The sequence below is a fragment of the Chitinivorax sp. PXF-14 genome, from assembly GCF_040812015.1.
In the GTDB taxonomy this organism is placed as follows: Bacteria; Pseudomonadota; Gammaproteobacteria; order Burkholderiales; family SCOH01; genus JBFNXJ01.
This window is the reverse complement of sequence record NZ_JBFNXJ010000011.1, coordinates 1-173,272: the sequence shown is the minus strand read 5'-3', so window position 1 is coordinate 173,272 and position 173,272 is coordinate 1. Positions and strand designations below refer to the sequence as shown.

General features: G+C 62.3%; 150 protein-coding genes, 4 tRNA genes and 2 pseudogenes. 96 read left to right on the top strand and 60 right to left on the bottom strand.

What is annotated here, in order from left to right:
* The 4 genes and pseudogenes from ABWL39_RS14430 to ABWL39_RS14415 all read right to left on the bottom strand — a co-directional run.
* Window positions 1–296, bottom strand: a pseudogene (locus ABWL39_RS14430) (hypothetical protein); the annotation flags it as partial.
* Between the two features lie 525 nt (window positions 297–821).
* The gene (locus ABWL39_RS14425; RefSeq protein WP_367792514.1) at window positions 822–1,826 is read right to left on the bottom strand and encodes a class 1 fructose-bisphosphatase; all 1,005 of its coding nucleotides are present in this window, start codon (window positions 1,824–1,826) and stop codon (window positions 822–824) included.
* Window positions 1,827–1,871: 45 nt separating this feature from the next.
* A complete protein-coding gene (locus tag ABWL39_RS14420; protein WP_367792511.1) occupies window positions 1,872–4,802 on the bottom strand; it encodes an HD domain-containing phosphohydrolase in 2,931 nt (976 codons plus the stop codon).
* 42 nt (window positions 4,803–4,844) lie between these two features.
* Window positions 4,845–5,756 (bottom strand): DUF4922 domain-containing protein, encoded by a 912-nt coding sequence (locus ABWL39_RS14415; protein ID WP_367792508.1) that lies wholly within the window; start codon window positions 5,754–5,756, stop codon window positions 4,845–4,847.
* A gap of 203 nt (window positions 5,757–5,959) precedes the next feature.
* Between ABWL39_RS14415 and ABWL39_RS14410 the strand changes: the two genes are divergently transcribed.
* The 4 genes from ABWL39_RS14410 (at window position 5,960) to pyk (ending at window position 11,286) form a co-directional block, all read left to right on the top strand.
* Entirely contained in the window at window positions 5,960–7,753 is a 1,794-nt protein-coding gene (locus tag ABWL39_RS14410; RefSeq protein WP_367792505.1) for a DEAD/DEAH box helicase, read from the top strand.
* Between the two features lie 227 nt (window positions 7,754–7,980).
* Window positions 7,981–8,910: an SMP-30/gluconolactonase/LRE family protein gene (locus ABWL39_RS14405; RefSeq protein ID WP_367792502.1), complete on the top strand. Its 930-nt coding sequence runs from the start codon at window positions 7,981–7,983 to the stop codon at window positions 8,908–8,910.
* Between the two features lie 68 nt (window positions 8,911–8,978).
* Window positions 8,979–9,698: a substrate-binding periplasmic protein gene (locus tag ABWL39_RS14400; RefSeq protein ID WP_367792499.1), complete on the top strand. Its 720-nt coding sequence runs from the start codon at window positions 8,979–8,981 to the stop codon at window positions 9,696–9,698.
* A 157-nt stretch (window positions 9,699–9,855) separates the two neighbouring features.
* Window positions 9,856–11,286: a pyruvate kinase gene (gene pyk / locus ABWL39_RS14395; RefSeq protein ID WP_367792496.1), complete on the top strand. Its 1,431-nt coding sequence runs from the start codon at window positions 9,856–9,858 to the stop codon at window positions 11,284–11,286.
* 233 nt (window positions 11,287–11,519) lie between these two features.
* Here the strand turns inward: pyk and lpcA are convergent, their stop codons facing one another.
* A complete protein-coding gene (gene lpcA, locus ABWL39_RS14390; protein ID WP_367792493.1) occupies window positions 11,520–12,101 on the bottom strand; it encodes a D-sedoheptulose 7-phosphate isomerase in 582 nt (193 codons plus the stop codon).
* Between the two features lie 513 nt (window positions 12,102–12,614).
* Here lpcA and dapA (ABWL39_RS14385) point away from each other — a divergent pair.
* On the top strand, window positions 12,615–13,490 hold the full coding sequence (gene dapA, locus ABWL39_RS14385) for a 4-hydroxy-tetrahydrodipicolinate synthase (protein ID WP_367792490.1): 876 nt from the start codon (window positions 12,615–12,617) through the stop codon (window positions 13,488–13,490).
* Window positions 13,491–13,591: 101 nt separating this feature from the next.
* On the opposite strand, the gene ABWL39_RS14380 is transcribed toward dapA (ABWL39_RS14385), so the two are convergent.
* Window positions 13,592–15,385, bottom strand: coding sequence for an ABC transporter ATP-binding protein/permease (locus tag ABWL39_RS14380; RefSeq protein WP_367792487.1), 1,794 nt, complete (start codon window positions 15,383–15,385; stop codon window positions 13,592–13,594).
* 284 nt (window positions 15,386–15,669) lie between these two features.
* Window positions 15,670–16,053, bottom strand: coding sequence for a Co2+/Mg2+ efflux protein ApaG (gene apaG, locus ABWL39_RS14375; protein ID WP_367792484.1), 384 nt, complete (start codon window positions 16,051–16,053; stop codon window positions 15,670–15,672).
* Window positions 16,054–16,259: 206 nt separating this feature from the next.
* Here apaG and rpe point away from each other — a divergent pair, with 206 nt between their 5' ends.
* The 4 genes from rpe (at window position 16,260) to trpE (ending at window position 19,979) form a co-directional block, all read left to right on the top strand.
* A complete protein-coding gene (rpe, locus tag ABWL39_RS14370) occupies window positions 16,260–16,940 on the top strand; it encodes a ribulose-phosphate 3-epimerase (protein ID WP_367792480.1) in 681 nt (226 codons plus the stop codon).
* Between the two features lie 3 nt (window positions 16,941–16,943).
* On the top strand, window positions 16,944–17,696 hold the full coding sequence (locus ABWL39_RS14365) for an SDR family NAD(P)-dependent oxidoreductase (RefSeq protein ID WP_367792477.1): 753 nt from the start codon (window positions 16,944–16,946) through the stop codon (window positions 17,694–17,696).
* The gene (locus ABWL39_RS14360) at window positions 17,693–18,379 is read left to right on the top strand and encodes a phosphoglycolate phosphatase (RefSeq protein ID WP_367792474.1); all 687 of its coding nucleotides are present in this window, start codon (window positions 17,693–17,695) and stop codon (window positions 18,377–18,379) included. The genes ABWL39_RS14365 and ABWL39_RS14360 overlap by 4 nt, the downstream gene beginning before the upstream one ends.
* A 133-nt stretch (window positions 18,380–18,512) precedes the next feature.
* Window positions 18,513–19,979: an anthranilate synthase component I gene (gene trpE / locus ABWL39_RS14355; RefSeq protein ID WP_367792470.1), complete on the top strand. Its 1,467-nt coding sequence runs from the start codon at window positions 18,513–18,515 to the stop codon at window positions 19,977–19,979.
* A gap of 83 nt (window positions 19,980–20,062) precedes the next feature.
* Here trpE and ABWL39_RS14350 read toward each other — a convergent pair whose 3' ends face one another.
* Together ABWL39_RS14350 and ABWL39_RS14345 are read right to left on the bottom strand one after the other, a co-directional pair.
* Window positions 20,063–22,303: a putative bifunctional diguanylate cyclase/phosphodiesterase gene (locus ABWL39_RS14350; RefSeq protein ID WP_367792466.1), complete on the bottom strand. Its 2,241-nt coding sequence runs from the start codon at window positions 22,301–22,303 to the stop codon at window positions 20,063–20,065.
* A gap of 45 nt (window positions 22,304–22,348) precedes the next feature.
* Window positions 22,349–24,526, bottom strand: a complete 2,178-nt coding sequence (locus ABWL39_RS14345; protein ID WP_367792463.1) for an HDOD domain-containing protein — start codon at window positions 24,524–24,526, stop codon at window positions 22,349–22,351.
* A gap of 550 nt (window positions 24,527–25,076) precedes the next feature.
* Here ABWL39_RS14345 and ABWL39_RS14340 point away from each other — a divergent pair.
* Together ABWL39_RS14340 and trpD are read left to right on the top strand one after the other, a co-directional pair.
* Window positions 25,077–25,646, top strand: a complete 570-nt coding sequence (locus ABWL39_RS14340; protein WP_367792460.1) for an aminodeoxychorismate/anthranilate synthase component II — start codon at window positions 25,077–25,079, stop codon at window positions 25,644–25,646.
* Window positions 25,647–25,672: 26 nt separating this feature from the next.
* Window positions 25,673–26,710 (top strand): anthranilate phosphoribosyltransferase, encoded by a 1,038-nt coding sequence (trpD, locus tag ABWL39_RS14335; protein ID WP_367792523.1) that lies wholly within the window; start codon window positions 25,673–25,675, stop codon window positions 26,708–26,710.
* Between the two features lie 135 nt (window positions 26,711–26,845).
* On the opposite strand, the gene ABWL39_RS14330 is transcribed toward trpD, so the two are convergent.
* Entirely contained in the window at window positions 26,846–27,463 is a 618-nt protein-coding gene (locus ABWL39_RS14330; protein ID WP_367792457.1) for a TetR/AcrR family transcriptional regulator, read from the bottom strand.
* Window positions 27,464–27,657: 194 nt separating this feature from the next.
* Here ABWL39_RS14330 and ABWL39_RS14325 point away from each other — a divergent pair, with 194 nt between their 5' ends.
* The 6 genes from ABWL39_RS14325 (at window position 27,658) to ABWL39_RS14300 (ending at window position 34,273) form a co-directional block, all read left to right on the top strand.
* The gene (locus ABWL39_RS14325) at window positions 27,658–28,515 is read left to right on the top strand and encodes an SDR family NAD(P)-dependent oxidoreductase (RefSeq protein ID WP_367792454.1); all 858 of its coding nucleotides are present in this window, start codon (window positions 27,658–27,660) and stop codon (window positions 28,513–28,515) included.
* Between the two features lie 11 nt (window positions 28,516–28,526).
* Entirely contained in the window at window positions 28,527–29,360 is an 834-nt protein-coding gene (locus ABWL39_RS14320; protein ID WP_367792451.1) for a metal-dependent hydrolase, read from the top strand.
* Entirely contained in the window at window positions 29,357–30,220 is an 864-nt protein-coding gene (locus ABWL39_RS14315; protein WP_367792447.1) for a DUF1571 domain-containing protein, read from the top strand. The genes ABWL39_RS14320 and ABWL39_RS14315 overlap by 4 nt, the downstream gene beginning before the upstream one ends.
* Window positions 30,221–30,339: 119 nt before the next feature.
* The gene (gene trpC / locus ABWL39_RS14310) at window positions 30,340–31,137 is read left to right on the top strand and encodes an indole-3-glycerol phosphate synthase TrpC (protein ID WP_367792444.1); all 798 of its coding nucleotides are present in this window, start codon (window positions 30,340–30,342) and stop codon (window positions 31,135–31,137) included.
* A 223-nt stretch (window positions 31,138–31,360) separates the two neighbouring features.
* Window positions 31,361–32,473: a porin gene (locus tag ABWL39_RS14305; protein ID WP_367792441.1), complete on the top strand. Its 1,113-nt coding sequence runs from the start codon at window positions 31,361–31,363 to the stop codon at window positions 32,471–32,473.
* A gap of 291 nt (window positions 32,474–32,764) precedes the next feature.
* On the top strand, window positions 32,765–34,273 hold the full coding sequence (locus tag ABWL39_RS14300; RefSeq protein ID WP_367792438.1) for a porin: 1,509 nt from the start codon (window positions 32,765–32,767) through the stop codon (window positions 34,271–34,273).
* A 158-nt stretch (window positions 34,274–34,431) separates the two neighbouring features.
* On the opposite strand, the gene ABWL39_RS14295 is transcribed toward ABWL39_RS14300, so the two are convergent.
* Complete coding sequence (locus ABWL39_RS14295) at window positions 34,432–34,800, bottom strand: Mth938-like domain-containing protein (RefSeq protein ID WP_367792435.1); 369 nt, start codon at window positions 34,798–34,800, stop codon at window positions 34,432–34,434.
* A 271-nt stretch (window positions 34,801–35,071) separates the two neighbouring features.
* On the opposite strand from ABWL39_RS14295, the gene ABWL39_RS14290 reads away from it, so the two are divergent.
* The 4 genes from ABWL39_RS14290 to thrC are packed head-to-tail and all read left to right on the top strand — an operon-like array spanning window position 35,072 to window position 39,488.
* Complete coding sequence (locus ABWL39_RS14290; RefSeq protein ID WP_367792432.1) at window positions 35,072–36,298, top strand: pyridoxal phosphate-dependent aminotransferase; 1,227 nt, start codon at window positions 35,072–35,074, stop codon at window positions 36,296–36,298.
* A gap of 6 nt (window positions 36,299–36,304) precedes the next feature.
* Complete coding sequence (locus ABWL39_RS14285; protein WP_367792429.1) at window positions 36,305–36,742, top strand: GNAT family N-acetyltransferase; 438 nt, start codon at window positions 36,305–36,307, stop codon at window positions 36,740–36,742.
* Between the two features lie 13 nt (window positions 36,743–36,755).
* A complete protein-coding gene (locus ABWL39_RS14280; RefSeq protein WP_367792426.1) occupies window positions 36,756–38,069 on the top strand; it encodes a homoserine dehydrogenase in 1,314 nt (437 codons plus the stop codon).
* A gap of 12 nt (window positions 38,070–38,081) precedes the next feature.
* Window positions 38,082–39,488: a threonine synthase gene (gene thrC, locus ABWL39_RS14275; RefSeq protein WP_367792423.1), complete on the top strand. Its 1,407-nt coding sequence runs from the start codon at window positions 38,082–38,084 to the stop codon at window positions 39,486–39,488.
* Window positions 39,489–39,548: 60 nt separating this feature from the next.
* Here thrC and moaA read toward each other — a convergent pair whose 3' ends face one another.
* The 4 genes from moaA to ABWL39_RS14255 form a co-directional block, all read right to left on the bottom strand.
* A complete protein-coding gene (gene moaA, locus ABWL39_RS14270; protein ID WP_367792420.1) occupies window positions 39,549–40,529 on the bottom strand; it encodes a GTP 3',8-cyclase MoaA in 981 nt (326 codons plus the stop codon).
* A 50-nt stretch (window positions 40,530–40,579) separates the two neighbouring features.
* Window positions 40,580–41,056, bottom strand: a complete 477-nt coding sequence (gene rraA / locus ABWL39_RS14265; RefSeq protein ID WP_367792417.1) for a ribonuclease E activity regulator RraA — start codon at window positions 41,054–41,056, stop codon at window positions 40,580–40,582.
* Between the two features lie 88 nt (window positions 41,057–41,144).
* A complete protein-coding gene (locus ABWL39_RS14260) occupies window positions 41,145–41,594 on the bottom strand; it encodes a type II secretion system protein (RefSeq protein WP_367792414.1) in 450 nt (149 codons plus the stop codon).
* 146 nt (window positions 41,595–41,740) lie between these two features.
* On the bottom strand, window positions 41,741–43,591 hold the full coding sequence (locus ABWL39_RS14255; RefSeq protein WP_367792411.1) for a phosphoenolpyruvate carboxykinase (GTP): 1,851 nt from the start codon (window positions 43,589–43,591) through the stop codon (window positions 41,741–41,743).
* 287 nt (window positions 43,592–43,878) lie between these two features.
* Between ABWL39_RS14255 and ABWL39_RS14250 the strand changes: the two genes are divergently transcribed.
* Window positions 43,879–44,565: a DUF599 domain-containing protein gene (locus tag ABWL39_RS14250; RefSeq protein ID WP_367792408.1), complete on the top strand. Its 687-nt coding sequence runs from the start codon at window positions 43,879–43,881 to the stop codon at window positions 44,563–44,565.
* An 80-nt stretch (window positions 44,566–44,645) separates the two neighbouring features.
* On the opposite strand, the gene ABWL39_RS14245 is transcribed toward ABWL39_RS14250, so the two are convergent.
* Together ABWL39_RS14245 and ABWL39_RS14240 are read right to left on the bottom strand one after the other, a co-directional pair.
* Window positions 44,646–44,849, bottom strand: coding sequence for a cold-shock protein (locus tag ABWL39_RS14245; protein ID WP_367792406.1), 204 nt, complete (start codon window positions 44,847–44,849; stop codon window positions 44,646–44,648).
* 209 nt (window positions 44,850–45,058) lie between these two features.
* A complete protein-coding gene (locus ABWL39_RS14240; protein ID WP_367792404.1) occupies window positions 45,059–46,918 on the bottom strand; it encodes a hypothetical protein in 1,860 nt (619 codons plus the stop codon).
* Window positions 46,919–47,082: 164 nt separating this feature from the next.
* Here ABWL39_RS14240 and ABWL39_RS14235 point away from each other — a divergent pair, with 164 nt between their 5' ends.
* From ABWL39_RS14235 to ABWL39_RS14210, 6 genes are all read left to right on the top strand, one after another.
* On the top strand, window positions 47,083–47,436 hold the full coding sequence (locus ABWL39_RS14235) for a hypothetical protein (protein WP_367792402.1): 354 nt from the start codon (window positions 47,083–47,085) through the stop codon (window positions 47,434–47,436).
* 277 nt (window positions 47,437–47,713) lie between these two features.
* Window positions 47,714–48,760 (top strand): recombinase RecA, encoded by a 1,047-nt coding sequence (gene recA / locus ABWL39_RS14230; protein ID WP_367792400.1) that lies wholly within the window; start codon window positions 47,714–47,716, stop codon window positions 48,758–48,760.
* On the top strand, window positions 48,744–49,208 hold the full coding sequence (gene recX / locus ABWL39_RS14225) for a recombination regulator RecX (RefSeq protein WP_367792398.1): 465 nt from the start codon (window positions 48,744–48,746) through the stop codon (window positions 49,206–49,208). Before recA ends, recX begins: the two co-directional genes overlap by 17 nt.
* 65 nt (window positions 49,209–49,273) lie before the next feature.
* A complete protein-coding gene (locus tag ABWL39_RS14220) occupies window positions 49,274–49,663 on the top strand; it encodes a hypothetical protein (RefSeq protein WP_367792396.1) in 390 nt (129 codons plus the stop codon).
* Between the two features lie 30 nt (window positions 49,664–49,693).
* Window positions 49,694–52,324: an alanine--tRNA ligase gene (gene alaS, locus ABWL39_RS14215; protein ID WP_367792394.1), complete on the top strand. Its 2,631-nt coding sequence runs from the start codon at window positions 49,694–49,696 to the stop codon at window positions 52,322–52,324.
* A 124-nt stretch (window positions 52,325–52,448) separates the two neighbouring features.
* A complete protein-coding gene (locus ABWL39_RS14210) occupies window positions 52,449–55,943 on the top strand; it encodes an EAL domain-containing protein (protein ID WP_367792392.1) in 3,495 nt (1,164 codons plus the stop codon).
* Between the two features lie 178 nt (window positions 55,944–56,121).
* Here the strand turns inward: ABWL39_RS14210 and ABWL39_RS14205 are convergent, their stop codons facing one another.
* Window positions 56,122–58,890, bottom strand: a complete 2,769-nt coding sequence (locus tag ABWL39_RS14205; RefSeq protein ID WP_367792389.1) for an Rne/Rng family ribonuclease — start codon at window positions 58,888–58,890, stop codon at window positions 56,122–56,124.
* 628 nt (window positions 58,891–59,518) lie between these two features.
* Here ABWL39_RS14205 and ABWL39_RS14200 point away from each other — a divergent pair.
* From ABWL39_RS14200 to motD, 5 genes are all read left to right on the top strand, one after another.
* Complete coding sequence (locus ABWL39_RS14200; RefSeq protein ID WP_367792386.1) at window positions 59,519–60,469, top strand: RluA family pseudouridine synthase; 951 nt, start codon at window positions 59,519–59,521, stop codon at window positions 60,467–60,469.
* An 8-nt stretch (window positions 60,470–60,477) separates the two neighbouring features.
* Window positions 60,478–61,134: an HAD-IA family hydrolase gene (locus ABWL39_RS14195; RefSeq protein ID WP_367792383.1), complete on the top strand. Its 657-nt coding sequence runs from the start codon at window positions 60,478–60,480 to the stop codon at window positions 61,132–61,134.
* Complete coding sequence (locus tag ABWL39_RS14190; protein ID WP_367792380.1) at window positions 61,113–61,466, top strand: Rieske (2Fe-2S) protein; 354 nt, start codon at window positions 61,113–61,115, stop codon at window positions 61,464–61,466. The genes ABWL39_RS14195 and ABWL39_RS14190 overlap by 22 nt, the downstream gene beginning before the upstream one ends.
* Before the next feature lie 2 nt (window positions 61,467–61,468).
* Entirely contained in the window at window positions 61,469–62,425 is a 957-nt protein-coding gene (locus ABWL39_RS14185) for a S49 family peptidase (protein ID WP_367792377.1), read from the top strand.
* A 64-nt stretch (window positions 62,426–62,489) separates the two neighbouring features.
* A complete protein-coding gene (motD, locus tag ABWL39_RS14180; RefSeq protein ID WP_367792374.1) occupies window positions 62,490–63,302 on the top strand; it encodes a flagellar motor protein MotD in 813 nt (270 codons plus the stop codon).
* A gap of 18 nt (window positions 63,303–63,320) precedes the next feature.
* Here the strand turns inward: motD and ABWL39_RS14175 are convergent, their stop codons facing one another.
* From ABWL39_RS14175 to flgA, 3 genes are all read right to left on the bottom strand, one after another.
* Window positions 63,321–63,767: a flagella synthesis protein FlgN gene (locus ABWL39_RS14175; protein ID WP_367792371.1), complete on the bottom strand. Its 447-nt coding sequence runs from the start codon at window positions 63,765–63,767 to the stop codon at window positions 63,321–63,323.
* A 9-nt stretch (window positions 63,768–63,776) separates the two neighbouring features.
* Window positions 63,777–64,097, bottom strand: a complete 321-nt coding sequence (flgM, locus tag ABWL39_RS14170; protein ID WP_367792368.1) for a flagellar biosynthesis anti-sigma factor FlgM — start codon at window positions 64,095–64,097, stop codon at window positions 63,777–63,779.
* A gap of 243 nt (window positions 64,098–64,340) precedes the next feature.
* Window positions 64,341–65,045: a flagellar basal body P-ring formation chaperone FlgA gene (flgA, locus tag ABWL39_RS14165; protein WP_367792365.1), complete on the bottom strand. Its 705-nt coding sequence runs from the start codon at window positions 65,043–65,045 to the stop codon at window positions 64,341–64,343.
* Between the two features lie 85 nt (window positions 65,046–65,130).
* Here flgA and ABWL39_RS14160 point away from each other — a divergent pair, with 85 nt between their 5' ends.
* Window positions 65,131–65,484 (top strand): hypothetical protein, encoded by a 354-nt coding sequence (locus ABWL39_RS14160; protein ID WP_367792362.1) that lies wholly within the window; start codon window positions 65,131–65,133, stop codon window positions 65,482–65,484.
* Window positions 65,485–65,501: 17 nt separating this feature from the next.
* Window positions 65,502–66,191, top strand: coding sequence for an SIMPL domain-containing protein (locus tag ABWL39_RS14155; protein ID WP_367792358.1), 690 nt, complete (start codon window positions 65,502–65,504; stop codon window positions 66,189–66,191).
* A 14-nt stretch (window positions 66,192–66,205) separates the two neighbouring features.
* On the opposite strand, the gene ABWL39_RS14150 is transcribed toward ABWL39_RS14155, so the two are convergent.
* Window positions 66,206–67,012 carry a response regulator gene (locus ABWL39_RS14150; RefSeq protein WP_367792355.1) on the bottom strand — a complete coding sequence of 269 codons (807 nt, stop codon included), beginning with the start codon at window positions 67,010–67,012 and terminating at the stop codon, window positions 66,206–66,208.
* 86 nt (window positions 67,013–67,098) lie between these two features.
* Between ABWL39_RS14150 and zapE the strand changes: the two genes are divergently transcribed.
* On the top strand, window positions 67,099–68,214 hold the full coding sequence (zapE, locus tag ABWL39_RS14145) for a cell division protein ZapE (RefSeq protein ID WP_367792352.1): 1,116 nt from the start codon (window positions 67,099–67,101) through the stop codon (window positions 68,212–68,214).
* A gap of 9 nt (window positions 68,215–68,223) precedes the next feature.
* On the opposite strand, the gene ABWL39_RS14140 is transcribed toward zapE, so the two are convergent.
* Window positions 68,224–70,035 (bottom strand): GGDEF domain-containing protein, encoded by a 1,812-nt coding sequence (locus tag ABWL39_RS14140; protein WP_367792349.1) that lies wholly within the window; start codon window positions 70,033–70,035, stop codon window positions 68,224–68,226.
* A 104-nt stretch (window positions 70,036–70,139) separates the two neighbouring features.
* On the opposite strand from ABWL39_RS14140, the gene ABWL39_RS14135 reads away from it, so the two are divergent.
* The 3 genes from ABWL39_RS14135 to ABWL39_RS14125 are packed head-to-tail and all read left to right on the top strand — an operon-like array spanning window position 70,140 to window position 74,089.
* On the top strand, window positions 70,140–70,877 hold the full coding sequence (locus tag ABWL39_RS14135) for an SDR family oxidoreductase (protein WP_367792346.1): 738 nt from the start codon (window positions 70,140–70,142) through the stop codon (window positions 70,875–70,877).
* Between the two features lie 34 nt (window positions 70,878–70,911).
* Window positions 70,912–72,465, top strand: a complete 1,554-nt coding sequence (locus ABWL39_RS14130; RefSeq protein ID WP_367792343.1) for a sensor histidine kinase — start codon at window positions 70,912–70,914, stop codon at window positions 72,463–72,465.
* A 28-nt stretch (window positions 72,466–72,493) separates the two neighbouring features.
* On the top strand, window positions 72,494–74,089 hold the full coding sequence (locus ABWL39_RS14125) for a DUF3369 domain-containing protein (RefSeq protein WP_367792340.1): 1,596 nt from the start codon (window positions 72,494–72,496) through the stop codon (window positions 74,087–74,089).
* A gap of 120 nt (window positions 74,090–74,209) precedes the next feature.
* Here ABWL39_RS14125 and ABWL39_RS14120 read toward each other — a convergent pair.
* A pseudogene (locus ABWL39_RS14120) lies at window positions 74,210–74,320 on the bottom strand (DUF1223 domain-containing protein); the annotation flags it as partial.
* Between the two features lie 517 nt (window positions 74,321–74,837).
* On the opposite strand from ABWL39_RS14120, the gene ABWL39_RS14115 reads away from it, so the two are divergent.
* From ABWL39_RS14115 to ABWL39_RS14100, 4 genes are all read left to right on the top strand, one after another.
* Window positions 74,838–75,563, top strand: coding sequence for a YebC/PmpR family DNA-binding transcriptional regulator (locus ABWL39_RS14115; RefSeq protein ID WP_367792337.1), 726 nt, complete (start codon window positions 74,838–74,840; stop codon window positions 75,561–75,563).
* 124 nt (window positions 75,564–75,687) lie between these two features.
* Window positions 75,688–76,575, top strand: a complete 888-nt coding sequence (cysM, locus tag ABWL39_RS14110; protein ID WP_367792334.1) for a cysteine synthase CysM — start codon at window positions 75,688–75,690, stop codon at window positions 76,573–76,575.
* 176 nt (window positions 76,576–76,751) lie between these two features.
* Complete coding sequence (locus tag ABWL39_RS14105; protein WP_367792331.1) at window positions 76,752–77,009, top strand: SemiSWEET transporter; 258 nt, start codon at window positions 76,752–76,754, stop codon at window positions 77,007–77,009.
* 190 nt (window positions 77,010–77,199) lie between these two features.
* A complete protein-coding gene (locus ABWL39_RS14100) occupies window positions 77,200–77,403 on the top strand; it encodes a hypothetical protein (RefSeq protein WP_367792328.1) in 204 nt (67 codons plus the stop codon).
* 80 nt (window positions 77,404–77,483) lie between these two features.
* Here ABWL39_RS14100 and ABWL39_RS14095 read toward each other — a convergent pair whose 3' ends face one another.
* Entirely contained in the window at window positions 77,484–80,990 is a 3,507-nt protein-coding gene (locus ABWL39_RS14095; RefSeq protein ID WP_367792325.1) for an indolepyruvate ferredoxin oxidoreductase family protein, read from the bottom strand.
* Window positions 80,991–81,367: 377 nt separating this feature from the next.
* Between ABWL39_RS14095 and ABWL39_RS14090 the strand changes: the two genes are divergently transcribed.
* The 4 genes from ABWL39_RS14090 (at window position 81,368) to rlmD (ending at window position 85,401) form a co-directional block, all read left to right on the top strand.
* Window positions 81,368–83,341, top strand: a complete 1,974-nt coding sequence (locus ABWL39_RS14090; RefSeq protein WP_367792322.1) for a hypothetical protein — start codon at window positions 81,368–81,370, stop codon at window positions 83,339–83,341.
* Between the two features lie 8 nt (window positions 83,342–83,349).
* Window positions 83,350–83,565 carry a hypothetical protein gene (locus tag ABWL39_RS14085; RefSeq protein WP_367792319.1) on the top strand — a complete coding sequence of 72 codons (216 nt, stop codon included), beginning with the start codon at window positions 83,350–83,352 and terminating at the stop codon, window positions 83,563–83,565.
* Window positions 83,566–83,577: 12 nt separating this feature from the next.
* A complete protein-coding gene (locus ABWL39_RS14080; RefSeq protein ID WP_367792317.1) occupies window positions 83,578–83,997 on the top strand; it encodes a YdbL family protein in 420 nt (139 codons plus the stop codon).
* A gap of 102 nt (window positions 83,998–84,099) precedes the next feature.
* Window positions 84,100–85,401, top strand: a complete 1,302-nt coding sequence (rlmD, locus tag ABWL39_RS14075; RefSeq protein ID WP_367792314.1) for a 23S rRNA (uracil(1939)-C(5))-methyltransferase RlmD — start codon at window positions 84,100–84,102, stop codon at window positions 85,399–85,401.
* Window positions 85,402–85,466: 65 nt separating this feature from the next.
* Here the strand turns inward: rlmD and ABWL39_RS14070 are convergent, their stop codons facing one another.
* Entirely contained in the window at window positions 85,467–86,162 is a 696-nt protein-coding gene (locus ABWL39_RS14070) for a Bax inhibitor-1/YccA family protein (RefSeq protein ID WP_367792311.1), read from the bottom strand.
* Between the two features lie 160 nt (window positions 86,163–86,322).
* Here ABWL39_RS14070 and ABWL39_RS14065 point away from each other — a divergent pair.
* A tRNA-Ser gene (locus tag ABWL39_RS14065) sits at window positions 86,323–86,410 on the top strand.
* 232 nt (window positions 86,411–86,642) lie between these two features.
* Here the strand turns inward: ABWL39_RS14065 and ABWL39_RS14060 are convergent.
* From ABWL39_RS14060 to ABWL39_RS13990, 15 genes are all read right to left on the bottom strand, one after another.
* Window positions 86,643–87,101 (bottom strand): transposase, encoded by a 459-nt coding sequence (locus tag ABWL39_RS14060; RefSeq protein ID WP_367792308.1) that lies wholly within the window; start codon window positions 87,099–87,101, stop codon window positions 86,643–86,645.
* Window positions 87,102–87,599: 498 nt separating this feature from the next.
* Window positions 87,600–89,615 (bottom strand): DUF927 domain-containing protein, encoded by a 2,016-nt coding sequence (locus tag ABWL39_RS14055; RefSeq protein ID WP_367792305.1) that lies wholly within the window; start codon window positions 89,613–89,615, stop codon window positions 87,600–87,602.
* A gap of 87 nt (window positions 89,616–89,702) precedes the next feature.
* On the bottom strand, window positions 89,703–90,728 hold the full coding sequence (locus ABWL39_RS14050) for a toprim domain-containing protein (protein WP_367792302.1): 1,026 nt from the start codon (window positions 90,726–90,728) through the stop codon (window positions 89,703–89,705).
* Window positions 90,718–91,029, bottom strand: coding sequence for a hypothetical protein (locus ABWL39_RS14045; RefSeq protein ID WP_367792299.1), 312 nt, complete (start codon window positions 91,027–91,029; stop codon window positions 90,718–90,720). The genes ABWL39_RS14050 and ABWL39_RS14045 overlap by 11 nt, the downstream gene beginning before the upstream one ends.
* Before the next feature lie 17 nt (window positions 91,030–91,046).
* Complete coding sequence (locus tag ABWL39_RS14040) at window positions 91,047–91,484, bottom strand: hypothetical protein (RefSeq protein ID WP_367792296.1); 438 nt, start codon at window positions 91,482–91,484, stop codon at window positions 91,047–91,049.
* A 281-nt stretch (window positions 91,485–91,765) separates the two neighbouring features.
* Window positions 91,766–92,050, bottom strand: coding sequence for a hypothetical protein (locus ABWL39_RS14035; RefSeq protein WP_367792294.1), 285 nt, complete (start codon window positions 92,048–92,050; stop codon window positions 91,766–91,768).
* On the bottom strand, window positions 92,047–92,478 hold the full coding sequence (locus tag ABWL39_RS14030; protein ID WP_367792291.1) for a hypothetical protein: 432 nt from the start codon (window positions 92,476–92,478) through the stop codon (window positions 92,047–92,049). The genes ABWL39_RS14035 and ABWL39_RS14030 overlap by 4 nt, the downstream gene beginning before the upstream one ends.
* The gene (locus ABWL39_RS14025; protein WP_367792288.1) at window positions 92,475–92,714 is read right to left on the bottom strand and encodes a helix-turn-helix transcriptional regulator; all 240 of its coding nucleotides are present in this window, start codon (window positions 92,712–92,714) and stop codon (window positions 92,475–92,477) included. The genes ABWL39_RS14030 and ABWL39_RS14025 overlap by 4 nt, the downstream gene beginning before the upstream one ends.
* Before the next feature lie 124 nt (window positions 92,715–92,838).
* On the bottom strand, window positions 92,839–93,570 hold the full coding sequence (locus tag ABWL39_RS14020) for a hypothetical protein (protein ID WP_367792285.1): 732 nt from the start codon (window positions 93,568–93,570) through the stop codon (window positions 92,839–92,841).
* Window positions 93,567–93,944: a hypothetical protein gene (locus ABWL39_RS14015; protein WP_367792282.1), complete on the bottom strand. Its 378-nt coding sequence runs from the start codon at window positions 93,942–93,944 to the stop codon at window positions 93,567–93,569. The genes ABWL39_RS14020 and ABWL39_RS14015 overlap by 4 nt, the downstream gene beginning before the upstream one ends.
* 64 nt (window positions 93,945–94,008) lie before the next feature.
* Window positions 94,009–94,446 carry a hypothetical protein gene (locus tag ABWL39_RS14010; protein ID WP_367792279.1) on the bottom strand — a complete coding sequence of 146 codons (438 nt, stop codon included), beginning with the start codon at window positions 94,444–94,446 and terminating at the stop codon, window positions 94,009–94,011.
* The gene (locus tag ABWL39_RS14005) at window positions 94,443–94,673 is read right to left on the bottom strand and encodes a DUF4160 domain-containing protein (protein ID WP_367792276.1); all 231 of its coding nucleotides are present in this window, start codon (window positions 94,671–94,673) and stop codon (window positions 94,443–94,445) included. The genes ABWL39_RS14010 and ABWL39_RS14005 overlap by 4 nt, the downstream gene beginning before the upstream one ends.
* Before the next feature lie 349 nt (window positions 94,674–95,022).
* Entirely contained in the window at window positions 95,023–96,264 is a 1,242-nt protein-coding gene (locus ABWL39_RS14000) for a tyrosine-type recombinase/integrase (RefSeq protein ID WP_367792274.1), read from the bottom strand.
* A 538-nt stretch (window positions 96,265–96,802) separates the two neighbouring features.
* Window positions 96,803–97,810, bottom strand: a complete 1,008-nt coding sequence (locus tag ABWL39_RS13995; RefSeq protein WP_367792271.1) for an acetoacetate decarboxylase (ADC) — start codon at window positions 97,808–97,810, stop codon at window positions 96,803–96,805.
* A gap of 446 nt (window positions 97,811–98,256) precedes the next feature.
* Window positions 98,257–99,495, bottom strand: a complete 1,239-nt coding sequence (locus tag ABWL39_RS13990) for an NADH:flavin oxidoreductase/NADH oxidase family protein (RefSeq protein WP_367792269.1) — start codon at window positions 99,493–99,495, stop codon at window positions 98,257–98,259.
* Window positions 99,496–99,810: 315 nt separating this feature from the next.
* On the opposite strand from ABWL39_RS13990, the gene ABWL39_RS13985 reads away from it, so the two are divergent.
* The 3 genes from ABWL39_RS13985 (at window position 99,811) to ABWL39_RS13975 (ending at window position 101,916) form a co-directional block, all read left to right on the top strand.
* Window positions 99,811–100,557: a type 1 glutamine amidotransferase domain-containing protein gene (locus ABWL39_RS13985; RefSeq protein WP_367792520.1), complete on the top strand. Its 747-nt coding sequence runs from the start codon at window positions 99,811–99,813 to the stop codon at window positions 100,555–100,557.
* A 76-nt stretch (window positions 100,558–100,633) separates the two neighbouring features.
* Window positions 100,634–101,047 carry a MerR family transcriptional regulator gene (locus tag ABWL39_RS13980; RefSeq protein ID WP_367792266.1) on the top strand — a complete coding sequence of 138 codons (414 nt, stop codon included), beginning with the start codon at window positions 100,634–100,636 and terminating at the stop codon, window positions 101,045–101,047.
* A gap of 284 nt (window positions 101,048–101,331) precedes the next feature.
* Window positions 101,332–101,916 (top strand): TMEM175 family protein, encoded by a 585-nt coding sequence (locus ABWL39_RS13975; RefSeq protein WP_367792263.1) that lies wholly within the window; start codon window positions 101,332–101,334, stop codon window positions 101,914–101,916.
* Between the two features lie 79 nt (window positions 101,917–101,995).
* Here the strand turns inward: ABWL39_RS13975 and ABWL39_RS13970 are convergent, their stop codons facing one another.
* Window positions 101,996–103,090 (bottom strand): fatty acid desaturase, encoded by a 1,095-nt coding sequence (locus tag ABWL39_RS13970; RefSeq protein WP_367792260.1) that lies wholly within the window; start codon window positions 103,088–103,090, stop codon window positions 101,996–101,998.
* A 426-nt stretch (window positions 103,091–103,516) separates the two neighbouring features.
* Here ABWL39_RS13970 and ABWL39_RS13965 point away from each other — a divergent pair, with 426 nt between their 5' ends.
* From ABWL39_RS13965 to ABWL39_RS13930, 8 genes are all read left to right on the top strand, one after another.
* Window positions 103,517–104,188, top strand: a complete 672-nt coding sequence (locus ABWL39_RS13965) for a TetR/AcrR family transcriptional regulator (protein WP_367792257.1) — start codon at window positions 103,517–103,519, stop codon at window positions 104,186–104,188.
* 71 nt (window positions 104,189–104,259) lie between these two features.
* Window positions 104,260–106,698: an acyl-CoA dehydrogenase gene (locus ABWL39_RS13960; protein WP_367792253.1), complete on the top strand. Its 2,439-nt coding sequence runs from the start codon at window positions 104,260–104,262 to the stop codon at window positions 106,696–106,698.
* 99 nt (window positions 106,699–106,797) lie between these two features.
* On the top strand, window positions 106,798–107,196 hold the full coding sequence (locus tag ABWL39_RS13955; RefSeq protein WP_367792249.1) for an acyl-CoA thioesterase: 399 nt from the start codon (window positions 106,798–106,800) through the stop codon (window positions 107,194–107,196).
* A gap of 255 nt (window positions 107,197–107,451) precedes the next feature.
* Window positions 107,452–109,059 (top strand): OmpP1/FadL family transporter, encoded by a 1,608-nt coding sequence (locus ABWL39_RS13950; protein WP_367792245.1) that lies wholly within the window; start codon window positions 107,452–107,454, stop codon window positions 109,057–109,059.
* A 126-nt stretch (window positions 109,060–109,185) separates the two neighbouring features.
* Entirely contained in the window at window positions 109,186–111,558 is a 2,373-nt protein-coding gene (locus ABWL39_RS13945) for a 3-hydroxyacyl-CoA dehydrogenase/enoyl-CoA hydratase family protein (RefSeq protein ID WP_367792242.1), read from the top strand.
* A gap of 74 nt (window positions 111,559–111,632) precedes the next feature.
* On the top strand, window positions 111,633–112,838 hold the full coding sequence (locus ABWL39_RS13940) for an acetyl-CoA C-acyltransferase (protein ID WP_367792239.1): 1,206 nt from the start codon (window positions 111,633–111,635) through the stop codon (window positions 112,836–112,838).
* Between the two features lie 233 nt (window positions 112,839–113,071).
* Window positions 113,072–114,304, top strand: a complete 1,233-nt coding sequence (locus tag ABWL39_RS13935; RefSeq protein ID WP_367792236.1) for an ABC transporter substrate-binding protein — start codon at window positions 113,072–113,074, stop codon at window positions 114,302–114,304.
* 99 nt (window positions 114,305–114,403) lie between these two features.
* Window positions 114,404–114,970 (top strand): chalcone isomerase family protein, encoded by a 567-nt coding sequence (locus ABWL39_RS13930; protein WP_367792233.1) that lies wholly within the window; start codon window positions 114,404–114,406, stop codon window positions 114,968–114,970.
* A 113-nt stretch (window positions 114,971–115,083) separates the two neighbouring features.
* On the opposite strand, the gene ABWL39_RS13925 is transcribed toward ABWL39_RS13930, so the two are convergent.
* From ABWL39_RS13925 to ABWL39_RS13910, 4 genes are all read right to left on the bottom strand, one after another.
* Window positions 115,084–116,727: a hypothetical protein gene (locus ABWL39_RS13925; RefSeq protein WP_367792229.1), complete on the bottom strand. Its 1,644-nt coding sequence runs from the start codon at window positions 116,725–116,727 to the stop codon at window positions 115,084–115,086.
* Window positions 116,728–117,034: 307 nt separating this feature from the next.
* The gene (locus ABWL39_RS13920) at window positions 117,035–118,204 is read right to left on the bottom strand and encodes a pyridoxal phosphate-dependent aminotransferase (RefSeq protein WP_367792226.1); all 1,170 of its coding nucleotides are present in this window, start codon (window positions 118,202–118,204) and stop codon (window positions 117,035–117,037) included.
* Window positions 118,205–118,215: 11 nt separating this feature from the next.
* Window positions 118,216–118,902, bottom strand: a complete 687-nt coding sequence (locus ABWL39_RS13915) for a glycerophosphodiester phosphodiesterase (protein ID WP_367792224.1) — start codon at window positions 118,900–118,902, stop codon at window positions 118,216–118,218.
* Between the two features lie 90 nt (window positions 118,903–118,992).
* Window positions 118,993–119,877, bottom strand: a complete 885-nt coding sequence (locus ABWL39_RS13910) for a DMT family transporter (protein ID WP_367792222.1) — start codon at window positions 119,875–119,877, stop codon at window positions 118,993–118,995.
* A 241-nt stretch (window positions 119,878–120,118) separates the two neighbouring features.
* On the opposite strand from ABWL39_RS13910, the gene ABWL39_RS13905 reads away from it, so the two are divergent.
* From ABWL39_RS13905 to ABWL39_RS13885, 5 genes are all read left to right on the top strand, one after another.
* Window positions 120,119–120,784 (top strand): GntR family transcriptional regulator, encoded by a 666-nt coding sequence (locus tag ABWL39_RS13905; RefSeq protein WP_367792220.1) that lies wholly within the window; start codon window positions 120,119–120,121, stop codon window positions 120,782–120,784.
* A gap of 116 nt (window positions 120,785–120,900) precedes the next feature.
* Window positions 120,901–121,968 (top strand): 3-deoxy-7-phosphoheptulonate synthase AroG, encoded by a 1,068-nt coding sequence (aroG, locus tag ABWL39_RS13900; RefSeq protein ID WP_367792218.1) that lies wholly within the window; start codon window positions 120,901–120,903, stop codon window positions 121,966–121,968.
* Window positions 121,969–122,067: 99 nt separating this feature from the next.
* Window positions 122,068–123,546, top strand: coding sequence for a long-chain fatty acid--CoA ligase (locus ABWL39_RS13895; RefSeq protein ID WP_367792216.1), 1,479 nt, complete (start codon window positions 122,068–122,070; stop codon window positions 123,544–123,546).
* 1 nt (window position 123,547) lies between these two features.
* Window positions 123,548–124,342, top strand: a complete 795-nt coding sequence (locus tag ABWL39_RS13890) for an alpha/beta fold hydrolase (RefSeq protein ID WP_367792214.1) — start codon at window positions 123,548–123,550, stop codon at window positions 124,340–124,342.
* A 12-nt stretch (window positions 124,343–124,354) separates the two neighbouring features.
* Window positions 124,355–125,482 carry a GGDEF domain-containing protein gene (locus tag ABWL39_RS13885; protein ID WP_367792212.1) on the top strand — a complete coding sequence of 376 codons (1,128 nt, stop codon included), beginning with the start codon at window positions 124,355–124,357 and terminating at the stop codon, window positions 125,480–125,482.
* 51 nt (window positions 125,483–125,533) lie between these two features.
* Here ABWL39_RS13885 and lplT read toward each other — a convergent pair whose 3' ends face one another.
* On the bottom strand, window positions 125,534–126,835 hold the full coding sequence (gene lplT / locus ABWL39_RS13880) for a lysophospholipid transporter LplT (RefSeq protein WP_367792210.1): 1,302 nt from the start codon (window positions 126,833–126,835) through the stop codon (window positions 125,534–125,536).
* A gap of 457 nt (window positions 126,836–127,292) precedes the next feature.
* On the opposite strand from lplT, the gene ABWL39_RS13875 reads away from it, so the two are divergent.
* The 4 genes from ABWL39_RS13875 to ABWL39_RS13860 all read left to right on the top strand — a co-directional run bounded on the left by ABWL39_RS13875 (window position 127,293) and on the right by ABWL39_RS13860 (window position 128,958).
* On the top strand, window positions 127,293–128,519 hold the full coding sequence (locus ABWL39_RS13875) for an aspartate kinase (protein WP_367792208.1): 1,227 nt from the start codon (window positions 127,293–127,295) through the stop codon (window positions 128,517–128,519).
* Between the two features lie 144 nt (window positions 128,520–128,663).
* Window positions 128,664–128,757: transfer RNA gene (locus ABWL39_RS13870), tRNA-Ser, on the top strand.
* A gap of 15 nt (window positions 128,758–128,772) precedes the next feature.
* Window positions 128,773–128,849, top strand: a tRNA-Arg gene (locus ABWL39_RS13865).
* Between the two features lie 32 nt (window positions 128,850–128,881).
* Window positions 128,882–128,958, top strand: a tRNA-Arg gene (locus ABWL39_RS13860).
* Window positions 128,959–129,166: 208 nt separating this feature from the next.
* On the opposite strand, the gene ABWL39_RS13855 is transcribed toward ABWL39_RS13860, so the two are convergent.
* Entirely contained in the window at window positions 129,167–130,045 is an 879-nt protein-coding gene (locus ABWL39_RS13855; protein WP_367792205.1) for a DMT family transporter, read from the bottom strand.
* A gap of 93 nt (window positions 130,046–130,138) precedes the next feature.
* Between ABWL39_RS13855 and ABWL39_RS13850 the strand changes: the two genes are divergently transcribed.
* Entirely contained in the window at window positions 130,139–131,050 is a 912-nt protein-coding gene (locus ABWL39_RS13850; protein WP_367792202.1) for a LysR family transcriptional regulator, read from the top strand.
* 12 nt (window positions 131,051–131,062) lie between these two features.
* Here the strand turns inward: ABWL39_RS13850 and ABWL39_RS13845 are convergent, their stop codons facing one another.
* A complete protein-coding gene (locus ABWL39_RS13845; protein WP_367792198.1) occupies window positions 131,063–132,007 on the bottom strand; it encodes a LysR family transcriptional regulator in 945 nt (314 codons plus the stop codon).
* A 149-nt stretch (window positions 132,008–132,156) separates the two neighbouring features.
* Here ABWL39_RS13845 and ABWL39_RS13840 point away from each other — a divergent pair, with 149 nt between their 5' ends.
* The 3 genes from ABWL39_RS13840 to ABWL39_RS13830 all read left to right on the top strand — a co-directional run bounded on the left by ABWL39_RS13840 (window position 132,157) and on the right by ABWL39_RS13830 (window position 136,221).
* A complete protein-coding gene (locus ABWL39_RS13840; protein WP_367792195.1) occupies window positions 132,157–132,915 on the top strand; it encodes an SDR family NAD(P)-dependent oxidoreductase in 759 nt (252 codons plus the stop codon).
* Between the two features lie 204 nt (window positions 132,916–133,119).
* Entirely contained in the window at window positions 133,120–135,654 is a 2,535-nt protein-coding gene (gene mutS / locus ABWL39_RS13835; RefSeq protein WP_367792517.1) for a DNA mismatch repair protein MutS, read from the top strand.
* Window positions 135,655–135,723: 69 nt separating this feature from the next.
* Window positions 135,724–136,221 (top strand): hypothetical protein, encoded by a 498-nt coding sequence (locus ABWL39_RS13830; RefSeq protein ID WP_367792192.1) that lies wholly within the window; start codon window positions 135,724–135,726, stop codon window positions 136,219–136,221.
* A 62-nt stretch (window positions 136,222–136,283) separates the two neighbouring features.
* Here the strand turns inward: ABWL39_RS13830 and ABWL39_RS13825 are convergent, their stop codons facing one another.
* Window positions 136,284–136,766, bottom strand: coding sequence for a peptidylprolyl isomerase (locus ABWL39_RS13825; RefSeq protein WP_367792188.1), 483 nt, complete (start codon window positions 136,764–136,766; stop codon window positions 136,284–136,286).
* Between the two features lie 159 nt (window positions 136,767–136,925).
* Between ABWL39_RS13825 and ABWL39_RS13820 the strand changes: the two genes are divergently transcribed.
* Together ABWL39_RS13820 and ABWL39_RS13815 are read left to right on the top strand one after the other, a co-directional pair.
* Window positions 136,926–138,056, top strand: a complete 1,131-nt coding sequence (locus ABWL39_RS13820) for a cupin domain-containing protein (protein WP_367792185.1) — start codon at window positions 136,926–136,928, stop codon at window positions 138,054–138,056.
* Window positions 138,057–138,299: 243 nt separating this feature from the next.
* Window positions 138,300–138,548 (top strand): hypothetical protein, encoded by a 249-nt coding sequence (locus tag ABWL39_RS13815; RefSeq protein WP_367792182.1) that lies wholly within the window; start codon window positions 138,300–138,302, stop codon window positions 138,546–138,548.
* A gap of 94 nt (window positions 138,549–138,642) precedes the next feature.
* Here ABWL39_RS13815 and ABWL39_RS13810 read toward each other — a convergent pair whose 3' ends face one another.
* The 3 genes from ABWL39_RS13810 to dapA (ABWL39_RS13800) form a co-directional block, all read right to left on the bottom strand.
* Window positions 138,643–139,407, bottom strand: a complete 765-nt coding sequence (locus tag ABWL39_RS13810; protein WP_367792179.1) for an MBL fold metallo-hydrolase — start codon at window positions 139,405–139,407, stop codon at window positions 138,643–138,645.
* Window positions 139,408–139,471: 64 nt separating this feature from the next.
* Complete coding sequence (bamC, locus tag ABWL39_RS13805; protein WP_367792176.1) at window positions 139,472–140,590, bottom strand: outer membrane protein assembly factor BamC; 1,119 nt, start codon at window positions 140,588–140,590, stop codon at window positions 139,472–139,474.
* Between the two features lie 52 nt (window positions 140,591–140,642).
* Window positions 140,643–141,521, bottom strand: a complete 879-nt coding sequence (dapA, locus tag ABWL39_RS13800) for a 4-hydroxy-tetrahydrodipicolinate synthase (RefSeq protein ID WP_367792173.1) — start codon at window positions 141,519–141,521, stop codon at window positions 140,643–140,645.
* 195 nt (window positions 141,522–141,716) lie between these two features.
* Here dapA (ABWL39_RS13800) and ABWL39_RS13795 point away from each other — a divergent pair, with 195 nt between their 5' ends.
* The 4 genes from ABWL39_RS13795 (at window position 141,717) to pbpG (ending at window position 147,110) form a co-directional block, all read left to right on the top strand.
* Entirely contained in the window at window positions 141,717–143,321 is a 1,605-nt protein-coding gene (locus tag ABWL39_RS13795; RefSeq protein ID WP_367792170.1) for an ABC-F family ATPase, read from the top strand.
* A gap of 377 nt (window positions 143,322–143,698) precedes the next feature.
* The gene (gene fabG / locus ABWL39_RS13790) at window positions 143,699–144,439 is read left to right on the top strand and encodes a 3-oxoacyl-ACP reductase FabG (RefSeq protein WP_367792167.1); all 741 of its coding nucleotides are present in this window, start codon (window positions 143,699–143,701) and stop codon (window positions 144,437–144,439) included.
* A 147-nt stretch (window positions 144,440–144,586) separates the two neighbouring features.
* The gene (locus ABWL39_RS13785; RefSeq protein WP_367792164.1) at window positions 144,587–145,792 is read left to right on the top strand and encodes a murein transglycosylase A; all 1,206 of its coding nucleotides are present in this window, start codon (window positions 144,587–144,589) and stop codon (window positions 145,790–145,792) included.
* Window positions 145,793–146,102: 310 nt separating this feature from the next.
* Window positions 146,103–147,110, top strand: coding sequence for a D-alanyl-D-alanine endopeptidase (gene pbpG, locus ABWL39_RS13780; protein ID WP_367792161.1), 1,008 nt, complete (start codon window positions 146,103–146,105; stop codon window positions 147,108–147,110).
* Between the two features lie 66 nt (window positions 147,111–147,176).
* On the opposite strand, the gene ABWL39_RS13775 is transcribed toward pbpG, so the two are convergent.
* Both ABWL39_RS13775 and ABWL39_RS13770 read right to left on the bottom strand, forming a co-directional pair.
* Window positions 147,177–148,652: an ATP-binding protein gene (locus ABWL39_RS13775; RefSeq protein ID WP_367792158.1), complete on the bottom strand. Its 1,476-nt coding sequence runs from the start codon at window positions 148,650–148,652 to the stop codon at window positions 147,177–147,179.
* 142 nt (window positions 148,653–148,794) lie between these two features.
* Complete coding sequence (locus ABWL39_RS13770; protein ID WP_367792155.1) at window positions 148,795–149,964, bottom strand: FIST signal transduction protein; 1,170 nt, start codon at window positions 149,962–149,964, stop codon at window positions 148,795–148,797.
* A 126-nt stretch (window positions 149,965–150,090) separates the two neighbouring features.
* Between ABWL39_RS13770 and ABWL39_RS13765 the strand changes: the two genes are divergently transcribed.
* Both ABWL39_RS13765 and ABWL39_RS13760 read left to right on the top strand, forming a co-directional pair.
* Complete coding sequence (locus ABWL39_RS13765) at window positions 150,091–151,098, top strand: MDR family oxidoreductase (protein WP_367792152.1); 1,008 nt, start codon at window positions 150,091–150,093, stop codon at window positions 151,096–151,098.
* Window positions 151,099–151,122: 24 nt separating this feature from the next.
* Window positions 151,123–151,449: a hypothetical protein gene (locus ABWL39_RS13760; RefSeq protein WP_367792150.1), complete on the top strand. Its 327-nt coding sequence runs from the start codon at window positions 151,123–151,125 to the stop codon at window positions 151,447–151,449.
* An 81-nt stretch (window positions 151,450–151,530) separates the two neighbouring features.
* Here the strand turns inward: ABWL39_RS13760 and ABWL39_RS13755 are convergent, their stop codons facing one another.
* Complete coding sequence (locus ABWL39_RS13755) at window positions 151,531–153,651, bottom strand: acetyl-CoA hydrolase/transferase C-terminal domain-containing protein (RefSeq protein WP_367792147.1); 2,121 nt, start codon at window positions 153,649–153,651, stop codon at window positions 151,531–151,533.
* A 226-nt stretch (window positions 153,652–153,877) separates the two neighbouring features.
* Between ABWL39_RS13755 and ABWL39_RS13750 the strand changes: the two genes are divergently transcribed.
* Window positions 153,878–156,532 carry a M1 family aminopeptidase gene (locus tag ABWL39_RS13750; protein WP_367792143.1) on the top strand — a complete coding sequence of 885 codons (2,655 nt, stop codon included), beginning with the start codon at window positions 153,878–153,880 and terminating at the stop codon, window positions 156,530–156,532.
* A gap of 46 nt (window positions 156,533–156,578) precedes the next feature.
* Here the strand turns inward: ABWL39_RS13750 and ABWL39_RS13745 are convergent, their stop codons facing one another.
* Both ABWL39_RS13745 and ABWL39_RS13740 read right to left on the bottom strand, forming a co-directional pair.
* On the bottom strand, window positions 156,579–157,232 hold the full coding sequence (locus tag ABWL39_RS13745) for a TetR family transcriptional regulator (RefSeq protein WP_367792139.1): 654 nt from the start codon (window positions 157,230–157,232) through the stop codon (window positions 156,579–156,581).
* A gap of 93 nt (window positions 157,233–157,325) precedes the next feature.
* On the bottom strand, window positions 157,326–158,111 hold the full coding sequence (locus tag ABWL39_RS13740; protein ID WP_367792136.1) for an SDR family NAD(P)-dependent oxidoreductase: 786 nt from the start codon (window positions 158,109–158,111) through the stop codon (window positions 157,326–157,328).
* A gap of 246 nt (window positions 158,112–158,357) precedes the next feature.
* Here ABWL39_RS13740 and ABWL39_RS13735 point away from each other — a divergent pair, with 246 nt between their 5' ends.
* The 12 genes from ABWL39_RS13735 to ABWL39_RS13680 all read left to right on the top strand — a co-directional run bounded on the left by ABWL39_RS13735 (window position 158,358) and on the right by ABWL39_RS13680 (window position 168,287).
* Window positions 158,358–159,338: a PEP-CTERM sorting domain-containing protein gene (locus tag ABWL39_RS13735; RefSeq protein ID WP_367792133.1), complete on the top strand. Its 981-nt coding sequence runs from the start codon at window positions 158,358–158,360 to the stop codon at window positions 159,336–159,338.
* Between the two features lie 385 nt (window positions 159,339–159,723).
* Window positions 159,724–160,941: a type II secretion system inner membrane protein GspF gene (gspF, locus tag ABWL39_RS13730; protein ID WP_367792130.1), complete on the top strand. Its 1,218-nt coding sequence runs from the start codon at window positions 159,724–159,726 to the stop codon at window positions 160,939–160,941.
* 257 nt (window positions 160,942–161,198) lie between these two features.
* Complete coding sequence (gene gspG / locus ABWL39_RS13725; protein WP_367792127.1) at window positions 161,199–161,618, top strand: type II secretion system major pseudopilin GspG; 420 nt, start codon at window positions 161,199–161,201, stop codon at window positions 161,616–161,618.
* A gap of 50 nt (window positions 161,619–161,668) precedes the next feature.
* Entirely contained in the window at window positions 161,669–162,169 is a 501-nt protein-coding gene (gene gspH, locus ABWL39_RS13720; protein ID WP_367792124.1) for a type II secretion system minor pseudopilin GspH, read from the top strand.
* Window positions 162,159–162,545, top strand: coding sequence for a type II secretion system minor pseudopilin GspI (gspI, locus tag ABWL39_RS13715; RefSeq protein WP_367792121.1), 387 nt, complete (start codon window positions 162,159–162,161; stop codon window positions 162,543–162,545). Before gspH ends, gspI begins: the two co-directional genes overlap by 11 nt.
* Before the next feature lie 4 nt (window positions 162,546–162,549).
* Entirely contained in the window at window positions 162,550–163,179 is a 630-nt protein-coding gene (gene gspJ / locus ABWL39_RS13710) for a type II secretion system minor pseudopilin GspJ (protein WP_367792118.1), read from the top strand.
* Window positions 163,176–164,225, top strand: a complete 1,050-nt coding sequence (gspK, locus tag ABWL39_RS13705; protein WP_367792115.1) for a type II secretion system minor pseudopilin GspK — start codon at window positions 163,176–163,178, stop codon at window positions 164,223–164,225. Before gspJ ends, gspK begins: the two co-directional genes overlap by 4 nt.
* A 203-nt stretch (window positions 164,226–164,428) precedes the next feature.
* Window positions 164,429–164,845, top strand: coding sequence for a hypothetical protein (locus ABWL39_RS13700; RefSeq protein ID WP_367792112.1), 417 nt, complete (start codon window positions 164,429–164,431; stop codon window positions 164,843–164,845).
* Window positions 164,846–164,907: 62 nt separating this feature from the next.
* Window positions 164,908–166,098, top strand: a complete 1,191-nt coding sequence (gspL, locus tag ABWL39_RS13695) for a type II secretion system protein GspL (RefSeq protein WP_367792109.1) — start codon at window positions 164,908–164,910, stop codon at window positions 166,096–166,098.
* A complete protein-coding gene (gene gspM / locus ABWL39_RS13690) occupies window positions 166,095–166,565 on the top strand; it encodes a type II secretion system protein GspM (protein WP_367792106.1) in 471 nt (156 codons plus the stop codon). The genes gspL and gspM overlap by 4 nt, the downstream gene beginning before the upstream one ends.
* The gene (locus ABWL39_RS13685) at window positions 166,562–167,299 is read left to right on the top strand and encodes a type II secretion system protein N (RefSeq protein WP_367792103.1); all 738 of its coding nucleotides are present in this window, start codon (window positions 166,562–166,564) and stop codon (window positions 167,297–167,299) included. Before gspM ends, ABWL39_RS13685 begins: the two co-directional genes overlap by 4 nt.
* 85 nt (window positions 167,300–167,384) lie before the next feature.
* Window positions 167,385–168,287, top strand: coding sequence for a D-hexose-6-phosphate mutarotase (locus ABWL39_RS13680; RefSeq protein ID WP_367792100.1), 903 nt, complete (start codon window positions 167,385–167,387; stop codon window positions 168,285–168,287).
* 7 nt (window positions 168,288–168,294) lie between these two features.
* Here ABWL39_RS13680 and ABWL39_RS13675 read toward each other — a convergent pair whose 3' ends face one another.
* A complete protein-coding gene (locus ABWL39_RS13675; protein ID WP_367792097.1) occupies window positions 168,295–168,723 on the bottom strand; it encodes a hypothetical protein in 429 nt (142 codons plus the stop codon).
* 128 nt (window positions 168,724–168,851) lie between these two features.
* Entirely contained in the window at window positions 168,852–169,766 is a 915-nt protein-coding gene (locus ABWL39_RS13670; protein ID WP_367792094.1) for a LysR family transcriptional regulator, read from the bottom strand.
* Between the two features lie 195 nt (window positions 169,767–169,961).
* Here ABWL39_RS13670 and ABWL39_RS13665 point away from each other — a divergent pair, with 195 nt between their 5' ends.
* From ABWL39_RS13665 to cydB, 3 genes are all read left to right on the top strand, one after another.
* Window positions 169,962–170,678 carry a type 1 glutamine amidotransferase gene (locus tag ABWL39_RS13665; protein ID WP_367792091.1) on the top strand — a complete coding sequence of 239 codons (717 nt, stop codon included), beginning with the start codon at window positions 169,962–169,964 and terminating at the stop codon, window positions 170,676–170,678.
* Between the two features lie 75 nt (window positions 170,679–170,753).
* Complete coding sequence (locus tag ABWL39_RS13660; RefSeq protein WP_367792088.1) at window positions 170,754–172,175, top strand: cytochrome ubiquinol oxidase subunit I; 1,422 nt, start codon at window positions 170,754–170,756, stop codon at window positions 172,173–172,175.
* The gene (cydB, locus tag ABWL39_RS13655) at window positions 172,172–173,173 is read left to right on the top strand and encodes a cytochrome d ubiquinol oxidase subunit II (RefSeq protein ID WP_367792085.1); all 1,002 of its coding nucleotides are present in this window, start codon (window positions 172,172–172,174) and stop codon (window positions 173,171–173,173) included. The genes ABWL39_RS13660 and cydB overlap by 4 nt, the downstream gene beginning before the upstream one ends.
* The last annotated feature ends 99 nt before the right edge of the window (window positions 173,174–173,272 follow it).

Here is a 173,272-nt window from a genome sequence, read left to right as displayed (position 1 = left end):
TACCAAAAGGTTACTAGCAAACAGAAAGCGAGTATAGAGCAGCCTACTAATGGACCGAAGCTTGCTATGTCGTTACTAGATAAGGAGGCGTTGAGCCAGTGAATTAAGCTACTCCAGTACCAGACCACGCAGTAAGCAAACAATATGGCGACCGGTATTCCGAAGGCTTGCTCAGAGAACGGGTTTTTCAGTAATGCACCCCCATTTAAGAGGGTTACAAAACTCAGTGCAATGAACGTAATAAGCAACGGGCGGGTGTTGGTTTTTTCAACAACACCAAGAATATTACCGAGCATCTTTTTCCCTTATCAATTCATCGAAAGCGGAAGTCCATGGGCATTATCACGGTCGGCATCGATCTCGAAAAAAATATATTCGCCGTGCATGGTGTTGACGAACCCGGTTGACCTGGCTTGATCAAATCCAAGGTTGTAACTTGCGCCATTGAGTCGTCGGGGGTAATTGAAGCGCCGGGGGAGCTGTGTTGTAGCAAGCGTGGCCTGAACTCAACAAGATCAACCCGTGCCGTTTGAGTCGGGGCAATCGACGCGCAGCGCGTTGCATTGAATGGCTGGCCGTAATGCGCGGTGGCGCCTCACCCTCTCCCCAGCCCTCTCCCGTCAAGGGAGAGGGGTAGGGTGGCAAGCGCCAGACTGCCGGTGGCGCAGCAGCTTGGGGCGAGGCCACCGGGGCTGCCAAGCCCAGGCTGCCTCACACACACTGCTCGCCAACGAGCGGACAACTGCAATGAGCGGCCCACCGCCACAAACAAAAAGCGCGGCCTCAACTGCGGCCGCGCCCTTGCTTGCCTTCCCTGGTGCTCACCCTTCGCGGTGATACTGCGTCACGACGTCCACCTCCTGCTTCGACCCCAGGAACACCGCCACGCGCTGGTGCAGTTTTTCCGGCTGGATGTCGAGAATGCGCTGGTGGCCGTTGGTAGCGGCGCCGCCGGCTTGCTCGATGATGAAGGACATCGGGTTGGCTTCGTACATCAGGCGCAGCTTGCCGGCCTTTTCCGGTTCGCGCTTGTCGCGCGGGTAGGTGAAGACGCCGCCGCGGGTGAGGATGCGGTGCACGTCGGCGACCATCGAAGCCACCCAGCGCATGTTGTAGTCCTTGCCGCGCGGGCCTTCCTTGCCGGCCAGCAGCTCGTCGATATAGCGCTTAACCGGCGGCTCCCAGTGGCGCATATTGGACATGTTGATGGCGAATTCCTTGGTTTCTTCCGGCACCTTCATGTCGGGGTGGGTGAGCACCCAGCTGCCGATCTCGGCGTCGAGCGTGAAGCCGTGCACGCCGTTGCCCAGCGTCAGCACGAGCATGGTCTGCGGGCCGTAGACGGTGTAGCCGGCGGCGACCTGGGTGCTGCCTTTCTGCAGGAAGGCGGCTTCGCTGGCGCCATCGACGCCGTCAGGACAGCGCAGGATCGAGAAGATGGTGCCGACCGAGATGTTGACGTCGATGTTGGACGAGCCGTCGAGCGGGTCGAACAGCAGCAGGAAACCGCCCTTCGGGTAGTCGTTGGGGATCGGGTGCGGGTCGTCCATTTCCTCGGAGGCGATAGCGGCGAGGTGGCCGCCCCATTCGTTGGCATCGAGCAGCACGTCGTTGGCGATCACGTCGAGCTTCTTCTGCGCCTCGCCCTGGATGTTGCCGGTGCCGGCCTCGCCCAGCACGCCGGCCAGCGCGCCCTTGCGGATGGCGTGGTTGATGGCCTTGCAGGCGCGGGCGACGACTTCGATGGAAAGGCGCAGCTCGGGCGTGATGGCGTCGTTCTGGCGCTGCTGCTCGATCAGGTAGCGGCTGAGGGAAATGCGGCTCATGGTGTCCTCGTGGCGTGGAGTGTCGTTGAAATCGTGTCGGGGCGATTATACCGGCTGCGTGGCCGGCCTGTCCGGGCCCCGCAGGTAAACCCCGATGTCGACCGCATCGATCTGCTCGGGCCGCAGGTAGGCGCGGGCATAGTCGAGGTAGACGCCGCTTTCGAGGAACAACGCGAACAGCTCGGCGTCGATGTGCCGGCCGTCGCGCATGCGCGCCATGATGGTGAGCGATTCGGTCAGCGTCTTGCCCTGCTTGTAGGGACGGTCGACGGCAGTGAGCGCCTCGAAGATGTCGGCGATCGCCATCATGCGCGCCGGCACGCTCATCTGCTCGCGCGTGAGGCGCTTCGGGTAGCCGGTGCCGTCCATTTTCTCGTGGTGGCCGCCGGCCAGCTCGGGCACCGATTTCAGGTGCTTGGGGAAGGGCAGGTGGTTGAGCATGATGATGGTCTGCACGATATGGTCGTTGATCTGGTAGCGCTCCTCGGCCGACAGCGTGCCGCGCGCCACGCTGAGGTTGTAGAGCTCGCCGCGGTTGTACTTGTATTGCGGCACGTCGAGCTTGAAGCCCCAGGGGTTGTCCGGTGCGATGCGCTCGTGCTCGCCGCGCGCGATCAGGTGGTCGGGCCGGTCGGCCAGCAGTGGCTCGTCCACCGGCAGGGCCGGGGCGGGCGTCGCGGCCTTGCGTTCGAGCTCGTCGTGCGAGATGCCGAGGCGGTCGTCGAGCGTGCGCCGCCAGCTGCGTCGGGCGATCTCGGCGATGCGCGCGATGGCGTCGTCGGACAGCGATTCGCCGCCGACATTGCAGTGCGCGATGAAGGCGAATTCCTCGTCGAGCGTGGCCAGCATCCGCGCCAGCCGTTCGGCCTGCGGCCCTTGCTCCGCGCCGTTGGCGAGGGCGCGCCAGTACTCGATCTCGGCATCGCGCTTGAGCACCTCGAAGCGCATGCGCACCTCGTGGATGCGGTCGTGCAGGGTTTCGAGCTTGGTGGCCTTGTCGACCACGTATTCGGGCGTCGTCACCTTGCCGCAATCGTGCAGCCAGGCGGCGATGTGCAGCGCCTCCCATTCCTCGCTGCTGAGGGTATAGTCGGCGAACGGGCCCGTGCTTGCGTCGCAGGCGGCGCGCGCCAGCATCTTGGTCAGCACCGGCACGCGCTGGCAGTGGCTGCCAGTGTAGGGCGACTTGGCATCGATCGCGCTGGCGACGAGCTGGATGAACGATTCGAGCAGCGTCTTCTGCGCATCGAGCAGGCGCTGCGCCTCGATCGAGATCGCGGCGGTGCCCGACAGCGCCTCGACGAAGCCCACTGTGGCGTCGCTCAGCGATCTGGCGGCTGGGTCCATGAACATCACGATCATGCCCACCGCCTCGTGACGCGGGTTGAACAGCGGCACGGCGGCGAAACAGGTGTGCGCATCGGTGAGGCAGGCGAGCTCGGTGCGGCTGCTTTTCACCGCGTCGGCAAACAGCTCGGCAAAGCCGAGCGCATCGGGCTCGTCGCCGTTGAGCGAGACGATCTGCGGCAGCTCGGGCAGGCTGCCGTGCGCCACGCTGAGGGTGGCGTGGGTGGAGTCGTCGTCGGCCAGGTAGATCACGCCGCCCGAGGCCTGCAGCGCATGCGTGGTCTCTTCCAGTACGCGTTCGAGCAGCGGCGTGAGGTGGCGCTCGGCGGCGAGCGCGGCGGAGAGGTCGAGAAAGTGGCTGATCGTGGTCTCCATGCTCGACATGGCGCGCGCCAGCTCGTCCACCTCGTGCACGCGGTAATGCGCGTCCATCGGCTGGCGGAAATCGAAGGACTCGATCGCGCGTGCCCGGTCGGCCAGCTGCTGCAGCGGCCTGGCGATCCAGCGCCCGGTCTGCCAGGCGATCGGCAGCGTGATGAGGATGGTGGCGGCAACGAGCCACAACTGGTTGCGCCGCATGCGCTCGGCGTCGCTCAGCAGCTCGTCGCGCGGCACGGCCACGGCGAGCAGGAAATGCTGGCCGGCGACCTCGATCGGCTCGACGAAGCCGACCCAGCCCTGGCCGCCCTGGCTCAGCTCGACCGAACCGTGGTGCGCCTCGCTCCGCAGCAGCCGGCTCACCGCGGGTAGCCGCAGCTCGGCCAGCGTGGCGAGGCGCAGCTTGCCTTCGGGCGTGGCGAGCACACGGCGCGTGGTGTCGTGGTAGGCGAGCACATGCTGCTTGTCGTCGAGCAGCACGAGCTCGGTCGATGGCGTCAGCTTGAGCCTGGCGAGCGAGCGCGACAGCTCGTCGAGCGTGATGTCGGCCGCCACCACGGCGTTGCCGTGCACCGCGCGCCGCGCCATGGTCAGGCCCGGCTCGCGTGTCGAATAGAATACATAGGGCTCGGGCATCACCAGCTGCTCGGTACCGCGCGCCAGGGCGTACCAGGGCCGTGTGCGTGGGTCGAAACGGTAGCCGGGGTCGGCCCGGTAGGCGAGCGGCGACAGGTTGGCATCGTAGAAGCGATAGGCGCCGTTGAAGCGGCCTGCCTCGTCGCGCTCGACGCTCTGCAACAGGTAGCGCGCCCGCCCCGGGGCCCGCATCTGGCGCGCGAATGCGTCGTTGTCGAGCGGGCGCAGCAGCATGAAGTCGCCGTTGTCGTAGCCGACATACAGCGCCGACAGCTGTGGGTTGGCGGCCAGCGCCTCGGCCATATAGGGCACGCTGTCGAGCCGCTCGGCCATGCTGCGCGACTGGGTGATGCGCTGGTGCGAGAACAGGCTGACCACCGTCTCGGCCGGCTGCAGGTGGTTGGCCACGCCCAGGCGGGTTTCCTGGCGCACGCGCTCGAACAGCACATCACCGGCCGACAGCAGCATGCGCGTAGTTTCGCGCTGCGTGTAAACGCCGATGATGAAGCCGGTGATCAGGATCAGCACAATGAACACTACGCCGATGTAGACGCGCAGTGGCTGGCGCCGCCGCCAGCTCTGTAGGGCGCCGACGGCGGAGGAGAAAAGGCTCATGACGATGACGGTGGCGGGTGGGCGCCGCGAGGGCGGACGATTTCAGCTTAGCCCGCGCCCGGGGCTTTCGCGAGTGGCAGAGCCCGCCACGGCCGCCAGCACCCGCATCGGCCCGGCCACACGGATGCGCTCGATGTCGTCGCGGTGCTTGACGAACAGCGAGCCGGCAAAGCCCAGCGCGTTGATCGAGATGCCTTCCCAGCGCTCCGCCCGACGCGGCACGAGCAGCAGCCAGCCACGGCGCAGCAGCAGGTTGTACGGCGCCATCTGCCCGGCATGGCAAGATACGGCCGCGTGCGCGCAGGCGGCCTGCCAGGCGTCGAGCATCATCGCCGCAGCCTCGCCGGGCTGATTGAAGCGGCTGGCGTCGAGCGCCACGAAGGCATGGGCGAAGGGCAGGGCCGTGAGACGGGTGGCCACGCCGGCGGGTGCGGTGGCGGGCAGCAGCGCCTCGATCGGGCAACGGCCGCTGCCGTCTGCAGCGAGCGGCGCCAGCTGCAGGTGCTTGTGGCGCTGGCTCGCGCCAGCCAGCTCGCCGCCGTTGTAGAAGGCAAGCCAGTCGGCGCTGGCCATGGCGGCCGCGAGGGCGCTGAAATCGGCCAGATTGAGCGGCGCCAATTGCGCCTCGAATGCGCGGGTGACGATCAGTGCATGGTTGGCGATGACCGGGAATTTATTGAGCAGCGCGACATGGCCGGGCCCCAGCTCGCCCACGAACAGGCCGGGCTCGTAAGGCAAAAACGGGTTGAAGTCCGGCGCGGTCGCGACGCGCCTGGCCTCGTCCTTGCGCGTAAGCGACGACACCCAGCGCACCGAGAAGTCGACACCGCCATCGGCCAGCACCGTCGACTCGGTGACGGTCGGCGCCAGCGCGCCGCTTTCCTGCGCGCTACGGATGGCGGAGGCAACCCGATGCGGGAAATCCATGAGGGCGGAAATGCCTTGCATAGCCATGTCAAATAGTCCATTCTCAAGCAAATGCCTGTATACTTCAGGCTGCCCGGCAGCGTACCAATCCGCCTGCCGGGGTGGCAACGGCGAGACGATGTCTTGCTAAGCATCAGCCCCGTTGCCGCCTCTTTCTTCAACACCCTTGAACAGCTACCAGCCCTTGATTGGTGTCGCCAACCGCGACAGGCCACAGCTGGAGTTTCTGCATGTCCGACACGACTTTTGCCAGCCTTGGGTTGGCCGAACCTATTTTGCATGCTGTTGCCGACAGCGGCTATACCTCGCCCACCCCGATCCAGGCGCAGGCAATCCCGCTGGTGCTGGCCGGCCACGACGTACTGGCCGCCGCACAGACCGGCACCGGCAAGACGGCCGGTTTCACCCTGCCACTGCTGCACCGGCTGAGCCTCGGTGAAAAGACCGTCATCCCCGCGCACCCGCGCGCACTGATCCTGACCCCAACGCGTGAGCTTGCCGCGCAGGTCGAGGAATCGGTCGCCACCTATGGCAAGAACCTGAAACTGCGTTCCAAGACCGTATTCGGCGGCGTGGCCCTGAGCCCGCAGGTGAAGGCGGTGAAGACGCGCATCGATATCCTCGTCGCCACGCCGGGCCGCCTGCTCGAGCTGGTGGGCAAGGAAATCCTCGATCTCTCGGGGGTCGAGACGCTGGTGCTCGACGAGGCCGACCGCATGCTCGACATGGGCTTCATCCACGACGTGCGCAAGATCCTCGCGCTGTTGCCGGCCAAGCGGCAGAACCTGCTGTTCTCGGCCACCTTCTCCGACGACATCCGCAAGCTCGCGGGCGGCTTCATGCGCGACCCCAGGCTGGTATCGGTGGCGCCGCCCAACACCACGGCCGAGCGCATCGCCCAGACCGTGCACCTGGTCGACCGGGAGAAAAAGCGCGAGCTGCTGACGCATCTGATCCAGTCGCAAAGCTGGCGCCAGGTGCTGGTGTTCATGCGCACCAAGCACGGTGCCAACCGCCTCGCCGAATACCTGGAAAAGCACGGTGTTGCCGCTGCCGCGATCCATGGCAACAAGAGCCAGGGCGCGCGCACCAAGGCGCTCGCCGGCTTCAAGGATGGCTCGATCCCGGTGCTGGTGGCGACCGACATCGCCGCGCGTGGCCTCGACATCGAGCAACTGCCGCACGTGGTCAATTTCGAGCTGCCCAATGTGGCCGAGGACTATGTCCACCGCATCGGCCGCACCGGGCGCGCCGGCGCCAGTGGCGAGGCGATCTCGCTGGTGTGCGTCGATGAGCTGAAGCTGCTCGACGACATCGAAAAGCTGACAGGCGTCGCGGTGCCGCGTGTCGATATCCCCGGCTTTGAAGCCGACCTGAGCCGCCCACCGGAGCCGATCCAGCGTGGCCGTCAGGGCGACGACGACGAGCGCGGGCCACGCCAGCAGCGTCAGGGCAGGGGCCAGCAGCAGCGCCAAGGCGGCGGCCAGCAAAAACAGCAGAAGCCGCAGGGCCGCCAGGACAAGGCGCCGCAGGACAAGCCAGCCGCCGACGCGACGCAGCAGGGCCAGCAGGGGCAAGGGCAGCAACGCCAGGGCCGCCAGCAGGCTCAGCCGCAAGGCAAAGGCCCGCGCCAGCCCGCCCAGCAACAGGGTGCACCTGCTGGCCAGCAGCAGGCCCGCCAGAAGAACCGGCCGCCGCCGCCGCGCCAGCCCGGCAACAGCATCAATTACGATGAAAATCAGCCGGTCAACCTGCCGCCGCCGCCGCCGCGCATCTCGCTGACCATGCACGAGCTGGGTGGCAGCGATCCGACCCAGGGCTATATCAACTATGGCAACCCCGGCAGCGCCCGTCAGGGACAGGGGCGTGGCCAGGGGCAGCAACGTGCGCAGGGGCATGGCCAGGGCCAGCCGCGTGCCCAAGGGCAGGGACAAGGCCAGGGGCAGGGCAATAATCGCAAGAAGGGCGGTGGCGGCCGCCCGCAGGGCCAGGGCGGTTTCGGCAACAAGCCGCGCGGCCGCTGATCCATCCCGCCGGGGCGTCAACCGTACCGGCGCCTGATGCATTGTATGCATTGCAATGAGGCCCGCCGTCCGGCCCGGCCCATTCCCGCTTGTCGTCGTGTGCGGCACCTGCTGATGGTGCTTGCCCGGCACGCGTCTGGCGTGGGCCCCGCCGGCTGTGTGACGACGGCGCTGGGCGCCGCGCCCATCCGGCGGGCGCCATGCCAACCAGAATTCAGGAGAACCCCATGAAACAGCTTATCTGCGGCTTGCTGCTTGCCGGCCTGGCGGGCCTGGCCGCAGCGGCCGACGACATCGCGATCCCCGGCGAGCAGTTCTTCCCGCAGGGGATCGCGATTGCCAACGATGGCTCGATGTTCGTCGGCAGCATCAAGCAGGGGGCGATCTACCGCGTGGCGCCGGGCAGCCGGCAGGCCGAGCCCTTCATCGCAGCCGGCAGCAATGGCCTGGTGTCGGTGGCGGGGCTCAATGTCGACGAACGCGCGCAGATACTCTGGGCCTGCTCGTCCGACCCCGGCGTCGGCACGCTGAGCGGCAAGGCGCCGGTGGCGCTCAAGTCCTTCGACTCCAAGAGCGGGCGGCCCAAGGCCAGCTATGAGCTGCCCGAGGGCGCCTACTGCAACGACATGGCGATCGGCCGCGACGGCACCGTCTATGTCACCGATTCGCAGCATGGCGCGATCCTGCGCCTGCGCCGCAACGACACCCAGCTGCAGCCCTGGGCTCAGGATCCGCGCTGGAACGAGGAAGGCTTCAGCGTCAGCGGCATCACCGTCGACGGCATGGGCGCGCTGATGGTGGTGACGGGCGTGACCGGGCGGCTCTACCGCATCCCGGTGCGCTGGGATGGCGCCGCCGGCAAGGTGCAGGAAATCCTGCTCGATCGCCCGCTGAAACTCGCCGACGGGCTGCGCACGCAAGCCAAGCGCAAGCTGCTGGTGGTGGAAGGCGAGGGGCGGCTGTCCAGCATCGACTGGATGGGCGAGAACGGTACGGTGAAGACCGTGCAGGATGGCCTGGCGCGCCCGACCGCGCTCGATATCCGCAACGATACCGCATACGTGGTGGAAGGCCAGCTCGACCTGTTGTTCGACAAGCGCAAGGCTGGCCAGCCCGCCAGGCCGTTCCGCATCGTGGCCGTGCCGCTGCCGAAATAGACCGCCGCAAGCAGGGCGCGGCGCAGGCCGGCGGGACCGTCTATAAATAAGCATATCCCGGAGTGCATATGCGTTGGCTGTTGTTGATCGTGTCCTGCTGGCTGGCCGCCCTGGCCCGCGCCGACATCGTCGTCGGCTTCGGTGTCAACAAGCCGCCTTATGTGTTCGAGCAGGGCAGGGCCGGCCTCGAATACGATATCGTGATGGCGTCGTTTGCTGCCGTGGGCGTTTCCGCGCAGCCTTATTTCGCACCGCAGGGGCGGCTGCATGCGCTGCTCGGCAACCGCCTGATCGACGTGATCACCACTACCTCCGAGCAGAGTGGCATCGAGGCCTACTACTCCGATGTCTACATCGTGTATCAGAACTACGCGATCACGCTGAGCGACCGCCATCTCGACATCCATACCATCGACGACCTGTCCCGCTACAGCGTGACGGCGTTCCAGCGCGCCTCGACCAACCTGGGCCCGCAGTTCCGCGCGGCCGTCGCCAAGAGCCCGCAGTACACCGAGCAGGCCAAGCAGGTCACGCGCGACATCCTGCTGTTTGCCGGCCGTGTCGATGTCGCCGTCGCCGACCGGCGCATCTTCGACTATTTCCGCCAGGAAATCGGCTCGCTTGTCGATATCCGCCAAGCGGTGACCTATCATGCGATTTTTCCGCCGACGCCTTACCGCGCAGCCTTCCGCGATGAGGCGCTGCGCGACAGCTTCAACCGCGGCCTGGCGACGATCCGCCGCAACGGCAGCTATGACGAGATCCAGCGCCGGTACGCCGGCTATTGAGGTGTGGCGGGGCAGGGGTTTACACTAATGAAAAGTGTAATCAAGTTACCTCTATAATGCGATGGTTGCGTTAAATATAAGAAATAAAATTACAACATTGCCGCCCGATGTATCCCGCGTCTTCGCTCCGGTGGGCGGAAATAGAAGGAGTTCGTGAATGCAGCGCAGTACCAAAATCGTCGCCACGCTGGGCCCCGCCTCCAATGACGCGGCGACGCTCGAACGACTGATCGCCGCCGGCGTCAACATCGTTCGCCTCAATTTCTCCCATGGCAGCGCGCAAGACCACATCGACCGCGCCGCCGTGGTGCGCACCGCAGCCGCCAAGCGCGGCGTGCCGGTGGCCGTGATGGTCGATCTGCAAGGCCCGAAGATCCGCGTCGGCAAGTTCGAGAAGAACAAGGTCACGCTCAACAACGGCGAGCGTTTCGTGCTCGATGCCAATTGCGAGGTCGGCAACCAGGAGCGCGTCGGCCTCGATTACAAGGAGCTGCCCAACGATGTCGGCCCCGGCAACATGCTGCTGCTCGATGATGGCCGCATCGTGCTCGAAGTCGAAGCGGTGTGCGGCAGCGAGATCACCACACGGGTACGTGTCGGCGGCGTGCTGTCGAACAACAAGGGCATCAACCGCCAGGGCGGCGGCCTGACGGCCCCGGCGCTGACGGCCAAGGACATGGAGGACATCAAGGTCGCGGCGCAGATCGACGCCGACTACGTGGCCGTGTCCTTCCCCAAGAGCGGCGCCGACATGTATATGGCACGCACGCTGCTCAAGGCTGCCGGCGGCAAGGGTCTGCTGCTGGCCAAGATCGAACGCGCCGAGGCGATCACCAACCTGGTGGAGGTGATCGAGGCCTCCGACGGCATCATGGTGGCGCGCGGCGATCTCGCCGTGGAGGTCGGCGATGCCGCCGTGCCGGCGCTGCAAAAGCGCATGATCCGCCTGGCACGCGACCGCAATAAGCTGACCATCACCGCCACGCAGATGATGGAGTCGATGATCACGAGCCCGGTGCCGACGCGCGCCGAGGTGTCGGACGTGGCCAACGCGGTGCTCGACGGCACCGACGCGGTGATGCTGTCGGCCGAGACCGCCGCCGGCAAATACCCGGTGGAAACGGTCGAATCGATGGCACGTGTCTGCCTTGAGGCGGAAAAGTCGGCCGACTACTCGCTCGACCGCGATTTCCTGCAGCGTGAATTCACGCGCGTCGACCAGTCGATCGCGATGGCGACGCTGTTCACCGCCAACCACCTCAAGGTGAAGGCAATCGCCTCGCTGACCCAGACCGGCTCAACCGCGCTGTGGATGTCGCGCCTCAACTGCGGCGTGCCGATCTACGCCCTGACGCCGGATCGCAGCGCCTACAGCCGCATGGCGCTGTTCCGCGACGTGTTCCCGAGCCTGCTCGCCTACAAGGCCACGCACAGTGATGAGCTGGTCGCCGAGGCCGAGCTCGAGCTGCTGCGCCAGGGCTTGGTGCAACCCGGCGATCTGGTGGTGGTGACGGTGGGCGACATCGTGGGCCAGGTCGGCCACACGAATACCATGAAGATCATCAAGGTCGGCGAACGCCGCGCCTGATCGGGTTCTGGGCACCGCGGCCAGCATGGCCGCTGCACCACGATTTCATGCCATCTCCTTGTGGGGGCGCCAGGCCGGGGCGTGGGATGGCGTGACCGGCCGCGTGAGGTACGCCGGGCTTCGGCCCGGCGTGTCCGAACGTAACTTCCTCCCCTGCCAGCCTTGCCATGTGGGCGCGCATCCGCGCCAAACTAGAGCGCCTTCTTCCTCTGCCTTACCTTGCCAGGCCAGGCTCAGGCGTAGTCCATGCCCTTCTCGACGAGCCCGATCAGGATGTGGATCACCTTGATGTGGATCTCCTGGATGCGGTCGGCGTAGCCCTGGTGCGGCACGATGATCTCGGCATCGGCCAGGCCGCGCATCTTGCCGCCATCCTTGCCGCTCAACACGATGATCTGCATGCCGAGCTTGCGCGCGGCCTCCATCGCCAGCAGCACGTTCTTCGAGTTGCCGCTGGTCGAGATCGCCAGCAGCACGTCGCCTGGCCGGCCGACGGCCTCGACGAAGCGCGAGAAGATATGATCGAAGCCGTAGTCGTTGCCGACGCAGGAGATATGCGCCGGGTCCGACACCGCCAGCGCCGGCAGGGCGGGGCGGTTGTCGCGGTAGCGGCCGGACAGCTCCTCGGCGAAGTGCATCGCGTCGCAATGCGAGCCGCCGTTGCCGCAGGAGATGACCTTGCCGCCCTGCCTGAAGCTCTGCACCAGCAGCTTCGCCGCGGACTCGATGGCAGCCAGCTGCGCCTCGTCGGTGAGGAAGCGGTTGAGCAGCTGGGCCGCTTCGTTGAGTTGGGAGAGGATGTCGTTTCGGAACATGATTGGCGTCTCGTATGGGCTGGCGGGCACGCCCGCCGTGGTGCACGTGGGCCGAGGGGGTGAAATTGACAATGGCAATATTACGGGCACGGCCCGCCGCGGTGAGCGTGGGCCGGAGCCCGCTCACGGGATGGCGAATTGTAGCGCACCGCCGGGGCCGATGGCGCGTTTGACGGCAGCGGGCGCACGCGGCTATAGTCGGCGGGTCGCTTCCTCTTGTCGCCGTTTCTCACGATGCCCATTGCCCTTGTCAAGCTGATCGCCACCCGTCACGTCACCGTGCCGGTTGCCGTCGTGCTTGCGTCGAGCGGGCGCATGGCCGGCAAGAAATCGAAAAAACAGATGCTCATCTGACGGGCAGTCTGTCCCGTCGGGTGGGCCACCGGACGGGATGCTGGGAGTTAACCTCAAGCCTGACGACGCGCGCGACCGATCCGATTTGCCGACCTGGCGGGATCGATGGCAGCCAACGCTGCCGGCGCACGATTTCGTCAACCCACTTGAGGCAATAGTATGAGTCAATTCGAAGGCATCTGGATCCCCCTCGTTACCCCTTTCCGCGACGGCAGGCTCGACCTGACCGCTGCTCGCCGGCTGGCGTCACACCTGGCCGATAGCGGCATCGCCGGGCTCATCGTGTGCGGCACGACCGGCGAGCCGGCCACCCTCGGCGAGGCCGAGCAGATCGCGCTGCTCGACGCCGTCATCGCCAGCGTCGACGGGCGCTGCGCGGTGGTGATGGGGGTATCCGGCAACGACACCGGGGCGGTGGCCGGCGCCGCGCGGCGCTTTGGCGAGTTCGCCATCGCCGGCCTGATGGTAACGGCGCCCTACTATGTGCGTCCGTCGCAGGACGGCATCCGGCGCCATTTCGAGGCCGTCGCGACGGCCACCGACAAGCCCATCATCCTCTACAACATTCCCTACCGCACCGGCGTCAACATCGAGGTCGCCACCGTCAAGGCGCTGAGCGCCAACCCGCAGTTCGTGGCGATCAAGGAGAGCGCAGGCGGCAATATGCCGCAGCTGATGGCGCTGATCGAGGAGACGCCGCTCAGCGTGTGGAGCGGCGAAGACCACCTGATCTTCCCCTGCCTGTGCCTGGGTGGACGGGGCGCCGCCTCGGCCGCGGCCCATATCCGGCCCGATCTGTACGTGGCGATGTATCGGCATGTCCAGCGCGGTGAGCTGGAGGCCGCACGGGCGCTGCATTACCGGCTGCTGCCCTTGATCCGCCTGCTATTCTCCGAGCCCAATCCGGGCCCGGTCAAGGCTGCCCTGGCCTTGCAGGGTTGGATTGCCGACGAGCTGCGGCTGCCGATGACGCCCGCGTCGGCGGGCTGTCGCGAGCCGTTGCGGCAGGCGCTCACGGCGCTCGACCAGGCCTAGCGGCTGCCGCTTCGGCCGGTGCGCCGTGGCGGGCGGCGCTGGCCGGGGCTGTCATGCAATCGGCGCGGGGCCCGGCACAGGCCCTGGCGCCGTGTCTGTGCTCAGCCGAGGCTGCCGGCTTCTTCCTGCTGTTGCAGCGCCCACATCTGCGCGTAGGCACCGTTACGGTCGAGCAGGGCGCGATGCGTGCCGCGCTCGACGATGCGGCCATGTTCCATGACGATGATTTCGTCGGCATCGGCGATGGTCGATAGCCGGTGTGCGATGATCAGCGTGGTGCGGTCCTGAGAGATCTCGCGCAGCTCGGCCTGGATCGCCTTCTCGGTGCGCGAATCGAGCGCCGAGGTGGCTTCGTCGAAGATCAGCACCGGCGGGTTCTTCAGTATCGTGCGTGCGATCGCCACGCGCTGCTTCTCGCCGCCCGAGAGCTTTAGGCCGCGCTCGCCGACCATGGTGTCGTAGCCGTCCGGCAGCTTGCTGATGAAGTCATGGATGTGCGCCGACCTGGCCGCTTCGATGATCTCCTCGCGGTTTGCGCTGGGGCGGCCGTAGGCGATGTTGTAGTAGATCGTGTCGTTGAACAGCACCGTGTCCTGCGGCACGATGCCGATATGGGATCTGAGGCTCGTCTGCGTCAGGTCGCGGATGTCGTGGCCGCCGATGGTGATGGCGCCGCTGCCGGCATCGTAGAAGCGGAACAGCAGCCGCGACAGCGTCGACTTGCCCGCACCCGAGCTGCCCACCACGGCCAGCGTGCGGCCAGCCGGGATCTCGAAGCTGACGTCGTGCAGGATCTGGCGTTTCTGCTCGTAGCTGAAATCGACATGCTCGAAGCGCACGGCGGCGCGGTCGGTAGCGAGCGCGATGGCGTCGGGCTTGTCCTCGATTTCCTTGTCCTCGCCCAGCAGCTTGAACATCTTCTCCATGTCGGCCAGCGAGTGCTTGATCTCGCGGTAGACGAAGCCCAGGAAGTGCAGCGGCGAGTAAAGCTGGATCAGGAAGGCATTGACGAGCACCAGGTCGCCCAGCGTCATCTTGCCCTGCACCACGCCATTGGCCGCAAGCGCCATCAGCAGCGTGACGCCGACGGCGATGATCGCACTCTGGCCTGCATTGAGCGCGGCGAGCGAGACCTGGTTTTGCACCGCGGCGGACTCCCAGGTGGCCAGCGCCTCGTCGTAGCGGCCAGCTTCCCAGCGCTCGTTGCCGAAGTATTTCACCGTCTCGTAGTTGATCAGGCTGTCGATGGCCTTGGTGTTGGCCTTCGAGTCCATGTCGTTCATCGTGCGGCGGAACACCATGCGCCACTCGGTGACCGACAGTGTGAAGCCGATGTAGATCGCGATGGTGCCGACGGTGACGATGGTGAACCAGATGTCGTATTTGACGAGCAGGATTGTGGCGACGAAGGCGATCTCGATCAGCGTCGGCAGGATGTTGAACAGCGTGAAATTGAGCAGGAAGGAGATGCCGCGCGTGCCGCGCTCGATGTCGCGGCTCATGCCGCCGGTCTGGCGCGTCAGGTGAAAGCGCAGGCTCAGCGCGTGCAGGTGCTTGAACACCTTGAGCGCGATCGCGCGGATCGCCCCTTGCGTGACCTTGGCAAACACCGCATCGCGCAGCTCGCCGAAGGCCGTCGACGCCAGCCGCAGCAGGCCGTAGCCGACGATCAGCACCACCGGCAGCGCGACCACGGCCTTGCTCTTGTCGAGGTGATCGACCACGCCCTTGAGCACGAGCGGCACGCTGACGGTTGCTACCTTGGCGATGATCAGGCAGACGAGGGCGGCGATCACGCGCCCCTTGTAGTCCCACAGATAGGGCAGCAGCGTCTTGATCGTCTGCCAGTCGTTACGGTTGGTGGGCGCGGGGCCGGGGCTGGAGGAGGGACGCATGCGGGGCTTTCGGCAGCTGCTGCCCGCTGTGGCTGGGCAAACGGCAGCGATTGGTTAGAATGGGGGGCACATCGAGCTTGTGAACATGCGGGCGAATCGCCCATTCACAATCCATTGTGCACAAAATAAGGTATGCCTGCCGCTTGCGGCGGGCGTCGCCCGGAAGGAGATGATATGACGTGGTTGCTGATCGAGGCTGGGACGGCGCTGGCGCTGGCGATTTTCATCGTGTGGTGGACGATGCCGCGCCGGCGCAAGAAGGACGACTGAGCCTGGGCTGCCGCTCAGTGCAGCACGCGCGGCGTCGATAACACAAATTCGGCGATCGGCGCCTCGAAGTGGGTGCCGTCGTCCGCCACCATCTGGTAGCTGCCCTTCATCGTGCCGACCGAGGTCTGGAGCGCCGCGCCGCTGGTGTATTCGAAATGCTCGCCCGGCTGCAGGTGTGGCTGTTCGCCGACCACGCCCAGGCCGCGCACTTCCTGCACCTGCTGGTTGGCGTCGGTGATGATCCAGTGGCGGCTGATCAGCTTCGCCGGGACCTGGCCGGTGTTGGTGATGCGGATGCGATAGGCGAACACGTAGCGATCCTGTGTGGCGTCCGATTGCTCGGGCACGAACATCGCTTCGGCATCGATCGAGATCTGGTGTTTCTGGTTTTCGGGCATACAGGAATTGCACACCATTTGTGCCCCGATCGCAAGGTGAGATTGGCCCCGGCGCTGCATCGGGGCAGGCTCTCCAGGCGTATTTCAGCCAACATCGATATAGCGCGGCGCCTCGGGTAAAATGGCGCACTTTCGTGCTTCGACGCATGCCTGGCCCGCAGGCCGGCTATGCTGACGACAGGCATACCATCCACACAGGCTGAACCATGCGCAATTTCCGTATCGCCCCATCGATTCTTTCCGCCAACTTCGCCAGGCTCGGCGACGAGGTGCAGGCCGTGATCGCGGCTGGCGCCGACATCATCCACTTCGACGTGATGGACAACCATTACGTGCCGAACCTGACCATCGGCCCGATGGTGTGCGAGGCGATCCGCCCGCTGACACAGGCGCCGATCGACGTGCACCTGATGGTGAAGCCGGTGGACACCTTGGCCACCATGTTCGCCAAGGCCGGCGCCGACATCGTCACCTTCCACCCCGAGGCCAGCGACCACGTCGACCGCACCCTCGGCCTGATCAAGGAGTCGGGCTGCAAGGCCGGCCTCGTGTTCAACCCGGCCACGCCGCTGTCGTTCATGGACTACGTGATGGACAAGCTCGACATGGTGCTGCTGATGTCGGTCAACCCGGGCTTTGGCGGGCAGAAATTCATTCCCGGCACACTCGACAAGCTGCGCGAGGCACGCCGCCGCATCGACGAATATACGGCGAAGACTGGCCGCGAGATCTGGCTCGAGATCGACGGCGGGGTGAAGGTCGACAACATCGCCGAGATCGCGCGCGCCGGTGCCGATACCTTTGTCGCGGGCTCGGCGATCTACAACACGCCCGACTACAAGGCCACGATCGACGCGATGCGCGCCGAGCTGGCGAAGGCTGTCTAGGCAATGCGCTGCTACGTCATCACCGGCGTGTCGCGCGGGCTCGGCCTGGCACTCGCGGAAAAGGCCGCCAGCCGTGGCGCACACGTGATCGGCATCGCCCGCACGGTATCGGCCGAGAACAACGCGCTGGCCGCCCAGGCGGACAGCTACCGCTCGATACAGCTCGATCTCGCCGATACCGAGGCGGTGTCCGACGTGGCCGACGAGCTGTTCAGCTCGCTCGCCGCATTGCAGTGGCAGGGCGTCTACCTGATCAACAATGCCGGCAGCGTCGAGCCGATTGCGCCGGCCGGCGATTATGCCGACGACGATGCCGCACTGAGCCTCGCCACCAACCTGATGGCGCCGATCCAGCTCACCAATGCCTTCATCCGCCACTTCGCCGGGCAGGAGATCGACAAGCGCGTACTCAACATCTCGTCCGGCGCCGGCCGCAACGCCTACGAGGGCTGGAGCGTCTACTGCGCGGGCAAGGCGGGGCTCGACCACTACACGCGCTGTGTCGGGCTCGAACAGGCTGACCGCGACGACGGCGTGAAGATCGCCTCGATCGCCCCTGGCATCATCGATACGGCCATGCAGGCGGCGATCCGTATGACCTCGGCGGCACAGTTCCCGCTGCTGCAACAGTTCCGCGACTACCATGCGCATGGCGACCTGGCGAGCCCGACAGCCGTTGCCGCCAGGCTGCTCGACTACCTGCACGGCGAGGCCATCGGCTTCGGCGATGTCACACATATCCGGGAGACCCCATGAACCGACACGCGATCCGCGCGGTTGCCATCGACCTCGACGGCACGCTGCTCGACACCATCAACGATCTGGCCGGCGCCGCCAACGGTATGCGCGAACGCATGGGCCTGCCGGCCTTGCCGGTCGAGCGCGTCAAGACCTATGTCGGCGACGGCATGGTGAGCCTGGTCAAGCGCACGCTGCTCGACCGCCGCGACGGCAACCCGCCGCAGACGCAGGTGGAGGAGGGCGTCGAACTGTTCAAGCAGTGTTACGACGCGCTGCTGTCGGTGGAAACCACGGCCTACCCGGAGGTGGTCGACGGCCTGCACCGCATGAAGCAGGGCGGCCTGCGCCTGGCTTGCATCACCAACAAGCCCAAGCGCTTCACCGAGCCGCTGCTCCTGGCCACCGGGCTCGCGCCATTCTTCGAGCTGATCCTGTCGGGTGACAGCCTGGCCGAGAAAAAGCCGCATCCCCTGCCGCTCTTGCACGCCTGCGAGTTCTTCGAGATCACGCCGGCCGAGCTGGCCATGATCGGCGACTCGCAGAACGACATCCTCGCCGCCAAGAATGCCGGTGCGCTGGCCATTGCCGTACCTTACGGCTACCGCCACGAGGGGCCGGTCGAGGCGCTTGGTGCCGATCATGTGGTGACGGGGCTTGTCGGCGCAGCCGAATTGCTGTTGAATACCAGTTCTATCTGAGTTTTACTTCCTATTGGATTTCTCAATCATCATGAGTGCCCTGTCTGACCGTTTGATCCTGCGTTGGCGATGGCGTCGCTAGCCGTACGCTTTCCGCTCTATTAACCGATCAAACCGCTCAAGGCAGACCACCATGACTGAACAGGAATTCAGCGCACTCGCTGCGCACGGCTACAACCGCGTCCCGCTTACCCTCGAACTGCTGGCCGATGTCGATACACCGCTCTCGGTGTACCTGAAACTCGCCAACGCGCCTTATTCCTATCTGCTCGAATCCGTCGTCGGCGGCGAGCGTTTCGGCCGCTATTCCTTCATCGGCCTGCCGGCGCAAAAGCGCATCCGCGTGGCCGGGCGCAAGGTGACGGTGGAGAGCGACGCCGGCGTGCTGGAGACCTACGAGGGCGATCCACTCGCCTTCATCGAGCGCTACCAGGCACAGTTCAAGGCCGCACCCAAGGAAGGCCTGCCGCGCTTCTGTGGCGGCCTGGTCGGCTACTTCGGCTACGAGACCATCCGCTACGTCGAGAAAAAACTCGATCACGCGGACAAACCCGATGACATCTGCGTGCCCGACATCCTGTTGCTGCAGTCGGAAGAGCTGGCCGTGGTCGATAACCTGTCGGGCAAGCTTTATCTGATCGTCTACGCCGACCCGGCCGAGAGCGGCGCCTATGGCCGTGCCCAGGCCAGGCTGCACGCCTTGCGCGAAGCGCTGCGGCAGCCGGTGAAGATCCCGTTCCAGTTCAAGACCGAGCCTGCAACTGCCGAGTCGGAGATGGGCGAGGCGGCGTTCAAGCAGGCGATCGGCCGAGCCAAGCAGTACATTCTCGACGGCGACATCATGCAGGTGGTGCTGGCCCAGCGCATGCGCATGCGCTACGACGCGAGCCCGATCTCGCTGTACCGCGCGCTGCGCTCGATCAACCCGTCGCCGTACATGTTCTATTACGATTTCGGCGATTTCCATGTCGTTGGCGCTTCGCCCGAAATCCTCGTCCGCCGCGAAAGCGAGACCGTCACCGTGCGGCCGATTGCCGGTACCCGCCCGCGCGGCAAGACGCGCGAGCTCGACGAAGCGCTCGCCGAGGAGCTGCTCAACGACCCGAAGGAAATCGCCGAGCATGTGATGCTGATGGACCTGGGCCGCAACGACGCCGGCCGCGTGGCCGTCACCGGTTCGGTCAAGGTCACCGACAATATGGTGATCGAGCGCTATTCGCACGTGATGCACATCGTGTCGAGTGTCGAGGCGCAGTTGAAGCCGGGCATGGGCAATATGGACGTGCTGCGCGCCACCTTCCCGGCCGGCACCGTGTCCGGCGCGCCCAAGGTGCGCGCGATGGAGATCATCGCCGAACTCGAGCCGACCAAGCGTGGCGTCTATTCCGGCGCGGTGGGCTATCTCGGCTTCAATGGCGACATGGATGTGGCCATTGCCTTGCGTACCGCCGTGATCAAGGACAAGACGCTGTTCGTGCAGGCCGGCGCCGGCATCGTCGCCGATTCGGTGCCCGAGAGCGAATGGCAGGAAACGCAGAATAAGGCGCGCGCCGTGATCCGCGCTGCCGAGATGGTGCAGGCCGGCCTCGACGGGGAATAGCCCCCGCTGCGTGAGCGCATCGACATCTGCCTGGTCGATGCGCTCCGCCTGCCGTTATCCCAACATCCGCCGCAAGCCGCGGCTCATGTCGTCCGCGGTGAGTCCGACAGGCGCTGGGCCGGGTGCCCCTCGCCGTTGAACGGCGCATGGTGGGTCGCCAGGCGCGTGGCGATCTCGCCCTTCGGCACCGGTGTGCTGAAGAAATAGCCCTGCATCTCGCGACAGCCGAGTTTTTCCAGGAACTGCATCTGCGCCGGCGTCTCGACGCCTTCGGCAATCACGTTCAGCCCCAGCCCTCGTGCGATCGAGATGATGGCGGTGATTACCGGCGCGCGCAGCGTGCTCTCGTTGACGTCGTGCACGAAGGACTGGTCGATCTTGATCGTGTGGAAGGGCAGCCGGTGCAGGTAGTTGAGCGAGGAATAGCGCGTGCCGAAATCGTCGATGGCAATGCGCAGGCCGGAATCGGCCAGCTGCTGCAGCTTGGAGATGGTGTCCGAAACATTCTTGATGCAGATGTTCTCGGTGATTTCCAGCTCCAGCGTTTCCGGCGCGATGCCGAAGGCGCTGACATTGTCGAGGATCTCGTCGACGAAACCATCGCGTTCCAGATATTTCGGCGAGATGTTCACCGCCACGCGGAAGTCCCTCAGATCGTGCACGTGCCAGGCTTTCAAGTCGAGGCAGACCTGGCGCAGCGCCCACTGGCATAGCCGCTCGATCAGGCCGGCTTCCTCCGCATAGGGGATGAATTCGCCGGCCGTCATCAGGCCCTTGCTCGGGTGATGCCAGCGGATCAGCGCCTCGCAGCCGACCATGCTGAGCGTGGCGACATCGTACTGCGGCTGGTAGAACATCTCGAATTCGCCGCGTTCGAAGGCGCGCCGCAGGTCGGCCTCCATCGTCAGCAGATGGCCGGTGGTGCTCTGCATGTCGAGGGCGAAATGGGTGAAGCCGTTCTTGCCCTGGCTCTTGATGTGATACATCGCAATGTCGGCGTGGCGCAGCAGGCTGTCGGGCGTCGCGCCGTCCTCGGGGAAGTGCGCGATGCCGATGCTGCACGAGATGTAGAACTCCTGCTCGTCGAGCACGAAGGGGCGGCGCAGCTCGTCCAGAATCTTGCGCGCGATCACCTCGGCATCGCGCCGCGCGCGGATGTCGGGCAGGAATAGTGCGAACTCGTCGCCACCGAGCCGCGCCAGCGTGTCGCCCTTGCGCACGCAGGACTTGAGGCGCGCGCTGACCTCGCGCAGCATCTCATCGCCCTTGATGTGGCCGAGCGTGTCGTTGACGGTCTTGAAACGGTCGAGGTCGATGAACATCACCGCGAGCTGTTTGGTGTTGCGGGTGGCCTGGATGATCGCGAGCGACAGGCGGTCGTTGAACAGCACGCGGTTGGGCAGGTCGGTCAGCGTGTCGTAATAGGCGTGGTACGCCACGCGCTCCTCGGCGCGCTTGCGTTCGGAGACGTCGCGCGCCACGCCGTAGGTGCCGAGATAGGTCTCGGGCCGGCCATCGGGCGACTTCTGCGAATACAGGCCGGTGGCATTGAGCGAGATGGTCAGGTAGCCATCGCGCACCGCATGGTTCGACATCGATTTGCTCTCGCCGCACTTGACGCGCAGCTCGACATTGCGGGCCGCGCGTGGGCCGCGCCGGCGCTCGTTGAAGGTGAACTGCGCACGGTCGAGGTCGTCTTCATGGATGAAATCGAGAAAATGGCGGCCCAGCAGCTCGCTGGACTTGAACCCGAGCATGGCTTCGGCACGCTCGTTGACGTAGGAGAAGCGCCCCTGGTGATCGAGCATGTAGATCAGGTCGGGGGAGGCGTCGACGAGGTAGCGGTACATGCGCTCGGAATTGGCGAGCCGCGTGCGGATCTGCCGGTTTTCCCGTGCGAGCCTGCGCTTTTCGAGCGCATTCTGCACCTTCTGCAGCAGGTCGTCCGGCTCGTAGGGCTTGCGCACGTAGTCGAAGGCACCGCGCTGCAAGGCGCCGATGGCCGAGTCGATGTCGGTGTTGCCCGACACCACGATGATCTCCGGGTCCTGCCCGTGGGCACGGATCTGGTCCATGATCTGGTGCCCGCTCATGTCCGGCAGCCCAAGGTCGAGCAGGGCCAGATCGAAGCGGTGCTGCTGCAGCAGCGCGATCGCCTCGCGGCCGCTGCCGGCGCAGTGCACGTCCAGCGGTATGCACCTGAGCAGGTCGCGCAGGCTGTTGCGCAGCCGCGGCTCGTCGTCGACCAGCAGCAGTCGTGGCGTCTCGCTGCGTGCCGCGGGGCGCCGGTTGTCTTGATGTTGTAGTTGTTGTTGGTGTTGCATGAAGCTCTCCCCACTCCATGTTACTTGCGCTTGGTGACTGTCCGGTTACGGCTCCCGCACGGTTTGCCGGGTTGGTACGACAGGAAACAGCAAAGCAAATTCGGTGCCCAGCGAGCTGGAGCGGCAGGATACGGCGCCCTGCATGTCGTTCATCAGTTCCTTCACGATGGCCAGCCCCAGGCCCTGGTGGCCTGCGCCCTTGCTGGTCTGGATCGGCCTGAACAGGCGCGCCAGCACATCCCGGGCGATGCCGGGGCCGCTGTCGCGCACCAGCACTTCCAGCAGCAGCTCGCCATCGCGGTTGATGACGCCGCTGGCTTCGAGCGTGATCTGCCCCTCGCGGCCATCGAGTGCTTCGAGCGCGTTCTTGGCCAGATTCAGCAATACCTGCTTGGCCTGGGCGCGATCGGCGGCCACGGCCGGCAGCTTGTCCGCCGCCCGGCTCAGTACTGAGATGGCGGGGCGTTGCTTCTCGCTGCCGGCGAGTGCGATGTCGCGGCAGAAGGTGGCGGTCTCCTCGATCAGCCTGGCCATGTCGAAGGCCGCGCCCTGCTGCGATTCGGCCATTGCGGACGGCTCGGCGAGGCGTGCCAGGATGGTGCCGACACGGTTGATTTCGTCGCGGATGATCTGCAGCTCCCCGCCGATGTCGGGCAGGCCCGATTGCGCCGGGTCGGCCAGCTTGCGCGCCAGCAGCGCCAGATAATTCTTGATGATGGCGAGCGGGTTGTTGGCTTCGTGCGCCACGCTGCGCGCATGGAGCTGGAAGGCCGCCTGCATATCCTGCACCCGCACCTGCTCCGCATGATGATGCGCGCGCCGCGCCAGCAGCGCGCTGGCCGCCTGGGCCGCCAGGCCAAGCAGCAGCTTGTCGCGGCCGGGCACGTCGGGCGCGCCGCGCGCGGCATTGGTCAGCACCAGTGTGCCGAGGCAGTGGCGCCCGGACTCGAGCGGCACGCAGATCAGCCGGTCGGCGTCGAGCATGCGCAGGAGCTGTTCGTCGATCATCGCCAGCGGCTCGGCCGTGCGTGCAGTTTCGATGACGCCGCCGTCGAGCAGGGCCCGCGCCGCGGCGCCATTGTCGCGGGTGATTGGCAGCGTGATCTGCTCCAGCCGCGACAGGCCGGCGGCCAGCGGCATGCCGTGCAACTGGTCCTGCCGCGCCTCGCGCAGAAAGACCACCGGGCATTGCAGGCCGAACAGGATCTGCAGCGTGTGCGAGAAGGCGGCGAGCAGGGCCGCATCCGGGTGTTCATGCTTGTGGTGCTGCGCCGGCATGGTGCTCGCTGCCTGATTGAGGCGCAGGCCGGACAGGTTGCACAGCGCGATGTTGCGCACGGCCTCGGTCAGTGCGCGGCGCGTGGCGTCATCGTCATGGCGGTCGTCGGCCGGCGGTGAGGTGGCATCGTCGTCGGCGAAGCCATCGATATGGATGCCGAATTTTTCCGCCACCTTGCCGACCTCGCTGCGGGCCGCGCTGCTGATCTGGCGGCAGGTCTGCGCATCGATGCCGCACAGCGACTGGGCGATGCGCTCGGCCTCGGCGATGGCATCCATGTCCATCGGGCGTTGCCCCTGCACCTGCGCCAGACGGTTGGCGACATGCGTGATGCGGATCAGCGCGTGGGCCGGCGCGAGTGCATCCGACCTGGCATGGTGGTAACGCACGCTGTCGCCGATGAAGCTGTCGAGCCGCCACTGGTCGACCAGCCAGCCGCCCACCGCGGCATGGGTGGTATCGAGCTTGGTCAGCTCGCTGACGCACAGGCTGTCCGAGTCTTCCTGCTCGAACAGGTCGCCATAGCCTTCCGGGATCGCCGACAGCAGGCCGAGCCGGCCAACGTCGTGCAGCAGGCCGGAAAGGTAGGCCTCTTCCGGGTGCGGGTAGCCGCACTGGTGGGCCAGGCTCTTGGCCAGCAGCGCCGTCGCCAGCGTGTGGCACCAGAACGCGCGCAGATCATGGCTGGCGACGCCGGAAAAGGCATTGAAGACCTGGAACACCGATTCGCTGATGATCAGCGTTTTCACCGCATCCTTGCCGAGCATCACCAGACACTGGTCGAGGCGTGAGATTTTCTTGCTGCCGTAGTGTTCCGCCGCATTGGTCGCCGCGATGACCTTGGCCGTGCAGCCGGCATCATGGCCGATCAGCTCGGCCAGCTCGGCGAAGTCGGCGTCGTCGTCCTGGCACAGCTCGAGCAGGCGCAAGAGGATCTGCGGCACGGTCGGCAGGCGTGAAACGGCTAGGCGTATCGCGATCGCAGGCGGCAAGTGTGGCGGCGTGATGGCGGGTCTCCCTATATCCCCGAGGCATGCCAGCTCCAGGCAAAGTGCATGTGCTGGCCTGTTTGAAGTCCCTGAATCTAAATGATCTCTTTTGCTTCAGCGGAGTAGTATATACAAAAATAAGAATATGCAATCAAGCGTTTGATAGTTTGCTCTAAATTTGGCGGTGCCACCGTTACTCTGATGGCGGCATGGCCCTATCGACCCGCTCGATTTGTCGTCATGGCCGGCAGTGGGAGCGCCAGCCGGATTCGGCCTGTACGCCCGTGTCCACGATTGCTAGAATAGTCGCACTATGCAGCGACAAGTCTTGTTCCTCTCCTCGTTCTCCCCTCGTTGGTGGCGGTAGCTCGCCAAGCCATCCACACGACCTGTTGCGCCTCCATCCCCGGTGAGGCGGCAAAGCGAAGCAAGGGTCACGCCGAACGGGGTATCAGCCAGCGGCTGATCACGCAGTTCACATCCCAATACATGCAAGAGATGACTTATGTTGCTGATGATCGACAACTACGACTCGTTTACCTATAACCTCGTCCAGTATTTCGGGGAGCTCGGCCAGGATGTGGTCGTGCACCGCAACGACGAGATCACGCTCGACCAGATCGCCGCGCTCGAGCCCAAGTATCTGGTGGTGTCGCCCGGCCCGTGCACGCCCAACGAAGCCGGCGTATCGGTACCGGCGATCGACCGCTTCAAGGGTGAGATCCCGATTCTCGGCGTCTGCCTTGGTCACCAGAGCATCGGCCAGGCCTTTGGCGGCAAGATCGTGCATGCCAAGCAGCTGATGCATGGCAAGGTGTCGCCGGTGCATCACCGCGACGTGGGCGTGTTCAAGGGCCTGCCCAACCCGGTCACCTGCACGCGCTACCACAGCCTGGTGATCGAGCGCGACAGCCTGCCGGACTGCCTCGATGTCACGGCCTGGACCGACGACGGTGAAATCATGGGCGTGCGCCACAAATCGCTGCCCATCGAGGGGGTGCAGTTCCATCCCGAGTCCATCCTGACCGAACATGGGCACGACATGCTGCGCAATTTCCTGCGCGAGTTCGGCTGAGCAGCACATATCAACGGGGAGACATGATGATCACACCACAAGTGGCGCTGAACCGCCTGATCGATGGCAATGAGCTGTTCTACGACGAGATGGTGTCGTTGATGCGGCAGATCATGTCCGGGCAGGTGGCGCCGACGCAGATCGCCGCCATCCTGATCGGGCTGCGCGTGAAGGTGGAGAGCGTGTCCGAGATCGCCGCCTCGGCGACCGTGATGCGCGAGTTCTCGACCAAGGTGCCGGTGAAGGATACGTTTCATCTGGTCGATACCTGCGGCACCGGCGGTGACGGCCAGCACACCTTCAATATCTCGACCACGTCGGCCTTTGTTGCCGCGGCGGCCGGCGCCAAGGTGGCCAAGCACGGCGGGCGCTCGGTGTCGTCGAAGTCCGGTAGCGCGGATGTGCTCGAAGCGCTCGGCGTCAACCTGAGCCTGACGCCGGAGCTGGTCGGCCGTGCGATCGACGAGATCGGCGTCGGCTTCATGTTCGCTCCGCAGTACCACAGCGCGATGAAGTATGTGGCGCCGGTGCGCAAGGAGCTCGGCGTGCGGACGATCTTCAACATCCTCGGGCCGCTGACCAACCCGGCCGGCGCCGATGCCCAGCTCATGGGCGTGTTCCACCCCGATCTGGTCGGTATCCAGGCGCGGGTGCTGAAGCAGCTCGGCAGCCGCCACGTGATGGTCGTGCATGGCCAGGATGGCCTCGATGAGATCACGCTCAACGGCGAGACCATGGTGGCCGAGCTCAAGCACGGCGAGATCAATGAATACACGGTCCGCCCGAGCCAGTTTGGCCTGGCGGAGTGCGAGCTCGACGCGATCAAGGCGCTCGACGCCGAGAATTCCGCCGCCATGGTGCTCTCGGTGCTCGACAACGAGCCCGGCCCGGCGCGCGACATCGTGCTGCTCAACGCGGGCGCGTCGATCTATGTGTCGGGCAAAGCCCATACGCTCGAAACCGGCATCGAGCGCGCGCGCGATGTGCTGGAGAGCGGCGATGCCAAGCACAGGCTGCAACAGCTGATCGAGTTCACCAACCAGCATGCCGTACCAGCGGGCTGAGCCTCGGTTCAGCACAAAAACAGAAAGGCCACCTGAATGGGTGGCCTTTTCGTTTCTGGAAAGCGGGCAGCGTTATCTGCCTGCATGGCCACACGGCTCGTGCGGGTACCCGAGGCGCGTGGCCAGCGCCGAGGCTCAGGCGCTGATGCCGGCGACGAGATAGGCCATGAACGCCGGCATCATCTCCTCCAGCGAGCCGGTACGCATGTCGCCGAGCGGTGTGACGGCCATCAGGTCAAGCGCGGCCAGGCCGTTGAGTACGCTGATCCACCCCATGCCGATGTGCAGCCTCAGCTGGGCGCGCCGTTTGTGCGGCAACGCGCGCAGCAACAGCGCTTCCACCTGTTGCCAGGAAACCTGCCCACGTTCGGCCATCTGCCGCTGGATTTCCGGAATCGGCGTGATGTGCAGCTGCAGGAAGAACTTGGTCGCCACGTTGCCCACTTCCGGGTCGAAATGCAGCAGCCACAATGGGCGGAAGAAGGCATCGAGGCAGTCCTCCACGGTGGGCGGGGTGTGCCGCGCCGACAGCCGTTCGAGCGCATCGCCGCGATACTGGACGATGCGCTGCATCAGGTCGTCAACCAGGGCCGACAGCAGCCCGAGCTTGCTGTCGAAGTGGTAGTGCACCGCCCCGGAGTTGCGGGCGCCGGCGGCCTGGTTGATCGAGCGTAGCGAGACGGCATGGATGCCGTTCTCGGCGAACAGTTTGAGCGCGGCCAGCAACAGCTGCTGGCGAGTTGGTGAGGGCAATGCGTGGTCCCGCTGGAAAAGCCTGTGGTATGAATATGTTAACAAGTAAATCAGTTGATTTAAACAAAGAATTAGGTAATATACTCTAAAAATCGCAGGGTGGGCGCCAGACCCTCCCAACACATCAGAGAGAAGGAGAACCGCATGGCTTGCAGTCTGCAATGCGCCGCATTGCTGCGGCAGGGGAGGCGCGTATGAAAGCGCTTGTCGGCAAGGTTGCCGTCATCACCGGCGCGGCATCGGGAATCGGCGAAGCGCTCGCCCGTCTCTGCGCCAAGGAAGGTATGCGGCTTGCGCTGTGCGACATCCATCAGGACAAGCTGCAGGCCGTGGCCGACAGCTTGCGCGGGCATGGCGCGCAAGTGTTGACCGCGGTGGTCGACGTGGCCGACCCGCTGGCGGTGGAGACATTTGCGTTTGACGTGGCCAAGGCCTACGGCGGCTGCGACCTGATGATCAACAATGCCGGTGTGGCATTGACCGACACCGTGCTGCATGGGGCGCTCGATGACATGCACTGGCTCATGAACATCAATTTCTGGGGCGTCGTGCATGGCTGCCGCTCCTTTCTGCCTTATCTGCAGCGAGCCGACGAGGCGGCGCTGGTCAACGTGTCCAGCATTTTCGCCATGCTCTCGGTGCCGACACAGTCGATCTACAACGCTTCGAAAGCGGCGGTTCGCGCGTTCTCGGATGCGTTGCGCGAGGAGCTGGCCGACACGGCAGTCACGCTGACTTGCGTCCACCCCGGCGGCATCAAGACCGATATCGCGCGTCATGCACGGGTTGGCGATTGCTCGCTGGTGGCGCAGGACCGTGGCGATATGGTGGCCGATTTCGACCGGCTGGCGCGTACTTCGCCGCAAGCCGCGGCCGCCGCCATCCTGAATGCGGTCAAGCGCAAACAGACGCGCGTGCTGATCGGGCCGGATGCCGCGCTGATCGACGGCCTGTATCGGCTGTGCCCGGCCAGCGTCGCCAGTCTCGGTGCGCGTTTCACCCAGTTCCGGCTCAAGCGCCGCAGGGCCGCCAAACCCGTCAATGCCGTGTGAGGAGGCTCGCCATGGATCTCGCCGATCTGCAGATCGAGCCACGCCCCTTGCGGCTCGAATGGCCGGCTGGCCTGCCGACCTACTGGAATCGAGGCCAGCCTTACCGCACCCATTTTCTCAACGGCTTGTCGCTGATGTTTCCTCACGGCGAACAGGCCTTCATCGACTCGGTTCGCGAATTCCGTGACCAGAACGACGATCCGAAACTCGACGCCGACATTCGCGGCTTCATCGGGCAGGAAGGCTGGCATCGTTACGAGCATGCCGCCTATAACGCGCACCTGGAGCGCAGCGGTTATCCCACCAAGAAGCTGGAGGATCGCATCCTGCGCATCATCCAGTTCAATCGGCGCCACACCCGGCCCAAGGACCATCTGGCGCTGACTGTGTGCCTGGAGCACTACACCGCGATCATGGCCGAGGCGATACTGAGCCACCCGCAATGGCTGGCGGACATGCACCCGCATTTCCGCCGCATCTGGATCTGGCACGCGGTGGAGGAACTGGAGCACAAGGCGGTGGCCTTCGATCTCTATCAAAAGATCGGTGGCGGCTACCGGCGCCGGGTGATCACCATGCTGCTGGTCAGCCTGATGTTCCCCTTCGATATGCAATGGAATGCCTGGTCGTTGATCCGCAAGGATGGCAAGCTATGGTCGCCCAGGGTGTGGCAGGAGGGATTCAACTTCATGTTTGGCCGCGACCCCGGCCTCGTGTGGAAGATTCTGCCCGCCTGGCGGCAATTCTTCCGCCGTGATTTTTACCCGTGGCAACATGATTCGCGCGAGCTGATTGCCCAAGGCAAGTCCTGGCTCGCCGCGCTCGATAACAAGGAATATGCATGAAACTATCATCCTGGTACGGCCGGGTGCTCGGTCTGGCCCTGGCCGCTACCGCCCTGCTGGTGCAGGCGGAAGATCCCAATGCGATTCGCCGCAATCTGGCGTCACTGAGCAACGACGCGCAGGCCGACTGGCTGGACAAGGCCTATCACGACGCCACGCTTACCCACATGAGCGGCCCTGAGCTTGATGCGGTGCTCGCCAGCACGCGCTGGGAAGCCTGGCTGTCGATGCTCAGGCGCAACGACCGTGCCGCACCCGAGTACGAGACGCTGATGTTGCGTCAGGAGCGCATGGGCAAGACGCTGCCCAGCGAGCCCGAGCGCATGCTGGTGCGTTACCGCCATTCGCCCCGTGCCGTCTACGCGCGCTGGCTCGATGGCGGCCCGCGTTCGGGCCAGGAGGTGATCTACGACGAGAAGGTCGATGCGGGCTCCATGCTTGCGCACCTCGGCGGTCTGCTGGGCGCGGTGTCCACACGCAACGCCATCGACGGCATGATCGCTCGCGCCCAGTCCAGGCATACGGTTCGCCATCTCGGCTTCGCCTTCATCCTCGACGAGTTCCAGAAGGACTATGACCTGCTCAAGGCCAATGGCAAGCCGACCGATCCGGTCGAACGCAAGGTGGTGGGCGAGGGGGCCAAACGCATGATCGAGTTCCGCTTCGTCACGCCGGGACAGCCGACCTACTATGCCAGCGACTCCCGGCTCACCGTCGATCTGGCGCAACCACTGATCCGCGTCACCGAGAGCCGCGACGCCAAGGGCGAGGTGTTTGAGCGCATCGTGTTTGAACGCATCGAGCACAAGAAGCTCGCCGCCAACACCTTCAGCCCCGAGAACCCCGAATATCGGTTCTGACTGCCATGCCACGGCGCGGCGGACCCGCAAAAGCAGGCGCTTGTCGGCGGGATGGGTTGAGGCAAGGGGAGGCGACCCTCTACAATGGTCGTCTTGCGCTCAACCCCGATATTCCCGCCATGTCCGACATCCTGCAAAAAATCCTTTCCGTCAAAGCCGAAGAAGTCGCGGCAGCCAAGGCCGTCAAACCCCTGGCCCTTGTTCGTCGCGAAGCCGAGGCCCAAACGCCAGCCCGCGATTTCGTCGGCGCGATCCGCGCCAAGCATGCAGCCGGCCAGGCTGCCGTCATTGCCGAGGTCAAGAAGGCCAGCCCCAGCAAGGGCGTGATCCGCGAGCACTTCGTCCCGGCCGAGATCGCCCGCAGCTATGCCGAACATGGCGCGGCCTGCCTGTCGGTGCTGACCGATGCGCCGTTCTTTCAGGGGGCGCCGGCCTACCTGCAGGCAGCCCGTACGGCGTGCGCCTTGCCGGTGTTGCGCAAGGATTTCATGGTCGATGCCTACCAGATCTATGAAGCCCGGGCGATGGGGGCAGACTGTATCCTGCTGATCGCCGCCGCGCTCGATCTGGCAACCATGCAGGCCTTCGAGCAGGTGGCGATGGAGCTGGGGCTGGCCGTGCTGGTCGAAGTGCATAATGGGGAGGAGCTGGATGCTGCACTGCAACTTAAAACGCCGCTGATTGGCATCAACAATCGTAATCTGCGCACCTTTGAGGTGTCGCTCGATACCACGCTCGATCTGCTTGAGCGCATCCCCGCCGACCGCATCGTCGTGACGGAAAGCGGCATTCTCGGGCGTGCCGATGTCGAGCGCATGCAATCCGCCCAGGTGAATACCTTCCTTGTCGGCGAGGCCTTCATGCGGGCCGAGCAACCAGGGGTGGAGCTGGCCCGATTGTTCTTTGCGCATGACTGAATATTAGGCTCGGCGCGGATTTCATCGTTCTGTAATACCGCTATACGACAATGGCGCCGCAGTTTGTTGCGTAATTGCAACGTTTCGAATCGCTGATGGCAAGGAAGGTCCTGACTATCCTTGCGCCTGTTTTTACTGCTTTGGCAGAATGCCTGTAGCTTTCGCACAGGGAGTTGGCGCGGCACCGCCGTAGCCGAAAATCTATATCTCAAGGAGCGTTTGAATGAACAAGAAACTGATCGCATTGGCTGTAGCAGCCGCAGTTGCTGCACCTGCAGCAATGGCCGATACCAGCGTGACGCTGTACGGCCAAGTGAAGGCCGGCGTTGAGTCCGTCAAGGTTCAAGACGGTGTTTCCAAGACTCGCGTTTCGGACGAAACCTCGAAGATTGGCTTCAAGGGTGAAGAAGATCTGGGTTCTGGCCTGAAGGCGATCTGGCAAGTTGAAAGCCGCGTCCGTCCGGATGACGGCGGCACTAGCGCTGACACTAACGCTTTTGCATCGCGCAACAGCTTTGTTGGTATGGCCGGCGGTTTCGGTGCAGTGAAGCTGGGCCGTTATGACTCGCCTTACAAGAGCCTGACTCCTAGCGGGCTGAACGCTGCATTCGACGGTATCGGCGACCAGGGTTCCGGTGGCTACGACCCGACCACTGCAGGCAAGGGTAGTGGCGTATTCGGCCAGCTCGACAAGCGTTTGAAGAACGTTGTTCTGTACGAATCGCCTGTCGTCGTTGGCTTCCAGGCCAAGGCTATGTATGGCACTGCCGAAAACAAGGCAGCAAATACCGCTGTAGCGCCGGCTGACAATTCGGTAAGCAATACTGATGTTTATGCCGTATCCGCTCTGTATAGCCAGCCGATGTTCGATGTGGGTTTTGCTTACGAGCAGGACAAGAATGGTTCGAACACTGATGCCGCGACCAACAAGGCTGTAAACGGTGGCAAGATCGAAGGCTACAAGGGCTTCGCTGCACTGAAGCTGGCTGGCCTGTACCTCGGCGCTGGCTACGAACAAATCAAGGCCAACGACAAGTACGCCACCAAGGGCAAGCAGAAGGGCTGGCTGCTGTCGGCTTCCTACACCCTCGGCGCAATCGTTCCGTTCGCTCAGTACGGCAAGGTGGGTGATGCAGGCGACAACAGCGACACCGGTTCGAAGCAGTACACCGTTGGTGTGAAGTATGACCTGTCCAAGCGTACCTATGCGCGTGCTCTGTACACCAAGCTGGACAACGAAGCCAATGCGATCCGCGACCTGTCCGTCAACGCCGTTGGCACGGTCAAGGGCAAGGACGTTTCCGGCTTCAATGTCGGCATCGGCCACAGCTTCTAATTCACGATCTTCCCGATTTATCGGGTGATTGATGAGAAAACAGGCGCCTTCGGGCGCCTGTTTTTTTGTGCCGTAAGCAGGCGCTGATCGGCTACAAACAAACCTGCGCCTGAGTGCCTTGCAGGCCAGTCGTTGCACAATCGCAACACCTCAAAGCGAATATCGCCAAATTAGAATAAAAGCACTTGTCACCATGAGGGGGCATAGGCAGAATCGGGGCAAACCCTAATAACGGTCCAACAAGAGCGCCGACACGAGTTGTTCGGCGCAAGTATTGAGAGGGAGTGTGCAATGCAAATCAATCGTACGGCCTTGGCGGTCATGGCCGCACTGGCAGCACCGGTAGCGCTGGCGGATAGCGTGACGGTATATGGTCACCTGGGGATGGGCGTCGAGCATGTCGAAGCCAAAGGTGCGACACAATACGCTGCGACGTCGCCTTACAGCACGACGGCCAACTTGCTGCTGTCCAACGGCCAAAAAGACATCGACGGCCGCGTGCGCGTAACCGATTCGCTGTCCTACCTTGGCTTCAAGGGCCAGGAAGACCTGGGCGGTGGCCTATCGGCTGTTTACCAGATCGAGACGGCAATCAAGCCCGATGATGGCTGCGGCTACGTCGGTTGTGCGCCTAGCGATGTGTCCAAGCCGGCATCGGGCAGCGCTACATTTGCCACCCGCCAGTCGTTTGTTGGTCTGCGCTCCTCCAGCTGGGGTACCTTGCAGGCTGGCCGCCTGGACATGTACTTCGACAAGCACGTACCGAACGAACTGCACCTGCTGCGTTCGGGCAATACGTCGACCGCCTTGGCGGTACTCGGCTATGAATACAACTCTGGCGCCGCATCGTCGGGTTATCTGCCGAACCTTGCTGCAATCCCCGGTGTGGGGCAGTCGCCTTTGGCTTCGCTGTCCAAGTTCGCCGTGCCGTTCTACAACGTCGGTACCCGTGCAAGCAATGTCATTCAGTACAAGTCCCCCGTCATCAAGGGCTTCTCGGCTCTGGTTGCGGCGACCGCGCCGGAATCCAAAGGCAACTGGTACAACGACATGAGCTGCAGTCCGGCGACCAATCCGAATCCGTGCAACGGTTTTGCGCCGATCGCAGGCGGCCTGAATGCACTGACCGCTCCAGTGATTGGCACGACGCCTGGCCGTCAGACCAACCCGCAATCGACCGAAGTGACCCTGGCCTACTTCCCTGGCTGGATGTACGCGAGCCTCGCGTACATGCAGGTGCGCGATCCGGTTCCGCTGGTCGCGGGGGGCATTATCGACAAGGCGTATGGCATCAAGGCTTCGCTTGGCTATCAGGTCATTCAGCCGCTGCGTCTGGGCTTGGTCTATGAGCGTCAGGTCAACAAATTCAACGGCCAGTTCGCCGACAATATTGCCATGCTGAGCAAGGCGCAGGCACTGGTGACCGGTGACCCCACCGCGGTACAGACCGTGGGTGACGCCAGCCGCGATACCTGGGTGTTTGCTGCCAGCTACAAGTTCAACGATGCCATCGATGCCTTTGCCACCTTCGGCCAGGCAAATGACGTGAAGCAGTGGACCGGCCAGAAGGATGGCGAGTCGGGCGCACGCTACTACCAGGTGACCGGTATGTACTCATTCTCCAAGCGCACCAACATCTACGCGACTTACGCTCGTGTCGAGAACGAGGCGAACGCAGCTTACAACTTCTTCATCAATGGCGCGGTCAACGACCAGTCTGCTCGCCAGGCTCCGTTTGCCGCTACGCCGCGCGGTGCTGACCCGACCTCCTACCAGATCGGTATCAGCCACAGCTTCTAAGAAAAACAAGAAGCAAGAAGAAGCAATAACAAGAGTACCGGTCGGTTTCACCAGACCGGTAACTACAAAGGCCACTACCTCGGTAGTGGCCTTTTTGTTTGCTGCACTGGAATTGGCAGATTATGTCTGGCGGTGATCGTGACGATGCCAGTCGCGGGTCAGCGATGCAGGATTGCCGCAACCACGCGTCGTCCCTCACTCATCAGGATGTTGAAGGTACGGCATGCGGCGTTGGTGTCCATGACCTCGACACCGATCTGGCGTGCAGTCAGCGCCTTGTACAACCTGGGGTGAGGAAACTGCAGGGTAGGGCCGGTACCCAATAGCACCACTTCCGGGTTGGCGGCCAGGATCTGGTCGAAATCGGTGTCGGCAAGGGCGTCGACATTTTCCACTGGCCATGCGGTTATGGAATCGATCGTCACCAGCACGCTGCCGTCGTGGCGGGTCTTGTTGATCTCGACGTAGCCATCACCATAGCCCGTAAACTGATTGGCGCCCGCATTGGAAGCAAGATGCAATTTCATGTTCTCAAATAACCGTTAGTTAATTTGCGATGCTCTATTGAGTCAGGTAGGATTATAGCCCTTTACCCGAGCAAGAATTCGCTGGGTTTTCACCTGATTGCAATGGATGATTGCGTGATTACAACCTTGTTTCCGTCCGTTCTGGCGACTGCCGCGATGATTCGCCGTCGCAGTGCGACTGATATGGCCCGGTAGGGCATACAGACCTCACCCCGGACGGTCGCATGCCCGACAGCATGCAAATCCCACGAACAAGGCAAGGTAAGTGAACATGCAACCGATTTCCAAATCCAACAAGCTGCTCAACGTCTGTTACGACATCCGCGGTCCCGTCCTCGAAAAAGCCAAGCAGATGGAGGAAGAGGGCCATCGCATCATCAAGCTCAACATCGGCAATCCGCAGCCATTCGGCTTCAATGCGCCGGATGAGATCATTCAGGACGTCATCCACAATCTGCCCGATGCATCCGGATACTGCGATTCCAAAGGGCTGTTCGCCGCGCGCAAGGCGGTGATGCATTACACCCAGCAGAAACGGGTGACTGGGGTGACCATCGACGATATCTACATCGGCAACGGGGTGTCGGAGCTGATCGTGATGTCCATGCAGGCCTTGTTGAACAATGGCGACGAGGTGTTGGTGCCGGCGCCGGATTATCCATTGTGGACCGCCGCCGTGAGCCTTGCCGGCGGGACGGCGCGCCACTATATCTGTGACGAAGGCGCTGGCTGGCTGCCCGATATCAACGATATTCGCAACAAGATCACGCCGAACACCCGTGCGATCGTCGTGATCAACCCGAACAACCCTACCGGTGCGGTGTACCCGGACGAGGTGCTGAAGGAAATCCTGGAGCTTGCGCGCCAGCATCAGCTGATCGTCTATGCTGACGAGATCTACGACAAGGTCTTGTTTGATGGCCTGACCCATACCTCGATCGCGTCGCTCGCCGAGGACGTGCTTTGCATCACGTTTGGCGGCCTGTCGAAGAATTACCGCGCCTGCGGCTATCGTGCCGGGTGGATGGTCGTTTCCGGCGAGAAGAAGCATGCCCGGGACTATATCGAGGGCCTTAATATGCTGGCCTCGATGCGACTGTGTGCCAACGTGCCGGCGCAATATGCAATCCAGACCGCCCTGGGCGGATACCAGAGCATCGATGATCTGGTTGCGCCGACGGGCCGGCTGTGCCGTCAGCGTGACTTGGCATGGAAGCTGCTTACCGACATCCCCGGGGTGACCTGCGTCAAGCCGCAAGGGGCGCTGTACCTGTTCCCCAAACTCGACCCCAAGCTTTACCCGATTGCGGACGATCAGCAGTTCATCCTGGAGTTGCTTCTCGAAGAGAAGGTGCTGCTGGTACAGGGCTCTGGCTTCAACTGGCCGACACCGGATCATTTCCGCGTGGTGTTCCTGCCGAATACCGACGACCTGCAGGAAGCCATCGGCCGTATCGCGCACTTCCTTGAACACTATCGAAAACGTCACGCGGTCTGATTTGGCATGCACATCCTCGCCCTTACCAATGCTTCCAGGGAACTGACTGAGCCCGAATGGCTCAAGCGGGCAGAGGGGGTGCATCGACAGTTGCGCCAGCAGCTGCCATCGGATTACCAGGCGGCCATGCAAGCCATCTTTGCCGATGGCGGCGAGATGGTCGTGGCCATCGACGATGATGCCGTCGTTGGGCTTGCCGTCTACCGGGCATTCCGCAACACTTTTTCCGGCCTGCGTTTCTATGTCGACGACCTGGTTTCCGACAAGGTTCGGCGCTCACGAGGCGTTGGACAGGCGTTGATCGAGTGGCTCGAACACGAGGCGAGGCAGCGTGGCGCAGCCTCGCTCGAGCTGGAATCCGGCACCCAGCGGACGCAGGCGCACAAGTTTTATTTCCGCGAAGGCTTCGTCATCAATTCGTTTTCGTTTCGCAAACCCATCTGACCAGATACTTCTTATGAAACCGATCAAAGTAGGCCTGTTAGGCATCGGCACTGTCGGCGGCGGCACCGCCACCGTTCTCAAACGCAATGCACAAGAAATCAGCCGGCGGGCTGGGCGTGAGATTCAACTCGCCATGGTCGCCGATCTCAACGTCGACCGTGCCCGCCAGATCGCGGGCGAGGGCGTGACGGTTACCGCCGACGGTAACGAGGTCGTCAATCACCCCGACATCGATATCGTGGTCGAGCTGATTGGCGGCACCGGGATTGCCAAGCAGCTGGTGCTCAAGGCGATCGAAAACGGCAAGCATGTGGTGACGGCAAACAAGAAGCTGCTTGCCGAATATGGCAACGAGATCTTCGCCAAGGCGCAGGATAAGGGCGTGATCGTGGCCTTCGAGGCGGCCGTCGCAGGCGGCATCCCGATTATCAAGGCGCTGCGCGAAGGCCTGACGGCCAACCGCATCGAGTGGATCGCCGGTATCATCAATGGCACCTCGAATTTTATCCTGACCGAGATGCGTGAAAAGGGTTCGGACTTTGCCGACGTGCTCAAGGAAGCACAGCGCCTGGGTTATGCCGAGGCTGATCCGACATTCGACATCGAGGGCCATGATGCGGCTCACAAGCTGACGCTGATGTCTGCCATCGCTTTCGGTATCCCGGTTCAATTCGACAAGGCGTATCTGGAAGGCATTTCCAGGCTGACCAGCGCTGATATCACATACGCAGAAGAGCTCGGCTACCGCATCAAGCTGCTTGGCATCACCAAGCGCAAGGCCAGCGGCATCGAGCTGCGCGTGCATCCGACCCTGATCCCGGAAAAGCGGCTGATCGCCAATGTGAACGGCGTCATGAATGCCGTGCTGGCCAAGGGCGATGCGGTCGGGCAGACCATGTACTACGGCGCTGGTGCCGGTGCCGAGCCGACTGCCTCTGCTGTTGTAGCCGATCTGGTCGACATTACACGCCTGCATACGGCCGACCCCGAGCACCGAGTGCCGCATCTTGCCTTCCAGCCGAACCAGCTGTCCGACCTGCCCATTCTGCCAATCGACGAGATCGAAACCTGCTACTACCTGCGCCTCAGCGCGGAAGACAAGCCGGGCGTGCTGGCCGACGTTACCCGCATCCTGGCCGACGCCGATATTTCGATCGACGCGATGATGCAGAAGGAGCCGGCCGAAGGGCAAACACTGGTGGATGTGATCATCCTCACGCACCTGGCCGTAGAGAAGGATGTGAATGCAGCCATTGCCGGCATTGAAGCGTTGCCGACCATCAATGGCAAGGTCACCCGCATCCGCCTCGAAACCCTGGACAAGTAAGGGCCCGGCACAATGCGCTATATCAGTACCCGTGGCGGCATGGCGCCACAAAGTTTCAGCGATATCCTGCTCGGGGGCTTGGCGCCCGACGGCGGTTTGGTCGTGCCGGAACAGTATCCGCAGATCGACGAGGCCACCCTGGCCCGCTGGCGCGCATTGAGTTATCCCGAGCTGGCGTTCGAGATCGTCAGCTTGTTTGCAACGGATATTTCTGCTGCAGACCTCAAGGCCATCGTCGACAAGACCTATACCAAGGAAATCTTCGGTTCAGACGACATCACGCCACTCAAGACGCTCGAACCGGGCTTGCACATTCTTGAGTTGTCCAACGGGCCGACGCTGGCGTTCAAGGACGTTGCCATGCAGCTGTTGGGCAATCTGTTCGAGTACGTCTTGGAAAAGCGGGGTGAGCAGATCAATATCGTCGGTGCGACCAGTGGCGATACCGGCTCTGCTGCTGAATACGCGATGCGTGGCAAGCATCGGGTCAATGTGTTCATGCTGTCGCCGCACGGCAAGATGAGCCCGTTCCAGCGCGCCCAGATGTACAGCCTGCAGGATGCCAACATCTACAACATCGCCGTCAAAGGCATGTTCGATGACGCGCAGGACATGGTGAAGGCGGTCAATAACGATGCCGCGTTCAAAGCACGTTACAAGATCGGTGCCGTCAATTCCATCAACTGGGGGCGCATCGTCGCCCAGGTGGTGTACTACTTCAAAGCTTACTTCGCGGTAAGCGAGAAGAATGGCGACGCGGTCAGCTTCGTGGTGCCGTCAGGTAATTTTGGCAACGTCTGCGCTGGCCATATCGCACGCCAGATGGGCCTGCCGATCAAGCAGCTGATCGTGGCGACCAACGAGAATGACGTGCTTGACGAGTTTTTCCGTACCGGTGTCTACAAGGTGCGTGGCGAGGCTCAGGCAACGTCGAGTCCGTCGATGGATATTTCCAAGGCCTCTAATCTCGAACGCTTTGTCTTCGACCTGGTCGGGCGGGATAGCGGACGTCTGGCCGAGCTATGGCACCAAGTCGATCAGGCCGGTGGTTTCGACCTGTCGGGCGCGCAGTGCTTTGGTGACGTGGGTGGCAAATATGGCTTCGCTTCGGGGCGTAGTAGCCACGCAGATCGACTGACGACGATTCGCCAGGCAAAAGCTGCGTACGGCGTCACCATCGACCCTCACACGGCAGATGGCATGAAGGTCGCGCTGGAAGTGCGTGACGACAGTGCCCCAGTGGTCGTGCTGGAAACTGCACTGCCCGCCAAATTTGAAGACACCATCGTCGAAGCGCTTGGTGAGAAGCCGGTACGGCCAGCATTTGCCGACGAGCTTGAGCGTCTGCCTCAGCGGGTCGAGGAAATGGATGCTGACGTGACCCAGTTGAAGCGGTTCATCGCAGACCATATCGCGTGAACTGCTTGATTGCGTAAAAAAGGCCAACCTGCGGGTTGGCCTTTTTTACGCATGGTGAGGTCAGCCACCGGTCATCGACATGAACCGTACAATTTTCTTGGGTTGCTCGGTAAATTCATGGCGTTCCGGCTTGAGTTCAATCGCTTCCCTGATTGCCGCTTCCAGCTCCGCGTCGGTGGCTCCGCCGCGCAGCAGTGGCCGGAATTCGAAGCGTTCTTCCTGACCCAGGCACATATAGAGTGTGCCATCGACCGATAGCCGTACCCGGTTGCAGGTGGCGCAGAAGTGTTGGGAGATCGGGGTGATGAAACCAATATTGAGGCGGCCGTCGCCACTTCTCAGATAACGTGCCGGGCCAGCTCCCAAGGGGAGGGTCTGATCCACCAGGCCATATTCGTGTTTCAGGCGATCAGCCACCGGCTGCAGATCGAGATACTCAGCGTTGCGTCCGGTTTCGCCCATCGGCATGGCCTCGATCAGCCGCAGAATGAAACCGTGCTCGCGACAGAAGTCGACCATACGGTTGATCTCATGATCGTTGCGCCCTTTCAGGGCCACCATATTGATCTTGATTGGGGAGAATCCAGCTCGCTTGCCTGCGAGCAGCCCCTCCATCACACGCTCGAAGCTGTCCTTGCCGGCGATGCTGGAAAAGCACTCGCGGCTGAGCGAATCCAGGCTGACATTGAGTCGCCTGACCCCTGCAGCTTTCAACTCGTCGGCGTGGCGGGCCAGTTGCGTGGCATTGGTGGAAAGAGAGAGATCATCGACGCCGGGCAGCGCGGTGAGCCTGGCGGCGAGTTGCGGCAGGTTTTTGCGCAGCAGCGGCTCGCCACCGGTCAAACGGATTCTCGATACGCCCAAACGGGAAAAGACCCCGATCAGGCGCTCGATTTCATCGAAGGTGAGCCAGTGAGACGGCTCCTCGAAGTCTTTGAAGCCTTCGGGGATACAATAGGTACAGCGCAGATCACAGCGGTCTGTTACCGAAAGACGCAAGTAATCGATGCGCCTGCTGAAGCGATCGATCAGTGCTGGCATGCTGTTACCTCGACTAGAACTGGGTATGCCTTGGATTCTAATGAAATTGCTTACAATAGTGCATCCGCAGAAAGCACTATGCCGTCCTCGTCCACGTAGACGAATTCACCTGGACGGAACGTCACGCCGGCGAGGGTTACCGGCACGTTACGGTAGCCCGCTCCCTGCTTGATACTTTTCAGCGGATGAGTGTTCAGCGCGCGAACGCCGATATCCATGCCGTTGATCGCGGCGGAATCACGGATGCAGCCATAGACGACCACACCTGCCCAGCCATTCTTTACCGCCGAGGCCGCGATGATGTCGCCGACAAGGGCGCAGCGCAAGGAACCACCCCCGTCAACGACAAGCACTTTGCCATGGCCTAGCTCGGCCAAGGCATCCTTTACCAGCACGTTGTCCTCGAATACCTTGACGGTCGCAATTTCGCCATGGAATTGCACCTTGCCGCCATAGCGCTGGAACATTGGTGTTGCGACCTGCAGGTTCGCGTGTTCGTCGGTCAGATCCGCTGTCTGGAATGTCATATGTTTCTCCCGAATGCAAGACGTTGATTGTCTCGGAAATTTAACATGTTGCGCCGCACCAGGCGAGCATCTGCAAGCGTCTCGGCTGCTATTTACTCCCGCTTTTTGCTGCCGCAAGCGAGTACACGTCGAAGACATCATCTCCGGGAGCGGGATTATCCGCCGGGCTGTTCGAGCTGCGTGTACCCCAGGTCTTGTCGGATGAGGCGCTCATGTCCTTGGACATGGGGTCTCGTGGCATTTCACGCATGAAGTAGATTTTCTTGCCGGGGTTCTTCAGGTCGTCAACACCGCTGACCAATTCCTTCAAGGAGCGGGGATAGCCGGATTCACTCGGCAGCTTGGCAATCCGCCCATCGTCGCTGGCCTTCTTGTAGGCGTCGATGCCTTTGCGGATATCCTCGATCGCAGTTTTCTGGGCGTTCTGCTGGCCGCTCTGGTACTTTTTCCAGTAGATCGGTGTTGCCATCAGGGCCAGGATGGCAATGATCGCCATGACTACCAGTAGTTCAATCAGCGTAAAACCGCGAGTTTTCATAGTTAAGGCTCCGCTCGGATTGGCTCTATTTTATCGGCAGTCATGCTTGTCGGGCTCGCCGTATGCCAGTCAAATTCGACCGTGTGGAGGCCCAATAAAAAGGCCCGCAGCGGAGCCACGGGCCTTTTTATTGCTGAGGGTGAGCCTTAGACGTTCAGTGCAAGCTTTAGCAACTCACGTTTCAGGACGAGCTGCTGGGGCAGGCGTTCCTTCAGCTTTTCGAACAATTCGCCATGTTCGTCGAGTTCCTGCTGCCACAGCTTGGCGTCAATCGACGTAACCTTCTCGAAATCGGCTTCCGTGAAGCTGTCGAGCCCGTTCCAGTCGATATCCTGATAGGTCGGCATCCAGCCCAGTGCCGTCTGGCGTGCGGAAGCTTGGCCTTGGCAGCGGTTGACGATCCATTGCAGCACTCGCATATTGTCGCCGAAGCCTGGCCAGATGAACTGGCCTTTCTCATCGACGCGGAACCAGTTGACGCAGAAAATTTGCGGCTTCTGTTCGACGATGTGCCCCATTTGCAACCAGTGGTTGAAATAATCGCCCATGTGATAGCCGCAGAATGGCAGCATGGCGAACGGGTCACGACGGGTCTCACCCTGCTTACCCATGGCTGCCGCCGTGGTTTCCGAGCCCATGGTAGCGGCCATGTAGACGCCGTAGTTCCAGTTGAAGGCTTCGACAACCAGCGGCACGGCATGCGAACGACGGCCACCGAAGATGAAGGCGGAGATCGGTACCCCGGCAGGATTTTCCCAGTCTTCGTCAATCGACGGGCATTGCGACGCCGGTGCGGTGAAGCGCGCATTCGGGTGGGCTGCCTTGCGGCCAGTCTCCTTGGCGACATCGGGCGTCCAGTCCTTGCCCTGCCAGTCGACCAGGTGTGCTGGCGCCTCCTTGCTCATACCTTCCCACCATACATCGCCATCGTCGGTCAGTGCGACGTTGGTGAAGATGCAGTTTTCCTTGAGGGTGGCCATGGCGTTCGGATTGGTCTTTTCCGATGTGCCTGGCGCGACGCCGAAGTAGCCTGCCTCCGGGTTGATCGCATACAGACGGCCATCCTTGCCCGGCTTGATCCATGCGATGTCGTCGCCGATGGTGGTGACCTTCCAGCCGTTGAATGCCTTGGGGGGGATCAACATGGCGAAGTTGGTCTTGCCGCAGGCAGACGGGAAGGCTGCCGCGACATAGGTCTTTTCACCCTTCGGTGATTCGACGCCGAGAATCAGCATGTGCTCGGCCAGCCAGCCTTGATCACGCCCCATGGTCGACGCGATGCGGAGGGCGAAGCACTTCTTGCCAAGCAGGGCATTGCCGCCGTAGCCCGAGCCATAAGACCAGATCTCACGGGTTTCGGGGAAGTGGACGATGTACTTGGTTTCCTTGTTGCAAGGCCAGACGACATCTTGCTCGCCCTTGGCAAGCGGAGCGCCAACCGTGTGCATGCAAGGCACAAACTCGCCATTTTCACCAAGCACGTCATAAACGCCCTTGCCCATGCGGGTCATGGTGCGCATGCTGACGGCGACATAAGCGCTATCACTGATTTCGACGCCGATGTGTGCAATGGGGCTACCGAGCGGGCCCATCGAGAACGGCACGATATACATCGTGCGGCCATGCATGCAGCCCTTGAACAGGCCGTTGAGCGTGGCACGCATCTCCGCAGGCTCGACCCAGTTGTTGTTGGGGCCGGCGTCGACTTTCTCGTTGGAGCAGATGAAGGTGCGATCTTCGACGCGAGCAACGTCGGACGGATCGGAACGGGCGAGGAAGCTGTTAGGACGGAGGGCAGGGTTGAGCTTGATAAGGGTGCCGCTGTCTACCATTTTGGCACAGAGGCTGTCGTACTCCTCTTGCGAGCCGTCGCACCAGTAGACCGCTTCCGGTTCACACAGCGCAACCATCTCTGTTACCCATTCAAGCAACCGCTTGTTCTTGACGTAAGCCGGCGGATTAATGATACCCGCACCGGCCGAAGTCGATGACAGCATATTTGATCTCCTGAAAAAACAAAATGGCGGATGCGCTCCGCCTCGATACTTACCTCAACCACCGTCTTTTTTGACTGGCTCTGCCCGGTTCAGGCTGGCCGCGGCTTGGTTGTAAAATAGGAAGCTTGTATGCTGTGAGCCACGATGTGGCAATCACTCACTGCTGCGCACTCTGTACAAAATTCGCGATGCCGACGACGATTTCTGCCCATGCCCATCAGTAATAACCCGAATTCTACACCTTTAGGTGCTGAATCGTCGCGTCAAATCATCCACTTGTAATAAACATGATGTCCTTACTTCCGCTCGATTGGCTGGCTTTTCTGTGGTTCGTGGCCTGTTGGGTCGGGTACGGGTACTACGCCGATGCCTTGCGGGCAGGCGGGCGCAGCCTGACTCATGTCATTCATGTCTACCGTCTTGCGTGGATGCGGCGCATGCTGCTACGTGACAACCGGGTAACCGACGCCGCGCTGGTCGGCAACCTGGTGAGCAGCGTGTCCTTCTTTGCCACCACGTCGATGTACATCATTGCCGGCATTCTGGCGCTGATCGGGACATCCGAGCACGTGATCTCTTTTATTTCCGAATTGCCGATAGCCCCGCACAATGCGTCTTCCAAGGCTGGCTGGGATTTCAAGTTGCTGCTGATGCTGGTGATATTCATCTACGCCTATTTCAAGTTCACCTGGTCATTGCGTCAGTTCAATCTCCTCTCCATCCTGATCGGCGGGGCGCCGATGCCTGAGGAAAAGGACGAGCACGATGGGTTTGCCCGCCGTGCCGCAGCGGTCAATACCTATGCCGGCGACGAATTCAATCGCGGCATACGTGCCTATTATTTCGGCCTCGCCGGCGTTGCCTGGTTTATCCGCCCCGGCTTGTTTGCTGCCGCCACGGCGCTGATCGTATTCGTGCTGTATCGGCGCGATTTCCGCTCGGCCACGCTCGCGGCCATGCATGACGATGTCTGAACGGCCGGCCCGGCCGATTTATGCGCAAGCCAAATGAAAACAGGCCCATCTGGGCCTGTTTTCATGGTGCAATTCGACGCTCAGATCGGCTGAATGTTGCTGGCCTGCTTGCCCTTGGGGCCTGAGACGACATCGAAGCTCACCGTTTGTCCTTCTTTAAGGGTCTTGAAGCCCTGGGATTGGATCGCGGAGAAATGTGCGAACACATCCTCGCCGCCTTCCGCTGGCGTAATGAAGCCAAAACCCTTGGCATCGTTGAACCACTTGACCGTACCGTTTGCCATATTCCTCACCTTGTCTGTATCCAACTTCTTTGTTGATTGTTGAATTGCGGTGCCGAAAACAGACTGACCGTCTGGCTTTAGAGCCCGAATTCTAACGCAGCATTTAAGAGTAAAGGCGGCACAGAGTCAAGCGCTTGAGAGTTTTTGCCGAAGGCCCGGTTGGCGCGCCAGGTGCGCCTTCCTGAGGGGGTATGAAAAGCGGGGCCGGGTCAGTTCTTGTGCTTGGTTTTCCAGTTGGCGACCATGCGGTTCGCTTCTTGCAGATCGGCCTTACTCATCTGCTGTTCCAGTGTTACCAATTGTGATCGGGCTGCCCCGTTGCCGCCTTCGGCAGACAATTTCAGCCAGGTGAACGAGTTGACATTGCTTTGATCAAGCCCGCCACGGCCATGCATGTACATCAGCCCAAGATTGTACTGACCCAGGGCGCTGCCGGCCTCTGCCGCCTTGCGGTGCCAGCGTGCCGCCTCCTTGTCATCGCGGGCGACCCCTCTGCCAGTCATGTACATGAAGCCAAGGTAAGCCTGGGCATCCGGTTCGCCTTGTTCAGCCGCCTTGCGATACCACTTCACGGCTTGCTCGTTGTCCTGCGGCACACCTCTGCCGCTGCGGTAGGCCAGCCCCAGCTCGGTCTGAGACTTTGCGTCCCCGCCTTCCGCCCGTTTGCGCAGATCATTCTGAGGCTCGGCAGGGCTGGTTGCTACGGGGGCCGGTTGCGGTGTGCTGTCGACGGAAGGTGCGGGCACTTCCGTTGGACTGACGGGTGTATCCTGCTGCGCAGGTGGCGTGGCAGGCTCTTGCACTGCGACCGGCGCTGCCTTGGTGTTGCTTGCCGCATGAGCGGTAGGCCGCTCGACGGATGATTCGGGGTGGTCGAGTGTTGGCTGGGTGAACTCCGCCTTGGGTTCTGCCGGTTTGGACAAATACCACATCATCCCGGCAAAGCCGATGGCGAGTGCGGCCGCACCGGCAACCAGCGCCTGCAGCTGCTTGCGCTTGTGCGCCTTGGCGCGAGCCGCGTCGAGCGCGCCGGAAAGGTGGCTGGCTTTACCTGATGGGGCAAAGGTCTCGGGTGCGGCAACCGTGCCCATGACCTCAGAGGCCGGTACATAGGCGGACTCCGGCGTAGGCGACAGCGAGGCGACGGAGCCACTGGCAGGAAGGGCATCGACCAAGGCCGGCTGAGGGTCGAGTTCGAAGCTGCGAAGTTCACGCAACAAGGCGTCGAAGCTACCGTAGCCGCCTTGCCAAAGCGTCTTCTGCATGCGCTTGAGCACCTTGGGCAGCTTTTCCTGGTGTGATGCGTTGAAGTAGTCGATGCGATGCAGCGATATTTGTGAGAACCAGTAGCCCAGACTGAACATGTCGACGCGCCAGTCGAGGTGATTGGCCTGGACGCTCGACAGCAGAACCGTTTCGTACTGAGACTTGGCGCGCTCTGACAGCTCGAACCAGCCCAACTTGTCCGTCTCTTCAACTACCCGCAAATATTCCTGCCAATCCTTGCGGATGACATCCCTCATCGCGGGTGACAGATAATTAGCGTTGCGATGATCCGGGTCGATGAAGAGCGGCTTTTCGAGACGATGCTGCGCACTATGCGCGCTACCGAAGTCGATCAGCTTGATCGAGGTGTAATCAACGTGCCGGCTCGAATCGAGGTTGATACACAGAGCATCAGGCCGCAAGCCGCCATGGACCACGCCTTTTCGATGCAGTGCATCGGCGATTTCACATACGGCAACCATCAGTCGCAACAAATCGCTGGACCGCTGGAAGGGGTGGTCGAGCGCTTGTGTGGGCGTCGCAAGCCACTGGGACAGCGTGAATCCAGGTGCCTCCGTTACCAAAATCCGACGTTCAATATCGACCCCGATGAAGCGGGCGACGAAGGGGTGCTGATGATTGAATTCCTGTAAGATACGCGCCTCCTGGCAAAGCCAATAGGCCGCGCCGGGAAAGGCCGGAGACAATATCTTGCACCAGCGTTCCGTGTTCTTGGAACTGAGGAATTTTTCGATTTGAATAATCGGAGCCGGCGTTTGCGGATGTTCGCCAAGATTGGACATATCTGCAACTTAATAGGGTCAGGGTTGTCAGGACGGAACTACCGGATTCGACAGGCGGCAGTCATGCATGCGGCATGATTATGCCATAAAGACCGCTGCAACAAGGTTTGACGGGGCGCGCCCGCGACCGGCGGGATATGCCCGGATGTAGAGAAGGATAGACTGTGATCAATACAAGAGTGGCAATTTTTGCGTTTGTTGGAGCCATGCTGGCTCAACCGGCAACGGCTGCCGATGGCCCGCCGCCGCTTCCCGGTGATGCACCCGGCGCAATCGTGACGCCAGCACCCGAAAAGGCTGAACGTATTGAGCCTGCACGGCCAGCTAAGAAGGTGCAGGCAGCAGAAACCGCCAAGGTGAGCATGAAAGCCCGTAAGGGTAAGGCTGCTCACCCCCAGGGCAAGTCGACTCGATCGTCGTCTAAGCCGAGTGGCCATCCGGCGGCGAGCCAGCCAAAGGGCGGCAAAGCCGCGGCAGCCAAACCCAAGCCCACGCACAAGAAGCAAGCGAAGCGCTAGCCCCTTCTTTGCGGCCCACTACCAGTGGGCCGCCTGCTCGATTATTACCAACCCATTGATCGCGCGCTAGGGCGCCGCCTGGCCCCACGACTTGCCGACGGCTCGCGCCCTCTTCCTGGATTACTTGTGAGGTCGATCCTGCCTCCAGGCAACCATCACAACAAATTCTATTTGTGAATTCCGCTTGCTGTATTAATATTCAGGTATTGGCGCCGAGAAGGGTGCTCGGCTAATTGTGCGATAATCGATCGCTTATCTGGATCAAGGGACGATCTAAATGAATGAAAACAAAAGCAAAGCGCTGGCTGCCGCATTAGCGCAAATCGAGAAGCAGTTCGGCAAAGGCTCCATCATGAAGATGGGCGAGAACCAGATTGAAAACGGCCTGCAGGTTGTTTCCACTGGGTCGCTTGGACTTGATCTGGCGCTCGGGGTCGGCGGTTTGCCACGCGGGCGGATCGTCGAAATCTATGGCCCAGAGTCGAGCGGTAAGACCACGCTTTGCCTGCAAGTCGTTGCCGAGGTTCAAAAGCTCGGGGGTATCGCGGCCTATATCGATGCGGAAAATGCGCTGGATCCGGCCTATGCCACCAAGCTTGGTGTCAACGTGCCGGAAATGCTGATTTCCCAACCCGACACTGGTGAGCAGGCGCTTGAAATTGCAGACATGCTGGTTCGTTCCGGCGGTGTGGACATCATCGTTGTCGACTCGGTGGCCGCGCTGACGCCCAAGGCTGAAATCGAGGGCGAGATGGGCGACAGCCATGTCGGCTTGCAAGCACGCTTGATGTCCCAGGCCTTGCGCAAGCTGACCGGCAATATCAAGCGAACCAATACGCTGGTGATCTTCATCAACCAGATTCGCATGAAAATCGGCGTTATGTTCGGCAACCCTGAGACCACGACTGGCGGGAATGCGCTGAAATTCTACGCATCGGTCCGCCTGGATATTCGCCGCATCGGCGGGATCAAGAAGGGCGAAGAGGTCGTTGGCAACGAAACGCGCGTCAAGGTCGTCAAGAACAAGGTGTCCCCGCCGTTCAAAGAGGCGTTGTTCGACATTCTCTACGGTGAAGGGATTTCGCGGGAAGGAGAGATCATCGAGCTGGGTGTCCAGCACAAGATCGTCGAGAAGTCGGGTGCATGGTATTCCTACAATGGCCAGAAAATTGGCCAGGGCAAGGATAACTCGCGCGAATACCTGAAGGAAAACTCCGCGATTGCCCGTGAAATCGAGGCGAAGGTGCGTGACGCAGCGGGTATTAACGTGGCAGCCGCCAACTACCAGGAATCTGGCGATACCGAGGATGAGCCTGCCTTCTGATAGCCTGGCCAAAGCATTGCGGGAGCGTGCTTTGCGTCTGCTTGCCAGACGGGAGCACTCCCGACTCGAGCTTGAGCAGAAGCTGTTGGGTGTGAGTAACGACCGAGCGGCGGTGGGGGCATTACTCGACGAATTGACATCCAGTAACTGGCTGTCAGATGAGCGTTTTGCCGAGCAATTGATACGTAGTCGGGCCGGCAGGATGGGGAGCCGCCGCATTCAGCAGGAACTGAAACAAAAAGGTGCCCCGCCTGAGTTGATTTCCGAGGAATTAGCTGCAGTGGCATCGGGTGATTTCGACACGGCACATGCGCTGTGGCAGAAAAAATTTGGCCGAAAGGCCGTGGATGAAAAAGAGCGGGTCCGCCAAATCAGATTTTTGCTGTCCCGTGGGTTTGACTATGAGTTGATTCGCCGTGTGCTGAGAAGTGTGGGGGATTGCGATTGATTCGATGGCGATTTGTTTCGGTTTTAGCCTTTTTGTCCTGTGCTGAGGTAACATGCGCTGCTACCTTGCCACAGCGTGTCGAAGCCTATGGCAGGCTTGACGGTATCCAGCCCGGTGTGGCGCAGTGCCTTGTGGCAGCGGAGGAAATTGTCGCCAAGAGCCTCAATTTTCAGCAGCTCGATCTGCGAGATCCACTTCAACACCGGCAGCCAAGCTATCTGGGCGCGATCGTTGAGCCATGGGGGAAGAAATTCAGCGATGCCAAGCCGCGTGTGGTGGCATCCGTCGTCAGTTTCAATGTACTCGCCAAGCGCCGGAGTAAATCTGGCGCATGGCAGCCGCTTAGTGTGCGGTGTGGGCTGAATGACTCGAAAGTAGTCGCTTTCGAGTACGGCGCCGCAACCGTTGTACCCGATACGGCAGACGAGGCATTGACGACATCAAGCGTTCAATAAGCATTTTAGGAATAGATCAAGGTTTACCGAATGATAGCCGCCGATATTCGCCAGAAGTTCCTCGACTTTTTCGCCTCAAAAGGCCACCAGGTGGTCGCATCCAGTAGCTTGGTGCCGGGCAATGACCCGACGCTGCTTTTCACCAACGCAGGGATGAATCAGTTCAAGGATGTCTTCCTGGGGTTTGATAAGCGCGCCTATTCCCGGGCGGCTACCTCCCAGAAATGTGTGCGCGCCGGCGGTAAGCACAATGACCTGGAAAACGTTGGCTATACGGCCCGGCATCACACATTTTTCGAAATGCTGGGCAATTTCAGCTTCGGTGACTATTTCAAGCATGACGCCATCAAGTATGCCTGGGAGTTCCTGACATCTCCCGAATGGCTCAACCTTCCGAAAGAGAAGCTATGGGTGACCGTCTACGCGACCGATGACGAAGCCTACGATATTTGGCACAAGGAAGTCGGCATCCCTGCTGAGCGCATGATTCGCATCGGCGACAACAAGGGCGCGCCATATGCGTCCGACAATTTCTGGACCATGGGCGACACCGGCCCGTGTGGCCCATGTACCGAGATTTTCTACGATCACGGCGCCGACATCTGGGGTGGGCCGCCCGGCTCCCCCGAGGAGGATGGGGATCGTTATATCGAGATCTGGAATAACGTCTTCATGCAGTTCAACCGCGACGAAAGCGGTACGCTGCATCCGCTGCCAAAGCCTTCTGTTGATACGGGTATGGGGTTGGAGCGAATTTCGGCGGTATTGCAGCATGTTCATTCCAATTACGAAATCGACCTGTTCCAGACCTTGATCGATGCGGCGCAGTCTGCAACTGGCGCGGCGGATCGGAATAGTCCTTCCCTCAAGGTGATTGCGGACCATATTCGTGCCTGCTCTTTCCTGATCGCTGATGGGGTATTGCCTGCAAACGACGGCCGCGGCTACGTGCTGCGCCGAATCATTCGCAGGGCCATCCGGCACGGATACAAGCTTGGACAAAAAGGCCTGTTCTTCCACAAGCTGGTCCCGACGCTGACTGAGCTGATGGGTGATGCCTACCCAGAACTCAAGGAGAACCAGGGGCGCGTGATGGCAGCCCTGAAGGCCGAAGAGGAGCAGTTTGCCAAAACGCTCGATAACGGCATGGCCTTGCTGGAAGCCGCGCTGGCCGATGGTCAGGCTGAGTTGCCCGGTGAGGTGGCATTCAAGCTCTATGATACCTTCGGCTTCCCTGTCGATCTGACCAACGATATTTGTCGTGAGCGACAAGTGGCCGTCGACATGGCTGAGTTCGAGCGTGAGATGGAGGCCCAGCGAGAGCGGGCCCGAGCGGCGTCTACCTTCAAGATGACGGGAGCCGTCGACTACGATGGCGCCGAGACGTGTTTCGAGGGCTACCTTCGCGCCAGCGTCGACGCAAAGGTGCTGGCACTGTACAAGGGTAACGAGGCGGTTTCGTCGTTGCATGCGGGTGACGAGGGTGTGGTTGTTCTGGACAACACAGCCTTTTACGCCGAAGGTGGCGGTCAGGTTGGCGATGCCGGGGAGATTTCCGCTAACGGCGGCCTGGACGCGCTGTTCGATGTAAGCGACACACAAAAGCTCAAGGCCGCAGTATTTGGCCACATGGGGTGTGTGAGTCGTGGTGTGCTCAAGGTTGGTGACCGCGTTCAGGCCACCATCGATTTGCACAAACGCCAGGCGACTGCGCGTAACCATTCGGCTACCCACTTGCTGCATGCGGCGTTGCGCGAGGTGTTGGGCAAGCACGTTTCGCAAAAGGGCTCGTTGGTGAACCATGAGCGCACGCGTTTCGACTTTGCTCACCCGCAACCCGTTACGGCTGAGGAAATTTCCAGAATCGAGCAGGTGGTAAACCATGTCGCAGCCGCGAACTATGAGGTAACCGCAAGCGTCATGCCATACGACGATGCCATCCGCGCCGGCGCCATGGCGTTGTTTGGCGAGAAATACGGCGATGAAGTCCGTGTCTTGAAAATGGGCCAGTTCTCCACCGAGCTCTGTGGTGGCACACATGTCCACCGTACCGGCGATATCGGCTTCTTCAAGATCGTGGCTGAAGGTGGTGTGGCCGCCGGCGTTCGCCGTATCGAGGCCGTTACCGGAGAGGGCGCGCTTGCCTATGTGCAGGCACAGGAGGCCTTGCTCAAAGAGGCTGCCGGTCTGCTCAAGGCGCAATCTGGCGAAGTGATCGGCAAGATCGTCCAGATTCAGGATAGCTGCAAGGTGCTGGAAAAAGAACTGAATCGCTTGAAGGCCAAGCTGGCCGCAAGCCAGGGTGATGAGCTGCTGGAGTCGGCGGTAGAAATTACCGGCGTGAAGGTGCTGGCGGCCGAGCTGGAGGGCGCGGACAGCACCTCTCTGCGCGAAACCTTGGATAAGCTGAAGGGCAAGCTCGGCAGTGCCGCGGTGGTGCTGGCATCCGTTGCGGACGGAAAGGTGAGTCTGGTTGCCGGGGTAACCGCCAATGCGACCGCCAAGGTCAAGGCGGGTGAGCTGGTTAATTTTGTCGCTCAGCAAGTTGGTGGCAAGGGCGGTGGGCGGCCAGATATGGCACAGGCCGGGGGGACCGACCCCGGCAAGCTGGCCGAGGCTTTGGCCTCGGTGCAGTCCTGGGTAGCTGCTAAGCTGCAGTAATCCGGGCGAGGCGTAGTTTCTTTGCTTTATGGCCGGCGATTCGCCGGCCATTTTTGTCTCTGACGTGTGGCTGAGCTGTCAGCGGCAGGTTTAGGTGTCGTACCATCTAGATGACGAGGTCACGTTGATTCTACACGCCAAGGACGAGCACCCTTCTGCACATTGGATATTTAGCCTGCTCGTGCTGTCATTCTTCATCTCCGTCACTGGCTGGCTGTATTTTTCCTTCGATGTCTTGTTACGGGAGGATGGTGGGCAACCCATCGCACCGCTACCGAACGTACTCTCGGCGGCGGCTGGCTTTGTGGTATCTGGCTGCATGCTGCTCTACCTCTCTTTCCGCCTCAACCAGACGCGGCGCGTATTGGAAGAGCGGGATACCCAATTGCGCGCGGTTTTCGAGTTTTCTTCGAGCGCTATTGCGGTTCTCGAAGAGGGCGTGATTTCCATGGCCAACCCGGCATTTCTATCGATGTTCGGGTATTTCAAAACCGCCGATGCCGTTGGTCAGCGTTTTATCGGCATGGTGGAGTCGGATTGCCAGGACGAGGTCAGCGTATACCTGGATGGTTCGATTGCCCTGGGAGGGGCCGCAGCCGCTCGCCAGTTCAAGGCTAAAAGAAGCAATGCTCGTGTTTTCCATGCGGAACTGGTTGCGAGGCGCCTGCCGGCTTCGCTGAAGAATCGCACTCTGGTCTGGGTGAGCGACGTGTCCGCTCGCATCGAGCACGAAGAGGACCTGCGCAAGTCTGCCGCCTATTACCGGGCGTTGTTCGACGACAACCCACAGATGATGTGTGTGTACGAACGGGGCTCCAACCGGATTCTCGCTGCCAACCGGTCGATGCTGCGCACTTATGGTTACCAGCCTGAAGATATCGAGTCGACATCCATCGATGTGCCGATCGCAGCACACATGCTGCCGATGATGGCCCAACTGCAGTCGTCCGAACATGCAAGCGCGTACGATGCCGGCGTGTGGGAAACCTATAGCCGCGATGGGCGCCAGATCATGGTTGCGGTCACATCCCACGCCGTTGAGTATGGCAAGCTGCAAGCGCGCCTGGTGATCGCAAATGACGTCACCGAAAAGCTTGAGGTCCAGAGGGAGCTGGAAATCAGCAGTGCGCGCCTACGTCAGCTGTTCGATTCGAATATGCTGAGCGTGGCATTTGTTGCTCCGTCGGGATTTATTACCCAGGCCAACGATACCTTCCTTGCCCTGAGCGATCTTGACGCTGCCCAGGTGGCCGCGGGGACTCTCCACTGGAAAGGTATCCTGTCGGTCGATCAAACCGGCGCGGTCCGGCTTATGGAGGATATCTACCGCAGCGGCCATTCCAAACCGCTGGAAATTACGTTGAAGCATCGTGATGGGCGCCAGGTCGAAGCGCTGGCCGGTGGTGCGATGCTGCCCAACGGCGAGGGCATCCTGTTTGCGGTCGACATCAGCGGCCTCAAGCAGATGGAGGATGCGCTCAAGAATAGTGAGCGGCTCTATCGGGGCTTGTTCGACAGCGCGCCGGTTTCTCTGTGGGAAGAAGACCTGTCAGCCGCCATGGCCTATCTCGAACAGCTTGCCAGTGAGCTTGGCGACCAGTTCGAGCACAAGCTGATGTCCGAAATGCAGTACGCCTACGAATTCTGGCGGCGCATTCGCGTGACCAACGTCAATCAGACGACGTTGGACATGTTTGGTGCGCCGAGTAAGGAGGCGCTGCTCTCTCACGTTAGGGACATCCTGACCGATGATGCCTTGCGCGGTTTCGCGCGGATCGGCATCAACCTGCTGCGCGGCTGCCGGTCGTCGTATAACGAAACGACCTATCGCACGCTCGATGGCCGTGAGCTCAACGTGGCGCTGAATTGGAATATGGCATCCGGTGGCGCGCGCTATGACAAATTGCTCGGTGCGCTGATTGACCTGTCACCCATGCGCAAGGCATCGGAGCAGGTGCGCAAGCTGTCCCTGGCGGTTGAGCAGAGTGGCAATATGGTCATCATCGTCGATTCCACGGGGTTGATCGAGTACGTCAATCCGCGCTTCTGTACGACCAGTGGTTTCGAGGCCGACGACGTCGTTGGCCAGAACCTGTCCGTACTCGATACCGAGTCCAGTTCCCATGAAACCTTCGCCCATATGTTCAGGGACATGATGGGCGGGCGCGAATGGCATGGGGAGCTCAATTACCGGCGGCGCAGCGGGGACCTTTACTGGTGCCTGCAGACCGTCGCGCCTGTACGCGACAAGCTGGGCAGGATCACCCACCATGTGATCGTCGCGGAGGACATCAGCGAACGCAAATATGCGGAGAGCACGATCCGCCATCTCGCTTTCTACGATGCCTTGACCCAACTGCCCAACCGACGCTTGTTCCGTGATCGCCTTGAGTTGCTTGCGGCAAGCTCGGTGCGTGAGCAGGTGCCGTTTGGCCTGCTGTACATGGACCTGGACCGATTCAAGATGGTCAACGACACCCTCGGTCACGCGGTAGGGGACAGGCTGCTGGAAACGGTGTCGCATCGGATGCAGCAGGTGTTGCGCCGGGGTGACACACTGGCACGCCTGGGGGGCGATGAGTTTGCCCTGATCGTACCCGAGGTGCCGCATGAGGATTATCTGGTCAATGTGGCGGAGAAGCTGCACCAGGCTGTGCGGCTGCCGATGGAGATCGATGGCCACAACCTGTTCGTTTCAGTCAGCATCGGCATTGCCTTGTACCCGAACGATGCTGACGATATCGACGTACTGATCCGCAATGCCGATGTGGCGTTATACCGAGCCAAGGAGATCGGGCGTGACGCCTACCAGTTCTATCGCAGCGACATGAATGCCCGGGCGATGGAGCGCCTGATGCTCGAGCAGCGTTTACGTGGTGCGATAGAACGCGATGAATTCGTGTTGTACTACCAACCCCAGATTGCCTTGGCGACGAGGCAGATTGTCGGCCTCGAGGCCTTGGTCCGATGGTCTTCTCCTGTGCTGGGCCTGGTGCCGCCCAACGATTTCATCCCCTTGGCGGAAGAAACCGGCCTGATCGTCCCGATCGGCGAGTGGGTGTTGCGCACCGCCTGCACGCAGATGGCTGCCTGGCAGGCATCCGGCCTGGCCCCGGCTTCCATGGCCGTGAATTTGTCCGCACGGCAGTTTCATCTGAAGCATGTCGACCGGACCATCATGGGTATTCTGGAGGAGACCGGGCTTGATCCTGCATTGTTGGACCTGGAAATTACCGAGAGCACGGCCATCATCAAGCCGGAGGACACCTGCCACACGTTGGGCCGGCTGAAGGCCGTGGGGGTGCGGATATCGATGGATGATTTCGGGACGGGCTATTCCAGCCTGAGCTACCTGAAAACCTACCCGCTCGATGTGATCAAGATCGACCGCTCCTTTGTGCGCGATATTGATTCCGATCCAAACGACGCGGCCCTGGTCAGCGCCATCATTGCCATGGCCCATGGCCTGAACCTCGAGGTGCTGGGGGAGGGGATTGAAACCCAAGCCCAGTGCGACTTCCTGCTCGCCCGCGGCTGTACTGTCGGCCAGGGGTTTCTGTTCGGTCAACCGATGACGGCACAAGAAATCGAGCTGCTGCTGAAAGAAGGGGCAGTGTAGGCCCACTTCAATCGAGATGGTGTCGTTGCGCATCGCCGTTGGCTGGCGGTAGTCGAATGCTACGGAAAATACCCAGGTGACTTGGGGTAATAGGCTGGATATCCAAGAGTAGAAGCAAAAAAAGAGGGGCTTACGCCCCCCTTTTTCATTGCTGCAGCATTGACCACTCAATCATGGATCAAGCTTGATCGCCTTGATGCGTCTCGATTTGTACCAGCGGCTCGTTGCTGCTTGCTGCCGGTGCTGCACGGTGTTGGCGTGTCGGGCGATGCGGGGCCTCCTCCGCGGGGACCGATGCTGCCGCCGCGTCTGAGGCCGTCTCGATCTGCACCAGCTCAACCGCTTCTGCGCTTACCTGTTCGCGACGGGCGCGACGGCGGCGCTGCTGCGGCGCTGCTGCAGGTGCTTCCGCTGTCGACTCAGTCTGAGCGACTTCGACGCGCGTTGCCACTTGAACCAGGCCGACTTCTTCCGGGGCTGCCACTTCAATTGCCGGTTTTGCTGCTGGCGCCTCTACCTTACGCGGCTCCCGACGAGGGGCTTCTGCTTCTGTCACGGCGGGAGTGCTACGCTCCTGGGCCGGCTGTGCTACTGGCTGGGCTTCCACATCAGTTGCACGCGCTTCGACCGCTTCAACGGCGCGAGGTGCGGCAGCGATTGCCTCGGCACCGGCCGATACGGTGGTAGTAGGACTGTTGGCTGTTGGAGTGGATTCAGTCTGCTCTACCGCCATGCCCGGGTCAGTCGGCTGCTGGGCTTGACCAGCACTTTCCGGACGGGTGTCGTCGCGACGATCGCGGCGGCCACGACGGCGACGGCTGCGGCCTTCGCCACCTTCATCCTGAACGGCCGCCGCCGATTGAGTATCGACCGCCATTTCCGGTTGATTCTCTGCTACCGGCTTGGGAGCCTGCGGCTGGCGCGGAGGACGAGGTTGGCGCTGCTGCGATTGCGGCTTGTCTGCCTGTTGCTCCTTGCGCTCACCTTCGGGACGTTCACGACGCTCTTGCTGACGTTGGCGCTGGTTTTGCTGGTCTTCTTCGATGCGCGGCTTGCTGGAACCGCGGCGCTCGGACTGGCGTTCACCTTCGGGGCGCTCGCGGCGCTCTTGGCGTTCTCCACGATCTTGACGCTCGCCACGTTCCTGACGTTCACCCTTATCCTGACGGTCATTGCGACGTTCACGACGTTGCTGCTGTTGCAGTGCCTTGGCCGGTTGGGGTTTGACTTCCTCCTGCACTGGGGCTTCCGGCTCGCCACGGAACCAGCCCAGAATGCGCTGGATCAGGCCCGGCTTGCTCTCGATCTTCGGCTGTACCGGTTGCGCAGTGGCAACGGGGGCCGGTTGTGCCGGTGTGATGCCCTTGACGGCTGCTTCCTGGCGGGGTTTGGCCTTCTCCTGATCATGTTTGTAGCCAGCTTCTTCCGCCGGCTGCTCCATCATCTTGTAGGAGGGCTGGATGTCTTCTGCGTGATTGAGGTCGTCGTGACGCAGCCTGATGATGCTGTAATTCGGTGTTTCGAGGTGGATGTTGGGGATCAACACCACGTTAACCTTCAACCGGGCTTCGATCGCGTAGATTTCCGCACGCTTCTCGTTGAGCAGGAAGGTCGCAACGTCGACGGGCACCTGAGCATGTACGGCGGCGCTGTTCTCCTTCATCGCCTCTTCCTGGATGATGCGCAGGATGTGCAATGCCGAGGACTCGGTGCCGCGGATAAAACCGGTGCCGTGGCAGCGTGGGCAAGGAATGTGGCTGGTCTCGCCAAGGCTCGGCTGCAGGCGCTGGCGCGACAGCTCTAGCAGGCCAAAGCGCGAAATCTTGCCGATCTGAACGCGCGCGCGATCGTGGCGCAGCGCGTCCTTGAGGCGGCTTTCCACTTCGCGCTGGTTCTTGCTGCTTTCCATGTCGATGAAATCGATCACGATCAGGCCGCCGAGGTCGCGCAGGCGCAGCTGGCGTGCGATTTCATCGGCCGCCTCGAGGTTGGTGCGCACTGCCGTCTCTTCGATGTCGCTGCCCTTGGTGGCGCGCGCCGAGTTGACGTCGATCGACACCAAGGCCTCGGTGTGGTCGATCACGATGGCACCACCGGACGGCAGCGGTACTTCGCGCGAGTAGGCGGTTTCGATCTGGTGTTCGATCTGGAAGCGCGAGAACAGCGGCACGTCGTCGCGGTACAGCTTGACGCGATTGACACTGCCGGGCATCACGTGACTCATGAACTGATGTGCCTGCTCGTGAATGAGCTCGGTATCGATCAGGATTTCGCCGATGTCGGGCTGGTAGTAGTCGCGAATGGCGCGAATCACCAGGCTGCCTTCCTGGTAAATCAGGAACGGGCCGCTCTGTGCCCCTGCCGCGCCTTCAATCGCGCGCCACAGTTGCAGCAGGTAGTTGAGGTCCCACTGCAGTTCTTCGAGGTTGCGGCCGATGCCCGCGGTACGTGCGATGATCGACATGCCGCCAGGAACTTCCAGCTGAGCCATCAGGTCACGCAGCTCGTTGCGGTCCTCGCCCTCGATGCGGCGCGAGACGCCACCGCCACGTGGATTGTTGGGCATCAGCACAAGGTAACGGCCGGCCAGGCTGACGAACGTCGTCAGTGCTGCCCCCTTGTTGCCGCGCTCGTCCTTTTCAACCTGGACGATGACTTCCATGCCTTCTCGTAGAACGTCCTGGATACGGGCGCGACCTTCGTATTCGCCCTGGAAATAGGAGCGTGCAACTTCCTTGAATGGGAGAAAACCGTGGCGCTCGGTGCCATAGTCGACAAAGGCTGCTTCGAGGCTGGGCTCGATGCGCGTGATCACGCCCTTGTAGATATTGCTCTTGCGTTGTTCCTTGCCAACGGTTTCGATATCGAAGTCGATGAGCTTCTGCCCATCGACGATGGCGACCCGAAGCTCTTCAGCTTGGGTTGCATTGAATAGCATGCGCTTCATGGTTTTGTTTTAAGTATCCATGCGCGCTTCAGGCGAGGTGGAACGGCAGCGGGAAAGCGGTGCGTCACGCACGGCAAACCACGAAAACAGCATGACCGACAAAGCAACGGGTGATGCGCACTGTTTGAGCGGCGCGGTGGCGCCGTTGCGCATCACGAGAACAAAGAACGAGCGTAAGCGTTGTGACGGCTGTCTAATTCCAGTCGGTGGTAATGGGCTGTCGTGGTTGGGTTGAAATCCCGAATCAGATTAAAACTACTGGCCAGTCAACGTCGCAGGCTGGTTGGCCTGCGCCGGAAAATCCACATGTGCTTAAAGCGCGCAAATCAAGTACTATCACTGCTTTTGGGGTGAGTGACTTAACCAGTGTGTGCGGTCTGTGCCATTGATCGAATTTTTCGGCATGGCTTCGAGTACCGCCCCGCGATGCGTCGCGGAAGCTTGCTGCAAGAAGAAAAACTTGGGGCAAGCAGGCTGGCACTGCCGGCTGATGCCGAACGCCGATATGAGGCACAATCCGTCCCGGCTGTTGCGCGATCTTTGGTGATGTCGCGCGGCTCGGACTTTAAAGAAAAGGCGTGTTTGACGCCGCTGTCGATCCATTGACAGCAAGCGCAGTATAAGCAATATGACTGACATTCGCAAAGATTCCGTCACACTGTTGACTATCGCGGAAGAGGGCGATGGGCAACGGGTGGACAACTACCTGATCCGACTGCTCAAGGGGGTACCCAAGAGCCATATCTACCGCATCATCCGAGGCGGCGAAGTCAGGGTGAACAAGGGACGGGTAGCCCAGACCTATCGCCTGCAGCTTGGAGACTTGCTACGAGTACCCCCGATTCGCCTGTCGAGCGAGCCGACGGCAGAGCGGGCGACGCCATTTCAGCGCGTCAACTTTTCCGTCCTGTACGAAGACGACGCCATTCTTGCCATCGACAAGCCGGCCGGTATGGCCGTGCATGGCGGGAGTGGCATCAGCCGCGGCGTGATCGAACAGCTGCGTGCCCAGCACCCCGAGTACAAGTTTCTCGAGCTCGTGCACCGTCTTGATCGCGAGACCTCCGGTGTGTTGCTGTTGGCCAAGAAGCGTTCTGCGCTGATTGCCCTGCATGAGGCGATTCGTGAAAATCGAACCGATAAGCGTTATCTGACGCTGGTCAGCGGCGGCTGGAGCAATCAACGGCAGAGCGTCAAGCTGCCGCTGCTCAAGTATGTGACGGCCGACGGCGAGCGCCGCGTATCGGTCAACGCCGAGGGGCAGGCATCGCATACAGTATTCAACTTGCAGCGCAGTTTGCCGCAATTCAGTTTGCTTGAAGCGGAACTCAAGACTGGCCGCACACATCAGATTCGTGTGCACCTGTCGCATCTTGGCTTCCCGATTGCCGGTGACGACAAGTATGGTGATTTTACGCTGAACAAGCAGTTGGCCCGCCAGGGGCTGAAGCGGATGTTCCTGCATGCCTGGCGCTTATCGTTCATGCATCCGTTGTCCGGCCAGCCGTTGTCGTTGGAGGCGCCGCTGCCGCCCGAGCTTGCCAGTTTTCTGGCCAGCCTGGATCAACCGTCGGCCTGAGGTGAGCCATGCCCGCCCGCTATGATCTATTGGTTTTTGACTGGGATGGTACGTTGATGGATTCGACGGCCACCATCGTCAGTGCCTTGCAGCTTGCGTTTGAAGAGATTGGCAAGCCCGCGCCGAGTGCGCAACAGGCGCGACATGTGATCGGGCTGGGTTTGTCCGAAGCCATGCAGTATCTCGACAATTCGCTGACCGCCGAAGATCTGCGCGGCGTGGTCGACGCGTATCGCCACCACTACCTGGCGCAGGATGGCCGTATTACCTTGTTCGACGGCGTGGCGGAGGCGCTCGACCGATATCGCCAGGCCGGGTTCTGGCTCGCCGTGGCAACGGGCAAGAGCCGGCGTGGCCTGGATCGCGTGCTGGAGGTTACGGGGCTCGGCGATGTGTTCGACATCACGCGCTGTGCTGATGAGACGTTCTCCAAGCCCCACCCCGAGATGCTGGAGCAGATCATGGGATATACCGGCGTGGCGCCGGAGCGCACCCTGATGGTCGGCGATACCACGCACGATTTGCAGCTGGCCCGCAATGCCAGGGCGGACGGCTTTGCCGTGAGCTACGGTGCACACCCACTCGATGAATTGCTGGCTTGCGAGCCGGTCGGCCATGCCGCGACGTTTATGGAGCTTGATGTATGGCTGAGCCTGAACGCCTGATTTGCCCGTCTGACCTGTTGCCAAACGGCGGCAAGGGAATCCGCTTTCAAGTCGAAACCTATGGTCTGACGCGCAATGCATTTGCCGTGCGCTATCAGGGCAAGGTGTATGCCTATGTGAATGAATGCGCTCACGTCCCTGTCGAGCTGGATTGGAACGAGGGCGATTTCTTCGACCTTTCCGGCCTTTATCTTGTTTGTGCAACACACGGCGCGTACTATGCGCCCGAGAGCGGGGTCTGCCTCGGCGGGCCGTGCAAGGGGCGATCCCTTGTCAAGCTGAATGTCGTCGAGCGTGACGGACATGTGTATCTGATAAACCCTCAGGATTGATCATGGCGGAAGGTAATAACTGGGAACGCGAAGTGCTGGAGAAGCTGGTGATGGCGTCGCTCAAGGAGCAGCGCAAGACCCGTGGCTGGAATGTCTTCTTCCGCTTTCTCGGCTTTGGGTTCGTATTTCTGGTGTTTGCCGCCGCGATGGGATGGGTCGGGGGTAAGGCCGATGACGGCATGAGCGACGTGATCGGTCATGGTTCCCACACCGCGGTGGTCGAGCTGAATGGCGAGATCGGCCCCAATACGCGTGCCAGTGCCGATATCGTGAACGAGGGATTGCGCAACGCCTTCAAGGACAAGCGCACCAAGGGTGTCATCCTGCGCGTGAACAGCCCCGGCGGCAGCGCGGTGCAGGCGGGGCAGATCTATGAGGAAATCCGGCGTCTGCGTGCGAAATATCCAAATATCCCGATCTATACGGTGGTCGACGATATGTGCGCATCGGGTGGCTATTACGCTGCAGTCGCGACGGACAAGATTTTTGTCGACAGGGCCAGCTTGATTGGCTCCATCGGCGTGCTGATGAACGGCTTCGGCTTTACCGGCACCATGGAAAAGCTCGGCATCGAGCGCCGGCTGCTGACCGCTGGCAAGAACAAGGGTTTCCTGGATCCGTTCTCGCCGCTCAGCTCGGACCAGCAGGCTTATGCCAAGCAGATGCTGGAGCAAATCCATCAGCAGTTCATCGCCTCGGTCAAACTGGGGCGTGGCAAGCGCCTGCAGGAGACGTCCGACACTTTCTCCGGCCTGATCTGGAATGGCGAGCAGGGCGTCAAGATGGGGCTGGCCGACGGCTTTGGCAGTGTCGACTATGTTGCCCGGGATGTGATCAAGGCCGAAGAGTTGGTCGATTTCACACCCAAGGAGAACTGGGCTGACCGTTTCGCCAAGGGGATCGGTGCGAGCGCTGCCAGTCAGTTGCCGCTCTCGAAGACCGGGATTTCCATCCAGTAAGAATGATCTGTACGGTGTGCCGGTGCCGTTGCACACCGATGACGTTACCTGAAAGGTGGCTGGCATGGCACGCAAACGCAAGCACGAAGAGCACGAAAACCACGAGCGATGGTTGGTGTCCTACGCTGACTTCATTACCCTGCTGTTTGCGTTTTTTGTCGTGATGTACGCCATTTCGCAAGTCAATGAAGGCAAGTATCGTGTTTTGTCCGATTCGTTGATCAACGCCTTTCGGAATCAGTCCACCAGCAGCATGCAGACCCAGGTTGGCTCCATCAGCGGCAGTGCTGGAGCCATGGTGCAAAAGGGGGCGATCCTCACCGGAACACCGCCCAAGGTTGCGAGCGCCAAGCAGCGCGCAGTCGAGTTGAAGATGCGCAATATCGCGACCGATATGCAGAAGGTGCTTGCCCCCTTGATCAAGGAGGGCCGTGTGCGGGTCACTGAGACGCCGCGCGGTATCGCGGTCGAGATCAATGCGAGTGTCTTGTTCGCCTCAGGCCAGGCGGATTTGCAGACAAACTCGATGGCGGTACTGACCGAGGTTGCCAGGCTGCTGGGGCCAGTGGACAACCTGATTCTGGTCGAGGGGCACACCGATACGGTACCGATCAACTCCTATCAATTTCCCTCGAACTGGGAGCTGTCCGGTGCGCGTGCGAGCAGCGTCGTGCGCTTGTTTGTTGCCAATGGCGTGACGCCGGACAGAATCACCGTCATTGGCCGCGCGGACACCAAACCTATCGCTGGCAATGAGACGGAAGAGGGGCGTCAGCGCAATCGTCGTGTAACGGTCAATATCCTCGCCGACAACAAGGAACAGGTAACCGAGCTACCTGAATTTCATTTGACCCCGACGGCGCCTGCCGCTCAGTAATCGGGATGAGGTGTTGGCTCAGGCCGAGCCAAGCGGCCTGCCGCCGCTGCCGCCTTGCGGCTGGCCATCGGGGCCGTAGGTGGGATTCTGGCCGCCTGCTTGCTGCAGGATTGCCAACGCATCGCGGGTGTTGTTCAGGCGACGGTTGATGATCTGGCCATTCAATTGGTTGAGTTCCGCTGCACGCTTGGCGGCCTGCTTCAGAGACTCCCAGGCCTTCGCCAGGGCGCCACTGCCTTCCAGCAACTCACGTTGAGCGTTGGTGTCGTCCGGCAGCCATGCTGCACGTGCCTGCGCCAGGCGGCCTAGGTGTTGGGTCAGCGCTTCCTTGCGATCGGCCAGTGCCGGTAGCCGGGTCGCATCACCTTGCGCCAGGCAGATATTTTCTTCTTCGAGCAGGGCAATCAGGGCATCGACGCTGGCATGTTCTTCATGCAGCGCCGCGAGACGGGCAGCGGGTTCCATGCGGGGCGCTTATTCCTTGCGTTCGGACAGAAGCTCTTTCACGCTGGCCACAAGCTTGTCGGCAATGGCATCCGGATTGATCTTGAAGCGGCCATCTGCAATGGCCTGGCGGATTTCGGCCACGCGAGCGGAGTCCACCACCGGCTGGCTGCCGAGCGAGCCTTCCAGAGCCTGCATGCGTAGCGAGGTCGAGGTCAATTCGACGCTATCAGCGGTCTTGTCGACTTGCCCTGAGGTCGAGGCCTTGCTGTCGGCAGCGGCCGGCAAGCGGCCTTGGCCGGCTTTGCCGACGGTGGGCTGAATGGGCTTGCCTGTGTTATCGACTTTCAAGATCGTACTCCACTTCAAGAATCTGGCATTCGTCGCTGACGATTTGCCAAACGGTTTGTCTCTGACTGACATATCGGCACGTCAGCGCAGAACTTTAGGCTCATTTTGCCCAAACCGTTGGGGGGCTGCAAGGGCTGGTCGGCGCGCCCTTTGGCTACTGTCCGGGGTTTTGTGGCAGAGGCTATGCCCAGGCAGCAGGCTAGGCAAAACGAGGCGGCCAGCGGGGCTGGTCAGCGCCTTGCCTCACGGGCTTGCAAGCACCTCGCCGGGCCCTTGGGCGACCCCCTGCACGACCTGGCCCGATGCCGTGCGCACGGCGACGTTCTGGCCGACGGCAGCCTGCCCCAGTGCGCGCGCCTCGGTGCTGACTTGGAAGCCTTCGCCGTTGACGCGCAGCTTGACGATCTGGCCTGCCTGGATGACCAGTGGGGCGCGCAGCATGTCCGCCCGTAGCGGCAGGCCGGCCGCGATGCCGACGATAGGCTGGCGGCCGATGGCCTGTTGTGGTGACGTCAGCACGCCACTGGGCATGCCTTCCTGATCGAGTCTGCGGCTACCGAGATCGTCTGCGGCGATAAGTTGGCCTGCGCGCAAGGGGTGTGCGGCGATCACCACGTCCATCGACAGGCTGACCTGGATGGGAATGTTGATGCTCCAGGCCGTCGGGCCGTTGCAGCGGACGCCAACGAAGCTGCGCCCGATCAGCTTGCCGCCTGACGGCAGGAAGGCTTCGAGTTGCGAGCATTGCGGCAGGTAGAGCTTGGGGTCGAGATGCGTGATACTCAGTCGTGCGTCGCTGCCTTCGAGCTGTTGGCGTGCAAAGCGTTCGGCGGTGCGCTCGATGCTGGCAACGTCCTGGCGCGCGTTGCCGGCGGCTTGAATGTGGCTGGCGAAGACAATCAGCCACAGGGTGGCCAAGGCCTGCAGCAGGCGCTGGAAATCATGCATGGCGGGATTGTAACCGAATAGGAGCGCGGTTCTGCGCATGCTATGCTGGGCATACGATAGCGAACACCGATGCGAGGCCCCAATTATGTACGTGATTGACCGTAATGTCGTCGTGATCAAGCCCAAGCAGGCCTTTCTGGATTGGCTCAACAAGCTGCCTGAAAACGATGTGCAGCTGGCACTCGACAATTTGCGCGCGGATTGCACTGTGTTGTTGATCCCTGAGTTCGAGGAGCCGGAAGAGGCCGTGTCCTACATCGACGACATGCATGAACAGATTTTCGAGGCGGAACTTGGTTCCTGGTGCAGTGACCAAGCGTTGTGGCCGCGAGAGCGCAACCTCAAGACCTTCTGGGAATGGTTCGAGATCGAGGTGCACACCATGGTGGTGGATACGCTCGACGAGGATGTGCCGCCAACGCCACACGACGTCCACTAATTTTTGCCGGAGGCCCGATGCGTAAACTGTTTGCCGTTCTTGTTCCATGCCTGCTGTCCGTGACGGCCCATGCCGAGGCGCTCAACTACAGAGTGATCAACCTGCAGGCCGATGCGCGCCGTGAGGTGCCGAACGACCTGATGGAAGTGTCGATGTTCGCCGAGCAGAACGACACTGATGCGCCGCGGTTGTCGGCCAACCTGAACAAGACCATGGGCGAGGCCAAGCGTATTGCTGCGGCCTATCCGAAGATCAAGTTCTCGTCGGGCGACAACCAGACCTACCCGGTCTACGACAACAAGAACCGTGCATCGGGCTGGCGTGGCCGCACCGAGGCCAAGCTCGAATGCCGTGACTTCAAGCAGTGTGCCGAGCTGATCGGCAAGTTGCAGGCGGTGTTGCAGGTTGGACAGTGGGAGTTCTCCGTGGCGCCGGAAACACGCCGTGCCGTCGAGAATGAGCTGATCGGCGATGCCCTGCAGGCCTTCGAGCAGCGCGCCGAGATCGTGCGTAAATCGCTGAAGGCAAAAGCGTACAAGGTCGTCAACCTCAATGTCGGTGGCGATGGCAACCCGCCACCACGGCCTGTTTACGCCAAGCGCATGTTCGCCATGGCGGCGGCCGAGGCGGCGCCCGCCCCGGTGGCGGAGGGCGGTAGCGGCAGCATTGTCGTCAACGTCAACGGCAGCATCCAGCTCGTCGACTGAGTTGTCTGGCGGGATCAGCCAGACGCCAGCATCTTGGCGATGAGGTCGCGCACGATGCGCGGATCGAAGGGCTTGTCGCAGATGGCCGAAACCCCCGCCTGTTCCACTGCGGCCAGGCGCTGCTGATTGCTTTCGCTGGAGACCATGAGAATGGGCACTGACGATTGCCCGCTTTGCCCGCGGATGTATTCGGTCAGCGCCTGCCCGTCCATCTCGGGCATGTTGTAGTCGGTCACGACCAGATCGTAGAACTCATGCTCGATCAGGCTGATCGCCTCGCGCCCGTTGCCTGCCTCGTCGATACGTTGAATGCCCAGTTGCTGCAGGATGTGCTTGATGTAGCCGCGAGCGGTGAGGCTGTCGTCGACGAGTAGCACGCGCAGGTGTTCGATCATGATGTGCTCGGTGTCGAGCCGCAGCAGGTGCGGATCGAGGTAATCGAGCGTCGTCAGTAGGGCGTTTTGCAACTGCTGCGTGGAAAAGGGCTTGGGCAGGATCGCGATGGTGCCGGCCTGGCGGATCGGGTCGAGGTAGCGCGGCTGCGTTTCGCTCGACATCAGGATGAAAGCTGTGGTGCGCAGTACCGTGTCGGCCCGCATCGCATAGACCACGTCGGTGCCGGTCATGTCGGGCAGGTAGAGCGCGCTGACCACCAGGTCCGGCGGGTCGCTGCGCATGGCGGCAAGTGCCGCCTGGCCTGTCTCGAAGCGGATGATGTGGGTGATACCGAGCCCTTCCAGATAGCCCAGCAGTACCTTCAGCTGCACGCCCGAGGGCTCGATCAGTACGATCTTGAGATCGACCAGATTCGTGATATTCATGCGTCTCCCCGTTATAATTGGCGCCTTCCTTCTTCTTACTTAAAGACAGTCTGCGCGCATTTTGCAAGGCTGACTGATTCCCTTCCATGTCGCAACACGTATTTTCTCCTGATACCGATGGCAATATGTCCCCGGCGCAGTGGTATGCCGCGGCCAGTCAGCGCGAGGGTTTCATCGCCGATGCGGCTCAGGCCAACGCCATCGAGCATTTGCAAAAGCTGTACGAGGAATTGCTGGAGTTCAGGCGCAAGCGGCATCGGCCATTCGGCAAGCTGTTGCCGACGCCGGATATTCCGCGCGGGCTGTATTTCTGGGGTGGCGTCGGGCGGGGCAAGAGCTTTCTGATGGACTCGTTCTATGCCTGCGTGCCGTACAAGCGCAAGGTACGCCAGCATTTCCACCACTTCATGCAGCAGGTGCATGCCGAGCTGCGGACCTTGAAGAACGAGCCCGACCCGTTGCAGATCGTGGCCGAGCGCTTGGCCAAGAAATACCGCCTGCTCTGTTTCGACGAATTCCATGTATCCGACATCGCCGATGCGATGATTCTCGGGCGCCTGCTGACGGCCTTGTTCGAGCTCGGCGTGGTGATCGTGATGACCTCCAATTACGAGCCGGACGGCCTCTACCCGAATGGGCTGCAGCGGGTGAACTTCCTGCCGACGATCAAGCTGCTCAAGGACAACCTGACCATCGTCAATGTCGATGGCGGCAACGATTACCGCTTGCGCAGCCTGCAGAAGATAGAAACCTATCTGACGCCGATCGACGATGCCACCCAGGGCAAGCTGACCTTTGCCTTCAACGAAGTGGCCAGTGCGCCCGACTTGAAGCCCGAGCTGACCATCGACGGCCGCAAGATCAAGTGCGTGCGCCACACGCCCGGCGTGGTCTGGTTCGATTTCCAGCAGATCTGCGGTGGCCCGCGCGCGCAGACCGACTACCTGGAGATCGCACGTGAGTATTCCACTGTGATCGTCGCCGATGTGCCGAGGCTCAGCGCGGCCCAAGCCTCCGAGGCACGCCGTTTCACCTGGCTGGTGGACGTGTTCTATGACAGCCGCGTCAAACTGATCCTGTCGGCCGCCGTGCCGGCCGAGGAGATTTACACCGAAGGTGTGCAGTCGGGCGAATTCTTCCGCACCGCCAGCCGCCTGCAGGAAATGCAGACCGCTGAATACCTGGGGCTGGCCCACCGCTGAGGCGGCCAGCTACTGCGGCAGCGGGCGAGGCGCCATCCCCCGGCGTTCAACAAAGACGCTGCCTGCCGGGCGCTTCTTGGCCTGGCGCTTGGCCTCGGTCGCCGCGGCGGCAATCTCGTGATGCGAGCTGTGTTGCCCTGGCGTGGCATGGATGATGCCAATGGCCAGGCTCGGCAGCGGATGGAACACCTTTTGCCCGCGTCGATCGGCGCTCTCGTACCCACCGGCCGCCAGGTGCTCGCTGTTGAAGTGCGGGCGGATGGCCATGCCGAAGCGGGCGATCAGGGCTTCGCAGCGCTCCACCGTGTCGTGGGATTGCGTCAGCAGCATGAAGTCGTCACCGCCGATATGGCCAACGAAATCCAGCTCGGGCTCGGTCATCTCCACCAGTAAGTGCCCCAGAAGCTGGATCATCTCGTCGCCATTGCGATAGCCATAGATGTCGTTGAATGGCTTGAAATGGTTCAGATCCACATAACAGGCAAAAAAAGGCATGCGTGCCGCCAGCAATGATTCGATCTGCTCGTTGATCGGTACATTGCCCGGCAGCAGGGTCAAGGGGTTGGCATAGCGGGCGGCGCAGATCTGGATCTCGGTGATCGCGCGCATCAGGTCGATGCCGTTGCCCATGCCGGCGTAGCACCCGCCCGCGGTGATGATGAAGCCATCGGTCAGATGCTTGCGCCCGGCCGCAACCACCAGCTCCGACACCGCCTGCAGCTCGACCTGGCGATCGACGATGATGGGCGTGCTATCCATCAGCTGGGTGCAGGACTTCTTGCCATGCAGCTCCCTGCTGTAGCGCCGGGCAAAGGTCTCCAGCACGTGCTGGCGTCGCAGCAGGCCGATAGGTACCTCTTTCGCGGTGACCGGGATGGCGAACAGCTCGGGGTCGTTCGAGAACATCTGGAACACGGTCTCGTTGCTCGTGTCCGGCGTCACCGGCGCGACCTGCTGCAGCAGCTCCCCGGCGTGGCTGCGACGCCGGGGCTGCGCGCCTGTCGCCTGGCGGTGCGCGAGCAGGCTGGCGATGTCGGCAGGGAGGATCAGCCGCGGCTGCGGATGCGGCCGGCCGAGCAGATAGCCCTGGGCGAAGTCGATGCCGAGCGACCTGACCAGCTGCAGCTCGGCGACGGTCTCGACGCCCTCCGCGATAGTCTTGCAGCCCACCCCCACGGCCAGGTCGCGGATCGAGCGCACGAATTGCTGCTTGAGCGGGTCGGTATGGATGCCCTGGATGAAGTGCTTGTCGATCTTGACGAAGTCCGGCTTCAGTTCCGACCACAGCCGTAGGCTGGACGAGCCTTCGCCCAGATCGTCGAGCGCGATGCGAAAGCCCAAGGCGCGGAAATGGCGTACCGCCTCGCGCAGCAGACCGAAATCGAGATGGCACTGGTTCTCGGTGATCTCGATCACGATATGATCAGGGCTGAGCCCGCAGCTGGAGAGCAATTCCAGCGTTTCGTCACGTCGAAATTGAGGCTGGATCAGGCATTCTGGGCTAACGTTAAGAAACAGTTGGTTGGACTTGCCCGCGCGTGCGGCAAAGTGCTCGAGCGTAGTCTGCCGGCAGACCTGCTCCATCTCCAGCAACAGCCCGCATTGATGCGCCGCCTGGAATAAGGCCGGCGCTGCGTGCAGCGATGAATCGGAAGGGCCGCGGATCAGCCCCTCGTAGCCATAGAGCGACCCACCCGCGAGCGACACGATGGGCTGGAACACCGGATTGAGCTTGCGCTCGCGCAGGATGTGGTGCAGCAGGCTGCAGTGGTCGACAGCCGGTGTGGGACAGGGGGTGGGCGCAAGCATCGCGAGCGACATGACTATTGTGCGGGCAGTGATAATCACAATATCGTAATATTTAGATATGAAGCTTTGGTGACACGCGGCACAGGGCCGGGATACCAACAGGGGAGAGGATGGGGATGGTGAGGCGAATCGCGCTTGTCACCGGCGCCAATCGTGGCATGGGCCTCGAAACCGCGAGGGCGCTCGCGGAGCAGGGCATGACGGTATTGCTGAGTGCGCGTGACGCCACATCCGGGCGCGCCGCGGCGGAGCCGCTGCAAGCCGCGGGGCTCGATGTCCGCTTTCGCCTGCTCGATGTCGCGAACGAGGCGAGCATCCGCCACCTGGCGGACGAGGTGTCGGACGAGTTCGGCCGGCTCGACGTATTGGTCAACAATGCCGGCCAGATGATCGGCAATCGTACGCTGGGGCAGGAAAACGCCGGCAAGACCCTGCTTGCCAGCTGCGACAGCCTGCTCGGCAGCTTCACCGTCAATACGCTCGGGCCCTTCCTGCTGTGCCAGGCGTTCATTCCGTTGATGATGATGCACGGCTATGGCCGCATCGTGAACGTGGCATCCGGCATGGGCTCGCTCACCGACATGCACGGCGCTTTTGGCACAGGCTGGCCCGGCTACCGCATCTCGAAAACGGCGTTGAATGCCGTCACCCGCGTGTTCGCCGCGGAGCTCGAGGCATATCGCAATATCAAGATCAACTCGGTCTGCCCGGGGTGGGTCAACACCGCGATGGGGGGGGGCAACGCCCCGCGCAGCGTTGCGCAGGGCATCGAGACGACCGTGTGGCTCGCCACCCTGCCGGAGGATGGCCCGAGCGGGCAGTTTTATCGCGACCGGGAGGCCATCGCATGGTGAAGCGCAATCGCGTGATGAGTCGGGCGGGGTGAATATGCACTCCATACGCACCCGCCTGAGCGTGCTGTTCATCCTTATCGTCAGCGTCATCCTTGGGCTCTCTGGCATCTACTCGCACTATCAGCTGTCGCGCGATCTGGATCGTCGTTTCGAGCAGTTGCGCCATGGCCTGATCACGCGGTTGCAGATCAGCCTGCCATCGGCGTTGTGGGATCTGGACGAGGCCAAGGTCAACAGCATCATCGCGGCCGAGATGCTGGCGCCCGAGGTGCGCGGCATCCGCGTCTACGACAGCGCGGTCAACCTGTTCACCGGCAAGATGCGCGACGACGCCGGCAAGGTGGTGCCGGTACCGCCATCGGTGAAGATATCGGGCCAGCAGGTGGAGACCGACCTCTATTTCCAGGGCGGCGGGGTCAGCGATGCCACCGGGCAATCGACGCAGGTCGGGCGGGTGGTCGTCTATTTCTCGCGCGAGGACATCGATGCCGCCTTGCGCGCCGAGTGGTTGCGCAAGGTGGCCGAGGTGCTGGTCGTCGACGTGGGCCTGGTATTGGCGCTGATCCTCAGCCTGCGCATGGCTTTTGATCCGCTCGAACAACTGCGCGACGCGCTGTTCGACCTGGCGCAGCATGACAGCGAGGAAGTCGAGGAGCTGCCTGACAACCGGCGCGACGAGTTCGGCGATGTCGTGCGCGGCTTCAACCAGATCCAGCGCAAGCTGAAGAGCGTGATCGAACGGCGCCGCCAGGCCGAGCATGAGGCGCGGGAGGCCTCGCGCAAGACCGAACAGGCCTATGTCGAGCTGAAGGCCGCGCAGGATTCCCTGCTGCAGTCGGAGAAGCTGGCCTCGCTGGGCGGGCTGGTAGCCGGCGTGGCGCACGAGATCAACACGCCGGTCGGCGTATCGCTGACCTCTGCCTCCGTGCTCAAGGAGGCCACCGAGCACATCCGGCGTTCACTCGACGAGGGGGCGGTGCGCAAATCGGAAATCACGGCCTATATCGATACCGCCGATGAGAGCGCCAGGCTGATCATGGCCAATGCCGAGCGTGCAGCCCATCTGATACAGAGCTTCAAGCAGATTGCCGCGGACCAGACCAGCGAGGTACGCCGTAAGTTCGATCTGCACGAATACATCGACGAGGTGATCACCAGCCTGCATCCGAAGATCAAGCACACCAAGGCCCAGATCGAGGTGACATGCCCGAACAATGTGCTGATGGATGGCTACCCCGGCGCATTTGCCCAGGTGCTGACCAATCTGACCATCAACGCGCTGACCCATGCATTCGAGCCGGACCTGCCTGGCACCATCTCGATCCAGGTGGCGCTGCACGACAGCATGATCAGCCTCGAATTTTCGGATGACGGCAAGGGTATCGGCGCCGACAACCTGTCGCGCATCTTCGACCCCTTCTTCACGACGCGGCGCGGCCAAGGGGGGACGGGGCTGGGGCTCAACATTGTCTATAACATAATCACACAGCAGTTCGGTGGCGCCATTGCCGTGCAGAGCGAGCTGGGGCGCGGCACGCGCTTCACGCTTCGTTTCCCGCAGGTGGCGCCGGTATTGGCCCAGGTATGAGGCCGGTGGCCACAGCACAGAGGATCTGATGAGCGAACAACACTTGTCCGACGATAACTGGATCATCGATGACGACAACGAGTCGCCATCCCCGACCAATCCGCTCGACAGCCGTCCGTGGCGCATCCTGATCGTTGACGACGAAGAGGACGTGCATTCCGTTACCCGCCTGGCGATGCGCAATGTCGTGTTCAAGGGGCGGCCGCTCGAGCTGCTCTCGGCCGGCAGCGGCCGTGAAGCGTTCGAACTGCTGCAGCAGGAGAAGGATATCGCCCTGATCCTGCTCGATGTCGTGATGGAAACCGACGACGCCGGCCTGCGGCTGGTGCAGCGCATCCGCGAGGAGCTGCACAACCAGCTGGTGCGCATCGTGTTGCGTACCGGGCAACCGGGGCAGGCGCCCGAGCAGCGCGTGATCGTCGATTACGATATCAACGACTACAAGGCCAAGACCGAGCTGACCACGCAGAAGCTGTTCACCACGGTCATCGCATCGTTGCGGGCCTACGAGGGCCTGTTGATGATCGAGCGCAGCCGCAACGGGCTCGACAAGATACTCGAGGGCGCGACCAATCTGTATCAGATGCACTCGCTGCGAGAATTTGCCTCCGGCGTGCTGAACCAGATCAGTGCGATTCTCGACGTGGGGGCCGATGGCGTGCTGTGCGTGCTGCACAACGGCAAGGTCGCGACCAGTGCGCGCCCGGCGGTGGTGGCCGCAACCGGCGGCTATGCGTCGCTGGCCGAAAATGCGGAACTGCCCGACGATCATGTGCTGGCACCCGCCGTGGCCAAGGCGTTCGCAGAGAAACGCAGCCAGTTCGAGCACCCGGTCGATGTGCTGTTCATTCACACCATGCAGGGGCACGAGTTCGCCATCCTGGTCACGCCGCCATGGCCGCTGGCGGAGATCCAGCGCAGCTTGCTCGAAGTATTCTGCAACCGCATCGCCGCGGCGTTCGACAACCTCTACCTGTTCCAGCAATTGCAGAACGCCCAGGAGGCAACGGTGATCGCGCTCGCCGACCTGGCGGAATTCCGCGACAAGGATACGGGCGGCCACGTGCAGCGCGTGCGCCTGCTCACCAATGCAATTGCTTCCGTGCTCAAGCAGCAAGGCAAGTTTGCCGCGGAACTGACCCCGCAATTCATGGACATGGTGGGCCTGGCCAGCATCCTGCACGATGTCGGCAAGGTGGCCACGCCCGACAGCATCCTGCTCAAGCCTGGGCTGCACACATCCGACGAGCGTGTTCTCATGCAGCAGCATTCGCCTGTCGGCGAGGCGGTGCTGCAGCGTGCCGCACAGATGGTCGATGGCGTGAGCTATCTGACCTATGGCGCCGAAATCGCCGGCGGCCACCATGAGCACGTTGATGGCCACGGCTACCCGCGCGGGCTGCAGGGCGATGCGATTCCGCTGTCGGCGCGCATCGTGGCGGTGGTGGACGTGTTCGATGCCTTGCTGCATCGCCGTCCTTACAAGGAACCATGGCCCTTGTCCGAGACCATCAGCTACCTGAAGGAAAGGCGTGGCACGCAGTTCGACAAGGAAGTCGTCGATGCGCTGCTGTATTTCGTCGAGCACGAAAAGCCGGACTGGATCACCGGCGAAGGCCATTAGGCAATCGTTTCGGCCTGCCAGCGCCTAATGCTGGCCACACGCCATCAGGCTGACCGCCTGCACGATGCGATTGTCGTTGCCCGCCTGCAGAAACACCACCAGCGCCTGCTGTGGCCGCAGCAGCGGGATCGTCAGCCGATCCGCCGGATAGCGTTGATCGAGGCGCGACAGCCAGGCATCGGCCGGCGGGCAGCTGCTGCAGCCTTCGGACGTGTAGAGCTCGACCAGCGCGTTGCTGTGCGGGCCGCTCTGCACTTGGCATCCATTGCTGCTTGCGCGCTGCGTGCAGTGCCGCCGTCATGCCACAAACCACCGCCAGGGGCTTCATGAGTTTGCCTCCATGCCTGCTTGGTCGTGCCAGAGCCTTGTTTCTGACAGGCGGAGGCCGCTGTCGAGTGTCGGTCAATTTGACACTATGCACATGCTATTTTTGTAGCTGATTGTTTTAAAACGGAAATGATTGTTTTGGCACGATATGTGCATATGTGCAATCGATGTCGCCTCAGCGCCCGTTGAGGCGTGGCGTGGTCATCGCGGTCTTGCTGGCGCAAACAAATCAGGGGAGGCGGATATGAGATACAGACAACGCAGGCGACGCAATCTGATCGTGATGACACTGGTGCTGCTGATCATTGCCGCCTATGCCGGAACGCTATTGCAGGCCGCCTGACCCAGAACGACGCTGCCGGTGGCGCGGCCCTCGTGTTAAAATCCTCGGCTTTCCGTTTCATCGCATCTCGAGGACACCATGGCAGGTCATAGCAAATGGGCCAATATCCAGCATCGTAAAGGCCGTCAGGACGCCAAGCGCGGTAAGATATTCACCAAGCTGATCAAGGAAATCACGGTTGCCGCGCGGCAAGGTGGCGGCGACCAGAACTTCAACCCGCGCCTGCGCCTGGCCGTCGACAAGGCCAAGGAAGAGAACATGCCGGCCGACAACATCGACCGCGCAGTCAAACGCGGTACCGGTGAGCTCGACGGCGTCAGCTACGAAGAAGCACGCTACGAGGGCTATGGCATTGCCGGCGCGGCGGTCATGGTCGATTGCCTGACCGACAACAAGACCCGCACCGTTGCCGACGTGCGCCACGCCTTCAGCAAGTATGGCGGCAATATGGGCACTGACGGTTGCGTGGCGTTCCAGTTCAAGCACTGCGGCTACCTGATCTTTGCTCCGGGGACGGATGAGGACGCGATCATGGACGCCGCGCTCGAAGCCGGTGCCGAAGATGTCGTCACCAATGACGACGGCTCGATCGAGGTCATCACGCCTCCCTACGAATTCACGCTGGTTCGCGAAACGCTGGAAAAGGCCGGTTTCAAGGCCGAGCTGGGCGACGTCACCATGAAGCCGCAGAACGAGATCGTGCTGACCGGCGACGACGCTGCGCGCATGCAAAAGCTGATCGACATGATCGAAGCGCTCGACGACGTGCAAGACGTCTACACCTCGGCCGTGATCGAGGAATAAGCCGCCGTACGGGCAGCGCCAGAGGCAACAGGCCGACGCATGTCGGCCTTTTGTTTGCCGCTTGAACGCTCACCGCCCCCTGGCATCCAATGCATATCGGCCCTTAGGCCACTCGGGATACATCATGTACAAGACGCTCGAAGATTTCGTCGGCAACACGCCCCTGGTCAAACTCAAGCGCATGCCCGGCCAGACCAGCAATACCGTGCTGGTCAAGCTCGAAGGCAACAACCCGGCTGGCTCGGTGAAGGACAGGCCGGCCCTGTCGATGATCCGCCATGCCGAGGCACGCGGCAGGATCAAACCTGGCGACAGGCTGATCGAAGCCACCAGCGGCAACACCGGCATTGCACTGGCGATGGCCGCGGCGATGATGGGCTACAAGATGGTATTGATCATGCCCGAGCACCTGTCGATAGAGCGCCGCCAGACCATGGCTGCGTTCGGCGCCGAGATCATCCTGGTGAGCAAGGCGCAGGGTATGGAAGGTTCGCGCGACCTCGCCGATCAGATGGTGCGCGAAGGCAAGGGGATCGTGCTCGACCAGTTCGCCAACCCCGACAACCCGCTCGCGCATTACGAGGGCACCGGGCCCGAGATCTGGCGCGACACGCAGGGCACGATCACCCACTTCGTCAGCAGCATGGGCACCACCGGCACCATCATGGGCACCGGGCGCTTTCTCAAGGAACAGAGTCCGGCGGTAGAGATCGTCGGTGTGCAGCCGATCGATGGCGCGCAGATCCCTGGTATCCGCAAGTGGCCGAAGGAATATGTGCCGGCCATCTGCGACTGGGATCGCATCGACCGAGTGATGGAAGTGACCCAGGCCGAAGCCGAAGAGACCACGCGCAGGCTCGCGCGCGAGGAGGGCATCTTTGCCGGCATCTCGTCGGGTGGCGCGCTGGCGGCGGCACTGCGGCTGTCGGCGCAGGTCGAGAACGCGACCATCGTCTCCATCGTGTGCGACCGTGGCGACCGTTACCTTTCCACCGGTGTTTTCCCCGCTTGATCGTGACACAGGCTTCACCTATCGTGCGTGTGGCGCCGCATGGCGGTGCCACCAGCCCTTGCCGGGGTGAGCGCTGACCGGGCCGGCCAGTTGCCGCGCGCGGCCATTGCCCCGGCGGTGCCACGCAATCTGGCCGATCTCCCGTCCTGGCCAGGACGTTTAACGCGTTGTCCCCCATGACCCTACACGACATCGTCGGCCTGTTGGCCGGATTCCTTACCACCACTGCCTTCATCCCGCAGGTCAGGCATGTCTGGCGCACCAAATCGGCCAAGGACATCTCGCTCGGCATGTATCTGATCTTCGTCTGCGGCGTGGCGCTGTGGCTGGTCTACGGGATATGGATCGATGCATGGCCCGTGATTGCCGCCAACGCGGTCACGCTCTTGCTGTCGGGTGCCGTGCTGGTGATGAAACTCAGATTTGATCGTTGACGCATACCTGCATTGGTGGCCAGAACCGACTGATATACAAGGGAAAGCAGGCCCCCGACCGCTTGTCGCCTTTTTTGTACGTATTAGTAATTTTTACTTACTCAAATCCATAAGTCTTTGCTAAAGTACGCAGTAAGCTGCCGATAAAAATATAAGAGTTGGCAGCCTAATGAGGAAATGGAGAGACACCATGGGTAGCGTTGTTGATCTGGCCGCCTATCGAGCCAGAAGCGTTGAATCTTCCGAGTTTGGACCGGCATATTTCTGTACCCGCTGTTCCAGCGACCAGTTTTATCTGCACACCTCCGGCGACGTGCGTTGCAGCTGTTGCAATGCCGTGATGCGCAATATCAGCGTGATCGTCGGCCGTCTCGAGCAAACGCCGCGACGGTGACGACCTGAGCCTCACCCGCTGTCGGAATCGACCATGAACAAAGGCCTCCTATCGGAGGCCTTTGTCATTTCCTGACTTACTCAGATCCTGACAGGCTGCGGTTTGGCCGCCGCTTGTGCCGGCTGCACCGCACGCAAAGCCTTGAGCTTTTCGTCGCGCTCGCGCCGGGCTACGTCGGCGCTTGCCTGCTTGATGTGGCCATAACCGCGAATCTTCTCGGGCATGGTGGCGATCTCCGCGGCGAGCGTCAGGTTCTCCGGCTTCAACTGCGCCAGCACTTCTTCCAGCGTGCGTTCGTATTCACCGATCAGCGCGCGTTCGAGCTTGCGATCGGACTGGTAGCCGAACGGATCGAGCTTGCTGCCGCGCAATCCCTTCAGCTTCGCCAGCCATTTGAACGCGGTCATCATCCATGGGCCGAAGGTGAACTTCGTCGGCTTGTCGCCACGCTGCAGGAACTCCGGCCCAAGCTGGAACTTGAGCTGGTAGTCGCCTTCGAAGGTGTCCTGCAGCGATTTGATGAACTCGCCGTCGGTGTAGAGCCGTGCCACCTCGTACTCGTCCTTGTAGGCCAGCAGCTTGGCGTAGTAGCGGGCCACCGCGCGTGACAGCTGCTCTGAGCCTGGGCTGACGCGCGCCTCGGCGGCGCGGGTCTTGCTCACCAGGGCACGATAGCGCTCAGCATAGGCCGCGTCCTGATACTCGGTCAGCAGCTTGACGCGGTGGGCGACGATGTCGTCGAGCGTGGTTTCCAACGTGCGTTTGAGCGCCTCCTCGAGCTCGGGGAAGGCGACACGTTCGACGTGGGCCAGATCGTGCGCCGCATGGCGGCCCCAGCGGAAGGCTTGCTGGTTCATCTCGACCGCTGCGCCGTTGAGCTCGATCGCCTGCAGGATCGCGGCTTGTGGCAGCGGGATCAGCCCCTTCTGCCAGGCGAAGCCGAGCATGAACATATTGGTCGCGATCGAGTCGCCCATCAGCGCCGTCGCCAGGTTCGTGGCGTTGGCCATGTCGAAGCGGTCCTCGCCCACGGCCTCGATGATGGTGCGCTCCATCGAGCTGGCGGGGAACTTCATGTCCGGGTTCTTGGTGATGTCGCCGGTGAACGATTCGTAAGAGTTGACCACCGCGCGCGTGAAGCCCTTGCGCATCTTGGCCAGGCAGTCGTTGTTGGCGGCTACCACCAGATCACAGCCAAGTACCGCATTGGCGTCGCCGGCCGCAATGCGCACGGCGTGCAGCTTGGCTTGCGAATCGGCAAAGCGGATGTGGGTGGTGACCGAGCCGCCTTTCTGCGCAAGCCCGGTCTGATCGAGCACCGACGCACCGAAACCCGCAATGTGCGCAGCCACGCCGAGCACGCCGCCGATGGTGACGACACCGGTGCCGCCGACGCCCGTCACGAGCAGGCCGTAGGGGTGTTCGAGCGACGGCAGGCGCGGCTCGGGCAGATCCGGCAGGCTGCCGAAGGCCTTGGCGCCGTACACGTTCTTGCGGATCTTCACCTCGCCCTCGACCGTCACGAAGCTCGGGCAATAGCCCTTGAGGCAGGAGAAATCCTTGTTGCAGCTCGACTGGTCGATCTTGCGCTTGCGCCCAAACTCGGTCTCGACCGGCACCACGGACAGGCAGTTGGACTGCTTCGAGCAGTCGCCGCAGCCTTCGCACACCTTCTCGTTGATGAACACGCGCTTGGGCGGATCGATCATCTTGCCGCGCTTGCGGCGGCGGCGCTTCTCGGCGGCGCAGGTCTGGTCGTGAATCAGGATGGTGGTGCCGGGGATCTCGCGCAGCTCCTTCTGGATGCGGTCGAGCTCGTCGCGGTGATGCACGGTCACGCCGGCGGCGAGCCCGGTGACGCTGCGGTACTTGTCCGGGTCATCGCTGGTGATGACGATCTTCTTCACGCCCTCGGCTTCGAGCTGGCGCGTGATCATCGGCACGGTCAGCACGCCGTCCACCGGCTGGCCGCCCGTCATCGCCACCGCGTCGTTGTAGAGCAGCTTGTAGGTGATGTTGGTGTTGGCCGCGATTGAGGCGCGGATGGCCAGGATGCCCGAGTGAAAATAAGTGCCGTCGCCCAGGTTGGTGAATATGTGCTTGGTGTCGGTGAACGGCTGGACGCCGATCCACGTCGTGCCTTCGCCGCCCATCTGCGTGAACATCTTGGTGCCAGGCGTGATCCACATCGCCATGTAGTGGCAGCCGATGCCGGCCAGCGCCATCGAGCCGTCAGGCAGCTTGGTCGAGGTGTTGTGCGGGCAGCCGGAGCAGAAGTAGGGCTGGCGCGCGATGATTTCGCGCGGCTTGGTCAGCGAGCGCTCTTTCTCTTCGAAGAACTTCAGGCGTTCCTCGATGATCGAGCTGGTGTAGAAGCGGGCAATGCGCGAGGCGATGACGCGGGCGATCATCGCTGGCGTCAGCTCACCGGCTGCCGGCAGCAGCCACTGGCCTTCGGGCAGCGTCCATTCGCCCTTCTCGTCGAACTTGCCGATCACGCGCGGACGCACTTCCTCGCGCCAGTTGTAGAGCTGTTCCTTGAGCTGGTATTCGATCACCTGGCGCTTTTCCTCGACCACCAGGATTTCGTCGAGCCCTGCCGCGAACTGGTGCACGCCCTCCGACTCCAGTGGCCAGGTCAGGCCGATCTTGAAGATGCGCAGGCCGATGTCGGCGGCCATCTTCTCGTCGATGCCGAGGTCGTCCAACGCCTGCATCACGTCGAGATAGCTCTTGCCGGCGGTGGCGATGCCGAGCCGTGGCTTGGGGCTGTCGATGACGATGCGGTTGAGGTTGTTGGCACGCACATAGGCCAGCACCGCATAGAGCTTGTGGTGCAGCAGCCGCTCCTCGACCACCAGCGGGGGGTCGGGCCAGCGGATGTTGAGGCCGTCGGCGGGCATCTGAAAGTCGTCCGGCAGCTTCACCTTCACGCGATTGGGGTCGACCTCGACGATGGCCGAGCTTTCGACCGTATCGGAGATGGCTTTCAAAGCGACCCAGCAGCCCGAGTAGCGGCTCATCGCCCAGCCGTGGATGCCGAAATCGAGGAACTCCTGCACACCGGCCGGGTTCAGCACCGGGATCATGAAGGCATCGAATACATGGTCGGTCTGGTGCGGCAGCGTCGAGGATTTGGCTGCGTGGTCGTCGCCGGCGATCAGCAGCACGCCGCCGTGTTTCGAGGTGCCGGCGGCATTGCCGTGGCGCAGCACGTCGCCCGAGCGATCGACGCCGGGGCCCTTGCCGTACCACATCGAGAACACGCCGTCGTACTTGGCGCCGGGGAACAGTCCGACCTGCTGGCTGCCCCACACCGAGGTGGCGGCGAGGTCTTCATTGAGGCCGGGCTGGAATTTGATGTTATGCGGTTCGAGGTATTGCTTCGCGCGCCAGAGTTCCTGGTCGAGCCCGCCCAGCGGGGAGCCGCGATAGCCGGAGATGAAGCCTGCGGTATTGAGGCCGGCTGCGGCATCGCGCTGGTGCTGCAGCATCGGCAAGCGGACCAGCGCCTGTGTGCCGGTCATGAACACGCGCCCGGATGCCAGGCGGTATTTGTCCTCCAATGAGAAGCCATTGGCGGTCATATTGTCTCCTTCCGTTTTGTGGAATGCCGCAGGTGGGCGCGAGACGCGACCAGCCTGCCGTGCCGGCGGGTAGCCAGCCTTTCGTGCGCCGCGAAACCTTGGTAAGGTGCGAGCGCGGGCGCATTGTAGCGGATTGCCCGAGTAATTGCTCTCTTGCACTGCACCATATCGCGGCGCGCTTTTTGGCCTCGATTCAGTGTAGATCGTCGGACGCGAATATTCCGGTTGCGCCTTTCCCTAGCGGCTGTTGACGCAGCTGTTGCGGCGACACTCGACCCGGCGCAATGTCAAAGCTCATGTCAACGGCACCCGGCCGTGCAGCGCGCCGGGCCTGCCCATTTCCTCTGCCTGGGTGTTTAGACGGTAATCGATCCCCGATGTTGCAACGACTGCTGGCCTTCCTCCTGTTGCTGTGTTGCCTGAGCGGCGTCGCCTCGGGCCAGGAGCTGTCGTTCACGCTGGCCGGCGTCGACCATCCCATGCTCAAGGTGCGCGACATCAGCGCCAAGCTCGACTGGCGCGACAAGGTGGCGCTGACCGCGCGCATCGGCGAGCTGGGCTGGCAGGGCAAGACCTGGCGCAACGCGCGCTTCGATTGCCCCGACATGCAGATCTATAGCGCCCATCTGAGCTGCCCGGCGGGCCGCCTCGACGTTGGTGAGCCGATCAGGGTGAGGTTCGACTACTGGCCGGCATCCCAAAAATTTTCGATCAGCCTGGCGCCCAAGGGCGAGCAATGGCAGGCCAGCGGCCAGCTGACGGGCCCGCAGGCCGCGCTGCTACTGGATTTCAAAGGTGCCCGCCTGGCGCGGCTCGGCGCGCTGCTGCCGGCGGATATGCCGAAACCGAGCCAGGGACGTGTCGACGGCCGACTGCGCATCGGCCTCGCTGCACGCCAGCCGGCAACCATGTCGGGCAGGCTGACGTTGCGCGAGCTGGCATTCGCCGACGCCAGCGGCCTGCATGCCGGCGACAAACTCGCCGCCACGCTCGATTTCGACGCCAGCAGACAGAACACGGGCTGGCGCTGGCAGGGCCGGCTCGACTGGCACAGTGGCGAGCTGTTCTGGAATCCCTTGTACCTTGCCGGCGGTGGCCATGCGCTGAATGCATCGGGGCGGTGGGGCGAGGCCGGGCTCGCGGTGGAGCACGCCGAGTTGCGGCTTGCCGATGTCGGGCTCGCGCGTGCCAGCCTGGCCTGGCAGGCGGGGCAGGGCCTGCAGGCGCTGAACCTCGACGCCAGCGATGTCGCGCTCGGCCCCTTGTACCAGCTGTTCAAACCCCTGCTTGCCGGTACGGCGCTGGCCGATCTGGCGGTTGCCGGGCGCGGTGACCTGTCGCTGGCGATGGCGTCGGGCCAGGTGACGCGCGCCGATATCGCGCTGCGCGACGCCGACATCGTCGACAATCAGCAGCGCTTTTTGCTCAAGGCCGTGAATGCGCATCTGCCGTGGCGGCTCGATGCGCCGACTGAAGGCGAGATCACCATGGCCGGTGGCGAGCTGCTCAAACTCGCGCTGGGTGCCACGCGCATCCCGCTGCGGCTCAACGGCTGGCAGGCCGACATCGAGCGTGCCGTGCTGGCGGTACTCGACGGCCGGCTCGAGGTGCACGACTTCCATGCCGAGAAAGCCGGAGAGGCCTGGCAATGGCGCTTCCAGGGCGCGCTGGAGCCGATCTCCATGCCGCGCCTGAGCGCCGCCCTGGGCTGGCCGGCGATGAAGGGGCAACTCGCGGGCACGATCCCACGCGTGGCGTTTGCCGATCAGACGCTGACCATTGACGGCGCACTGCAGATGCAGGTGTTCGATGGCACGGTGGAGCTCAAGGATCTGCGCCTATACAACCCACTCGGCATCCCGACGTTGAGCGCCGAGCTCGATATGCGCCGGCTCGACCTGGGCCTGCTGACCGACACCTTTTCGTTCGGCAACATCCAGGGCCGGCTCGATGCGCATGTGGCCGGGCTCGAATTGTCGAACTGGCAGCCGCTGCGTTTCGACGCTTGGCTCAGGTCCAGCCCTGGCGACTACCCCAGGAAGATCAGCCAGAAGGCGGTGCAGAACATCTCGGCACTTGGCGGCGGTGGCGCCGTGGCGGCCGTGCAGAAGAGCCTGCTGCGCGTGTTCGAGAATTTCCGCTACAGTCAGCTCGGGTTAAGCTGCCGCCTGCAAAATGGGGTGTGCCACATGGATGGTGTCGAGCCTGCGCCCGGCGGCTACGTCATCGTCAAGGGCGGCGGCCTGCCGGCCATCACGGTCATGGGCTACAATCGTCAGGTCGATTGGCAGGATTTGCTGGACCGGCTCAAGCGCATCACGCAGGATAACCTGAGCCCGGTCGTGAAATAGGAGCGGACATGAGAACAAGCCATACCTTGCCGGTGCTCGCCGCATTGGCGCTGCTGACCAGCGCCTGCGTCACCATCAACATCTACTTTCCCGCTGCCGCCGCCGAAAAGGCGGCAGACAAGATCATCGACGAAGTCTGGCAGCAGCAGGGCAAGACACCGGCCAAACCCGCAGAGGGCAAGCCGGCAGATGCCGCACCAGCCGACAACAAGCCAGCACAATAAGAGGAGAACATCATGACGCTGTTCCGCCAACTGATGGCCGCGACTGCCCTGGCTGCAATCGCGAACGTGGCACTGGCCGCCGCCGATATCGAGGTCAATACGCCCGCCATCAACCAGATCAAGCAGAGCATGCAGGCGCGCAACGCCCAGCTGGCACCGCTTTACGGCAGTGGCGCGGTCGGCCTGACCAAGGATGGCCTCGTCTCCCTGCGTGACGCCAATGCCGTGCCGCTGGCGCAGCGGGCCCAGGCTAACCAGCTCGTCGCCGAAGAAAACCGCGACCGTAGCCAGTTGTACAAGGAAATCGCCCGCGCCAACAGCCATCCCGAGTGGGAGGGCGAAATCCGCTCGACCTTCGCCCAGCGCTGGATCGACAAGGCGCAGGGTGGCTGGTACGTACAAAAGGCCGGTGGCGACTGGGTGAAAAAATAGCCTGTCTGCCGCGCGGCACTGGGGCCGGGCGCAAACAGCCTGCCCTGACTGGCGTTCTGCGGTAAAATGGCCGGCTTTTCGATTCACATCAGTCGTTTAGCCATGCCTATCGCCACCATCGAATCCCTCGACCACGAGGGCCACGGCATTGCCCACGTCGAGGGCAAGGTCATCTTCATCGACGGCGCGCTGCCGTTCGAAACCGTCAGCTACCAGTCCTACCGCAAGAAGCCGAGCTTCGAGAACGCCCAGGCCACCACCATCCATACCGAGAGCTTCATGCGCGTGAAGCCCAAGTGCCCGCATTTCGGCACCTGTGGCGGTTGCTCGATGCAGCATCTGGAAGCGGGGGCCCAGGTGGCCGCCAAGCAGCGTGTGCTGGAAGACAATCTCGAGCGCATCGGCAAGGTCAAGCCCGAGCGCCTGCTGCCGGCAATCTACGGCCCGAGCTGGGGCTATCGCTACCGTGCACGGCTGTCCGCACGCTTCGTCGAGAAAAAGGGCGGCATGCTGGTTGGCTTCCACGAGAAGCGCTCCAGTTTCATCGCCGACATGACGAGCTGCCAGATCCTGCCCAAGCGCATCTCCGACCAGCTCGTGCCGCTGCGAGGGTTGATCGGCTCGCTGTCGATCAAGGATCGTATGCCGCAGGTCGAAGTTGCCTTGGGCGATCAGGTCGATGTGCTGGTGCTGCGTATCATGGAGCCGCTCAACGCCGACGATGAACAACAGTTGCGCGACTATGCCGACCAGTGGAAGGTGCAGTTCTGGCTGCAGCCCAAGGGCCCGGATACCGCCTATCCCTTCTATCCGCTCGATGCGCCGGCGCTGACCTACAGCCTGCCCGAGTTCGGCGTCGTCATGCCGTTCCGGCCGACCGAGTTCACCCAGGTCAACCACCAGATCAACCGCGTGCTGGTCGAGCGCGCGCTGAACCTGCTCGACCCGCAGCCGGGCGAGCGTATCGCCGACATGTTCTGCGGGCTGGGCAACTTCACGCTGCCGATCGCGCGCCGTGGCGCCACCGTGCTGGGTATGGAGGGTAGCCCCGGCCTGGTGCAGCGTGCCGTCGACGGCGCCGTGTACAACGGCTTGGCGGAGCGCACAGAGTTCGTCGTCGCCAACCTGTTCGAGATGACGCCGGAAAAGCTCGCCGATCTTGGCCATTTCGACAAGATGCTGATCGACCCGCCGCGCGATGGCGCCGTCGAGCTGTGCAAATCGTTCACCGAGGGCAATCGCCCCAGGCGCATCGTCTATGTCTCGTGCAGCCCGTCGACGCTGGCGCGCGATGCGAGCGTGCTGGTCAACGTGCAGGGCTATTGCCTGGTGGCGGCCGGTGTCGTCAACATGTTCCCGCACACGGCGCACGTCGAGTCGGTGGCCTTGTTCGAATTGCCCTGACGCGAGCTTCAAGGCGACAAAAAAGGCGGCTCGATGAGCCGCCTTTTTGCTGCTGCGGGTTGCGCTTAACGGCGGTCGCCGGCAAATGCCATCAGCAGGTTCAGCAGGTTGACGAAGACGTTGTAGATGTCCAGGTACAGCTGCAGCGTGGCCATCACATAGTTGGTCTCGCCGCCGTTCACGATCTGGCTCACGTCATACAGGATGTAAGCCGAGAAGATCAGCACGGCAATCGCCGAGATCGTCAGCGCCAGCGCCGGAATCGCAAAGAACAGGTTGGCCAGTGATGCGATCACCAGCAGGATCAGCCCGATGAACAGGAACTTGCCCATGAAGCTGAAGTCCTTCTTCGTGATGGTGGCCAGTGCCGCCAGCGACGAGAAGATGATGCCGGTGCCGCCTGCTGCCAGCGCGATCAGCGTGCCGCCGTTGCTGAAGCGCAGGGCCGCCGCGAGCGAAATCGACAGCATCAGCCCCATGAAGAAGGTGAAGCCGAGCATCAGGCCCACACCCAGTGCGCTCTCACGGTTGCGGCCGATGCCCCACATGAAGCCGAACGCGCCCGCGAGGAACAGCAGCGGTGCCATGATCGGATGGCCGGCAAACAGCATCCAGAAGTTGGTCTGCACGCCGACCAGCGCGCCCGCCACGGTCGGCAGCATCGACAGGCCGAGCAGGGCATAGGTGTTACGCAGCACCCGGTTGCGGGATTGTGCAACCTCGGCGCCATACTGATAAGAGGTATGCAGCGGAGTGTTCATAAGCCGGTAGGCTCCTTTCATTGATGACCCTGCTAAGACTATGTGAGCTGCGGGAAAGTTTCAACACTGGCACGGTGCGCGCATTCGCGGTAACATTCGCTCCCTGCCGCGACGAAGGCCATTGTCGCTGGCGCGAAACCCCGGTTTCGCAGACAATTCAGGAGGTTTGGGTGAGTGGTTTAAACCAGCAGTCTTGAAAACTGCCGACGGGCAACCGTCCGTGAGTTCGAATCTCACAGCCTCCGCCAAATTAAAAAATAAGCCAATGATTCCATTGGCTTTTTTATTTTGTTGGCGAGAATGGCCCATTAAACGGCCCACAAACAGTTCAAAATTTTGTGGCTCCCGGTTTCTGATTTAACCATTTCTCTCCGCCAAGCGCACAAACACAAAAAGCCCGACTCAGGGCTTTTGTCATGTTTGCTGGCCGCTCTTGGGGCTTGGGGTGCCAAGCTTTTGCCTCACCCTTGGTTAGACTGATCACGAGGGACCACGGTTCCTCAGTACCGGCTCCACCAGACAGCCCGGCCGCAGCTCCAGGCCGGCACATTGCATGGCGTCATCGAGTTGTCGCTGTAGCTGCCTGCCTTCGGCGGTGCTGGCAATAGCGCGCCGGAAGTTGCCGATGGCCGATGCGCCTGGCGGCCTGGGCTTCCAGGGATCAAGCCCGACGAATGCGGCGGCGCTGTGGCTGTCGAGTATCAGTGATTCGGCAGCCTCATCGCTGACGCGGTAAAGCTGCTGTAGCACCCAGATGCGCAACAGCAGCATGCGTGGATGGCTTGGGCGCCCACCGCGCGGGCCTGGCGTAGGCTGTGCGATCAGCCCGGCCAGGGCATCCCACGGAACCACGCAATCCAGCCGCTCCAGTATATCGGCGCGCGCCGGCCTTCTCGCGGCGGGCCAGGCGATCGAGGTAAACAGGCTTCTATTCCGCATGGGGTTGTCTCCACAAATACCGGGAATACTCCCGGTTGATTGAAAGCGAACGGTACAGGGTGGGCCGTTCACCCTGTCCGGCATCCATCTACATCCGATAATGAAAGGTCCGAATTACCCGTGAACGGCATGCCTCGGGAGGACCCATCACCCGGCAGGGGGGGTGAACACAGGTCGGCCACCTGCCCCTGCACATTCGTCACGGCGTATTTATATGGGGTGACAAAACCAAACTTATGCCGGCCTTGAATCGGGAAAAGTGCGGGTCATCGCTTGCCCATTTTTGGTGGCGCTGAACCGCTCTTCTCCACCCATTCCGGGGCCACCGACCTACCCCCCCCTATCCGGGGGAGTGAGCGGAGTGCGCGGAGTGAGCGGCCACAATAAATCAATGACTTACATGTGAGCGGATAACGGACCAGATGTGGGCAGCCCAGAAATGTGAGCGGCGCCACGAAACCGCTACAAGCCAATACTGGCGCGGCTTTCAGGCTTGTCTCAGTCGTCCATGGCGCCCATCACATCGGCCAGTTTTGACCCATCCACAACGTACACACGGCCCGGTATTTCGACGTTCGGCAGGCGGGCTTCATTGCGTGATTTCGAGGCCTTGCCGCCCGAGCCGGGCGCGATCACGCCATGTTGAAGCAGCACCTTGTTTGCCTGCCTGAAATTCATTCCGGCGAATATATCCTTGGCCCAAGCTTCGCTGAAAACGTAGTAAACCCACGTGGCCGACTCATCGAGCGAATAGCCCGCCTCACCGACCACCGGCGAGCCGTCGCCGGCCTCGATGCAGCCCGGCCGGCGCAGCCAGCGATAGCCGACGCGCGCCAGGGTCTTGCCCTTGTGGTTATCGGCGTCGCTGGTCTTGTCGTCGGTCAACCGCGTAAAGCGGCCTTCGCCGTGCGCCTCAAGGAAGGCAGCCAGGCGCTTTACTATGTCGCGCTCTTCGGTGCTGCCTGCCGTGCCCCGGCCGCGCAGCCAGGTCTTGAAGCACTCGGTCGCCGCAGCCAGGGCCGCGCCTTCCGGCCAGCCCGTCACACCCCAGCCGGTCGCCAGCTCGCCGGCAATGCCGACCAGGGCGAAGCGCGCCGCCGCGCGGCTTACCTGCCCGTGGGCGCCACCGGGTACACAACTGCCGATGAACGCATCCTGGGCGCTGCGGATACCGGCCGCGAGCCCGGCCCTGTTTGTTACCAGGGCATGCAGGAAGGCACGCCCGGCGGCGCCGTGATAGCGCCCGGTCATCGCCTTGACGTGATTGGAGAACGCCGCGCCATCGGCCTGGCCATGCAGTGCCACAAACAGGCCACGATCCGGCAGCGGGAGCGACAACAGGCGCATCTCCAATCCAGCGAAGCCTTGCTTGCCGACACTGGCCAGGTGCTGCTGTAGGGTCAGCTCGCCGGCCGACAGGAACAGCAGCCGCCAGCTTGCCGCCTTGCGTAACCCGCCCGTGTCAGTCGCCCGGGCTTTTGCTTTTCCATTCCCCAGCATATACACCGTCTGATCGATGACGCGGGGGTCGCATTCCTTGATCTCGTCGAGCAGCAGCAGCGTATCGGCGTAGGCGCGGGCGATACCCTCAAGGGCGTTGTCGGTGGCCCGCCAGGTCTTGCAGTAGTCAGCGGGCTTGCCCCAAACCGATGCCGCCATCGAGAGCAAGGTAGACTTGCCTTGCGAGCTGTTGCCGTACACATGAAACCCGCCCGACTCGGCGCCGATCAGCTCCAGCAGTGGCCCGGCAAAGGCCGCAGCGCTAGCGAACAGCAGCAGCGGGTTATCGACGCACAGCGCGGCCACGTTGCGCCGCCACTCGTCGAGGCTGCCCTTGTGGCTGTACGGGGCTGGCGCGCGGCCAGCGCCAGCGGCAAACACCCGTCTCTCAGGGGCTTCGCCAATCTGCTCTTCGCCTAGCAGGAACACCGGCGCATGCCAGCCCGATTTGTCCACCAGCAGCGCGCGGCCAATGGGGTCTTGTTCGCGCAGGTAGCGCAACAGGTATTCACGTGCCTTGAGCCCCGACCCAATACGCAGGCCGGCATCGGCAAGCTGCCTGATCACCGGGCCGCCGCCCTCGGTAGCCAGGTCGGACGATAGCAGGTTCATTTCCTTGGGGTTCTGGTCAGGATCGGTAAAACGCACCAGCTTGCCCCAGCTCCCGCCGGCCTCATCACGTGTCTGCTCCAGCACATCGAGCCGGGCGCACACGTAGGTGGGTGGTGCGTCGCTGTCAGGGTCAGCCTTGAAGAAAACCCCTTTGTCGCCAGCGCTCCAGTTACCGCTGTCGCTCTTGCGCACAGTGGGCGATGCCTTGGCCTTGCCGCCCGCTGGCGTTGCCTTGGTGGGCGTTCTTGTGGCTTTGCCGCCGGGCTTCGCTGTGGCATCATTCTCTTTGGTGTTGCTGTGCTGTGCGGCGTCGAGTAGCGGCTCGGGTGTCGCGTCCAATGAGGCGGTGTCGGTGTATTCCGGCGCCGCTTCAACATTTCTGAGTCTGTCCAAATCATTCATTGCTAAGCCTTTCCACAGCGCCAGGGCTGGCGCTGCTGTCCATCTCCCCTTGATCGAATCTCCTGTTCACGCTCTTCGGCGCGGTCGTCATTCAAACGGGCGGTAGTCGTTCAATACGTCGAGCCAGTCTTTGCCGGCTTCGGTCGGTAACAGTAGCCGCACCTGCCGGCCTTCTTGCGTCAGCCTTTGGGCCAGCGCCTGGGCCGCCTTGGTGCCGGCTGGGTCGTGGTCAGCGGCGATCAGTACCGATGCCACGCCGGGCGGTATTTCGACATGCTCCAATCCCCACGCCGACACAGCCGCCCACACCGGCCAGCCGTTGGCCTGGCGTACAGCCAAAGCAGTCTCGATACCTTCGGTCAGGGCCAGGCGGGTATCAGGCTCAAACAGCCGTATCGCAGCGCCACGCGCGGTGCCGCTAGTCGCGGTCCACTTCTTCACGCAAGGGACAGCGGCCTTGTCTCCGTCTGGCGTCAGCCAGGTTTGGTGCAGCGCGATGCACTTGCCGCCGGGCTGCTGGATGGCCGCCAGCATCGCCGGCCACTCGCCCAGCTTCACTGGCGCGGCGCCATCGTCGCTGGGCTGGTAGTACGGCAAGGCGCGGTGATGGCGCAGCGCGGCCGGGTAGGCATCGAGCCGCAGGCCACGGCGGGCCAGGTAGCGGCCAACGGGACAGGCGCCCGTCACCGGCCCGGCCTCGCGCCATAAGGCCGCGATGCGCCGCGCGGCACGCTTCAAGCGCTCGATGTCCGGCGGAACCACGGCAGGGGCTGCAAGAGCCCTTTGCGTGGCGGCAATCGGCATGCCTGGCGTGATGGGCGCGATATGCAGATGCCCGGCCACGTTGCGCATGGCCCCGATGAAATCGCAATCGAGCCAGGCCGCGAGCAGGTGAAAGCCATCGCCGCCTTGCGGGCGGCATTGGTTGCACACGTAGGTGCCACGGCCTTCTCTATCCTTGAAGCTGAAACGGTCGGTCCCGCCGCACATCGGGCACGGCTTGTGGCGCTTGGTCAGCGCCTCGCGCGGCAGGCCGGCGGCAGTCAGGATGTCAACCCACTGGCCGACAGCCTGGCGCTTGATCAGGTCGAAATCGAGGCGGTCAGCCATCATGCCCACCTTCACCCGGTTCGGGCCGATAGATACCGGACAGGCGCGGGCCAGCCGCGCGTCTGTCTGCTCGGTCGCGCTCGATTTCGTAGGTCAGCGCCTCGGAAATACACTGCTGGATCAGCCAGACGCCGTGGCTGGCGTGTTCATCCGTATCCCCCGGCGCCAGGTTCAAGTCTTGCAAGGCCGCAAGCGCTGCTCGGCAGTTGGTCAGCGTGTTGGCGGTGATACTGTCGATCAACGGGTTTTGCGGAATGGCCGGGCGAGCAAAGCCCGCCGATGCGTTTTTGCTGTCGGTTTTCATGCGATTTCCCCTGTCAGTCAGTAAATGTCTGCGGCTTCGCCGGTCAGTAGGTCTGCTGACGGCGCCAGATGCAGCCGGCGAAAAGCCAGATAGGTGGGATCGATGAAAGCGGCGCGCACAAACCAGACACACAGCTCATGCTTGACCGTCATGGACAGCTTGTAGCCGTAGAGAGGGCAATTCCCCACGATCCACGAACAGAATTCGACCCAGGTTCGGGGCTTCTGCGGAATACGGGCACCGGTAGGGATCAGGTTCAAGGCGCGCAAACTGGCTTCGTCGCCAGTCACAAAACACACGCCATCGCCGTAATCGCAGAACTGCAAATGCGGATACAAGCCGGCGATGCGTGCCACATCCGGGCTGATGTTGCGCTTTGCCACCTTGCGGCTGTAATTGGCGGGGAAAAGGGTTGCTGCAGGCGCCGTGTCGGCGCGGGATTGAGTACTAGCCATGATCTGGCCTCCTAGTGTGCGGTTTGTATTCCCGCACCTCGCTGTCAAACGAGGGTGGCGGGCCGAAACGGGGTTGACAGACCGGAAGCTAGGCACCGGCGCACCCGTAGGTGCCCCCGCCCGGCCCGCCGTAGAGGCGTGACTAGGCATTTCGGACAAAACAATAGCCGCATGTGGCGGCTGTCCGCCTAACTTATTCGAGCTGTCAAACTCGGTCGCAGGATTGACTGCGACGGCTGCATTATGGCGCCAGGTGGCTCGCGCTGCAATGGCTGTGGGCATCATGCCGGCGCCCCACGCAGCATGGCGCGTAACAGCCGCTCGCGGCCGCTGCGGCTCAGAATGCCGATCTGCACACAGGCAGCGCAGGCCGATGCATCGAGCCAAGCACCTGGTACGGCGAGCACCGCACCCAGCACCAGTAAACCGGCATGCGCGACAGCGCCGCAGCAGGTGCACCGGGGCTGGTGGCGGCACTCGGGCGGGCGCTGGCCCTGATGGCGGGCAGCCTTGGCGCGGGCGCGGCGCCTGCTGCTGGAGGGTTTGCGATAGGGGGCTTGTCTCATCTGTGCCCCCGGATCGTTGCCAGGCAGTCAGCCTCGGCGGCGTCGGCAAGTTGGCCGGGGTATTTCCCGGCAGCCGCTTCCACAAACGCCGCGTAGCCGACTTCCAGCGCTTCAACGACATCACACAGTTTGCGGGCAGACGGCTTGGCTGCGGGCCACCATCCAGGCAGCACCTCACCGCGCAGGGCGATGAATGCCGCCGCCTCGCTGGCCCGCAGTACGACCACGGCGCCATTAGGCCACACTGCCGCTACCTTTCCGTCATTCGAGTGAATTGGCCGGGCGGCGAGCGTCAACTCTTCAATCCGGCGATTCAGGTATGGCGCTGCTGGCGACATGCGCCCGGCCAGGCGCGACAAGGCCTCATCTACAGGGATGAACGTGACTTGCCGCAGAATGTCGGTGGCGGTGGCGGTGGCGGTCATCATGCGGCCTCCACGCGTCCGGCAATCCACATAGCAATATCGGACAGCCTCCACGCGACTGCGTTAGTGCCGATTCGTATCGTTCTCGGAAAATCGCCGCGGGCCATCAAGGCATAGATGTGCGAGCGTTTGAACCCCGTCGCGGCCTCAACATCCGGCAAGCGCAGGAGGGGGTCAATCGAGGGGATATGGGTAACTTCCACCTGGGGGGTGGCCTGCTTGACGTGCTGTGGCTTCATTGTGTGCCTTTCCATAAGGACCCATGCGGAATGCATTGGATGGAGGCACTTTATGTAACGGGGGAAAACGTATCACATGGAAAAACTGGCGATTTATTCCATGTGACAATTCGCGCGGCTTGTGTTAGGTGGATTTGCGCCCTTGGGATTTATGTTTTTTCCGGCCCGAGATGTAATCGCAAACCGTGGGCAGGCTCAGTCTCCAGGCAGCGGCCAGGCTATTGGCAACGGCGACGTACCGCTTAACGGCCGGATTTGAGGGCTGCTGGCCGTCACTAAGTCGCGGGATGTGGCCCGCTAGAAAACTGGCGGATGAAAGCGTTTCCTCCCACACGGGTTGGCCTTTGGCAAAATCATCCACTTTCATGCGTTCATACATCCGCTGGAACGATTCGCGGATGACGGTAGCCGATACCGGCACGCGCTTCCCGGCCTTGGTTTTGCCCCTCAGCAGATCGAGCAGCAGGCCGCACAACTCGGCGGATATTGGCTCTCCGCCGGGGTGGCGCAGGGCTTCAACCGTGCTGACAAGCTCGTCAGCCAGGGCGCCGCCGCTCCGATAGATTTGAACGTACCCAGCTAGCCGCAGCCGCTGCTCGTCTATTGGCGCCTGCTCCTTGCCCAGCCAGTACAGCAAATCAGCGCTGATCTCCGCGCCATCGCCCCAGCTCAGGCCACGGCCATCTACGCCCGGTTTCGCCCTGGCGAATCGTTCGCCATCACGCAGGACATGCAGCGCCGGAAAGCACTCGATCTGGGCGCCAATCTCGATTAGCAATATCTCCCCGCTTGACCACTCGATCAGCAGCCCGGCCGGCGGCGTGGCTGTTACGGCCAGGATAACTGGCGTGGTCATGCCGCCGCCCGATCCGGCAAGCGCATGTCGAGCACGATCTCGGCATAGGGCACGCATACCTTGCCATTGTCGCCGCGCTCGATCGCCAGCCATTCGGCAAGCTTTTCAACGTCGCCGTGGACGTTCTTGTAATCACGCCCCAGTTGCCGCGCCAGCTCGGCCACCGACGCCGGGCCGATTTCACGTAGCTTGCCGATCAACTCCCAGCGCTTGGGGGTGAATACGGCCAGCATCTGCCCCATATCGGCAAAGCCCATGCCGAAATGATGCGCCGGGCTGGCGCCGCTCTCGATTGCCGTCATGGTTCCGGCGGCATCGGCCAGGCTATCGGCAACGGGGAAGCCTACGCGGATTTGCAATACCTCTTCGTTCATTGTGCCGCCTCCTGACCCGCCGATGGGCCGGCGGCCATATTGCCGAAAGCTGGTGCGTCGTGGCTCACGCCGCAGCCCTGTGGCGCATTTCCCAGCCAAGGCAGGCCAGCCCGACTACCAGCGGGATCGGCTTCGACCCGGAGCAGTAATACGCCACCATGCGCCGCGACAGACCTAGCGCCGTCGCGGCCGTCGTCAACGTCAGGCGGTGGCGCTTCATCCAGTCGCTAAACTCTGCCGGTGTCGGCAAGCCTGCCTGCTGCCGGCCCAGCTCGTAAAGCTGGTCGGCCCCCATATCGGCAGCGCCACCCCACATCACGCTATGCCCCCACAGACCGGGCGCCGCCTGGGCGAAGCACGCAGCATCACGCAGGGAATGCAGCAGTTCGAAGCGTTCGATCTGCTCGCCAATATCCGTGCGCAGGGTTTCACCGGTTGACCATTCGATGCTCAGTACGCTGGGCGGGCAAGCGCTTACGTTCAGAACAGTGGGCGCTTTCATTGGTTGACTTCCTTCCATATGGTTTGCAGGGCCTCGCGATTTGCCGCAGCCCATTCGAGTGCCGGCCGCAGGCGCCGGGCTGGAACCCGTCCCGCAATCACCGCCAGATCATCAATTGCCACCGCGCAGCGAGAACCATCCGAAAACACCACGTGAAAATGCGGCGGCGCGTGGTCGCGTGGGTAGACCTGAATGGCGCAATCGCCAAATAGCTTGACCGTGGGCATGTTAAATTGTAATGCAATGATTGCACCAAAGGCAATTGCGGCCCCGCCCGGTAGGGGCTGGCAAGAAAGCAATTCGCGCTGATTTTCAGGGGGGGAAAAGGCCTCAAAATGGGCCGAAAACCCTGAGATTTTGCACAAATTTTAAGCAGCTCGCCAACAAGGAACATGCATCGCAAATCGGCCTGAAAGCCGCGCCAGTATTGGCTTGCAGCGGTTTAGCGGCGTCGCTCACATTTTTGGCCTGCCCACATGTACGGTGTTATCTGCTCACGTGTAAGTCATTGATTTATTTGATCCGCTCACATCGCTCACACTGCTCACTCGCTGAGAGAGGGGGGGTGGCTGCCCATCAGGCTGTTTTGCGGATCGGAACCACGTCGCCGGCCGACTGCCTCTGCTCGCAGAAGGCGGCCCAATCCGCCATCAGTCGGCGGCGTTTTTCCAGCAGATCACCGCGACGGTAAGCCGCCTCGACTTTGTTCTCGATGGCATGCGCCAGGGCCATTTCAATTACGTCTTTTGGGTAGGCGGTGGCTTCGGCACACCAGTCTCTGAACGTCGAGCGGAAACCATGTGCCGTCAGGTCATCTCGCCCCATGCGCCGCAGTTGCATCAGGAATGCCATGTTGGATAGTGGCTTGCCGGTGTTGCGGCCGGGGAACACATGGCCCTCGTTGCTGCCCAGTTGCCTGGCTTCTTCGAGGATCGCCATGCAGCGATCCGACAGCGGTACTGTGTGCTCCTTTCTGGCTTTCATGCGCTCGGCCGGAATGGTCCATACCCTTGTTTCGATATTGACCTCTTCCCAGCGTGCGCCAATGGCCTCGCTGGTACGGCTGGCGGTCAGTATGCAGAACTCGAACGCCAGACGGCCGACGCCCTCCTGTTGCCGCAATGCCTGAATGAACGGCTGTATCTCCAGGTAGGGCAGGGCGGCGAAGTGTTCGGTTCTCTGTATCTTGCCCGGCGCGGGTAGCAATTTATCCAGCAGGCCGCGCCACTTGGCCGGATTGGCGGCTTGCCGGTGGCCCCTGGCTATCGACCAATCGATGATCAGTTCTACCCGGTTGCGTAGGCGGTTGGCCGTTTCGGTCTTGGTGCGCCAGATGGGTTCAAGCGCTTTGAGCACCAGGGGTAGATCAACATCCGCTATCGATACGCCGCCAAATACGGGGCTGGCATAGGCGGCAAGCGTGTTCTCCCACTGCTGGGCATGCTTGCTGTTTTTCCAGCCGGCGCGGTGGGCCTTGATGTAGGCTGCGGCGCAATCGTCAAACGTCATCAACCGCGCAGCGGCAAGCAATGCTTCCGCTTTCCGGTCTGTCTCTGCCTGGTGGCGGGCGTCGATTGGGTCAATGCCGCGCTTGGCCCGCTCTCGCGCCTCGGTCGCCAGTCGCCTGGCATCCGCCAGGCTGACTTCTGGATACGGCCCAAGCCCCATTTCACGTTGCTTGCCCTGTAGCATGAAGCGGTAAGCCCACGTCTTGGCGCCAGTATCCTTGACCCGTAACCATAGCCCCTTACCGTCGCCGTAATAGCCGGGATTCTTGATCTTCTCCACCCGTAGGGCGGTCAGCTTTTCAGCAGCCATAGTTCGACTTTCCTCTTGTATCGCGGCCCACAGAAAGTTGGCCCATGAAATGGCCCATGAATGGTATCTGGATTTCAGCGGAATGTGTCGGAATGTTATGGAAGCGGGTTTTGCAAATAGTTGTTATATATCAACTATTTTTGGATGGCTGCGGAAGGGGGCGAAATCGAGTTAGGCGGACACAGCCTCCGCCAATACATATAAAAGCCATTGAATTTCAATGGCTTTTTGTTTTTCTGCGCATCAGGCCCTGGCTTCTGCCCATGCTGGCGGTGAGTGTTGCAAGCGTACAATACGGGAAAGCCCACCGGATGGTGGGCTTCGTCATTTTCAGCAGGCCCAGTTATCTTGGTACCGCTCGTTGCTGCGCCGCCCGCCGCAGCGCCGGGCCAGGCGCGGGCCACAGGCGGGCTTGGCGGCGTGCGGCAAATGCCCTGGGGCTGCCTCTATTGCGTATCGCCCCACGCCAGCTCATGGCGCGGCAGCTCGGTATTCCAGCTGACACACCAAGCCTGCGCCGCCCATGCGGCGTCTCGCATCACTTGCTGGTCAGCAGGGTTGCCAGTGGCGCCGGGGCGTACAGTGCACTCTGGAACTCGGGCACGTACTCATATTTCAGCATTTTCCCCAGCTGCAAGGATTTAATATAGGTGGACAGGCTGCCGCCATTCAGTGCCAGATTGGCCGCTTCCGCGCTGGTGCTGGTGGCATGGCTGAGCTGCCGCGAGACGGCGTAACCATAGGTCAGCCGCCCCTGGTGATCGATATTGGTAAAGCTGTTGCTCACCATTTCAACCTTGCGTGAGGGGTTGGGCAGCTTCTTGCCTTCGAAAACCACGTCGGTCTTGCCTGTTTCGCTGTCTGTGATGGTGAAGGCCAGCGATTGTTCCTGGTCCTTGACGTCAATGCCGGTCAGCCATTTCGGCAGGTTGTATCCCACTACGCCCCTGACCCTTGCCAGCTCCGTATTGACCGGCAGCTTCAGCACATAGCCCCAGAAATCACTGGACAGCGACTGGCCGATCAAACTGAACGGGCCGAAATTGGAATTGCCAGGCTTATTGGTAATGATCGACAGGGCCACTTCGTTATAACTGTCGTTGTCGCAATAGTGATAAGAATAGGCAGTGAATGCGATCAGCCCTCGGCCTGGCCATATCTGCAGTGGCTGAACTTCTTTCAGCACGGCAGCAGGCATCAATTCTCTGAGCCTGCTAATGTCTGCCGTGTATACGGCAGTAATTCGGCTGTTTTTGTAATAGAAATTGGGCGAGTAGGATTCAAAGCCGATATCAACCTTTTCCTTCTTCATTCCCTTGAACCAGCCCAGGTCAACATCCGGCGCTTCCGATGCAATGACGGACAGCGGCGGATTGGAGCGATAGCGGTCATACAAGCCACCCGCTACCACCGGGACAGTGTGCCCGGCGATGTTGATGGTGGCATTGTCAGGCTGCGCTGTTGCTGCCGCACTCTGCGCCCAGCTGGGCGTGGCGGCGATGTTCAGGAACAGGCCGGTAATTGCTGCGACGTGGCGGAGATTCATGGTAGTCACTTTCAATGATTGGTTCGAGTCTGTGTCGGCAATCCGGATGGGCCGCTTTTCATCGTGAGGCGCATTATTTGAAACAGCCTTTCATCCGCGGTTTTTTGTTGACCAGAATGGCATGCCTGAATCCAGCTCTGCCGCTTCGTCAGCCAGATCACAGCGTAACTTTCAAGTTGACTTGATGGTCAAGCTATTTGCATCAACTTTTTGGCCGTGTTGCAAAAAATGGCGACAGCTATATTTGTGGGTTATTCAAGCTATCGATGAATTCGGCGAAACGGCAATTCAATCCGGCTGGACATATTCAGGTACGGCACATATGGCTGCCAAAAGCCCATTCCCACAAAAAAAGGCCAGCATGTTGCTGGCCAACGCACGGTTCAGGGGGGGCAGGCTGAGCGGGCCTACCTGCCGAATTTCGCTTATCGAATTTTCCGGGGCGATTACGCAGGAACGGCCTGGGCATTCATCCAGCGGCGATACTGGAAATTCCTGATCGTGGTGTCCCATTGCTGGTGTACCAGCGCCAAGGCTGGCGCCACATCGGGCCGGGTGCGCTTGCCCAGGCTGAGGCGACGCATTTGATACTTGACCATGGCCATGTAGCCGACCGAGGCCAGCACCTTGTTCTTCCACCGGATGGCGCGCAGTGTGGTCGAGGCCGAGGTATCGGCGCGCCATGTCTTCGGCAGCTGCGGGTCGATCGCCAGTGCGGTGGCCATGCCGGCGACGTCGATGCCGCCTGCCAGCACTTGCTCCACCACCGGGTAGCGGCGGATGCCGCCAGTCACCATGATGGGCATCTTGGCAACGGAGGCGATGTCCTTGGCGAACTCCAGGAAATAGGCTTCGCGCGCCAGCGTACGGCCATCGCGTGCCTGGCCGTGCATGGCCGGTGCCTCGTAACTGCCGCCGGACAGCTCGATCAGGTCCACGCCGAGCGGGTTGAGCATGGCGACGACCAGCTTGGCATCGTCGGCGCTGAAGCCGCCGCGCTGGAAGTCGGCCGAGTTGATCTTCACCGAGACGGCAAAACTGGCGCTCACGGCCTGGCGCACTTTCCGCACGATGTTCAGCAGCAGGCGGGCGCGGTTCTCGATGCTGCCACCCCAGCGGTCCGTACGCTTGTTGGTGATGGGAGACAGGAACTGGCTGATCAGGTAGCCGTGTGCGGCGTGAATCTGTACGCCGGTGAAGCCGAACTGTTCCGCCAGTTGTGCCGTTTTGACGAAACGGGCCTGCACGTCCGCGATATCGGCCTCAGTCATGGCGCGGGGCGCGGTGAACTGCTTGGAGAAATTACCCAGGTCCATCGCCACCTCGGACGGCGCGATGGTTTCCTGCCCCAGTGCGGCAGGCATCTGGCGGCCAGGGTGGTTGATCTGCATCCAGACCTGCGCGCCCTGCGTGCGGGCCGCGGCAGACCACGTTTCAAAGCGGGCGCCGAATTGCGCCGACTCCAGCACCACGCCGCCTGGCCCGGTCATGGCGCGGCGGTCGACCATGACGTTGCCGGTGATCATCAACCCGACGCCACCATCGGCCCAGGTGCGGTACAGGCGGATCAGGTCATCGGATGGGGCGTGATCCTTGTCGGCCATGTTTTCCTCCATGGCGGCTTTGGCAAGGCGGTTTGGCAACATGGTCCCGTTGGGCAGGCTCAGGGAAGTAAAGGGTGTCATCGCGGTCTCCCGGGTAATGGAGACTGCACGATAGGATTAAAGCTCACTTTAAGGTCAAGCCCTGCCTGAAAAAAATGTGCCTGCAGAGAGGAGGAGGGATGTCGCTTTGGTGGGCAGGCCACCATGGCCTGGCATGGCGCCCGGGTCAGGAAATGGGGGCGGTTGACATTGAAGTGGACTTTAATCTTAGCATGGGCCTTGCCAGTCGTTGCTGGCTGGCCTGCGCATGCGGCCAGGGCGAAATGCCCTATCATTCGGAGGGAACTACCCATGCTCATTTTCAAGAAACTGGCGCTGCTCGCCATGTCGTTACTGATGATGAAAGCCGCCGTGGCCGAGCCGGCAGCGGAGCCGTCCGTCACCGCTGGAAAGGTGCTGGTGGTCATGACCAATCATGACCGCTACCCAGGCAGAAGCGACCGTACCGGGCTGTGGCTCACGGAGTTGACGCACGTCTACGATGTGTTGAAAGGTGCCGGCTACGGCGTGGATTTCGTCAGCCCGAATGGCGGTGCCGTGCCGTTGGACGAGCGCAGCCTGGGCTGGCTTTATACCGATGCCACAGCCAGGGCGCGTCTGAATGATCCGGCTTTCATGGTGTTGTTGCGGTCGACCAAGGCTGCGGCCAGCATTGACCCGGTGGCCTACCGGGCCATCTTCTATACCGGTGGCCACGGTACGATGTGGGACTTCCGCGGCAGCCAGGCGCTCAAGCGGGTTGCCGAGGGCATCTACCGCAATGGCGGCATAGTCTCGTCGGTATGCCATGGTGCGGCGGGCCTGCTGGACCTGCTGGCGGACAACGGCAGGCCGCTGATCGAGGGGCATCGCGTCACCGGCTTTTCCAATCTCGAAGAGACGCTGTCCGGGGTGAAAGATCAGGTACCCTATCTGCTGCAGAGCGAAATGGAAGCCAGGGGCGCTCGCTACGAGAAATCGCTGATCCCGTTCAGCAGCTTTGTGTTGACGGATGGCCGCATCGTCACCGGCCAGAACCCCGGCTCCAGCAAGGAGGTTGCGCAGGCATTGTTGGCCGCGTTGCAGCGTGGGCGCCAGTCGTAAGTCCGTCAGCCAGTCATTGATGCTCGCCGCGCATCGCGCAGCCGGGCATCGAGCCAATTGTTTAGTCAGGTGCCGCATGAAAATCGGAGAACTCGCCAAACGTACCGGCATGGCGGCCTCAGCCATCCGCTTCTATGAATCCAAGGGCTTGCTGAAGGTGGCAAGCCGGCAGGCAAATGGCTACCGCGACTACCCACCGGACGCCGTGGCGGTGCTGACCATCATCGGCGACGCACAGCAGGCCGGCTTCTCCCTCGATGAAATCAAGCAGCTCCTGCCGGCGGACATCTCGTCCTGGCGGCACGACGAGCTGATCACGGCGCTCCTGCGCAAGGTCGCGGATATCGAGGCACTGGAAGCGCGCCTGGCGCGGAGCAAGGCGCATATCCAGTCGCTGATCCAGTTGATCAATTCCAAGCCGGAAGACATGGACTGCAAGGTCAACGCCGCCAGGGTGATGGCTGGCATGGGCATCACGAACGACAAGTAGGCCATGCCTGGCGCCATGAGCCACGGCACCTGTTGTACGCAGGCTTGTCGATTGCTTGCGTCACCTTTGTCCATCCGGTCTGCGGTACAGCGAGTCACCGGAAAGCATCTACGGAAGGCGCGACACTCTTCCTCACCGCTTCTTCTCATCCGCTTGGGGGGGGCTTGATGGCGATGCTTGCTCGTCGTGCCGTGCTTGGGCCTGAGTCGCGCCCGGCCGGGGCTGCTGACACGGGGCAAGGTCCATTATCATGCAACGTTTCTGTCGGGCGCCAAGGAGATGCCATGGGTAAGAACAGGCTTGAGGCCTTCAGCGATGGCGTGCTCGCCATCATCATCACCATCATGGTGCTGGAGTTGAAGGTGCCGCATGGCGAGCACTCGGAAGATCTGATGCCCTTGGTTCCGACCTTTCTGAGCTATGTGCTGAGCTTCATCTATGTAGGGATCTACTGGAACAACCACCATAACCTGCTGCACGCAACGCACCGTGTTTCGGGTGGCATCCTGTGGGCGAACCTGCATCTGTTGTTCTGGCTCTCGCTGTTTCCGTTCGCCACGGGCTGGATGGGGGAGAACCATTTCGCGCCGCTGCCGACGGCCGTTTACGGCGGCGTCCTGCTGATGGCGGCGATTGCATACTGGATGCTGCAGCAGCTGATTGTCGCCACCGAGGGCGAGCAGTCTGCGTTGAGGCACGCGCTGGGGGCGGATTGGAAGGGGAAGGTGTCGCCGCTGTTGTACGGCTTGTCGATCATCGCCTCGTTCTGGTCGCACTGGATGGCGCAGGGCATTTATGTGCTGGTGGCGTTGCTCTGGCTGGTGCCGGATCGCCGCCTCGAACGCGCGGTGCGGCAAGAGGGCGTGTAACCGGGAGTGCCCGCGAAATGGCACGTGCCCGGCCGATGTTCAGCCGCCGACAGGGAGCGACGGCTGAACGACTGGGGCCTCAGATCGGCTGACGCTTGAGTGCGGCGGCGGCTACGGGCTCATCCGCGCGCTGGAAGCGATTGGCGCGCAGGAAGGTACCGAAGTCGTTGAAGCGGACGCCCATCTCGCGCATTACCTGATGAGCCTTGGTGGCGGTCAGCTGGCGGATGTAGAACGGGTCGCGCACCATGAAGTGATGGATGGCATGAGTGGCGCCAAAATTGAAACAGAACAGCTGGAACGGCGTTATCCACCATGCGGTGACGACCTGGCATTGCTGCATGACGTTGCGGTCTTCGACATCGCCATAGTAGTGGATGTTGGAGCTGACAAAATGCAGACAGAAGGTGCGCAGGTGGCTGGGCAGCAACCAGGCCACGGCCACGAAGTCGAGCGTGTGGACGAGCTGCTGAGCCATGGGGCTGAGCGTGAGCGGGACGCCCAGGTGGGCTGCGACATAGGCCGTGGCATGGTAGGCCAGAAAGCCGTGCCAGGCGACATAGTGCATCAGGCCGATCGGCGAGTAACCCATCCACTGGCGCAGGTTGAGTAGCAGCTCCTCGCGGCGGCTGGCGGGCTTCTGCGCCTTGGCATAGGCGCGCACCATGCGGTAGGTCGATACGGGCCGCAGGAACACGGCGAGCATGTTGTCGCCGGTCATCAGCAGGCGCTTGAGCCCCCAGCTTTCGCCGTTGGTGATGCCGCGCTCCTCGAGATCGGTTTCGGTGCCGGAATGCTTGTGGTGGTGCAGATGAAGGTTGCGGCGTACCCACGGGCTGATCGTGCTGGGGCGAGCCAGCCAGCACAGCAGCAGCATCAGATGATAGGCCCAGGGGCGATCCTTGAAGTACATCAGGTGGATCAGGTCATGCTCGAGCTCGTGAATCAACGACTGGAACAGCGCCACCATGGGGATGACCATCCACCAGGCAAGCAGCCCCTTGGCGTACAGCACCGCCATGCTTGCCATGCCTGCCAGCGCGCCGGTCATGACCACGCTGCCGATCAGGTTCTGGCGGGCGAGTAGCGGGTACTGGTGGCGCAGCTCGTCGCCGGCCTGGCGGATCACGGCCTGTATCCGTGCCGTCTTCTGTTTGTCTGTCATGCCGTGCATGTTATTGATTCCCCTGCTTATTCTCTCGTTTGACCTGGCGCCACCCCATCTCGATCGCGGGATGTTCTCCTTTTATTGGGTGGAGTTTAAGCTCTAATTAGTGAAATGTCATTCGCGCTGTGAAAGTTTTTTAATTTAATCAATGGTTTGTAAGGTTGATTGCCTGTTGGTTTGTCTGACAAAAATTTAGGGGGATTCCCTTGATGGCGGGGCGGGCCGTATTTGTGCTGCGATGCAGGAGGGGAACACCGGGTGTCGATAGCCGATAGCGTGCAAAAGATGTCGCTTAACTCATTGATTATGCGTGGCTATGTTTGCTGGCGAAAATGCTCGGCATGAGGGGGCCCGCAAAAGCGGTTGACAAGTTTCACGCGCAAACGTATGTTTCAAACAATCGTTTGATCAATTGACGGTATCCACCTGAAGATGTCGCAACCCGATAACAATAAAGACACCGCAACGCGCATTCTCGATGCAGCCGAAGTGCTGTTCGTCGAGCATGGCTTCGAGGCAACCTCGCTCCGCATGATCACGCAGCGAGCCGAGGTCAACCTGGCGGCCGTCAATTATCACTTCGGCTCGAAGGAAGTGCTGTTCCAGGGCGTCGTGTCGCGTCGCCTGACACCTTATAACCGCGAATGCGTGGATGAGCTGCAGACGGCCCAGGCCGTCAGTGGCGACAACGGGCTGGATGTCCGCCAGATTGTCGAAGCCTTCCTGCGTCCGGCGCTGCGCATGGCAAAAGACCCCGCGCGTGGCGGCCTGATGTTCATCCGCCTGATGTCGCGCGTGTTCTCCGAGCCGCACCAATCGCTGCGCGAGATGCTGCCGACGCTCTACAACGATGTTCTCGATTACTACAGCGCCGCACTGAAGCGTGCGTTGCCTCACCTGTCGATGGAAGAAGTGCTGTGGCGCCTGCACTTCGCGCTCGGCACGGTGTTCTTCGCTTTTGCCGGCAACGATGTGGTCAAGCTGTTCATGAAGAGCCATATGTCCGGCGCGCGTGATCCGCAGCAGGTGGTCAAGCAGCTGATTCCTTATGTCGTCGCCGGCCTGACCGCACCCACATTTAAAGAAGAGGCCGAAAAGGCCTGAAGTCGTAGTGGAAACACACACACTGGAATGAACAAGCAAAACGGAAGGTAGTCTTTATGTTTTTTGGGGGTTTGTTGATAACGTTAGCCGTGGTGTTGATTCTCGGCTATGTCGGCGCACCGCTGATCGTCTGGTCGATCGCGGCGCTGGCCGGTACCGGTTATCTCGGCTTTATGGCTGGCTGCAGCCAGGCTTGGTTTTATGTTGCCGTGGCAGTGTCGGTTCTGCTGAACCTGAAGCCGCTGCGCCGTGCGGTGCTGACCGGCCCGATCTTCTCCGTCTTCAAGAAGATCACGCCCGCCATGTCGCAAACCGAACAGGAGGCCATCAACGCCGGTACCGTCTGGTGGGACCGCGACCTGTTCTCCGGCAAGCCCGACTACAACAAGCTCCACGCCTTCCCTGCACCCAAGCTGAGCGCTGAAGAGCAAGCCTTCGTCGACGGCCCGACCGAACAGCTGTGCGCGATGATCGATGACTGGAAGATCACGCATGAGCTGATGGATCTGCCTCCCGAGGTTTGGCAGTTCATCAAGGACAAGGGCTTCCTTGGCATGATCGTCAAGAAGAAGTACGGCGGCCTGGAGTTCTCGAACTACGCCCACGCCAAGGTCGTGACCAAGATCGCCACCCGTGGCGGCACCGCTGCGGTATCGGTGATGGTGCCGAACTCGCTTGGCCCGGGCGAACTGCTGCAGCACTATGGCACCGAAGCGCAGAAGAACTACTACCTGCCCCGGTTGGCCAAGGGCCTCGAAATCCCGTGCTTTGCGCTGACCAATCCGTACGCTGGCTCCGACGCTGGCGGCATCCCCGACTACGGCATCGTCTGCAAGGGGGCCTATACCGACCCGCGCACTGGCGAGCACCACGAGAATGTGCTCGGCATCCGCGTCACCTGGGAAAAGCGCTGGATCACGCTGGCGCCCGTTGCCACCATCCTCGGCCTGGCGTTCAAACTGTACGACCCGGAGCGCCTGCTCGGCGACAAGGAAGACGTCGGCATCACCTGCGCGCTGGTACCGACCGAGCACGAAGGCGTGCAGATCGGCCGTCGCCACTTCCCGGGCGGGTCCGCATTCATGAATGGCCCCACCATGGGCAAGGATGTCTTCATTCCGATGGAGTGGGTCATCGGTGGTCGCGAATTCGCCGGCCAAGGCTGGCGCATGCTGGTCGAGTGCCTGTCCGTCGGCCGCTGCATTTCGCTGCCGGCCATGTCGGTCGCTTCCGGCAAGATGACATCCTTCGTCACCGGCGCCTTTGCACGCATCCGTGACCAGTTCGGCCTTGCCATCGGCAAGTTCGAGGGTGTCGACGAAGCACTGGGCCGTATCGGCGGCTACACCTACCAGATGGATTCGGCGCAGCGCTTGGCGCTGGTTGGCCTCGATACCGGCGAGAAGCCGTCGGTGCTGTCCGCCATCCTCAAGTACCACAATACCGAGCGCATGCGTAAGTGCATCAACGACGCCATGGATGTGCACGGCGGCAAGGCCGTGGTGCTGGGGCCGCGCAACTACCTTGGCCGTTCCTACCAGGCGATTCCGATCGGCATCACCGTGGAAGGTGCGAATATCCTGACGCGTTCGATGATCATCTATGGCCAGGGCGCCATTCGCTGTCATCCGTTCGTGCTGCGCGAGATGAAATCGGCCATGGCGAACGACGGCAAGGAATTCGACGACGCCATCATCGGCCACATCGGTTTCGTCGGCAGCAACTTCATCCGCTCGCTGGTGCTCGGGCTGACCGGCTCGGCCATCGCGGGCAGCCCGGGATCCGGCCCGATGTCCGGCTACTACAAGGACATCACCCGGCTGTCGAGCGCGTTCGCGCTGTTGTCCGACATGGCCATGTTCTCGCTCGGCGGTTCGCTGAAGTTCCGCGAAAAGCTGTCGGCCCGTCTCGGCGACATGCTGTCCGGCCTGTATATCGCGACGGCGACGCTCAAGCGTTTTGCCGACGAAGGCTCGCAGCAGGACGACCTGCCGCTCGCCAAGTGGGCGGTTGAGGCGGCGCTGTACGACGTGCAGCAGGCAATTGATGGCTTCCTGGTCAACCTGCCGGCGCGTCCGCTGGCCTGGCTGCTGCGCCGCGTGATCTTCCCGCTCGGCATGCAATTCAAGCAGCCTGCCGACAAGCTCGGTACACAGATCGCGTCGCTGTTGATGCAGCCTTCCGCGGCACGCCAGCGCCTGATCGACGGCGTTTATATTCCAAAGGACGAGAAGGATGCCGTGGGCGTGCTCGAGCCGGCATTGAAGGCCGTCATCGAGACCGACCCGATCGAGAACAAGCTGCGCAAGGCGCACCGCGACGGCAAGATCAAGACGCCGGCTACCGCGGCACGCCTGCAGGAAGCATTGGACAAGGGCGTGATCAACAAGGCCGAATTCGACGCCGTGACCCGTGCACGTTCGTTGAAGCGCCAGGTGATTATGGTTGATGACTTTGACTACACACTGACGCACCACGACGAGAAATTGTTCGAACGTCAGCCGGTCTAAGCACATTTGAGGAAGAGGGAGCCTGACTCCCTCGGACTCATTGCGTCAGGCAGCCCATCGCCGGCCTGACACAATAGGTTCAAGGCAGAGGAAAACGAGATGACCGACCAGGAACTGCATACGACACTGCCGGATGAACAGCCGATCATGCGCTTGATGCCGCAGCCGGTGAACGCCAATGCGCAAGGTGCGATCATTGGCGGCTGGATGATGATGCAGGCCGACATCGCCGGCTCGATCGAGGCGCAGCGTTGTGCACAGGGCGTGGTGACGACGGTGGCGGTCAATGCCTTCCAGTTCCACCAGCCGGTACATGTTGGCGATCTGGTGAGCTTCTATGCCGAGCGCCTGCGCGTCGGCAAGACGTCGGTGACGGTCAAGGTCGAGGTATATGCGCAGCGCCATCCCGATCTGCTGACCACGGTCAAGGTGACCGAGGCCACCTTGACTTATGTCGCGGTCGACCCGGCGGGGCATGCGCGCGAGATGCCGCATTGAGGACGGGGTGCTGAGCGGGCGAGAGTCGGGCATATGCGTCTCGTTGCAGGCACATGGCTGAACAATGAATAAGGAGCACTTCACACGAGACAGGAAACAGGCTATCCAGAAGGGTGGTCCGGTCTATTCGGTGTCCTAGACGGATTACTCTAGAGATGTGCTATTCTGCCGCCTCCCGCGCGCCAAAGCGCGGTGTAGCTAGCGGCAAGCAATATTCACGAAGCCGCATAAAACTCAGTGTGAAGGAGATATTTTATGAAGCGTAATGCGATCAGCCTGTCCATCATGATGATCGGCCTGGCCTTGGCCGGTTCGAACGCGATGGCATCCGGTTACCACTTCGGTACGCAAAGTGCCGCAGCCCAGGGGACCGCGAATGCCAATGGCGCAGAGGCTGCGGATGCTTCGACCATATTCAGCAACCCGGCGGGTCTGTCTCATCTGCAAGGCTCGAATGTATCAGGCGTGCTCGACCTGGTCGCGCCTGATGTGTCCTACCACGACGAAGGCTCCTACGTCTCGACGCCGTCGTTGTCCAACGCATTGCCGACCGTGTTCGGCACACCGCGGCCGACCGGTGGCGGCGATGGCGGCAAGTTTGCCAAGCCCATCGCGGTTCCGCACTTCTACTATGCTCGCCAGTTCGACGACAAGCTGTCGTTCGGCATGGGGGCATTTGTGCCCTTTGGCTCGAAGACCAAGTACGACGACAACTGGGCTGGCCGTTACAACATCGTCAACACCGAGCTGACGACGGTTGCCTTCAACCCCTCGTTCGCGTTCCGCCTGAACCCGACCGTGACGATCGGCGGTGGCGTATCGGCGCAATATATCGACGGCAAGCTGGCACGCAAGGTCAACTATGGCGCAGTGCTGTCTGGCGCGCTGCTCAAGGCGGCACCGACGATTGCCTCGCAGGTCGGCTCCGCTGCGGCGGCCCAGGTGATCGCCGCAGGCGGTTCCGCGGCTCAGGCACAGGCTGCTGGTGCTGCGGCTGCGACCAGTGTGACGACCGACATCGTATCCAAAGCCAGCGCGGCCTATGCCAACCCTACCTATGACGGCGATATCGATGTCAAGGGCGACGACTGGGGCTATGGTTTCAACCTCGGCGTGATGTTCGACATTGACCGCGATACCCGCCTCGGCTTTGCCTACCGCTCCAAGGTCAAGCATCAGCTGAAGGGCACTGCCGACTGGTCGACACCTGCTTCGGTAGCGAATTATGTCTACACGGTGCCGGTTGCCGGCACTGCCGTACCGATTGGCGCAGCCGCAGCACAAGCGATCGCCGCGTCGACGGCGTTGGGTGGCCTGGGTCACGTCGATTCCGACGCCAGCCTCAATGTCACCACGCCCGAGTCGCTGTCGGTCAGCTTCTTCAAGCAGATGACCGAACAGTGGGCCATCATGGCCGATTACACGCGCACCCGCCATTCGCGTCTGCAGGAGCTGCGTATCGATTTCGACTCGACCACGCCGGACAGCATCACCTCCGAACGCTGGATGGATACCAACAAGGTGTCCGTGGGCGCGAACTTCAAGCTGAACGACGCCTGGCTGCTGCGTGCTGGCCTTGCCTACGACAACTCCCCGGTGAACGAGGATAACCGTACACCGAGTATTCCCGATGGCGACCGCACCTGGTACTCGGTGGGCGCAAACTGGAAGCTCAACAAGCAGATGTCGGTGGATTTCGCCTACAGCTACGTGAAGGTCAACGCAGGGTCGATTCACAATACCGATAACAACAACGGCCAGTACCCGGCCGATCCCGCCTGCAATTGCAGCAATGCAACAGTAGTCGGCAAGTATGACATCAGAGCAAACATCGTCGGCGTGCAGATGAACTATGCGTTCTGAGCACACTGAACGGCAGGACCCGGGCGGATAGCCCGACAGCAAGCGGGGCGGGCCGACGGATGCATGGTGAAGCCAGCATCCGGCGTGACCGCCCCAGTGATTACAAACCAAACCCTCGAGGAAGCTATGTCTCAGACTTCGAAATTCGTGGTACGCAAGGTTGCCGTACTCGGCGCCGGTGTGATGGGCGCGCAGATCGCGGCGCATCTCGCTAATGCCAATGTGGAAGCCGTACTGTTCGACCTGCCGGCCAAGGAAGGCAATCCGAACGGCATCGTGCTCAAAGCCATCGACAACCTGAAGAAGCTGAAGCCTTCGCCAGTTGGCCGCAAGGAAAAAGCCGATTTCATTACTGCCGCGAACTACGACACCGACCTCGAGTTGCTGCGTGAATGCGATGTGGTCATCGAAGCCATCGCTGAACGCATGGACTGGAAGCTGGGCCTGTACGAAAAGGTTGCACCGTTCCTGAACGAACACGCGATCTTCGCCACCAACACCTCCGGCCTCAGCATCAACAAGCTGGCGGAAGGCTGCCCGGAAAGCATGCGTCCACGCTTCTGCGGCATCCACTTCTTCAACCCGCCGCGCTACATGCACCTGGTTGAAATCATTCCTTGCGTCAACACCGACGCAGTGAAGATGGATCAACTGGAAGAATTCCTGGTGACCACCCTGGGCAAGGGCGTGGTCCGTGCCAAGGACACCCCGAACTTCGTCGCCAACCGCATCGGCGTATTCTCGATGCTGGCCTGCATCCACAATGCAGACAAGTTCGGTATCCGTTTCGACGTCGTCGACGACCTGACCGGCCCGCGCCTTGGTCGTCCGAAGTCCGCTACCTTCCGCACCGCTGACGTGGTTGGCCTGGATACCTTCGCTCACGTCGTCAAGACCATGCAGGACACCCTGCCGAACGACCCGTGGCACCCGCTGTTCAAGTCGCCGGAATGGCTCGCCAAGCTGATCGAAGCTGGCGCGCTGGGCCAGAAGACCAAGGCCGGTATCTACAAGAAGGACGGCAAGCTCAAGCTGGTTCTGGATCCGAAGGCAGGTGCCTACGTTGAAGCCGGCCAGAAGGGCGACGACAGCGTCAAGGAAATCCTCAAGAACAAGGACGTGACCGCCAAGCTGAAGGCACTGCGCGAGTCCGACAATCCACAAGCTCAGTTCCTGTGGTCCTGCTTCCGCGATGTATTCCATTACATCGGCTACCACCTGGCTGACATCGCCGACAACGCCCGCGACGTCGACTTCGCCATCCGCTGGGGCTTCGGCTGGTCCGAAGGCCCGTTCGAGACCTGGCAAGCTGCCGGCCTCAAGCAAGTGGCCCAGTGGATCAAGGAAGACATCGAAGCCGGCAAGGGTATCTCCACTGCGGCGCTGCCGGCCTGGGTATTCGAGCGCGACACGCTGCATAGCGATGCCGGCTCCTACAGCCCGACCAAGAATGCACTGGTTCCGCGTTCTACGCTGCCGGTTTACAAGCGCCAGCTGTTCCCGGCCCAACTGATCGGCGAATCGGCTCCTGTCTATGGCGAAACCGTATTCGAGAACGACGGCGCACGTGTCTGGACTCAAGGCGATGGCGTACTGATCATCTCCTTCAAGTCCAAGATGCACGCGATCGGCCCGGATGTCGTTGCTGCCGTCAACAAGGCGATCGACATCGCTGAAGCCGGCTACAAGGGCCTGGTGATCTGGCAGACCGAAGATCCGTTCTCGGTCGGTGCCGATCTGATGGCCATGGGCCCGTCCTTCATGGCCGGCCAGTGGGACGTTATCGACGAGTCCGTACGCGCCTTCCAGAACACCTCGATGCGCCTGCGTTACAGCCAGATCCCGACCGTTGCCGCAACCAAGAACTACGTGTTCGGCGGTGGCTGCGAATTCGCGATGCACTGCGACAAGGTCGTGGCGCACCTCGAAACCTACATCGGCCTGGTTGAAGTCGGCGTCGGCCTGCTGCCAGGCGGCGGCGGCTGCAAGGAATTCGCGCTGCGCGCGGCTCAGGAAGCCAAGGGCGACGTATTCAAGTCGCTGACCGACTACTTCATGGCGATCGCAACCGCCAAGGTTGGCACCTCGGCTCAGGAAGGCCAGGAATTCGGCTACCTGCGCAAGACCGACACGGTCGTATTCAACGAATACGAACTGCTGTACGTCGCCAAGCAACAAGTGCTGGCCATGCACGAAACCGGCTACCGCGCACCGCTGAAGATCAAGGGCTTCCCGGTTGCCGGCCGCGCTGGCGCCGCGTCGATCCGCGGTCAGCTGACCAACATGAAGGAAGGTAACTTCATCAGCGCACACGACTACCACATCGCTTCCACCATCGCTGACGTGATGACCGGTGGCGACGTCGAAGCCGGTACGCTGGTAGACGAACAATGGGTTCTCGACCTTGAGCGCAAGGCGTTCATCAGCCTGCTGAAGCATCCGAAATCGCAAGAACGGATCTTCTACATGCTGCAAAACAACAAACCGCTCCGCAACTGATACACGTTGCTACCCGGCCCGCGCCAGGCGCGGGCCCATGTAAGGTTTAGAGAATCTATTTGGAGAATTTTGAAATGACGAAGCAAGTTCAAGAAGCTTACATCGTAGCGACGACCCGTACTCCGGTCGGCAAGGCGCCGCGCGGTATGATGCGTAACGTCCGCCCGGACGACATGCTGGCTCACGTGATCAAGGGCGCGCTGGCTCAGGTGCCGGCCCTCGACGTGAACCTGATCGAAGACGCGGTGGTTGGCTGCGCCTTCCCGGAGGCCGAGCAAGGCCTGAACATGGCGCGTATCGGCGTGCTGCTGGCCGGCCTGCCGAACACCGTTGGCGGCGTGACCATCAACCGTTACTGCTCGTCCGGTATCAACGCCGTGCAGATGGCTGCTGACCGCATCCGCACCGGCGAAGCCGATGTCGTGATCGCTGCGGGTTCCGAGTCGATGTCCATGGTACCGATGATGGGCAACAAGGTCTCGCTGAACCCGGAAGTGTTCGCCAAGGACGAAAACGTCGCCATCGCCTACGGCATGGGCCTGACCGCCGAGAAGGTTGCGCAGCAGTGGAACATCTCCCGCGCGGACCAGGATGCCTTCGCCGTTGAATCGCACCGCCGTGCGATCGCCGCAATCCAGGCTGGCAAGTTCAAGGACGAAATCACCCCGCTGGAAGTGACCTACCGCACGCCTAACCTGGCGACCGGCGAAGTCGACATCAGGACCCGTCTGCTCGACACCGACGAAGGCCCACGTGGCGATACCAGCCTCGAAGGCCTGGCCAAGCTGAAGACCGTTTTCGACGCCAAGGGCTCGGTGACTGCCGGTAACTCGTCGCAGATGTCCGACGGTGCTGGTGCCGTGATCCTGGTTTCGGAGAAGATCCTGAAGCAGTTCAACCTGACGCCGCTGGCGCGTTTCGTCAGCTTCGCGGTCAAGGGTGTTCCGCCGGCAATCATGGGTATCGGCCCGAAGGAAGCGATTCCGGCTGCACTGAAGATCGCCGGCCTGAGCAAGAGCGATATCGCCTGGATGGAACTGAACGAAGCCTTCGCAGCACAAGCGCTGGCCGTTATCCGCGATCTGGACCTCGACACCAGCATCATCAACCCGCAAGGCGGCGCGATCGCTCTGGGGCACCCGCTCGGCGCAACCGGTGCGATCCGTACCGCTACGCTGGTTCACGGCATGCGCCGTGAAGGCATGGCAGGCAAGTACGGCATGGTGACGATGTGTATCGGTACCGGCATGGGTGCCGCAGGCATCATCCAGGTTCTGTAATCTCGCGATTGTGACCTGATGGAAGAGGGGAAGACACTGCTGTCTTCCCCTTTTTCTTGTAAACTTAGAGCATTTGGTCGAAAATGCATAAGCATTTACTGAAATAGTCATATATTCAGTGTGCGTTGGTTTCGACTCATGAACAAACGAGTGGCGCCGGCCCTGCAGTGTGTCTTGGCATCAGCCACCGAGTGAGCTTAGGACAGAGAGGGCATTGCATGAAGAGGAACAACATGAAGCAAGTTGCTGCGGCCGTCGGGCTGGCGCTAATGAGTGGTTACGCTGCAGCTGCGGGCGTGTCTGACGACGTCGTGCGCATCGGTGTGCTCACCGACATGTCGGGGGTTTACGCCGACGTGGGCGGCAAGGGAGCGGTCACCGCCGCGCAGATGGCCGTCAAGGACTTCGGTGGCAAGGTGCTCGGCAAGCGGATCGAAGTCGTGGCTGCCGACCACAAGAACGAGCTCGACGATGGCCTGGCGATCGCCAAGAACTGGGTCGAACGCGACAAGCCGCGTGTCGACATGGTGACCGAGCTGATGAATTCGCAGGTCGCGATCGGTGTGACCAAATACCTCAACGCCAACAACGTATTGGCTATCAAGACCGGGGCCTCGACCTCGGCGCTGACCAACGATGCCTGCAACAAGCTGGCGATCGACTGGGTGTACGACGCCTATGCCGTCGGCCACGGCCTGCTCAAGGAAATGTTGGCAGATGGCATGAAGACCTTCGCCATCATGGTGACGGACTATGGCGACAAGACCGACAAGGCGACGGCCAATGACATCTTCCTCAGTGCCGCGATGGTTCGCAAGAGTGGCGGCAAGGTCTTTGCCCCGTTCGTGAAGACCCCGCCGTCCAACGTCGATTTCACACCCTACCTGCTCAAGCTGCAGGAGACTGGTGCGCAAGGCATGCTGTTTGCTAATGCCGGCGGCGACTTCGTCAATGCCGTCAAGCAGGCGCGCGATTTCGGCCTGTTTACCGAAAAGCAGGAGCCAATCGGCCTGGTGGTATTCGATACCGACATCAAGGCGCTGGGCCTCGACGTGGCGCAGGGCATGAAATATGTCTCCGGCTTCTATTGGGACCGCGACAACGAGACGCGCGACTTCTCGCGCAAGTTCTACGCCCAGACCAAGAAGATGCCGACAGCATCGCAAGCCGGCGTGTATTCGGCTGTGACCAACTACCTGAAGGCAGTCCAGGCGGCGGGGACGGACGACGCCGCAACCGTATCGGACAAAATGCGCACGACCCGTATCAACGACTTCTTCGCCAAGGATGGCTATATTCGCGAGGATGGCCGCATGGTGCACGACATGTACCTGATGGAAGTGAAGAAACCACTCGAGTCCAAGGGTGAGGCGCAGTGGGATCTGGCCCGCATCAAACGCGTGATCAAGGCTGACAGCGCATTCAAGCCGATCGCCCAAAGCACCTGTCCGCTGGTTAAGAAATAGTTCATTTGTTTGGTGGTAAAACTGAGCCTGTACTCTGGTCAAGTTATGACAACTTGATTTAGAATATAGGCTCTAATTCTTTGAAATCCGGGGAAAATGATGAAGAAACTGATTGTTGCCGCTGCCGTCGCTCTGTCCGCACTGCCGGCATTTGCTGCCGAGGTGGCCGGTGTGAAGCTGGACGACAAGGTCAACGTGGCGGGCGCCGATCTGGTGCTCAATGGCGCGGGTGTCCGCTCCAAGTTTGGTCTGGCCAAGGTGTATGTGGCTGGCCTGTACGTCTCGGCCAAGACCAAGGACGCTGATGCCGTCGTCAACGCCAAGCAACAGCGCCGCGTGCAGCTGGTGATGAAGCGTGATGTCGATGCCGACAAGATGCTGGAAGCCTTCAAGGAAGGCATCACCGCCAATACCTCGGCTACCGAGCTGACCGCGCTGCAGCCAAAGATCGCCAAGCTGGAAGCCATCTTCAAGGCCGTGCGTGAAGTGCGTGAAGGCGACATTATCAATCTCGATTTCGCCGCCGATGGCGCAACCAAGATCACCGTGCGCAACCAGCCGAAGGAAGTGATCCCCGGTGCCGATCTGTCCTCCGCGCTGCTGCGCATCTGGCTTGGCAGCAAGCCGGTTCAGGACGACCTGAAGAAGTCGCTGCTGGAAGGCTGATTTTCTTCGGAACGAAAAAAACCGCGCATCATGCGCGGTTTTTTTATGACTGCAGCGAGAGGCGGCCGGCCGTGCCGTGCGTGGCGGCAAAGGCCGCTGCGTGGCGTCAGCCATCAGTGTGCGACTACCGCCACGACTGCGGTTGGCGACTCATGCTTTGCCAGCACGGCAAAGCGCGCACGGGTATAGTCGCCGGAGACATCGATGGGCTGCTTGAGGCGAATCGTGAAGGACTTGCCCTGTGCTTTCAGGTGCAGGACCTTGCCTTGCTCGAAGGTATCGGGCTTCATCAGCAGGCAGCGTGGAATCGTGCCATTGTCGGCTTCAGGCAGATAGATTGCGTCGATATCGCCATCCGACGTCGTGTCGTCCGTACCGAGCTTGACCAGGATCGGGGTCTGGTTGATGGTTTCGATGCCGACGTAGACTTCTCCTTCCAGTGTTTTCTGGATCCGGCGGACGATACCGATCGCAAAACGGGCCTGCTCCTCGGGCTTGAGGCCGATCAGATCGCCTACTGCGAGGCTGTCGTCGAAATCAGAATTGAAACTGGCGCCGATGCCGTACTGGCTCTCGTTTTCCATCTGCCATTCGCGCAGGCCGTTGTCGAACAGCTCGGGTTCGCCCTCGGGGGCCGGGGGCAGGGTGTGCGCGATGATCTCGATACCGGTGTTGCCATGGCCGCTGCTCCTGAAGCGGCGGATCCGGTTGGGGCTGCGCAGTTGTTCGAGCGTCTCGCGGAAGCCGTGAATGACCTGGATATTCTTCTTCAGCGCCTGGCGCTCATGCTTGCGCGTCACCCCAGCCCCCTCGCGCGACCAGCGATTCGCGACGGTCTCTAGCAGGTCGAGCCCGGCCGGCAGACGGAAGCGCTCGCCCAGGCCAAGGCGGGCGGGCAGCTCGCCTTGCTTGAGCGCTTCGGCGATCTGCTCGACTTTCTCGATCAGGACATCCGTACCCCAGTAGCGATACTTGGTGTCGACCATATTGCGGCGCAACTTGCGGGCAGGCTTGGATTCATCGAGGTTGACGGCGAAAAGCTGGCGGTGCGGGCGGATCTGCTTGTCGAGCGTGATCAGCGGTACCCACTGGTCGAGCCAGTGGTCGACCATGTCGATCTGGGTCGGCAGCAGCGATTCCGGCGACGCCAGTTCAAGCATGAAGGGCTGCAGGTATTGCTGCGTGCAGGTGGTGTAGGTCGCGCTATCGGGATACAGCTTGACCTGCTGATCGGCAATGCCTTCGGCCTCGGCGAACTGGAAGAAGCGATGGAGGTTGCGCCAGTTTTTGGCATCGACCGGCAGGTAGCGCAGGTGGTTCCATTTCGTCTGCATCGCATAATAGTGCAGGCCGCGCGCCACGACGGTCGGGATTTCCTGAGCGCTGAAGCGGGTCGGTTTCTCGGAGTACTGGCGCAGGCAGGTCTTGTAGGCGTTTGCCATCTCTGCCCAGAACGCGAGGATGGTGGGCAGATAGTGCTTGCCAAAACCGGCGTCCTGAAGATAGTCCTGGCAGAGGGTGTGCTGCAGCGACTGTGCCTTGTCGTCGAGATAGAGAATCGTGCGGACGCGTTCCTTGACCGAGATCTTGGTGTTGTTGTTGAGGGCTGCGACGGTCTTCACGATTTCGGCCTGCGCCTGGTGGATGTCGCCCTGCGGCAACTCCTGCACCCAGATCGTGGCGGACTTGAGGTTGTGAATACCCTCGGCTGGGGGGCGCCGCAATAAGGCGCCGATGAGCCCCTTGAAATCGAACATCTGTCGGCCTTTCTCTATTTCTCGTGCCGCTTGTCTGGTGCGGCTTGTGTTCCCGCTCCCGATCGATGCCTGGCGTGCAACGTGGCGACCGTGAGCGCGTGTCGAATGGTGTCATGCATGGGATTGCCGGCCCATACCGGTGGGGCCGCCTGGGTATCGGCCGATATCGTGTTCCGGCCGCTTGGTAGGCAGCGCGAGGCGTGACCCGATTTTAAACCGGATTAGAGCTAATATTCAATATTTTTAATGCAAAGAGCATTTTGCTATCTGGCTGATTAGCAAGTAGAAATACTCGTTGGGCGAGATTTTATATATTTGACGAAACAAATCTACTGATTCGATCAAGCGCCACGCCCATGCGTTCAATCGAGGTGGTGTAGGCGAAACGGAGATAACGCCCCGGCTCCGCGCCACCAAAATCACGGCCCGGCGTCACGGCCACGTGTGCGGCCTCCAGCAGCTCGCGTGCGAAGGTTTCGCTGTCTTGGGCCAGCGCGGAGCAGTCTGCATACACGTAGAAGGCGCCATCGGGCTGGACGGGCACCGTCAGGCCGATCTGCTGCAGTGCCTGTACCAGGTAGTCGCGCCGCACGCGAAACTCGGCCCGACGCGCTTCCAGTATCGACCTCGTCTCCGGGGTGAACGCGGCCAGCGCCGCATATTGCGCGGGGGCCGATGCCGACAGGAATACATTCATGGCCAGCTTCTCGATGGCCGGCAGATAGGGCTCGGGCGCGATCAGCCAGCCCAGGCGCCAGCCGGTCATCTGGAAGTACTTCGAGAAACTGTTGATGACGAAGGCGTCGCCGTCGCAGGTCAATACTGTCGCGTCCGGCTGCTCGTAGACGAGGCCTTGATAGATCTCGTCGACGATCAATGCCGCGCGCCGTTGGCGAACCTCGGCCGCGATGGCGCGCATTTCGGCGGCGGGCACCAGAGTGCCGGTGGGATTGGCCGGCGACGCCAGCATCACGCCCGCTGTGCGCTCGTTCCAGTGTTCCCTGACCTGCTCGGCGGTGAGCTGGAAACGATGCTGCGGGCCGACGGCGATGGTGTGCGGCACGCCCTCGAACATACGAATGAAATGACGGTTGCAGGGGTAGGTCGGGTCGGCCAGCAGGATTTCGTCGCCAGGGTTGATCAGCACCCCCAGCGCTAGCTGCAGCGCACCCGAGGCGCCCGGCGTGACCACCACGCGTGCCGGGTCGATCGCTACGCCATAGTGCTGCTGGTAGAAGCCGGCGATGGTCTCCCGCAGCGCGGCGATGCCGAGCGCCGGTGTGTAGAAGGTGTGGCCATCGGCCAATGCCTGCCGCCCGGCCTCGACGATCGGCCGGGGTGTCGGGAAATCCGGCTCGCCGATTTCCATGTGGATCACGTCATGGCCTTCCGCTTCCAGCTCCTTGGCGCGCGCCAGCAATGCCATCACGTGGAAGGGCTCGATATGGTTCATGCGGTCGGCGATGCGTGGGCTCATGGCGATGGGGCTCAGTGACGGGTTTGCGAGTGCAGGCCGCGCTGGGGCAGCTTGACGAATTCAGGGTGATCGGTGATGACGCCATGTACGCCCAGCGAGGCGCACAGCTCGTGCTCGGCCTGGGTGTGGGCACCGTAGACATAGTTACGGAAGCCGATGGTGTTGGCCATCTCCAGCAGGCCTGAATCGAGGATTTCGTAATCCCAGACGAAGGTCCGCAGCCGCGGCTCGTGCAGCGCCGCATGGGCCAGGCTGTTGAGTGCCGCCGGGCGGTGGGCTGAGAGGAAGCCGCAATCGATCGACAGCTCATGGGCGCATGCCAGCACCACATCGTGCCGAAACGATGTCAGCAACAGGCGGCGGCTGTGCTGGTAGCGCTTCAGCGTGGCGATCGTGGCCGCTTGCGCTGCCGGCACCTTGAGCTCGATATTCCAGAAGGCGCAGGAAAACGCATCCAGTGCTTCGTCGAGGCGCGGTACGGCGTAGCCCACTGCCTGCTGCAGCTCGGCATGGGTCAGGTCGGCCACCGCCACGCCGTTGGGCGCCACCCGGTTGTGGAACAACACCAGCTCCGCGTCGCGCGATAGTCGGACATCGGTTTCGATGCCTTCGAAGCCGAGTGTCAGCGCGGCTTCAAACGCATCCATGGTATTTTCCGGCAGGGCCGCGTGATAGCCCCGATGGGCAAGAATATGCATGCAGTTGATCCTCGACGGGCAGGGGGCCGATCTCCAGATTTTGACACGGCTCGGCACCCAGGCCCAAATCGGCGGCCCGGTGGTGCGAGCTCAGTGCCGCGAGCTGAGGCCGATACCGGTGAAAATCAGGGCAATGCCCAGCACGTGATAGAGATGAAAGGTCTCGCCCAGGAACAGCATCGCGAGCACCGAGCCGAAAGCCGGCATCAGGTGGATGAAGGTGCCGGCACGGGCTGGCCCGACATCCGCAACGCCCTTGTTGTAGAACCAGTAAGCCAGCACGGAAGGAAACAGGCCGACATACAGGAAGGCCAGCGTGTTGGGCAGATTGATCGCCGTGTAGCGCCCCGCCGCCAGCTCCAGCGCGAACGGGATGCACAGGACCAGCCAGCCGATGGCCACCAGCAGGGTGAGCAGGCCAAGCCGGTCGATGTCGGCCGGGAGGCCGCGCAGCAGCACGGTGTACACGGCCCAGCACACCACGGCCACGAAGATCAGCATATCTCCGTGATTGAACGACAGGTGCAGCAGCGTGGCGAGCTCCGCGTGGCTGACGATCAACACGACGCCACAGAACGACGCAGCGATCCCAAGCAGCTGCAGGCCGCCCAGCGGCTGGCGCATGAACAGCCAGCCGATCAACACGATGAGGATCGGAATAAAGGAATTCAACAGCACGCCATTGGTCGCCGTCGTGTATTGCAGCCCGGCATAGACCAGACTGTTGAAGCCTGCGATGCCGATCACCGCCAGCACGAGTATGCGCCACCCGTGCTGGCGATAACGCTCGCGCTGGCGCCAGGCGCGGCCCGCAGCAAACGGCGCGAGCACGGCGAGCGCGATGCTCCAGCGCACGAAGGAAAGCGTCATCGGTGCGATGGCGGCATGGGTCGCGCGGGCGACGACATAGTTGCCCGACCAGAATAGCGCGGTGAGCGTCAGCAGCAGGTAGGAAAGGGTGTGGCGGTTATGCACGGCGGCCTGTTGCGCGAGGAGGGAAGCCGATTGTAGCGGCGCGCAGACGGGTTGGCACCGTTTGGGAGCATGCGGCATTAGATTTGGCTAATTGTTCAACAATTGATCATTGCGCCATAATCGGGCAAAGTGACGGCTTGGTGACAAACCATGCCCTGACTCGGCCACAGCCTTATCCGGCGAACCGGGAGCCAAGTACAACAATATATCCGCCGCGAGCGGAACAGGACCGATTGCCGTCATGACCTTCATTCCCAACGATTCGCTGACAGAACAGATCGCACAATACCTCGGCCACCAGATCATTACCGGCCATTTGAAAGCGGGCGACCGCATCCAGGAGCTGCGCATCGCAGGCGAGCTCAACGTCAGCCGTGGCTCGGTGCGCGAGGCGTTGCTGATTCTCGAACGCCGCCACCTGATCCAGATACTGCCGCGGCGTGGTGCGGTGGTCGCCGAGATGACCGAGTACGAGCTCAAGAGCCTGTATGAGCTGTGGTTCCTGCTGCTCAAGCAGGTCGCGTTCAACGCCGCCACCATGTGGGCCGACGAGGATCTCGAGCAGTTTCTCGGCCTGATCAAGGAGATGGGCGAGTTTGCCGAGAAGAACGATCTCGAGAAATTCTACGACGCACTGTCCAAGTTCCTGTCGCTGATCTATCCGTTCGCCAACAACCCTTTCATGGTGCAGGTGCTCGAAGACCTGCTGCCGTCCGGCAAGCGCGCGGCTTACCTGGTGTTCCGTCGCGGCAAGAGCGAGCTGACGCGGCTGTACGAGTCCTTCATGCAGATCATGGACTACATGTACAAGCGCGATGCACAAGGCGCTGCGGCGGTTGTCGAGCACATCGGCCACCAGCAATACGAGCTGGCACTCAAGGCCCTGCGTGGGCGCGACGCGCAATAATATTGCGCATAAAATCGAATATTGCAGTGCAAAATTGCGAGCCTCCTGTCATAATCGGACCCAGCCTTGGCACTTCTGTCCGGGACATCCATCCAAAACAGTAAGAAGTAGTCTTTATGAAACGTAGAACAGACGATATTCATATCAAAGAAATCAAGGAGTTGACGCCACCCGTCTACCTGATCGAAACCAACCCGATCACCGAGGATGCGTCCAACACGGTATTCAACGCCCGCCACTCGATTCACCGCCTGCTGTGCGATCAGGACGACCGCCTGCTGGTGATCATCGGCCCATGCTCGATTCACGACACCGACGCCGCCATCGAATACGCGCAACGCCTCAAGGTGCTGCGTGACGAGCTCAGCGAGGATCTCGAAGTCGTCATGCGCGTGTATTTCGAAAAGCCGCGCACCACGGTGGGCTGGAAGGGGCTGATCAATGACCCCTACCTCGACGATAGCTACGAGATCAACGACGGCCTGCGCGCCGCACGCAAATTGTTGCTGCGCATCAACGAGCTCGGCGTGCCCGCCGGCACCGAATTCCTCGACATGATCTCGCCGCAGTATTTCGCCGACCTGATCAGCTGGGGCGCGATCGGTGCGCGTACCACCGAATCTCAGGTTCACCGCGAGCTGTCGTCCGGCCTGTCGTGTCCGGTCGGTTTCAAGAACGGCACCGACGGCAACCTCAAGATCGCCGTCGATGCGATTCGCGCCGCCCAGGTGCCGCACCATTTCCTGTCGGTCACCAAGCTCGGCCACTCGGCCATCGTGTCGACGACCGGCAACCCGGACTGCCACGTCATCCTGCGTGGCGGCAAGGAGCCCAACTACGACGCAGGCAGTGTCGACCAGGCTGCCAAGGAGCTCGAAAAGGTTGGTCTGACGCCCAAGCTGATGATCGACTTCAGCCATGCCAACAGCCGCAAGGACTACCGTCGTCAGATGGAAGTCAGCACCGATGTCGCGCAGCAGATCGTCATGGGTGAAAAGCGCGTGTTCGGCGTGATGATCGAGAGCCATCTGGTGGAAGGCCGCCAGGACCTGCTCCCAGGCAAGGAGCTGTGCTACGGCCAGAGTATCACCGATGCCTGCATCGGCTGGGACGACACCGAGGCGGCCCTGCGGCAGCTGGCCACAGCGGTACGCGAGCGGCGAGCCAAGTTCTGCGCCCAGTAAGCCAAGTCTAGCGGCGCGTTCATCGCGCCGTTTTCCATTGTGGCAGCCGCCCAGGCTGCGGGCTCGCACGGGGCGGGGCGTTCGTTGAGGGGCGACGGCATGGCCGAGTTGACGACTGCGCTGGGAGACTGGCCCGCCTATTGGCGGCGTGAGCCTGAGCGGGAGGCGATCGTCGATGTCGCGTCGGGACGGCGCTGGTCGTATGGCGAGCTGGCCGACGCGGTCGACCGTGTGACGGGGTGGCTCTCGTTGCGCGGCATCGAGCGCGGCGCTCGTGTGGCGGTGCTGGCGCAAAACTGCGTCGAGACCTTGCTCCTGTTGTTCGCCTGCGCGCGGTGCGGGGCCATCCTGGTGCCGCTCAACACGCGCCTGACCCCGGCCGAGCTGGCGCCGCTGGTCGCGGATGCCGACCCGGCGCTGCTATTGCACGACACCACTCATGCCGAGATCGCCGTGGCGCTTGCCGCGGCCCGGCCCTGCGCGCCGCTCCAGTGCTCGCTCAGCGAGGCCGCGCCTGGCGGGGCCTGCAGGCCGGTGGACGGCGAAGCACCGGTGTTGATCCTCTATACCTCCGGCACCACGGGGCGAGCGAAGGGGGCGCTGCTGTCCCAGCGCATGGTCTACTGGAATGCCGTCAACACCACCATCAGCTGGGACTTGAGCGGCCAGGACTGCGCGCTGGTGCATACTCCCTTCTTCCATACCGGCGGCCTGCATGTGCTGACCACGCCATTATTGATGCGCGGCGGCCGGCTGGTGCTGCTGCCGGCCTTTGCCCCAGCTGCCGTGTTGAGCTTGCTCGCGGACGAGCGGGTCAGCGTGCTGTTTGCGGTGCCGACGATGTTCCAGATGCTGGCCGGCGAGCCGGGATTTGCAACGGCGGACTTCAGCTCGCTCCGCTTCTGCATCAGTGGTGGCGCGCCATGCCCGGCCACGCTGATCGAGCTGTACCAGGCGCGTGGCCTCGTCTTCAAGCAGGGCTACGGGCTGACCGAGGTTGGCCCCAACTGCTTCACGCTGCCGGCAGGCGATGCGGTGAGCAAGCTGGGCTCGGTCGGTTTCGCGAATTTTGCGACGCGGGCGCGTATCGTCGACGAGGCGGGGGCCGACGTCGCGAGCAATACCGTCGGCGAACTGTGGCTTGCCGGGCCGACCGTGTGCAGCGGCTACTGGCGGAATGCCGAGGCCACGGCCGTGGCGTTCGCCGGGGACTGGTTCAAGACCGGCGACCTGGTGCGCATCGACGACGAAGGCTATGCCTGGATCGTCGACCGCAAGAAGGATATGTACATCTCGGGTGGCGAGAACGTCTACCCGGCCGAGGTCGAGGCCGTGCTGCTGGCCCACCCGGCCATTGCCGAGGCCGCCGTGATTGGCCGCCCGGATGCACGCTGGGGCGAGACCGGCGAAGCGCATCTGGTGCTGAGGGCAGGGCAGGTATTCGACCAGGCCGAGCTGCAGGCCTATCTCGACGCGCGCCTCGCGCGCTACAAGCAGCCCAAGTCCTATGTGCTCGCTACATCGCTGCCGCGAACACCGACCGGCAAGGTCATCAAGAGTCGTCTGAAAGGGAGCTAGCATGCCATTTGCCGCCGTCAACGGGACTGAACTCTATTACGAATTGAGCGGGGAGGCCGGCGAGGTCGTGGTGCTGCTCAACGGCATTTCCATGAGCACCGCGGCCTGGGGCTGGCAGGTGCCGGCGCTGCTCGCGGCAGGTTTTCGCGTGCTGGCCTATGATTTTCGCGGCCAGTTGCTGTCCGGCAAGCCCGAGCAGGGGGCTTACACCATGGCGCAGCACAGCGCCGACCTGGCGGCCCTGCTCGATGTGCTCGCCATCCCGGTGGCGCACCTCGTCGGTATCTCCTATGGCGGCGCGGTGGCCCAGCATGTGGCGCTGGACCACCCGGTGCGCATCGGCAAGCTGGTGCTGGCCGACACGTTGGCCTGGTCGGACGAGGTCAATCGTGCCATCGGCGCCAGCTGGTTCGATGCGGCCGAACAGGGCCTGCATGGTATGCGTTTCGATATGAGCCTGCCGCTGACGTTTGGCGATGCCTATCTGCGCAACAACGCGGCGCAGCTCGCCAAGCTGCGCGAATGGTCGATACAGCAGCCGTGGCAGCCGCTGGCGCGGCTGGTGAAGGGCATGCTCGGCCACGACGTGCGCGACCGCCTGGCCACGATCGCCGCCGCGACACTGGTCATCGTCGGGCGCGACGACCGCTTCACGCCGCTGTACCATTCCATCGTACTGAAGGACGGCATTCCTTCTGCTAAACTCGCAGTGATCGACGATTGCGGCCATGCTTCGTGCCTCGAGCGTCCCGATGTGTTCAACCGGCTGGTGCTGGATTTTCTCCAAGAACGATAAACAGACAATTCAATGAACGCAGAAAACGATATTTCCACCGCCTTGCCCCGTATTCTCGTCGCCGACGATTCACGCATCGTGCGCGCCACCATCCGCAAGCATCTGGCTGGCGTATTCGACATTGTCGAGGCCGTCGACGGTGAAGATGCCTGGTCCATCCTGCTCGCTGAGCCGAACATCCAGGTGCTGATCTCCGACCTCGGCATGCCCAACCTTGATGGCTTCGGCCTGCTGGAGCGTGTTCGCGGTGCCGAGCAGAGCCATATCCGCAAGCTGCCGGTGATCGTCATTTCCGGCGAGGAAGAAGAGAGCATCAAGCTCAAGGCCGTGGAGCTTGGTGCCAGCGATTTCATCACCAAGTCCACTGATCGCACCGAGCTGATCGCACGCGTGTCGGCCAACGCCCTGCGTGCTGAAACCGCCGCGGCACTCGACGAGAGCCTGCAGGAGCTCGACCAGAAAGCGACCGAGGACCCGGTCACCGGGCTCGGCACGCGCCACCTGCTCGAATTCAACGTTCGCCAGTCCGTCGCCTACGCCAGCCGCCATCATCAGCGCACCATCGTGCTGGTGCTGACGCTCGACCGTTTTGCCGAGCAGACTGATATCTTCGGCCAGTCGGTCGCCGACCAGATACTGAAGGCCCTGGGCAAGCTGCTCGCATCGAAGGTGCGCGGCGAGGACACCATCTCCCGCCTGGGTGGGGCGACCTTCGGCGTGCTGTCCGCCAGCAACGGTCCTGGCGAAGAGATGTTCCTGGCCGAGCGCCTCCGCTCCGCGCTTGAGGGGGCCCGCATCAATTACAAGGGCACGATCCTGCGTTTCTCGGCGAGTATCGGTGCCGTCAACTGCGAGCCGTCCACCAGCGCGGAAGAGGCCATTGCCACGGCCGAGCGCCGCATGCAGCTGGCCATCGACGCTGGTGGCAATCGCGTACTGGCGCAGGATGCTCCGCCGGCGCCGCTGGTCAAGCCCGAGCTGGCGCAGGCGCTGGCCATGCTGAAGGAGGGGCGTGTGCAGGAAGTGTCGCCGTTCTCGCAAGAGCTGCTGCGCGACATGCTGCCGCTGCTGGAGTTGCTGAATCAGCAGCTCCTGCTTGGCCTGCCCATGGACAAGATCAAGGGTCGCGTCGTCGCTTGAACTCGCTGCAGATACAAAAAAGCCCGGGTGACCGGGCTTTTTTGTATCTGCTCAACCGGCCTCGCGTGGGATCACGCCGGTCTGCACCGAGCGGCGGTGCAGGATCGAGATATACAGCATGACGAGGACCAGGAATCCGCCGAAACCGATGATGATGCTGTACATCGGCGGTATGGCGCCCGCCTTGAAATAAGCCCTGGCGACTTCATTGAGGCCATCGGGAAAGCTGACGCTGAAATATTTAACGAGCAGCGCATGGGCGCCGACCATGACCAGGATGCCGAGGTTCTCGTTGAAGTTCTGTACCGCGATCGAATGCCCGGCGCCCATCAGCGAGTGCCCGCGGTGTTGCAGCATGGCATTGAGCGGAACGACGAAGAAGCCGCCCAGCGCGCCGACAAGGAACATCAGGATCGCGGCGATCCAGACTTCGTGCACCATCAGCATCGCCACCATCAACAGGCCCATCAGCACGCCCGCTGGCAGCACCTTGAACGCCTGCCGCAGCGACACATAACGTCCCGCCAGCACGGCGCCGAAGGCGGTGCCGAAGGCGACGATCGCCACCAGCCGGGTGGCCTGTTCGAGCGAGAAGGCAAGCCAGATGATGGCCCAGTTCAGCACAACCAGGCGCATGGTGGCGCCCGCACCCCAGAACAGCGTCGTCACACCGAGGCTGAGCCCGCCCTGCGGGTCTCTCCACAGCCGCTTGACGCAGGCCCAGAACTCCGACACGAGATAGGACGGGCTGAAGTGAATCGGGTGGATTTCCACATCGAGCTTCGGGATGTGCAGGTTGACCCAGGCCGCCGCGAGGTAGATTGCCGCAAGAATCGAGATGGCGAACACGGGGGCATCGAGCGGGGCAAGCAGCTCGTAGCTGTCGAGCCAGGTATCGACATTCGGGCTGACCAGAAAGCCGCCGAGCACGGTGCCAAAGATGATGGCGGTCACCGTCGCGCCTTCGAGCCAGCCGTTGGCCGCAACCAGCTTATCGTGGGGCAGGTATTCGGTGATGATGCCGTACTTGGCCGGCGAGTAGGCCGCCGCGCCAAAGCCGACCAGGGCGTAAGCGAGCAGCGGCTCGATGCCCACCAGCATGCCCACGCAGCCGAGCAGCTTGATGCCGTTGCAGATCATCATGGCGCGGCCCTTGGGCATCGAGTCCGAAAAGGAGCCGGCAAAAGGGGCGAGCAGCACGTAAGACACGGTGAAGCACCAGAGCAGCATGGACTGATGCCATTCGGGCGCGTGCTGAACTTTCAGCAGGGCAAGCGCAGCGATGAACAGCGCGTTGTCTGCGAGCGCCGACAGAAACTGTGCGCCCAAAATCGTAAAGAAGCCGCGATCCATCAGATTGTATTCGGAACCGTTCTTTTTAAATGTGTGCGGATAGCCCTAAACCACATGGCCACAGCGAAAAATACCGGTTTATACCATGAATCCCTTGCTGCCGTGCGCTGCACAAATCAAGAATTTGTTATATGTGCACGGCCATTTTGTACCCCGGCACCGGGGCGTTCGGGTGGCTGCCGGCTCGACAGGCCGCTCGCGACGGATGTCGCGAGACGGCGCGGCGCAAGGGTCGCAGACGCACGCTGCCGGGCGATATTTGGGCGCCGGATATTGCCGTGGATCATCAATTGGCCGGCAAGTTCAGGCATGAAGTGAGCGATCCGCGCCCGATTATGCTTACTACGTATTGACAAGCACTTGAGCAAACGGAAAAAATTGCGGGTTCAGCTGTCTGTTTTCTACTGACGCGGCAGCTGAACACTGAATTCAATCCCTACCTAAACGTGGAAAAACGATGGCGCTAATCGTACAGAAATACGGCGGCACCTCGGTTGGCAGTCCGGAACGGATCAAGAACGTCGCCAAGCGAGTGGCCAAGTGGAAGGCCCAGGGGCATCAGGTTGTGGTGGTCGTGTCCGCGATGAGCGGCGAAACCAACCGCCTGATCGCTCTGGCCAAGGAAGTGCAGGCCCAGCCTGATCCGCGTGAACTGGATGTCGTCGTCTCGACCGGCGAGCAAGTCACGATCGGCCTGCTCGCCATGGCCCTGAAGGATATCGGTATCGATGCCAAGAGCTATACCGGTGCCCAGGTGCGCGTGCTGACCGACAGCGCCTTCAACAAGGCGCGTATCGTCGAGATCGACGAACACAATATGCGTGCCGACCTCGATGGCGGCAAGGTTGTCATCGTCGCCGGTTTCCAGGGCGTCGACGAACTCGGCAACATCACCACGCTCGGCCGTGGCGGTTCGGATACCAGTGGTGTTGCGCTGGCTGCCGCACTGAAGGCCGACGAGTGCCAGATTTACACCGACGTGGACGGCGTTTACACGACCGATCCGCGCATCGTGCCTGAAGCGCGCAAGCTCGATCGCATCACCTTCGAGGAAATGCTGGAAATGGCCAGCATGGGCTCCAAGATCCTGCAGATCCGTTCGGTCGAGTTTGCCGGCAAGTACAAAGTCAAGCTGCGCGTGCTGTCCAGTTTCGAGGACGGCGGCGAGGGCACGCTGATCACCTTTGAGGAAGACGAAGAAATGGAAAAGGCCGTCATCTCCGGCATCGCGTTCAACCGCGACGAAGCGAAAATCAAGATCAACGGCGTGCCGGACAAGCCCGGCATCGCCTACCAGATTCTCGGCCCGGTGGCCGACGCCAATATCGACGTCGACGTGATCATCCAGAATACCGGCGAAGACGGTACCACCGACTTCTCGTTCACGGTACACCGCAACGACTACGCCAAGACGCTGAAGGTTCTCGAAGGCGTGCAGTCGCACATCGGCGCGGCCAACGTGACTGGCGACGACAAGATCGCCAAGGTATCGGCAGTCGGCATTGGCATGCGCTCGCATGTCGGCGTGGCATCGACCATGTTCCGCACGCTGGCGGAAGAGGGCATCAACATCCAGATGATCTCCACCTCCGAGATCAAGATTTCCGTCATCATCGACGAAAAGTACCTGGAACTGGCTGTCCGCGTGCTGCACAAGGCATTTGGACTCGATCAGGCTGTGTAAGCAGCCCAAGGTCTGACAAAACGGCACGGTGCATTTCGCCCGTGCCGTTTTGTTTTTTGCGGTGCTGCCGGACTGGCACAAAAAATGCGTCGAAGCATTTGACGACCGCCCGGAAACCCAGTAGTATTGCGCCTCTCTTGAAACGGAGAAATGGCCGAGAGGTCGAAGGCACTCCCCTGCTAAGGGAGCATACGGGCCAAAACTCGTATCGAGGGTTCGAATCCCTCTTTCTCCGCCACAAGTTGTAAACAGCGCACCCGTAGCTCAGCTGGATAGAGTACTTGGCTACGAACCAAGGGGTCGGGCGTTCGAATCGCTCCGGGTGCGCCACCGTTACAACAGAGAACCGTGCTCACGCACGTGCACCCGTAGCTCAGCTGGATAGAGTACTTGGCTACGAACCAAGGGGTCGGGCGTTCGAATCGCTCCGGGTGCGCCAATATGAAAAGCCGCTATCGCAAGATAGCGGCTTTTTTCTTTTCTCTGGCTGGCCCTGAAAGAAGTTGACTCCTTTTCTCTCAAGAAAGGGGATGTCAGGTGGAATCAGGGGTTAGGCGAGCCTGTCATGCCCCAAATCGAGGCGATGCTTTCAGGCTGTTGTCTGTGTCCATCCTGGGGCGGATTGATCTGGTTGGCCGTCGATCACCTCAACCGGCGGCTGCCACGGCCTGGGCGGGCGCCGGCCGCGGCAGGGCCGCCCAGAGGCTGGCTGCGGTGATCAACAGTCCGCCCAGCATGGCCTGTGCCGTCAGTTGCTCGCCGAGCCAGAGTACCGCGAACAAGGCGCCGAACAAAGGCTCGCTGCCCGTCAGCAAGGCGACCCGGGTCGGCGTGCTGTGGCGGATGCCCCAGTTCAGCGCGTAGAAGGCAAACAGCGTGCAGCACAGCACGAGGTAGGCGGTGATCAGCCAGAAGGGCGTGGCATGCGGCAGGGGCGGCAGTGGCGTGGGCTGCGCGGCAGCCAGCAACAGGCAGCCGATTCCGACCACGCCAGTCTGGAGGCTGGTCAGCCCCAGCGTTGAAACGGGTTGTCCGGCCGTCAGCCGCTTGGTCAGGCAGACCGTGATGGCGCGCAGCAAGGCGGCGGCCAGCATCAGCATGTCGCCACCATTGAGCTGCAGCGACAATCCGCCGGTCAGCATCAGCGCGCCGCACAGCGACAGCAGTGCCGCCAGCAAGGCCGAGCCCGATGGCCGTTGGCCCATCAGCAGCCATTCCACGAACGGGGTCAGCACCACACATAGGCTGACCAGGAAGGCGGCGTTGCTTGCGCTGGTCCGCGCCACGCCCGAGGTTTCACAGAGGAAGATGCCCAGTAGCAGCGCCCCCAGCGGCAGGCCTGCTCGCAGCAGGGCATATGGGTGCCGTTTGAGGTCGCGCAGCAGGGCCGGCAAGGTCAGCGCAAAGGTGAGGCAGAAACGTGTCGCCAGAAAGCCGAGCAGTGGATAGTAGGCCAGGGCCAGCTTGGCCAGGCCATAACTGGTCCCCCAGACCATGGCCACCGCCAGTAGCAGGAGTTCAGCCATCACAGGGTTCCTTTCGGGATGTTATTGGGCACACATTATTTACCTGGTACCAATTGGTGATAATCTGGTGTTTTGTCACATCAGTTTTGCGCTATGGGAATAAGTCGACTCGATGCCTTGCTGCCGGACATGGCCGTGTTCGTGCGCGTGGTCGATTGCGGCAGCTTTTCGGCGGCGGCCAGGCAGCTGGGGCTGACGCCATCGGCGGTCAGCCGCATGGTGAGCCGGCTGGAGCGGGCACTCGACCTGCGCCTGATCGAGCGGAGCACGCGCCAGTTGCGGCTCAGCGAGGCAGGCGAGGGCGCCTACCAGCGTTGCGTGGCGATGGTGACTGCGGCGCGGGAGGTGGTCGAGCAGGCGGAAAGCGCGCATGAGGCGCCGCGCGGCTTGCTGCGCGTCAGCATGCCCAAGGCGTTTGGCCGCCGTGTGGTGCATCCGCTGATGGCTGAGTTCCTGCAGCGCTATCCGGAGGTCAACGTGCAATTGATGCTGATCGACCGGATGCTGAACCCGGTTGGGGATGAGGTGGACCTGATGATCCAGGCCACCGACCAGCCGCCGCCGACCATGGTGGCGCGACGGCTGATGCCGGTGCGGCAGGTGGTGTGTGCGTCACCTGCCTACCTGGCGCGGTACGGGCTGCCGCAGCACCCGCTGGAGCTGGCCGGGCACGACTGCCTGTACCTGGGGGAGGTGGCTGGTGACGCCCGCTGGAGTTTTCGGCGTGGCGACGAGAGCGTCAGCGTCACGGTGAGTGGGCGCTATGTCTGCAATCACAGCGAAGTCAGGCTGGAAGGCGTGCTCAACGGCCTGGGCATCGCCTGCCTGCCGGACTTCATCGCGGCCGATGCGCTGGCGCGTGGCGAGGTCATCGAAGTGCTGCCTGGCTGGCAATATGTCGGTGCCTATCAAGGGACGGCCTGGCTCCTGAGCCTGCCGGGCAGCCGGCTGACGCCCAAAAGCCGTGTCTTCATCGACTACCTGATCGAGAAGCTGCGGCCGTAATTCGGCTGCCAGCTAGCCTGGGATGGGCCTAAGCGAGCCAGAACGTCCCACCGGCTGCAAATAGTCCCGCATCACCTCCGTGATCCATTGCATGAAAACCTGCACGCGCTTGGGTTGCTGGCGCCGGTTGGCGTAGAGCAGCGAGACCGGCATCGGTGCGGCTTGATATTGGGGTAATACCTCGACGAGCTCGCCTTGCCGCAGGTGCGGGCGCATGGCCGTCTCCGGCGCCTGGATCAGGCCCACCCCGGCAAGGCAGGCGGCCAGGTAGGCGTCCGAGTTGTTGACGGTGACGGCCCCGGGCATGGCGATGAAGCGGGGTTCGCCACTGGCCGGGTCGACATATTCGAAGCCCGGCGAGCGGGCGCCGAGAGTCGACACATAGTGCACCAGCCGGTGCGTGGCCAGGTCGCCGAGCTCAAGCGGGCTGCCGTGGCGCGCCTGGTAGTCGCGGCTGACGCAGTTGACCAGCTGCATGTGCCCAAGCGGCCTGGCAATCTGGCTGGAATCCGTCAGCGTGCCGACGCGGATCACGCAATCGAAGCCCTCGCGCACCAGATCGACGCGGCGATCGGTGCTGCTCAGTTCGATCTCGAGGGCCGGATGGGCCGCCAGGAATGCCGGCAGGCACGGCACCACGACCTGCTTGGCGATGCCACTCGGCATGTCGATGCGCAGCCGTCCGGTGAGTGCCGCTGGGCCGGACTGGAACAGCGTCTGCAGTTCCTCGACGTCGCTCAGCAGATCCTTGCAGCGCTCGTAGTACACCTGGCCATCCTGGGTCATCTGCACCTTGCGCGTGGTCCGATGCAGCAGTCGGGTGCCAAGCCGGGTTTCCAGCTGTTGCACCGCCGTCGAGATGGTGGCCTTGGGCAGGCCCAGGCTGTCGGCTGCCTGGGTAAAGCTGGCCAGCTCGGCCACGCGCAGATAGATCTGCATGGCGTGGAGTGGGTCCATGGCATGTCTCGCTGTAATTGTTTGCTATATGTGATCAGTCTAATCAAAAACAGAGGATTTATTGCCGAATATTTGGCTAATAGACTGCAGCCATGCCTCGGGCCCTGGCCCGGGTGTCGATAACCGATTGATCAAGCATGGAGCCAGTCATGAACAGAAAGATTGCCATCGTTACCGGGGCCAGCCGTGGGCTGGGGCGCAATACCGCACTCAAGCTCGCGGCGAAAGGCGTGGATGTGATCCTGACCTATCGCAGCCAGCAGGGCGAAGCCGCCGCCGTGGTTGCCGAGATCGAACGCCTTGGCGGCCGCGCCGTGGCCTTGCCGCTCGATGTCGGCGTCAGCGCCGGCTTCCCTGCGTTTGCCGCGACGGTGAGGGCTGTGCTTGGCAGCCATTGGCAGCGCGAGCAGTTCGACTATCTCGTCAACAATGCCGGCATCGGCATCCACGCCGGTTTTTCCGAAACGAGCGAGGCGCAGTTCGATCAACTGGTGAATATCCAGTTCAAGGGCGTGTTCTTCCTGACGCAGGCCTTGCTGCCGCTGATGGCAAACGGTGGGCGCATCGTCAACATCTCGACCGGGCTCACGCGATTTGCCTTGCCCGGCTATGCGGCCTATGCCTCGATGAAGGGGGCGGTGGAGGTGCTGACCCGCTATCTGGCCAAGGAGCTCGGCTCGCGTGGCATTGCCGTCAACGCGGTGGCGCCGGGCGCCATCGAAACCGATTTCGGCGGTGGGGTGGTGCGCGACAATGCCGATATCAACGCCTTGCTGGCGTCGCAGACGGCGCTGGGCCGTGTTGGGCTGCCGGATGACATCGGCGGTGTCATCGCGTCCTTGCTGTCGGATGACAACCGCTGGATCAACGCACAGCGCATCGAGGCGTCGGGCGGCATGTTCCTGTAAGTGCCGTGGCGGCGGGGTGCCAGGCCGTGCACCCCACCGCCATCGCCGGATATTCTGTCCAATGCCGGCATTCAATCCCGGTCAAACCATCGCCCGCGCCGGGCCGGCATGGCAAAATGGCGCCCTACCGCGCCACAGGCTTGACACAGGTTTCGAGAATTGGACAGTTCCGCCAGTAAAAACAATGCAGTAACCCATACCCCGATGATGCAGCAGTATCTGCGCATCAAGTCCGAGCACCCCGACAAGCTCGTGTTCTATCGCATGGGGGATTTCTACGAGCTGTTCTATAGCGATGCCGAGCTTGCCGCCAAGCTGCTCGACATCACGCTGACCACGCGCGGTGCCTCGGGCGGGCAGCCGATCAAGATGGCCGGCGTGCCTTATCACGCGGCGGAGCAATATCTCGCGCGGCTGGTGAAGCTCGGGCAGTCGGTGGCGATCTGCGAACAGATCGGTGACCCGGCCACCAGCAAGGGACCGGTCGAACGCAAGGTGATGCGGGTGGTGACGCCGGGCACCCTGACCGACTCGGCCCTGCTCGAAGAGAAGCGCGACAACGTGCTGCTCGCGCTCAACGCCAGCAAGGGCGTGCTCGGCATGGCATGGCTGTCGCTGGCTTCTGGCGCCTTCCGCGTGATGCAGACGCAGGCTGATAACCTGGTGTCCGAGCTAGAGCGTATTCGTCCAGCCGAAATCCTGCTGCCGGATGGGCTCAGCCTGCCGGTGCTCGATGCCCTGGGCCTGGCCAGAAAGACGCTGGGCGCTTGGATGTTCGAGGCCGATTCGGCGGAGCGCTTGTTGCGCCAGCAGTTTGCCACGCATGACCTGGCCGGCTTCGGTGCGGCAGGGCTCACGACCGCCATCGGTGCGGCGGGGGCATTGCTCGATTACGCGCGCCAGACGCAGGGCTCAAGCCTGCCGCACGTGGCCGGCCTGACGGTGGAAACTGGGGCCGAATACCTGGTACTCGATGCCGCCACGCGCCGCAATCTGGAAATCAGCGAGACCATCCGCAACGAGCCGTCGCCCACACTGCTCTCGGTGCTGGATGGCTGCGCATCGAGCATGGGTAGCCGCCTGTTGCGGCATTGGCTGCACCATCCGCTGCGCGATCAGCATGCCGTGCTGGCGCGCCAGCAGGCAGTGGGCGCACTGCGTGACGGCTATGCCTTCGATGGCGTGCACGAAACCTTGAGCCGCATCGCCGACATCGAGCGCATCACCGCGCGCATCGCGCTGCGCTCGGCCCGCCCGCGCGATTTGTCGGGCCTGCGCGACGCGTTGATCCGCCTGCCGCAACTGCAACCCATCGTGGCGCCGCTGGCTGACCCGTTACTGGCGTCGCTGACGCAGGCGCTGGTGGCACCCGACGATATCGTTGCCATGCTGTCGACCGCCATCCAGGCCGAGCCATCGGTGGTGCTGCGCGAGGGCGGGGTGATCGCCGATGGCTATCATGCCGATCTCGACGAGCTGCGCGGCATCCAGGCTAATTGCGGCGAATTTCTGCTCGCCCTCGAGGTGCGGGAGCGCGAACGCACGGGCATCTCGACGCTCAAGGTCGAGTTCAACCGGGTGCACGGTTTCTATATCGAGGTCAGCCGTGCGCAGTCGGACAAGGTGCCCGACGACTACCGCAGGCGCCAGACCCTGAAGAACGCCGAGCGCTATATCACCCCCGAGCTCAAGACGTTCGAAGACAAGGCACTGTCGGCGCAGGACCGGGCGTTGGCGCTGGAAAAGCAGTTGTACGAAGCGCTGCTCGAGCAGCTGCAGCCGCATCTCGGCACCTTGCAACGGGTCGCGCAAAGCGTGGCGACGCTCGATGTCCTGGCCTGCTTTGCCGAGCGCGCTTCGAGCCTCGGCTGGGCTGCGCCTGAATTCACCCACGAGCACGTGATCGAGATCAGCCAGGGGCGTCACCCTGTGGTCGAAAGCCAGATCGACAGCTTTATCGCCAACGACACGCGCCTGTCGATGGTGCGCAAGCTGCTGTTGATCACCGGCCCCAATATGGGCGGCAAGTCGACTTATATGCGACAGAACGCATTGATCGTGCTGCTCGCGCATTGCGGCGCCTACGTGCCGGCGGCAAGCGCCCGGCTCGGCCCGGTGGACCGTATCTTCACGCGCATCGGCGCATCCGACGATCTGGCCGGCGGCCGCTCGACCTTCATGGTCGAGATGACCGAAACCGCCAACATCCTGCACCACGCGACCGAACACAGCCTGGTGCTGATGGACGAAGTCGGGCGCGGGACATCAACATTCGACGGGCTGGCACTGGCCTACGCGATCGCCCGCCACCTGCTCGAAAAATCGCGCAGCTACACCTTGTTCGCCACGCATTATTTCGAACTTACACGGCTGAGCCAGGAATTTCCGTTCGCGGCCAATGTCCATCTCGATGCCGTCGAGCACAAGGATCGCATCGTTTTCCTGCACGCAGTGCAGGATGGGCCGGCAAGCCAGTCCTACGGGATCCAGGTAGCGCAGCTCGCCGGCGTGCCCGGGCCGGTGATCCGCGCGGCAAAGCGGCATTTGCAGGAGCTCGAGCAAATGAGCGGCGGCACATCGGGGCAAGGGGACCTGTTTGCCACGCCCGTGGCGGTCGATGCAGTGCCTGTTGCGCCGCATCCGGTGCTCGAGGCGCTGGCCGAAATCGACCCGGATGAGCTCACGCCCAGACATGCGATCGAGCTCATATATTCACTTCGGCAAATGCTAGAAAAATGATCTAAGCTGAACTCGCGACTCGTTCGCAACATGATGTCTGAATAGTTTGGGCTTGAGGGGAATCGTGTAATGAAAGAACAAGAGAATAAGGCATCGCAGTCCGAAGATGCATTGATCGATGGCGTGGTCCGTTTGCTTGGCGACGCACGCAAGGGCCGCCTGCACCTGCAGGATGTCAAGAACAAGGCCGCCATGGCGCTCGCCAAGTATGGCCGTTTCGTTTCCGAACTGTTGCGCGACAGCGGGGTGCACGTGCCGCCCGCCGTCAACCTGCAGACCGGCACGGACGGGCATATCCACGTGATCGGCGAGCACCCCGACCGTGAGCGCATCGAGCAACTGTTTTCTGCTCACCCGCAATTGCAGAAAGGCTTCAAAGAGGTAGAGGTGGTGCACGAGATCATCCGCACCGAGGAGGAGGCCGTGGAGTTCCGCAAGGCACACCAGTCCGACCCCCGACAGGCGGACAAGTTGAAGGCGCCGAACGATCTGGCGCCGATCTTCAACCTGGGAATCACGAGCGGCGGCCCGGTCATTTTTTTTTCAACGACCGCGGAAATCGCCTGATACTTGACTCGCAATGAAAAAAGGCCAGCAAAGCTGGCCTTTTTCTTCGCCGTGTGACGGGCTCAGTGGTGATGGTGGCCGTGCGGGCCATGTGCGTGGCCGTGTTCGACTTCATCCTTGGTCGCCGCGCGCACCTCGGTCACCGTGCACTTGAAAAGTACACGCTTGCCGGCGAGCGGGTGGTTGCCGTCAACGACGACCTTGCCGTCGGCGATGTCGGTCACGCGGAACAGGATCACTTCGCCGGACTCTTCGTCATCGGCTTCGAACATCATGCCGACTTCGACTTCCTGCGGGAAAGCCTCGACGTCCTCGATGCGGACCAGCTTCGGGTCGTAGTCGCCGAATGCGTCTTCCGGCTCCATCGGCACGTCGAGCTTGTCGCCGACCGACTTGCCATGCAGCGATTCTTCGAGCTTGGGAATGATATTGTCGTAGCCACCATGGAGGTAGCTGATGGGCTCCTCGGTCTTGTCCACGAGTTGATTGTCGCCGTCGTACATCTCATAGTGCAGTGAGACGACGGTATCCTTGACGATTTGCATGTTGTATTCCTTGCAAGAGGCGCTAATGACCGCCACGGCGGTTGGGGCGACGTGGGAACTAGAGGTAGGCGAATGCCCGTGGGGTATTGTAAACCACAACGGCGCGGTCCCGCGAATGCGGGTGTAAAATCGCGCCCGACATTGATCTGGAGTGCAAGCATGGAGCTGTTGGGCGGTTTGAGCGTCGAGACGTTTCTCTCTGAATATTGGCAAAAGAAGCCGCTGCTGGTGCGCCAGGCCGTCCCGGGCTTCGCCGGGCTCGTTTCGGCTGAGGGCATGAACGAGCTGGCATGCCGCGATGATGCCATCTCGCGACTGGTCAAGGTCGAGCAGGGCGCGTGGCAGCTGGAGCAGGGGCCGTTCGATGGCCGCCGCCTGAAAAAGCTGCAGAAGGGCGAGTGGAGCCTGCTCGTGAGCAACCTCAACCACTTTATGCCCGAGGCGGCCGAGCTGTTTTATCGTTTCAGCTTCATCCCCTACGCGCGGCTCGATGACCTGATGGTCAGCTATGCGCCGCAAGGCGGCACCGTCGGGCCGCATTTCGACTCTTACGATGTCTTCCTGCTGCAGGCCGGCGGTCGCAAGCGCTGGCAGGTCAGTGCGCAACAGGACAACACGCTGATCGAGGGGGCGCCGCTGAAGATTCTGCAACACTTCACGCCAGAGCAGGAGTGGGTACTTGAGCCCGGCGACATGCTGTATCTGCCGCCACGCTACGCACACAACGGCGTCGCACTTGAGCCGGGCATGACCTATTCGATCGGTTTCCGGGCGCCTTCCGCACAGGAGCTGGCGACGCAGTTCCTGGCTTTTCTGCAGGACCAGCTCGAGCTCGACGGGATGTACGCCGACCCGGACCTACAGACGCAAAAGCAGCCCGCGCTACTCGGCGAGGCCATGGTCGATCGGGTGGAGGCCATGCTGTCGGGCATCCGTTGGGGGCGCGGCGATATCAAGGCCTTTCTCGGGCATTACCTGTCCGAGCCCAAGGCGCATGTCTTGTTCGATCCGCCGGAAGACGAGTTGTCGGTCAAGCAGTTTGCCAAGCGCGTTGCCAGCGATGGGGTCGTGCTTGATCTCAAAACACAGATGTTGCACTGCGATGATCAGTTCTTCTGTAACGGCGAAAGCGTGACGGCGACGGACGATGAGGCCGCCTTGCTCGCAGAGCTTGCCAATGCCCGGCATCTTACTGCCAGGATGGTCCAGGGGCCGCTGCTGGACTTGATGTACGAGTGGTTCGAGTACGGTTATCTGCATCTGGGTACTGATCCGCTCCCGGCAGGATGAATGGCCTCCAAGGGCGCTGATCGCCTGCCCCTGCAGAGATATGGCGACAATTATGGATTCCGTCGCCGCAAACATTGTTACGGCAGCAATTTTGTGCACTGCGACTGGATAATTTGAAAAAACGTGCTAAAATCCACCAGTCGATCGATCTCGGTCGAGAGCGCTTTATTGAATGCATCGCCTCCGGTGTAGGCCGGCAGGTTTGTTATTTGTGTTGCTTAACTTAGTTAAGGGTAAAAATAAATGAAATCCTCGCTCCTCGCTGCTGCTCTGCTGGCTGTTGCTCTGACCGCTTGCGGTAAGAAAGAAGAAGCTCCGGCTCCTGCTCCTGCTGCTGAAGCTCCGGCTGCTGCTCCTGCTGCCCCGGCCGCTCCTGCTGCTGACGCTGCTGCTCCGGCCGCTCCTGCTGCTGACGCTGCTGCTGCTCCGGCCGCTCCTGCTGCTGACGCTGCTGCTGCTCCGGCCGCTCCTGCTACCGAAGAAAAGAAGTAAGCTTCGCTTCTTCGAGCAGAAAAAAGCCGACCGCATGGTCGGCTTTTTGCATTGCTGCGCTGCTTGCGTGTGATTTCGGCTGCAGCGCGTCAAATCAAAGCTGCCGCCAGTCCAGCCCTTTGAGTTGGCTGGCGATGGCAATCCAATCCGTGGTACAGCCCAGGGCCGCGCTCAGTGCGCCTGCCGCCAATTCCGGCTGATTGTTGGTGGTGCTCAGGTGTGCCGCCGCGATATGGCGCAGCCTGGTGCAGTCGATGCTGCGCAACAGGTCTGCCGCCTGCTCGTTGTCAAGGTGGCCGAGGTTTCCGCCAACCCGTTGCTTGAGCGGATAAGGGTAGGGGCCGTTCCACAGCATCTCGCGGTCATGGTTACACTCCAGCACCAGGGCTTCGCAGCTGCTCAGCCGTTCTCGAATCAAGGGGGTGATGCTGCCGCTGTCGGTGAGTACGCCCAGCCTCACGTTACCGTCGCTGAATACGTGCTGTGTCGGTTGCTTGGCGTCATGGGGGACGGGGTAGGGCTGTACTTGCAGGTCGCCAATCGAGAAGGTTTCGTTGCTGTCGTACGGAAACAGCTGCGGCAATGACTGGGCGACTTGTGGTGCTGCATTCAACGTGCCGAAGCTGGCATAGACCACGATCTGGTACTTGCGCGCCAGCGTGGCCACACCTCCCATGTGGTCGGCGTGTTCGTGCGTGACGACGATGGCGTCAAGATCGTTTGGCGTGAGCCCAAGGCGGGCAAGGCGGCGAACGGTTTCACGCAGGCTGAAGCCGCAGTCGAGCAGCAGGCAGGATTGGCCGGCCTCGACGACGAGGCCGTTACCTTCGCTGCCGCTGCCAAGCGAGGCAAATCTCATACTGACGGCGCCGCCATGGTCGGCCGGTTTGGGCTGGGCAAACGCGGCAGCACCGTCATCGCTATTACTTCAGTTGTTCGCTGAGCAGTTGCAGGATGCGCTTGGCTGTGTCGCTGTGGTCTTCCTTGCCGTCCTTGTCGAGCACCCGCATGGCGGTCTTGCTGCCTGCTTCGGTGACCTCGAGGCGGAACTCTTCTGCCTGCGCGGACTTGTCCGAGCTGAAGATCGACGAGAACCAGCCACTATTCTTGCGTGTGCCATCCGGGTCTGCATAGCGGATGAAGTACAGGCCATGCAGGCGATCGCGGTCCACCACGGTAAAGCCGCTGCGATCGAGCGCCAGGCCGATACGGCGCCAGGCGCGGTCGAAGTTGTCGGCTACGACCAGATTGTCGGCCACCAGCATGGCGCTGCTCGATTTGCCTGGTGCGGCCGGGGCTGCTGTAGCCTGCGGTGTCGCAGCTTGCGGAGCGGTTTCGGCCGGCGTCGTTTCCGATTTGCCGTTGAAGCGCTGCAGCAGCAGGGCCAGCATTTCCGCTTCCATTTCCGGATCGGCCGGGCGCGGCTGCCAGATGGTGCGGTCGCGGTTGTTGTTCTCGAATACCTCGATCATGCCGCGGTGGCTGACGAAGACATCCGTGGTGCCGGGCTTCTGGCCCTTTTCCAGGCGGATGCGGTACTTGTCCTTTTCGCCTGTCGAGTAAAGGCCATCGAGCACGCGGCCAATCGTGCGGCGGACGATGTCCTGCGGCAGCTTGGCGCGGTTTTCCGCCCATTCGGTTTCGATGATGCCGGTGGCCGGGTTCTCCGATGCCACGATGAAGCCCTGGCTCTTGATGAATTCCTGGATGACGGCCCATGCCTGATCGGCGGGTTGCTCGACGACCAGCCAGCGCTGGTTGTCCGAGCGCTCGATGTGGGCGCCGCTGACATCTGGCAATACGGAGGAGGTGCCGCCAGTCGCGCCAGTTGCACCCTTGTTGCCTTGTCCTGCCGACGGAATCGAGTAGGTGCTGTCGCTTTGAACCGAGGTCAGGTCAGGTGGGATTTCCAGCGGGCGGGTGGTGGTGCTGGCATTCGGGTTGCGATAGTCGATTTTCTTGTTGGTCTCGATCGGCGTGCTGCAGCCCGCGACGAGCGATGCCGCCGCGACGGCTGCGGCGGCAAGCTTGTACGATTTCATTCCGTTTCCTTGGTTATCGCTTTACTTGGTGGAGACTGACTGCTGATGACAATCAGAGTTCAATGCCGGCCTCACGCATCGCCTGTTTGACGATGCTGTGGCACGACTCGCTGAGTGGTGTAAGGGGCAGGCGGATGCCGGGCTTGGTCAGCCCCATCTGCTGTGCTGCCCACTTGACGGGAATCGGGTTGGCTTCGATGAACAGGTGCTTGTGCAGGCCTTGCAGCTTGTCGTTGATTGCGCGGGCAGCGGCGATGTCGCCGGCGAAGGCTTTTTCGCACAGCTCGTGCATGGCCTTGGGCGCCACGTTGCCGGTGACCGTGATCACGCCGTGCCCGCCCAGTAGCATGAACGGCAGCGCCGTTGCATCATCGCCGGTGTACAGCGCGAAATCCGCCGGGGCGCGTTTGACCAGGTCGGCCGCGCGGCCGAGGTCACCGGTGGCGTCCTTGATGCCGACGATATTCGGGATCTGTGCAAGGCGCAGCGCGGTGTCGTTGCTCATGTCCGCAACGGTACGGCCCGGTACGTTGTACAGGATGACCGGAATATCCACTGCTTCGGCAATCGCCTTGAAGTGCAGGTACATGCCTTCCTGTGTCGGACGGTTGTAGTAGGGCACCACCGACAGGCTCATGGCGGCGCCGACGCGCTTGGCTTCGCGCGTCAGCTCGATGGCTTCGCGCGTGGAATTGGCGCCGGTGCCGGCAATGACCGGGATGCGGCCGGCAGCCTGCTCCACCGCGACGCGGATGATGTCCAGGTGCTCTTCGACCGATACGGTCGGCGACTCGCCGGTAGTGCCAACTGCCACGATGCCATCGCTGCCCTGTTTGACGTGGAAGTCGACGAGGCTGCGCAGGCCTTCGAAATCGAGGCTTCCGTCTTCGAACATGGGGGTGACGATGGCGACCAGACTACCTTTGAGCATGTTGATTCTACCGGTTCAAAAAAAGAACCTAGTTTAACCGATTCGAATGCGGGCGGGGAGGGGCGGGGTAGTGCCGGCCTGGTCATCCTTTGTAAAAGTCAGTTGCCGAAGCTGTGTTAAAATCAGCGGTTTGCAAAATTTCGGGCGTTCGGGGCCAGGCCGCCGCCGCCTGCTGTGCCAGGGACAGGAAAAGACGTGATTACCACTTCCAACATCACCATGCAATTCGGCGCCAAGCCGTTGTTCGAAAATGTGTCGATTAAGTTTGGCGACGGCAACCGCTATGGCCTGATCGGCGCCAACGGTTGCGGCAAATCCACCTTCATGAAGATCATGGGCGGGGATCTGGAGCCTTCCGCCGGCAACGTGTCGCTCGATCCCGGCGTGCGCCTGGGCAAGCTGAAGCAGGATCAGTTCGCCTATGAAGATCAGCGCGTGATCGACGTGGTGCTGCAGGGGCATATCGAGCTGTGGACGCTGATGCAGGAGAAGGATGCGATCTACGCCAACCCCGAGGCCAACGAAGACGACTACATGCGCGCAGCCGATCTCGAGGTGCAGTTTGGCGAGATGGGCGGGTATGACGCCGAGGCACGCGCCGGGGCGCTGCTGCTGGGTGTCGGCATTCCTGTCGACCAGCATTTCGGCCCGATGAGCGCAGTGGCGCCGGGCTGGAAGCTGCGCGTGCTGCTGGCCCAGGCGCTGTTTTCGAACCCGGACGTGCTGCTGCTAGACGAGCCGACCAACAACCTAGACATCAACACGATTCGCTGGCTCGAGCACGTGCTCAACGAACGTGAATCGACGATCATCATCATCTCCCACGACCGCCACTTCCTGAACGAAGTGTGCACACACGTCGCTGACCTCGACTACAACACGATCCGTGTCTACCCCGGCAACTACGACGATTACATGGAAGCCAGCCTGCAGGCGCGCGAACGGCAGCAGTCGGCCAATGCGCGTGCCAAAGAGCGCATCTCCGAATTGAATGCGTTTGCCGCGCGTTTTGCCGCGAACAAGTCGAAGGCGCGTCAGGCAACGTCGCGTCTGAAGCTCGCCGACAAGATCAAGTCCGAGATGGTCGAGGTGAAGCCATCGAGCCGCCAGAACCCGTTCATCCGCTTCGATCTCGAAGACAAGCAGCGGCTGCACCGCCAGGCTTTCGAAATGGACAACGTGAGCAACGGTTTCGACACCATGCTGTTCAAGGATCTGAACCTGATTCTCGAAGCTGGCCAGAAGCTCGCGGTGATCGGCGGCAACGGTGCGGGTAAGACGACCTTCATCCGCACGCTGGTGGGTGAGCTTGCCCCCAAGCACGGTACGGTCAAATGGGCGGAGAAGGCACAGATCGGCTATTTTGCACAGGACCACGAGGCGGACTTCGCCGACGACATCACGGTGTTCGACTGGATGAAGCAGTGGGGTCAGCCGGGTGACGACGATCAGTCCATCCGCGGCATCCTGGGGCGCCTGCTGTTCTCGGGCGACGATGCCAAGAAGTCGGTCAAGGTGCTGTCCGGCGGCGAGAAGGGGCGCATGCTCTATGGCAAGCTGATTCTCGAGAAGCCGAACGTCCTGATCATGGACGAACCGACCAACCACATGGACATGGAGTCGATCGAATCGCTGAACCTGGCGCTGGATATGTACAAGGGCACGCTGATTTTCGTGTCGCATGATCGCCAGTTCGTATCGTCGCTTGCCACCCAGGTGCTGGAGCTGCGTGGCGACGGCAGCTTCAACTACTACGTGGGCGGCTACGAGGACTACCTGTCGAGCCAGGGCCTCGATTGACGGGGATGTGATTGCTTACGGTTATTGCGTTGCAATAACCACACAGAAGGCCGCAGCTGCGGCCTTTTTTGTTATTTGTGGCGTCGTGCATTACCTGATTGTTTTGCAATGCGATATAATTCGTAATGCCGCCCGATCCACGCATCAAAAGTGCAGGTGCTCGATATATGCGCCTAAGTGCTTAAATATCAGGGCGGTACGCCGCAAAGTAGATAAGCATTACGCTAAAAACTAATGTATGAATTTGGTATTACCTTCACCAAATACCATGCTTTGCGTCATGTTTTATAGCTGCATCGCAGCATGAACTGCTGGAGGCGTTACCGGCATGCGTGCCGTTCGCCAGTGTGGAATGGTTTGTTAGAGGGAAGAATAATATGCGACTGAATGGAAAGATTTCGATTATCACTGGCGCTGCAAACGGCATCGGTAAGGCGACAGCACTGAAGTTTTCCGCTGAGGGCGCGACGGTCGTCGTCTGTGACCTGAACCTGGAAGCAGTGGCTGGCGTGGTCGAAGAGATCAAGGCTGCCGGCGGCAAGGCGGAAGGCTTTGTCGTCAACGTGACCAACCGTCAGCAGATTGCCGACATGGTCGCCGCAGTGAAGGAAAAGTACGGCCGTATCGACTCGCTGGTGAACAACGCCGGCATCGTCGCCGATGCACGCCTGCAGAAGATGACCGACGAGCAGTTCGACCGCGTCATCGACATCAACCTGAAGGGCGTCTACAACTGCGCCCGTGCTGTGGTCGACATCCTGGTCGAGCAGGGCAGCGGTGTGATCCTGAATGCGTCGTCCGTCGTCGGCCTGTATGGCAACTTCGGCCAGACCAACTACGCTGCGGCCAAATTCGGCGTAATCGGCTTCACCAAGACCTGGGCGAAAGAGCTCGGCCCCAAGGGCGTTCGTGTCAACGCAGTGTGCCCTGGCTTCATCGCGACCAACATCCTGAGCTCGATGCCGGAAAAGGTCATCGCCGCGATGGAAGAGAAGGTGGCGCTGCGCCGTCTGGGCAAGCCCGAAGAAATCGCCAACGTTTACGCGTTCCTGGCGTCGGACGAGGCGAGCTACATCAACGGCACTGCAATCGAAGTGAGCGGCAGCATCTCGATGTAAGCGGCTTCTGCCCGATGACAAAGCGCCGCTCGCGAGCGGCGCTTTATTTTTGCCGGCTGCCGGGCGGGGAACTATCCGGCCACAGCGAAGCCATAGCGCCACGCCCCGCCGGCTATAATGCGCCGCACGAACAACGAGGAATCCCTTATGCGAGACTGGCGAAAGCTACTCTGGATGGCGGCAATGCTCGCCGGCTGTGCGACGCAACCCATCCCGCCGGCTCCGCCCGCGACTCAACCCCCGCCGCAGCTTTGCCCCTGCCCGCCGACCGAGGTCAAGCCCGAAGCACCGCCGGCAGCACCGTTGCAACGTGCGGGCTGGGACGAATTACCCGGCTGGCCTGGCGATCAGCTCGGTACCAGTTTTGAGGGCTTCCTCGCCTCGTGTAAAGCGATCGCCCGGCGTGCCGGCTGGGGCGAGGCCTGCCAGCAGGCGCGAAGCATGGATAAGCGTGATTTGGCCGGCATACGCCAGTTCTTCGAGTCGCGCTTCACACCCTACCGCGCGACCAATCCCGATGGTGGCAACGAGGGCTTGATCACCGGCTACTACGAGCCCTTGCTCAACGGCAGCACCCTGCGCGACAGCCGCAACCGCTTCCCCCTGTATGGCGTGCCGGACGATCTGCTGATCGTCGATCTCGCAGACATCTACCCGGAGCTCAAGGCCATGCGCCTGCGCGGCAGGATCGAGGGGCGCAAGGTGGTGCCGTATTACTCGCGCGAACAGATCGAAGCCGGCGACGCCAGGCTGGCCGGGCGCGAGCTGGCGTGGGTAGACGACGCGGTCGAGCTGTTCTTCCTGCAGATACAGGGATCGGGCCGGGTTCGTTTGCCGAGCGGCAAGCTGATGCGCGTTGGCTATGCCGATCAGAATGGCTACCCCTACAAGGCCATCGGCAAGGTATTGGTCGATCGCGGCGAACTGCCTGCCGGGCAGGTGTCGATGCAGGCGATACAGGCTTGGGCACAAAGGAGTCCGGACAAGTTGAATGAGGTGCTCAACGCCAACCCGAGCTATGTCTTCTTCCGCGAACTCAGCAGTGCCGATGGCGGCCCGCTCGGCGCTCTGGGGGTGCCGTTGACCGATGGCGCCAGCATTGCCGTCGATGCCCGCCATATTCCGCTGGGCGCGCCGGTTTTCCTGGCGGCGACCTGGCCCAATACCGACAGGCCGCTGGCACGCCTGATGAACGCCCAGGACACGGGGGGCGCGATTCGCGGCGTGGTGCGTGCAGACTTCTTCTGGGGCTTTGGCCGCGAGGCAGGCCAGCTGGCCGGGCGGATGAAGCAGCGGGGCCGTCTCTGGGTGTTGCTGCCGAACGATATGGCGCCGCCCAAGGCCGCCAATTGAGGCTTGGAGCGATGGTGCCGAGCGGGCGCCGGAGGCCGTTGCCTGGATGTCATGAAACCTTGATGACGGAAGTTAAAGCAAGGTATTAAGATCAACGGCTAGCTATTGAATTAGCTTACGTTTTCTCAACCCATGCATTAGAATTCGACTATATTGAAGGTAGTCGGTAGCCAGCATGGCTTTCGATCGATTTTTAAGATTTTCTGGCGTCGGCCCCATGGGCCGGCGTTGTCATTCTGCGGAGAGAGCGACCTCTATGTTCCCTCGTTTCAAGACATTACTCAGTGCAATGCTGGCGTTGGTCCTGGCCATGCCCGCCGTGACTGAAGCCGCCACGCACAAGGCGGCGGTGGAAAAGTCCGCCAAGGTGGCAAAGAAGGCCGGCAAGGCCAAGGCCGGCAAGCCTGCGCGCAAGGCCCATTATTCCGCCAAGACCAGCCGCAAGGCGGCAACGCGCCATGCCAGCGCCGCTGGCAAGAGCGCCTTGACGCGCGTGGCGGCCCATGAGCCGTTCGGTGCCAAGCTGCGCACGGAAGACGTGGTGCCCGAGTCGTTGACGCTGGCATCCAATTCGGTCGTAGTGTTCAACGAAAACAACGGCGAAGTGCTGTATTCGAAGAACAACCAGTCGGCCATGCCGATCGCGTCGATCAGCAAGCTGATGACCGCGATGGTGACGCTCGACGCGAAGCTGCCGATGGATGAACTGATCACCGTCGACGATGCCGATACCGACAAGCTGCGCAACACCAGCTCGCGTCTGGCCGTCGGCTCGACGCTGACGCGTGCCGAGCTGCTGCTGCTGGCGCTGATGTCGTCGGAAAATCGCGCGGCGGCTGCCCTGGCACGCAGCTACCCGGGCGGTAGCTCGGTCTTTTTTGCGAAGATGAATGCCAAGGCGCGCTCGATCGGCATGAAGAATGCGCATTTCTATGATTCGACCGGCCTCAATAGCGGCAATGTCGCGTCTGCGGCCGATCTGGTCATGATGGTGCAGGCTGCCTACGAGTATCCCGACATTCGCCGCTATTCCACCACGCAGGAATATGAAGTGGTGCTGGGCAGCGGCCGCCGTCTGATGTACCACAACACCAATGCGCTGGTGAAGGATGACGACTGGCAGATCGGCCTGCAGAAGACCGGCTTCATCAACGAGGCTGGCAAGTGCCTGGTGATGCAGGCGACGATTTCCAATACCCCGTTGGTGATCGTACTGCTCGATTCCGCCGGCAAGTACACCCGTATCGCCGATGCCAACCGTATCAAGAAGTGGCTGGAGAAGGGTGGCGGTGCCCGTATGCTGATCGCGCGCGGCTGATCGTTCGCTGCCGTTCGAACAAACACCCCAGCCAATGGCTGGGGTGTTTGCTTTGGTGGGGGCGGATCAGCTTGCCGCCGGCAAGGTAAAGTAAAAGGTGGTGCCGGCGCCCGGTGCCGATTCGGCCCAGATGCGCCCGCCATGCCGGGCGATCACGCGTTTGACGGTGGCGAGCCCGATGCCGGTGCCCTCGAATTCCTTTTCGTCGTGCAGGCGCTGAAACGGCGTGAATAGCTTGCCAGCCCATTGCATGTCGAAACCGGCGCCGTTGTCGCGGACGAAGTAGGCGGTTTCTCCCGCATGCTCGGCCCGGCCTACCTGGATTACCGCGTCCGGCCGATGGCGTGTGAACTTGACGGCGTTGCTCAACAGGTTGTCGAGCACCACCTGCAATAGCCGGGCATCGGCCTGCGCCGTGAGCGGCCGGTCAACCTGGAAGTGGACGACCCGGTCTGGTGGCACCATGGATTTCCAGCAGATTTCCGCGATCTCGGCCAGGTCGATCGGCTGTATGTTGAGGGTTGCCTGGGCCGCCTTGGCCAGCGCCAGCAGGTCGTCGACCAGCTGGTTCATGCGGAGGGCGTTGGAGACGACCCGTTCGAGCAATTGCCGCTCGTCGGCCTGCAGCCGCTCGCCGCAGTCCTCCATCAGGCTTTGGCTGAAGCCCGTAATCGCGCGCAGCGGTGCGCGCAGGTCGTGCGAGACCGAGTAGGAGAAGCTTTCCAGCTCCTTGTTGAGCGTCTCCAGCTCCACCGTGCGCGCCTTCACGCGCTGTTCGAGCTCTTCGTTGAGCGACAGTATCTTGGTCTCGTAGGCCTTGCGCGGCGAGATGTCGGTCGCCACGGTCAGCACGGCGCTTTCGCGGCCGAGGGTGATCGGCAGCTTGGTGACCTGAAACCAATCCTGGCGGCCGTCACGCTGCGTCAACGCAATTTCCGGCAGGGTGATGGGCTGGTTGCTGGCCAGCACCCGTGAATTGCCGTCATGGGATGCCGCGACCCAGGTGTCGGGCAAATCCAGGTCCGCTTCCGTACGGTCTGCCATGGCGCATGCCTGCAAGCCACGGCTGTATGCGAAGGCCTGGTTGGCCAGCATGAGCCGGCCCTGCGCGTCGGTGGCGTAGACCCATTGCGGAAGCTGGTCGAGTATCTGCCTCAACCGGGCCTCGTTATCGCTCAGTGCCGCCTGCGCCTGCGTCAGCTCGCGCACCTGCTGCTGCAGCTTGCCGGTGACGCGGTTGTAGTCGTCGCGGGTCACCGTCAGGTCGTAGTGCATGCGGCTGCTGAGCCGCTGTAGCTCGACACCGAGCTCGTTGGATACCACGCTCTGCTCGATGGCCTCCAGCGTCACCGACAGCTGGTCGCACAGATGCGGCACCATGGCGGGCGGCACCGCCACATGCCAGAGCAGGGGGCCGAGCCGGCGCTGCGAGAACGAGTCTGCCGGTGTCGCGATCACGCCATGGATGCGCTGAGCGAAATTTTCCACCAGCGGCAAGAGGGTATCGACGCGCTCGACATATACCGCAACCAGGCCGGTCATCAGTAGCTGCCGGGTCGGTGTACAGGGTTCGAAGCCCGGTGGCGGAGGTGAAATCGCGCTGAGATAACTGGCCTTCATCGTCGTGATTTGGTCATTCAGTGGCGCTATGGTCCTTGAATGCCGGTGCATGGGCAAGCGGCGTTCATGCCGTCGCCGCGCCACGGTCGCCGATCAGCAGCAACACATAGGTCATGTTGTGGAACAGGTTGCGGGTGTAGCCATGTTCGTCGCGCAGCGGGCCGATCTCGCCGAAGGAGGGAAAACCGGCCATCGGCAGCCCGTGTGGGAACGCCTGCGACAGCGCCTTCACCTCATGCTCGATCTGGTTGCCCAGCAGTTGCTTGCGCCCGCTACAGCTGACGATGAGTGCGGCACACGGGGTGAAATCGACACGCCGGCTGGCTTCGGCGATGTCGTAGACCTCGCGTATCAGCTCGTCGGGGCGGGCCAGGCATACCTGCACCTGCTTGCCGGTCTCGATGCCGCCATACAGCCCCAGGTGGCCCGCATTGGTGCTGAAGTCCGGCACGATCGAACGCAGGCGCCGCTGGGCGAGCCGCGCCGGGTCGATGACCGTCAGCGACATGATGCCGCGGTCGCTTTGCAGCACGGGCTTGCCGGTTTCGCGCTCGATGAAGGCCATCGCCGACAGCCCGTCGATGCTGCGCACCTGCGTGCCCTCGGCATCGTCGACCAGGCCGGGCTGGCCAATCGGTGTGAGCGAATTGCCGATGCGGATGTCGAAGCCGAAATCGCCCTTGACGCCAAGCATCACGATCGCATCACGCACCAGCTTGCGCCCGACGAACAGAAAGCAGCTCTGCATCAGGTTGTCGTCGGCGGCGAAACCGCCGATGGCCGGCGCGTCGATGTCATGCAGCGCCCGTTCGATCAGGCTCGCGTCGGTGCTGAAATCGGAGGAGAGGAAGAGCAGATCGGGCTGCTCGCCCCCGAGTGCCGCTTGTACCGCCGCGAGCGCCCGCCGCGTGGCACCCTCCGGGTCGGCCGTCGCGCCTTCCGCCAACCCTGCTGCCCAGCGCACCTTGCCGCCACTGTTGAGGCCGAGTGCCGCGACACCGAGATTGGATGCACGGTCGGTGGCATAGACGCCGTCGCCGCTATTGCCGATCAGCACGGCTGTATCGCTGCCGAGGCCGTCGTACAGCCCTTCCATCAACTCACTCGAGCCGCCGTAATGAATCGTGCAGAATAGCCAGATCACCTCCGGCGCGGTGGCCTTCAGCACCGTGCCGAGTTCGATGCCAGCGCGGTAGGGGTCGGAGTTCGAGGTGTAGGCGGAGCTGGCTTGCATGCGGCATCTCCAGTGAAATGTTGATCCATTCGGATATAACTGCAGTCTAGGTGGCGGGGCTGCGCCGGGCCAGCCCATTCTGCTACAGTCAGATAGATGGATGGTAGACCGTAGAGAGGAAGTTACGTGACCAGATTTCAAGCGCTGATGGCCGAGCAGGGGGCCGACAAGCAGATTGTCGTCTCGCTGCGAGAGTGCAGCCTCGACGACTTGCCGGCCGGCGACGTGCTGGTGCGGGTCGAGTATTCCGGCATCAACTACAAGGATGCGCTGGCCGTCAGCGGCAAGGGCAAGATCCTGCGCAGCCTGCCGATGATCCCCGGCGTGGACCTCGCCGGTGAGGTGGTGCAATCCGAGCATCCCGGCTACCGCCCGGGCGATCGCGTGGTGCTGACCGGATGGGGCGTGGGCGAGCGCCATAGCGGCGGCTTTGCGGGCTATGCCAGGTTCCGCGGCGAATGGCTGGTGCCCTTGCCCGCGGGCCTCGACGCACGCTCGGCGATGGCGCTCGGCACCGCGGGCCTGACGGCCATGTTGTGTGTGGACGCGCTGGAGCAGCATGGCCTGACGCCCGACAGCGGCATGGTCGTCGTGACTGGCGCCACGGGCGGCGTCGGCAGTGTCGCTGTCGCGCTGCTGGCGCGCCTTGGCTATCAGGTGGCGGCAGTCAGCGGCAAGCTTGCCGAGCAGGGCGCGTACCTGACGTCGCTCGGCGCCGGCACCTTGATCGATCGCGCAGAGTTGGCCCTGCCGGCCCGCCCACTCGAATCGGAAAGCTATGCCGGGGCTATCGACACGGCTGGCGGCGAGGTGCTGGCCGGGCTCCTGCCGCGCATGCGCTACGGCGGCACGGTTGCCGCATGCGGCCTGGCTGCCGGGCATGCGCTCAACACCACGGTCATGCCCTTCATCCTGCGTGGCGTGACGCTGGCCGGGGTGGATTCGGTCATGTGCCCGCTGGCACGCCGTCAGGCTGCCTGGCAACGGCTCGCTGAGCTGATGCCCCGGCCGCTGCTCGACAGCCTGACGCACGAGGTCGATCTGGCGGGGGTTGCCGCCGTGTGCGAACAGATGATGGTGGGGCGCACCCACGGCCGCCATGTGGTCCGGCTTGGCGCGTCGGCCGCCGGCTAGGGCCGGCATCGCGGAGCGGCGGCGATGCGCATCCCCTCGGCCTATACCCGGGTCAACCTGCCGGACGACAGCCTGACAGTCCGCGCCAAGACCGCCATGCGCGCAACGCCGGCGGTCGTGCCGCGCAGCATTCCGCCGCTGATCTATCAACCCCACCACGCGCCGCTTGCGCCGGTCGAGCCGGCATCCGCCAGGCCTGAGCGGGAGCGCCGTGCCGGCGGCGAGCGGCGGACCACCTGCCGGCGCGTGCTGCCGCTGACCTTTCTGCTTGATCTGCGCCAGCACCTGGAGCGGCGCCGCCACAATCGCCGTCGGGACGACCCGCCCGCGCATGTCGATGAAGAGGTGTGAATGTGACAACGGCGGTGCTGCTGATTGCAGCAGACCGCCGTTGTCAGGCCCCTGCCGGCATCCCGGCAGGAGAGGTAGCGCCTAGCCCAGGTTGCCGACGAACAATCGCCGCAGCAGCCGCAGCTTGAGGCCCTCGACTTCATCTAGCCCCATGCGTTCGAGGTATTTCTCCGGCACCTCATGCTCGCCGACCAGGCTCTTCACGACATTGCCGAGCAGCTCCAGCGGGTGGTCCGTCGCGGACTTGAGCTTGCGCAGTGCCTTGACGATGGTGAGTTCTTCTTCCGAGAAATCGGTGCCGAACGGGAAGTCGGGCAGCAAGCCAAGCTGGCGCCATGGCCGCAGGCGCGATTCGAGCGTCTCGGGCAGGTTGTGGCGCTGGGACTCGGGAATCTCGTAGCTGTGGGCGATCTTGCCGTTGTGCTTGGCCTCTTGCAGCAGCTGCTCCTGGAAGCGCGAATCGGCGATCGCCAGCAGGCGCTTGATGCACTCCGAGTCCGACTGGGCGCGCAGGTCGGCGATGCCATACTCGGTAATCACGACATCGCGCAGATGGCGCGGGATGGTGGTCTGCTCGATATTCCAGACGATGTTCGAACTGGCCTTGCCCTGGCGCACGCGCGCTGCGCGCAGCATGAGGACGGAGCGGGCGTCGGGCAGCAGATGGGCCATCGCGACGAAGTTGTATTGCCCGCCCACGCCGCTGACGACCTGGCCCGATGCGAGGCTGTCGCTCGATGCAGCGCCAAGCAGGCTGACCGCCATCGTGGTGTTGATGAAGCGCGCATCGCGGCGCTGCTCGCGTACCAGCTGTTCCTGGCCGAACACGCGGTTGATGAAGCCGATGCGGCTCATGCCGATGTGGCTCAGCTGCTCGGGGCTCATGTCGCGCAGGCGCTGGTAGAAGTCGCGCGGACCGAGGAAGAAGCCGCCATGCATGATGATGCCGCCCTTGAGCTCCTCGCCCAGGCAGTGGCTGCACACCTTGTCGAAGTTGGCCGCATCGGCCAGGTTGCACGACAGCCGCCCCTTGGGTGTCGACAGCATGTTGTCCTTGTAGTCGACGTCGGCGCTGAAAATGCCGAAACGCTTGAGCCAGTCGACGTCGGTCTGGCTCAGTTGTGGATTGATCAGGCCCTGGTCGAGCGCCGTGGCGAGCATGTGTGCGTCGACCTTGGTGCTGATGGTGCCGGCGTTGAGCAGGTGCTGCAGGCCGGCATCTTCAAATACCTGGCGGCGCACGATGCCGGCATCGATCAGCTTCATGAAGCCGTTCACGAACATCTCGCTGCAGCCGTACAGCCCCTTCTCGAACTTGCCGAGCTCGGCTGCCGTTTGCGGCTGGCCGGCAAACAGCTGGTTCATGATCTTGAAATAGCTGTCGTTCTGCCGGTCGCGCAGGATCAGCGCATGGGCAATCGCGTCGCCGAGCGAGCCGATGCCGATCTGCAGCGTGCCGCCATCCTTGACCAGCGAGCTGGCGTAGAAGCCGATCGCATAGTCCTGCAGCGACACCTTCATGTTCGGCGGTGCGAACAGCTCGTGCGTGGCGGCCGGGTCGGTGACGATGAAGTCGAAGCGCTCGGGGCTGATCTCCGCATCGTTGGGCATGTAGGGCATTTTGCGGTTGATCGAGGCGACGACGATGATCTCGCGCGTCGGGTCGGCATCGATCAGGTCGAGCAGATCGACCGTGACATCGGGGTTGGACGACAGCGACAGGCGCAGGGTGCCGTCGCTGTCGTCGGCGGCGACAGCCTGCGCCAGCACGTTGACGTTCTGCAGCAGCATGTCGCGCGCGACATGGGTGTAATTGCTATACAGGTAATTCTGCTGGGCATCTTCGTTGCCAAGGTAGTCGCCGGTCTTCATGAAGAACTCGAGCACCTCGATATTGGGCGGCAGCTTGCCCGCGCGGCGGTCGAGCACGAAATCCAGGTCGGGATAGTCGCCGAACACGCGTTTGACGAAGGGGTCGAGGAAGCGCGATTCGAGCTCGCTGTGGCCCTTGGGTTTCTCCAGCGACAGGGCGGTGATGATGCGCAGATGCAAGCCCGGGTTGTCCTTCACGCGTCGATACAGGGCGTTGACGAAGGGGTTGGGCTTGCCGATGCCGAGCGGAATGCCGAGCACGATCTGCGAGCCGACGGTGGCGATCAGTTGGTCGATGCAGGCTTCGATGCGGTCAAACATCATGGGCATAGTCGTCTCCTATGTAGTTGTTGCTTGTTGTTTGTTAACAGCATAGCGTGCGGCGAGAATGCGAAGGCGGCTAATTGCGAGCCGGTTGATTCAGGTCAGACAATCCGCCCGCCGGACAGCAGGGGTGTTGCGCAGGGCGCATCTGCTATAGTGTTCCGTCAGGCTGGAAGTGGCGCCAGTATTGCCTCTCAGCCATGCCGCTACAAGCTCCGAGGATAAACGCACAATGAAGAAATCCCTATTGCACCGGCTGGTGCTGGCGCCTGCCCTGGCGCTCGCCATGCTGGCCCTGCATGCGGCGCCCGCACCGATGCGGCTGGGTGAGGCCGCCACCCCGAAACGCTACGAGCTCGAACTGAGTGTTGATCCGAACGCCGACAGCCACAGCGGCCATGTCGAGATCGAGCTGCAGCTCAACCAGCCGCTCAAGCAGTTGCGCCTCAATGGCTACGGGCTCAACGTCAGGCGTGCGCAGCTCGTCGTCGGCAACCGCAAGCTGCGCGCACGCGTCAGCATGCCGGACAAGCAACTGCTGCAACTTGCGTTCGGCGAGAGCGTGCCGCCGGGCCCGGCGCGCCTGCTGCTCGATTTCACCGGCCAGATCAGCAAGACCGAGATCGAGGGCATCTTCCGCCAGCAGGATGGCGGCAACTGGTACGCCTTCACCCAGTTCGAGGCGGTGGGCGCCCGCCACGCCTTCCCGTGCTTCGACGAGCCGGGCTGGAAAGTGCCCTGGCAACTGTCGCTCAAGGTGCCCAGGGATGACGTCGCCGTCGCCAACACGCCGGTCGTGTCGGAAAAGGACCTCGGCGACGGCACCAAGCTCGTGCGTTTCGCCGAGACCAGGCCGCTGCCGAGCTACCTGCTGGCCTTTGGCGTCGGCCCCTTCGATGTGGTCGATGGCGGCAAGGTCGGCAATGTGCCGCTGCGTTACATCACCCCCAAAGGGCGGGCCAGCGAGGCCCGTTACGCGCGCGAAGCCACGCCGGCCATCGTGCAGGCGCTCAAGGGCTATTTTGGCATGCCGTATCCGTACGAAAAGCTCGATAGCCTGGTGATCCCGCTCACCATGACGTTCAGCGCGATGGAGAACGCCGGCCTGATCACCTATGTCAGCCCGGTGATGCTCGCCAAGCCGCATGAGGAAACGGCCCGTTTCAAGCGCCACTACGTCGCGATCGCCGCGCACGAGCTGTCGCACCAGTGGTTCGGCAACTATGTGACGATGCGCTGGTGGGACGACCTGTGGCTCAACGAATCGTTCGCCTCGTGGATGGGCGACAAGATCACGGCCCAGGTCAGGCCCGACTGGCACTGGGACCTGTCCGGCGTGGTGGCGCGCAGCCACGCCATGGCGCTTGATCGCCTGCCATCGACGCGGCAGATTCACCAGCCGGTGGAGAGCCTCGACGACCTCGGCAACGCCTTCGACGATGTCACCTATTCCAAGGGGCAGGCCGTGCTCACGATGTTCGAGGGCTGGCTTGGCGAGGCGCGCTTCCAGAAAGGCGTGCAGCGCTACCTGCAGCAGCATGCCTGGGGCAACGCGACCGCCGCCGATTTCATCGGCGCGCTGGCGCAGGAGGATGCCGGCGTGGCGCAGGCGTTCAAGAGCTTCATCGAGCAGCCGGGCATCCCGCGCCTGGGCGTGGCGCTGAGCTGCGACCCGACGCCACGGCTGACGCTCAAGCAGAGCCGCTTCGTACCACGCGGCATCGAGATCAAGGGCGAGCAGCAGTGGGAGATCCCCAATTGCTTCAGCTATCTCGACGGCGCCCGCACGGTACGCACCTGCACCTTGCTCGACCTCACCGAGCTGCATTTCGATTCGATGCAAGCGCAGCCCGGCGCCGTCTGCCCGCAGTGGGTGCAGGCCAACCCGGAGGGGCGCGGCTACTACCGCCCCGTGTACTGGCCCGGTGGCTTGATGTCGCTGATGGAAGAGATGTCGCGCCTGTCGGCAAGCGAGGCCTACGCCGGGCTTGACGACGCGCGTGCGCTGATCGAGTCGGGCGACCTGCCGGCAGCTGACGCCTTGCGCCTGGCCGCCCGCTATGTCGGCTATCCGCGCCGCGAGGTCGTCGAGCACACCCGCGCCATCGTGCTGAGCGTGTGGGAGCTGATCGAGCCGGCGCAGCGCCCGCTGCTCGCGCGCTACATCCAGCAGACTTACGGCCCCAGGGTGGCCGAGTTGGGCGCCACACCCAAGGCCGGGGAGGGCGATGACGCGGAGATCCTGCGCAGCATGCTGGTGCCACTGCTCGGCGATCAGGGGGACGACGCCGCGCTGCGCCAGCAGGCTGCCGTGCTGGCCGATGCCTGGCTGCGGGATCACCGTGCGGTACCGGCATCGATGGTCGAACCCGCGCTGCAGCTGGCGGCGATCGACGGCGACGCCGCCCGATTCGAGCGCTATCTCGATGCGGCGCTGCGCGAGCCCGACATGAAGGTGCGCCGGCAATTGCTCAAGGCGCTGGGCGGCTTCCGCCAGCCGGCGCTGCTGGCGCGTGCGCTGGGGCTGCTGCTCGATACCCGTCTCGATGCCCGCGAGGCATTGTCCGTGGTGTGGGGCGCGGCCGACAGCGTACAGAACCGCCAGGCCGCGTGGCAGTTCGTCACGGCGCATTTCGATGCGATTGCAGCGCGCCTGCCGCGTGATCTGCCGGGCGAGTTCCCGGGCTACTTCCCCGTCTGCGATGCCGATGCACGCGCCGCGATGGAATCCTTCTTCAGGGAACGCATCGCCCGCTTCGACGGCGGCACGCGCGAGCTGGCCCACGCGCTCGAACGCGCCGATCTGTGCATGGCGGCGAAAACGGCGCAGTCGGGCAGCCTGTCGGGTTTCCTCGCGGGCTATCAGGCGCAGCTACTGCCGCAGTAAGCAAAACGGGCCGTGTACGCGGCCCGTTTTTGATCCCCGCTCAGCCTCAGCGGCTCAGGGCGCCGCGCAGCAGTTGCCTGAGCGCCTGGTCGAGTTCGTCGAAGAAATCGGGGCGCAATACCTGGAACTGGTCGTCGGCCAGCAGCGTGCGCACATTCTCGGGCCAGTCGAGCATCTGCCACAGTCCCAGCGTCAGGGCGTAGACCCGCAGCAGCAGGCGCCCGCCGTCGCCGCTGGCAAGCCCCGGCAGCCGTTGCTCGGCCAGCTCGCCCGCGCGGCGCAGGGCATGCACGAGACCGAGCTTGAATTCCACGGCGACCGGCGGATCGAGATTCTGCTCGATCACGCTATTGGTCATCGCCGCCAGCCGCAGGAAATGTGGCCGCGACCTGAAGAAGGCGAGGTATCGATCGACGAAACCATCCACCAGCTGTTCCGGCGACAGGCCATCCGTCGCCAACAGGCTGGCTGCCGTGTCGAGCAGGCTGTGGAAGCCCTCATCCAGGAGCGCCAGGAAGATTTCCTCCTTGGTGCGGAAATACAGGTACACCGTCCCCTTGGCGAGCCCGCTGGCGTCGGCGATGCGGATCACCGACGGCAGCTCGCGGCTGTTTTCGAGGAACAGGCGCATGGCTGCGTCGAGGATGGACTGGCGGCGAGCCGCCTTGTCTTCTTCGGCGACGGCACGGAATCGGGCCATGGACTACTCGATCGTAAATCGTAAAAGGTCGAATTGTAACGAGCCGGGCGGCGCGCTGGCAAAAGCTCGGCGAAGGCCGCCGCCCGACCCCGCTCAGTTCTTCATCAGCTGATAGGCCAGGCGGGCCTGCACCGGGCGCGGCGTCAGGCGGCCGAGAAATACCGTCAGCTTGTTGGCGAGCCCCGGCACCACGCTCGGCGTGCCGCGCAACATGGCACGGATGCCGATCTCCGCCACCGGCCGGCTCTGCATCATCATCATGCGTTGATACAGGGTCGGCTTCTGGCCGGATACCTCGAGGAAGCTGGTCTGCGTGATGCCCGGGCATAGCGTGGCCACCTTGACGCCATGTTTCTTCCATTCGTCGTTGAGCGCCTCGCCAAACAGCAGCACATAGGCCTTCGACGCGGCATAGGCGGCGTAGGTCGGTGTAGCCTGATAGCCGCCGATCGATGCCACCAGCAGCACGTGGCCACGGCGCCGCTTGACCATCTCGCCGCCAAACAGGTGGGTCAGCCGGGTCAACGTCATGATGTTGAGGCGCAGCATCTCGTCTATGCGTTCATACGGCGTTTGATCAAATTCGCCGAATACGCCGAAGCCTGCATTGTTGACCAGCACATCGATACGCCGGCCACGCGCATAGAGGCGCTGGTACAGCTGGTTGGGCGCGTCGGCGCCGGCGAGATCGATCGCCTCGACTTCCACTTCCACCCCGTATTTCGCGCCTAGCGCTGCCGCCAGGCACTCCATCGGCTCGCGCCGCCGCGCCGCCAGCACCAGGTTGGCACCGCCAGCCGCGAGAATGCGCGCAAATTCCACGCCGAAGCCACTCGAAGCGCCGGTGACCAGCGCCCATTGATTGTCAAAGCGTTTCATTGCTCGCTCCAGGGTGATTGCGTCAGTATTGTCATGTCGTTGTGACCGATGGTCATAATACAAATTGATCCATGGTCATTGCAAGGCGAAGCGATGAAATTTTGCCTGATATGGAATAACTGGGATAACGCAATTACCCGGTGTCGGTTTTTCTTACAGTCAAAGGAATGATCAACTGAATGAGTATTAAATCCCGGTTTAAATCAAACATGTATTTACTCGGGATTGATTCTTGCTTGCGGAAGTATGTTTACTACGATCAGCAAAAGCATTGAATACGGAGTTGTAAGGATGAGCAAATCTATTGTCGTGCCAAACGTACGCACGCATATTGTTTTCATTGCGGCCGCGGTGTTACTGATGGCCCAAGAGGCGCACGCCCTGCCGGTACTAAGCGGTAATGTATCGGTGGTTCAAGATGGTGGGGCTCCCGTTGTCGCAGCCGATACCAAGGCGGGCGCCTCGTTCATGGATGCATATGCGAGCAGGGGCAGCTCACTGGCGCATACCAGCGGTACCGCTGCAGACGGTTCCTTCCGCTGGGGGTCTGCTGCTTACGGCAATGCGAATTCGAATGCGCTGCTCAACTATCACAATGTGATCGTCAACCCTTTTAGCTATGCCGTTTCTGCTGTGTTTACCTTTACGCTCAATGCCGGCTCTGTCGATGTCGCGAATGAAGGCGCTTTCAGCGCAGGCGAAGGCGGAACAGCGCTGGTAGACCTGAAGGTGTCTCGTGACGGCAGCCTGCTTGGTCGCACAACGCGCCAAGTATCGCTGGATACCAATGTTGGCGCGACACAACAGGGCTCATCGGACGGCCTCGACATCGTTGGTAGCTATACCGTGGGGGCGGACAGCGTATCGTTCTATTGGGATACCCAAGCGCTGAGTATCAACTTGGGCGTATTGGCCGCCAATGCTGCACTGACGCTGGATTACGATGCCGTAAGCTCGTCGTTGTCGAGTTTCCTGAGCGAAACCGTCAGCTACCCATGCGGAGGTGATGGCAATGACGGTGGTGATTGCTCGTATACCTTGAGCGGTGGCTATGCTGATTCATGGGGAGGGGACCCATTCTCCGCATCATTTCCAAGCGAGTTCTTCTCTGTGACGTTTACTCCCGCAGCCGGCAACGACCTACCCGAGCCGGCAACAGTCGGGCTGTTTGGCGTAGGGTTGATGGGGTTGGGGTGGCTCCGGCGCCGACACGACCGGATCTGTTAAGTGGATAAACAGGCAATAAAGAACGGCGCATCGAGCGCCGTTTTTCGCTTGTTACGTATGCAACAACGAGTCTCCATGATCAGAAGTCATACCGGTTGTGGATGACCGTCACCTTCCAAATTGCACCGGGTTTTGGTGAACTAGAAGGCGTTGGCGCAGGAAGTCATCTATAGCCGTGGGTTTGGAAGGGCTGGCGTCGCGGAGGCTATTGGCGCTGCCATCGAAGGAAAGCTGGGCGTGAGCCGAAACTGGCAATGGTGTCGCAGCCGCAATCACCCTGTCATGGGGCGCCTTTATGCTCGCGGACCTTGCCAAACAGCCGAAGCTGCCCGGAGAATACGGCGCATCGCACGTTAGCCGCCTTTTATCGCGCTGAATAACCACCATGGCCGGTTTCAAATACGAAGCACTCGATGCCGCCTCGGGCAAGTCCATCAAGGGCGTGCTGGAGGCCGACAACGCCCGTCTAGCCCGGCAGGATCTGCGCGAGCGCGGGTTGATGGTGGTCGAGATCAGCGAGATCGTCGCCGATAACGGCAAGGCCGGTGGTGGCGCGAACCGTCGCGGCGGCGTATCGACCGCGCAGCTTGCCCTGCTGACGCGCCAGCTGTCGACGCTGCTCGATGCTGGCTTGACGGTGGAGCAGGCACTCAATGTGGTGATCGAGCAATCCGAGGCCCCGCGCGAGCGCGAGGTGATGGCGGCGGTGCGCAGCGAGATTCTTTCCGGGGTCAGCCTGTCCAAGGCCTTGTCGCAGCATCCGCGCGTGTTTCCCGACCTGTACCGCACGCTGGTTGGCGCCGGCGAAGAGTCGGGCAAGCTGCCCGAGGTGATGCGGCGTCTGTCCGAATACGTGGAGAGCAGCCAGGCGCTGCGCTCGAAGGTGATGTTGGCGTTCATCTACCCCGGCATCATCACGACCGTGTCGATCCTCGTGGTGACCGGGCTCTTGACCTATGTCGTGCCGCAGGTGGTCAACGTGTTCCAGAACACGCACCAGCAGTTGCCGTTGCTGACGCGCGGCCTGCTGTGGCTGTCGGGCGCAGTGCGCGTGGCGGGCCTGCCGTTCGCGCTGTTGCTGGGGCTGGCGGTGTTCCTGTTCCTGCGCGCGCTGAAGAACGAGGCCGTGCACCTGCGTTTCGACCGCTTCCTGCTGACCGTGCCGCTGGTGGGGCGGCTATCGCGCGCGATCAATACTGCGCGGCTGGCCAGCACGCTGTCGATTCTGGTCGGCAGCGGCGTACCCATGCTCAACGCGATGGCCGCAGCGACGGGCGTGGTGCACAACCGCGCGCTGCGCGATGCGGTCAAGGATGCCAGCAAGCATGTGCGCGAGGGCCTGAGCCTGTCGCGGGCGCTGGCCGGCAGCAAGCTGTTCCCGCCGGTGCTGATCCACCTGATCGCCAGCGGCGAGGCGAGTGGGCGGCTCGAGCACATGCTGGAGCGCGCGGCGATGCAGCAGAGCAACGAGCTCGAAACCCGTGTGGCCACGCTCACCGGGCTGATGGAGCCGCTGCTGATCCTGATCATGGGGGCGGTGGTGCTGGTGATCGTGCTGGCCATCCTGCTGCCCGTGTTCGAAATGAACCAACTGATCAAGTAAGCAACTGATCACATGAGGAAGCGCTGATTTATTCGGCGAGCGGGATGAAGTGCAAGGAGCCCGGCGCGCAGAAGGCGAGACCTATCTGATGGATAGGCGAGCTTTCGAGCACCGCGCGAGAGCAACCGAGCTTGGCAAGCGAAGCTTGCTGAGCGAATTGCCTGCCTTTGGTACGCAGCAATTCGCCCGCGCAGTCAATAAATCAGCGCTTCCATAACTGACAACAAGCCCGCTGCCGGCGGGTATGGAGAAGCGAGATGCAACGCAAACAGCAGGGCTTTACCCTGATCGAAATCATGGTCGTGATCGTCATCCTCGGCGTGCTGGCCGCGCTGGTGGTGCCCAAGATCATGGACCGGCCGAACGAGGCGCGTGCCGTGGCGGCCAAGCACGACATTTCGGCGATCATCCAGGCGCTGAAGCTGTACAAGCTCGACAGCGGCGGCTACCCGACCACCGATCAGGGCCTCAAGGCGCTGACGCAAAAGCCCTCCACCCCCCCGGTCCCCAACAACTGGAAGAGCGGCGGCTACCTCGAGCGCCTGCCGCAAGACCCGTGGGGCCGTGATTACCAATACCTGAGCCCGGGCCTGCATGGCGAGGTCGATGTATTCAGCTATGGCGCAGACGGTGCGGCTGGCGGCGAAGGCGCCGATGCCGACATCGGCTCCTGGTAAGCTTGATCCTGCTCCGCACCTGCCGTTTGCTGCCGAGGAGATGCTGCGCCGTGGCGCCTGACCTCATCCGGCCGCGCCAGCGCGGGTTCACGCTGATCGAGATCATCGTCGTGGTGCTGATCATCGGCATCGTGCTGGCGCTGGCGGTGGTCAATCTGCAGCCGGGCTCGTCGCAGCATGTGCAGCAGGAGAGCGAGCGGCTCGCGCTGGTATTCGAGGCTGCGCGCGACGAGGCGATCGCCAGCGGCACGCAGCTCGGCTGGTCCGTCAGCGGCCACCAGTATGGCTTCTGGCGGCGCCAGGGGGGCGACTGGCAGCCCGTCAACGACGACGACAGCCTGCGCGCGCGGCAGTTGCCCGACGACGTGATGCTCGACGCGATCAGCGTTAACCTGCAGCCGCTGCCGCCCGACGCCAAGATCCTGTTCACGCCCTCGGGCGTCAACGAGCTGTTCAGCCTGCGCCTGAGCTCGGGGGAGACCGCCTACAAGCTGTCGTCCGACGTATTGGGGCGCATCAAGGTCGAGCAGGAGGTGGCCCGTGCGCCATAACCCGACACCACGCCTGCCGCGCGGCTTCACGCTGGTCGAGGTGCTCGTCGCGCTGGCGATCCTGGCGATTGCGCTGGCGGCGGCCATGCGGGCGACCAGCGGCATGATCGGCTCGGCCGGCGAGATGAAAACGCGCCTGGCCGCCGGCTGGGTGGCGCAAAACCGTCTGGCCGAGCACCTCGCGATGCGCGACTTCCCCGAGGTCGGCAGCAATACCGGCAAGGCCGATCAGGCCGGCCTGCATTTCAGCTGGCGCGAGGATGTGAGCGGTACGCCGAACAAGAATTTCCGCCGCATCGAGATCAAAGTATTCAGTGGCGAGCAGAGCGATTACGCCTCGGCGCAGCTGATCGGCTACCTGTCGCGGGAGAACTGAGCCGATGCCGCGCCGTGCTGCCCATTCCCGCCCATCCGCCGGTTTTACGCTGCTCGAACTGCTGGTGGCACTGATCGTGTTCGCGATCATGTCGACGATCGCCTACGGCGGGCTCGACCGCATCATGGCGGTGCGCGAGCGCCTCAACGCCGAGAACAAGAAGTGGCGCGAGCTGACGCTGGTGCTCGGGCGCATGGACGAAGACCTGAGCCTGGCCATCAACCGCGCCTACCGCAACAGCTTCGGCACGACCCAGCCGCCCCTGTCCGGGTCGCCCCAGATGCTCAACGACGACGACGCCAATCTGCATCTGGTGCGTGCCGGCGCCGCGGACGGGCGGGGCGGCACCGGCGAGCCGATGCACATCGGCTACCGCCTGCGCGAGTCGCGGCTCGAACTGGTGCAATGGACCACGCTCGACCAGCCGCTGCGCGATACGCCGCAGGTCAATGTGCTGCTCGAACACGTCAAGGGCTTCGAGCTCGCATTTCTTAATGACCAGAACACCTGGGAGACGCGCTGGCCCAATGGCCAGACCAACAACCCGATGCCACGCGCGATCCGCTTTGCCATCACGCTCGAGTCGGGCGAGAAGATCGAGCGGCTGGTCGCCCTGCCGATGGTGGCGTCATGATTCGCCACTCTGGCCGCCAGCCTAGCTTGCACAAGCGTCGTGAGCCCTCGGCCCGTGCCGTGGGGCGGCCTGCTGCCGGCCCAGCCCGCCAGCGTGGCGTTGCCATCATCACCGCGGTGCTCGTCGTGGCGCTGGTCGCGTCGATGACCTTCTTCATGGCATGGCGCGAGCAGCTCTGGATACGCGTGGTGGAAAACCAGACCGATGCCGCCGAGGCCAAGGCCATCGCACGCGCCGCGCTCAATCTGGTGCGCGCCTCGCTGCGCGACGATGGCCGGCCCAACAACGGCCAGCCGCCCTATGATCACCCGGGCGAGGCGTGGGCGGTGCCGATCACCAAGATGCCGGTCGAGCGCGGCGAGGCGGGCGGACAGGTGGTTGACCAGCAGGGCCTGTTCAACCTCAACAGCCTGGTCAAGCAGGAAACGCAGGGGCAGGATCAGGCCGCTTACGTCAAGAACCCGCCCGGCTTCGACCAGTTCGTGGCGCTGCTCGGCAGGCTGCAGTTGCCGCAGTCGCTGGCCCTGACACTGCTCGACTGGCTCGACAGCGGCAACGAGCCGGTAACTGGCGGCGCCGAGGAAATGGACTACCTGAACCTCGATCACCCCTACCGGCCCCCCAACCAACCGATAGTCGATTTCGCCGAGCTCAAGCGCGTCAAGGGATTCACACCCGAGGCGATGGCCAAGCTGAGGCCGTTCGTGACGGTGTTGCCACTGTCGCAAGCGGCGGAAGAAGGGCGCATCAACATCAATTTCGCGCCGGCGGAAGTGCTGGCGGGCATCAACGGCATCGGTGACGCCGGCGCCAGCCTGATCGTACAGAAGCGCCGCGAGAAGCCATTCGCCAGCGTGGACGAGGTCAAGGCACTGTTCCAGGATCCGCAAGGGACGCCGATCGACGAGACGGCGATCGGCGTGCGCACCTACTTCTTCGAGGCGCGCGTGTCGGCCCGCTTTGGCCGCGTTGCCGTCACCTATACCGCGCTGCTCAAGCGCGACAGCAGCAACAAGGTCTCGGTGATCTGGCTCAAGCAGCTGTGAGGCATGCGCCAAGCGCAGGATGTGTTCATGCTTTTTGAGCCATTTGTCATGCCCGGGTGTTCCACCTGGAAGCCGATCAGGGTAGAATTAGAGTTGGTGCTCAACATAACCATGACATCTTGCCAGGGTAAAACGTCGGCTAACGACCACACCCACCAAGGGGCGCCTGTTGCTGTGTCTCAACGGAGATAGGGAGTGAGAAAATGAAAAAGCTTTGCTGCGCCGTGCTCGCGCTGCTGCCTGCCCTGGCGCTGGCCGATGTGTTGCCCATCGACGATTCCGGCCTGTCCAACGTGACGGGCCTGAACAGCATGGGGATATTCACGCGCAAGACGACCGAAACCGACGGCAAGAAGGCCGACGAGGAAAAGGACGAGATGCGCGGCTCCTTGCGTACCGCATCGCAGTCGATCGAGCAGAACAACAAGGATGTGAAGCCGATCGACCAGTTGCCGACATGGGATGTCGCGCGTGATGGCTGGAAGGATGTACTTCCGAACCAAAACGCCGATAATAGCAACAGCGCCCGCGGTAGCCTGGGTCCCGGGTCGTTTTCCCCAACCTTGGGGCCGAATATCGACTATTCAGGTACTCGCTCCAGGGTGTTGATCAACCGTTAATCCCGCGTGTGCAGGCCGCCCGCCTGCCGAAACGGCGGGTGGCACACAACAAGAACACGCCATTGCACAGACTTCGCCTCGCCTTGCCTGCCGGGTTCGACCCGGATCATCCCGTTTTCGACTGGGTTGCCACCGCCGCTGATGGACGCGTGCTCGAACGCGGCCAGGGCGACCCTGGCAGCTACCGCCAAAGCCGCCTGATCGAGTTGCTGCTGCCCGCGCCGATGGCGCTGTCGGTCAACATCACGCTACCCACGGCCTCGCGCAAGCAGGCCTTCAAGCTTGCTGCCTTCGCACTCGAAGATCGCCTGCTGGCGAGCCCCGAGCAATGCCATATCGCGCTCGGCGGCTCACGCGACAAGCTGTTCCCGGCCGTCGTCGTTGGCCGGCCCTGGCTCAAGCTGCTGATTGCCACGTTGGGCAAGCTCGGCATCAAGCTAGGTGCGGCCTACAGCAGCGCGGCCTTGCTGCCGGTGGAGCGCGGCGTCTGGCACGCCGCGATGGAAGAGGGGCGCGGCTATGTGCGGGTGAGCGAAGCCGAAGGTTTCAGTTTCGACGCCACCTCCGCCGCGCTGCCCGTGGAAATCGGCCTGGCGCTGGCGCGCGCGGCGGAATCGCCGGCACGGCTGGTGCTGCACGGTGCCGACGCGGCCCTGGCCGCTGGCTGGCAGGCCGATGGGCTCGAGATCGTCGAGGCACCGGCGCTCGATTGGGGCGCCGCCGCAGTGTCGGGCGATGCCATCAACCTGCTGCAGGGTGAGTTCGCCACGTCGGCCACGCTCGATGTCGACTGGAAGCGCCTCAAGCCCACGTTGTGGCTCGCCGGCATCGCGCTGGTGATCTACATGGGTAGCGTGGTGGCCGACTGGGCCTCGCTCGGCTACAAGCGCAAACAGCTCGACCAGCAGATGACGGCCGAGCTGCGCAAGATCATGCCCAACGGCCCCATTCTCAATCCGCTGCTGCAGGCGCAGCGCATTGCGCAATCGCGCAGCGCGCAGTCGGGCGGTGGCCTGCCGCCTGACGGCCTGCTCGGGCGCCTGCAGGCGCTGGCGCCGCTGCTCGGCGAGGTGTCGCTCAACGGCATCGATTTCCGTGGCAGCACACTGACGCTCGACTGCAAGTTTCCCAACCCGGCCGCGGCCGATGCGCTGCTGCAGCGGCTCAACGGCGCGGGCATGGCCGCAACATTCGATGGCCCGCCCGGAAACGGCGGCCAGAGCGGCAAGATCATCGTGGCGGGGCGCAAATGAAGCAGCAACTGCAATTGTTGTGGCAACAGCGCGAGCCACGCGAACGCCTGATTCTCGCCGTCGGCGCGGCGCTGCTCGGCCTCATGCTGCTCTATGCGCTGCTGTGGCAGCCGGTGCTGAACGAACGTCAGCGCTTGCTGCGCGTGGTGCCGCGGATGGAGCAGGATCTCGCCGCGCTGAAACAGATCGTCAACGACGCGAAGGGCGCCGCCCAGCCGCAGCACAACGAGCTGCCGGTGCAGGCGGCGGTCGACAACGCCCTGCGCGCCAATGGCATCGACAAGGCGCAGCTCGTCGGCGACGGCAAGCGCGTGACGGTGACGCTCGATAACGCCTCGTTTGCCGCGCTGACGCAGGCGCTCAACAGCCTGCAGGCGGAGCAGGGGATCCAGGCGACCGTGGCCAGCGTCGTATCGCTGCCCGATGCCGGCATGGTCAAGGCGCAGATCGAGCTGGCGCGCCCATGACGGGACGCCTGATCGCGGGCGGCGTGTGCGCCTATGCGCTGTTCATGCTGGCCAATGCACCGGCCAGCCTGGTGCCCGCCGCGCTGGACAAGGCCTTGCCGGGGCGCGTGGCGCTGAGCGGTGTCAAGGGCTCGGTGTGGCACGGACAGGCGGCCAGCCTGGCGCTCGATGGCCAGCCGCTGTGGCAGCAGCTCGACTGGCAGCTGTCGCCGTGGGCGCTGCTGCTCGGGCGGGCGAAACTGCAGCTGAAGGTGGCCGGCGGGCAGCAGCTGGTGGCGTCGATCGGTTTCGGCGACGTCGCGCTGAGCGATACCCGCATCAGCGTGCCCTTGTCCGCGCTGTCCGGCGCCGTGCCCGCGATCCGCACCTACCAGTTGGGCGGCCTGCTGAGCCTGTCCACGCCATCCTTCAACGCCTCGGCCAACGAGCAGGCCGGCAATGCCGTGATCGAATGGCATCAGGCGTCGTCCGGCATGGTGGCGGTGCCGGTGCTCGGCGACTACCGGCTCGATGCCAAGGCCGGCCCGCGCGGGCTGCTCGGCAAGGTTGCCACGCTGGGCCCGGCGGCCCTGCAGGTCACCGGCGACGGTGACTGGACCGCCAGCCGCGGCGCGTCGATCCGGCTGCAGCTCAGGCCCGATGCGGTGCAGGCCGACAAGCTGCGCGCGCTGTTGTCCGCTGCGGGCCAGCCCAGCGCGGACGGTACCTACTACCTGAACACCTCGCTCAAGTAACCCGCCCCTATCAGGGCCGATACGGCTTACGGGCCGCGCAGGGCTCTTGTATGCTTGCGCCCTTCCTTCCCAATTCCGATCCGTCATGACCGAAGCAGACGCGCTGCGTGCCCAACTTGAACCCTATCCGGGCTTTTCCGTTATCGATAGTGCCGATGGTCTGCCCATCATCGTCATCGAGCACGCCGGACTGCGCGCCAGCATCACGCCACAAGGCGCGCAGCTGCTCGAGTTCCAGCCGGCAGGCCAGCCGCCGCTGCTGTGGTGCTCGGCGCAGGCGCGCTACCAGCCCGGCAAGGCCGTGCGTGGCGGGATTCCGCTTTGCTGGCCGTGGTTCGGGCCGCATCCGGGCGACGCCACGCAGCCGGCCCATGGCTTTGCGCGCGTGCTGCCGTGGCAGCTGGCCCAGGTGGAGGTGGCGGCCGACTCGGTCAGCGTGGCCTTCGTGCTGCGAGACAGCGCTGTCTGCCGCGCCATTTGGCCGCATGCCTTCGAACTGAGCCTGTGCTACCGCCTTGGGCGCGAACTCCAGCTCGATTTCAGCGTGACGAACCGGGGCACCACGCCGGCCGGCATGAGCTACGCGCTGCACAGCTACTTCCCGGTATCCGATATTGCCGACACGGCCGTCGATGGCCTCGATGGCGTCAGCTACATCGACCAGCTCGACGCTATGGCGCGCAAGCTGCAGCACGGCGCTGTGCGCTTTGCCGACGAGGTGGACCGCATGTATGTCGGCGCGGGCGGCGACTACCTGATCCACGATCAGGCCGGCGGGCGGCGCATCCACCTGCAGGCCCATGGCTGCGCCAGCGCCGTGGTGTGGAACCCGTGGATCGACAAGGCGCGGCGCCTGGCCGACATGGGTGACGACGAGTATCGGCAGATGTTGTGCGTCGAGTGCGGCAATGTCGCCGACGACACGCTGATGCTGGCGCCGGGCGCCAGCCATCATGCCCGCCTCGCCATCTCGGGCGCGGCAGGCTGACGCACCGCTACAGCTTGGGTGCCCAGCCTGAGGGAAAGCCCTTGCTCGTGCCGCGATAGGTTTTGGCGGTACGGTATTTATTGAAGGTGGCGAGCGTCAGCGGCTGCTGCTTGTTCAACAGCTTGCCGCTCAGGCCGCCATGTTTCTCCCACCAGTATTGTTCCGCCGCGGCCGTTTCCAGCTCGGTGAACTCCTTGCAGTTCTCGAGCTTGCTCGGGTAGTAGGGCCATTTGGTGGCGTCGTCCGACTGATAGGCCACGTCGCTGAACAGCGATTTGTGCCAGGGGTAGCCGACATCGTTGTTGACGTGCTCGACGAAGCGCTCGCCGTCGCGCGCGTAGGTGGTGCGGCCGACATAGATGATCGTTGCCGTCTTGCTGTCGTGGATGGCGTAGATCGATTGGTCGGACGTGCTGGTGTCGGAGAGATCGGGCATGATGGCCTCCATTCAGGCAGGGATGCGCAGGCGAATCGAGTATCAGTTTCATCATAGTTCACCGCCTTGCGCGGTGACGCGGCAACGCCATCGCCCACTGTCCAGCGTTACCGCGCCCGCCGGAACGCTCAGTACTGCGCCCCAGCCGGCTCTCCCTGGCCCTGCAGCAGCTCGCGCACCGTTTCGATCATCACCCGCACCACCGGCGGCAGCTCGCCGCGCGGCAGGTAGAGCACACCCACCGTGCGCATCACCTCGGGCTCGACGACGAGCTTCCACACCAGCTCGGGATCGTGGAAGGGCACGGCCGAGAAGCCCGGCAACACCGTCATGCCGCCGTTGCGCTTGATCGCATCGAGAATGCCGCTGATGCGGTTCATCTCGGCCACCACATTGGGTGTGAGGCCGGCCTTGGCGGTGGCCTCGTCCCACAGCTGGCGCGTGCGGTAGGGGCGGCTCAGCAGGTAGGCGGGCTCACTGCAGACGAGCACTGCCGGCACGCGGTTGAAGATGGCCAGCTTGTGATTGGGCGGCATCACGGCGTAAAAGCGGTCGGAAAACAGCTCCTCGGCACGGATGCTGCTGTTTCTAGGCGGGGTGAAGCCGATGCCGATCTGCAGCCGCTCGTCGAGCAGCCCCTGCTCGATTTCTTCGCCTGACAGCTCCTCGATGTGCAGCGTGATCTCGGGGCTCAGCACACCCATGCGGCGGATCAGCTGCGACACGATCGCATGGTTCACCGTCTGCAGCACGCCCAGGCTCAGCGTGGTGAGCGGGCTGCGCGCATGCTGCTTGAGCTCGGCCTGGGCCTCCTGCAGTTGCCGCAGTACCGCCTGTGCATGGCGGTAGAGCAGGTGGGCGGCCGAGGTGGCGCGGATGCGCTTGCCCTCGCGTTCGAACAGCAGCACATCGAGCTGGCTTTCGAGCTGCTTGAGCTGTTGCGACAGCGCCGGCTGCGATACGAACAACCGTTGTGCCGCGCGGCCGACGTGCTGCTCTTCATAAACGGCGACGAAATAGCGTAGCTGGCGGGTTTCTAGCATTTTTCATAAGTAAAACTTATTGGTGTGAGAAGTATAAAGTATTGGGAACTTGTCTGGCAGGCGCCTAGAATCGGCTCGTTTTCTTGATGTGAATCAATTTGATGCCGGCTGACGCTGGGTTTGTTGATTCGCCGATGTGTGGGGCCGGTTTTTTCATCCGGTGCCTGTTTATGAATATTGATAAGGTTTGCTTTTATGCGGCTTCACGTTTACCAGCATGTTGCTTTCGAAGGCCCGGCCCTGATCGCGGACTGGGCCGCCGCGCGCGCCTTGCCGCTGGTGCTGCATCGCCTGTTTGACGGTGAGCCGCCCGCGCTGCCGACGCCAGACGAAGCGCTGATCGTGCTCGGCGGGCCGATGGGCGTGCATGACGAGGCAAGCTGCCCGTGGCTCGTGGCCGAGAAGGCCGCGATCCGCAAGGCGCTGACGATGGGCTGCCCGGTGTTTGGCATCTGCCTCGGCGCGCAGCTGCTGGCCCATGTGCTCGGTGCGCGCGTCTACCGCAACAGCGAACGCGAGATCGGCTGGTTCCCCGTTGCCAGCGCGCAGTCGGGCTGGCCCCTGCCCGAACGCTTCACGCCACTGCACTGGCACGGCGATACCTTCGATCTGCCAGAAGGCGCCCAGTCGCTCGGCAGCAGCACGCTCACGCGCCACCAGGGCTTTGCCTGGCGCGACCAGGCGCTGGCCCTGCAGTTTCATCTCGAAGCGACGCCCGACTGGCTCGACGGGCTGATTCAACACGGCGCGGACGAGCTGGCCGGTGGTGGGCAATTCGTGCAGCCGCCGGCCGCGCTGCAGGCCGAGCGCCGCCACTTCGAGGCCAATCGCGAGCTGTGCTTCGCGCTGCTCGATCGCTGGCTGGCATTGAGCCCGGCAGCGCCTGGGCGCGGCCATCCCGCGCACAAATGATGCGCGATCGTCTGGCCCGATAACAACACCCGGAAGGGGGAGGGAGGATAAAAAAATATAACCCTGGAGAACCACATGCTCGACCCCGCCGTTCTGGACGCGGCCCTGTTGTCGCGTCTGCAATTCGCCTTCACGGTGAGTTTTCACATCGTCTGGCCCAGCCTCACCATTGGCCTTTGCCTGTTCCTGTTCATCCTCGAAACCCTGTGGCTGAAGACCGCCGACACGGTTTATCTCAAGCTCTACAAATTCTTCGTCAAGATCTTCGCGCTCGCCTTCGGCATGGGCGTGGTGACCGGCATCCCGCTCGCCTGGCAGTTCGGCACCAATTTCAGCGAGCTGTCGCGCATTGCCGGCTCGGTGCTCGGCCCTTTGATGGGCGTGGAGGTGATGACGGCCTTCTTCCTCGAGGCGGCGTTCATCGGCGTGATGCTGTTCGGCTGGGATCGTGTCAGCCCGCGCCTGCACTACCTCGCCACCTTTCTGGTGATGCTCGGCACGCACAACTCGGCGTTCTGGGTGGTGTCGGCCAATTCCTGGCTGCACACGCCGGCCGGGGTCGAGATGATCGACGGCGTGATGGTGGTGAAGGACTGGTGGGCGGTGATCTTCAACCCCTCCTTCCCGTACCGCGTCACCCACATGCTGCTGGCCTCCTACCTGTCGGCGACGGTGATGGTGGCGGGGGTCTGTGCCTGGTATCTGATCAAACGCCAGCATGTCGAGATCGCGCGCAAGGGATTCTCGCTCGCGCTGTGGCTGCTGCTGTTTCTCGCACCGCTGCAGGTGCTGGTTGGTGACAACCACGGGCTGCAGGTGCTGCGCGACCAGCCGCGCAAGATCGCGGCGATGGAAGGTGTCTGGCACACCGAGCGGCAGGCGCCGCTGTTGCTGTTCGCCGTGCCGGACAAGGATCACGAGCGCAACGAGCATGAGGTCAAGGTGCCCGGGCTCGCCAGCCTGATCCTCACGCACCATCTCGATGGCGAGATCAAGGGGCTGACCGAATGGCCCAGGGCAGATCGCCCGCCCGTGGCGCCGGTGTTCTTCTCGTTCCGCGTCATGGTGGGGCTCGGCCTCGCGTTCATCGCGCTGGGCGTAACGGGGCTTGGGCTGCGGCGCGGCGGGCGGCTGTATCAGGCGCGGCCGCTGCTGTGGCTGGCCTGTCTGCTGACGCCGGCCGGTTTCGTCGCCACCATCGCCGGCTGGTGGGTGGCCGAGATCGGCCGCCAGCCTTACCTGATCGACGGCATCCTGCGCACCGCCGACGCGGTGTCGCCGGTGCCCGCTGCCGCCGTGGCCAGTTCGCTCGCGGCCTATCTGGTCGTCTACGGCCTGATGCTGATCGCCTTCTTCTACTATTGCCACCACCTGGTACAGCGCGGCCCGCTGCCGCTGCCCGGCGAGACGCCAGCGGAGCAGCATGCGGAAGGCGAATGGCTCGCCGTTGCCGGCCACGCCAGCCTGTACACGCCCGACAGCAAAGGAGCCCAATGATGGACGCCGCATTGATCTGTGCGCTGATGATCGTCTTCGGCATCGTCATGTATGTGATTCTCGATGGATTCGATCTCGGCATCGGCATTCTCTTCCCGTGGGCGCCGGCCGACGAGAGCCGCAACCTGATGATGTCGTCGATCGCGCCGGTGTGGGACGGCAACGAGACCTGGCTGATCTACGGCGGCGGCATCCTGTTCGCGGCCTTCCCCAAGGCGTTTGCGGTGCTGCTGCCTGCGCTCTACATACCGATCATGGTGATGCTGTTCGCGCTGATCTTCCGCGGTGTGGCCTTCGAGTTCCGCATGAAGGCGAAGCAGAGCCGCTGGATCTGGGACACCTCGTTCACCGTGGGCTCGATGCTCGCGGCCTTCGCCCAGGGGCTCATCGTGGGCGCGGTGATCCACGGCTTCAAGGTGGTGGATGGCAGATACGCCGGCGGCAGCTTCGACTGGCTGACGAGCTTCGGCATCACCTGCGGCTTTGCCATGATCCTCGCCTATGCCTTCCTCGGCGCGGCCTGGCTGGTGATGAAGACCGGCGGCGCCACGCGCGACTGGGCGCGCAGCATCACCCGGCCGCTGGCGGTGGCCATGGCCGGGTTTCTGGCGAGCATCTCGATGAAGACGCCGCTCGAATATCACTGGATTGCCGAGCGCTGGTTCAGCCTGCCCAACTTCGTCTACCTGTCGCCGATCCCGCTCGCCACCGTGGCGCTGTTCGTCGGCCTGTTCCGCGGCTTGAGGCTCGGGCGTGACCGGCGGCCGTTCTACTGTGCGGTCGGCATCTTCCTGCTGGGCTTCGTCGGGCTCGCCGTCAGCCTGTGGCCGTATTTCGTGCTGCCGGCGATGACCTTCTGGCAGGCGGCGGCGCCGGCCAGTTCGCTCAACTTCGTGCTGGTGCTGGTGGCGATCTCGCTGCCGATCACGGTCGGCTACACCGCCTTTGTCTACAAGATCTTCCGCGGCAAGGTGAAGCCGGAGCACAGCTATTACTGAGCGGGCCTGACAGCCAATGCCGGGGGGGGGGGGGGGGGGGCGGGGGGGGGGGGGGGGGGGGGGGGGGGGGGGGGGGGGGGGGGGGGGGGGGGGGGGGGG

Bases quoted from the DNA above. Each gene is read 5' to 3' on its own strand.
- ABWL39_RS14290 (WP_367792432.1), top strand. From the start codon at position 35,072: ATGCAACCGATTTCCAAATCCAACAAGCTGCTCAACGTCTGTTACGAC.
- ABWL39_RS13985 (WP_367792520.1), top strand. From the start codon at position 99,811: ATGATGAAAGCCGCCGTGGCCGAGCCGGCAGCGGAGCCGTCCGTCACC.
- ABWL39_RS14280 (WP_367792426.1), top strand. From the start codon at position 36,756: ATGAAACCGATCAAAGTAGGCCTGTTAGGCATCGGCACTGTCGGCGGC.
- lplT (WP_367792210.1), bottom strand. From the start codon at position 126,835: ATGGATCGCGGCTTCTTTACGATTTTGGGCGCACAGTTTCTGTCGGCG.
- trpE (WP_367792470.1), top strand. From the start codon at position 18,513: ATGACTGAACAGGAATTCAGCGCACTCGCTGCGCACGGCTACAACCGC.
- ABWL39_RS14000 (WP_367792274.1), bottom strand. From the start codon at position 96,264: ATGGCTGCTGAAAAGCTGACCGCCCTACGGGTGGAGAAGATCAAGAAT.
- ABWL39_RS14015 (WP_367792282.1), bottom strand. From the start codon at position 93,944: ATGAACGAAGAGGTATTGCAAATCCGCGTAGGCTTCCCCGTTGCCGAT.
- ABWL39_RS14320 (WP_367792451.1), top strand. From the start codon at position 28,527: ATGGATCTCGCCGATCTGCAGATCGAGCCACGCCCCTTGCGGCTCGAA.
- ABWL39_RS14420 (WP_367792511.1), bottom strand. From the start codon at position 4,802: ATGAGCCTTTTCTCCTCCGCCGTCGGCGCCCTACAGAGCTGGCGGCGG.
- ABWL39_RS13760 (WP_367792150.1), top strand. From the start codon at position 151,123: ATGCGCATCCCCTCGGCCTATACCCGGGTCAACCTGCCGGACGACAGC.
- trpD (WP_367792523.1), top strand. From the start codon at position 25,673: ATGATCACACCACAAGTGGCGCTGAACCGCCTGATCGATGGCAATGAG.
- ABWL39_RS14140 (WP_367792349.1), bottom strand. From the start codon at position 70,035: ATGTCGCTCGCGATGCTTGCGCCCACCCCCTGTCCCACACCGGCTGTC.
- ABWL39_RS13685 (WP_367792103.1), top strand. From the start codon at position 166,562: ATGACGGGACGCCTGATCGCGGGCGGCGTGTGCGCCTATGCGCTGTTC.
- ABWL39_RS14080 (WP_367792317.1), top strand. From the start codon at position 83,578: ATGACGCTGTTCCGCCAACTGATGGCCGCGACTGCCCTGGCTGCAATC.
- ABWL39_RS13920 (WP_367792226.1), bottom strand. From the start codon at position 118,204: ATGAGCCCACGCATCGCCGACCGCATGAACCATATCGAGCCCTTCCAC.
- ABWL39_RS13875 (WP_367792208.1), top strand. From the start codon at position 127,293: ATGGCGCTAATCGTACAGAAATACGGCGGCACCTCGGTTGGCAGTCCG.
- thrC (WP_367792423.1), top strand. From the start codon at position 38,082: ATGCGCTATATCAGTACCCGTGGCGGCATGGCGCCACAAAGTTTCAGC.
- ABWL39_RS14380 (WP_367792487.1), bottom strand. From the start codon at position 15,385: ATGCGTCCCTCCTCCAGCCCCGGCCCCGCGCCCACCAACCGTAACGAC.
- ABWL39_RS13890 (WP_367792214.1), top strand. From the start codon at position 123,548: ATGCCATTTGCCGCCGTCAACGGGACTGAACTCTATTACGAATTGAGC.
- ABWL39_RS13820 (WP_367792185.1), top strand. From the start codon at position 136,926: ATGGAGCTGTTGGGCGGTTTGAGCGTCGAGACGTTTCTCTCTGAATAT.
- ABWL39_RS14060 (WP_367792308.1), bottom strand. From the start codon at position 87,101: ATGCGGAATAGAAGCCTGTTTACCTCGATCGCCTGGCCCGCCGCGAGA.
- cysM (WP_367792334.1), top strand. From the start codon at position 75,688: ATGTACAAGACGCTCGAAGATTTCGTCGGCAACACGCCCCTGGTCAAA.
- ABWL39_RS14005 (WP_367792276.1), bottom strand. From the start codon at position 94,673: ATGCCCACGGTCAAGCTATTTGGCGATTGCGCCATTCAGGTCTACCCA.
- ABWL39_RS13845 (WP_367792198.1), bottom strand. From the start codon at position 132,007: ATGGACCCACTCCACGCCATGCAGATCTATCTGCGCGTGGCCGAGCTG.
- ABWL39_RS14285 (WP_367792429.1), top strand. From the start codon at position 36,305: ATGCACATCCTCGCCCTTACCAATGCTTCCAGGGAACTGACTGAGCCC.
- ABWL39_RS13840 (WP_367792195.1), top strand. From the start codon at position 132,157: ATGAACAGAAAGATTGCCATCGTTACCGGGGCCAGCCGTGGGCTGGGG.
- ABWL39_RS13975 (WP_367792263.1), top strand. From the start codon at position 101,332: ATGGGTAAGAACAGGCTTGAGGCCTTCAGCGATGGCGTGCTCGCCATC.
- ABWL39_RS13680 (WP_367792100.1), top strand. From the start codon at position 167,385: ATGACCGAAGCAGACGCGCTGCGTGCCCAACTTGAACCCTATCCGGGC.
- ABWL39_RS14070 (WP_367792311.1), bottom strand. From the start codon at position 86,162: ATGAACACTCCGCTGCATACCTCTTATCAGTATGGCGCCGAGGTTGCA.
- ABWL39_RS14175 (WP_367792371.1), bottom strand. From the start codon at position 63,767: ATGGAACCCGCTGCCCGTCTCGCGGCGCTGCATGAAGAACATGCCAGC.
- gspM (WP_367792106.1), top strand. From the start codon at position 166,095: ATGAAGCAGCAACTGCAATTGTTGTGGCAACAGCGCGAGCCACGCGAA.
- trpC (WP_367792444.1), top strand. From the start codon at position 30,340: ATGTCCGACATCCTGCAAAAAATCCTTTCCGTCAAAGCCGAAGAAGTC.
- ABWL39_RS14190 (WP_367792380.1), top strand. From the start codon at position 61,113: ATGGCTGAGCCTGAACGCCTGATTTGCCCGTCTGACCTGTTGCCAAAC.
- ABWL39_RS14030 (WP_367792291.1), bottom strand. From the start codon at position 92,478: ATGATGACCGCCACCGCCACCGCCACCGACATTCTGCGGCAAGTCACG.
- moaA (WP_367792420.1), bottom strand. From the start codon at position 40,529: ATGCCAGCACTGATCGATCGCTTCAGCAGGCGCATCGATTACTTGCGT.
- ABWL39_RS13885 (WP_367792212.1), top strand. From the start codon at position 124,355: ATGAACGCAGAAAACGATATTTCCACCGCCTTGCCCCGTATTCTCGTC.
- ABWL39_RS14415 (WP_367792508.1), bottom strand. From the start codon at position 5,756: ATGGCTATGCAAGGCATTTCCGCCCTCATGGATTTCCCGCATCGGGTT.
- motD (WP_367792374.1), top strand. From the start codon at position 62,490: ATGGCACGCAAACGCAAGCACGAAGAGCACGAAAACCACGAGCGATGG.
- ABWL39_RS14095 (WP_367792325.1), bottom strand. From the start codon at position 80,990: ATGACCGCCAATGGCTTCTCATTGGAGGACAAATACCGCCTGGCATCC.
- ABWL39_RS14130 (WP_367792343.1), top strand. From the start codon at position 70,912: ATGCACTCCATACGCACCCGCCTGAGCGTGCTGTTCATCCTTATCGTC.
- ABWL39_RS13825 (WP_367792188.1), bottom strand. From the start codon at position 136,766: ATGCAAATCGTCAAGGATACCGTCGTCTCACTGCACTATGAGATGTAC.
- fabG (WP_367792167.1), top strand. From the start codon at position 143,699: ATGCGACTGAATGGAAAGATTTCGATTATCACTGGCGCTGCAAACGGC.
- ABWL39_RS14255 (WP_367792411.1), bottom strand. From the start codon at position 43,591: ATGCTGTCATCGACTTCGGCCGGTGCGGGTATCATTAATCCGCCGGCT.
- ABWL39_RS14245 (WP_367792406.1), bottom strand. From the start codon at position 44,849: ATGGCAAACGGTACGGTCAAGTGGTTCAACGATGCCAAGGGTTTTGGC.
- ABWL39_RS14010 (WP_367792279.1), bottom strand. From the start codon at position 94,446: ATGAAAGCGCCCACTGTTCTGAACGTAAGCGCTTGCCCGCCCAGCGTA.
- aroG (WP_367792218.1), top strand. From the start codon at position 120,901: ATGAAACGTAGAACAGACGATATTCATATCAAAGAAATCAAGGAGTTG.
- rlmD (WP_367792314.1), top strand. From the start codon at position 84,100: ATGCCTATCGCCACCATCGAATCCCTCGACCACGAGGGCCACGGCATT.
- ABWL39_RS13665 (WP_367792091.1), top strand. From the start codon at position 169,962: ATGCGGCTTCACGTTTACCAGCATGTTGCTTTCGAAGGCCCGGCCCTG.
- ABWL39_RS14090 (WP_367792322.1), top strand. From the start codon at position 81,368: ATGTTGCAACGACTGCTGGCCTTCCTCCTGTTGCTGTGTTGCCTGAGC.
- ABWL39_RS14425 (WP_367792514.1), bottom strand. From the start codon at position 1,826: ATGAGCCGCATTTCCCTCAGCCGCTACCTGATCGAGCAGCAGCGCCAG.
- ABWL39_RS14305 (WP_367792441.1), top strand. From the start codon at position 31,361: ATGAACAAGAAACTGATCGCATTGGCTGTAGCAGCCGCAGTTGCTGCA.
- ABWL39_RS13990 (WP_367792269.1), bottom strand. From the start codon at position 99,495: ATGACACCCTTTACTTCCCTGAGCCTGCCCAACGGGACCATGTTGCCA.
- ABWL39_RS14340 (WP_367792460.1), top strand. From the start codon at position 25,077: ATGTTGCTGATGATCGACAACTACGACTCGTTTACCTATAACCTCGTC.
- ABWL39_RS14240 (WP_367792404.1), bottom strand. From the start codon at position 46,918: ATGTCCAATCTTGGCGAACATCCGCAAACGCCGGCTCCGATTATTCAA.
- ABWL39_RS14260 (WP_367792414.1), bottom strand. From the start codon at position 41,594: ATGAAAACTCGCGGTTTTACGCTGATTGAACTACTGGTAGTCATGGCG.
- gspK (WP_367792115.1), top strand. From the start codon at position 163,176: ATGATTCGCCACTCTGGCCGCCAGCCTAGCTTGCACAAGCGTCGTGAG.
- ABWL39_RS14315 (WP_367792447.1), top strand. From the start codon at position 29,357: ATGAAACTATCATCCTGGTACGGCCGGGTGCTCGGTCTGGCCCTGGCC.
- zapE (WP_367792352.1), top strand. From the start codon at position 67,099: ATGTCGCAACACGTATTTTCTCCTGATACCGATGGCAATATGTCCCCG.
- flgA (WP_367792365.1), bottom strand. From the start codon at position 65,045: ATGCATGATTTCCAGCGCCTGCTGCAGGCCTTGGCCACCCTGTGGCTG.
- ABWL39_RS13955 (WP_367792249.1), top strand. From the start codon at position 106,798: ATGACCGACCAGGAACTGCATACGACACTGCCGGATGAACAGCCGATC.
- ABWL39_RS13925 (WP_367792229.1), bottom strand. From the start codon at position 116,727: ATGTTCGATTTCAAGGGGCTCATCGGCGCCTTATTGCGGCGCCCCCCA.
- ABWL39_RS13935 (WP_367792236.1), top strand. From the start codon at position 113,072: ATGAAGCAAGTTGCTGCGGCCGTCGGGCTGGCGCTAATGAGTGGTTAC.
- gspJ (WP_367792118.1), top strand. From the start codon at position 162,550: ATGCCGCGCCGTGCTGCCCATTCCCGCCCATCCGCCGGTTTTACGCTG.
- gspG (WP_367792127.1), top strand. From the start codon at position 161,199: ATGCAACGCAAACAGCAGGGCTTTACCCTGATCGAAATCATGGTCGTG.
- ABWL39_RS14045 (WP_367792299.1), bottom strand. From the start codon at position 91,029: ATGAAAACCGACAGCAAAAACGCATCGGCGGGCTTTGCTCGCCCGGCC.
- ABWL39_RS14160 (WP_367792362.1), top strand. From the start codon at position 65,131: ATGTACGTGATTGACCGTAATGTCGTCGTGATCAAGCCCAAGCAGGCC.
- gspF (WP_367792130.1), top strand. From the start codon at position 159,724: ATGGCCGGTTTCAAATACGAAGCACTCGATGCCGCCTCGGGCAAGTCC.
- ABWL39_RS13660 (WP_367792088.1), top strand. From the start codon at position 170,754: ATGCTCGACCCCGCCGTTCTGGACGCGGCCCTGTTGTCGCGTCTGCAA.
- ABWL39_RS13700 (WP_367792112.1), top strand. From the start codon at position 164,429: ATGAAAAAGCTTTGCTGCGCCGTGCTCGCGCTGCTGCCTGCCCTGGCG.
- ABWL39_RS14200 (WP_367792386.1), top strand. From the start codon at position 59,519: ATGACTGACATTCGCAAAGATTCCGTCACACTGTTGACTATCGCGGAA.
- ABWL39_RS14115 (WP_367792337.1), top strand. From the start codon at position 74,838: ATGGCAGGTCATAGCAAATGGGCCAATATCCAGCATCGTAAAGGCCGT.
- ABWL39_RS13905 (WP_367792220.1), top strand. From the start codon at position 120,119: ATGACCTTCATTCCCAACGATTCGCTGACAGAACAGATCGCACAATAC.
- ABWL39_RS13745 (WP_367792139.1), bottom strand. From the start codon at position 157,232: ATGGCCCGATTCCGTGCCGTCGCCGAAGAAGACAAGGCGGCTCGCCGC.
- rraA (WP_367792417.1), bottom strand. From the start codon at position 41,056: ATGACATTCCAGACAGCGGATCTGACCGACGAACACGCGAACCTGCAG.
- mutS (WP_367792517.1), top strand. From the start codon at position 133,120: ATGATGCAGCAGTATCTGCGCATCAAGTCCGAGCACCCCGACAAGCTC.
- ABWL39_RS13810 (WP_367792179.1), bottom strand. From the start codon at position 139,407: ATGAGATTTGCCTCGCTTGGCAGCGGCAGCGAAGGTAACGGCCTCGTC.
- ABWL39_RS13995 (WP_367792271.1), bottom strand. From the start codon at position 97,810: ATGAATCTCCGCCACGTCGCAGCAATTACCGGCCTGTTCCTGAACATC.
- cydB (WP_367792085.1), top strand. From the start codon at position 172,172: ATGATGGACGCCGCATTGATCTGTGCGCTGATGATCGTCTTCGGCATC.
- ABWL39_RS13945 (WP_367792242.1), top strand. From the start codon at position 109,186: ATGTCTCAGACTTCGAAATTCGTGGTACGCAAGGTTGCCGTACTCGGC.
- ABWL39_RS14035 (WP_367792294.1), bottom strand. From the start codon at position 92,050: ATGAGACAAGCCCCCTATCGCAAACCCTCCAGCAGCAGGCGCCGCGCC.
- dapA (WP_367792173.1), bottom strand. From the start codon at position 141,521: ATGCTCAAAGGTAGTCTGGTCGCCATCGTCACCCCCATGTTCGAAGAC.
- ABWL39_RS13915 (WP_367792224.1), bottom strand. From the start codon at position 118,902: ATGCATATTCTTGCCCATCGGGGCTATCACGCGGCCCTGCCGGAAAAT.
- ABWL39_RS14040 (WP_367792296.1), bottom strand. From the start codon at position 91,484: ATGGCTAGTACTCAATCCCGCGCCGACACGGCGCCTGCAGCAACCCTT.
- ABWL39_RS13965 (WP_367792257.1), top strand. From the start codon at position 103,517: ATGTCGCAACCCGATAACAATAAAGACACCGCAACGCGCATTCTCGAT.
- ABWL39_RS13855 (WP_367792205.1), bottom strand. From the start codon at position 130,045: ATGGCTGAACTCCTGCTACTGGCGGTGGCCATGGTCTGGGGGACCAGT.
- ABWL39_RS13750 (WP_367792143.1), top strand. From the start codon at position 153,878: ATGAAGAAATCCCTATTGCACCGGCTGGTGCTGGCGCCTGCCCTGGCG.
- ABWL39_RS13675 (WP_367792097.1), bottom strand. From the start codon at position 168,723: ATGCCCGATCTCTCCGACACCAGCACGTCCGACCAATCGATCTACGCC.
- ABWL39_RS14025 (WP_367792288.1), bottom strand. From the start codon at position 92,714: ATGAAGCCACAGCACGTCAAGCAGGCCACCCCCCAGGTGGAAGTTACC.
- ABWL39_RS13830 (WP_367792192.1), top strand. From the start codon at position 135,724: ATGAAAGAACAAGAGAATAAGGCATCGCAGTCCGAAGATGCATTGATC.
- ABWL39_RS14185 (WP_367792377.1), top strand. From the start codon at position 61,469: ATGGCGGAAGGTAATAACTGGGAACGCGAAGTGCTGGAGAAGCTGGTG.
- ABWL39_RS14105 (WP_367792331.1), top strand. From the start codon at position 76,752: ATGACCCTACACGACATCGTCGGCCTGTTGGCCGGATTCCTTACCACC.
- ABWL39_RS14155 (WP_367792358.1), top strand. From the start codon at position 65,502: ATGCGTAAACTGTTTGCCGTTCTTGTTCCATGCCTGCTGTCCGTGACG.
- ABWL39_RS14085 (WP_367792319.1), top strand. From the start codon at position 83,350: ATGAGAACAAGCCATACCTTGCCGGTGCTCGCCGCATTGGCGCTGCTG.
- ABWL39_RS14100 (WP_367792328.1), top strand. From the start codon at position 77,200: ATGGGTAGCGTTGTTGATCTGGCCGCCTATCGAGCCAGAAGCGTTGAA.
- lpcA (WP_367792493.1), bottom strand. From the start codon at position 12,101: ATGTTCCGAAACGACATCCTCTCCCAACTCAACGAAGCGGCCCAGCTG.
- bamC (WP_367792176.1), bottom strand. From the start codon at position 140,590: ATGAAATCGTACAAGCTTGCCGCCGCAGCCGTCGCGGCGGCATCGCTC.
- ABWL39_RS14410 (WP_367792505.1), top strand. From the start codon at position 5,960: ATGTCCGACACGACTTTTGCCAGCCTTGGGTTGGCCGAACCTATTTTG.
- ABWL39_RS14400 (WP_367792499.1), top strand. From the start codon at position 8,979: ATGCGTTGGCTGTTGTTGATCGTGTCCTGCTGGCTGGCCGCCCTGGCC.
- ABWL39_RS13770 (WP_367792155.1), bottom strand. From the start codon at position 149,964: ATGCAAGCCAGCTCCGCCTACACCTCGAACTCCGACCCCTACCGCGCT.
- ABWL39_RS14360 (WP_367792474.1), top strand. From the start codon at position 17,693: ATGAACCGACACGCGATCCGCGCGGTTGCCATCGACCTCGACGGCACG.
- ABWL39_RS13950 (WP_367792245.1), top strand. From the start codon at position 107,452: ATGAAGCGTAATGCGATCAGCCTGTCCATCATGATGATCGGCCTGGCC.
- ABWL39_RS14050 (WP_367792302.1), bottom strand. From the start codon at position 90,728: ATGATGGCTGACCGCCTCGATTTCGACCTGATCAAGCGCCAGGCTGTC.
- ABWL39_RS13785 (WP_367792164.1), top strand. From the start codon at position 144,587: ATGCGAGACTGGCGAAAGCTACTCTGGATGGCGGCAATGCTCGCCGGC.
- ABWL39_RS13815 (WP_367792182.1), top strand. From the start codon at position 138,300: ATGAAATCCTCGCTCCTCGCTGCTGCTCTGCTGGCTGTTGCTCTGACC.
- alaS (WP_367792394.1), top strand. From the start codon at position 49,694: ATGATAGCCGCCGATATTCGCCAGAAGTTCCTCGACTTTTTCGCCTCA.
- ABWL39_RS13735 (WP_367792133.1), top strand. From the start codon at position 158,358: ATGTTTACTACGATCAGCAAAAGCATTGAATACGGAGTTGTAAGGATG.
- recX (WP_367792398.1), top strand. From the start codon at position 48,744: ATGAGCCTGCCTTCTGATAGCCTGGCCAAAGCATTGCGGGAGCGTGCT.
- ABWL39_RS14125 (WP_367792340.1), top strand. From the start codon at position 72,494: ATGAGCGAACAACACTTGTCCGACGATAACTGGATCATCGATGACGAC.
- ABWL39_RS13850 (WP_367792202.1), top strand. From the start codon at position 130,139: ATGGGAATAAGTCGACTCGATGCCTTGCTGCCGGACATGGCCGTGTTC.
- ABWL39_RS13970 (WP_367792260.1), bottom strand. From the start codon at position 103,090: ATGCACGGCATGACAGACAAACAGAAGACGGCACGGATACAGGCCGTG.
- ABWL39_RS14195 (WP_367792383.1), top strand. From the start codon at position 60,478: ATGCCCGCCCGCTATGATCTATTGGTTTTTGACTGGGATGGTACGTTG.
- ABWL39_RS14365 (WP_367792477.1), top strand. From the start codon at position 16,944: ATGCGCTGCTACGTCATCACCGGCGTGTCGCGCGGGCTCGGCCTGGCA.
- ABWL39_RS13775 (WP_367792158.1), bottom strand. From the start codon at position 148,652: ATGACCGGCCTGGTTGCGGTATATGTCGAGCGCGTCGATACCCTCTTG.
- apaG (WP_367792484.1), bottom strand. From the start codon at position 16,053: ATGCCCGAAAACCAGAAACACCAGATCTCGATCGATGCCGAAGCGATG.
- ABWL39_RS14405 (WP_367792502.1), top strand. From the start codon at position 7,981: ATGAAACAGCTTATCTGCGGCTTGCTGCTTGCCGGCCTGGCGGGCCTG.
- ABWL39_RS14135 (WP_367792346.1), top strand. From the start codon at position 70,140: ATGGTGAGGCGAATCGCGCTTGTCACCGGCGCCAATCGTGGCATGGGC.
- pbpG (WP_367792161.1), top strand. From the start codon at position 146,103: ATGCCCGCCGTGACTGAAGCCGCCACGCACAAGGCGGCGGTGGAAAAG.
- ABWL39_RS14300 (WP_367792438.1), top strand. From the start codon at position 32,765: ATGCAAATCAATCGTACGGCCTTGGCGGTCATGGCCGCACTGGCAGCA.
- ABWL39_RS13940 (WP_367792239.1), top strand. From the start codon at position 111,633: ATGACGAAGCAAGTTCAAGAAGCTTACATCGTAGCGACGACCCGTACT.
- rpe (WP_367792480.1), top strand. From the start codon at position 16,260: ATGCGCAATTTCCGTATCGCCCCATCGATTCTTTCCGCCAACTTCGCC.
- recA (WP_367792400.1), top strand. From the start codon at position 47,714: ATGAATGAAAACAAAAGCAAAGCGCTGGCTGCCGCATTAGCGCAAATC.
- ABWL39_RS14205 (WP_367792389.1), bottom strand. From the start codon at position 58,890: ATGAAGCGCATGCTATTCAATGCAACCCAAGCTGAAGAGCTTCGGGTC.
- ABWL39_RS14325 (WP_367792454.1), top strand. From the start codon at position 27,658: ATGAAAGCGCTTGTCGGCAAGGTTGCCGTCATCACCGGCGCGGCATCG.
- ABWL39_RS13755 (WP_367792147.1), bottom strand. From the start codon at position 153,651: ATGCCCATGATGTTTGACCGCATCGAAGCCTGCATCGACCAACTGATC.
- pyk (WP_367792496.1), top strand. From the start codon at position 9,856: ATGCAGCGCAGTACCAAAATCGTCGCCACGCTGGGCCCCGCCTCCAAT.
- ABWL39_RS13740 (WP_367792136.1), bottom strand. From the start codon at position 158,111: ATGAAACGCTTTGACAATCAATGGGCGCTGGTCACCGGCGCTTCGAGT.
- dapA (WP_367792490.1), top strand. From the start codon at position 12,615: ATGAGTCAATTCGAAGGCATCTGGATCCCCCTCGTTACCCCTTTCCGC.
- ABWL39_RS14350 (WP_367792466.1), bottom strand. From the start codon at position 22,303: ATGCAACACCAACAACAACTACAACATCAAGACAACCGGCGCCCCGCG.
- ABWL39_RS13930 (WP_367792233.1), top strand. From the start codon at position 114,404: ATGAAGAAACTGATTGTTGCCGCTGCCGTCGCTCTGTCCGCACTGCCG.
- ABWL39_RS14055 (WP_367792305.1), bottom strand. From the start codon at position 89,615: ATGAATGATTTGGACAGACTCAGAAATGTTGAAGCGGCGCCGGAATAC.
- ABWL39_RS14250 (WP_367792408.1), top strand. From the start codon at position 43,879: ATGATGTCCTTACTTCCGCTCGATTGGCTGGCTTTTCTGTGGTTCGTG.
- ABWL39_RS14150 (WP_367792355.1), bottom strand. From the start codon at position 67,012: ATGAATATCACGAATCTGGTCGATCTCAAGATCGTACTGATCGAGCCC.
- ABWL39_RS13980 (WP_367792266.1), top strand. From the start codon at position 100,634: ATGAAAATCGGAGAACTCGCCAAACGTACCGGCATGGCGGCCTCAGCC.
- ABWL39_RS13670 (WP_367792094.1), bottom strand. From the start codon at position 169,766: ATGCTAGAAACCCGCCAGCTACGCTATTTCGTCGCCGTTTATGAAGAG.
- ABWL39_RS13895 (WP_367792216.1), top strand. From the start codon at position 122,068: ATGGCCGAGTTGACGACTGCGCTGGGAGACTGGCCCGCCTATTGGCGG.
- ABWL39_RS14295 (WP_367792435.1), bottom strand. From the start codon at position 34,800: ATGAAATTGCATCTTGCTTCCAATGCGGGCGCCAATCAGTTTACGGGC.
- ABWL39_RS14020 (WP_367792285.1), bottom strand. From the start codon at position 93,570: ATGACCACGCCAGTTATCCTGGCCGTAACAGCCACGCCGCCGGCCGGG.